Source organism: Tabrizicola sp., assembly GCF_030373185.1.
GTDB lineage: Bacteria > Pseudomonadota > Alphaproteobacteria > Rhodobacterales > Rhodobacteraceae > Tabrizicola.
The window spans coordinates 1-221,401 of the sequence record NZ_JAUCZH010000005.1; the positions used below are offsets into that span (position 1 = coordinate 1).

225 protein-coding genes and 2 pseudogenes (1 of these 227 cut by a window edge) are annotated in these 221,401 nt (G+C 63.8%); 104 read left to right on the top strand and 123 right to left on the bottom strand.

All coding sequences use genetic code 11. From position 1 onward, the window contains the following. Nucleotides 1-513: pseudogene (locus QUV21_RS10995) on the bottom strand (hypothetical protein); the annotation flags it as partial. Between the two features lie 289 nt (nt 514-802). Beyond that, a complete protein-coding gene (locus QUV21_RS11000; protein ID WP_300855297.1) occupies nt 803-1,810 on the bottom strand; it encodes a polyprenyl synthetase family protein in 1,008 nt (335 codons plus the stop codon). Nucleotides 1,811-1,909: 99 nt separating this feature from the next. Here QUV21_RS11000 and QUV21_RS11005 point away from each other — a divergent pair, with 99 nt between their 5' ends. From QUV21_RS11005 to QUV21_RS11015, 3 genes are all read left to right on the top strand, one after another. Further along, a complete protein-coding gene (locus QUV21_RS11005) occupies nt 1,910-2,125 on the top strand; it encodes a DUF2007 domain-containing protein (protein ID WP_300854926.1) in 216 nt (71 codons plus the stop codon). Between the two features lie 14 nt (nt 2,126-2,139). Further along, nucleotides 2,140-2,898, top strand: coding sequence for a methyltransferase (locus QUV21_RS11010; protein WP_300855298.1), 759 nt, complete (start codon nt 2,140-2,142; stop codon nt 2,896-2,898). Nucleotides 2,899-2,994: 96 nt separating this feature from the next. After that, nucleotides 2,995-3,162 (top strand): DUF465 domain-containing protein, encoded by a 168-nt coding sequence (locus tag QUV21_RS11015; RefSeq protein ID WP_300854927.1) that lies wholly within the window; start codon nt 2,995-2,997, stop codon nt 3,160-3,162. 8 nt (nt 3,163-3,170) lie between these two features. Here QUV21_RS11015 and QUV21_RS11020 read toward each other — a convergent pair whose 3' ends face one another. Beyond that, on the bottom strand, nt 3,171-4,031 hold the full coding sequence (locus tag QUV21_RS11020; protein ID WP_300854928.1) for an EamA family transporter: 861 nt from the start codon (nt 4,029-4,031) through the stop codon (nt 3,171-3,173). Between the two features lie 222 nt (nt 4,032-4,253). On the opposite strand from QUV21_RS11020, the gene QUV21_RS11025 reads away from it, so the two are divergent. After that, complete coding sequence (locus tag QUV21_RS11025) at nt 4,254-4,397, top strand: hypothetical protein (protein WP_300854929.1); 144 nt, start codon at nt 4,254-4,256, stop codon at nt 4,395-4,397. Between the two features lie 35 nt (nt 4,398-4,432). Here QUV21_RS11025 and QUV21_RS11030 read toward each other — a convergent pair whose 3' ends face one another. The 3 genes from QUV21_RS11030 to QUV21_RS11040 all read right to left on the bottom strand — a co-directional run bounded on the left by QUV21_RS11030 (nt 4,433) and on the right by QUV21_RS11040 (nt 7,506). Further along, a complete protein-coding gene (locus QUV21_RS11030; protein ID WP_300854931.1) occupies nt 4,433-5,158 on the bottom strand; it encodes a beta-ketoacyl-ACP reductase in 726 nt (241 codons plus the stop codon). A gap of 112 nt (nt 5,159-5,270) precedes the next feature. Continuing rightward, nucleotides 5,271-6,446: an acetyl-CoA C-acetyltransferase gene (locus tag QUV21_RS11035; protein ID WP_300854932.1), complete on the bottom strand. Its 1,176-nt coding sequence runs from the start codon at nt 6,444-6,446 to the stop codon at nt 5,271-5,273. Nucleotides 6,447-6,642: 196 nt separating this feature from the next. After that, a complete protein-coding gene (locus QUV21_RS11040; RefSeq protein WP_300854934.1) occupies nt 6,643-7,506 on the bottom strand; it encodes an EAL domain-containing protein in 864 nt (287 codons plus the stop codon). Nucleotides 7,507-7,623: 117 nt separating this feature from the next. Between QUV21_RS11040 and QUV21_RS11045 the strand changes: the two genes are divergently transcribed. The 5 genes from QUV21_RS11045 to aroC all read left to right on the top strand — a co-directional run bounded on the left by QUV21_RS11045 (nt 7,624) and on the right by aroC (nt 11,260). Then, nucleotides 7,624-8,208, top strand: coding sequence for a DNA-3-methyladenine glycosylase I (locus tag QUV21_RS11045; RefSeq protein ID WP_300854936.1), 585 nt, complete (start codon nt 7,624-7,626; stop codon nt 8,206-8,208). A gap of 63 nt (nt 8,209-8,271) precedes the next feature. Next, the gene (gene trxA, locus QUV21_RS11050) at nt 8,272-9,174 is read left to right on the top strand and encodes a thioredoxin (protein WP_300854938.1); all 903 of its coding nucleotides are present in this window, start codon (nt 8,272-8,274) and stop codon (nt 9,172-9,174) included. Nucleotides 9,175-9,201: 27 nt separating this feature from the next. Beyond that, complete coding sequence (locus QUV21_RS11055; RefSeq protein WP_300855299.1) at nt 9,202-9,873, top strand: LON peptidase substrate-binding domain-containing protein; 672 nt, start codon at nt 9,202-9,204, stop codon at nt 9,871-9,873. Continuing rightward, a complete protein-coding gene (locus QUV21_RS11060) occupies nt 9,870-10,046 on the top strand; it encodes a Trm112 family protein (RefSeq protein ID WP_300854940.1) in 177 nt (58 codons plus the stop codon). Before QUV21_RS11055 ends, QUV21_RS11060 begins: the two co-directional genes overlap by 4 nt. A 113-nt stretch (nt 10,047-10,159) precedes the next feature. Continuing rightward, nucleotides 10,160-11,260: a chorismate synthase gene (aroC, locus tag QUV21_RS11065; protein ID WP_300854942.1), complete on the top strand. Its 1,101-nt coding sequence runs from the start codon at nt 10,160-10,162 to the stop codon at nt 11,258-11,260. On the opposite strand, the gene QUV21_RS11070 is transcribed toward aroC, so the two are convergent. Beyond that, a complete protein-coding gene (locus QUV21_RS11070; protein ID WP_300854945.1) occupies nt 11,261-12,064 on the bottom strand; it encodes an aldolase/citrate lyase family protein in 804 nt (267 codons plus the stop codon). Between the two features lie 81 nt (nt 12,065-12,145). Here QUV21_RS11070 and QUV21_RS11075 point away from each other — a divergent pair, with 81 nt between their 5' ends. After that, complete coding sequence (locus tag QUV21_RS11075; RefSeq protein WP_300854947.1) at nt 12,146-12,949, top strand: SDR family oxidoreductase; 804 nt, start codon at nt 12,146-12,148, stop codon at nt 12,947-12,949. A gap of 45 nt (nt 12,950-12,994) precedes the next feature. Here QUV21_RS11075 and QUV21_RS11080 read toward each other — a convergent pair whose 3' ends face one another. Both QUV21_RS11080 and QUV21_RS11085 read right to left on the bottom strand, forming a co-directional pair. After that, nucleotides 12,995-14,752: an FAD-dependent monooxygenase gene (locus tag QUV21_RS11080; RefSeq protein WP_300854949.1), complete on the bottom strand. Its 1,758-nt coding sequence runs from the start codon at nt 14,750-14,752 to the stop codon at nt 12,995-12,997. A 27-nt stretch (nt 14,753-14,779) separates the two neighbouring features. Then, entirely contained in the window at nt 14,780-15,868 is a 1,089-nt protein-coding gene (locus QUV21_RS11085) for a maleylacetate reductase (protein WP_300854951.1), read from the bottom strand. 90 nt (nt 15,869-15,958) lie between these two features. On the opposite strand from QUV21_RS11085, the gene QUV21_RS11090 reads away from it, so the two are divergent. Continuing rightward, complete coding sequence (locus QUV21_RS11090) at nt 15,959-16,921, top strand: LysR family transcriptional regulator (RefSeq protein WP_300854953.1); 963 nt, start codon at nt 15,959-15,961, stop codon at nt 16,919-16,921. A gap of 18 nt (nt 16,922-16,939) precedes the next feature. Here QUV21_RS11090 and QUV21_RS11095 read toward each other — a convergent pair whose 3' ends face one another. The 8 genes from QUV21_RS11095 to QUV21_RS11130 all read right to left on the bottom strand — a co-directional run bounded on the left by QUV21_RS11095 (nt 16,940) and on the right by QUV21_RS11130 (nt 24,269). Further along, entirely contained in the window at nt 16,940-17,272 is a 333-nt protein-coding gene (locus QUV21_RS11095; protein WP_300854955.1) for a hypothetical protein, read from the bottom strand. A 14-nt stretch (nt 17,273-17,286) separates the two neighbouring features. Then, a complete protein-coding gene (locus tag QUV21_RS11100; protein WP_300854957.1) occupies nt 17,287-18,126 on the bottom strand; it encodes an intradiol ring-cleavage dioxygenase in 840 nt (279 codons plus the stop codon). Between the two features lie 26 nt (nt 18,127-18,152). Beyond that, nucleotides 18,153-19,202: a branched-chain amino acid ABC transporter permease gene (locus QUV21_RS11105; protein WP_300854959.1), complete on the bottom strand. Its 1,050-nt coding sequence runs from the start codon at nt 19,200-19,202 to the stop codon at nt 18,153-18,155. Nucleotides 19,203-19,211: 9 nt separating this feature from the next. Beyond that, nucleotides 19,212-20,075 carry a branched-chain amino acid ABC transporter permease gene (locus tag QUV21_RS11110; protein ID WP_300854960.1) on the bottom strand — a complete coding sequence of 288 codons (864 nt, stop codon included), beginning with the start codon at nt 20,073-20,075 and terminating at the stop codon, nt 19,212-19,214. After that, nucleotides 20,072-20,785, bottom strand: coding sequence for an ABC transporter ATP-binding protein (locus tag QUV21_RS11115; protein ID WP_300854961.1), 714 nt, complete (start codon nt 20,783-20,785; stop codon nt 20,072-20,074). The genes QUV21_RS11110 and QUV21_RS11115 overlap by 4 nt, the downstream gene beginning before the upstream one ends. Next, the gene (locus tag QUV21_RS11120) at nt 20,782-21,501 is read right to left on the bottom strand and encodes an ABC transporter ATP-binding protein (protein ID WP_300854963.1); all 720 of its coding nucleotides are present in this window, start codon (nt 21,499-21,501) and stop codon (nt 20,782-20,784) included. Before QUV21_RS11120 ends, QUV21_RS11115 begins: the two co-directional genes overlap by 4 nt. A gap of 52 nt (nt 21,502-21,553) precedes the next feature. Then, entirely contained in the window at nt 21,554-22,828 is a 1,275-nt protein-coding gene (locus QUV21_RS11125; protein WP_300854965.1) for an ABC transporter substrate-binding protein, read from the bottom strand. A 211-nt stretch (nt 22,829-23,039) separates the two neighbouring features. Then, nucleotides 23,040-24,269, bottom strand: a complete 1,230-nt coding sequence (locus QUV21_RS11130) for an FAD-dependent monooxygenase (protein WP_300854966.1) — start codon at nt 24,267-24,269, stop codon at nt 23,040-23,042. 77 nt (nt 24,270-24,346) lie between these two features. Here QUV21_RS11130 and QUV21_RS11135 point away from each other — a divergent pair, with 77 nt between their 5' ends. From QUV21_RS11135 to QUV21_RS11145, 3 genes are all read left to right on the top strand, one after another. Next, nucleotides 24,347-25,678, top strand: coding sequence for an amidase family protein (locus tag QUV21_RS11135; protein ID WP_300854968.1), 1,332 nt, complete (start codon nt 24,347-24,349; stop codon nt 25,676-25,678). Nucleotides 25,679-25,844: 166 nt separating this feature from the next. Continuing rightward, nucleotides 25,845-27,023 carry an aminotransferase class I/II-fold pyridoxal phosphate-dependent enzyme gene (locus tag QUV21_RS11140; protein ID WP_300854970.1) on the top strand — a complete coding sequence of 393 codons (1,179 nt, stop codon included), beginning with the start codon at nt 25,845-25,847 and terminating at the stop codon, nt 27,021-27,023. A gap of 7 nt (nt 27,024-27,030) precedes the next feature. Then, on the top strand, nt 27,031-29,985 hold the full coding sequence (locus QUV21_RS11145) for a DNA translocase FtsK (RefSeq protein ID WP_300854971.1): 2,955 nt from the start codon (nt 27,031-27,033) through the stop codon (nt 29,983-29,985). Nucleotides 29,986-30,179: 194 nt separating this feature from the next. Here QUV21_RS11145 and QUV21_RS11150 read toward each other — a convergent pair whose 3' ends face one another. Both QUV21_RS11150 and QUV21_RS11155 read right to left on the bottom strand, forming a co-directional pair. After that, the gene (locus QUV21_RS11150) at nt 30,180-31,070 is read right to left on the bottom strand and encodes a DMT family transporter (RefSeq protein ID WP_300854972.1); all 891 of its coding nucleotides are present in this window, start codon (nt 31,068-31,070) and stop codon (nt 30,180-30,182) included. Nucleotides 31,071-31,244: 174 nt separating this feature from the next. Continuing rightward, the gene (locus QUV21_RS11155; protein ID WP_300854974.1) at nt 31,245-31,703 is read right to left on the bottom strand and encodes an Lrp/AsnC family transcriptional regulator; all 459 of its coding nucleotides are present in this window, start codon (nt 31,701-31,703) and stop codon (nt 31,245-31,247) included. Nucleotides 31,704-31,861: 158 nt separating this feature from the next. Here QUV21_RS11155 and ald point away from each other — a divergent pair, with 158 nt between their 5' ends. Both ald and QUV21_RS11165 read left to right on the top strand, forming a co-directional pair. Continuing rightward, nucleotides 31,862-32,980 (top strand): alanine dehydrogenase, encoded by a 1,119-nt coding sequence (ald, locus tag QUV21_RS11160; protein ID WP_300854975.1) that lies wholly within the window; start codon nt 31,862-31,864, stop codon nt 32,978-32,980. A gap of 53 nt (nt 32,981-33,033) precedes the next feature. Further along, entirely contained in the window at nt 33,034-33,639 is a 606-nt protein-coding gene (locus QUV21_RS11165; RefSeq protein WP_300854976.1) for a ferric reductase-like transmembrane domain-containing protein, read from the top strand. Between the two features lie 58 nt (nt 33,640-33,697). Here QUV21_RS11165 and mscL read toward each other — a convergent pair whose 3' ends face one another. Then, nucleotides 33,698-34,069, bottom strand: a complete 372-nt coding sequence (gene mscL / locus QUV21_RS11170; protein ID WP_300854977.1) for a large conductance mechanosensitive channel protein MscL — start codon at nt 34,067-34,069, stop codon at nt 33,698-33,700. Nucleotides 34,070-34,220: 151 nt separating this feature from the next. On the opposite strand from mscL, the gene QUV21_RS11175 reads away from it, so the two are divergent. Further along, nucleotides 34,221-34,916, top strand: a complete 696-nt coding sequence (locus QUV21_RS11175; protein WP_300854978.1) for a glutathione S-transferase N-terminal domain-containing protein — start codon at nt 34,221-34,223, stop codon at nt 34,914-34,916. Nucleotides 34,917-34,940: 24 nt separating this feature from the next. On the opposite strand, the gene QUV21_RS11180 is transcribed toward QUV21_RS11175, so the two are convergent. After that, entirely contained in the window at nt 34,941-35,897 is a 957-nt protein-coding gene (locus QUV21_RS11180) for an L-threonylcarbamoyladenylate synthase (protein WP_300854979.1), read from the bottom strand. Between the two features lie 137 nt (nt 35,898-36,034). On the opposite strand from QUV21_RS11180, the gene QUV21_RS11185 reads away from it, so the two are divergent. The 11 genes from QUV21_RS11185 (at nt 36,035) to QUV21_RS11235 (ending at nt 46,319) form a co-directional block, all read left to right on the top strand. Next, nucleotides 36,035-37,738 (top strand): acyl-CoA dehydrogenase, encoded by a 1,704-nt coding sequence (locus QUV21_RS11185; protein ID WP_300854981.1) that lies wholly within the window; start codon nt 36,035-36,037, stop codon nt 37,736-37,738. Beyond that, complete coding sequence (locus QUV21_RS11190; protein ID WP_300854982.1) at nt 37,735-38,763, top strand: MBL fold metallo-hydrolase; 1,029 nt, start codon at nt 37,735-37,737, stop codon at nt 38,761-38,763. Before QUV21_RS11185 ends, QUV21_RS11190 begins: the two co-directional genes overlap by 4 nt. After that, on the top strand, nt 38,760-39,137 hold the full coding sequence (locus QUV21_RS11195; protein WP_300854983.1) for a DUF6173 family protein: 378 nt from the start codon (nt 38,760-38,762) through the stop codon (nt 39,135-39,137). Before QUV21_RS11190 ends, QUV21_RS11195 begins: the two co-directional genes overlap by 4 nt. A gap of 86 nt (nt 39,138-39,223) precedes the next feature. Next, entirely contained in the window at nt 39,224-39,370 is a 147-nt protein-coding gene (locus tag QUV21_RS11200; RefSeq protein ID WP_300854984.1) for an aa3-type cytochrome c oxidase subunit IV, read from the top strand. Between the two features lie 22 nt (nt 39,371-39,392). Further along, nucleotides 39,393-40,004, top strand: a complete 612-nt coding sequence (locus tag QUV21_RS11205; protein WP_300854986.1) for a hypothetical protein — start codon at nt 39,393-39,395, stop codon at nt 40,002-40,004. 155 nt (nt 40,005-40,159) lie between these two features. Then, entirely contained in the window at nt 40,160-40,750 is a 591-nt protein-coding gene (gene mobA / locus QUV21_RS11210) for a molybdenum cofactor guanylyltransferase MobA (RefSeq protein WP_300854988.1), read from the top strand. Further along, nucleotides 40,747-41,241: a molybdopterin-guanine dinucleotide biosynthesis protein B gene (gene mobB / locus QUV21_RS11215; RefSeq protein ID WP_300854990.1), complete on the top strand. Its 495-nt coding sequence runs from the start codon at nt 40,747-40,749 to the stop codon at nt 41,239-41,241. The genes mobA and mobB overlap by 4 nt, the downstream gene beginning before the upstream one ends. Then, nucleotides 41,231-42,106, top strand: coding sequence for a molybdopterin guanine dinucleotide synthesis (locus QUV21_RS11220; RefSeq protein ID WP_300854992.1), 876 nt, complete (start codon nt 41,231-41,233; stop codon nt 42,104-42,106). The genes mobB and QUV21_RS11220 overlap by 11 nt, the downstream gene beginning before the upstream one ends. Then, nucleotides 42,097-42,696, top strand: a complete 600-nt coding sequence (locus tag QUV21_RS11225) for a GNAT family N-acetyltransferase (RefSeq protein WP_300854994.1) — start codon at nt 42,097-42,099, stop codon at nt 42,694-42,696. Before QUV21_RS11220 ends, QUV21_RS11225 begins: the two co-directional genes overlap by 10 nt. 82 nt (nt 42,697-42,778) lie before the next feature. Next, nucleotides 42,779-44,236, top strand: coding sequence for an aldehyde dehydrogenase family protein (locus tag QUV21_RS11230; protein ID WP_300854996.1), 1,458 nt, complete (start codon nt 42,779-42,781; stop codon nt 44,234-44,236). A gap of 106 nt (nt 44,237-44,342) precedes the next feature. Continuing rightward, a complete protein-coding gene (locus QUV21_RS11235; RefSeq protein ID WP_300854998.1) occupies nt 44,343-46,319 on the top strand; it encodes an FAD-dependent oxidoreductase in 1,977 nt (658 codons plus the stop codon). On the opposite strand, the gene QUV21_RS11240 is transcribed toward QUV21_RS11235, so the two are convergent. The 7 genes from QUV21_RS11240 to hspQ all read right to left on the bottom strand — a co-directional run bounded on the left by QUV21_RS11240 (nt 46,316) and on the right by hspQ (nt 51,363). Beyond that, nucleotides 46,316-46,984 carry an RluA family pseudouridine synthase gene (locus QUV21_RS11240; RefSeq protein ID WP_300855001.1) on the bottom strand — a complete coding sequence of 223 codons (669 nt, stop codon included), beginning with the start codon at nt 46,982-46,984 and terminating at the stop codon, nt 46,316-46,318. The two genes, QUV21_RS11235 and QUV21_RS11240, sit on opposite strands and share 4 nt — an antisense overlap. Next, nucleotides 46,977-47,867 (bottom strand): homocysteine S-methyltransferase family protein, encoded by an 891-nt coding sequence (locus tag QUV21_RS11245; protein WP_300855003.1) that lies wholly within the window; start codon nt 47,865-47,867, stop codon nt 46,977-46,979. Before QUV21_RS11245 ends, QUV21_RS11240 begins: the two co-directional genes overlap by 8 nt. Nucleotides 47,868-47,956: 89 nt before the next feature. Next, nucleotides 47,957-48,343, bottom strand: coding sequence for a GAF domain-containing protein (locus QUV21_RS11250; protein ID WP_366907976.1), 387 nt, complete (start codon nt 48,341-48,343; stop codon nt 47,957-47,959). A 70-nt stretch (nt 48,344-48,413) separates the two neighbouring features. Continuing rightward, nucleotides 48,414-49,988 (bottom strand): gamma-glutamyltransferase family protein, encoded by a 1,575-nt coding sequence (locus QUV21_RS11255; RefSeq protein ID WP_300855007.1) that lies wholly within the window; start codon nt 49,986-49,988, stop codon nt 48,414-48,416. Between the two features lie 217 nt (nt 49,989-50,205). Then, nucleotides 50,206-50,649 carry an ATP-binding protein gene (locus QUV21_RS11260; protein WP_300855009.1) on the bottom strand — a complete coding sequence of 148 codons (444 nt, stop codon included), beginning with the start codon at nt 50,647-50,649 and terminating at the stop codon, nt 50,206-50,208. Beyond that, on the bottom strand, nt 50,633-50,974 hold the full coding sequence (locus QUV21_RS11265) for an STAS domain-containing protein (RefSeq protein ID WP_300855011.1): 342 nt from the start codon (nt 50,972-50,974) through the stop codon (nt 50,633-50,635). The genes QUV21_RS11260 and QUV21_RS11265 overlap by 17 nt, the downstream gene beginning before the upstream one ends. Before the next feature lie 62 nt (nt 50,975-51,036). Then, nucleotides 51,037-51,363: a heat shock protein HspQ gene (hspQ, locus tag QUV21_RS11270; protein WP_300855013.1), complete on the bottom strand. Its 327-nt coding sequence runs from the start codon at nt 51,361-51,363 to the stop codon at nt 51,037-51,039. A 208-nt stretch (nt 51,364-51,571) separates the two neighbouring features. Here hspQ and QUV21_RS11275 point away from each other — a divergent pair, with 208 nt between their 5' ends. Continuing rightward, a complete protein-coding gene (locus QUV21_RS11275) occupies nt 51,572-52,156 on the top strand; it encodes a lytic transglycosylase (protein WP_300855015.1) in 585 nt (194 codons plus the stop codon). A gap of 60 nt (nt 52,157-52,216) precedes the next feature. Here the strand turns inward: QUV21_RS11275 and QUV21_RS11280 are convergent, their stop codons facing one another. Next, nucleotides 52,217-52,816, bottom strand: a complete 600-nt coding sequence (locus tag QUV21_RS11280) for an outer membrane lipoprotein carrier protein LolA (RefSeq protein WP_300855016.1) — start codon at nt 52,814-52,816, stop codon at nt 52,217-52,219. Between the two features lie 260 nt (nt 52,817-53,076). Here QUV21_RS11280 and QUV21_RS11285 point away from each other — a divergent pair, with 260 nt between their 5' ends. Together QUV21_RS11285 and QUV21_RS11290 are read left to right on the top strand one after the other, a co-directional pair. Further along, entirely contained in the window at nt 53,077-54,381 is a 1,305-nt protein-coding gene (locus QUV21_RS11285; RefSeq protein ID WP_366907978.1) for a D-amino acid dehydrogenase, read from the top strand. Nucleotides 54,382-54,496: 115 nt separating this feature from the next. After that, nucleotides 54,497-57,784, top strand: coding sequence for an adenylate/guanylate cyclase domain-containing protein (locus tag QUV21_RS11290; RefSeq protein WP_300855018.1), 3,288 nt, complete (start codon nt 54,497-54,499; stop codon nt 57,782-57,784). Here QUV21_RS11290 and QUV21_RS11295 read toward each other — a convergent pair. Together QUV21_RS11295 and QUV21_RS11300 are read right to left on the bottom strand one after the other, a co-directional pair. Next, on the bottom strand, nt 57,774-59,336 hold the full coding sequence (locus QUV21_RS11295; RefSeq protein ID WP_300855019.1) for a hypothetical protein: 1,563 nt from the start codon (nt 59,334-59,336) through the stop codon (nt 57,774-57,776). The genes QUV21_RS11290 and QUV21_RS11295 overlap by 11 nt on opposite strands. A gap of 27 nt (nt 59,337-59,363) precedes the next feature. Then, the gene (locus QUV21_RS11300; protein ID WP_300855020.1) at nt 59,364-62,258 is read right to left on the bottom strand and encodes a peroxidase family protein; all 2,895 of its coding nucleotides are present in this window, start codon (nt 62,256-62,258) and stop codon (nt 59,364-59,366) included. Nucleotides 62,259-62,446: 188 nt separating this feature from the next. Between QUV21_RS11300 and QUV21_RS11305 the strand changes: the two genes are divergently transcribed. Genes QUV21_RS11305 through QUV21_RS11315 form a run of 3 tightly spaced genes read left to right on the top strand, consistent with a single transcriptional unit; the run spans nt 62,447 to nt 65,726 of the window. Further along, nucleotides 62,447-63,124, top strand: coding sequence for a hypothetical protein (locus QUV21_RS11305; protein ID WP_300855021.1), 678 nt, complete (start codon nt 62,447-62,449; stop codon nt 63,122-63,124). Beyond that, a complete protein-coding gene (locus tag QUV21_RS11310; RefSeq protein WP_300855022.1) occupies nt 63,121-64,089 on the top strand; it encodes a hypothetical protein in 969 nt (322 codons plus the stop codon). Before QUV21_RS11305 ends, QUV21_RS11310 begins: the two co-directional genes overlap by 4 nt. Continuing rightward, entirely contained in the window at nt 64,086-65,726 is a 1,641-nt protein-coding gene (locus QUV21_RS11315) for a Dyp-type peroxidase domain-containing protein (protein ID WP_300855024.1), read from the top strand. Before QUV21_RS11310 ends, QUV21_RS11315 begins: the two co-directional genes overlap by 4 nt. 63 nt (nt 65,727-65,789) lie before the next feature. On the opposite strand, the gene QUV21_RS11320 is transcribed toward QUV21_RS11315, so the two are convergent. The 4 genes from QUV21_RS11320 to rpsU form a co-directional block, all read right to left on the bottom strand. Next, complete coding sequence (locus tag QUV21_RS11320; RefSeq protein WP_300855025.1) at nt 65,790-66,257, bottom strand: hypothetical protein; 468 nt, start codon at nt 66,255-66,257, stop codon at nt 65,790-65,792. A gap of 98 nt (nt 66,258-66,355) precedes the next feature. Next, entirely contained in the window at nt 66,356-67,075 is a 720-nt protein-coding gene (locus tag QUV21_RS11325; RefSeq protein ID WP_300855026.1) for a Crp/Fnr family transcriptional regulator, read from the bottom strand. A gap of 131 nt (nt 67,076-67,206) precedes the next feature. Beyond that, nucleotides 67,207-68,220, bottom strand: a complete 1,014-nt coding sequence (locus QUV21_RS11330; RefSeq protein ID WP_300855027.1) for an NAD-dependent epimerase/dehydratase family protein — start codon at nt 68,218-68,220, stop codon at nt 67,207-67,209. 141 nt (nt 68,221-68,361) lie between these two features. Beyond that, the gene (gene rpsU / locus QUV21_RS11335; protein ID WP_008027119.1) at nt 68,362-68,568 is read right to left on the bottom strand and encodes a 30S ribosomal protein S21; all 207 of its coding nucleotides are present in this window, start codon (nt 68,566-68,568) and stop codon (nt 68,362-68,364) included. Between the two features lie 107 nt (nt 68,569-68,675). Here rpsU and QUV21_RS11340 point away from each other — a divergent pair, with 107 nt between their 5' ends. Beyond that, on the top strand, nt 68,676-69,347 hold the full coding sequence (locus QUV21_RS11340) for a COQ9 family protein (RefSeq protein ID WP_300855029.1): 672 nt from the start codon (nt 68,676-68,678) through the stop codon (nt 69,345-69,347). Between the two features lie 31 nt (nt 69,348-69,378). Continuing rightward, nucleotides 69,379-70,371: an NAD(P)H-quinone oxidoreductase gene (locus tag QUV21_RS11345; protein WP_300855031.1), complete on the top strand. Its 993-nt coding sequence runs from the start codon at nt 69,379-69,381 to the stop codon at nt 70,369-70,371. 266 nt (nt 70,372-70,637) lie between these two features. Here the strand turns inward: QUV21_RS11345 and QUV21_RS11350 are convergent, their stop codons facing one another. Then, nucleotides 70,638-71,276 (bottom strand): ribonuclease T2, encoded by a 639-nt coding sequence (locus tag QUV21_RS11350; protein WP_300855032.1) that lies wholly within the window; start codon nt 71,274-71,276, stop codon nt 70,638-70,640. Nucleotides 71,277-71,406: 130 nt separating this feature from the next. Between QUV21_RS11350 and QUV21_RS11355 the strand changes: the two genes are divergently transcribed. Next, complete coding sequence (locus QUV21_RS11355) at nt 71,407-72,162, top strand: cell cycle transcriptional regulator TrcR (RefSeq protein WP_300855300.1); 756 nt, start codon at nt 71,407-71,409, stop codon at nt 72,160-72,162. 171 nt (nt 72,163-72,333) lie between these two features. Here the strand turns inward: QUV21_RS11355 and QUV21_RS11360 are convergent, their stop codons facing one another. From QUV21_RS11360 to QUV21_RS11395, 8 genes are all read right to left on the bottom strand, one after another. Beyond that, entirely contained in the window at nt 72,334-73,422 is a 1,089-nt protein-coding gene (locus QUV21_RS11360) for a Hint domain-containing protein (RefSeq protein ID WP_300855034.1), read from the bottom strand. Nucleotides 73,423-73,574: 152 nt separating this feature from the next. Then, nucleotides 73,575-75,017 carry a gamma-aminobutyraldehyde dehydrogenase gene (locus QUV21_RS11365; protein ID WP_300855035.1) on the bottom strand — a complete coding sequence of 481 codons (1,443 nt, stop codon included), beginning with the start codon at nt 75,015-75,017 and terminating at the stop codon, nt 73,575-73,577. A 12-nt stretch (nt 75,018-75,029) separates the two neighbouring features. Then, on the bottom strand, nt 75,030-75,848 hold the full coding sequence (locus QUV21_RS11370; protein WP_300855036.1) for an ABC transporter permease: 819 nt from the start codon (nt 75,846-75,848) through the stop codon (nt 75,030-75,032). Further along, nucleotides 75,838-76,776, bottom strand: coding sequence for an ABC transporter permease (locus QUV21_RS11375; RefSeq protein WP_300855037.1), 939 nt, complete (start codon nt 76,774-76,776; stop codon nt 75,838-75,840). The genes QUV21_RS11370 and QUV21_RS11375 overlap by 11 nt, the downstream gene beginning before the upstream one ends. 217 nt (nt 76,777-76,993) lie before the next feature. Continuing rightward, on the bottom strand, nt 76,994-77,980 hold the full coding sequence (locus QUV21_RS11380; protein ID WP_300855038.1) for an ABC transporter ATP-binding protein: 987 nt from the start codon (nt 77,978-77,980) through the stop codon (nt 76,994-76,996). Nucleotides 77,981-78,133: 153 nt separating this feature from the next. Further along, complete coding sequence (locus QUV21_RS11385) at nt 78,134-79,291, bottom strand: ABC transporter substrate-binding protein (protein ID WP_300855040.1); 1,158 nt, start codon at nt 79,289-79,291, stop codon at nt 78,134-78,136. Next, nucleotides 79,236-80,468, bottom strand: coding sequence for a hypothetical protein (locus tag QUV21_RS11390; protein WP_300855041.1), 1,233 nt, complete (start codon nt 80,466-80,468; stop codon nt 79,236-79,238). Before QUV21_RS11390 ends, QUV21_RS11385 begins: the two co-directional genes overlap by 56 nt. Further along, nucleotides 80,465-81,373 (bottom strand): LysR family transcriptional regulator, encoded by a 909-nt coding sequence (locus QUV21_RS11395; RefSeq protein ID WP_300855043.1) that lies wholly within the window; start codon nt 81,371-81,373, stop codon nt 80,465-80,467. The genes QUV21_RS11390 and QUV21_RS11395 overlap by 4 nt, the downstream gene beginning before the upstream one ends. Before the next feature lie 113 nt (nt 81,374-81,486). Between QUV21_RS11395 and QUV21_RS11400 the strand changes: the two genes are divergently transcribed. Then, complete coding sequence (locus QUV21_RS11400; RefSeq protein WP_300855045.1) at nt 81,487-81,921, top strand: DMT family transporter; 435 nt, start codon at nt 81,487-81,489, stop codon at nt 81,919-81,921. Here QUV21_RS11400 and urtE read toward each other — a convergent pair whose 3' ends face one another. From urtE to QUV21_RS11430, 6 genes are all read right to left on the bottom strand, one after another. After that, complete coding sequence (gene urtE / locus QUV21_RS11405; protein ID WP_300855301.1) at nt 81,922-82,617, bottom strand: urea ABC transporter ATP-binding subunit UrtE; 696 nt, start codon at nt 82,615-82,617, stop codon at nt 81,922-81,924. It abuts the gene before it with no gap. A gap of 11 nt (nt 82,618-82,628) precedes the next feature. Beyond that, nucleotides 82,629-83,372, bottom strand: coding sequence for an urea ABC transporter ATP-binding protein UrtD (gene urtD, locus QUV21_RS11410; protein WP_300855047.1), 744 nt, complete (start codon nt 83,370-83,372; stop codon nt 82,629-82,631). Next, nucleotides 83,369-84,673 (bottom strand): urea ABC transporter permease subunit UrtC, encoded by a 1,305-nt coding sequence (gene urtC, locus QUV21_RS11415; RefSeq protein ID WP_300855049.1) that lies wholly within the window; start codon nt 84,671-84,673, stop codon nt 83,369-83,371. The genes urtD and urtC overlap by 4 nt, the downstream gene beginning before the upstream one ends. Nucleotides 84,674-84,677: 4 nt before the next feature. Further along, on the bottom strand, nt 84,678-86,621 hold the full coding sequence (urtB, locus tag QUV21_RS11420) for an urea ABC transporter permease subunit UrtB (RefSeq protein WP_300855052.1): 1,944 nt from the start codon (nt 86,619-86,621) through the stop codon (nt 84,678-84,680). A gap of 57 nt (nt 86,622-86,678) precedes the next feature. After that, nucleotides 86,679-87,965: an urea ABC transporter substrate-binding protein gene (urtA, locus tag QUV21_RS11425; RefSeq protein ID WP_300855302.1), complete on the bottom strand. Its 1,287-nt coding sequence runs from the start codon at nt 87,963-87,965 to the stop codon at nt 86,679-86,681. Nucleotides 87,966-88,272: 307 nt separating this feature from the next. Next, nucleotides 88,273-88,617 carry a hypothetical protein gene (locus tag QUV21_RS11430; protein ID WP_300855054.1) on the bottom strand — a complete coding sequence of 115 codons (345 nt, stop codon included), beginning with the start codon at nt 88,615-88,617 and terminating at the stop codon, nt 88,273-88,275. Nucleotides 88,618-88,704: 87 nt separating this feature from the next. Here QUV21_RS11430 and QUV21_RS11435 point away from each other — a divergent pair, with 87 nt between their 5' ends. After that, the gene (locus QUV21_RS11435) at nt 88,705-89,103 is read left to right on the top strand and encodes an OsmC family protein (RefSeq protein WP_300855055.1); all 399 of its coding nucleotides are present in this window, start codon (nt 88,705-88,707) and stop codon (nt 89,101-89,103) included. 60 nt (nt 89,104-89,163) lie between these two features. On the opposite strand, the gene holA is transcribed toward QUV21_RS11435, so the two are convergent. The 4 genes from holA to QUV21_RS11455 all read right to left on the bottom strand — a co-directional run bounded on the left by holA (nt 89,164) and on the right by QUV21_RS11455 (nt 93,976). Then, on the bottom strand, nt 89,164-90,177 hold the full coding sequence (holA, locus tag QUV21_RS11440) for a DNA polymerase III subunit delta (RefSeq protein WP_300855056.1): 1,014 nt from the start codon (nt 90,175-90,177) through the stop codon (nt 89,164-89,166). Beyond that, complete coding sequence (gene lptE, locus QUV21_RS11445; protein ID WP_300855057.1) at nt 90,174-90,659, bottom strand: LPS assembly lipoprotein LptE; 486 nt, start codon at nt 90,657-90,659, stop codon at nt 90,174-90,176. Before lptE ends, holA begins: the two co-directional genes overlap by 4 nt. After that, the gene (leuS, locus tag QUV21_RS11450) at nt 90,646-93,276 is read right to left on the bottom strand and encodes a leucine--tRNA ligase (protein WP_300855058.1); all 2,631 of its coding nucleotides are present in this window, start codon (nt 93,274-93,276) and stop codon (nt 90,646-90,648) included. Before leuS ends, lptE begins: the two co-directional genes overlap by 14 nt. Nucleotides 93,277-93,424: 148 nt before the next feature. Continuing rightward, nucleotides 93,425-93,976 carry a DUF3576 domain-containing protein gene (locus QUV21_RS11455; RefSeq protein ID WP_300855059.1) on the bottom strand — a complete coding sequence of 184 codons (552 nt, stop codon included), beginning with the start codon at nt 93,974-93,976 and terminating at the stop codon, nt 93,425-93,427. A 265-nt stretch (nt 93,977-94,241) separates the two neighbouring features. Here QUV21_RS11455 and QUV21_RS11460 point away from each other — a divergent pair, with 265 nt between their 5' ends. Then, a complete protein-coding gene (locus QUV21_RS11460; RefSeq protein WP_300855061.1) occupies nt 94,242-95,108 on the top strand; it encodes a porin in 867 nt (288 codons plus the stop codon). Between the two features lie 99 nt (nt 95,109-95,207). Next, nucleotides 95,208-95,873 (top strand): YggS family pyridoxal phosphate-dependent enzyme, encoded by a 666-nt coding sequence (locus QUV21_RS11465; protein WP_300855062.1) that lies wholly within the window; start codon nt 95,208-95,210, stop codon nt 95,871-95,873. A 69-nt stretch (nt 95,874-95,942) separates the two neighbouring features. On the opposite strand, the gene QUV21_RS11470 is transcribed toward QUV21_RS11465, so the two are convergent. The 6 genes from QUV21_RS11470 to ribA form a co-directional block, all read right to left on the bottom strand. Beyond that, nucleotides 95,943-96,362 carry a hypothetical protein gene (locus QUV21_RS11470; protein WP_300855063.1) on the bottom strand — a complete coding sequence of 140 codons (420 nt, stop codon included), beginning with the start codon at nt 96,360-96,362 and terminating at the stop codon, nt 95,943-95,945. Nucleotides 96,363-96,525: 163 nt separating this feature from the next. Then, complete coding sequence (locus QUV21_RS11475) at nt 96,526-97,269, bottom strand: hypothetical protein (protein WP_300855064.1); 744 nt, start codon at nt 97,267-97,269, stop codon at nt 96,526-96,528. Then, nucleotides 97,232-97,438 carry a hypothetical protein gene (locus QUV21_RS11480; RefSeq protein ID WP_300855065.1) on the bottom strand — a complete coding sequence of 69 codons (207 nt, stop codon included), beginning with the start codon at nt 97,436-97,438 and terminating at the stop codon, nt 97,232-97,234. Before QUV21_RS11480 ends, QUV21_RS11475 begins: the two co-directional genes overlap by 38 nt. A gap of 114 nt (nt 97,439-97,552) precedes the next feature. Further along, nucleotides 97,553-99,439, bottom strand: coding sequence for an amylosucrase (locus QUV21_RS11485; protein WP_300855066.1), 1,887 nt, complete (start codon nt 99,437-99,439; stop codon nt 97,553-97,555). A 69-nt stretch (nt 99,440-99,508) separates the two neighbouring features. Next, nucleotides 99,509-100,012, bottom strand: coding sequence for a L,D-transpeptidase family protein (locus QUV21_RS11490; protein ID WP_300855067.1), 504 nt, complete (start codon nt 100,010-100,012; stop codon nt 99,509-99,511). Beyond that, entirely contained in the window at nt 100,009-101,097 is a 1,089-nt protein-coding gene (gene ribA / locus QUV21_RS11495; RefSeq protein WP_300855068.1) for a GTP cyclohydrolase II, read from the bottom strand. Before ribA ends, QUV21_RS11490 begins: the two co-directional genes overlap by 4 nt. A gap of 139 nt (nt 101,098-101,236) precedes the next feature. On the opposite strand from ribA, the gene QUV21_RS11500 reads away from it, so the two are divergent. The 3 genes from QUV21_RS11500 (at nt 101,237) to QUV21_RS11510 (ending at nt 104,029) form a co-directional block, all read left to right on the top strand. After that, nucleotides 101,237-101,923, top strand: coding sequence for a response regulator transcription factor (locus QUV21_RS11500; protein ID WP_300855069.1), 687 nt, complete (start codon nt 101,237-101,239; stop codon nt 101,921-101,923). 329 nt (nt 101,924-102,252) lie between these two features. Continuing rightward, nucleotides 102,253-103,233: an alpha/beta hydrolase gene (locus tag QUV21_RS11505; protein WP_300855071.1), complete on the top strand. Its 981-nt coding sequence runs from the start codon at nt 102,253-102,255 to the stop codon at nt 103,231-103,233. 7 nt (nt 103,234-103,240) lie between these two features. Further along, nucleotides 103,241-104,029, top strand: coding sequence for an exodeoxyribonuclease III (locus QUV21_RS11510; protein ID WP_300855073.1), 789 nt, complete (start codon nt 103,241-103,243; stop codon nt 104,027-104,029). Nucleotides 104,030-104,057: 28 nt separating this feature from the next. Here QUV21_RS11510 and QUV21_RS11515 read toward each other — a convergent pair whose 3' ends face one another. Continuing rightward, nucleotides 104,058-104,615 carry a TlpA disulfide reductase family protein gene (locus QUV21_RS11515; protein WP_300855303.1) on the bottom strand — a complete coding sequence of 186 codons (558 nt, stop codon included), beginning with the start codon at nt 104,613-104,615 and terminating at the stop codon, nt 104,058-104,060. A 23-nt stretch (nt 104,616-104,638) separates the two neighbouring features. On the opposite strand from QUV21_RS11515, the gene argH reads away from it, so the two are divergent. The 7 genes from argH to pheT all read left to right on the top strand — a co-directional run bounded on the left by argH (nt 104,639) and on the right by pheT (nt 113,880). Further along, the gene (gene argH / locus QUV21_RS11520; RefSeq protein ID WP_300855074.1) at nt 104,639-106,042 is read left to right on the top strand and encodes an argininosuccinate lyase; all 1,404 of its coding nucleotides are present in this window, start codon (nt 104,639-104,641) and stop codon (nt 106,040-106,042) included. A 153-nt stretch (nt 106,043-106,195) separates the two neighbouring features. Then, the gene (locus QUV21_RS11525; protein ID WP_300855075.1) at nt 106,196-106,345 is read left to right on the top strand and encodes a hypothetical protein; all 150 of its coding nucleotides are present in this window, start codon (nt 106,196-106,198) and stop codon (nt 106,343-106,345) included. Beyond that, a complete protein-coding gene (locus QUV21_RS11530; RefSeq protein WP_300855076.1) occupies nt 106,342-106,659 on the top strand; it encodes a DUF2834 domain-containing protein in 318 nt (105 codons plus the stop codon). Before QUV21_RS11525 ends, QUV21_RS11530 begins: the two co-directional genes overlap by 4 nt. Before the next feature lie 54 nt (nt 106,660-106,713). Continuing rightward, nucleotides 106,714-107,979, top strand: a complete 1,266-nt coding sequence (lysA, locus tag QUV21_RS11535; RefSeq protein ID WP_300855077.1) for a diaminopimelate decarboxylase — start codon at nt 106,714-106,716, stop codon at nt 107,977-107,979. A gap of 28 nt (nt 107,980-108,007) precedes the next feature. Further along, nucleotides 108,008-110,563 carry a TIGR02302 family protein gene (locus QUV21_RS11540; protein ID WP_300855078.1) on the top strand — a complete coding sequence of 852 codons (2,556 nt, stop codon included), beginning with the start codon at nt 108,008-108,010 and terminating at the stop codon, nt 110,561-110,563. Nucleotides 110,564-110,614: 51 nt separating this feature from the next. Beyond that, entirely contained in the window at nt 110,615-111,397 is a 783-nt protein-coding gene (locus tag QUV21_RS11545) for a heparan-alpha-glucosaminide N-acetyltransferase (protein ID WP_300855080.1), read from the top strand. A gap of 65 nt (nt 111,398-111,462) precedes the next feature. Next, entirely contained in the window at nt 111,463-113,880 is a 2,418-nt protein-coding gene (gene pheT, locus QUV21_RS11550) for a phenylalanine--tRNA ligase subunit beta (RefSeq protein ID WP_300855082.1), read from the top strand. Nucleotides 113,881-113,927: 47 nt separating this feature from the next. Here the strand turns inward: pheT and QUV21_RS11555 are convergent, their stop codons facing one another. From QUV21_RS11555 to panB, 9 genes are all read right to left on the bottom strand, one after another. After that, complete coding sequence (locus QUV21_RS11555) at nt 113,928-114,596, bottom strand: DUF1523 family protein (protein WP_300855085.1); 669 nt, start codon at nt 114,594-114,596, stop codon at nt 113,928-113,930. Nucleotides 114,597-114,603: 7 nt separating this feature from the next. Then, complete coding sequence (locus tag QUV21_RS11560) at nt 114,604-114,882, bottom strand: hypothetical protein (RefSeq protein ID WP_300855087.1); 279 nt, start codon at nt 114,880-114,882, stop codon at nt 114,604-114,606. Beyond that, a complete protein-coding gene (locus tag QUV21_RS11565) occupies nt 114,879-116,270 on the bottom strand; it encodes a DUF6638 family protein (protein WP_300855089.1) in 1,392 nt (463 codons plus the stop codon). The genes QUV21_RS11560 and QUV21_RS11565 overlap by 4 nt, the downstream gene beginning before the upstream one ends. Then, the gene (locus tag QUV21_RS11570) at nt 116,267-116,800 is read right to left on the bottom strand and encodes a hypothetical protein (protein WP_300855091.1); all 534 of its coding nucleotides are present in this window, start codon (nt 116,798-116,800) and stop codon (nt 116,267-116,269) included. The genes QUV21_RS11565 and QUV21_RS11570 overlap by 4 nt, the downstream gene beginning before the upstream one ends. Beyond that, entirely contained in the window at nt 116,800-118,731 is a 1,932-nt protein-coding gene (locus QUV21_RS11575; RefSeq protein ID WP_300855093.1) for an ATP-binding protein, read from the bottom strand. The genes QUV21_RS11570 and QUV21_RS11575 overlap by 1 nt, the downstream gene beginning before the upstream one ends. 144 nt (nt 118,732-118,875) lie before the next feature. Next, nucleotides 118,876-120,000, bottom strand: a complete 1,125-nt coding sequence (locus QUV21_RS11580) for a hypothetical protein (protein ID WP_300855094.1) — start codon at nt 119,998-120,000, stop codon at nt 118,876-118,878. After that, nucleotides 120,001-121,071, bottom strand: coding sequence for a hypothetical protein (locus tag QUV21_RS11585; protein WP_300855095.1), 1,071 nt, complete (start codon nt 121,069-121,071; stop codon nt 120,001-120,003). 407 nt (nt 121,072-121,478) lie between these two features. Beyond that, entirely contained in the window at nt 121,479-122,318 is an 840-nt protein-coding gene (panC, locus tag QUV21_RS11590) for a pantoate--beta-alanine ligase (protein ID WP_300855096.1), read from the bottom strand. Further along, nucleotides 122,315-123,151, bottom strand: coding sequence for a 3-methyl-2-oxobutanoate hydroxymethyltransferase (gene panB, locus QUV21_RS11595; protein ID WP_300855098.1), 837 nt, complete (start codon nt 123,149-123,151; stop codon nt 122,315-122,317). Before panB ends, panC begins: the two co-directional genes overlap by 4 nt. Nucleotides 123,152-123,310: 159 nt before the next feature. On the opposite strand from panB, the gene QUV21_RS11600 reads away from it, so the two are divergent. Continuing rightward, nucleotides 123,311-123,652: a cupin domain-containing protein gene (locus QUV21_RS11600; protein ID WP_300855100.1), complete on the top strand. Its 342-nt coding sequence runs from the start codon at nt 123,311-123,313 to the stop codon at nt 123,650-123,652. Here the strand turns inward: QUV21_RS11600 and QUV21_RS11605 are convergent. The 3 genes from QUV21_RS11605 to QUV21_RS11615 all read right to left on the bottom strand — a co-directional run bounded on the left by QUV21_RS11605 (nt 123,639) and on the right by QUV21_RS11615 (nt 128,158). Beyond that, nucleotides 123,639-124,565 (bottom strand): L,D-transpeptidase, encoded by a 927-nt coding sequence (locus QUV21_RS11605; RefSeq protein ID WP_300855304.1) that lies wholly within the window; start codon nt 124,563-124,565, stop codon nt 123,639-123,641. The two genes, QUV21_RS11600 and QUV21_RS11605, sit on opposite strands and share 14 nt — an antisense overlap. Before the next feature lie 130 nt (nt 124,566-124,695). After that, a complete protein-coding gene (locus QUV21_RS11610) occupies nt 124,696-126,861 on the bottom strand; it encodes an esterase-like activity of phytase family protein (RefSeq protein ID WP_300855102.1) in 2,166 nt (721 codons plus the stop codon). A gap of 82 nt (nt 126,862-126,943) precedes the next feature. Further along, nucleotides 126,944-128,158: an aminopeptidase P family protein gene (locus QUV21_RS11615; RefSeq protein ID WP_300855104.1), complete on the bottom strand. Its 1,215-nt coding sequence runs from the start codon at nt 128,156-128,158 to the stop codon at nt 126,944-126,946. Between the two features lie 246 nt (nt 128,159-128,404). Between QUV21_RS11615 and QUV21_RS11620 the strand changes: the two genes are divergently transcribed. Further along, a complete protein-coding gene (locus QUV21_RS11620) occupies nt 128,405-128,764 on the top strand; it encodes a zf-TFIIB domain-containing protein (protein ID WP_300855105.1) in 360 nt (119 codons plus the stop codon). 78 nt (nt 128,765-128,842) lie between these two features. On the opposite strand, the gene QUV21_RS11625 is transcribed toward QUV21_RS11620, so the two are convergent. Then, nucleotides 128,843-129,265 (bottom strand): c-type cytochrome, encoded by a 423-nt coding sequence (locus QUV21_RS11625; RefSeq protein WP_300855106.1) that lies wholly within the window; start codon nt 129,263-129,265, stop codon nt 128,843-128,845. Nucleotides 129,266-129,459: 194 nt separating this feature from the next. Between QUV21_RS11625 and QUV21_RS11630 the strand changes: the two genes are divergently transcribed. Further along, the gene (locus QUV21_RS11630) at nt 129,460-130,464 is read left to right on the top strand and encodes a P1 family peptidase (protein WP_300855107.1); all 1,005 of its coding nucleotides are present in this window, start codon (nt 129,460-129,462) and stop codon (nt 130,462-130,464) included. A 22-nt stretch (nt 130,465-130,486) separates the two neighbouring features. Here QUV21_RS11630 and QUV21_RS11635 read toward each other — a convergent pair whose 3' ends face one another. From QUV21_RS11635 to QUV21_RS11665, 7 genes are all read right to left on the bottom strand, one after another. Beyond that, entirely contained in the window at nt 130,487-130,936 is a 450-nt protein-coding gene (locus QUV21_RS11635) for a molybdenum cofactor biosynthesis protein MoaE (protein WP_300855109.1), read from the bottom strand. 1 nt (nt 130,937) lies between these two features. After that, a complete protein-coding gene (gene moaD / locus QUV21_RS11640; RefSeq protein WP_300855110.1) occupies nt 130,938-131,186 on the bottom strand; it encodes a molybdopterin converting factor subunit 1 in 249 nt (82 codons plus the stop codon). Beyond that, the gene (gene pgsA / locus QUV21_RS11645; protein ID WP_300855111.1) at nt 131,183-131,848 is read right to left on the bottom strand and encodes a CDP-diacylglycerol--glycerol-3-phosphate 3-phosphatidyltransferase; all 666 of its coding nucleotides are present in this window, start codon (nt 131,846-131,848) and stop codon (nt 131,183-131,185) included. Before pgsA ends, moaD begins: the two co-directional genes overlap by 4 nt. An 85-nt stretch (nt 131,849-131,933) precedes the next feature. Beyond that, nucleotides 131,934-133,802 (bottom strand): excinuclease ABC subunit UvrC, encoded by a 1,869-nt coding sequence (uvrC, locus tag QUV21_RS11650; protein WP_300855112.1) that lies wholly within the window; start codon nt 133,800-133,802, stop codon nt 131,934-131,936. Nucleotides 133,803-134,101: 299 nt separating this feature from the next. Continuing rightward, on the bottom strand, nt 134,102-134,875 hold the full coding sequence (locus QUV21_RS11655) for an SDR family oxidoreductase (RefSeq protein ID WP_300855113.1): 774 nt from the start codon (nt 134,873-134,875) through the stop codon (nt 134,102-134,104). Beyond that, nucleotides 134,872-135,072 carry a hypothetical protein gene (locus tag QUV21_RS11660; RefSeq protein WP_300855114.1) on the bottom strand — a complete coding sequence of 67 codons (201 nt, stop codon included), beginning with the start codon at nt 135,070-135,072 and terminating at the stop codon, nt 134,872-134,874. The genes QUV21_RS11655 and QUV21_RS11660 overlap by 4 nt, the downstream gene beginning before the upstream one ends. Next, nucleotides 135,073-135,867 carry a S49 family peptidase gene (locus tag QUV21_RS11665; protein WP_300855305.1) on the bottom strand — a complete coding sequence of 265 codons (795 nt, stop codon included), beginning with the start codon at nt 135,865-135,867 and terminating at the stop codon, nt 135,073-135,075. A gap of 61 nt (nt 135,868-135,928) precedes the next feature. Here QUV21_RS11665 and QUV21_RS11670 point away from each other — a divergent pair, with 61 nt between their 5' ends. The 6 genes from QUV21_RS11670 (at nt 135,929) to QUV21_RS11695 (ending at nt 142,773) form a co-directional block, all read left to right on the top strand. Next, nucleotides 135,929-136,810 carry a LysR family transcriptional regulator gene (locus QUV21_RS11670; RefSeq protein ID WP_300855115.1) on the top strand — a complete coding sequence of 294 codons (882 nt, stop codon included), beginning with the start codon at nt 135,929-135,931 and terminating at the stop codon, nt 136,808-136,810. Nucleotides 136,811-136,898: 88 nt separating this feature from the next. Continuing rightward, nucleotides 136,899-137,357, top strand: coding sequence for a formate dehydrogenase subunit gamma (locus QUV21_RS11675; protein WP_300855116.1), 459 nt, complete (start codon nt 136,899-136,901; stop codon nt 137,355-137,357). Next, entirely contained in the window at nt 137,354-138,859 is a 1,506-nt protein-coding gene (locus tag QUV21_RS11680; protein WP_300855117.1) for a formate dehydrogenase beta subunit, read from the top strand. Before QUV21_RS11675 ends, QUV21_RS11680 begins: the two co-directional genes overlap by 4 nt. Beyond that, on the top strand, nt 138,856-141,732 hold the full coding sequence (gene fdhF / locus QUV21_RS11685; RefSeq protein WP_300855118.1) for a formate dehydrogenase subunit alpha: 2,877 nt from the start codon (nt 138,856-138,858) through the stop codon (nt 141,730-141,732). The genes QUV21_RS11680 and fdhF overlap by 4 nt, the downstream gene beginning before the upstream one ends. An 8-nt stretch (nt 141,733-141,740) precedes the next feature. After that, nucleotides 141,741-142,553 (top strand): formate dehydrogenase accessory sulfurtransferase FdhD, encoded by an 813-nt coding sequence (fdhD, locus tag QUV21_RS11690; protein WP_300855306.1) that lies wholly within the window; start codon nt 141,741-141,743, stop codon nt 142,551-142,553. Next, nucleotides 142,543-142,773, top strand: coding sequence for a formate dehydrogenase subunit delta (locus tag QUV21_RS11695; protein ID WP_300855119.1), 231 nt, complete (start codon nt 142,543-142,545; stop codon nt 142,771-142,773). Before fdhD ends, QUV21_RS11695 begins: the two co-directional genes overlap by 11 nt. Here QUV21_RS11695 and rfbA read toward each other — a convergent pair. The 4 genes from rfbA to rfbC are packed head-to-tail and all read right to left on the bottom strand — an operon-like array spanning nt 142,770 to nt 146,087. Further along, nucleotides 142,770-143,642: a glucose-1-phosphate thymidylyltransferase RfbA gene (rfbA, locus tag QUV21_RS11700; RefSeq protein WP_300855121.1), complete on the bottom strand. Its 873-nt coding sequence runs from the start codon at nt 143,640-143,642 to the stop codon at nt 142,770-142,772. The two genes, QUV21_RS11695 and rfbA, sit on opposite strands and share 4 nt — an antisense overlap. Continuing rightward, complete coding sequence (gene rfbD, locus QUV21_RS11705; RefSeq protein ID WP_300855122.1) at nt 143,639-144,493, bottom strand: dTDP-4-dehydrorhamnose reductase; 855 nt, start codon at nt 144,491-144,493, stop codon at nt 143,639-143,641. The genes rfbA and rfbD overlap by 4 nt, the downstream gene beginning before the upstream one ends. Further along, nucleotides 144,490-145,530 carry a dTDP-glucose 4,6-dehydratase gene (gene rfbB, locus QUV21_RS11710; RefSeq protein WP_300855123.1) on the bottom strand — a complete coding sequence of 347 codons (1,041 nt, stop codon included), beginning with the start codon at nt 145,528-145,530 and terminating at the stop codon, nt 144,490-144,492. Before rfbB ends, rfbD begins: the two co-directional genes overlap by 4 nt. Continuing rightward, on the bottom strand, nt 145,527-146,087 hold the full coding sequence (gene rfbC / locus QUV21_RS11715; RefSeq protein ID WP_300855124.1) for a dTDP-4-dehydrorhamnose 3,5-epimerase: 561 nt from the start codon (nt 146,085-146,087) through the stop codon (nt 145,527-145,529). The genes rfbB and rfbC overlap by 4 nt, the downstream gene beginning before the upstream one ends. Before the next feature lie 180 nt (nt 146,088-146,267). Between rfbC and QUV21_RS11720 the strand changes: the two genes are divergently transcribed. The 8 genes from QUV21_RS11720 (at nt 146,268) to QUV21_RS11755 (ending at nt 155,923) form a co-directional block, all read left to right on the top strand. Next, the gene (locus QUV21_RS11720) at nt 146,268-147,317 is read left to right on the top strand and encodes a saccharopine dehydrogenase (RefSeq protein ID WP_300855125.1); all 1,050 of its coding nucleotides are present in this window, start codon (nt 146,268-146,270) and stop codon (nt 147,315-147,317) included. Between the two features lie 84 nt (nt 147,318-147,401). Then, a complete protein-coding gene (locus tag QUV21_RS11725; protein ID WP_300855127.1) occupies nt 147,402-148,553 on the top strand; it encodes a saccharopine dehydrogenase family protein in 1,152 nt (383 codons plus the stop codon). A 118-nt stretch (nt 148,554-148,671) separates the two neighbouring features. Further along, entirely contained in the window at nt 148,672-150,399 is a 1,728-nt protein-coding gene (locus QUV21_RS11730) for a heparinase II/III family protein (RefSeq protein WP_300855128.1), read from the top strand. A gap of 64 nt (nt 150,400-150,463) precedes the next feature. Then, a complete protein-coding gene (gene purH / locus QUV21_RS11735; protein ID WP_300855129.1) occupies nt 150,464-152,050 on the top strand; it encodes a bifunctional phosphoribosylaminoimidazolecarboxamide formyltransferase/IMP cyclohydrolase in 1,587 nt (528 codons plus the stop codon). A gap of 1 nt (nt 152,051) precedes the next feature. Then, nucleotides 152,052-152,546, top strand: a complete 495-nt coding sequence (gene lspA / locus QUV21_RS11740) for a signal peptidase II (protein WP_300855130.1) — start codon at nt 152,052-152,054, stop codon at nt 152,544-152,546. Nucleotides 152,547-152,610: 64 nt separating this feature from the next. Then, a complete protein-coding gene (locus QUV21_RS11745) occupies nt 152,611-153,141 on the top strand; it encodes a DUF3035 domain-containing protein (protein ID WP_300855131.1) in 531 nt (176 codons plus the stop codon). 71 nt (nt 153,142-153,212) lie between these two features. Further along, a complete protein-coding gene (locus QUV21_RS11750; RefSeq protein WP_300855132.1) occupies nt 153,213-154,631 on the top strand; it encodes a pitrilysin family protein in 1,419 nt (472 codons plus the stop codon). Further along, nucleotides 154,628-155,923, top strand: coding sequence for a pitrilysin family protein (locus tag QUV21_RS11755; protein WP_300855133.1), 1,296 nt, complete (start codon nt 154,628-154,630; stop codon nt 155,921-155,923). Before QUV21_RS11750 ends, QUV21_RS11755 begins: the two co-directional genes overlap by 4 nt. A 46-nt stretch (nt 155,924-155,969) precedes the next feature. Here QUV21_RS11755 and QUV21_RS11760 read toward each other — a convergent pair whose 3' ends face one another. The 3 genes from QUV21_RS11760 to QUV21_RS11770 form a co-directional block, all read right to left on the bottom strand. Then, nucleotides 155,970-156,956 carry an NAD(P)H-binding protein gene (locus QUV21_RS11760; RefSeq protein WP_300855134.1) on the bottom strand — a complete coding sequence of 329 codons (987 nt, stop codon included), beginning with the start codon at nt 156,954-156,956 and terminating at the stop codon, nt 155,970-155,972. Nucleotides 156,957-157,031: 75 nt separating this feature from the next. Next, on the bottom strand, nt 157,032-157,340 hold the full coding sequence (locus tag QUV21_RS11765) for a transcriptional regulator (protein WP_300855135.1): 309 nt from the start codon (nt 157,338-157,340) through the stop codon (nt 157,032-157,034). A 3-nt stretch (nt 157,341-157,343) separates the two neighbouring features. After that, nucleotides 157,344-158,321: a sodium-dependent bicarbonate transport family permease gene (locus tag QUV21_RS11770; protein ID WP_300855136.1), complete on the bottom strand. Its 978-nt coding sequence runs from the start codon at nt 158,319-158,321 to the stop codon at nt 157,344-157,346. A gap of 114 nt (nt 158,322-158,435) precedes the next feature. On the opposite strand from QUV21_RS11770, the gene mutL reads away from it, so the two are divergent. Genes mutL through QUV21_RS11785 form a run of 3 tightly spaced genes read left to right on the top strand, consistent with a single transcriptional unit; the run spans nt 158,436 to nt 161,967 of the window. Then, nucleotides 158,436-160,280 (top strand): DNA mismatch repair endonuclease MutL, encoded by a 1,845-nt coding sequence (mutL, locus tag QUV21_RS11775; protein WP_300855137.1) that lies wholly within the window; start codon nt 158,436-158,438, stop codon nt 160,278-160,280. Further along, nucleotides 160,277-161,437 (top strand): DNA recombination protein RmuC, encoded by a 1,161-nt coding sequence (rmuC, locus tag QUV21_RS11780; protein ID WP_300855138.1) that lies wholly within the window; start codon nt 160,277-160,279, stop codon nt 161,435-161,437. Before mutL ends, rmuC begins: the two co-directional genes overlap by 4 nt. Beyond that, the gene (locus QUV21_RS11785) at nt 161,434-161,967 is read left to right on the top strand and encodes a HutD family protein (RefSeq protein WP_300855139.1); all 534 of its coding nucleotides are present in this window, start codon (nt 161,434-161,436) and stop codon (nt 161,965-161,967) included. Before rmuC ends, QUV21_RS11785 begins: the two co-directional genes overlap by 4 nt. A gap of 24 nt (nt 161,968-161,991) precedes the next feature. Here QUV21_RS11785 and QUV21_RS11790 read toward each other — a convergent pair whose 3' ends face one another. Both QUV21_RS11790 and QUV21_RS11795 read right to left on the bottom strand, forming a co-directional pair. After that, on the bottom strand, nt 161,992-162,636 hold the full coding sequence (locus tag QUV21_RS11790; protein ID WP_300855140.1) for a ChrR family anti-sigma-E factor: 645 nt from the start codon (nt 162,634-162,636) through the stop codon (nt 161,992-161,994). Between the two features lie 14 nt (nt 162,637-162,650). Then, nucleotides 162,651-163,196, bottom strand: coding sequence for a sigma-70 family RNA polymerase sigma factor (locus QUV21_RS11795; RefSeq protein WP_300855141.1), 546 nt, complete (start codon nt 163,194-163,196; stop codon nt 162,651-162,653). Between the two features lie 284 nt (nt 163,197-163,480). Between QUV21_RS11795 and QUV21_RS11800 the strand changes: the two genes are divergently transcribed. Genes QUV21_RS11800 through QUV21_RS11820 form a run of 5 tightly spaced genes read left to right on the top strand, consistent with a single transcriptional unit; the run spans nt 163,481 to nt 168,105 of the window. Further along, nucleotides 163,481-164,776 carry an FAD-dependent oxidoreductase gene (locus QUV21_RS11800; RefSeq protein ID WP_300855142.1) on the top strand — a complete coding sequence of 432 codons (1,296 nt, stop codon included), beginning with the start codon at nt 163,481-163,483 and terminating at the stop codon, nt 164,774-164,776. Beyond that, complete coding sequence (locus QUV21_RS11805; RefSeq protein ID WP_300855308.1) at nt 164,776-165,522, top strand: DUF1365 domain-containing protein; 747 nt, start codon at nt 164,776-164,778, stop codon at nt 165,520-165,522. Before QUV21_RS11800 ends, QUV21_RS11805 begins: the two co-directional genes overlap by 1 nt. Then, nucleotides 165,519-166,790 (top strand): MFS transporter, encoded by a 1,272-nt coding sequence (locus tag QUV21_RS11810; protein ID WP_300855143.1) that lies wholly within the window; start codon nt 165,519-165,521, stop codon nt 166,788-166,790. Before QUV21_RS11805 ends, QUV21_RS11810 begins: the two co-directional genes overlap by 4 nt. 41 nt (nt 166,791-166,831) lie before the next feature. Then, nucleotides 166,832-167,368 carry a DUF3833 domain-containing protein gene (locus QUV21_RS11815; protein ID WP_300855310.1) on the top strand — a complete coding sequence of 179 codons (537 nt, stop codon included), beginning with the start codon at nt 166,832-166,834 and terminating at the stop codon, nt 167,366-167,368. Further along, on the top strand, nt 167,365-168,105 hold the full coding sequence (locus QUV21_RS11820; RefSeq protein WP_300855146.1) for an SDR family NAD(P)-dependent oxidoreductase: 741 nt from the start codon (nt 167,365-167,367) through the stop codon (nt 168,103-168,105). Before QUV21_RS11815 ends, QUV21_RS11820 begins: the two co-directional genes overlap by 4 nt. A gap of 88 nt (nt 168,106-168,193) precedes the next feature. On the opposite strand, the gene QUV21_RS11825 is transcribed toward QUV21_RS11820, so the two are convergent. Beyond that, nucleotides 168,194-169,429 (bottom strand): transcription antitermination factor NusB, encoded by a 1,236-nt coding sequence (locus QUV21_RS11825; protein WP_300855147.1) that lies wholly within the window; start codon nt 169,427-169,429, stop codon nt 168,194-168,196. 67 nt (nt 169,430-169,496) lie between these two features. Here QUV21_RS11825 and QUV21_RS11830 point away from each other — a divergent pair, with 67 nt between their 5' ends. After that, a complete protein-coding gene (locus QUV21_RS11830; protein WP_300855148.1) occupies nt 169,497-169,670 on the top strand; it encodes a DUF1674 domain-containing protein in 174 nt (57 codons plus the stop codon). Between the two features lie 45 nt (nt 169,671-169,715). On the opposite strand, the gene QUV21_RS11835 is transcribed toward QUV21_RS11830, so the two are convergent. Together QUV21_RS11835 and dapB are read right to left on the bottom strand one after the other, a co-directional pair. Beyond that, complete coding sequence (locus tag QUV21_RS11835) at nt 169,716-170,078, bottom strand: dihydrodipicolinate reductase (RefSeq protein ID WP_300855149.1); 363 nt, start codon at nt 170,076-170,078, stop codon at nt 169,716-169,718. Nucleotides 170,079-170,139: 61 nt separating this feature from the next. Next, entirely contained in the window at nt 170,140-170,949 is an 810-nt protein-coding gene (dapB, locus tag QUV21_RS11840; RefSeq protein ID WP_300855151.1) for a 4-hydroxy-tetrahydrodipicolinate reductase, read from the bottom strand. A gap of 84 nt (nt 170,950-171,033) precedes the next feature. Here dapB and rbfA point away from each other — a divergent pair, with 84 nt between their 5' ends. From rbfA to truB, 3 genes are read left to right on the top strand one after another with little or no spacing between them, the layout of a single operon-like run. Continuing rightward, nucleotides 171,034-171,462: a 30S ribosome-binding factor RbfA gene (rbfA, locus tag QUV21_RS11845; protein WP_300855152.1), complete on the top strand. Its 429-nt coding sequence runs from the start codon at nt 171,034-171,036 to the stop codon at nt 171,460-171,462. Continuing rightward, nucleotides 171,462-172,184 (top strand): phosphodiester glycosidase family protein, encoded by a 723-nt coding sequence (locus QUV21_RS11850; protein WP_300855153.1) that lies wholly within the window; start codon nt 171,462-171,464, stop codon nt 172,182-172,184. Before rbfA ends, QUV21_RS11850 begins: the two co-directional genes overlap by 1 nt. 5 nt (nt 172,185-172,189) lie before the next feature. Then, entirely contained in the window at nt 172,190-173,092 is a 903-nt protein-coding gene (gene truB, locus QUV21_RS11855) for a tRNA pseudouridine(55) synthase TruB (RefSeq protein WP_300855155.1), read from the top strand. Nucleotides 173,093-173,256: 164 nt separating this feature from the next. Here the strand turns inward: truB and rplT are convergent, their stop codons facing one another. From rplT to pyk, 4 genes are all read right to left on the bottom strand, one after another. Beyond that, nucleotides 173,257-173,619 (bottom strand): 50S ribosomal protein L20, encoded by a 363-nt coding sequence (gene rplT / locus QUV21_RS11860; protein WP_300855157.1) that lies wholly within the window; start codon nt 173,617-173,619, stop codon nt 173,257-173,259. A 12-nt stretch (nt 173,620-173,631) separates the two neighbouring features. Further along, entirely contained in the window at nt 173,632-173,832 is a 201-nt protein-coding gene (gene rpmI / locus QUV21_RS11865) for a 50S ribosomal protein L35 (protein ID WP_300855159.1), read from the bottom strand. Between the two features lie 109 nt (nt 173,833-173,941). Further along, complete coding sequence (locus tag QUV21_RS11870) at nt 173,942-174,166, bottom strand: hypothetical protein (protein WP_300855160.1); 225 nt, start codon at nt 174,164-174,166, stop codon at nt 173,942-173,944. 33 nt (nt 174,167-174,199) lie between these two features. Beyond that, complete coding sequence (pyk, locus tag QUV21_RS11875; protein WP_300855162.1) at nt 174,200-175,645, bottom strand: pyruvate kinase; 1,446 nt, start codon at nt 175,643-175,645, stop codon at nt 174,200-174,202. Between the two features lie 185 nt (nt 175,646-175,830). Here pyk and QUV21_RS11880 point away from each other — a divergent pair, with 185 nt between their 5' ends. Together QUV21_RS11880 and QUV21_RS11885 are read left to right on the top strand one after the other, a co-directional pair. Next, entirely contained in the window at nt 175,831-176,559 is a 729-nt protein-coding gene (locus tag QUV21_RS11880) for an N-formylglutamate amidohydrolase (protein WP_300855163.1), read from the top strand. 1 nt (nt 176,560) lies between these two features. After that, nucleotides 176,561-176,875, top strand: a complete 315-nt coding sequence (locus tag QUV21_RS11885) for a DUF1244 domain-containing protein (RefSeq protein ID WP_300855164.1) — start codon at nt 176,561-176,563, stop codon at nt 176,873-176,875. Nucleotides 176,876-176,917: 42 nt separating this feature from the next. Here the strand turns inward: QUV21_RS11885 and QUV21_RS11890 are convergent, their stop codons facing one another. The 4 genes from QUV21_RS11890 to dgcA are packed head-to-tail and all read right to left on the bottom strand — an operon-like array spanning nt 176,918 to nt 179,758. After that, nucleotides 176,918-177,217: an AzlD domain-containing protein gene (locus QUV21_RS11890; RefSeq protein ID WP_300855165.1), complete on the bottom strand. Its 300-nt coding sequence runs from the start codon at nt 177,215-177,217 to the stop codon at nt 176,918-176,920. After that, complete coding sequence (locus QUV21_RS11895; RefSeq protein ID WP_300855166.1) at nt 177,214-177,912, bottom strand: AzlC family ABC transporter permease; 699 nt, start codon at nt 177,910-177,912, stop codon at nt 177,214-177,216. The genes QUV21_RS11890 and QUV21_RS11895 overlap by 4 nt, the downstream gene beginning before the upstream one ends. Nucleotides 177,913-177,915: 3 nt before the next feature. Then, nucleotides 177,916-178,779 (bottom strand): D-amino-acid transaminase, encoded by an 864-nt coding sequence (locus QUV21_RS11900; protein ID WP_300855168.1) that lies wholly within the window; start codon nt 178,777-178,779, stop codon nt 177,916-177,918. Nucleotides 178,780-178,783: 4 nt separating this feature from the next. Next, a complete protein-coding gene (gene dgcA / locus QUV21_RS11905; protein ID WP_300855169.1) occupies nt 178,784-179,758 on the bottom strand; it encodes an N-acetyl-D-Glu racemase DgcA in 975 nt (324 codons plus the stop codon). A gap of 165 nt (nt 179,759-179,923) precedes the next feature. On the opposite strand from dgcA, the gene QUV21_RS11910 reads away from it, so the two are divergent. Then, the gene (locus QUV21_RS11910; RefSeq protein ID WP_300855170.1) at nt 179,924-180,886 is read left to right on the top strand and encodes an L-malyl-CoA/beta-methylmalyl-CoA lyase; all 963 of its coding nucleotides are present in this window, start codon (nt 179,924-179,926) and stop codon (nt 180,884-180,886) included. Between the two features lie 193 nt (nt 180,887-181,079). Here QUV21_RS11910 and QUV21_RS11915 read toward each other — a convergent pair whose 3' ends face one another. Beyond that, complete coding sequence (locus QUV21_RS11915) at nt 181,080-181,931, bottom strand: polysaccharide pyruvyl transferase family protein (protein ID WP_300855171.1); 852 nt, start codon at nt 181,929-181,931, stop codon at nt 181,080-181,082. A 129-nt stretch (nt 181,932-182,060) separates the two neighbouring features. Here QUV21_RS11915 and QUV21_RS11920 point away from each other — a divergent pair, with 129 nt between their 5' ends. Then, nucleotides 182,061-183,020, top strand: coding sequence for an acetyl-CoA carboxylase carboxyltransferase subunit alpha (locus QUV21_RS11920; RefSeq protein ID WP_300855172.1), 960 nt, complete (start codon nt 182,061-182,063; stop codon nt 183,018-183,020). Continuing rightward, nucleotides 183,017-183,331 carry a quaternary ammonium compound efflux SMR transporter SugE gene (sugE, locus tag QUV21_RS11925; protein WP_300855173.1) on the top strand — a complete coding sequence of 105 codons (315 nt, stop codon included), beginning with the start codon at nt 183,017-183,019 and terminating at the stop codon, nt 183,329-183,331. The genes QUV21_RS11920 and sugE overlap by 4 nt, the downstream gene beginning before the upstream one ends. A 155-nt stretch (nt 183,332-183,486) precedes the next feature. On the opposite strand, the gene QUV21_RS11930 is transcribed toward sugE, so the two are convergent. From QUV21_RS11930 to QUV21_RS11940, 3 genes are read right to left on the bottom strand one after another with little or no spacing between them, the layout of a single operon-like run. After that, nucleotides 183,487-184,212, bottom strand: a complete 726-nt coding sequence (locus QUV21_RS11930; RefSeq protein ID WP_300855174.1) for a lysophospholipid acyltransferase family protein — start codon at nt 184,210-184,212, stop codon at nt 183,487-183,489. Further along, nucleotides 184,209-185,105, bottom strand: coding sequence for a cell division protein FtsX (locus QUV21_RS11935; protein ID WP_300855175.1), 897 nt, complete (start codon nt 185,103-185,105; stop codon nt 184,209-184,211). The genes QUV21_RS11930 and QUV21_RS11935 overlap by 4 nt, the downstream gene beginning before the upstream one ends. Then, entirely contained in the window at nt 185,102-185,773 is a 672-nt protein-coding gene (locus tag QUV21_RS11940) for an ATP-binding cassette domain-containing protein (protein ID WP_300855176.1), read from the bottom strand. Before QUV21_RS11940 ends, QUV21_RS11935 begins: the two co-directional genes overlap by 4 nt. A gap of 187 nt (nt 185,774-185,960) precedes the next feature. Here QUV21_RS11940 and QUV21_RS17810 point away from each other — a divergent pair. From QUV21_RS17810 to QUV21_RS11960, 5 genes and pseudogenes are all read left to right on the top strand, one after another. Further along, nucleotides 185,961-186,056: pseudogene (locus QUV21_RS17810) on the top strand (zinc-ribbon domain-containing protein); the annotation flags it as partial. A 15-nt stretch (nt 186,057-186,071) separates the two neighbouring features. Further along, entirely contained in the window at nt 186,072-186,884 is an 813-nt protein-coding gene (locus tag QUV21_RS11945; protein WP_300855177.1) for a hypothetical protein, read from the top strand. A gap of 84 nt (nt 186,885-186,968) precedes the next feature. Further along, on the top strand, nt 186,969-188,702 hold the full coding sequence (gene ilvD / locus QUV21_RS11950; protein ID WP_300855178.1) for a dihydroxy-acid dehydratase: 1,734 nt from the start codon (nt 186,969-186,971) through the stop codon (nt 188,700-188,702). A 9-nt stretch (nt 188,703-188,711) separates the two neighbouring features. After that, entirely contained in the window at nt 188,712-189,485 is a 774-nt protein-coding gene (locus QUV21_RS11955; RefSeq protein ID WP_300855179.1) for a DUF6478 family protein, read from the top strand. 8 nt (nt 189,486-189,493) lie between these two features. Next, nucleotides 189,494-189,874 (top strand): hypothetical protein, encoded by a 381-nt coding sequence (locus QUV21_RS11960; RefSeq protein WP_300855180.1) that lies wholly within the window; start codon nt 189,494-189,496, stop codon nt 189,872-189,874. A 26-nt stretch (nt 189,875-189,900) separates the two neighbouring features. Here QUV21_RS11960 and map read toward each other — a convergent pair whose 3' ends face one another. Continuing rightward, nucleotides 189,901-190,710, bottom strand: a complete 810-nt coding sequence (gene map / locus QUV21_RS11965) for a type I methionyl aminopeptidase (protein ID WP_300855183.1) — start codon at nt 190,708-190,710, stop codon at nt 189,901-189,903. 119 nt (nt 190,711-190,829) lie between these two features. On the opposite strand from map, the gene QUV21_RS11970 reads away from it, so the two are divergent. Genes QUV21_RS11970 through QUV21_RS11980 form a run of 3 tightly spaced genes read left to right on the top strand, consistent with a single transcriptional unit; the run spans nt 190,830 to nt 193,216 of the window. Beyond that, complete coding sequence (locus tag QUV21_RS11970) at nt 190,830-191,549, top strand: molybdopterin-binding protein (RefSeq protein ID WP_300855184.1); 720 nt, start codon at nt 190,830-190,832, stop codon at nt 191,547-191,549. Next, complete coding sequence (locus QUV21_RS11975; protein WP_300855185.1) at nt 191,546-192,241, top strand: GNAT family N-acetyltransferase; 696 nt, start codon at nt 191,546-191,548, stop codon at nt 192,239-192,241. The genes QUV21_RS11970 and QUV21_RS11975 overlap by 4 nt, the downstream gene beginning before the upstream one ends. 21 nt (nt 192,242-192,262) lie before the next feature. Next, nucleotides 192,263-193,216 carry an OmpA family protein gene (locus tag QUV21_RS11980; RefSeq protein ID WP_300855186.1) on the top strand — a complete coding sequence of 318 codons (954 nt, stop codon included), beginning with the start codon at nt 192,263-192,265 and terminating at the stop codon, nt 193,214-193,216. A 31-nt stretch (nt 193,217-193,247) separates the two neighbouring features. On the opposite strand, the gene QUV21_RS11985 is transcribed toward QUV21_RS11980, so the two are convergent. From QUV21_RS11985 to QUV21_RS12005, 5 genes are all read right to left on the bottom strand, one after another. Then, on the bottom strand, nt 193,248-194,153 hold the full coding sequence (locus tag QUV21_RS11985; RefSeq protein WP_300855187.1) for a LysR family transcriptional regulator: 906 nt from the start codon (nt 194,151-194,153) through the stop codon (nt 193,248-193,250). 459 nt (nt 194,154-194,612) lie between these two features. Further along, complete coding sequence (locus QUV21_RS11990) at nt 194,613-196,637, bottom strand: NADPH-dependent 2,4-dienoyl-CoA reductase (protein WP_300855188.1); 2,025 nt, start codon at nt 196,635-196,637, stop codon at nt 194,613-194,615. 69 nt (nt 196,638-196,706) lie between these two features. Next, nucleotides 196,707-197,363: an HAD family phosphatase gene (locus tag QUV21_RS11995; protein WP_300855189.1), complete on the bottom strand. Its 657-nt coding sequence runs from the start codon at nt 197,361-197,363 to the stop codon at nt 196,707-196,709. A gap of 67 nt (nt 197,364-197,430) precedes the next feature. Beyond that, nucleotides 197,431-197,994: a 16S rRNA (guanine(966)-N(2))-methyltransferase RsmD gene (gene rsmD, locus QUV21_RS12000; RefSeq protein WP_300855190.1), complete on the bottom strand. Its 564-nt coding sequence runs from the start codon at nt 197,992-197,994 to the stop codon at nt 197,431-197,433. After that, on the bottom strand, nt 197,991-199,193 hold the full coding sequence (locus QUV21_RS12005; protein WP_300855191.1) for an FAD-dependent oxidoreductase: 1,203 nt from the start codon (nt 199,191-199,193) through the stop codon (nt 197,991-197,993). Before QUV21_RS12005 ends, rsmD begins: the two co-directional genes overlap by 4 nt. 87 nt (nt 199,194-199,280) lie before the next feature. Here QUV21_RS12005 and QUV21_RS12010 point away from each other — a divergent pair, with 87 nt between their 5' ends. Beyond that, nucleotides 199,281-199,766: a peroxiredoxin gene (locus QUV21_RS12010; RefSeq protein WP_300855192.1), complete on the top strand. Its 486-nt coding sequence runs from the start codon at nt 199,281-199,283 to the stop codon at nt 199,764-199,766. 75 nt (nt 199,767-199,841) lie between these two features. Here QUV21_RS12010 and QUV21_RS12015 read toward each other — a convergent pair whose 3' ends face one another. The 6 genes from QUV21_RS12015 to QUV21_RS12040 all read right to left on the bottom strand — a co-directional run bounded on the left by QUV21_RS12015 (nt 199,842) and on the right by QUV21_RS12040 (nt 205,924). Further along, complete coding sequence (locus QUV21_RS12015) at nt 199,842-200,207, bottom strand: 4a-hydroxytetrahydrobiopterin dehydratase (RefSeq protein ID WP_300855193.1); 366 nt, start codon at nt 200,205-200,207, stop codon at nt 199,842-199,844. A gap of 21 nt (nt 200,208-200,228) precedes the next feature. Next, complete coding sequence (locus QUV21_RS12020; RefSeq protein ID WP_300855194.1) at nt 200,229-201,386, bottom strand: GNAT family N-acetyltransferase; 1,158 nt, start codon at nt 201,384-201,386, stop codon at nt 200,229-200,231. A 94-nt stretch (nt 201,387-201,480) separates the two neighbouring features. Then, entirely contained in the window at nt 201,481-202,254 is a 774-nt protein-coding gene (locus QUV21_RS12025) for a glycerophosphodiester phosphodiesterase family protein (protein WP_300855195.1), read from the bottom strand. After that, complete coding sequence (locus QUV21_RS12030; protein ID WP_300855197.1) at nt 202,251-202,712, bottom strand: RidA family protein; 462 nt, start codon at nt 202,710-202,712, stop codon at nt 202,251-202,253. Before QUV21_RS12030 ends, QUV21_RS12025 begins: the two co-directional genes overlap by 4 nt. Before the next feature lie 168 nt (nt 202,713-202,880). Continuing rightward, a complete protein-coding gene (locus tag QUV21_RS12035) occupies nt 202,881-204,173 on the bottom strand; it encodes an HlyD family type I secretion periplasmic adaptor subunit (protein ID WP_300855198.1) in 1,293 nt (430 codons plus the stop codon). Further along, nucleotides 204,170-205,924 carry a type I secretion system permease/ATPase gene (locus QUV21_RS12040; RefSeq protein ID WP_300855199.1) on the bottom strand — a complete coding sequence of 585 codons (1,755 nt, stop codon included), beginning with the start codon at nt 205,922-205,924 and terminating at the stop codon, nt 204,170-204,172. Before QUV21_RS12040 ends, QUV21_RS12035 begins: the two co-directional genes overlap by 4 nt. Nucleotides 205,925-206,064: 140 nt before the next feature. Here QUV21_RS12040 and QUV21_RS12045 point away from each other — a divergent pair, with 140 nt between their 5' ends. The 3 genes from QUV21_RS12045 to QUV21_RS12055 all read left to right on the top strand — a co-directional run bounded on the left by QUV21_RS12045 (nt 206,065) and on the right by QUV21_RS12055 (nt 207,979). Then, on the top strand, nt 206,065-206,850 hold the full coding sequence (locus QUV21_RS12045; RefSeq protein WP_366907958.1) for a VacJ family lipoprotein: 786 nt from the start codon (nt 206,065-206,067) through the stop codon (nt 206,848-206,850). After that, the gene (locus QUV21_RS12050; RefSeq protein ID WP_300855200.1) at nt 206,840-207,448 is read left to right on the top strand and encodes a phospholipid-binding protein MlaC; all 609 of its coding nucleotides are present in this window, start codon (nt 206,840-206,842) and stop codon (nt 207,446-207,448) included. Before QUV21_RS12045 ends, QUV21_RS12050 begins: the two co-directional genes overlap by 11 nt. Before the next feature lie 126 nt (nt 207,449-207,574). Then, complete coding sequence (locus QUV21_RS12055; RefSeq protein ID WP_300855202.1) at nt 207,575-207,979, top strand: c-type cytochrome; 405 nt, start codon at nt 207,575-207,577, stop codon at nt 207,977-207,979. Between the two features lie 73 nt (nt 207,980-208,052). Here the strand turns inward: QUV21_RS12055 and QUV21_RS12060 are convergent, their stop codons facing one another. Continuing rightward, nucleotides 208,053-210,335, bottom strand: coding sequence for a transglycosylase domain-containing protein (locus QUV21_RS12060; protein ID WP_300855203.1), 2,283 nt, complete (start codon nt 210,333-210,335; stop codon nt 208,053-208,055). Here QUV21_RS12060 and QUV21_RS17815 point away from each other — a divergent pair. From QUV21_RS17815 to QUV21_RS12075, 4 genes are all read left to right on the top strand, one after another. Continuing rightward, complete coding sequence (locus QUV21_RS17815) at nt 210,233-210,454, top strand: hypothetical protein (RefSeq protein WP_366907960.1); 222 nt, start codon at nt 210,233-210,235, stop codon at nt 210,452-210,454. The two genes, QUV21_RS12060 and QUV21_RS17815, sit on opposite strands and share 103 nt — an antisense overlap. 163 nt (nt 210,455-210,617) lie before the next feature. Then, nucleotides 210,618-210,956, top strand: coding sequence for a P-II family nitrogen regulator (locus QUV21_RS12065; protein WP_300855205.1), 339 nt, complete (start codon nt 210,618-210,620; stop codon nt 210,954-210,956). A gap of 28 nt (nt 210,957-210,984) precedes the next feature. Beyond that, nucleotides 210,985-212,352 carry an ammonium transporter gene (locus QUV21_RS12070; RefSeq protein ID WP_300855206.1) on the top strand — a complete coding sequence of 456 codons (1,368 nt, stop codon included), beginning with the start codon at nt 210,985-210,987 and terminating at the stop codon, nt 212,350-212,352. A 147-nt stretch (nt 212,353-212,499) separates the two neighbouring features. Further along, entirely contained in the window at nt 212,500-213,399 is a 900-nt protein-coding gene (locus QUV21_RS12075) for a DMT family transporter (protein WP_300855207.1), read from the top strand. On the opposite strand, the gene QUV21_RS12080 is transcribed toward QUV21_RS12075, so the two are convergent. The 4 genes from QUV21_RS12080 to smpB all read right to left on the bottom strand — a co-directional run bounded on the left by QUV21_RS12080 (nt 213,380) and on the right by smpB (nt 216,881). Next, nucleotides 213,380-214,258, bottom strand: a complete 879-nt coding sequence (locus tag QUV21_RS12080) for a DMT family transporter (RefSeq protein WP_300855208.1) — start codon at nt 214,256-214,258, stop codon at nt 213,380-213,382. The genes QUV21_RS12075 and QUV21_RS12080 overlap by 20 nt on opposite strands. A 6-nt stretch (nt 214,259-214,264) precedes the next feature. Next, nucleotides 214,265-215,440: an amino acid aminotransferase gene (locus tag QUV21_RS12085; RefSeq protein WP_300855210.1), complete on the bottom strand. Its 1,176-nt coding sequence runs from the start codon at nt 215,438-215,440 to the stop codon at nt 214,265-214,267. A 15-nt stretch (nt 215,441-215,455) separates the two neighbouring features. Further along, complete coding sequence (gene sseA, locus QUV21_RS12090) at nt 215,456-216,319, bottom strand: 3-mercaptopyruvate sulfurtransferase (protein WP_300855213.1); 864 nt, start codon at nt 216,317-216,319, stop codon at nt 215,456-215,458. Nucleotides 216,320-216,401: 82 nt separating this feature from the next. Next, nucleotides 216,402-216,881 carry an SsrA-binding protein SmpB gene (smpB, locus tag QUV21_RS12095; RefSeq protein WP_300855214.1) on the bottom strand — a complete coding sequence of 160 codons (480 nt, stop codon included), beginning with the start codon at nt 216,879-216,881 and terminating at the stop codon, nt 216,402-216,404. A gap of 49 nt (nt 216,882-216,930) precedes the next feature. On the opposite strand from smpB, the gene QUV21_RS12100 reads away from it, so the two are divergent. Continuing rightward, entirely contained in the window at nt 216,931-217,374 is a 444-nt protein-coding gene (locus tag QUV21_RS12100; protein ID WP_300855215.1) for a potassium channel family protein, read from the top strand. A 65-nt stretch (nt 217,375-217,439) separates the two neighbouring features. Here QUV21_RS12100 and QUV21_RS12105 read toward each other — a convergent pair whose 3' ends face one another. Further along, on the bottom strand, nt 217,440-219,380 hold the full coding sequence (locus tag QUV21_RS12105) for a lytic transglycosylase domain-containing protein (protein ID WP_300855218.1): 1,941 nt from the start codon (nt 219,378-219,380) through the stop codon (nt 217,440-217,442). A 143-nt stretch (nt 219,381-219,523) separates the two neighbouring features. On the opposite strand from QUV21_RS12105, the gene dapA reads away from it, so the two are divergent. Together dapA and QUV21_RS12115 are read left to right on the top strand one after the other, a co-directional pair. After that, on the top strand, nt 219,524-220,396 hold the full coding sequence (gene dapA, locus QUV21_RS12110; RefSeq protein WP_300855219.1) for a 4-hydroxy-tetrahydrodipicolinate synthase: 873 nt from the start codon (nt 219,524-219,526) through the stop codon (nt 220,394-220,396). Nucleotides 220,397-220,617: 221 nt separating this feature from the next. Further along, a protein-coding gene (locus QUV21_RS12115) for a proline racemase family protein (protein ID WP_300855222.1) crosses the window boundary here: on the top strand, nt 220,618-221,401 show its 5' portion. It continues 245 nt past the right edge of the window; the window shows 784 of its 1,029 coding nt (coding positions 1-784); the start codon lies at nt 220,618-220,620; the stop codon falls past the right edge of the window.

Sequence of the window (221,401 nt, forward strand, 5' to 3'; positions counted from 1 at the left end):
TCCAAGCGGGAACGCCGCGCCACGACCGGCGCCCTGCTTTACCACCAGCCAGCCCGTCGGATACATCACCACGTTCGACTTGGTTCCTGGCAGGCCCGCATCGCCCATCCGGCCTTCGTCAAACAGCGGCACGACGGCCGCCGGTTGCGGTTCAAACCCAAGGACGCGCGTCCGGGTGCGGGTCGAACGGCGCCGGGGGCCATGGTCTGCTGCGGGCTCCGGAGCCGGCGGGGCGGGCTTTGCAGAGTCCGGCTCGGCCTCCATGTCCCAGATATTCACAGCAGGGGCGGGACCGTCTTTTGCAACGGTCGCACTTGTGGCCGTGCGCGTCAGCACCTCGGGCGAGGCGTCTGCAAGCTTGGGAAAGCGTCCGTCGGCAGGCCCTTCGCCAGCCGCAACCTGCTTGATCGCGGCTTTTGTGGCCTTGATCTGTTCAGTCTCGGACCCGCGGAACTTGGCACTGCCAGACCGCCCTTTCGGTTTTCGACGCAACAGCCAATCGAAAAAGCTCATCATCCACACTCCCGCCCTGCGAACCATGCAGGCTTCACACCGATCCGGATTGTCGCTGACCGTCCAGAGCCTTGTCCAGCAAGAACGCCGCCGGACCCGAGGCCCTGACCGAACGTCCTGTCGACTGCTCTTGCCCTGCTGCCCTGCGGTTTTGGACCGCCGTTTTCCGTGACAATCGGGCCTGCGTCATCAATCCTTGTTCTTTATCCTATACATTTTTTATACATAGACTTTGGCCAAAAAGTGATCCCATTTCGGTCATTTCACGGTTCCAGTTGATTGAAACCAGTCACGAAACCCGTTCGACAACATAGTCCGCAAGCTGGGATAGCAACAACCGAAGTTCGCTCTCTGGCAGGTGACAAAGCGCTTCCCGCGCGCGCCCGGCCCAGGCCATTGCCGTGTCGCGGGCATGTTCGATTGCGCCATGCTCTGCAAGAATCGCCATGGCACGTTCAAGGTCACCGTCTTGCTGGTCGCCCTTTTCGATCACCCGAACCCAGAACGCACGTTCCTCTGGGGTGGCACGGGCCACGGCGTGAATGACGGGCAGCGTCAGCTTGCGTTCGCGGAAATCATCGCCGGTGTTCTTGCCGATGGTTGCCGCAGTGCCGCCGTAATCCAGGATGTCATCAACGATCTGGAATGCGATGCCAAGCGCGTCGCCGTAATCAAAAAGCGCGCGCACCTGGTCCTCGGGTGCATCGGCAATCACGCCGCCCACCTCGGTCGCGGCCGAAAACAGCGCCGCCGTCTTGCCGCGCACGATTTGCAGATAGACCTGTTCATCTGTCCGCAGATCCTGCGCGGCGGTCAGTTGCAGCACCTCGCCTTCCGCGATTGTTGCCGAGGCGTTGGCCAGAATGTCCAGAACCCGCAGGTTGCCGGTTTCCACCATCAACTGAAAGCTGCGCGAGAACAGATAGTCGCCCACCAGAACGGATGACTTGTTGTCCCACAGAAGGTTGGCCGTCGGCCGGCCCCGTCTGCGCTGGCTTTCATCCACCACGTCATCATGCAAAAGCGTGGCGGTGTGGATGAATTCGACCGTCGCGGCCAACTTGAGATGATCTTTGCCGGCGTAGCCAAGCATTCGCGCCGCTGCGAGTGTCAGCATCGGGCGCAGGCGCTTGCCCCCGGCTTCCACCAGATGCGCCGTCACCTCTGGAATGCGCGGGGCATGCCTGGACGCCATCCGTTCGCGGATCAGCAGGTTCACGGCCGCCATGTCTTCGGCCAGCCAAGCGGCCAGCCGGTCCTGTGGCGCCTTCGCCCCTGCTTCGTCCACCACGTCCATTCCCGGCCCGTCCATTCCTGCCCCGTCCATTTCCGGTCAACCTGTCCCAGCCAGTCGCAGCCCTTGCCCCGACCGCCGGGTCAGAGTTAACTCCATGCCATGAAGGAACTTCTGCGCACGACCGACCCGACTGTGATCGCCTTTGCGACGGTCCTTCTTGAGGGCGAGGGTATAGCCGCCTTTCCGCTGGACGTCCACATGAGCATCCTTGACGGAAGCCTTGGTATCCTGCCGCAGCGATTGATGGTCGCGGACCGGGATCATTTCCGCGCCAGTGCAATCATGCGCGACAATGATGTTCCGATAAGCCGATGAGCATCCCTGCCGCGATGTTCAGCGATGACGAGCTTTCGGATGACAAATTCCTCTGCGGCCGCCTGCATCTGTTGCAACCGATCAAGGGCTATCGGGCGGCAACCGACCCGGTGCTGCTGGCGGCGGCCTGTCCTGCAAAACCGGGTGAGTCGGTGCTTGACCTTGGGTGCGGCGTGGGGGCGGCGGCGCTTTGCCTTGGGCTGCGGGTGCCGGGGGTGCGCCTGGAGGGGCTGGAGCTTCAGCCCGACTATGCCGACCTTGCCCGCCGCAATTCGGAGCGCAACGCGATCCCGGTCGAGGTGCATGAGGGTGATCTCGCCCGCATGCCGGCAGCCATCCGCAAGGACTTTGACCATGTGATCGCGAACCCGCCCTACTATCCGCCCGGTGGCAGCCCGTCGCCCGTTCCCGGCCGGGCGCGGGCGATGCAGGTTGAGACGCCGCTGGCCGACTGGGTGGCAGCCGCCAGCCGCCGCCTCCGGCCCGGAGGCTGGTTGACGCTGATCTGTGGGGCCGATGGCCTGCCGCAGGTTCTGGGGGCAATGGGCAGCAAGCTTGGGTCCGCCGCCGTTCTGCCGCTTGCCCCGCGTGACGGGCGCCCGGCGCTGCGCATCCTGTTTCAGGCGCGCAAGGGCGGGCGGGCGGCCTTTCGTCTGCTGGCACCCTTGGTCATCCACCACGGCCCCGCCCATGACGGCGACCGCGAAAGCTATACGCCAGAGGCCAATGCCATCCTGCGTGAGGGCGCGGATCTTCTGGCGCGTTTTCGGTGAATTCTTCGGATCATTCTGTCACATCCCCGTAACAATGGGTGACACGACTCAGCTTTCGTGGTGGACTTCCCTTGTAGGCAACCAAGGAGGACGACCATGACGATCGCATCGCATCTGGTAGAACTGCGCAAGAAGCACGACACGCTTTCCGAAATGGTCGAAAAGGCTCAGCGCAGCCCCGCTTCAGATGCCCTGAAGATTGCCGAACTCAAGAAACAGAAACTGCGCATCAAGGAAGAGATTGCGCGTCTGGCCCAGCATTAATCAACACATCATCCCCGATTGGCGCTGGCCCGCGCGGCCAGTGCCGCACCGCCCGTGATCAAGACCGCCGCGATCGCGATGGCCCAGCTTGGCTGGGCAATTCCAACGGCCACCAGGGCCAACGTCGACAACAGCGGTGCCGCATAGGATGCGACACCCAGAAGTTGAATGTCGCCCCGCTTCATTCCGATGTCCCATGTGAAGAACGCGGCGCCCACCGGGCCGACGCCAAGGGCCAGTACGGCACCCCAGCCCATCGCATCCGCCGGCCAGACTGTTTCCTCAAGGGCTAGATGTGCCAGCACAGACAGGGTTGCGGTGGCCAGACAGAAGACCGTCACGCTTTCGGTCGGCACGTTGCCCAACCGGCGCGACAAGACCGAATAGCCGGCCCAGGTCAGCGCACACAGAAAGGCGAGCGTCAGCCCGACGGCAGAGCCTGCGCCATTGTCATCTCGCCCAAGGACAATCACCGCAGCACCGGCAAAAGCAATCAGCGCGCCAATCACATGCGGCGCGCGAAGTTTTTCTCCCGGCAAAAGGCCAGAAAACAGCACGATGAACAGCGGCCACAAATAGGCAATCAGCCCGGTTTCAGCGGTCGGAGACAGCCGAAAGGCGGTGAAATAGAGGAAATGGTAGCCAAAGAGTCCGATTGTCCCGAAAGCGTAAACTCTCCAGTCAATACCCCGCAGCACGCCAAAGCCCTGCCGTGCCGTCCAAGCCAGCCCGATCAGCCCGCCAATGCCAAAGCAAAGCGCGTTCAGCAGGAACGGCGGCACCGGGGCCGATCCGATTGTGAAGAGCGCCAGAAGCGACCACATCAAGACCGCCGTGAAACCCGTGGCGGTGGCTTTGGCTTTTGTCATTGCCTGTCTTTCTTGCGGCCGACTTTTCAATCCGGTTCCTGCATCAACCGCAGCACCGCGTCCAGTCCACTGAACGGACAGGGATTCGATTTCCGACCGGCCGTCGGATGCAGCACACGCAGGGCGGGGTTGCTGAAAGGTCATGGATGTTGACCTTGCCGAAGATGCCGCTTTGGCGCATCTTTACCAGCAGGGGGGGACTTTCCGATCAGGAGATGTCCAATGAACGATCTCGATCCAGGCGCGAACTATGAGGCAATCATCCTTCGCGCCAAAGCCATGCGGGCTGAGGCAACCGCAGATTTGCTGAACCGCTTCTTCAACCTGTTTCGTCGCAAGAAGGCAGCGCTTCCCGTGCAGGCCTGAGCGGGGCCACCCTGACCGGGCGACCCCCCAGGCTATCAGACGAAGAACTGCCCGCCATTGGCGGAAATGGTCGATCCGGTGATGAACCCCGCGTCGTCCGAGGCAAGGAATGCCACGATCCTGGCAATCTCCTCCGGTTCGCCAAGGCGGCCGACGGGGATTTGCGGGATGATACGCTCGGCCAGAACCTTTTCGTCGATGGCCCGTACCATTTCGGTGCCGATATAGCCCGGGCAGATCGCGTTCACCGTGATCCCGGCCCGCGCGCCTTCCTGCGCCAGCGCCTTCGTGAACCCAAGGTCGCCCGACTTTGCCGCCGAATAGTTGGCCTGCCCGGCCTGGCCCTTCTGCCCGTTGATCGACGAGATGTTGATCACCCGCCCGAACTTCCGGTCACGCATGCCGCCCCAAAGCGGATGGGTCATGTTGAAAAGGCCGGTCAGGTTGGTGTCGATCACCTCTTTCCACTGGCCGGGGGTCATCTTGTGGAACATCGCATCGCGGGTGATGCCGGCGTTGTTCACCAGCACATCAATCGGGCCAACCTCGGCCTCGACCTTGGCTATGCCGGCAGCGCAGGCGTCGTAGTCCGCGACCGACCATTTGTAGGTCGGGATTCCGGTTTCCTTCGTAAAGGCTTCGGCGGCGGCGTCATTGCCGGCATAGTTTGCCGCAACCTTGTATCCCGCCGCCTTCAGTGCCACCGAAATCGCCGCGCCAATGCCGCGCGACCCGCCCGTGACCAGTGCAACCCTTGCCATTCTGTCCTCCTCCTGACGTATGCTTTCGTATGCCGTTGAAATCCTGTTACCGAAACGAAATCGGGCGCGCAAGATTATTGCGCGCCCGAGCCCTCGCCTTTGTCAAAAAGCCTCAGGCACGTTCAAGGCACATCGCAACGCCCATGCCACCGCCAATGCACAGCGTGGCCAGACCCTTCTTCGCGTCGCGCCGCCCCATTTCGTGAATGAGCGTGTTGAGGATCCGGCAGCCCGAGGCGCCAATGGGGTGTCCGATCGCAATCGCGCCGCCGTTCACGTTCACGATTGACGGATCCCAACCCATGTCCTTGTTCACAGCGCAGGCTTGCGCGGCAAAGGCCTCATTCGCCTCGACCAGATCCAGATCGCCGACCTTCCAGCCGGCCTTGCCAAGCGCCTTGCGGCTGGCGTGGATCGGGCCGACGCCCATGATCGACGGGTCAAGCCCGGCCGTCGCGTAAGAGGCGATCCGGGCCAGAACCTTCAGCCCGCGCTTGGCAGCCTCTTCTTCCGTCATGAGCAGAACCGCTGCCGCGCCATCATTCAGGCCCGATGCGTTCGCGGCGGTAACCGAGCCTTCCTTGGTGAATGCCGGGCGCAGTTTCTGCATGCTTTCCAGCGTCGCACCGTGACGGATGTATTCGTCCTGATCGACAAGGATATCGCCCTTGCGGGTCTTCACGGTGAAACCGATGATCTCATCCTTGAACTTGCCGGCCTTTTGCGCCGCTTCGGCCTTTTGCTGGCTGGCCAGCGCAAATTCGTCCTGCATGTCGCGGGAAATCTGCCACTGGTTTGCAACGTTTTCCGCGGTCTGGCCCATGTGATAGCCGTTGAAGGCGTCCCAGAGGCCGTCCTTGATCATCGAGTCGATGAAGTTGAGGTCGCCCATCTTCTGCCCGGCGCGCAGGTGCGCCACGTGGGGCGACAGCGACATCGATTCCTGCCCGCCCGCGACCACGATCCGCGCATCGCCAAGTTGCACATGCTGTGCGCCCAAGGCCACGGCGCGAAGACCTGACCCGCAGACCTGGTTCAGCGACCACGCGCTTGCCTCTTTCGGCAGGCCGGCCTTGATATGGGCCTGGCGCGCCGGGTTCTGGCCCTGCCCTGCGGTCAGCACCTGACCAAGGATCGTTTCTTCGACCTCGGCCTTGTCAACGCCCGCGCGGGCGACCACGGCCTCGATCACGGCAGCGCCAAGGTCATGCGCCGGAGTGCTGGCAAAAGCACCGTTGAAGCTGCCAACGGCGGTCCGGCCCGCCGCCACGATTACGACATTGGTCATCTGAATTTTCTCCCACTGCGCCCGAGCATTGCCTTGATGGCGCGAAAGGGCCGCGCCGCTTCAATCCATGCCCTAAACGGCGATTGTCGCAAGCGCAAGAATGTTGGCGCAACCAAATTAGCCCCGAGAGGGCTTCCATGTGGCCGGGCAACCCAGCAAGCTCATTGGGGCAACCCAGGGGCGATTGTTCACCCTGTCAGCCGGCGCCGTCCGAAAGCACTGGCCGGCCATGGCGAAAAGCGCGGAAGTCCGGTGTCACGGTCGGCGCACCGAACAAGTAACCTTGCAGGCACCCCACGCCGGCTTCGCGCAGCCAGTTGGCCTCAGCCTCCGTCTCCACCTCTTCGGCGACGACATACATGCCCATTTCCTGTGCCATGGCGATGGCCGCGCGCACCAGCGCCTGTTGATCTGGCAAGCGGTCCACCTCTCGGACCAGAACCCCGTCGATCTTGGCGATTTCGAACCGCAGTTCGCGCAACAGGCGCAGCGAGGTCATCCCGGCGCCGAAATCATCCAGCGCAAAGACAATGCCGTGATCGCGCATTTCAGACATGAAAGGCTTCAGCACATCAGGCACTTGCAGCGCCGAAGCCTCATTGATTTCAAGGATCAGATTGTAGCCAAGTCGGGGCGATTCCCGCAGGGCCTTGCGCAGGATCGTCACCCAGGGCTGGTAGCCGACCGACCGCGCCGACATGTTCACCGAAACCCGGATCTGCGGATTGCGCTGAAGCGCCATCAACCCCATCCGCAAGGCTGCACAGTCAATCTCGCGGCCCAGTTCACGCTGTTCGACCGCAGCCATGAAGTCGCGCGCGGGGATCACCTGATCGCGCAGGTTCAAGAGGCGGATGTAGCCTTCGAAAAATCCGATCACCGAGGGATCAGCGGCATAGACCACCGGCTGAAAGGCCAGCCGCATCCGACGCGCCTTCAGGGCCGAGTCTACCAGCGCCAGCGTTTCGCGATCCTGCGCGGAAATGGCAGCGTCAAGCGGGCTGGCAAGCGCAGGGTCACGGTCGAACTTCGACGTCCTGCGGTCCTTCATGAAACTCATGCGCTTACCCCCGGGGCGGTGGATCCCTGATGACAACCTATCCGGGCAAGGCTAAACGAATCCCTAAGATTCGCATTTTGTTCCAATTGTCTGCAATGCCGGAAAAGGAAGCATCCCATGGAAGACACGGATATTTCCAATCGCTGCCCATGGTGCGGCTCTGATCCGATCTATGTGAATTACCATGACAACGAATGGGGTCGCCCGGAGCGCGACCCGCGCAAGCTGTTCGAGCTGCTGATTCTTGAAAGCTTTCAGGCTGGTCTTTCCTGGATCACGATCTTGCGCAAACGCGACGGGTTTCGGGCGGCGTTCCATGGCTTTGACCCTGAAACCATCTCTGGCTGGACCGAGGCCGAGGTGGCGCGTCTTCTGGAAAATCCCGCGATTGTCCGGCATCGCGGCAAGATCGAAAGCACCATCCGTGGCGCGGAGGCCTTCCTGCGGATCGAGGCTGCCGTGGGGTTCTCCCCCTTTCTGTGGTCCTTCACGGGAGGCCAGCCGCTCCAGCCGCGCCCGGCACGGATGGCCGAGGTTCCGGGCCAGACTGCCCAATCCCTTGCGATGTCCAAAGCCTTGAAGCGCGAGGGGTTCAACTTTGTCGGCCCCACGATCACCTATGCCTTCATGCAGGCCTCGGGCATGGTGAATGACCATCTGGTCACTTGTCCAAAGCACGACGAGATTGCCGGACTTGCCTGATCGCCCCTTGGCCTTTGGCGGCGCAATCGCCATATATGGCGAAACTTCTACATGAGGGGTGTCATGCTGGGTCTGGGCGAAAAACCGCAAGTGCAGGGCGATCTGGTCAAGGACGCCACCGAAGCCACATTCATGGCCGACGTGATCGAGGCCAGTCAGGTGGTGCCGGTCATCGTGGATTTCTGGGCCACATGGTGCGGTCCGTGCAAGACACTGGGGCCGATGCTGGAGGCGGCGGTGACTGCTGCCGGCGGCAAGGTGAAGATGGTCAAGGTCGATGTCGATCAGAACCAGCGTATCGCGGGGCAGTTGCGGATCCAGTCGATCCCGACTGTCTTTGCCTTCTGGCAGGGTCAGCCGGTTGACGGGTTTCAGGGCGCCGTGCCTGCTTCGGAACTCAAGGCCTTTATCGACCGGGTGTCGGCTCTTGCCGGGGATGGCGGTCTTGCCGATGCCATCGCGGCTGCTGAAGACATGCTGACCGAAGGTGCCGCTGTCGATGCCGCCGAGACCTTCGCCGCCATTCTTGAAGAAGACCCGGAAAATGCCGCCGCCTACGGTGGCCTTGTGCGCGCACAGATGGCGCTGGGCAATCTGGATCAGGCCGAGGGCTTGCTGACCGCCGCCCCCGCTGCCATCGCCAAGGCCAAGGAACTGGACGCGGCCCGCGCACAGCTGGAACTGGCCCGTCAGGCCGCCAATGCCGGGCCCGAGGCCGAATTGCGTGCCGCCGTCGAGGCCGACCCGATGGATCATCAGGCCCGCTTTGATCTTGCCGCCGCCCTTCTGGCCGCTGACAACCCGGCCGAGGCCGTGGACCAGTTGCTTGAACTGTTCCGCCGTGATCGCGAATGGAATGATGGGGCCGCCCGCACCCAGCTGTTCACCATCTTCGAAGCGCTGAAGCCGCAAGACCCGATCGTCCTGTCTGGCCGCCGCCGCCTTTCGTCGATGATATTTGCCTGATGCTTCGGGCGGGCTAGGTCCATGGCCATGATAAACCAAGCCGACCTGCCGGATATCATTCCGGTCTTCCCGCTGCCCGGCGCGCTCATGCTGCCCCGGGCGCGGTTGCCACTGCACATTTTCGAGCCGCGCTACCTTGCGATGATCGAGGATTGTCTCAAGACCAGGCATCGCCTCATCGGGATGATCCAGCCGCGCGAGACACCGCAGTCCGAAAGGCGGGGCTCGGGAAGTGGGGCCACCGAAAAGCGGCTTCAGGCCATCGGCTGCGCCGGGCGAATCACCGGGTTTTCAGAAACCGAAGACGGGCGCTACATGATCACGCTGTCGGGTGCCTCGCGGTTTCGCGTCAAGGAAGAGGTTCAGGGCTTTACGCCCTACCGGCGCTGTCTTGTCGACTGGGGGCCTTTCGCGCGCGACCTTGGCCCGACAGAAGACGACCCCGGCTTCCGACGGCAGGAGTTCATGACGCTGCTTGGCCGCTATTTTTCACATATGAACCTGTCAACCGATTGGGAAAGCCTGAAGGAAGCCGAGGCGGAACTGCTGATCAATTCGCTTTCCATGCTTTGCCCGTTTTCTCCCGAAGACAAGCAGGCTCTGCTGGAGGCGCCCACCCTGGATACCCGGCGCGAAACGCTGGTCACCCTGATCGAGTTTGCCCTGCGCGGCGGCGCGGATGAGGAGATCATGCAATGAGCGAACCGGCAGATCGCCGGATGCTGGAGGCGCTGGTCTGTCCGGTGACCCATGCCGTCCTGACCTATGATGCCGACCGGCAGGAACTGGTGTCCAAGGCCGCGCATCTGGCCTTTCCGATCCGCGATGGCATTCCGGTGATGCTGGTCAGCGAGGCGCGGGAACTGGAATGACCTTGGGTATCGGCCGAACCTCGTGACGCGCGCGTGCTGACGGGTGCGATCAGAATCGGGTTTCGCGGGGCGGAGGCATCGCTTATGCCACTGCAATCGGCAGGAGGACGGGCATGAGCCTGAACAGTTTCGGACATCTTTTCCGCGTCACCACCTGGGGCGAAAGCCACGGGCCAGCCATTGGTTGCACTGTAGACGGCTGCCCGCCCGGCGTGGCGCTGTCCGAGGCGGATCTTCAGCCGTGGCTTGACCGCAGGAAGCCCGGCCAGAACAAGTTCACCACCCAGCGCAAGGAACCGGACGAGGTGCGCATCCTGTCCGGCGTTTATGAGGGGCGCACGACCGGCACGCCGATCCAGCTGATGATCGAAAACACCGACCAGCGGTCAAAGGACTATGGCGATATCGCGCAAAGCTTCCGGCCCGGTCATGCCGACATCACCTATCACCAGAAATACGGGCTGCGCGATCCGCGTGGCGGCGGGCGATCCTCGGCCCGGGAAACCGCGTCGCGGGTGGCGGCGGGTGGCGTGGCGCGTAAGGTTCTGGCGGCTTTGGTGCCGGGGCTGAAGATCACCGGCTACATGGTGCAGATGGGCGTCAAGGGCATCGACCGCAGCCGCTTTGACACGGCTGAGATCGAACGCAACCCCTTCTGGGTGCCGGACGCAGCGGCGGCGGTCGAATGGGCAGCCTATCTCGATGACCTGCGGCTGTCGCACAACTCGGTCGGCGCGGTGATCGAGGTTGTGGCCGAGGGTGTCCCCCCCGGCCTTGGTGCGCCGCTTTATGCCAAACTGGACAGCGACCTTGCGGCGGCGATGATGTCGATCAACGCGGTCAAGGGGGTCGAAATTGGCGAGGGCATGGCGTCCGCCGCGCTGACCGGGGTGGAAAACGCCGACGAGATTCGCATGGGGCCGGATGGGCCAGAGTATCTGTCGAACCACGCAGGAGGTATTCTGGGCGGGATTTCCACCGGTCAGCCAGTGGTGTGCCGGTTTGCGGTCAAGCCCACATCCTCGATCCTGACGCCGCGCCAGACCGTCACGCAGGATGGCCGCGAGGTGGATCTGGTCACCAAGGGCCGCCACGACCCCTGCGTCGGCATCCGCGCCGTGCCGGTGGGCGAGGCGATGATGGCCTGCGTGATTCTTGATCAGTTGCTCTTGGACCGGGGCCAGACCGGCTGCGTGCGCGGCCAGATCGGCTGATCAATAGCCGCCCGGCCCTTTCGTCGGGGCGGCGCCCAAGGTCAACTTGCGAAACCCCGCGACGGCATCGGCCGCCCCCGCCGACAGAAAGCGCGTGTCGCCCCCTACGGTAGTCATGCGGAACCCCCAGCCGATTGCGCGGTGGGCATAGTCCGGCGTTCCGCAATGCAGTGCGGCGATGATCCCGCGCGCCTGGCAGGCGGCGGCAATCTTTTGGAGGGCGGCCAAGATCTCGAGTTCTTCGCGGTCCACCCCGGCGGCGAGCCTGCCGTTGCTCAGCGACAGCGACAGGTCAGCCGGGCCGACATAGATGCCGTCAAGGCCCGGGGTCGCCGCGATCTCATCCAGATTGGTGAAACCCTCGGCGGTTTCGATCATCGCGAAGGCCAGCACGGTTTCATTGGCCGTCGCGGCGTAACCGGCACCATGGGCAAAGGCCGCGCGGGTCGGGCCGAAGCTGCGGGTGCCAAGCGGCGGATAGCGCATGTAGCTGACCAGCCGTGCCGCTTCCTCTGCCGTGTTGACCATCGGGCAGATGATCCCTTCTGCCCCGGCGTCCAGCGCCTTCATGACGGCCGCCGGGTCAAGCCACGGCACCCGGGTCAGAAGCGTGGCCCCGCTGGCGCGCATGGCCTGAAGCATCGGCAGAAGGTCGGAATAATCCAGCGCGCCGTGCTGCATGTCGACGGTGACAGAGTCAAACCCCTGCGCTGCCATGATCTCGGCCACGAAGGGATTGCCGATGGAACACCAGGCGTTGATCGTCGGCTGGCCCGAGGCCCAGATTGAACGCAGCTTGGTCATTTCATCCTCCTGCCAACCCCGTGCATTGCGTGACGCAAAGCCCGCCGATATGCAAGGCAGCGGGTAAGGCAGGGGGACAGGATGAACCGGATGGATGGCAAGGTCTGCGTGGTGACCGGGGCGACGCAAGGCCTTGGGGCGGCTATTGCCCGCAGGCTGGCAGCGGCGGGCGCGGCGGGGGTCGTGGTCACGGGCCGCAATGCCGAGCGCGGACGGGCGGTGGCCGAAAGCCTGCCGTGTCCGGCTCATTTCGTTGCCGCCGATCTGGCCGAGGTTGAGGACTGCCGCCGCGTGATCGTCGAGACTGACCGGCGCTTTCACCGCATCGACGTTCTGGTCAATGCCGCCGCGCTGACCGACCGGGGGACGATCCTCGATACCTCGCCCGACCTCTTTGACCGGATGTTCGCCACCAATGTCCGTGCGCCGTTCTTCCTGATGCAAGAGGCGATCCGGCTGATGATCCGGGACGGCATCGCCGGGGCGATCCTGAACATCGGCTCGACGGCGGCCATGGCTGGCCAGCCCTTCATCAGCGCCTATTGTTCGTCCAAGGGCGCCCTCGCCACCCTGACCGCCAACACGGCCTTTGCCGTGATGGGCAATCGGATCCGGGTGAACCAGCTTAACCCCGGCTGGATGGCCACCGACCATGAACGCGCGCTGCAACTGGTGGAAAGCGGTGATCCCGACTGGGAAACGAAGGCGCGCGCCAGACTGCCCTTCGGGCGGCTGATCGACCCGGATGAGGTGGCGCGGGCGGTCAATTTCATCGTCTCCGACGATGCGGGCCTGATGACCGGGTCCATCGTGAACTTTGATCAATCGGTCTGGGGCGCCTTCCCGGCCGGGCCGCCGGTGCCGAAAGGGCCAATGACGCTTTAGGGCCACCCGCAAAGGACGGATGGCCCCTTGACCGATGGTCCGTGCCTAGCGCGCCAGAACCTGCCGCAGCACCCGGGCAAGCTCTGCCTTCGGTTCGACGGCAATCGCTTCGGACCGCCAGCAGACGTGATGGTCGGGCCGGACCAGAAGGCAGCCACCATCGCCGATTTCACTGGCGCGCGCCCAATCGCCGCTGTGATCGACAAAGGCCTGACGCGGGCCGATGACATGGGTGACGATCTCGATCCCCAACTCCTGCGCCACATCTGCCGCCGCCTTGGCCCAGGCCTCGCCGCCCAGACCGGTCAGCAGGGTGAAGCGCCCGTGGCCGCAAAGGTCAAGCGACGAGATCTCGGCCCCACTGTCGTGGCGGTAAAGCCAGACATGCGGCAGGCGCGCGCCGGGCCAGGTTGTCGGCTGATAGTGGAGGTCGGCGTCAAGGGTGAAGGCGGGTTCGATCTGGCCATCGGTCACCACGGCACCAGACCGGTAGCGCTGGTTCATCTCGATCCCGTGGGCGTCGAATTCGTATTTCTTGAAGGCAATCGCCTTCCTGATCGCCTCGCGCTGGCGTTCGGCGGCATCGGTGCCTTCGGTGCGCGCGGCAAGGTTCTTCTGCATCTCCTCGGGGTCCACGCCTTCGGACATGCCCAGCGCCTCGAAGATCGGACCGAATTCGCCGATCGACTGGTTGGCGCGGGTCACGATCTGCTTGGCAATCGGCGCGCGTTCGGTGTCGTAGCTGTCCAGAAGCCGTTCACCCGCCTGACCTTTCAGGACCATGGCCAGCTTCCACGCCAGATTGAACGCATCCTGAATCGAGGTGTTGGACCCCAGCCCGTTTGACGGCGGGTGCCGGTGGATCGCATCGCCCATGCAGAACACCCGGCCATGCGCGGTGCGGGTGGCGTAGCGGTTGTTCACCGTCCAGGTGTTGGCCGACAGAAGCTCGATCTCAAGGTTCGGATCGCCCACCAATTGCCGTGCGACGCCGGTCGCGAATTCAGGGGTCACCTGCGGTTCGGGGCCGTTGATGTCGTAGCCCCAGACGATCAGCCATTCGTTCCATGGCCGGACCATCCGCACCAGACCCATGCCGATGCCGCCAACGTCCGCGCCGGGCTGCATGACCCAGTACAGGACGGAAGGCCGGTGGGCGACATACTTGGACAGGTCGGCCCGAAACAGGATGTTCATCGACCCGCCGACCCCCATCTTGCCTTCAAACGGCAATCCGGCATGTTCGGCGACCAGGGATTTCCCGCCATCCGCGCCGATCAGGTATTTCGACCGGATCGTCACCGTCTTGCCCGTCAGCCGGTCGCGGCAGGTGGTGGTCACGCCTTCAGCGTCCTGTTCGTGGCTGAGGTATTCGGTGGACATCCGCGCCTGCGTGCCGCGCGAACAGGCGGTCTTGAAGAGCAAAGGCTCCATCATCGTCTGCGGCAGGTCGTTCATCAGTGTCGGCGAGGACATCAGGTGCTCGGCCTTGGACAGGGGATGGTTGCCCCAGGACTTGATCCGGCCGATTTCTTCACCGGCAAGGCTTTCGCAGAAGATGTTCTCGCCCATCAGATCCTGATGGGTGGCGAACATGTAGGCCTCGTCCTCGACCTCGCGGCCAAGGTCGCGCAGCACCTCCATCGTGCGCTGGTTGGTGATATGGGCGCGCGGGGTGTTGGCCAGCCAGCGATAGCGGTTCACCGCCATGTTCTGGATGCCATAGGTTGAAAGCAGCGCGGCGGTGGTCGAGCCGGACGGACCGGTGCCGATAATCAGCACCTCGGTCGTGATGTCTGTCATGTGGTTTCCTCCCTTGAAGGTCTCTTGTCAGGTGGCCGGATCCCAGCTGGCTGGCGCATCGCCCGCCCATGCCGCCTGAAGCAGTCGGCGCAGACCCGCCCGGTTGACCGGGGCCGGGTTCCAGTAGGGGTTCTCGCTGGCGATATCCGCCGCGCGGTCCAGATCGGCCTCGCGCAGGCCCAGATCGCGCAGGGCCAGCGGGGCCTTCATCCGGGTGGCAAAGTCGTGCAACGCCTTTCCGGGGGCCGGGCCGCCGAAGATCGTGGCCACCGGCGCAAGCTCCCCGGCCGCCGCCTGCTGGTTATAGGCGATGGCATGGGGCAGGATCACGGCATGGGTTTCGGCGTGGGGCAGATCGAAGCTGCCACCAAGCGTGTGGCAAAGTTTGTGGTGCAGTGCCATGCCGACCTGCCCAAGAACCGTGCCGCAAAGCCACGCGCCGTAAAGCGTTTCTCCCCGCGCCTTCAGGTCATCGGGGTTGTCCAGCACCCGGGGCAGGGCAGCGTGGAACGCCCGCAAGCCTTCCAGCGCCATCAGGCTGGATATGGGCGAGCGGTTCTGCGCGTAAAGCCCTTCGGCGGCATGGGCCATGGCGTTCAGCGCCGAGGTTACCGTCATGCCCACAGGCAGACTGCGCACCAGTTCGGCATCATAAAGGATCACCTCGGGCTGGACCTTGGGCGTGGTGATCGTGGTCTTGCGCCCGGCTTCGGTCTGGCCAAGGATTCCCGTTGCCTCGGACCCGGCATAGGTGGTGGGGACGACGATTTGCGGCAGATCGGTGCGGAGCGCGATGGCCTTGCCAAGCCCGGTGGTTGACCCGCCACCCACGGCAACAACGCAATCGGCGCCAAGCCGGATGGCCATGGCCGTCGCGTCTTCGCTGACCGGAACCGGGGTATGCATTGCGGCGCCGGAAAAGACACCCACGGCCCTTGCCCCCAGCCGTTCGGCGAACTTGGCCCCGGTGTCGGCCTGCTGGGGCGTGGTCAGGATCAGCGCGCGCGACAGGCCAAGCCGGTCCATCTCCTCGTCCACCGCATGCCGGACGCCGGCACCAAAGCGCACGCGGACGGCGGCACTGGTGGCCGTGAAGTCTTCCTGAAACAGCGACATGCCTGTTTCACCCCTTTTGCAGCATCCTTGGTCAGAAAACACCTTAGCCCGCATGGATCAGGATATTGATCGTATCGCGCAGGTCTAATATTGCTTTACGTTATGAAGCTGGACAGCGAACACCTCGAAATTCTGGCCATGATCGTCGAAAAGGGCGGTCTGACCGAAGGTGCCGAGGCGCTGGGCAAGTCGCAGCCATCCGTTTCGCGCACCATGGCCCTTCTGGAAGACCGGATCGGTGCCGCGCTGTTCGAGCCGGGAAAGCGGCCCCTGCGCCCGACGGAACTGGGCGAAAGCCTTGCCCGGATCGGCGCGCGCATCCATGCGCTGAACCTTGAGGCCAGCCGCATGGTGCAAAGTTTCCGCAAGGGTCACACCGGGCGGCTGCGCATAGCCGGGACGCCGATCTTCATGGATGGGGTGGTGTCGAACTTCATCGCGGATTTCCAGACCCGCCAACCGGATGTGCAGATCGAACAGTCCTACGGCTATCTCGACCAGCTTTCCGGACAACTGCGCAACGGGGCGCTGGATATGGCGATCGTGCCGTTGCACCCAAGTTCGGCCCCCACAGACATGAGCTTTGTGCCGCTTCTGCCCGGGCGCAACGTGATTGCCTGCCGCGCCGGGCATCCGCTGATGCGGAAAGCGACGATCACGCTTGCCGACATCGAGCCTTACCCATGGATCGCGCCGCCCCCTGACAGCCCGCTTTACCGGGACTTGCAGCGCGCGCTCAAATCCATCGGCAAAGAGGATTTCCGGGTCAGCTTTTCGGGTGGCACGCTGGCCTCGATCATCTCGGTGCTGGCGCGATCGGATTCGCTGACGGTGCTGCCCTATTCGGTGGTGTTCCTGTCGCGAAAGACGGCGGGCCTTGATGCCCTGCGGATCAGGATCGCGCATCCGGACCGGCATCTGGGGATGCTGACCTTTGACGGAGGTACGCCGCCCCCGTCGTTGCGGCTGTTCGCGGGGTTCCTGAAGGACGAATTCCAACTGCTTGAGGCCCGCATCCAGCATGAAAGCCAGGTGACCAAGCGGCGGGGCTGACCCTTTGGCGGCGCGCCCTTACTTCAGCGCAATATAGGTTTCCGGGTCCAGCGCCGTGACCCGCACCGCCACATGCGCGGCCGTTGCCGCCTCGACCATGCTGCGCAGCTTGCCGCAGACAGACAGCACCACGTCGCGGGTGCGTTCGGGGCGGGGCAGGATCTGCATCTCGACATTCACGCGCGGCAGGTCAGGCATGGCACAGACCGGCATCACGGCAAACTGGCAGGCCGGCACATCGACCTTCAGATCATGGCACAGCATGTCGCGGATCGGCCCGAGCGACTCGGCCAGCCTGTCCCGGCAGCCGGGATAAAGGGTGTCATCCACGAAAATCTTCACATTGGGCATGATCTTCGCCTCGCTCAGGCCGGGGTCAGGACAAAATCGAACGGCGAGCGCCACAGGGTGTCGGCGCCCTCCAGCCGCTCGAACGGCGCGACGAGGGATTTCTTCACCCCGAAGACCGCATCGCTTTCCAGATAGGCGTCGTCGCCGACGAAAGTGTGGGTGACCAGCTTCTGGAACCCCGGCGCGGTGACAAGGAAATGCATGTGCGCCGGGCGGAAGGGGTGGCGGCCCATATGGCCCAGCATCTTGCCGACCGGCCCATCGTCGGGGATCGGGTAGGAGGTGGGCTTGATCCCCTTAAACGCATAGGCGCCGTCCTTGCCGGTGATGAAGCGGCCCCGGTTGTTCCACCTTGGCTGGATGCCGGGTTGCTGCACGTCATAAAACCCGTCGGCATTGTCCGACCAGACATCGACACAAGCGCCTTGGATCGGGGTGCCGTGCAGGTCCAGCACTTTGCCTTCGAACAGGCACGGCTCTCCCTTGCCATCCAGACTGATATTGTCGCCCATCGCCCGGATCGGCGCGTCGGCCACATGGAACGGGCCGAAGACGGTGTTTTCCGTGGCCCCCAGCGGGCGGCGGTTGTTGATCGCATCGACCAGCATCGAAACCCCCAGCACATCGGACAAAAGGATGAACTCCTGCCGCTCGCCGGAACAGATCTGGCCGGTCTTCGTCAGGAAATCCACGCCGATGTCCCATTCTGCCTGTGTCAGATGCACTTCCTTGGCGAAGGCGTGCAGGTGCTTGACAAGGCTGGCCATCACCTCGGCCATGCGCGGGTTGATGTCGCCACCCATCCGGGCGTTGACCGTCTGAACCGAGCTTTCCTCAGAGAAGTAATGTGTCATGGGGCAGATCCTTTGTCAGCAGAAGCTCAGGCCGTGCGGCGTTTGGTGGTCGGGAGCGGGCCGTCGGTCTTGGGCGGGCGGTGGCGCAGGGGCAAAAGGTCGATGCCGGTGCGGTCGGTGAACATGCCCCAAAGGCCACGGCGGGCAAACAGCATCACCGCGATGCCCAGAAGGCCAAGGACGATCAGGTAGATCGTGCCATAATCGGCCAGAAGGCGTTGCAGGGCGTAGAACACCGCCACGCCGACAATCGGGCCGGGCAGGGTGCCGATACCGCCGATGACGGTGATGAAGATCACGAAAGCCGTCCAGTCGATCACCGAAAACGCGGCGTCGGGGGTGACGCGGGTGATCTGGATGAAGGCCAGCGCGCCGCAAAGCCCGGTGCCGAAGGCGGTCAGCAGGAAGACCATCGCCTTCAGCTTCACCGGGTCCACCCCCACCGACCGCGCGGCCGTCTCGTTGTCGCGGATCGCTTGCAGGCCAAGCCCCATCCGCGACCGCAGGAACACATAGCTGGCCACCAGCAGCACCACGGCCAGCGACAGCATCAGCCAGTAGGTCAGCGCATCCGCCGCCGCCGCGCTGGACACGTCAAGCCAGTCCTTGATCCCCTCGACCCCCCACATGTCGCGGGTGGTTCCCTTGGGCAGCGAGGTGCCGGTGCCGCCGCCAAGTGCCTTCCACTGGCTGATGGCCAGCCGGGCGATATCGGCCACGACCCAAGTGCCGATCGCGAAATAAGCGCCGTTCAGGCGGAAGGCGAAGAAGGCCATCGGCACGGCAAACAGCGCCGCTGCGATGCCTCCGATCAGCACCCCGATCAAGGGATCAAGCCCGTAAAGGATGATCGCCGCGAACATCGCATAGGCGCCGATCCCGACAAATGCCTGTTGGCCGACCGACACCAGCCCGGCGAACCCAGCCAGCATGTTCCAGTTCATCGCCAGCACCAAGAGCGTCAGGATGCCGAACAGGTCTTGCACCACGGCGCGCGGGGCGATGGCGGGCATGGCGTAAAGGACTGCCAGCGCGGCAAAGGCAAGGATGATTGCAATGGGGCGGGGCAGGGTCATGCTGGCCTCTCAATCATTGGCGCGGGGGAAAAGCCCGCGCGGCCGCAGCAGCAGGACCACCACAAAGGCGATGTGGCCCGACAGGATCTGCCATTCCGGGTTGATCGACGCGCCCACCGCCTGCGCCATCCCGATGACCACGCCACCCGCAAGCGTTCCCCAAAGGCTGCCCAGACCGCCGATGATCACCGCTTCGAAGGCGTAAAGCAGGCGGGCCGGGCCAATGGACGGGTCAAAGTTCGACCGGGTGCCAAGGTAAAGCGCCGCGATGGTGGCCACGACCAGCGCGATGCCGGTGGCCATGGCGAAAACCCGTTCGGGGCGGATGCCCATCAGCTGCGCCGTCACCGCGTCATCGGATGTGGCTCGGAAGGCCCGGCCAAGGGCGGTGCGGTAGAAAAGCTGGTTCAGAAGGAAGATCACCGCCACCGCCGACAGGAAGGTCAGCACCGGCATCACGCCAAGCGTGACAACGCCAAGATCCATCGCCTGCGCTTCGATCGGCCCGGCGCTCAGCTTCTGGCTGTCTGCGGTGTAACCCTCCAGCAGCGCGTTCTGGATCACGACGGACAGGCCAAAGGTCACCAGAAGTGGCGGCAGGATATCGGGGCCAAGGACGCGGTTCAGCAGATGGGTCTGCAACAGCCAGCCAAACCCGAACATCACCGGCGCGGCCAGAAACACCGCCAGAAACGGATGCAGGCCCGTGGCCGTGGTGATGGTCAGGATCAGATAGGCGCCAAGGATGATCAGGTCGCCATGCGCAAGGTTGACCAGCCGCATGATCCCGAAAACAAGGGAAAGCCCCGCCGCGAACAGCGCGTAAAGCCCGCCCAGAAGCAGGCCTTGCGCAAGGGTGTCGATGCCGATCATGCGTGGCTCACTCCGAAATAGGCGTCATGGATCGCGGCGCGGGACAATTCATCCGGGCGGCCTGACAGGGTGATCCGGCCTTCCATCATGCAATGCACCTGATCGGCCACCCGAAGCGCCTGACTGATGTCCTGTTCGACCACGATGATCGAGGTGCCACTGGCCTTGATCCGCGGGAAAGCGGCGTAGATTTCCTTGATCACGACGGGGGCAAGGCCAAGGCTCAGCTCGTCGCAGAGCAACACCCGGGGGTTCGACATGAGCGCCCGGCCGATGGCAACCATCTGCTGCTGCCCGCCCGAAAGGGCCGTGCCGGGGCTGTAGCGGCGGTCCTTCAGGATGGGAAACAGGGTCTGCACCCGGTCCAGCGTCCAATGACCGTTGCCCTGCCGCGCATGGGCGCCGATCATGAGGTTTTCTTCCACTGTCAGCGATGGAAAGAGCCGCCGCCCTTCTGGAACCATGGCGATGCCCCGTGTCAGGATGTCGGGCGCGGGCAGGCGGGTGATATCCTCGCCCGCCAGCGTCACAGTCCCCGCCGTGACCTTCGCCACCCCGGTAATGGCGCGCAGCAAGGTGGTCTTGCCCGCCCCGTTCGCGCCGATGATGGCGACGGTCTGGCCTTCGTCCAGTGTCAGATCCACGCCGAACAGCGCCTGAAAATCCCCGTAATGCGCGGTTAGCCCGCTGATGCCCAGAAGCGCGGTCATGCCTCGATCCCCAGATAGATTTCGCGCACCTCGGGCGAGGCCATCACGACCTCCGGTTCGCCGATCATCAGCATCCGGCCAAAGTTCAGCACCATCAGCCGTTCGACGACCGAGTTCAGGGCGTGCAGCACATGCTCGATCCAGATGATCGCGGTGCCTTCAGCGTGGATCGCCTTGATCGTGGTGATCAGCTCGCCACATTCCGCTTCGGTCAGACCGCCCGCGATTTCGTCAAGCAGGATGACCCGAGGCCGCGTCGCCATGGCGCGGGCCAGTTCCAGCCGTTTGCGCTGCAACAGCGACAGCCCGCCGGATGGGCTTTCGGCCACTGGCAAAAGCCCGGTGCGCGACAGGATTTCCATGCAGAAGCCGGGGGCGTCTGACGCCCGCACCTCGCCGCCAAAGCGCGCGGCGACCAGCAGGTTTTCGTAGACCGACAGATGCCCGAAGGGTTGCGGAATCTGGAAGGACCGCCCGATGCCAGATTTCACCCTGACCATCGGCGGTTCACGGGTCACGTCGCGGCCATCCAGAAAGACGCGGCCCTTGTCGGGCGCGATATTGCCAGTGATCAGGTTGAACAGCGTCGATTTCCCCGCGCCATTCGGCCCGATGATGCCAAGGGCCTCGCCCGGTTGCAGATCGAAGCTGACATCGTCAGTGACCTTGAGCGCGCCAAAGGACTTTGACACGGCCTGAAGCGAAAGGATCGACATGGGTCTTGCTTTCCGGTTGGCCCCGGCACCTGCGCGCCGGGGCCGGTTCAGATCAGGACAGGGTTTCCAGCGTGCCACCCAGCGGAATTTCCGGGGCGCCGGCGTTTTCCACGATCACCAGATCGAAGGTGCCATCGTCCTTGCGGCGCCACTGGCCGCCGACCAGCGGGGTCTTCGACACGTTCTTGCGCGCAAATTCCGGCACGTTGTCGCGGCCCCACTGGACCTTGCCCACGACCGTATCAAGGTTGGTGGTGGCAATCGCCTCGGCCAGTGCTGCGCCGTCGGTCGGGTCATCGGTGCGGGCAATCGCGTTGGCGGCCACTTCGAACAGCGCATGGACAAAGCCCACCGGCATTGTCCACTGCCGCCCGGCCGCTGCCTCGAAGGCCGCTGCAAGATCGGCGGCACTTTCGCCCGTAAGGCTGGACGTGAACGGATGGTTTGGAGACCACCAGACCTCGGCCGTCAGGTTGTGGCCCAGATCGCCCAGTGCGGCGACGCTTTCGGGGAACAGAAGCGCCTTGGCAACCGACACCAGCTTGGGGTTGAAGCCCTGCTGCTTGGCCTGGGTCCAGAAGGTCGTGAAGTCCGGCGGGATCGGGATGCCGGTCATGATCTCGCAGCCGGCGGCCTTGAAGGCGTTGACCTGTGCGCTGAAATCATCGGTCAGGTTCTGGTAGCGGCCCGGATCGGTCAGCTCATAGCCCTGTGCCGCCAGCGCCGGGGGCATGCCCACATCGGGCGAGGCCCAGGCATTGCCGTCGCCATCGTTGGGCCAAAGCGCGCCGACCTTCTTGTTGGTATCGACGGAATTCCACATGTTCATGAAGGTGGCGATGTTGTCTTCCAGCCCCCAGAAGAAGTGGTAGACGTAGTCGAATTCCTGCCAGCTGCCCGGATCGCCGGGGTTGCCCTGCTGGCCGATGAACCACGGCTGCCACGGCGCCACGGTCGAGATGACGGGAATTTCTTCCTGTTCGGCAATCGAACAGACCGGGTTGGTGGTTTCCGGGGTCGAGGCGACAAGGATCAGGTTCACCTCGTCACGGCTGATAAGTTCCTTGGCAACTTCGGCGGCGCGGTTCGGGTTTGACTGGCTGTCCTTCACGATGACCTCGACCTCCAGCCCCAGTCCGGGGGCCGAGGCAAGGAACTTTTCCACCATGAAGCTATCCGCCGCCGAGAAGGCCGAAAGCGGGCCGGTCTGCGGGCTGACATAGCCGATCTTCAGTTTCTTGGTCTGGGCATAGGCCGGCAGGCCCAGCGCGGACGAGGCGGCGGCAACGGCGGCCCCGGATTTCAAGAGCGTGCGGCGGGTGATCATTCTGTTCCTCCCTGTGTTGGCGTTCGTATCCCTGCGGCGGGTCAATCGGGCAACCCGGTCCGCAAAGGGCCTTGGCCCCTCTCCTCCAGAGGGGACAGGCGTGCTGCGATGGAGGGAAGTTACGCTGCCGATCAGGTGAATATGATCGTATGAACCGCGCCTAATATATCTTTATGGTATGAATTTCGGGCCTATGACCGGCGAGGGCCGGTCAGATCGGCCGCCCTGTGAGCAGCTTCGGCAGCTCGCCGGTGAGCCCTGCGGCCTGCCGGATGAAGCCACGCCGCAGGGATGGCAACGCCGCGACGACGCCCATGCCAAGATCACGCCCCAGCCGCAGGATCGGGTTGTCGGTTGAAAACACCCGGTTCACCGTATCCATCCCCAGCGCAAGCAGCGTTGCATCGAACCGCCGCCAGCGCTGGTATTCTTCCAGCGCCACGGCACTTCCCGGCTCTTCGCCACGGCGACGGGCCAGGATCAGCACCTCGGCCAGAGCCGCCACATCGCGCAGGCCAAGGTTCAGGCCCTGCCCGGCAATCGGATGGACCCCATGCGCCGCATCGCCGACCAGTGCCACCCGGTCTGCCACGAAGTGTTCTGCCAGAGACAGCGAGAGGGGATAGGTGAACCGCGCCCCGGCAAGGCTGATCTCGCCCAGAAAATCGCCAAAGCGGGGGCGCAGCGCTTCCAGATACTGGTCGTCCGGCAGCGCCTGAATGGCGGCTGCGGTCTCGGCGCTTTCGCTCCAGACGATGCTGGAATGATGGCCACCCTTCAGCGGCAGAATGGCCAGCGGACCCGAAGGCATGAAGAACTGCTGCGCGACGCCGCCATGATCGCGTTCGTGGTGGATCGCGGTGACAAGGGCGGTCTGTCCGTAGCCCCAGCCGACGCGCTTGATCCCGGCCCGGGTCGCCACGCCCGAGCCCCGGCCGTCACAGCCGACCAGAAGCCCCGCCGTAAGCACCTTGCCCGAGGCAAGCGTCACCGAAACCCCCGCAGGCCCGGCTTCCTGCGCAACCACCGTTTCCCCCGACAGCAGGGTCACGCCGGGTGCCGCCTGCATCGCCGCCAGAAAGGCCGCGTAAAGGTAGCGGTCTTCCAGCATGTGGCCCATCGGGCCTTCCTCGATCTCGGCATGGTCAAAATGCAGGAAGAAAGGGGCCGCCCCTTCGCCGGCGCGACCATCGCTTGCCTTGATCTCAAGGATCGGCTGCGCCTTTTCCGCCACTGCGTCCCAGACCCCGATCGCCTTCAACAGGCGAACCGAAGCTATCGCCAGCGCATAGGCGCGACCGTCAAACCCCGCTTCGGCCCGCGCCGGTGCCGGGCGCGCATCAACCACCGTGACGCGAAACCCACCTTGAGCCAGCGCCAAAGCCAAGGCCGGGCCGTTCAGGCCGCCGCCCGCAATCAGGATGTCTGTGTGCCATGCCATGCCGCCAGTTATGCCGCCTCGCAACGGATTGTCCATGCGTCGCCAAGCCGCTACCTTCGGGCGAAACGGGGGATCACATGACCGGCACATGGGCAAACATGACCGCTTCGGAACTGGGGCGCGAGATTGGCAACGGCCGCATCCATCCTGTGGAACTGGCCGAAGCCTTTCTTGATGCCATCGACAGCCACCCGCTTTCGCCCCGCATCTACACCCGCACAACCGCCGCCCGCGCACGAGCCGAGGCGATGTCCGCCGCCGCGCGCGCCAAGACAGGTCTGCGCAAGGGACTCTTGGATGGCGTGCCGATCAGCTGGAAAGACCTTTTCGACACGGCAGGGACCGCGACCGAGGCAGGTTCGGCCCTGCTGAAAGGCCGCACCCCCGCCCGTGACGCCGCCGTATTGGAAACAGCTACGCTTCAGGGTCTGGTCTGCCTTGGCAAGACGCATATGTCCGAGCTTGCCTTTTCCGGTCTGGGGCTGAACCCCGTCACGGCTACGCCGCCCTGCCTGAACGATGACCGCGCGGTGCCGGGCGGGTCTTCCTCTGGCGCCGCTGCGTCGGTCGCCTTCGGCCTTGCCCCGGCGGCCATCGGGTCTGACACCGGCGGGTCGGTCCGTATTCCTGCCGCCTGGAATGATCTGGTCGGCCTGAAGACCACTGCGGGCAGCCTGCCTTTGACCGGGACCGTTCCGTTGTGCGGGATGTTTGACACCATCGGCCCCCTTGCCCATTCGGTCGAGGATTGCGCCCATATCCTTGCCGCCTTGCATGGCACCCGGCCGACAGACCTTTCGGGCATTGATCTTTCCGGCCTGCGTCTTGCCGTGCTGGAAACCGTGGCACTGGATGACTTGCGCGACCGCCCCGCCGCAGGGTTTGACGACGCGGTGACCCGCCTTGCGCGCAATGGCGCGAAGATCGACCGGATTTCTGTTCCCGAACTGGCCGAGGCAATGGGGCTTTCCGCCATCCTCTTTACTGCCGAGGCCTATGGCATCTGGCACGATACAATTGAAAAAGCACCGGAAAGGATGTTCCCGCGGATATTGGAACGGTTCCGGTCCGGTGCGAATTTCACCGCGATGGATTACGTCGCCGCATGGCGCCGTCTGCATGCCATCCGTGCGGTCTGGGCAGATCTGACGGCCGCCTTTGACGCGGTGATCCTGCCGACCGCCCCCATCCTGCCGCCTGATGCCAACCGCCTGATGACCGATGACGCCTATTACATCAGTGAAAACCTGCTGGCGCTTCGAAATACGCGGATCGGCAATCTGATGGGGCTTTGCGCCCTTACCCTGCCGACATCGCAGCCATCCTGCGGGATCAGCCTGATGGCCGCGCCGGGGGCAGAGGCGCGGCTCTTGCGGCTGGGGGCGGCGGCAGAACGGGCGCTGCGGTAGGGCAAGGAATTTCCGCGCGGATTCTTCGCTGCGCGCTTCGCCTCTGCCAAAAAGCCACAGCCCGGCCTGCCAACCCTCTAACCGGGTTGGTTTTTCTGGACGTTGGCCACATCGCTCGCTATCGTTGGATGAAATGGGGCGCATAGACCCCGACCTTGAGGCAGCAATGGCGTTTCCTGAGCGGTTTTCGAACCTGCCAGACTATGCGTTTCCGCGCTTGCGGAAGCTACTTGACGCGCACCCCCCCGGCGGTGCGCCCATTGCCATGACCATTGGCGAGCCGCGCCATGCCATGCCGGACTTTGTCGGCCCTATCCTTGCCGCCAACCTTGCGGGCTTTGGGGTTTACCCTCCGAACGACGGCACCCCGGAACTGTTGTCCGCCATTTCTGGCTGGATCGCGCGGCGCTATGGCGTGACCGTGACCGAAGATCGGCTAATGGTCCTCAACGGCACGCGCGAAGGGTTGTTCAATGCAGCAATCGCGCTTTGCCCGGAAATGAAAGCCGGGAAAAAGCCGGTCATCTTGATGCCGAACCCGTTTTATCAGGTCTATGCCGTGGCCGCGCTGACCGTGGGGGCGGAACCGGTTTATGTTCCCGCAACCTCAGCCACTGGCCATCTGCCGGATTACGGCAGCCTGCCGCAGGACATTCTGGACCGGGTGGCCCTTGCCTACATCTGCTCGCCCGCCAATCCGCAAGGCGCTGTCGCCTCGGCAGATTATCTTGCCGACCTGTTGGCGCTGGCCGAAAAGCACGATTTCCGCGTCCTCGCTGATGAGTGTTATTCCGAGATCTGGCGCGCTGCCCCCCCGCCGGGCCTGCTCCAGATCGCCCAGCAGCAAGGCGCCGACCCCGAGCGCGCGCTGGTGTTCCATTCGCTGTCCAAACGGTCGAACCTGCCGGGCTTGCGGTCCGGCTTTGTCGCCGCTGGCCCCGAATGCATGCTGCGCCTGCGCCAGTTGCGTGCCTTTGCCGGGGCGCCACTGCCGCTGCCGCTGCAAAAGGTGGCCGAGGCCTGCTGGCAGGACGAGGCCCATGTCACCGCCTCGCGCAAGCTTTATCAGGCGAAATTCGCCGGGGCCGACCAGATCTTTGCCGGGCTGCAAGGCTATCAGGCCCCCGATGGCGGCTTTTTCCTGTGGCTGCCGGTTGAAGATGGCGAAGCGGCGACGCTGAAACTTTGGCGCGAAACGGGGGTGCGGGTTCTGCCCGGCGCCTATCTGTCGCGCGATGCCGGGGGCCAGAACCCCGGCAAGGGATATATCCGGGTCGCGCTTGTCGCCCCGGCAGAAGAAACGCAGCGCGGGCTGAGCCAGCTTCGCGACTGTCTATACGGGTGAGGTAAACATGGCATCCTTTCAGGCACGGCAGCGCGATCCGCTTCTGGATCAAGGCACACAGGCAATGCTGGAACGCCGCGGGCGCGAGCTTGTTGGGCTGGTCCTCATCCTGCTGGCACTTGCCTTTGCCTTGATGCTGGGAAGCTACTCCCCGGACGATCCGGGCTGGATGGTTGCTACCGAAGAACCGGCACAGAATTTCTTTGGCCGTTTCGGAGCGGCGGTCGCGTCGACGCTGATCATCCTGATCGGACAAGGCACATGGGCCATTCCGGTGATCCTTGCGGTCTGGGGCGGCCGGTTCATGGCGCATCGTGGCGGCGAAAGGGCGCTGGGGCGAGTGGTCTTTGCCGTGATCGCCGTCGCGCTGGCGTCGATTTATGCCGCGACTCTGGTCCCGGGGGCGGATTGGTCACACTCCTTCGGTCTGGGCGGGCTGTTCGGCGATACCGTGCTGGGGTCGCTGATCGGTGTCATGCCGGGGTCGGCGGGTTTCGGGTTGAAACTTCTGTCGCTGCTGACGTTTGCCGGCCTTTTGGCGATGCTGCTTTACGTCACCGGTTTCGATATGGCCGAGTTGCGGATGATGTGGCGGTTTCTGATTGTCGGGTCGATCATGGGCTATTCGGCGCTGGCCTCCGGGCTTGGCACTGGCGCCCGTGGTGCCGTGGTGGGTGCGCGTGCGATGCAAGAGCGCGCCCGCAACCGCTCTGCCGTGGTGTCATCGGCGCCGCTGGGGCGCGAGGCCAACCCGGCTCGTCGGTCCATGCCCCCGGTTACCGGTTCCGGAATGACCCCCGAACCTCTGCGCGCCAACCCGGCTCGCGTAGCGCCCGCCGCGCTTCGCGCCGATATCCGGGCCGAACCCCGGGCCGATCGGCCCGGCCTTGCACCCGAACCCGCGCCGGTGCGTGAAAAGACAGGCTTCCTTGCCCGCCTCCGCCGCGCCGCGGATCCGCAGCCCGAACTGGTGGAACAACACCTGTCCGATGCGGCCTGGGATGCAACCCTGCCCAGCGAAGACCGCATAAAGGCCCGCATATCCGATGTCATCCGCAACCGGGTTCAGCGCGCGCCCGATCCCGTGCCGCAAGCCTCCGCCGCGCGGATGGAGCCGCCGGTGGTGCGCCCGCGTGGCCCGGTTGTCCTGATGGCCGACACCCGGCCGCTTGGAGCCCCGCCACGTGTCGCCGTTCCGCCACTGACCGAAGAACCCCAATGGCAATCGGATATGACAGAGGAAGATGAAGGCCTTCCGGCAAACATGTTCGCCGCAGACAGCGCATGGGATGAGGACGAGGATGACAGCCTGATCGACGACGATCTGCCCAGTCCGCGCCTTTTTGCCGGCAGCGCCGACCGCCGCGCCGTTGTTCAGCATGCGGCACGCAAAGCCGCCCCGTCACGTCAGGCCTTGGCGGAAACCCAGCCCGGCCTGCGGTTTGACGAGGTGGCTCCGGCCTATGAGCTTCCACCGCTGAACCTGCTGTCCGCCCCCGTCGCCATCCAGCGCACCCAGCTTTCCGACGAGGCGCTGGAAGAAAACGCGCGGATGCTGGAAAGCGTTCTGGACGATTACGGTGTGAAGGGTGAAATCACCGCTGTCCGCCCCGGTCCGGTCGTTACCATGTACGAACTGGAACCCGCGCCGGGCCTGAAGGCCAGCCGGGTGATCGGCCTTGCCGACGATATCGCGCGCAGCATGTCGGCGCTTTCCGCCCGCGTTTCCACCGTTCCGGGGCGCACGGTCATCGGGATCGAACTACCGAACGCGATCCGCGAAAAGGTGGTCTTGCGAGAAATCATCTCGGCCCGCGACTTTGGCGACAGCCAGATGCGCCTGCCGCTTGCCTTGGGCAAGGATATTGGCGGCGAGCCTGTGGTGGCGAACCTTGCCAAGATGCCCCACCTTCTGATCGCCGGGACCACCGGTTCGGGCAAATCCGTCGCGATCAACACCATGATCCTGTCGCTTCTCTACAAGCTGACGCCCGAGGAATGCCGGTTGATCATGATTGACCCGAAAATGCTGGAACTGTCCGTCTATGACGGCATCCCGCATCTTCTGTCCCCTGTCGTCACCGACCCGAAGAAGGCCGTGGTGGCCCTGAAATGGGTCGTCGGAGAGATGGAGGAACGTTACCGCAAGATGTCCAAGATGGGCGTGCGCAACATCGAGGGCTACAATGGCCGCGTGCGTGAAGCGCTGGCCAAGGGCGAGATGTTCAAGCGCACCATCCAGACCGGTTTTGACGAGGAGACCGGTGACCCGATCTTCGAGACCGAGGAATTCGCCCCCGTGGCGCTGCCCTATATCGTGGTCATCGTGGACGAGATGGCCGACCTGATGATGGTGGCCGGCAAGGAAATCGAAGCCTGCATCCAGCGCCTTGCCCAGATGGCCCGCGCAAGCGGCATCCACCTTATCATGGCAACGCAGCGACCCAGCGTCGATGTGATCACCGGCACGATCAAGGCCAACTTCCCGACCCGGATCAGCTTTCAGGTCACCTCCAAGATCGACAGCCGCACGATCCTTGGCGAACAGGGCGCCGAGCAACTGCTTGGCATGGGCGACATGCTTTACATGGGCAACGGTGCCAAGATCACCCGGATCCATGGCCCGTTCGTATCGGATGAGGAAGTGGAGGAAATCGTCAACCACCTCAAATCCTTCGGCCCGCCGGTCTATATGTCCGGCGTGGTGGAAAGCCTGGATGATGAGCGTGACAACGAGATTGACGCCGTGCTTGGCCTGAATTCCGAAGGCGACGATACGCTTTACGATCAGGCCGTTGCCATTGTCGCGCGGGACCGCAAATGCTCCACCTCTTACATCCAGCGCAAACTTGGGATCGGCTACAACAAGGCCGCCCGACTGGTGGAACAGATGGAAGATCAGGGCGTCGTCACCCGCGCGAACCATGTCGGCAAACGGGAAATTCTGGTGGAAGAGCGTTGAAGTCGGCCTGATCCTGCCATCGGCCGATTTGCGCAAAAGAGCCCCGCAGACCCTGTCGGGCCGTCCTGCGCATCCCGATGAAGTCGTGGCAGCGATTGCCTTTCCCTGTTCGGCAATGGCCTTGATGCTCATTTGAGCAACATCACGATCGATGGCGCATCGACGATCATCGATGTGCCAACTCTGGCCTTTGGCTAAGGCGCTGTGGCTTGTCTTTTGGCCCGTGTCGGCCAGACTTCCAGGACACCGCAGAAGATGACCAACGCTCCGCCGATCACTTCGTTGGGTGCAAGGCTTTCGCCCGCGAACATCGCCGCGGTCAAAGAACCGATAATCACCTCGGGCATCAAGAGAATGCCGACCCGTGCCGGATCAAGCCGAAGCGTTGCCCACATCAGGGCGGCGATTGACAAGCCCCACCAGACCCCCCCGGTCAAAAGGACGTAGCCCGCGACGGTCACGAGGTCAGCTGTGGCGATCCTGGGCAGGGGTTCGAGGAACGGCGCGAAAATGAACGAGGTTGCGGTGGCGCCAACGGCGAACAGGAATGCTGCTGATCCCGGCGGAACCTGAGACTTCAGGCGCATACCCGCCGTTGCCACCGCCCAGATGAGCCCGCCTGCAAAGGCCATCCATTCCCCCAGACTGTCTGGAAGCGGGATTTCACCTTCACCGCCCAGCATGATGAACAGCCCGGCAAACCCCACGGCTATCGCGACCAGTCGCAACTTGGGAACGTGCCAGCGCAACACATACCTTGCGATCAGAACGCTCCAGACGGGGCTGAAGAACCACAGCAACACGACAAGCGCTACTTTCCCGTAAAGAAATCCGATCGAGTAAAGTGCGAAAGCCGCCCCGCCAAGCAGGATTGATGCCATTCCCAGCGGATTTTCATCACGAAATGAACGTTTTCCACCGATGATGCCCGGAAGCAGGAAAAGCGCGGCGGCCAAGGTGATCGCACCCGTTCCCCAGGCCCCATCAAGCCCAAGCTCGGCGATGGCGCGCACCGGGAGCCAGTAGATTCCCCAGAAAATGCCGGTGCAAAGGACAATTGCAGAGGCCCAGAAGGTTGTGCTCATGTCTTGCCGGATCCTGTCATGGTGATCTTTCCTGACCGCAGTGATACCGGCCGAACGCGTGCCATGTTCCGTTGTCTTTCCATCGGGCCGCTTCAGGATGTTTGCGGGGGGCAAAAGAGCTTGCGCGTGGATCTCTGTCTCTTTGCCCGTGTCGGGCCATGCGCGCTGGCACAGCTAGACCGCCAGCGCTGTCGTCTTCACGACGGTCCGCAAGGCAAAGGACGATTGCATCTGCCGCACCCCGGGCAAGCGAGACAGGAACTGGCGGTGGATGCGGGCGAAATCTTCGGTGTCTTCGGCCATGATCTTCAGCAGGTAGTCCGCGGTTCCGGCCATCAGGTGACATTCCAGCAGGTCCGGCACCCGGGCCACTTCACGCTCAAAGGCGTCAAGCAGGTCTTCGGCCTGGCTTTGCAGGGTGATTTCCACGAAGACCGTGGTAAGACGCCCCATCTTGCGGGTGTCGAGCAGGGCCACATAGCCGGCGATATACCCGTCGTCCTCCAGCCGCTGAACACGCCGGTGGCAGGCCGAGGGTGACAGGTTCACCATTTCGGACAACTCGGCGTTTGTAATCCGGCCATCCTTTTGCAGGACGGTCAGGATGCGGCGGTCTGTGGCGTCAAGATCCATGTTTCTGGTGGGTTCTTCGAAGAAATCCGGATTATCCGAAGAATCCTACTGCCGATTTTCCGACAAGTCACTCAGAATTCAAAGTATTGCCGCCTGAACAGGCAAAGACTGATCCCACAAATGAAAAGTTACGGGATCAATCCCGCAGGGAGAGAATCATGAAAATCGGTTGCCCGAAGGAAATCAAGCCGCAGGAATTTCGCGTTGGCATGACGCCGGACGCGGCGCGTGAGGCGGTCGGCCATGGTCACAAGGTGATCATCGAAAAGGGGGCAGGCGTTGGTGCCGGCTTCACCGACGCCGACTACAAGGCGGCGGGGGCGAAGATCGTCGATACGGCAGACGAGGTGTTCGAAAAGGCCGACATGATCGTAAAGGTCAAAGAGCCCCAGGCGGTCGAGCGCAAGCGTCTGCGTGAGGGGCAGGTGCTGTTCACCTATCTGCACCTTGCGCCCGATCCGGCGCAGACCACGGATCTCTTGAAATCCGGTGCGACCTGCATTGCCTATGAGACGGTCACGGATGACCGGGGCGGACTGCCCCTGCTTGCCCCGATGTCCGAGGTTGCGGGGCGGCTTGCGCCTCAGGTGGGTGCCTGGACCTTGCAGAAGGCCAATGGCGGGCGCGGTGTGCTTCTGGGCGGCGTTCCGGGTGTCTTGCCGGCGAAGGTGCTGGTGATCGGCGGCGGTGTCGTGGGGACGCATGCCGCCAAGATCGCGGCCGGGATGGGGGCGGATGTCACGGTCATTGACCGGTCAATCAACCGACTGCGCTATCTGGATGACGTGTTCGGCGGGCAGTTCAAGAACGCCTATGCCAGCGCAGGGAACACCATCACGCTGGCGCGTGAGGCAGACCTGATCATCGGTGCGGTGCTGATCCCGGGGGCAGCAGCACCCAAGCTGATCTCCAAAGCCCAGCTGAAGGAACTGAAGCCGGGCGCGGCGCTGGTGGATGTGGCCATCGACCAGGGCGGTTGTTTCGAGACGTCAAAAGCCACCACCCATCAGGATCCGATCTACGAGGTGGACGGGATCATGCATTATTGCGTGGCCAACATGCCCGGCGCGGTGGCGCGGACCTCCACGCTGGCGCTGGGAAATGCAACGATGCCCTTCATGCTGGCCTTGGCCGACAAGGGCTGGAAAATGGCCTGCGCCGAGGACCGGCATCTTCTGGCAGGGCTGAATGTGCATGCGGGCAAGCTGACCTATGAGGCGGTGGGGGTGGCGCTTGGCCTGCCAACCATTCCGGCGGCGGAGGCGTTGAACTTCTGACGACGGAAAACTGTCGGCCTGCCGTAAAACCTGGGACCATGCACAGGTGACCCATGACTCTCTTCGGCCAGAAGCCTTCGACGCTTATCCTCTGGGTCATCCTGGCCTTGCCGGCCCTTCCGCTTCTGGGGCCGCTTTTCGGGGATGACGCCCGGGCGTTTCATCGCCTGCTGCACCCGACCGGAGAGTGGGCGGCACGGCTCATGATCATCGGCATGATGGCCTCGGGTCTGATGCTGCTGTTCAAGGGCCGCAGTTGGCCGCGCTGGCTGGTCCACCATCGCCGCGACATCGAGGTGGCGGCCTTCGTTTATGCCGCGCTCCATACCATTGTCTATGTGGTTGACCGTGGCAGTCTTGACCGGATCTTGGCTGCCTTGCAGCACGTTGAAATCTGGACGGGCTGGCTGGCGATGCTGCTGTTTCTTCCGCTGGTGATGTCATCGAACAATGCTGCCCAACGCTGGCTGCATGCGGGCTGGAAGTCGCTGCAACGGCTCGCCTATCCGGCGGCGGTTCTGGTGCTGATCCACTGGGCCGCCTTGCACAACTGGGGCAGTTGGCCCGCCGCAGCGGTTCATTTCGGCCCGCTGCTGGCGCTTTGGGTCTACAGGTTCTGGTTCTGGTATCTGCGCCCGCGGCCGACGCCAGCGACCTGACATGCAAAAGGCCCGCAAGACTGATCTTGCGAGCCTTGCCAGTCTGACCGCAGATGGCTCAGGCTTTCTTCAGCTCGGCCAGGATATCCTTCAGCAGGTCATTGTCCGTAGGCCCGGCCGGAGCGGCGGGGGCATCTTCCTTTTTCGGCATCATCCGGTTGACCGCCTTCACGATCAGGAACACCACCCAGGCCACGATCAGGAACTTGATCACGGCGTTGATGAAGTTACCGATGTTGAAACGTGCGTCTCCCACCCCGAACCCCCAGGACGAGAAATCAATTCCGCCAATGATCAGGCCGATCATGGGATTGATAAGATCTTCCACCAATGATCCGACGATGGCAGTAAACGCAGCGCCGATGACGACACCGACGGCAAGATCAAGCACGTTGCCGCGCGCAATGAAGGTCTTGAATTCGTTAAGCATTCCTCGGTTCCCTTTTGCCGCCTGCCTTGGTTGGCAAGCATTCTGATTGCACAGGCGCGCAGGCCCGCCGAAACTATCGCACAGCCAGAGGCGGTTTCGAACGGGGAATTTTTCACTAAGCTTGGCCATCAGTCCTTGAAAGGAGCCTGCCTTGCCAGAGCTTGCCAATCATCCGATCACCCGGCGCTGGCCACCCCGCACCCCGGGGGCCATTCAGCTTTATTCCCTGCCGACACCGAATGGAGTGAAAGCATCCATCGCGCTGGAAGAAACCGGGTTGCCCTATGACGCGCATCTGGTGGACTTTGGCCGCAACGACCAGATGTCGGCAGAATTTCTTAGCCTCAATCCCAACAACAAGATCCCCGCGATCATCGATCCGGCCGGTCCGGCGGGCGTGCCGCTGGCGCTGTTCGAAAGCGGGGCGATCCTGCTTTTTCTGGCGGAAAAGTCGGGCAAGCTGATCCCTGTGGGCAAACATTGGGAAACGGTTCAGTGGCTGATGTTCCAGATGGGCGGCATCGGGCCGATGTTCGGCCAGCTTGGCTATTTTCACCATTTCGCGGGCAAGGATGTGGATGATCCCCGCCCCAAGGAACGCTACCGGGCCGAGGCGGAACGCCTGTTGAAGGTGCTGGACGGGGCTCTGGCGGGGAAAGACTGGATTGTCGGCGAATATTCCATTGCCGATATCGCGATCTGCCCATGGCTGCGGACCCTGCGGGACTTTTATCAGGCGGCCGATATCGCGGGCTGGGGCCAGTTGAAACACGTTCCGGCCTATCTTGACCGCTTCCTTGCCCGCCCTGCCGTGCAGGCCGGATTGGTGCAGCCGCCCCGGGTTTGATTGCCGGGGTTTGATCGCCGCGCCTTAACCCCGGGGCGCGGCGGCGCGGCGCAGCCGGTCATTGATGGCGCGGCCAAGACCCCGCTCTGGCACCGGCGCAAAGGCGATGTGGCCAGCCGGGCCAGCCAGCCGGTCCGCCTCGCGCAGGGTCTGGAACAGCCGCGCTGCCGCCTCGACCAGATCACCCGATTCAGACAGCGAAAGCGCGCCCCTGACCGGGCCAAAGCCGACCAGAACTTCACCGGGTCGCGCCGTTACCGCGTCAAGCCGTACCCCAGCCTCGGGCGCATAATGCGACGCCAGCTGACCGGGCGACGTGGGCTTTCCCGCATCCCCGGCCATGCCAAGGGGTCGGCCCAGCGCCGCCTCAAGTGCTTCGAGCGGAAGACCGCCGGGTCGCAACAGCACCGGGTGAGAGTTGGTGTCTGGGTCAGCCAGCACGATCGTCGATTCCAACCCGACGGCGCAAGAACCGCCATCCAGAACGGCGGCAATCCGGCCACTCAGACCTTCCAGCACATGCGCCGCCCGGGTCGGGGACACCCGCCCCGACGGGTTGGCCGAAGGCGCCGCGACCGGGCCGCCAAAGGCGCGCAGCAGGCGTTGCGCAAGGGGATGTTCCGGCACCCGGACAGCAACGGTCGAAAGCCCCGCCGTCACCAGTGGCGACACGCCCGCATCTTCCCGCAGCGGCAGCACAAGGGTCAAAGGCCCCGGCCAGAACGCAAGCGCCAGATCACGCGCGACCGGGCCGACAATGGCCACCGCTTCAACCGCCGCCAGATCCGGCAGATGCACGATCAGCGGGTTGAAACTTGGCCGGCCCTTCGCCTCGAATATCCGCGCGACGGCATGGTCTGACCGTGCATCGCCGCCCAGCCCGTAGACCGTTTCGGTCGGAAAGGCGACCAGTTCGCCCTGCCGCAACAGCCTTGCAGCCTCGGCGATCCCGGCGTCATCTGGGGCAAGGGTTGCGGTCATGAGTTGCAGGCCATCGGGTTCGGGTCAGCTATCTGACGCAGCGTCCGCCTTGAAGGGGGGCGTGAAAGGGATAGCGTCTGATTGGGCGTCCATACGGCAGCCCCCCCATTTTGCCAAGCCTTTGACAGGAGTTCCCAATGCCCTATCGCGCCCCGCTCAAGGATATCCGCTTCATCCTCGATCATGTGGTGGGGTTTGAACAGGTCACCGCCACCGCGCGTTTTGCCGCCGCCACACCCGACATGGCCGACGCCATCCTGACCGAGGCGGGGCGGATTGCGACCGATGTCCTTGCCCCCCTGAACCGTGCGGGCGACACGCACCCCGCGCGGCTGGAAAATGGCGCGGTCCTGTCGTCTCCTGGGTTCGCCGAGGGCTACCGCGCACTTGCGACTGGGGGCTGGGTCGGCATTGCGGCAAGCCCCGAATATGGCGGCATGGGTCTGCCGATTTCCCTTGCGCTTGGGGTCGATGACATGATGTCCGGCGCCTGTCTTGCGCTGCAACTGAAGCCGCTTTTGACAAAGGGCCAGATCGAGGCGCTGGAACATCATGCCAGCGATGCGATCAAGGCACTTTATCTGCCAAAGCTGACCTCGGGCGAGTGGTCCGGCACGATGAACCTGACCGAACCGCAAGCCGGGTCCGATGTCGGCGCCTTGCGGGCCAAGGCGGAACCGGCGGGCGATGGAACCTACCGGGTCAGCGGCCAGAAGATCTATATCACCTGGGGCGACAGCGATCTGGTGGCGAATGTCTGTCATCTGGTGCTGGCGCGTCTGCCGGGTGCCGCCGAGGGGACCAGAGGCATCAGCCTGTTCATGGTGCCGAAGTTCATTCCCGATGCGGCGGGAAACCCCGGACCTCGCAACAGCCTGCGGGCGATCAGTCTTGAACACAAGCTGGGCATCCACGGCAGCCCGACCTGCGTGATGCAGTTTGACGGGGCAACCGGCTGGCTGGTGGGCGAGCCACACAAGGGCATGGCGGCGATGTTCACGATGATGAACAACGCCCGTCTTTCGGTGGCCGTGCAAGGCGTTGGGGTGGCCGAGGCCGCGCTCCAGCAGGCGGTGGCCTATGCCTCTGACCGGCGGCAGGGTGCGACCCCGCTTGCACCGGATGGTGCGATCATTGACCATGCCGATGTGCGGCGGATGCTGGCATCGATGCGCGCCGAGGTCTTTGCGGCCCGGTCCATCGCGCTGTCCTGCGCCGTGGCCATCGACATGGCAACTGCCATCGGCAGCGCCGCCTGGCAGGCAAGGGCGGCACTTCTGACCCCCATCGCCAAGGCGTATGGCACTGATATCGGCTGCGAGGTGGCGCATCTGGGCATCCAGATTCACGGCGGCATGGGGTTCATCGAAGAAACCGGCGCGGCACAATTCCTGCGTGATGTGCGGATCACGCCGATCTACGAAGGCACCAACGGGATTCAGGCCATGGACCTTGTGGCCCGCAAGATGGCCGATGGCGGCGAGGCCGCGTTCCGGCTGATCGACGAAGTGCTGCGTGACACTGACGCCGCGCGCGCCAGCCTTCCCGACCTTGCCGCAGATGTCTGGCAGGCCGCCCATGCCCTGCGCGAGGCGACCTCGGCGCTGTTGGCCCAACCTCTCAACGACCGTTTTGCCGGGGCGGTGGCCTACCTGCGCGGCTTTGCCCGGGTGCTGGGCGGCCATGCGCATCTGAAAGCCGCGCTGGCAGACCCCGCAAGGTTGCCGTTGGCCCGGGTGATGATCCGCCGCCTGATGCCTGAACATCTGGCGCTTTTTGCGCAGGCGCGCGAAGGTGCCGCCGGGCTTTATGCCCTGACCCATGAGGATTTCGCCGCGTGACCGAAGGCATCCGCCACCCGTTCGACACCCCGCCCCCGGAAGGCGGCGCTGTCGAAGTGGCCCCCGGCGTCCTTTGGCTGCGCCTGCCGCTGCCGATGGCGCTGGACCATGTGAACATCTATGCGCTTGATGATGGCCCCGGCTGGACGATCATCGACGCCGGCCTGTCGTCGCGCCGGACAAAGACCATCTGGGAAAAACTGCTGGCCGGCCCCTTGCAGGGCAAACCCGTGACCCGGGTGATCCTGACCCACCACCACCCCGATCATGTCGGCCTTGTCGGCTGGTTCCAGTCCCAAGGGGCGGAACTTCTGACCACCCGGACCGCATGGCTTTACGCCCGGATGCTGACGCTTGATGCGCAAGACCGCCCCGCGCCCGAAGCGCTGAGCTTTTACCGCCGCGCGGGGCTGTCCGAAGCCGATCTGGCCAAGCGTGCCGCTGAACGCCCGTTCAACTTTGCCGATGTTGTCGACCCGATGCCGCTTGGCTTTACCCGCCTGACCGAAGGCGCGCGCCTGACCATCGCCGGGCGCCAGTGGGGCGTGCGTATCGGCCACGGCCACGCACCCGACCATGTGACCCTTTGGTCGGATGACGGGATCATTCTGGGGGGTGATCAGTTCCTGCCCGGCATTTCCGCAAATATCGGCGTCTATCCAACAGAACCCGAGGCCGACCCGCTGACCGACTGGCTGGACAGTTGCCGCGCCTTCATGCCCCATGCCAGCGATCGTCAGCTTGTGTTGCCGGGCCACAAGCTGCCCTTCACCGGCCTGCCTTTCCGGCTTGGCCAGATGATTGAAAACCACGAAAGCGCGCTGATCCGGCTTTTGGATCACCTGTCCATCCCCCGAACCGCCGCCCAATGCTTTGTGCCGCTTTTCAAGCGCGAGGTCGGGCCTGCGGAATTCTCGCTTGCGCTGGTCGAATCGGTTGCCCATCTGAACTGCCTATTGCGGCGTGGTCTGGTTTTGCGTTCCCTGACCCCTCAAGGTGCATGGGAATGGGAACGTCAGGGATGACGACGACAGCGACCAAACGGAAAGCAAGACGCATCAAGAGCCCGGCCGAACGGGCGCATGACCAGTTGGTTCTTTATATCCGGGACTTCGAATCCCGGCTGGACGCCGAACAGGAAATCACAATGGGCTTTGCCGGGGACGCAACAGGCGTGTTGCGCATCGAGGGCATCGGCTTTTTCCCGCCGGATATCGTCACTTTCTACGGGATGGATGAGACAGGCACCCGGACTCAGCTGATCCAGCATGTCAGCCAGCTTTCCGTGACGCTTCGCGCCATATCGAAGGATGATGAAACCGACGATCCGCCTCGCCGCATCGGGTTTCAGCTGACCACTGGCTGGACGGGTGGCGGTTCGGGGGATGCTTCGGCCTGACGCGGCGAATTGGCCGCCCCCGCCCCCCGTGACAGGCCCGGAAGAATAGGCTATTGGGCAGGAAAGAGACAAAAGGGAACCTCGCCATGGCTGACCACAACGCCGAACACAAGCACGGCTCGATGGATATCCGCGACCACGAAAAGACCTTTGCGGGCTTCATTCGCATGTCGATCTGGGTGACCGGAATTTCAATCGGGATCTTGGTTTTCCTTGCTCTTGTGAATTCCTGATCGCGTGGCTGTGGGCGGTGTGATGCTGCGTCTTGCGCTTGGCCTTTTTGCCCTGCTGGGCCTTGCTGCTTGTGGCGCCGAACCCAAATGGGCGCCGGAGGAACAGGTTCAGGCCGCGCGCCATGTCGCAGAAGAGCAGACCCACATCACGCTTTACACGGTGGTGAGCAAATCCTCCGGGTCCGGGGCGCATTCCGCCATTCTGGTCAACGGGTCAGAGCGTTTGATCTTCGACCCTGCCGGAACCTGGATGCATCCCCGCTTGCCGGAACGCAACGATGTCCACTTCGGGATGACCGACAAGGCCATCGCCTTCTACGTCGATTACCACGCCCGCAAGACCTATGACGTGATCGAGCAAAAGATCTTTGTTTCGCCCGAGACGGCTGAACTTGTCCTGCGCCGGGTGAAAGATTATGGCGCTGTGCCAAAGGCGATGTGTACGGCGGCCACCTCGACGGTCCTGCGCGGGGTTCCGGGGTTCGAATCGCTGCCCTCGACCTGGTATCCCAAGAAGCTGTCCACCGCTTTCGGGGCATTGCCGGGGGTCAGCACGCGCCTGATCACCGACGACGACGACGACAGCAATCATGGCGTCCTTCTGGTGCAGGCCAACGGCAACCCGCTGGAATAGACGGGCAGGTTCACCGGGCCGGGCAAAAACCCTTTGAGAGTTTGCAGGTCTTTTCCAAAGGATTTGCGCCTGCTCGCCCGTTGCGTTGCACTTGCGCCCCCCGCAACTTGCGGTAGGGTCGGCAAACCCATTTGGCGTCCAGAAAGGCACCGGATTTGCGCATTTTCGGGGTCATCCTTGCTGGCGGTCAGGCCCTTCGGATGGGCGGGGCGGACAAGGCTTTTGTCCCGCTGGCCGGAAAACCGCTTCTGGCCCATGTGCTTGACCGGCTGGAGCCGCAGGTTGAGCGGATGCTGATCTCGGCCAATGGCGATCTGGCGCGTTTTGCGGCCTTCGGCTGCAAGGTCATTCCCGACGCTGCCCCGCAAGGCCCGCTTTCCGGCATCCTTGCTGCCCTTCTCCATGCGGCTGATCTTGGGGCGACACATCTGGTGTCATCCCCGGTCGACACACCTTTCCTGCCCGGCGATCTTGTGCCGCAGCTTTTGCTGGCGGCCGAACAGTCGCCCGAGGGTCTGGCGCTTGCGCGGACGGTTGACGGCGATCACCCCGCCACCGCGCTTTGGCCGGTGGCGTCGGCCCCGGCGCTCGCCGATTTCCTGGCCCGGGGTGAGGCCAAGGTCACCCGCTTCACCACGGCCCACCACGCCGCCCGTGCCAGTTTTCCTGACGCCCGCGCCTTCATGAACCTCAACACCCCCGAAGACCTTGCCGCCGCCGAGGCGCTGTTGACGGGTGACGCATGAAGATCTTCGGCGTGATCGGTTGGAAGAACTCGGGCAAGACCAGCCTGATGGAACGTCTGGTGGCAGACATCACCGGGCGCGGCTTTTCGGTCTCTACCGTCAAGCATGTCCATCATACCGTGGACCTTGACCAGCCCGGCAAGGATACCTTCCGCCACCGTGCGGCAGGCGCGCGCGAGGTGGTGCTTGCCTCGGCCGACCGTTTCGCACTTATGGTCGAACACCGGGGGCCGGAGCCGGAACTTCCGGCGATTCTTGCGCGGCTGGCCCCGGTCGATCTGGTGCTGGTCGAAGGCTACAAGCGCGACGCCCACCCCAAGCTGGAAGTCTGGCGGTCCGAGACTGGCCAACCTTTGATTCAGGCTGCCGACCCGCTGGTGCGTGCCGTGGCCACCGATGCCAGCCTGTCCCTTCCGGTCCCGGTTCTGGATCTGAACGACACCAGGGCCGTGGCCGACTTCATCCTGCGTGAGGCGGGTCTTGCAGTTTGACCGGGTCATAGTGGTCGACTGGTCGGCGGCAAACCTGCCCACCAGCCCGACAAACCGGGCGAATGCGGTCTGGATCGGCTGCCATGACAGTGAAGGCGGGATCGAATGGCATCATCGCACCCGCGCTGCCGCCGAAGCCCAGCTCGGAACGCTGATCGAAACCGCCCGGAACGATGGCCTGCGGCTCTTGATCGGCTTTGACTTCGCCATGGGCTACCCTGCGGGTTTTGCCGCCCGGCTGACCGGCAGTCCAACCGCCCGGGCCGTCTGGCGCTGGCTGGCCGAGGCGGTCAGCGACGGGCCAGACAACCGCAACAACCGCTTTGCCGTGGCCGCGCGGATCAATGCCACGTTCTCCGAAGGCCCTGGCCCGTTCTGGAGCCACCCGACCGGCCAAAGCTGGCCCGGCCTGCCCTTCCGGCGCGCGGGCATTGACTATGCGGCCCTTGGCCTGACCGAATACCGCGCTGCCGAAAGCGCGGTTCCCCGCGCGAAAAGCCCGTGGATGCTGTTCAACCCCGGCTCAGTCGGGTCGCAAAGCCTGCTGGGCCTGCCGATGATCGATCGCCTCGGCAAGAACCCAGAAGTTTCGGTCTGGCCTTTCGACAGGGCAATCGACGCCCGCGTCATGGTTGCCGAAGTCTATCCGTCGCTTCTCGCCGGGCCGGTTGCGATCCTTGCCAACGCCCATGGTCTTCCGGCCGATCAGGCGCAGGTCCGGCTGCTGTCCCGTGCGCTTTACAATCTTTCGTGCCACGGCCGCCTTGCGCCGCTGCTGGACACGCCCCCGGAAGCGCAAGAGGAAGGCTGGATCCTTGGTGCCGGCCACGCCCCCCTTCTGGAGGAGGCGCTGGGATGGGCGTGACCATCTTCGCGGGCCTGCATACTCATCTGCGCCCGAAAGCCGCGCGGATCTATTGGGAAGCGTTCGGCGGCAAGCTGGGCCGTGTCCTTGGCCCCGAACCCCGCGCGCTGGCTTTTCTTGAACGGGTCATCCGTGCCGACCTTTGCCTTTCTGCCGTCGATGAGTCCGGTGCGCTGGTTGGCATGGCCGGTTTCAAGACTCCATCCGGCAGTTTTGCCGGGGGAAACTGGTCCGACCTGATTGCAATCTACGGCCCCGTTGGCGGACGGTGGCGCGGGTGGCTGCTTCGGGCGCTAAGTCAGGATTCTGACAATGACCGCTTTCTGATCGACGGCATCTGCGTGGACCGCAAGCACCGTGGCAAGGGGATCGGAACCCATCTGCTGGCCGCGCTTTATGACGAGGCGGCGGCGCGCGGCTACCGGTCGATCCGGCTGGATGTGGTCGATGCCAACTGGCGGGCGCGCGCGCTTTATGAGCGCGAAGGCTTTCTGGCGACTCAGACACAGACCATCGGTCTCTTGCGCCATCTTTTCGGATTTGCGGCGGCGACCACAATGGTGCGCCCGCTGCGGTCGCCGGGTCCGTGAAGGTCCGGAACGCCAGCTCTCTTGCCGCCGGACGCAGGGCCTGTCAGAACATCATCAAATTTCCACGGGCGAGGACCAGACCATGATCACCAAGCGCGAATTCTACATCAACGGGGAATGGGTCGCACCGCAGGTTGCGCGGGATTGTCCGGTTATCGACCCGTCAACGGAAGATGCCTGCGCCATCATCTCTCTGGGCAGCGAGGCTGACACCAACGCCGCCGTTGCCGCCGCCAATGCCGCGTTTCCGGCTTGGGCGGCTACCGACCCGGCTGAACGCCGCCGCGTCGTGGAGGGGATCCTTGCGCAATACTATGCCCGCAAGGAAGAAATGGCCCATGCGATCAGCCTTGAAATGGGTGCGCCCATCGACATGAGCCGCGACGATCAGGCGGAATGTCTGCCGTGGCACCTGAAGAACTTCCTGACCGCCTTTGACCATATCGAATGGATCCGCCCGCTTGGCCCCCATGCGCCCGACACCCGGATTGCGCTGGAACCGATTGGCGTGGTCGGGCTGATCACGCCTTGGAACTGGCCGATGAATCAGGTGACGCTGAAGGTGATTCCGGCGCTTCTGGCGGGTTGCACCTGCGTCCTGAAGCCGTCCGAGGAATCGCCTCTGTCGTCGATGCTCTTCGCTGAATTCTGTCATGACGCGGGCGTGCCTGCGGGCGTGTTCAACCTTGTGAACGGTGACGGTGCCGGGGTGGGCAGCACGCTGTCCAGCCACCCGGATGTGGAAATGATCAGCTTCACCGGATCAACCCGCGCCGGGCGGGCAATCTCGGCCGCTGCGGCACAGACCTTGAAGCGGGTTACGCTGGAACTGGGCGGCAAGGGCGCGAACCTTGTCTTCGCCGATGCCGATGCCCGGGCAGTGGAACGCAGTGTGCGTCACATGATGAACAACTCGGGCCAGTCGTGCAATGCGCCCAGCAGGATGCTGGTGGAACGCCCGTTCTACGACCGCGCGGTGGAAATCGCGGCCGAGGTCGCGAACTCGATAAAGGTCGGCCCGGCAAGCGAGCCGGGCAAGCATATCGGCCCGGTGGTGAACAAGCGCCAATGGGATCAGATTCAGGGCTACATCCAGAAAGGCATCGATGAAGGTGCGCGGCTGGTGGCTGGTGGCCTTGGCCTGCCCGAAGGGATGAACAAGGGCTTTTACGTCCGCCCGACGATCTTTGCCGATGTGACCCCCGGAATGACCATCGAGCGCGAGGAAATCTTCGGGCCGGTCATGTGCATGATCCCCTTCGACACCGAAGCCGAAGCGGTCCAGATCGCCAATGACACGCCCTACGGGCTGACGAATTATGTCCAGTCGCAGGACGGCGCACGGCGGAACCGGCTGGCGCGCGTCCTGAGGGCCGGGATGATCGAGATGAATGGCCGTTCTCGGGGTGCCGGCGCGCCCTTTGGTGGTATCAAGGCTTCTGGTCGCGCTCGTGAAGGCGGCATCTGGGGGATCGAGGAGTTCCTGGAGGTCAAGGCAATCTCTGGCTGGGATGTGTCGCAGGATGTAGCTGCGGAGTAGGCGGTTTCTCAAAGGAAACCGTGTCGGGGCCTTGAAAGGCCCCGACGCATGGGCAAACTTGACACTTGTGTCGATTCCTGTTGGCATGGTGGCAACGGAGGCCCCCATGACCCAGCACCCGCGCCTTATGTCGCCCCTGCGCTTGCGCGATCTGACCCTGCGCAACCGCATCGTCTTTGGTGCGCATACCGCGAACATGTCGGATCAGGGCATGCCCGGGCCGCGTTTCGGAAAGTACCTGCTGGAGCGCGCGCTGGGCGGGGCGGCGATGATCGTGGCCGAACCGGTGCCGGTGCATCGGACCGGCGTGCTGACCCGCGGTAACTTCCTTCATTCCGACGATGCGGTGATTCCGGCCTTTCGGACCATCACCGATGAGGTGAAAGCCGCAGGCGCGGTGATCCTGCAACAGCTTTACCATGTCGGCGCGCATGGCGATGCCGACCTCAGCTTTGCGCCGCATTGGTCGCCCTCGGGCGGGCCGTCGTACCACGACAGCGACGGCAGCCACGCGATGACCGAAGCCGAGATCGAGGAAGTTCTGGAAGCCCATGTCGCAGCCGCCGTGCGGGCCAAGGCAGCCGGGTTTCAGGGGGTGGAGGTCTGGGCGGCCTATCACTCGATGCTGGACCAGTTCTGGACACCCTGGTCGAACCAGCGGACCGACCGCTGGGGTGGCAGCCTTGAAAACCGGACGCGGTTCTCGCGCGAGCTGATCGAGCGGGTGCGCCGGGCCTGTGGCGAAGGGTTCATCGTCGGTCTGGCGATCAGCTATTCCACCAGCTACGACGTGACGCTTCAGGCCGAAGCGCTGTGCGAAATCGTCGATCTGCATGACCGGACCGGGCATGTGGATTACGTCACCGTAGGGGCCGGGTCATACCTTGAATTCGAGGCGATCATCCCGCCCTTCACCCATGCCGAAAAGCTGACAACGCCCCTGACCCAGCAGTTGAAATCGCTGGTCAAGCACGCGGTCATCACATCCGAAGCCGGGGTACGGACGCCTGAGAATGGCGAGGCGATCATCGGCTCGGGGCTGGCCGATCTGGTCAGCATTGTCCGGGGGCAGATTGCCGACCCCCACCTTGCGCGGAAGGTGGCCGAGGGGCGGGCAACCGATGTGCGGGGCTGTATCAGCTGCAACCAGATGTGCTGGGGGCGCAGAAGCCGGGATTACTGGATTTCCTGTCTGGTCAACCCTTCTGCCGGGCGCGAGTTCGAATGGGGCGGCGACCGGTTCTCACCCTCGACAGATGCCAAGGATGTGTTGGTGGTCGGCGCTGGCCCGGCCGGGCTGGAAGCCGCGCGGGCGGCGGCGGAACGCGGCCACCGGGTCGAACTGGTGGAGGCGGCCCCGGTGATTGGCGGGCAGTTCCGGCTGGCCGGGATGCAACCCCGGCGCGGGCAGATTCTGGACCTGATGGACTGGTATGAACGGCAGTTTGCCAAGCTGGGGGTCCGGCTGCGGCTGAATACCTTCCTTGATGAGGCTGATCTGGCGGCGCATGGGGCCGGGGTGGTAGTGGTCGCCACCGGGTCTTTGCCCGATGAGACCGGATTTCAGCGCTGGGTGCCGGCGGAGCCGACCTTGCCGGGGATCGAGGCGGGGGGCGTCTGGTCCCCCGAGGCGGTACTCAGGCGTGAGGCGCGGCTGGGCGATGCCGTCGTGATCTATGACGAAGGCGGCAACTGGCGCGGGGTCGGCACGGCCTGGGCCTTGGCCGAACAGGGCAAGCGGGTGACCGTGGTCACGCCCGACCCCTTTGTCGGCAAGGAAATCGCGCGCACCGCCGCTGATGGGCCAGTGCGGCGGCGAATGGGCGCCTTGGGCGTGCGGATGTTGACCGAACATTGTCTGACGCGCTGGCATGGCAACGGGGTGACGGTGCGGTCATTCCTGACCGGGCAGGAAGAAACCATCGCCGCCTCGGCTCTGGTGATGGCAACGACGAACCGGGCGTTCGATCCGTTTCCGGTGGCGGTTCCCGGCAAGACCCTGCACCGGATCGGCGATTGCGCGGCGCCGCGCTTGGCGGCCTATGCGTTTCACGAAGGACGCAAGCTTGGTTTGACGCTTTAGAACGGCACCGGGGCGGTAAAGCTGACCCTTTCGCCGGTGGCGGGGTGGTGCAGCGACAATGTCTCGGCGTGCAGCATAAGGCGGGGATAATCGCGGCTGGTTTCCGGCGCATAGATCTGGTCCCCGATGATCGGATGGCCAAGCGCCAGCATATGCACCCGCAACTGGTGGCTGCGCCCGGTGTGCGGGGTCAGCCGGACACGGGTTTCGGTCTGGCTACGGACGATCACTTCCCAGTCGGTCACGGCGGGGCGGCCATTGAGGTGGTCAACCTTCTGGCGCGGACGAAAATCCCAGTCGCTGCCCAATGGAAGATCTATCCGGCCGCTGTCCGCCGCGATGTGGCCGTGAACCCGGGCGACATAGGTCTTTTGTGCGCGGCGGTGTTCAAACTCTTGCCCCAGAAAGCCCTGCGCCTGCTTGGTGCGGGCAAAGATGATGACGCCCGACGTGTCGCAATCCAGCCGGTGAACCACAAGCGCATCCCAGCGGGAGGCTTGCAGACGGGTGATCAGGCAATCCTGCCGACCTTCCAGCTTGCCGGGGACCGACAGAAGGCCGGCGGGCTTGTCGAGGACAAGGAGCTGGGCATCCTCATGCAGGAATTGCAGGGGGGTCTCCGGCGGGTCATAGGCGAAATCGGGGATCAGCGAGGGTTTATGCAATCCGATGCCCCTTTGCCGTCAGGCGGCCGTGAAGATGGCGGATATGGGCGGGGCCAACCTCGCAGCAGCCGCCTATCAGCGTGGCCCCCTGCGCGACCCACCCAAGCGCAAAGTCGGCGTAGCGCTCGGGCGTAAGGTCATGGCGCGCGCCATAGGCGGGGGCGGATGTGCCGTGGGTGTGGGGCTCGATCTCGGAAAAGCCGTTGGCATAGGCCCCGAACGGCAGACCAAGGGGTTTGAGCGCGGCAAGGGCCGCCGACATCGCCTCGGGCATCGAACAGTTGGCAAGGATGGCGTCGGCGGGGGTTTCCCGCAAGACATCCGCCAAGGCCGCGACGGGCTCACCCGAACGCAGTCTGGTGCCGTCACGGTCCTGCACCGAAACCGACAGCCAGACCGGGCGATCCGTGGTGCGCGCGCCCATCAGCGCCCCCCGGGCCAGATCAAGCGACGAGATCGTCTCGATCAGGATCAGATCGACATGCGGAGCAAGCAGGCGGGCCTTTTCAGCGTAGACTGCGGCGGAGACCGTGACCGGGGGCGTCAGGTCGGGGCGATAGCTTTCGCCCAGCGGACCCATGGACCCGGCGATCAGGCCACGGCCGGCGGTGGCGCGGGCCTCATGCGCCTCGGCCAGCGCGCGCAGGTGGAGGGCGTGATAAAGCGAATCCAGGCCATGGGGCAGAAGCCGGTCATGCAGGATGTTGTAGGTGTTGGTGGTCGCAAGGCTGGCCCCTGCGGCGAAGTAGTCTTCATGAATGGCCCTGACGAGGCCCGGATGATCCAGCATGACCCGGGTGGCCCAGAGCGGGCCGGGATCAGCGCCAGCACGGGCGATCAGTTCCTGGCCCATGCCGCCGTCAAGCAAGTTGATTGTTGTCATGGTCTGGTTCCTTTGGCTGACCGCCGGGGGGGTTCACACCCCCCGGACCCCCCGTGGGATACTTGTGCAGAGAGGAAGCCGAATTCCAGTCAGATTTCCGCTGAGTGGAACACTTCTGCAAGCAAGGGGACAAGCCAGTTTTCATCCTCCGCCGTGAAGGCTGCGGGTGTATTGCTGTCAAGGTCAAGGACGCCGAGAAGCCTGCCTTTGCCGTTCCACACCGGGAGGACGAGTTCGGACTTCGTGCTGGACGAGCAGGCGATATGGTCGGGGAAGGCGTCCACGTCGGGGACGTTCAGCACCTCGCCGGTCCGGGCGGCGGCACCGCAGACTCCGCGCGAGAATGGAATGACAAGGCAGCCATGGCCGCCCTGATAGGGGCCAATCTTCAGGAGTTCGGGCGCGACCACTCGGTAAAACCCGGTCCAGTCGGCGAAAGGGTGAGCGTGGTGGAGTTCGCACACCACCGTGGCCATGAGCGCGACGGTATCCGTCTCGCCCTCGGTCAGGGCGCGGATCGCGGTGGCGATGGCGGGGCGGTCAATGTCAGTAGCCAAGGGCGCACCCGTCCTTTCTTGGATCCGAGGCGCCAATCAGGATGTCCCCATCAAGCAGGATCGCTTGCGCGCCTCCGATCGGCGTGTCGGGAATGCTGACCTGATGGCCCATGGCCGCCAGTTCGGCGCGGACCGTGTCGGAATAGCCGCGTTCGACTTGCATTCCATCCTCGCCAGAGAAGCAGCGCGGGGCGTCGATCGCAGCCTGCGGGTCGAGGCCGAAATCGGACAGATTCGATACAAAGCGGGCGTGGCCGGTAGACTGGTAGGCACCGCCCATGACGCCGAAGGGCATGATGACGCGGCCATTCTTGCGGATCATTCCGGGGATGATCGTGTGCATCGGGCGCTTGCCGGGGCCAGCCTCGTTCGGGTGGCCCTCTGCCAAAGTGAAGCCGGCGCCGCGGTTCTGGAAGTTGATCCCGAATTTCGTTGAAGCAAGGCCGGATCCGAAGCCCCAGAACACCGAATAGATCAGCGACACGGCCATCCGGTCGCGGTCGACCACAGTGATGTAGATCGTGTCGCGATGGACGGCCTCGGTAAGCGGCGCTGCGGCGGGCATCGCGCGCTTCGGGTCGATCAGGGCGGCAAGTTTCGCGGCGGTGTCAGGCGACAGCATATGGTCAAGCCGCGTGGTATGGGCCGGGTCGGCGATAAAGCGGTTGCGGGCGTCATAGGCAAGCTTGGTCGCCTCGGCCTCGATATGGGCGCGGGTGGTGCCGAAGGGATCCATCGCGGCAATATCGAAGTGTTTCAGGATGTTCAGCAGCAGGATGGCCGTGGCACCCTGGCCGTTTGGCGGGTGTTCCACCAGTTCCAACCCTTGATAGGGACCGCTGACGGGGGCGGTATAGTCGCAAGTGGTGCTGGCCAGATCATCCAGCGTATGACTGCCACCAAGGGATCGCAGCGAGGTTATCATATCCTCGGCGACCTCACCCTGGTAGAAACCGGCGCGGCCTTCGCGGGCAATGCGGCGCAAGACTTCGGCCTGACCGGGGGCGCGGAAGATCTGGCCGATGGCCGGGGCCTTGCCGTTCAGGGTGTAGAAATCGCGGGCGGCACCCTTGAGGCAGGGCAGGTCGTCGGCCCAGTCGAAGGCAACGCGCGGGGCGACGGGGATGCCTTCCTCGGCATAATGGATTGCGGGGGCAAGGACGTCGGCAAGCGGCATGAGGCCGTAATCGGCGTTCAGGCGGCAGAAGGCGTCAACCGCGCCGGGCAGGGTGACGGCCTCGATGGCCTGGGTCGGCATGGCGGTCAGGCTCCGGGCGCGCAGGGCGGCGGCGTCGAGGCCCCCGGGCGCGCGGCCAGAACCGTTGAGGGCGACAATTTCATCAGTCCCGGCCGGCTTCACCAGCACAAAGCAATCACCACCGATCCCGGTCATCTGCGGTTCTGCGATGCCAAGGACCAGTGCGCCGGCGATGGCGGCGTCAGCGGCGTTGCCGCCGGATTTCAGCACCTCGATCGCCACCCGGGCGGCGATGGGATGAGACGTGGCACAAATGCCGTTCTGCACATAGACGGCGGACCGGCCTGGTAGATGAAGATCGCGCATGATGCCCCCAGTTCAGCCGGAACCTAGAATGTCAGGATCGGGAAGCCAAGAGGCCGCAATAGAGCCCTGGCACCCGGAATGATTGGGGGGCGGTTGATCCGGGTGCCAAGGTGCAGCCCGCTTGGACCACGTCTGGCAGCTTTGGCCGTCTGTGCGGCGGCGGTCGATTGTCCGCGCGGCGAACTTGCGGCATTTGCGTACAATTCGTCTGACCCTTCTATCCCGGGATCAGAAAGCTGAGCCGGTTCTGATGGTCCGACCGGGTGTAGTGCAGGTCTTGTGTCAGGCTGCGGATCAGGTGCCAGCCAAAGCCGCCCTCTGGAAGGTCCACGCTTGGCAGGCGACCTGTGGGAAGGTTGCCGCCTGGCATGGGCTGGCCACAGTCGACAACAAGACAGGACAGGCCTGCCGCGGTCAGCCAAAGGGTCAGTGTGACGGTGCCGCCCCCCGTGGGATAGGCGTGTTCCGCGACATTGTTCAGGATTTCCGCAAGGACAAGCTCTGTCGTTGCGCGATGGTCAGCGTTCAGGTCGACCACGGGAGCGGCCGCGGTCAGGCGAGCCAGTCCGCTGCGGACAGAGGTCGGGTCGGCGGCGATCACAAGATGAAAACTGCGCTCTCCGGTCATATGGTCTGGTGCTGGATCAGGTACTTGCGGCATGAGACACTGCCGCCTCAAGTGAGGCATGGATGGTGAAGATCGAATCCATCCGCGTCAGGCGAAAGACCCTTTCCACGGTCGGCGTCAGGCCGGAAAGTTCAAGAACCCGGTCTGGCCCCAGCAGCTTTTTCACCGCGACAATCGCGCCAAGGCCGCTGGAATCAAGAAACTGCACCCGGGCCAGATCCAGCACTACGCGTTGATCCCCGGTCTGCGTCAGGTCGCGCATGCGTTCCTTGAACTGGATGGCAGACGCGGCATCAATCCGGTCTTCGATCACCAGAACGGAAAGGACTTTGGGCCGGGTCTGGGTTTGCAGGTTCATGTCGGTTCCCCTTGGCTTGCTTTCCGGCAGGCTAGGGACAAAGGGTTAGCAACCCGTAACCGTCAGTTAAGCTGGAAGGTAAGCGGATAGCGACCATCCTCGAAATCGCCGAACAGGTCGGACAGATCAGGGTGATCGACAGGCTCTCCCGTTTCATCCGGGACAAGGTTCTGTTCCGAGACATAGGCGACGTAATAACTTTGGTCGTTTTCCGCCAGCAAATGATAAAATGGCTGGTCTCTGGAAGGGCGGCTGTCTTCGGGGATGTTGTCGTACCATTCCTCGGTGTTCGAGAACATTGCATCCACGTCAAACACCACACCCCGGAACGGATGCTTCCGATGACGGAGCACCTGACCGAGGTGGTACTTGGCGCGGGTTGTCTGCATGCTTGTGATCCCCATGGCCCCTTTTACGCCTTTCGGGGTTTTCTTGTCCACCAATCAGCGGCAGCGACAAGGGAAACAGTCTGTGAACCTTAGCCTTACAGTCCGGTAACCTCGCGGTTTTCTGATTTCCGGGCTGCGTCTTGCCCATTTCATCGGCCGCATGAATGGTCTAGGTTGTGTACAAAATACAAGAAGGCACGAGGGGCAGATGAGCAGGTTTCTCCGTGCGTCGCTTTTGTTGCTGTTTCTGGCCTCTTGCGGCGGGGGCGGGGGCAACTATTCGGCGCCAAGACAACTGGACGATGCATGCGCGATCATCCGGGAACGGCCGCAATATCTGCGGGCGATGAAGTCTACTGAACGGCGCTGGGGCATTCCCGTGCATGTGCAGATGGCGACGATCCATCAGGAATCGAAATTCATCGGCAATGCGCGCACCCCGCACACCTATGCGCTGGGGGTGATTCCCATGGGTCGACAGAGCACGGCCTACGGCTACAGTCAGGCGCTGAACGGCACATGGGAGGAATATCAGGCCAGCGCAGGCGGGCGGCGGGCCAAACGCGATGACATCAATGACGCTACCGATTTCATGGGCTGGTACATGGATCAGTCCAGCCAGTCTCTGGGTATCTCCAAGGAAGATGCGGGCAACCAGTATCTGGCCTATCACGAAGGCCGCACCGGATTTGCCCGGCAAAGCTATCTTGGCAAGCCATGGCTGGTCGAGGTTGCCGCCCGGGTCGGCAAGCGGTCAGAGATGTACCGCGAACAGCTTCAGTCTTGCCGATAGTGCCGCGCAATCGGGCTTGAAGCACAGAAAACCGGGCCTCTGATCAAGGTCCGGTTTCCGTCAGTTCCGACGCTTTTTCGTTTCGGCGGTGATGTCGAACAGGCTTGCGCCCAATTGTCCGCCTTTCTTCATCTCGCCAAGGATCACCGTGGTCTGCGCGCCCAGATCGTCGGTGATGATCCATTGCCGCAGTTCCACCGGGTTGGAGGTGAAGACCAGTTCGATCGTGCCGTATTCCGGCGTTTCCGGGTCTTGCGCCCGGACGCGGGTTGCGGTGCCGTCATCGGTATGGCCCACCACCATCTTGGTGCGGGCAAGGTCGATGTTGGCCGCAAGGATCAGGTTGAGGGGCGTGCGTTTCAGCGGGTATTGCTCCGGAGGCTGGTTCGACTTTGCATCGAAGATCGCCACCTGCTGACCCCCGGCAATCACCAGACTGCGGTCGGGCGGCGCATATTCGAACCGCACGCGGCCCGGACGGCGGATATAGATCTTGCCGGTCGAGATGGTGCCGTCCGAGTTGATCTGAGTGAAGTCGGATTCCACCGTGGACAGTCCGTTCAGATACTGTGACAGCGTGGCAAGCGGAATCCTTTCAGCCGCCGCTGGCAGCGGCAGAAGAAGGGCGAGCGGGGCCAAAAGGGCGAAACGGCGGTTCATGCGTTGTATATAGCCACGGGCCGCAGCCGTTGCACCCCCGGACATGGGCCAGTCGCAAGGACGTGCCGATGCCGTGATGGCCCGTGATCCGCCATATCTTCGGCGGGATTCTTCCTGGACGGTGAATTCTTCTTCATTTTCTCGTTTAATCGATATTTTCTTCTACTGATCGGGAAGCACACGCCCGAAATCCCCAAGAAATCCCATCAGAGCGCCTGTATCTCCTGTCCAAGGAAACCAATCTGATCGGGATGGCAAAGATGAAGGTCGTGGTGCTTGGCGCGGGCGTGATCGGGGTGACTTCGGCCTGGTATCTGGCAAAGGCGGGGCATGAGGTAACGGTGATCGACCGTCAGCCCGCCGCAGCACTGGAAACCAGCTTTGCCAATGCCGGCGAGATCAGCCCCGGCTATTCCTCGCCATGGGCGGCACCCGGGATTCCGGTCAAGGCGCTGAAGTGGCTGTTCATGGAACATGCGCCCTTGATCATCCAGCCCAGGATGGACTGGACCAAGCTGTCCTGGATGGCGCGGATGTTGATGAACTGCACGGCGGATGCCTATGCGGTGAACAAGTCGCGCATGGTGCGGCTGGCGGAATACTCGCGCGATTGCCTGATGGAGTTGCGGGCTGAAACGGGGATCTCTTACGACGAACGAACCCAAGGCACTCTGCAACTGTTCCGGACGGAAAAGCAGGTGGCGGCGGCGGAAAAGGATATCGCCGTCCTGCGCGCCGATGGCGTCCCGTTCGAGGTGCTGGATGCAGATGCCTGCGTTGCGGCAGAACCGGGGCTGGCAGGCGCGCGGGGCAAGATTGCCGGCGGCCTGCGGCTTCCGGGCGATGAAACCGGCGATTGCTTCAAGTTCACCCAGTCGCTGGCGGACATGGCCCGGGCGGCTGGCGTGACTTTCCGGCATGGCGTCTCGATTGACCGCTTGGAGGCAGAAACCGGGCGGATTGCGGCGGTCCATACCTCTGAAGGGCGGGTGACGGCGGATGCCTTCGTGGTGGCGCTGGGGTCATACTCGCCCAAGTTGGTGGCGCCATTGGGGATCAAGCTGCCGGTCTATCCGGTGAAGGGCTATTCGATCACCGTGCCGGTGGTGGACGCGGCGAAGGCCCCGGTTTCCACGGTCATGGACGAAACCCACAAGATCGCCATCACCCGGCTGGGGGAGCGGATCCGCGTCGGCGGCATGGCGGAAATCGCCGGCTTCGACATGCACCTGCACCCCAAGCGGCAGGCAACGCTGACCCATTCGGTTGAAGATCTGTTCGGCGGTGCGGGCGATCAATCCCGGGCAGACTTCTGGTGCGGTCTGCGGCCAATGACGCCGGACGGCACGCCGATTGTCGGGCGGTCTTCGGTCAAGAACCTGTTTCTGAACACCGGCCATGGCACGCTGGGCTGGACAATGGCTGCGGGGTCGGGGCGGGTGCTGGCCGATATCGTCAGCGGTCGCCGGGCCGAGATCGAGGCTGCGGACCTTGGCTATGCCCGCTACCTGCGGGAAGGCCGCAAGGGAATGCGGGCTGGCGGCGGGGTGCCGGTTCCCGCGTGACCGACCGCTGATCAGCATTACCCAAGGCCGCAAGCACTTGCCTTGTCAGGTGCCTGCCCTGACCTGACACAAACCTTTCACACTGACACAAATATCTGCGCAAGCAGATGAAATCATGCGGGAAGTTCCCCAGAAAGCCGGCTTTCACCGGATGGAATCCGCATTTGCCGATTGCTTTTCGGCCCTACATGGCGACAAAACGATCAGGGGATCGGGGGGTCTGATGGGGTTGAGCGAAGCGGTTGAGGGGCAGCGACGTCAGGTCACTGTTCTTTTCGCGGATATTGTCGGGTTCACCAATATCGCCGAAACGCTTGGCGAAGAAGGTGCGTTTGACCTTGTCCGCGATCTGACCACTAACATGACAACAATCGTCTCGGCCGAACGGGGGACAGTGCAGGAATTCCGTGGCGACGGGATCATGGCCCTGTTCGGCAGCCCGATTGCGCTGGAAGACGCGCCGCTGCGGGCCTGCCGGACGGCGTTGAAGCTGCAACACATGCTGCGCGATATCGCACCGCGTTTGCAGGCGCGCTATGGGTTCAGCCCGCAAGTGCGCATCGGTATCCATGCCGGCCCCGTCATCATGGGGGAGGTGGATGATCAGCGTCAGATGCGGATGACGGCCATCGGTGACACGGTCAACATCGCCGCACGGCTTCAGGTCGAGGCCGCGCCCGGTGAAAGCCTGATCAGCGAGGTGGTCGCCGGGCAAGTTGCCGGGCAGGTCGAATTGACCGGTATGGGGGAACGCGCCATTCGCGGGAAATCCCAGCCGATGCAGATCTTGCGGCTGGACGGACTGATCGCCTCTGCCTCGCGCTTTGATGCGGCGCGGCGGCAGGGGCTGACCTCGCTGGTCGAAAGAGAGCCGGAGCTCGCCCGGCTTGAGGCGCAGCTTGACCGGGCGCGGGGCGGGCGGATCGAGTTTGTGAACATCGTCGGTGATGCCGGAATTGGCAAATCGCGCCTGATGTATGAATTCCGCAGGCAGCACGAAAAGGACGGTCTGCTGATCCTTGCGGGCGACTGCATGGCAGACGGGGTCAGCTCGGCTTTCTTGCCCTTTGTCGAACTGGTGCGCACCAGCTTTGGTATCCGCAAATCCGATACCGCCGAAACGACCGACCGCAAGTTGCGGGCCGGGCTTCAGCAGATCGGCTTCGATATCGATGCCAGTGTGCCGTATCTGATGACCCTGCTGGGCCAGAAGGATTCCTCAGGTCTTCTGGCCGGTCTGAGCGCCGACCTTATCGGCGTCAGGATGCGTCAGCTGCTGAAAGACCTTCTGTGGCACAGCTGCCGCGACCGCCCGGTCATTCTGTTTGTCGAGGATCTGCACTGGATCGACCCGGGTTCAGAACAGCTTTTGCAGCGCATTGCCGCCGCCGCTGATGCGGCCGCCGATGCGGTGCCGCTTCTGGTGGTTTGCGCCTTTCGGCCCTATTACGCCCCGCCATGGGCCGAGCGTGCCAATGTCATCCGCCTTGCGCTTGGCCCCTTGACCAATGACGGCACGGTGCAGCTTCTTTCGGAAAAGCTGGGGGTCAGCGACCTTGGGGCCGAACTGGTGCGGCTTGCCGTGGAAAAGATCGAAGGCAACCCGCTATACGCCGAAGAGATCGCCAAATTCCTGAAATCGCGCCGCAGCGACCTGCCGGATCAGGGCCCGTCGCCGCCCGGGATCGTCTTGCCCGCCAACCTTCAGAACCTGATCATGGAACGCTTTGATCAGCTTGACGAACAGACCCGGTCCGTCCTGCATGCGGCCTCGGTGGCGGGCCGTCGGTTCAAATCCGACCTGATTGCCGATGTGATGGGCCGCACCGTTCCAGTGGAGCTTTGTCTGGCCGAGGCAGAGCAGCTTGAAATCTTGCACCGCGTAACCGGGCCTGACGCAGATTTCATCTTCAACCACGCGCTTGTGCAGGACGCCGTCTATGCCACCTTGATGACAGCGCAAAAGCGCAGTCTGCATGGCCGGGTCGGGCTGGCGCTGGAGGCCCGGTTTTCCGGCCGAGAAGCGGATATCGCCGATACGCTGGCAAACCATTTCACCCAGACCGACCTGTTTGAAAAGGCGATCACCTATCTGACGATTGCGGGGCAGAAGAACCTACGGATCTTCTCGCTGGAGGTGGCAGACAGCTATTTCGTTCAGGCGGTCGAGATGATGGACCGGCACGGTATCGACATCGGGGCAGAGTTCAGCGCCCAGCTTCTGTCGGACTGGCTGGAGGTGCAGCAGTGGCGCGCTGACTTTGATCGGTCGATCCGTATTTTCGAACCACGTCTGACGCAGATCGAAGACCTGTCGGGAACCCGCCGCTATGCGCAGATTCTGGCGCTTCTGGGTGTGGCCTATGTTCAGCAATACCGCTACCGCGAAGCCGACATCCTGCTTGAAAAGGCGCTTCAGGCTGGCGAGGAACGGAACGAACAGGCCGCCATCGCGCATGCCTTGCTTGGGCTTATGGTGATCGAATGTGTGCGCCCGCGAAACGGGTCGTTTGCGATCGTGAAGTCAATCTATGACCGCCTTGACGCGATGGCGTTTGAAAAGGACCAGCTATATTTCCAGACCTTTGCCCGGTTCTATCTGTCATGGAGCATGATGATCCGCGGTGATCTGGACCCGTCGCTTGCACTGGGCCTTGGCACGATCGAGATCGGCCACCGCGAAAACTATCCGGGCGCCATCGGTTTTGGTTCGACCGCCGCCGCCTATATCGAATGCATCTGCGAAAACTTCGATCGCTCCATCGCCTATGCCGAAGACGGGGTCAGGCTTGCGGGCGGGATCGTGGACAAGCTGATCTGTCTCAGCATGAAGGGGTTGTCACTGACCCTTGGTGGACGCGCCGCTGAAGGGCTTGATCTCTTGCTGGATGTCCGCCGCCAGTTGGAAGAGATGCGATATCTTAGCCTTTTCAACATTGTCGACATGCCGATCGGTCTGGCGCTGGCCTCAGTCGGGGATCTTGAAAAGGGTCTGTCTTGGCTGGATCGGGCGGCCCTTGACCATCTGGACCACAAGAACCCGCACGGTGCTTGCGTGACCAACTTCGTGGCGGGAGAGATCTACCGTCAGATGGCCTCGGGCAAGGAAAAACCCAGCGCAGACCTGCTGCGGCGCAACTTCTGGTTCCTGATTCGCCGCTTGCCCTTTGCCCGCCGCCACGCGCTGCGGCACTATGATCAAGCCATATCTATCGGCAGGCAGGCGGCGCTGCATGGCGTGACGGCGCAGGCGATGCTGGGCAAGGCCCGGATCCAGCGGCTGGCACGGCAGCCCGACGCCGCGCAACAGACCCTTGCCGCAGCGCGGGACGAGCTGTCGCATGTCAGCTGGTCGTGGCTTGAACACCAGATCGCGGCGGAAGAAGCCAGCCTCAGGCGTTGATATTGGCGTCGATGGCTGACGGCCTGATCAGCCACGGGGCAGCGTTGTGGGGATAGGCCGGGTCGTCATAGCGTTTGTCCAGCGCCAGAAGCTCGGCCTGGAACTGCCGGAACAGCGCGGCTCCGGTGGCATCAAGGCCCATGTCGCTGAAATCCTGCGCCAGTTTGGCGCGGCGGACGTTCAGGTTGAAATTGGCATTCAACAGCCGCTGATAGATGTCCACCGGCAGGCGGCGCTGGTCGGTGTAGACCCGCACCGGATTGCGGTCGACCCAAAGCTGGTAGTTCCACATCACGCTGCCCAGTGCTTCGTGCTGCACCGCCGCCATGTAGATCAGCCCACCGATGAGCCGCGCCAGACCGGCCTTTGTCAGATCAGCCGCTGTGATCGGGCCAGATACCCGTTCTACCCCGTTGGGAATGGCCGCCTCCAGCCCGGCCAGCCAGTTGATCACCACGCCATCGGCGCGCAGATCGGCGTCGGTCGGGTAGTATTGGTCGATATAGCGGGCTGCATGGGCGTGCATCACGTCGTAAAGCTCGACCAGATTTTGCTGGACGGGTGACACAAGGTTCATCCCGGAAAGCCTGCGATCCTCCCAATCAAGTTCCGGGACGATCACGCTGATCCGGTATTTGAGATGGGTCCGCTCGAACAGATCGCACATCCCCTGATGGGTGAAGGAAAAGATCGACTCGAATTCACCCCGGGGCAGCATCTGGCCCTTGGTCACCAGAAAGTTGCTGTTCTGCGTGCCATACATATGCGGCCAGACCAGACGGCAGATCGGATGATCGGGCGGCATCCGGTTGCGGGTCACGATTGCGAAATGCCCGCCGCAGGCAAGGTGGACCCAGTTGAAATGGCGCACCATCGACACTTGCGTCGAGGCCGCGCACATCGCAATGGCCTTTGCCCGTGGCCAGTGCGGGCTGTCGGGTGTGATCTGGCCAAGGGCGCAGTCGATCCGCACGGCGCGGACGGTTCCGGCATTGGCCGGGTCGGGCGCAAAGATCACCCGGCAGTCGACAGGCTCAAGCCCCGGGTTCAGTTCATGGTCCTTCAGGTCCGAGAAATCCCAGACCAGATCAGCGCCATCGCGCTGCAAAAAGCAGGCATAGGGGCTGTTCAGCGCCATCCCGCCAAGATCAGGCCCGCCCGGCCCGAACAGTTCCACCGGCTTTTTCGGTTTATTCGGATAGATCGCCTGATAGCGGTCATTGAAGGCGTCCTTCAATGCCACGTCGATATCGGGGTTAATACCGGGGAGGTCCGGCTGATTGGCGGGGTAATATTTGTACATCCACTGCCGCAGGGCATAGGCGTAATGCATCTTGGCGGAATATTCATCCTCGGGGATCCGGTCGGCAACCTGGATATTTCGAACACCTATGGCAGGCTCTTTAACCACCATTGCAACGGGCTGGAGCAACGGCTTGGTTTCGGTTGGAACCGGAATCGGCAAGACCTTCTTGCCCTTGAAAATCAGGATGAACATCGAATCCCAGATGAACCTGCGAATGGTCCAGGACAGGGGAAGACTATCGGTCATTGAAAACCTGCTTTCTGAATTCCTTGGTCAATCGGCAAAAGCCGGGTCGGCCTTTGCATCCGGGCGCGGCTCCCAGCGGGTTGAATAATGCGTCCCCCGGTCGCGCGCCCAGGGGTCAAAGCTGTTGACCACCTGCGCCAGTTCCGGCGTCAGCTCCGGGATCGTGCGCATCAGCACGCGCTTCATCGGGGCCACGTCCTGCACATGCCCGTTGACCGGCTGCGTTTCCATCATCCGTTCCGGCCCGTTGTTTTCCACCCACGCCAGACCGAAATGGCTGTAGAATTCGGGACGGAAGCTGGAGGTGAAGAACCGGTCGGAAAACAGCCGACGCGAGGCGTTGATGATAAAGATCTGGAACTGCGTTTCGGAAATGGCAAAGCCATGCGGGCGGGTGCTTTCGGCCAGATAGCCTACCACGGTGTCCAGATCCTCGACATTGTCCACCACGCTGCCGTGCGGGTGGCCAAGGCAATCGTCGGGAAAGGCGGTCTTGCCCGGCTGATCCGGCACCGGAAGTTTCATCGCATGGCTGATGATCTTGGTGCTGTCGCAGACATGCGTGCCGTAGATATCCCGCAAGGTCGCGGCCAAAGCTCGCTGCTGGGCCAGAGTCGCTGCGTCGGCTGCGTTCAGGATGGCGGCCTTTGACAGCAGGCGCTGGTCGATGAAATCATCGAAACTGGTCAGTGGACGCAACCCGATCTGACGGCGAAACTCGTTGAAGCGGGGGATGCCTCGTTCCCGGTCGCGCAAGATGTCAAGCGCGGCCACATCCATGCGCCGCCCGGGCGAGGCCGGGTCAGACAGGTCAAGGTTCTGCAAGAAGACCGGGTGGTTGCCCAAGGACAGGCTGCCCGCCCTTTGCCGCCCGAACGACAGAGCAAGATCGCGCAGGCCGATCTGGTGGACCGCCCCGGTCGCCTTGCCTCGGAATGTCTCGACCAAAGGCAGGGTGCCGGTGATCCGGTTCGGGTCGGCCCGAAGGTTCCGAAGCTCGATCAGGTCTGGCACAAGCGTATGCAGCCGGTAGACGCTGACAAATTCCTCGGTAAAGTTGAACGGCACGCCAAAGTGGTTGGTCCCGCCGTTCGCCCAGGCCACATCCGCGACATTGCCAGGCATATCCACCGTGCCGGAACCCACAATCCCCGGCCCGGCGGCAAAGGCGGAATACCACGACGTTGCCAGTTGCGGATTGGGTGAGCCGTGCATCTTTTCGGCAATCCGTTCCAGCACATGCTTCAGCATCGGGTGACCGTCGCTTAGCCCGAACCAGTTGGAAAACATCGCCGTGCGCAGCGGTTCGTTATACAAAAGCTGCGTGGTCCATTCGGTTGTGTGGATCTTGGCAATCTCGGCCGAAACGACCAGTCGCGCGATCTGGAAGATCTCTTCATCCGTCACGGCATTGTAGCGGATCGCGTCGCCGGGCCGGTCAGGGTGCCGCAAGCCCGAGTCTTCGGACCCGTGCGCCGCCACATGTTTGCGGAACTTGTCTACGAAGATGTTGTGTTCGCGCACAAAGACGTTGTGCAGAAAGCTGGTGCCGATGGACCAGTTTTCCGGGAAACCCACCGCCTCTTGCCCGGCCCATTTCGGGTTCATCGGGTCGGGCGTGCAGTCTGGGGCGCTGTCTTCGCCACAGATTTGCAGCACGGGCAGATACTTGTCCGGGTCATCCTTTGCCGTGCGTTCCGGCACCTCGACCAGCAAAAGCCTTGCCGGGTCCGCAGGGTCACGCTTGACCCGCCCGACCGAGGTTTCGTCATGGCCGTACACCTGCGAGGCATCCCACCAGGCCGTCACCAGATTGCGCGTCGTCTTGTAGGACCGGGCCATTTCCTCACGTCCACCTGCCACGAAGGTTGGCGGGGTGCCGGTTTCGGCAAAGAGCGCCTCTTCGATCTGCATGGCCGGGTTGCAGCCAAAGGCCGCACCCTGCACGCAGCCGACAGTCTGCAACTGGTCAGAGTTGCGCCCCTCATCCAGATGGGTGAACCAGTCATGCGTCATGAACTGGATCCAGAAACCAGCCAACACGTTCAGGGTATCGGCTTTCTGGTAATCGCAATGGGCTGCCTGACCGGAATTCAGGCCCGCGCCGTAGCCTGCGTTGCAAGCAGCGGGGTCGGACTGCTGGCGGGTGAACAGCGCGCGGCTGACAAGCTGCGGATCAGGGGTCATCAGGTCGATCCGCCCACCATGACGCGAGGCGGCCTCGGGCGTCAGTTGCTTGTCGGGGAAGGTCGCCCCGAACTGGACATTGCGGCCAAAGGGCATGCCGGTTGACCCCATCGCGGGGTTTGCAATGTCATTGCAGACCCCGGTGAGGGTGCGAAACCGGATCATCTCGCCATGGCAAAGCTGCGCGCCGGTCGTCTGCTCCACCCGCAACAGCGGAAACAGCGGGTCTTCGGGTTGCAGGCGCATTTCCGGCCAGACCCGCAATTCGCGGCCGTCGATCACCGCCTTGGTCTTTTCGTTGATACGGCCCAGCGCGTAGTCACGATGGGTCAGGTTGTCGAACAGGCTGAACTTCACCAGCTCGATCCGCGCCCGCTCCAGATCGATCAGCGCCCCCATGAACCCGCGCCCGGCCTGCGTCATGATGCCAAGCAACGGATGCGCCGGGGGTGTCAGCTTGGGCAACGACTGGATATCGCCCGCCGACCAGTAGCTTTGCCAATCCACCCAAGGTGTCTTCTGAATCAGCGCGTAGTCCGCCCCGCCCCGGCAGGCCCCCGCCGCAACGTCCGCCTTGCCGGCAAAGCGGTCTTCGCGGTGGTCCGCAATCGTCGGAAAGCCGCCCGCCACCATCCGCAGACAACTTGCGGCTGCGGGATCACGCCAAAGCCAGACGCCAAGACCGACCATTCCGACAGCGACAATTCCTGCCGCAAACAAGACGAGCTTTTTCACTGTCGCAAGACTCCAAGGGCTTTGACGCGACGCGCAGGTAATCACAGTTTGATGATCGTCACCAAATGATTTCCAGCGGCCTTCAATCAGAACGCCTGTGGCCTTTTTCCTTCGCAGTTGACATGGTTTAGGCATCGCTTACGGTCAGCCTGCAAATGGCTTTTGCAGCCGGAAGGGAAACGCGGCCGATGTCGAACCTTGCCGGCAAAGCCTATGCGATGAATGTGGTTACACCGATGCCGCGCTGGCATTGGTGGGTGAAATCGCTGATCTTCATCACGGTCCGCGCCATTCCGTCGCTGATGGATGGGCTGCGCGGCCTTTCCTTCATCCATTTCGCCCGTTGGGTGGTCTTGCGGTCTGACCAGTGGCCAGATCTGGGCCAACCCCGCCCGCGCAGGCTGCATTTCAATTACACGCTGTTCTGTTCTAATTTCAACGGCACATGGGACCAGTATATCGACGCCTTTTCCGATGCGATTCCGGTGATGCTCGACCTCGCCTGGTTCGGGGATTTCGACTATCCGCACTCCATCCCGCTAGAAAAGTTCCGCCGCTATATTCATCACAACCAGATCAACACCGACTATTACTATAACGCCACCCCCGGCGCGTCCGAGCGTGAGGTGAAGGCCGCGTTGCGTGTCTGGCGTGAGGTGCGCGCGCTTGAAGCTGCCCATGCAACGGCGCCACCCGAGGCCTTCGCCCGGCTTTATGCCGATGCGCTGTGCCGGGTGCAGAACGATCTGGGCGCGCAGGGGATGGCCCCGGTGGCCAGTCTGGACACCCTTGCCGCGGCCCGAATCCGCCAGCCCCAGATCGAGGCTCACACCGGCGCAGGGCAAAAGGCGGCTGACCGGGCATGAGCAACTATGACGCCGGGCATTACTTCCTGACGGTCTTTGCACCGATCCGGACCCACCACCCGACCATCGGCACTGATATCGGCAGCTCTCACACCATCGACCTGCGTCGTGATCTGTCACTGATGCCAACCGCCAGGCAGGACGCCGCCAGCCGTGACAGCGCGCTGGACAGTCCTTTCGCCAAGGTTCCCGGCGTTCACTTCGCGCGGTTCCTCGTGCTGGACCAACTGCCTTACAACGGGCGGCGGCCTTCGAATGCGATTTACAACCTGCTGAAGCGGGTTGATCTGGTCAGGCAACAGGCGGTGGACCATCTGGAAAACGCATGGCTTGTCATGATCATCGACATGGATGCCCCTGACGGCAGCGAAGCCAGCCTGCGCGCCTGCTCGGATCGGCTGTGGCAAGGGATGGAGCCGGAGCTGCGGCGGGTCTTTGGCCATTGCTTCGGCTTTGACGCGGCCAGCATTCAAGGCACGGATGACTGGTTTGCCTATCTTCGCCGGTGTCAGGTCACGACCACCATGCCCTTTAACGACTACTGGACCGAGGCACCACCAAAGGCGCCGCTTTCCCGCCTGATGCTGGCAGCGGGGGCGCTGATCGCCGTTGCGGGGGCCGGGGCGCTGTGGCTGGGGTTTTGGCCCTTTGGCTGGGGCAGCCTTGTTGCCTTTGCGGTCGGGCTTTGGCTGGTTTGTGTCGTCGGGCTGATCCTGAAACTTGGCACGACACCTTTTCCGCCCGCGCCTGACAGCGATCTGGCTTCGATCCTGAAGGCGCTTTACGTTCAGGATCGGCTCAATCGCTTTGCCATGGCCCGGCAAGGCCAGACACCGGAAGACCTGCACCGCGCCTTTGGTGATTTCATCGCAGCCCATCAGCCCGCCAACCTTGCCGGGCCGACGCAGCCGCCGGGGCGGCTTCCGGTGAACGACCGGGGCTCAGCACGGGGGCCAAGGCCATGACCCACAAGATTGATCTTTGGGATGTGCAGGGCAACATCGTGCGCGCCTATGGCCGCTTCGGCTATCCGCACGCCCGCCACCTGTTCTTTCACTTTGCGACCCCGCAGGCAGGCCGCGTGGCGCTGGCGTTTCTGACCCCGCTGGTGACCAACGCCGTCACATGGACAGCATCGGACCGCGACCCCGAAACGATGGCACCACGGGTGACGATGAACCTTGGGCTGACCTGGCGCGGATTGCAGGCGCTTGGCCTGCCGACCCGTTCGCTGACCGACATGCCGGACGAGTTCATTGACGGCATGGCCCGCCGCGCACCGATCCTGTCTGATTGCGGCGTGTCGGACCCGGCGAACTGGGATCAGATCTGGCGCGAGTCCGTTACTGACCCGTCAAAGGCGGTGCATCTTTGGGTCGCGCTGAACGCAAGGATGGACCCGGCGACCGGGGGGCCGGTCAGCCAGCTTGCCGACAGGCTGCACTCCCTGCGCGATCTGCCAAGGAGTCTCGGCGGGCTTGTCCTGTTGTCGGGGCATGGTGCTGAAGGTCTGGACAATCAGTCGGGGGCGCTCGACATCGTCGATGCGCCCGACGGGGGAAAAGCGGTCCTGCCGCTGGAACATTTCGGCTTTGCCGACGGTATTTCCGACCCGATCTTCGCCGGGCAGGCAGATCGGTCAATCGACGAGTCGGTGATTGTCGGGCGTGGGCGCTTTTCGTCAAGGGATGGCTGGTCCGCGCTTGCCCCCGGTGAATTCATTCTGGGCCATGTCGATGAAAGTCAGGAAACCAGCCGCACCGGCCAACCCGCAGACCTGATGCGAAACGGCTCTTTCGCGGTGTTTCGCAAGCTGGAACAGGATGTCACCGCCTTTGACGATTACATGGCCGCGCAGGCGGAGGTCTTCGCCAAAAGCCAAGGCATCCCGCTGGATGAGGCCGCGATCACCCTGAAGGCCAAGATCGTCGGGCGCTGGCCGAATGGCGCACCGCTGGTGACGGTTCCCACCTATGCCGACATGCAGCGCTTTGGCGCGGAATGGGCTGATGTGCAGAAGATCTACGCCCGCAAAGGCCCGCGCAGCAAATCCGATCAGCAACGACTTGCCGCGTGGCGTCGGGCGCTGAACGACTTCACCTTCCGCGAAGACCGTGACGGGCTGTCCTGCCCGCTTGGTGCGCATATCCGACGGGGCAATCCGCGTGACATGCTGGATCCGCTGATCGCATCGCCCAGCGTGCTGCGCAGAACGGGTGCCGCATTGACCAACCGTCGCCGTATCCTGCGCCGTGGTATTCCTTACGGCGCCTTTGGCGATGGCGATGGAGAGCGCGGGCTGTTGTTCATTGCGATCTGTGCCGACCTGCAACGTCAGTATGAGTTCGTGCAGCAGCAATGGATGAACCACGGGATGGACATGCAGGCTGGCAACAATGGGTGTCCGCTGATCGGGCGGCGCGAGGCAGAGGCGGCCGATGTTCCGGCGTTTACGCTGCCGCAAAAGGCTGGCAGTGGAAAACCGCCGCATTTCCTGCCCGCCATGCCGGACTTTGTCAGAACCAAAGGCGGGGACTATTTCTTCCTGCCCAGTCTGACAGCCTTGCGGATCATGTCGATTGGCGGGTTTGACCCGACCTGATCTTCGGGCTGCGTCGGGGCGGTCAGTGTTGCGGTTGCCCCGGATGGATATTGAATGCGGACCTTACTCCCCGGCGAAGGCGGCGCGCGCTTCGCGGGTCTCTTTCGCCTCATGGGCCTTTGCCTGGTGCTTCGGGCCGGAGGCGGGAAAGAGTTCCTGGATCTGGCCAAACTCGGTCTTGACGACCAGGCGTCCATCGGTTTCGCGGCTTACGCCAATGTCTTGCAGTAGATAGGGCGGAAAGGCCTCCAGCCGCTCGATAAGGTCGGCCTGGCGTCGGTTTTCGCGCTGGGTGCGGAATGCGCGGTCCAGCAGGCCGGACAAAAGCGACCGCAGGCGGCCAAGCATGCTGATGCGGCGGCGCTGACGGGCTGTCTTGGCAAGCTCAGCCGCAAGCGCAGTAAACATCTCTCTTTCGGTCATCGTTTCGGAATGTGCTGCCCTGTCAGCCTGCGCCGCCTTGTCGAGGCGGGAACCGAAGAGGGCGGCGACGGTTTGTGCGTTGAACAGGTGCATGTCGGTGGTCTCCATCTGATTTCGCCGCCGGATCGTTGTCCGGCTGATGAGATCACCATGAAGTCTTCCGCACCGTCTGGCTGTTCCCCCGGTTACAGGCCCTGCACGCCGGATTATTCTTCGGCAATCTGGCGAAGGGCAGCCACATTGCAGCGCCAGACGGTGCCGTCCTGTTCCAGCACGCCCAGTTCGCGAAATTCCTGTAGCATCCGGTTCAGCTTCGGACGGCTGGCCCCGACCAGAAGCCCCAGATCGGTCTGGTTCACATTCAGACCAAGCATTTCGAACGCTTCCAGATCTTCGCCGTTCATCTGGTGCAGGGAAAACAGCAGGAACCGGGCAAATCTGGCGTGCAACTGGTAAAGCGAGACAGATTCCAGCCGGTCATTCGTGCCGCGCAACAGGGCGCCAAGATGACCGATGGCGGCCTCATGCAGGGCCGGAAAGCGGGAGGCTATCTCACGATAGTCCTTGCGTGACAGCACCAGTGCCTCGACCCGGGTGACTGCGGTTGCGGCGCTGCTGCGTTCCGCGCCGTCCAGGCAGGCAATTTCCCCGACCAGATCGCCCGCCTCTGCAATGCGGATCAAAAGCTCGCGGCCATTCTGGGACAGGTTTGACAGTTTCATCCGGCCCTGGGTCAAGGCCAACATGAAGTCGCCCGGATCTCCCTTCTCGAAAATGACCTCGCCAGCGTTCCAGCGGCGGCGAAGGGCGACCCGTGGCAATTCGGCCAGAACGTCATCATCAGCGGCGCGGAAGATCGGAAACGAACGCCAGACGGCACGGTCTTTCCGGATCTGATCGTCCGAAGTGGCGGGTTTGGTTTGCATCTCTGGGCTCGTGCAGAACAGGGGGGGAGGGTCAAATGCAGTTCATGTTTTCAAGCACCCGCAACAGTCTGCCGGGACAGAGCCCAAGGTCAACCGCCCCCAGCCTGACGGAGTTTGCGACAGAGGAGGTCTCAGACCCGGTAGTAGTCGCGATACCATGCGACGAAGGCCGCCACACCATCATGAACCGACGTTTCAGGGCGATAACCGGTCAGTTTCTGCAAAAGGCCGCAATCGGCCCAGGTTTCGGGGACATCGCCCTTCTGCATCTCCATGAAGTTCTTTCGGATATCCATCCCCAGCGCCCGCTCGATCTCGGTGATGAAATCCATCAGTGGCACGCGGGTGCTGTTGCCGATGTTCACCGTGCGGAACGGGGCCACGGGGCTGAGGCTGTCGCCCTCGGCAATGGCACCGGGTGTTTCGGGCCGGACCGGGGGCTGATCGACAAGCAGCCGGATGCCGCGCACCAGATCGGCGACATAGGTGAAGTCACGCGCCATCTGCCCGTTGTTGTAGACGTCGATCGGCTCTCCGGCCAAGGCGGCACGAACGAACTTGAACAGCGCCATGTCGGGCCGCCCCCATGGCCCGTAGACGGTGAAGAAACGGAACATGGTGGTCGGCAGCGACCACAGATGGGCATAGGAATGGGCCATCGCCTCATTCGCGCTTTTCGTGGCGGCATAAAGCGTCAGCGGATGCGCGGTCTTCTGCGTTTCGGCAAAGGGCATGTCGGTATTCGCGCCGTAGACCGAGGATGTGGAGGCCATCAAGAGATGCTCAACCCCAAGCACCCGCGCACATTCCATGACGTTGAACGCGCCGATCAGGTTTGATTCGACATAGGACCGGGGGTTCTCCAGCGAGTAGCGCACCCCGGCCTGAGCCGCGAGGTGAATGATCACCTCGGGTCGTTCCCGTTCGCACAGGGCCTGAAGCCGGGGCATGTCTTCCAGCATCCCCTCATCACAGGAAAAGCCGGGCGATTGCAGCAGGATCTGGTGCCGATGCCGCTTCAGCGCCACGTCGTAATAGGGGGTCATCCCGTCATAGCCAACGACGCGAAAGCCCTCTTTCAGCATCAGTTGCGCCAGATGAAAGCCGATGAAGCCGGCGGTGCCGGTGATCAGGACGGTGCGCATGGGCCTGCTTCTCCTTGCATGGATCAGGCGTTCTTCTTCCGGCAATCAGATGTCAAGGCCTTGTCTGCAATGAAAAACCCCCGGCCTTTGAGGGACGGGGGTTGATCGGGCGGGTATCGCTACCCCAGCTTCGCTGACGCCTTAGAGGCCGCCTTCACGCTGAAGCTTCTTCCGGGCGAGTTTCCTCGCGCGGCGAACGGCTTCGGCCTGTTCGCGTGCTTTCTTGACGGAGGGCTTCTCGAAATGTTGCTTGAGCTTCATTTCCCGAAACACCCCTTCGCGCTGAAGTTTTTTCTTCAGAGCACGGAGAGCCTGTTCGACGTTATTGTCGCGGACGCTGACCTGCATGTGGTTGTCACCACCTTCCTAGGTTAAAGTTGCACTGACTTGTGCAGGCCCGCGCCCTATAACAAAGCGAGGGTGGCTTGTCCACCAAAGCCGGAATGGAGGCTCTGATGACCGATGACACGAAAGACCGGGTGCTGGACGCGGCGCTGGTTCATGTGCCTTTTGACGGCTGGTCGGAAAAGACCCTGCGCGCGGCGGCGGCGGAATGCGGGGTGGATGCCGGCCTTGCGCGGGCGCTTTTCCCGCGCGGCGGGGTCGATCTGGCGCTGGCCTATCATGCGCGAGGGGATGCGGAAATGATGGCCCGTCTGGCCGCGATGGACCTGACCGCCCAACGCTACCGCGACCGGATCGCCACTGCCATCCGCACAAGGCTGGAACTGGCAGATCAGGAACTGGTGCGGCGTGGCTCCACCCTGTTTTCGCTGCCGCAATATGCGGGCGACGGGGCAAAGGCGGTCTGGGGAACGGCTGACAAGATCTGGACGGCGCTGGGCGATACTTCGCAAGACCTGAACTGGTATACCAAGCGCGCCACGCTTTCGGCGGTCTATGGCGCGACGGTGCTATACTGGCTGGGCGATACCTCGGACGGCCACCACGCGACGTGGGAATTCCTTGACCGCCGGATCGATGGCGTGATGCAGGTGGAAAAGCTGAAGGCGTCCATGCGGGAAAATCCGCTGGGCAAGGCGATCATGGCGGGGCCGGTAAAGATCATGGAAAGCATTCGTGCGCCAAAACTGCCGGACGACCTGCCCGGCCGCCATCAGGGCTGAGATAACTTTCAGCGGAAAGACCAAGGAAGACATGACACTTTCCCACAGCATGCTTGCCGTCGAAATCTCGGTCCCCGGTGGACCGGATGTCCTGACCCCCTGTTCGGTGCCGGTTCCGGTGCCGGGGCATGGCCAGATCATCATCCGCGTCGCCTATGCCGGGGTGAACCGCCCCGATGCGCTGCAACGCGCCGGGGCCTATGCGCCGCCGCCGTCAGCCTCGCCTTTGCCGGGGCTGGAATGTTCCGGCACGGTGGTCGAGGTCGGGCCGGGCGTATCGCGCTGGCAGATCGGGGATCAGGTCTGTGCGCTTTTGCCGGGCGGAGGCTATGCCGAATATGCGGTCACCCATGAGGCGCATGCCCTGCCCATCCCGCGCGGCCTTTCCCTGCGTGAAGCTGCCTGCCTGCCGGAAACCTGCTATACCGTATGGTCCAACATGGTGATGCGGGGCGGGCTAAGCGCGGGGGAGCGGTTTCTTGTCCATGGCGGCACATCCGGCATCGGCACCACAGCCATCCAGATTGCCAGGGCCCTTGGCGCGCGGGTTTTCACAACTGCCGGATCGGATGAAAAATGCGCGGTCTGTCGCGACCTTGGCGCCGAAGTCGCGCTGAACTACCGGACAGATGATTTTGTGCCGGTGCTGAAGTCTGAGGGTGGGGCGAACCTGATCCTCGACATGGTCGGCGGCCCATATATCGAACGCAATATCAAGGCCTTGGCTGATGATGGTCGTCTGGTGCAGATCGCATTCCTGCAAGGCCCGAAAGTGACGATCAATCTGGCCGAGGTGATGACCCGGCGGCTGACCTTCACCGGGTCCACGCTCCGCCCGCAGTCCGACCTTGCCAAGGCGCGGATTGCCCGTGAGGTGGAAACGCATGTCTGGCCAATGATTGAACGTGGCGCTCTGCGCGTGGTCATGGACAGCGAGTTTGCGCTTGCAGAAGCCGCCGCCGCCCATTGGCGGATCGAGGCGGAAGGGCATGTCGGCAAGATCGTTCTTCGGGTCGAGGGCTGAGGTCGGCGGGCTTTGGCACCGCCAGCGACCGCCCCGGCAATCTGCCGCTTGACGCGTAAATGACGCATCCTTTGCGGATTGACGGTTCTTTCACGCGCAACCGCAGATTGGGTTTGCTAGGTGTTGGTCAGGCGGGATCGGGTAGTTCGATCCATGACTAGGCCGACCGGCAGTTCCCCAGTTGCCCCGGCACCGGGTATTTTAACAAGTCCTTTTCCCTGTTCTTCCCCTCGATCCTGTTTCCACGGTTCCGATCCCGCCACATCTCATCGAACCGGCTCAAGCACAGCATCCGACAGTCGGCAGTCGCGGATCACATCCGCGCCGCAGCGCCGTGGGGCAAGATCCTTGGTCAGGCAGATCCGTGCCTCCTGAATCAGGCCCGACTTGCAGGTGATGGTGATCTGGTCAGCCGACAGACCGGGGTTTGCTTCCAGAAAAGCGTCTTCAATCACGCTGGCGGGCAGGGTCAACGGACGCGAGACAGCATGGAACAGGTCTGGAATGACAACTGTTTCAAAGGCCTGCCGCGTTGTCTGAAAATAGGCCTCGGCCGAAAGGCCGGAGCAGCGGCCGTGTTTCTTCCACTGATAGAAAGCGAGCCCCGCGCCGCCCATGATATCTGTCATGGCCGCTGTCATCGCCCGCGACGGATCACGTTCGCCCGTGCGGCACCAGGACGGCCAGCCCGTCTCGTGCTGTGGCCATAGCCCGTGCAGAACAAAGGTCACCCCCTTGCCCGCGTCGCACTGCGGATCGCGCCTCGCGTCGCCCTCCAGCGCGCACCATGCCGCCGACCATGACAGCGACAAGACATAGTAATCGAACGCGCCCGCACGTTCACCGTCGGCACCCGCACCGGATGCCCAGCACAAAGCCGCGAGAGCCACAAGGATCCGGCGCATTTCCGCTTTTCCTTCTTGCCAACAGGCCCTATATGGGCAGGTGAATTCCCAGAAAACGTGGAACTCGCGGGTCCGCCCGCCGCCGTTTTCCCGGCCCGGGAGAGATTTGTAAAGGAGAGATCCGATGTCGATGTCAAAGCCGCTCATGGCCAAGGCCACCGCCGTCTGGCTGGTGGACAACACGACCCTCAGCTTTGCCCAGATCGCCGACTTCTGCGGGCTGCACGAGCTTGAGGTGCAAGGCATTGCCGACGGGGACGTGGCCGGTGGGGTGAAGGGTTTTGACCCGATCGCCAATAACCAGCTTGACCCGGTCGAGATTGACCGCGCGCAGGCCGATCCGCTTTACCGCATGAAGCTGAAGTTCAACGCCGCCGCGGTGGGCGAGGAAAAGCGTCGCGGACCGCGCTATACGCCCCTGTCCAAGCGTCAGGACCGCCCGGCCGCGATCCTGTGGCTGGTCAAGTTCCACCCGGAGCTTTCGGATGGCGCGATTGGCAAGCTGGTCGGCACCACGAAACCCACGATCCAGTCGATCCGCGAACGCAGCCACTGGAACATCTCGAACATCCAGCCGATCGACCCGGTCGCGCTGGGTCTGTGCAAACAGTCGGAACTCGATACCGCCGTGCAGGCCGCTGCCCGCAAGAAGGCTGCCGATGGCGTGGTGATGTCGGATGATGAACGGCGCAAGCTGGTGTCAACCGAACAGTCGCTTGGCATGGATCCAGCGCCGAAGGTGCCGACCGGGCTGGAAGTCTTTGGCGACGACGACAAGGACGACCGTCCGGCCGGCGACTTTTCCGATGCGGAAAGCTTCTTCAACCTGCCGGCAGGCGGGCATGACGATGATGAGGACGAAGAAGACACCGGCCGCCGCCGTTAAGGCCGGACAGAACCGGAAACACCCGAACCCCGGTCCTTCGTGGCCGGGGTTTTGTTTTGGGCTGTCCCCTGTCGGGATAGCAAGCCAACCACGACTGACGCAATGGACTGGCTGTGGGCATTCGCCAAATGGACCGGATGGCCGGACCGGTTGGTGGCGTGGAAGCCCACCCTAGCAAAGCTTGGGGCAGCTCAGGGCTTCAAGTGGCGAACGATCGTTTCTGAGCATACGCTCGGCCACGCGGGTCTGCTGGCTTCCCTTCGGGATCAGCTTTGCCCTTGGAAAGCGATCAGGCCCGGCGTCGATTTCCGGGAAGATCAGCCGGATTTCTTCCAGCGCCTCGGGTGAGAGGGCCGAAAGTGCCTCGGCGTGCAAGAGCAGGCTTTCGCTGGGCGCCCCTTCGGCGAAAACCACCTCGTGCTGATCGAACAGCAGGTGAACATAGTCGATCTGTGAAACCTGATCATCGATGTAGATGCCGGGAAGCGCGGTCAGCTTGAGCGCCGACACCAGTATGTCACTGTGGCCGAACATGCGCTGGCAGATGGGAGAGCTGACCAGCATCCGGTGCTGTCGGGAGACCCTGAGATCCGCGCGAGGCAAGCCCCGGCCAAGTGCTCCGGCGCAGATCCTGACCGGGCGCAGTTTGTCATTCGCGGCCATGTCCGCCGCCGTGACCCGCCGCCGCCCAACCCATCTGACCTGAGCTGTGCCACTTTCGGTGGTGACAAGGTCGCCGATCTGGACATCTATTGCGGGTTTCCCGCCGGTGGGTGTGTCGATCACAGTCTGTCCGGCAAAGCAGACCAGCATCGAGATGTTGTCGACAATTGCGCCGGTCGAATCGTTCCGTCCAAGTTCCGTGAATCGAACGGTGTAATCCCCCGCCGTCGTGAAGTTCACCGGGATGGAGTAGGATGTATAGGAGCCTACGGTTGTCGGCAGGATGGTGGACGTGGCAATGACAACGCCATCGCTGTCCAGGATATCGACACGGAATCCTTCCCCGGCGTTGCGGGAGAGTCCATTGCGTAGCCCGGCAACGAAGGTGAGTTCCGTTTGGATCGGTGCGCCAATGGCGACAACCTGCTGCATGATGGTTGTCTGGCCCCTTTGGCCGTCCATCTCGGCAACTCTGTTGGTGGATCCATTGCCGAAATAAGCGGATTCGGTATGGCTGGTTTCAAGATCTGTGCCGGACCATCCGGCACCCCTCAAATCAAACGTGCCGTTGAAGATGATGTTCGTGGGTGGGGGCATGGCGGACGCTCAGGTTGATCTGGCCACAAGGCCAGGTCCAAGAAGACGCAAAAGTCCAAGTAAATCGTTAAGACTGGTCCAGCCGCCACCTTGAAGGGTCAGGCGACTTGCTCATTCCTGCGCCATTGCCCGCCGCGCATCCTCCTTGCCTGTCACCCGTGCTTGACCATCACATGCCGGACCACGGTGTAATCCTCCAGTGCGTAAGCTGACATGTCCTTGCCGTAACCGGATTGCTTCAGGCCCCCGTGCGGCATTTCGTTGGTCAGCATGAAATGCGTGTTGACCCAGGTGCAGCCGTAGCGAAGGCGGGCGGCCGTGGCCATGGCCCGGCCCACGTCCTTGGTCCAGACTGATGAGGCCAGGCCATAGTCGCTGTCATTGGCCCATGCCACGGCATCCTCAACGTCGGAGAAAGGGGTGACAGACACGACGGGACCGAACACCTCACGCCGGACAATCTCGTCATCCTGCTTGGCACCTGCCACGACGGTGGGGCGGTAGTAAAAGCCCTGATCCATCGCCTCGCCCCCGGTGGTGATCTGCACATGGTTCAACTCGCGCGCGCGGTTGACGAAGCTGGCAACGCGGTCGCGCTGGCGCTGGCTGATCAGGGGGCCGATTTCGTTGGTGCTGTCATCTTCGGCCGCCAAGGTGATCGAGGCGGCGGCAGAGGTCAGGTCGGCCACCAGATTGTCATAGACCTTCTTGCCGGCATAGACCCGGCAGGCAGCGGTGCAGTCCTGCCCGGCGTTGTAAAAGCTGAAGGCGCGCAGGCCTTCGACGACCTCGGAAATATCGGCGTCATCAAAGACGATGACCGGTGCCTTGCCACCCAGTTCCAGATGGGTGCGTTTCACGGTCTTGGCGGCGGCATCCAGCATCTTCTTGCCGGTCGCCACGTCGCCGGTCAGGCTGATCATGTCCACCTGTGGATGGTTGATCAGGTAGCTTCCGACCGTATGGCCGCGCCCAGCGATGACGTTGACCACACCTTCGGGCAGTTCGTCGGCCAGAATGCGAGCCATCTTCAGGGCGGTCAGCGGGGTCTGTTCGCTGGGCTTGAAGATCACGGTATTGCCGCCCGCAATGGCGGGACCAAGCTTCCAGGCCATCATCATCAACGGGTAATTCCACGGCGCAATCGAGGCGACGATGCCCACCGGATCACGCCGGATCATGCTGGTATGGCCTGACAGGTATTCGCCGGCCACGGTGCCGTGCTGGCAACGGACCGCCCCTGCAAAATAGCGATAGCAATCGACGATGGCGGGGATTTCGTCATTCAGGGCGGCGTTGATCGGCTTGCCGCAGTTCAGCGCCTCCAGGGCGGCGAAGGCGTCGGCCTCGGCCTCGATCCGGTCGGCGATGCGCAACAATGCCGCCGAGCGTTCGGCGGGGGTGGTTCTGCTCCATGTCTCGAACGCCTTGCGCGCGGCGGCGACGGCGCGGTCAACCTGCGCGGTCGAGGCTTCCGGCACCTCAAGGATCAACGCGCCGGTGCGGGGGTTGAGGACCGGTTCCTTCGCCTCTTGTCCGGCTTCGAAGGCAGAGCCGATCAGAAGTGCGGTGTCGATGGTGGAAAGCGTGTCCATGAGGGTGCTCCGTTATTTGCCCATGCCGGCGGTCTCGGACCCGCCGCGGGTGAGGTAGTAGGCGATGAGGATCGGCACGAAGGTGGCGGCAAAGACCACGATGGCGACGACATTGGTCACGGGGCGCTGGCGCGGGCGGACAAGCTCGTTCAACATCCAGATCGGCAGGGTGGATTGCTGGCCTGCGGTGAAGGTGGTGACGATCACTTCGTCGAACGACAGCGCAAAGGCGAGCATCCCGCCGGCCAGAAGGGCAGAGCCGAGGTTCGGCATCAGGATGTAACGGAAGGTCTGAAAGCTGTTGGCCCCAAGGTCGGCTGACGCCTCCATGATGCCGCCGGAAAGGCGGCGCATCCGTGCAACGGCATTGTTGTAGACGATGACGATGCAGAAGGTCGCGTGGCCCAGAACGATGGTCCAGGTGGAAAACGGGATATCCATGATCCCGAAGGCCGACCGCAAGCTCATCCCGGTGATGACCCCCGGCAGCGCGATCGGCAGGATGATCAGCAAGGACAGCTGGTCACGCCCGAAGAACCGCGCGCGCGACATGGCGGCGGCGGCAAGGGTGCCAAGGATCATCGCCATGACGGTGGCAATGGCGGCAACCTTTATCGACAGGAACAGCGGCGGCCAGATGTCGGGGCGGTTCCATGCGACGGCGAACCATTTGGTTGTGAGGCCGGGGGGCGGGAACTGGTAGGTCCGTTCCTCGGTCGTGAAGGCATAAAGGAAGATGAACAGGATCGGCAGGTGAAGGAACAGAAGTCCCCCGATGGCGGTGATCTTCAACAAGAGCGACGGCCCATCGTTTCTGGCGTCAGAGCGCATCGAAAGCCCCCGCGCGTTTGGCCAGCGTCAGATAGATCAGCATTATGATGATCGGCACGACGGCAAAGGCGGCGGCAAGCGGGATGTTCCCGGCTGTGCCTTGCAGCTGATAGACCGTAAGCCCGATGAAGCGGGCGCTGTTCCCGACGATCTGGGGGATGATGTAATCACCCAAGGTCAGCGAAAAGGTGAAGATCGATCCGGCGATCACGCCCGGCATGGCCAAGGGCAGGATCACCGTGCGGAATGTCTGTCGTCGCGTTGCCCCAAGGTCGGCCGAGGCTTCCAGCATCGAGGTTGGCACCCGTTCAAGGGCCGCCTGCATCGGCAGGATCATGTAGGGTAGCCAGATATAGACAAAGACCAGAAAGGTGCCGAAGGGCGAAGTGGAGAGCGATGAGCCCTCCAGCCCGGGTACCGAGAGCAGGCCTTCGATCACAAAACCCGTGCCGGTGCCGTCTGCCGCCCAGGTCAGCACGCCCTCTTTCGCAAGGATCAGCTTCCAGGCGTAAACCTTGACCAGATAGCTGGACCACAACGGCAGCATGACGCCCAGATAGAAGGCCGCTTTCCAGTGACCCTTTGCAAAGCGGGCGGCGTAATAGGCGATGGGAAAGGCAAGGATGGCGCAGGTCAGGGTAACGGCGGCGGCCATGACCACGGTGCGCAGGATGATGTCCAGGTTTTGGGCGCGGAACAATTCGGCATAGGTCTTGAGGGTAAACTCCTCTTTCACCACGCCGGAGAACTCGTCGATCGAGTAGAACGACTGAAGCAGAAGTGCAGCGAGCGACCCAAGATAGACCACACCAAGCCACAGCAGCGGCGGGGTGACGAGCAGCAAAAGCAGCAGATTTGGGCGCCGCCAGAAGGTGCCGGTGAGCCGGTCGGCAGAACCCTTGGCAGGAAGAATCGCAGAGGTGGTCATCGGCATGCCCCGGATGGGCCAAAATTCTTGCAGAAAGAATTCTTGGCGTCCCTTTCCGAAAGGTGACACTTGCGGCCGATGCTGAAGCCTCCGGCGGGGATATTTTCTGGACAGATGAAACGGCCAGGGGTTTTCATCTGTCCCCAAATATCCCGGGGGAGAGGGCGAAGCCCGAGGGGGCGGCGCCCCCTGTGACGCTGGGTCCGGGCAGCACGCATCAGGTTTCCCCCATCAGGTGAAGGGCCTGCGGGTCGAAGGCGATGGCGGTGGTTGTCCCTTCAGCAGGGACCGGCTGGCCGGACGGGACAAGAGCTGCGATTTCGGTCTCACCGGTGCGGATCACCACGCGGGTACCGGAACCAAGGTAGCGCAATGCGGTAACGGTGCCGGTGACCGGACCGGCAGCGGCCAGGCGGGTGATTTCGGGGCGGAGGCTTGCCCACTGTTCGGGTCCGCCAAAGGCGCGGGTCAGCGCAGGTGGCAAGACGTTCGAAGAACCGACGAAATCTGCGACAAAGCGGGTGGCAGGGCGGTCATAGATATCTTGCGGGGTGCCGATCTGGGCGATCCTTCCTTCGTTGAACACCGCCAGATGGTCGGCCATGGACAGGGCTTCGTGCTGGTCGTGGGTCACGAAGACGAAAGTCAGCCCAAGCCGGTGTTGCAACGCCTTCAACTCATCCTGCATCGCCTCGCGCAGTTTCAGGTCCAGCGCGCCGAGCGGTTCGTCCAGCAAGAGCACGCGGGGTTCGTTCACCAGCGCGCGCGCAAGAGCCACGCGTTGTCGCTGGCCACCGGAAAGCTGCGCCGGTTTGCGGTCGCCGTAACCGTCCAGTTTGACGAGGGCCAGCATTTCCTCGGCCTTGGCGTGGCGCTGGCCGCGGGCCACGCCCTTGACCATCAGCCCGTAGGCCACGTTGTCGCGGACGTTCAGATGCGGAAACAGCGCATAGTCCTGAAACACCGTGTTCACGTTGCGCAGATGTGGCGGGGTGTTCGACACATCCTCGCCGAAGATCCGGATCTGGCCATTCGTGGGTTTTTCAAAGCCCGAGATCAGGCGCAGGCAGGTGGTCTTGCCGGACCCGGACGGCCCAAGCATTGCGAAGAATGACCCTTCTGCAATGGTCAGGTCCACGCCGTCGACCGCCTTGACCTGGCCGAAGTGACGGGAAACGTTCTGAAATTCGACGGCAGAGGTCATGCGGAGTTCTTGTCATTGGAGGCCCCCCAACCCCAGCCCTCCCCCCACAAGGGGAGAGGGAGGCGCAGAGGTCAGCCGGGTGCGCGGCGGGTTGGGTCAAGCGCCCCCTCTCCTTCGCGGGGAGGGGTGGGGGCGCGTTTCAGGTGGTCGCGCTCAGCGGCCGCCGATCACGCCGATGTAGTCCGACACCCAGCGGTAATACGGCACGCAGACGTTTTCACCCTGGCTGCAATTGGACACAGGGGTGGTCCAGAAGCGGATCTTCTCGAAATCGTCCAGACCGTTTGCGGTGCAGCCTTCGGCCGTTTGCATGCCGCGCCCGTCGGTGCAGGCAGCGGGAACCGAGGGGTTGGCCCCGAACCAGACCGAAAGGTCGGATTGCAGGTTGGAGGCCAGCGAATGTTCCATCCAGAGATACGAGCAGTTCGGGTTGGCTGCGTTCACATGCATCATCGTGGTATCGGCCCAGCCGGTCGCCCCTTCCTGCGGGATCACCGATGCGATGGGCTGGCCTTCGCCCTTCAGCAGATTGACCTGAAACGGCCAGGAACCGGATGCCACAACGCCTTCGTTCTTGAAGTCATCCATCTGGATGAACGCGTCGTGCCAGTAGCGGCTGGTCAGGTTGCGTTGAACACGCAGCAGATCAAGCGCGGCCTTGTACTGTTCGTCGTTCAGTTCGTAGGGAGAGGTGATGCCCAGTTCCGGCTTGTGGAACATCAGGTACTGCGCCGCGTCGGCCACATGGATCGGGCCATCATAGGCCTGGACGCGCCCCTTGTTCGACTTTCCGTCGGGCAGAGTCATTTCCTCGAACACCACGTTCCACGAGGTTGGCGGTTCGGGGAATACCTCGGTGTTGTACATCAGGACGTTCGGCCCCCACATGTAGGGAACGCCGTAGTGGACGCCATCGACCGTATGCCATGGCGCTGATTTCAGGCGGTCGTCCACGGTCGACCATGAGGGGATGAGGTCGATGTTGATCGGTTGCACCCGGTCGCCTGCCACAAGGCGCAACGACGCATCGCCCGAAGCGGTGACAAGGTCAAACCCGCCTTCGTTCATCAGGGCGACCATTTCATCCGAGGTGTTGGCGGTCTTGACGTTGACCTTGCAGCCCGAGGCTTCCTCGAACTTGGTCACCCAATCGAATTCGGCCATCGTCTCGCCGCGTTCGATATATCCGGGCCAGGCGACGATATTCACCTGACCTTCCGGCGCGCCGATTGCGGTAACCTGGGCAAGGACGGGGCTAAGGCCGGTCACCAGCGCCAGTATCGAAGTTGCCATCAGTCGAGTGGTTTTCATTGCGATCTCCCTGTGATGAGCGCCGAACGGGGTTTTCTCGAGTCGGCACAGCGCCGGTGGTCCGGTCCTGCGACGAGGCTAGTTTCCGCAGCAGGAATCGCAATAACAAATCGCGGATGCGTAGTATCGGATTTTCCGATGGCTTGCCTGATCGATTGGCTGACGAGGCCCTTGCTCGAAGCTGTTCAATCGAGATCCGCAGGCGATTCAGCCGTTCTGGATCATGGTGGAACAGATTCTGGGACGGCACAGTTGCCATCCATTCCGGTGGGGAGGCCCCGTCGATCCTGTCGAGGTCAAGCCCCGGAATCTGCAACTGACCCGTCCTGGCCAGCCAGAGATGATTGGTGGCAGAGCGCAGGGCGGCCTCGGCCACCTCGGGCAACAGGGTCAAGGACTGGGCCGGGGGATCGCTTCGATCAAGGGCTTCAAGCTTGGGAATCAGGTTGGAAACCTGACGCGAGGCTTCGTAGGTTCCGCCAGCTTCGGCGCGCAACTGAGCCATCAGAACCAACGCTTCGGCGGACAAGCCGACATTGGTATTCAGGCTTGGCAGGTCGGTGGCTTGTATCCAGGGTGCCAGAAAGCGCGTGGCGAAGTCACAGACGATGTCGCGGCCGTGCAGCGTTCGCCGGTCAAAGGCCACAAGCTCTGGTTTGCGGCCAAAAGCCGCTTCCGTGTCCAGGATTGCTCCCTTCAGATTGCCGCTTACCGGAACGCAGCGCCGGTCACCGTGCTTCAGCGCTTGCTGCAATCGGGCTCGATAATGGTCGACCGGATGCCGGACATAAAGCACCGGGGTGATGTCGCTGGAAAGCCTTGACAGAAGCGCTGCGAGCCGGGCCTTTCCGCCACTATCCAGATGATTGATGAAGTATTCGCTCGACAGGACCAGAAGTTCAGGAGGATTGCGCCGAATATCCTCGCAGGTCATTTGCCAGGCCGACCGGGCGGCCGCTTCGGCACCCTCGGGGCCACCCAGTCTGTCCAGGTTCCATGGCGGCAAGCGGTTGGCGGACCCGCAAAGCGCCAAAAGCAGATGGTGGGCGACATACTTGTGGCCAAAACGGGGGTAAAGCACCTTGCGCGCGCGAAGCATCTCAGGGGCGGCATGCAGCGATTCTTGCAAGGACGAGGTTCCCGTCTTGCTTTGGCCCATGTGGACAATGATCTTCATAATGCGCCTCCGGTGCTGGCAATCTGGGCCGAGCGGACAAAATTGAAAGCGGGCTCACCCAGCGGTGCGCCCTTGCGCCATGCCAGACCGACCTGCACCGATGGCAGGTCGCCCGAAACATCGCGGATCTCGATCCGGTCGCCTTCAAGCGACCAGGGTCGATAGACCAGGCTGGGCAGGATCGCCAGCCCGGCGCCAGTGGCGACGAGGGATCGCACCGCCTCCACACTCCGGGTTCGGAAGGCAATCGCGGGCTTCACGGGCAGGGCCGCAGTCAGGCGTCGGGTGGATTCCTCGATCTCGTCAACCATAAGCTGGATCAGCGGCTGGCCGGCCAGTTCCTCCAACGTGATGGTTTCCTGTTGCGCCAGCGGATGGCCAAGCGGCAACCACAGCCGGTAGGGCGAGACGACGAGGGTTTCGACGTTCAGCGCCAGACGGTCCTTGACCGACGAGGTCAGAAGGACGGCCACGTCCAGTTCACCCCCGATAAGCAGGTGTTGCAGGTAGTCGCCATTGTCCTCGATCACGTTCATCTCGATCTGGGGAAAGGCGCGGCGATAGCGGGCCAGAATGTCGGAAAGGACGTAACCGGCGACAAGGCTGGTGACGCCAAGCGACAAACGGCCGGTGGCAGCCTCGGCTTCAGCCTGAAAGGCAGTGCGGGCTGACGCGACATCGGCAAGGATCTTGCGGGCATGGCGCAGGAAGGCCGATCCCTTGTGGGTGATCAGCAGGCCGCGGGCCTGCCGGTCGAAAAGGCTGACGCCAAGGTCGTCTTCAAGGCTTCGGATCGCTTCCGTGACCGAAGACTGGCTGATTGACAGCGCCCGTGCAGCACCGGAAACGGAACCGGCCTCGGCGGCGGCGACGAAGAACTGCAGTTGGCGAAAGGTGAAGGCCATTGGGTGCCAGAGTTGGATCTGTGCTCAATGTGACCGAACCTGTGCGCAGGGCAAGGGTTGTTGCCGGCCCCGCCGGATGATCTGATGCCAAAAACAGCCTCGGAGGCGATGACATGTGGTGGGCGATAGCGGCGGTGGCCCTTGGCGGAGTGGCGATTGCGGTACAGGCACCGATCAACGCAGCCTTGGGTCGGGGGCTTGGCGCACCGGTTCCGGCGGCAGCGATTTCCTTTGCGGTCGGGTTCGTGGCGCTGTTTGGCGTGTCGCTGCTGCAAGGGCAGGGCGGCGCCTATCTGAAGCTGGGGCAGGTGCCGATGTGGACGCTGGCCGGCGGACTTCTGGGTGCCTGGTTTGTGTTCGCTTCGGTCTGGGGGGTTGCGACCCTGGGCGTGGTGACATTGGTGGCGGCGATGGTTTTCGGGCAGATGGCCGCCGCGCTGGTCATCGACACAACCGGGATCCTTGGCATGGCGGTGCGTGAGATCACGCTGACGCGGGTTGCGGCGGCCGGGCTGGTGCTGGCCGGGCTGGTGCTTTCGCGGTTCTAGCTAGACCGACACCTCCTTGTGAAGCTGGCCCTTGGCAAGGTCCGACTTGCGGCCCTGCAAGGCGACTGCGCCACGCCGGAAGACATAGACCTGATCGGCGCGGTTCCATGCAAAGTCGAAATATTGTTCGACCAGAATGATCGCCATGCTGCCCTTGCCCTTCAGATAGTCGACCACCTCACCGATCTGCTGGATGATGTTGGGTTGGATGCCTTCGGTCGGCTCATCCAGAAGCAAGACCTTGGGCTGCATGATCAGCGCCCGGGCGATGGCAAGTTGCTGTTGCTGGCCGCCGGAAAGGTCTCCGCCCCGGCGATGCAGGAAGGATTTCAGGATCGGGAACAGAGTGTAGACCTCATCGGGGATCTGATGCTGGGCCTTGGGAAGGACGGCGAAGGCGGTTTCCAGGTTCTCCCGCACGGTCAGGAGAGGGAAGATCATCCGGCCCTGCGGCACGATCGAAAGCCCGCGCCGGGCCATGTCTTGCGCGCGCGCCACGGGCAGGCTCTCGCCGTCCAGCGTGACCCGCCCGCCCGACCGTGGATGGGTTCCCGCCAGCGCCTTCAGAAACGAGGTCTTGCCAACGCCGTTCGGCCCCATGATGCAGGTCACTTCGCCCGCTTTCGCGGCAAAGTCGATGCCGTGCAGGATCTGGCTGCCACCGTAATGCAGCGTGAGTCCGGTGGTTTCAAGCATGGTATCGGACATCAGCCGCGCCCCAGGTAAACGCTGATCACTTGCGGATCGCGGGTGACGTGATCAAGCGAGCCTTCCGCCAGCACGCTGCCTTCGTGCAGGACTGTCACCCGGCAGTTCAGGCGTCGGATGAACTCCATGTCATGTTCGACCACCACCACGGCGCGGGTCTTGGCAAGGCTGACCAGCAGCGCTGTCGTGTGCTCGCGTTCCGCCGGTGTCATGCCCGCGGCGGGCTCATCCACCAACAGCAGGCGCGGTTCCTGCGCCAGAAGCATGGCGATTTCCAGCCATTGCTTCTGGCCATGGCTCAGTTCGCCGGATTTGCGTTGGAGATGATCGCCAAGACCGACCTCGTCGGCCAGTTCCCGGACCCGGGCAAGATCGGATTGCCTTGGCTTACAGAACAGCACACGCCAAGGGCTGCGTGGAGCTTTCAGGGCAAGGATCAGGTTAGCCTCGACGGTCTGGTCCTCAAACACGGTGGGGCGCTGGAACTTGCGTCCGACCCCCTCGCGCGCAATCTGCGCCTCGTTCATGCCCAGCAGGGACAGCGACCGTTCGCCAAAGCTGACGGTGCCGGCGTCGGGGCGGGTCTTGCCGGTAACGATATCCATGAAAGTGGTCTTGCCCGCGCCATTGGGGCCGATGATGGCGCGCAGCTCCGCCGCGCCGATCGAAAAGGACAGATTGTTGATCGCGCGGAAGCCGTCGAAGGTGACAGAGACGCCGGACACTTCCAGAAGGGCTGTCATTGCTGCGCCTCCTGCTCTTGCAGGCTGCCGTCATCAGGGCCAAGGGGCGCGCCCTTGCGGTCTGGTGTGCGCAGGTTCTGGAACCGGTCGAAAAGCCCGCCGATGCCCTTTGGCGCGAAAAGCGTGACGGCGACGAAGGCAAGACCAAGGATCACCAGCCACCAGTTCACCCAAGACAGCGCCACCGGCCCGAAGGCGATGTCGGGCAGGCGGCCCGAGGTGAAGAGCGACGACAGAAGCGAAACGAAAGCCGCGCCGATCACCGCGCCGTAAAGCCGCCCGCGCCCGCCGATGGCGACCCAGACCGCAAGGTAGATCGATGCGATGGGTGCCAGTTCCGCCGGATTGATGATGCCCGCCTGCGGGTAGTAAAGGACTCCCGCGATTGCCGCGATCAGGGCAGTCAGGGTAAACAGGAACAGCTTGTAGACCTCGACCGGGTAGCCAAGAAACCGCACCCGCGCCTCATCGTCCCGGATCGCCCGGATCACTGATCCGAACTTCCCGGACACGACCCATGAAAGCGTCAGGTAACCAAGGCCCAAGGCAAGAGCCGAGGCCCAGAAGAACCAGATCGAGACGATATCCTGCGACGTGCCATCAAGCCCCGGCAGATTTTGCAGGCCGGAAAGCCCGTTGTTGCCTCGCAGGCCAGAGTCGTTCTGGAACAGGTAAAGCGCCAGGGCCAGCGTCATCGCCTGCGTCAGGATCGACAGGTAGACGCCAGTCACCCGGCTGCGGAAGGCCAGCCAGCCGAAGACCAGGGCAAGGGTGCCGGGGACGGCCAGAGCGAGGCTGAGTTGCAGCGGAAGGGAATGCGCCAAGCTCCAGATCAGCGGCAGGTCGGACGAGCCGACGACGCCGAAAATCTGGGTGGCGATGCCTTGCGATATCTCTTCGGGCGTTGCGGGCAGGCCACCTTGCGACAACGCCGTGACCACGATTTCCTCGGTCCGGGCATACATCAGCCACATGCCGATCATGTAGCCGCCAAGCGCGAAGAAGGCCATGTGGCCAAGCGACAGGATGCCGGCGTAACCCCAGATCAGGTCCATCGCGAGCGCGACGAGGCAAAGGCAAAGGGTCTTGCCGAGCGTCTTGACGAAGGAGGTGGAGATGACGCCCGCACCAAAAGCCTCGGACATGAGCGTCACGGCAAGGGTAAAGGCCGCAAGGCAGGCGATGAAGATCAGCACCGAGGGGTTGCGGGCGAAGAGGCTGGGGCTGTCGGTGAAGGCGGGGGGTTTCACACCCCCCGCACCCCCCGTGGGATATTTCCGGACAGATGAAGGCGAGGTCATGGGATCAATCTCCCGCTGCGCGGCCGCGGAGGGCGATGATCCCCCGGGGGCGGAACTGGATGAAAAGGATGATGAAGAGGATCATGTAGGTCTGAGCCGCAAGGGTGTTGGAGGGGTTCAGGAACTCGATCAGCTTTTGCAGGCTTCCGATCATCGTGGCCCCGGCCAGGGTTCCCCAGACGTTGCCGACGCCGCCGACGACGACGGTCATGAAGGATTGGACGATGTAGTCGGCGCCCATTTCCGAGGTGACCTTTGCGTAAAGGCCGATGGCGACCCCCGCGATGCCGGCGATGCCGGAGCCGAGACCGAAGGTCAGCATGTTGATGCGGTCGGGGTTGATGCCCATGCTTGCCGCCATTGCGGGGTTTTGCGTGACGGCACGAACCTCCAGCCCAAGGCGGGTGCGCTTCATCAGGTAGAGGAAGAACATCAGGAACACGAGGGCGAGGACGAAAATCGCGATGCGGATGTAGCTGATCGACACCACGTCGTTGAAGGTGAGCGAGCCGTCGAGCCATCCCGGCGCGGTCAGGGGGCGTGCCTGGGTTCCGAAGACGTTCTTCAGGATCTGTTGCAGCGCGATCGAGATGCCGAAGGTGGCCAGAAGCGTCTCCAGCGGGCGTTTGTAGAGGTGGCGGATGACAAGGCGTTCCATCGCCACCCCCGCGCCGAAGGTCACCACGAAGGCAAGGGGGAGGGCGATGAGGATCGACAGAGTGTAGTCCGGCACGAAAAGTTGCACCACAAAGCCGGTATAGGCGCCCATGGTGATGAACTCGCCATGGGCCATGTTGATCACGCCCATCACGCCGAAGGTGATGGCAAGGCCGATGGCGGCAAGAAAGAAGATTGCCGCCAGCGACAGGGCGTCAAGGCCAAGGTCGGCGGCCTGCATGACGCTGACCTTGCGGTCGATGCGGGTGAGGGCAGCGCGGGCGGCATCGGTGACGGTTGGGTCCGGTTCAACATAGACGTCGAAGAAACGATGCGCGGCGAGGGCGGCCTTCGCCTCATCATCGGTGGCGGCGGCGGCGACAGTACCTGCGGCCTCAAGCGCGGTATAGGCGCGGTCACGGGCAGCCTGGGTGTTCAGCTCGGCCACCGGGATGCCACCGATGGTGCCATTGACGACATTTGCCAGAAGCGCATCGCGCTGCTCTTGCAAGGTCAGGCGGGCCGGGGCGAGGTTGGCTGCGACCAGCAGAGCATAGGCTTCTGAATCGTTCAGGTCGCGGCCAATGGTCAGACTGCGGGCGACGTTCTGGCCCTGAGGCGCGCCCGCGCCCGCGATGCGCGTCGTGGCAACAAGCGGGTTCAGTGCCGCGCGCACATCCAGCGCGGTGTCGGAGCCAAGGCTTTCGATTGCCGCAACCCGGGCTTCCGGGTCGGGGTCGAAGCGCAGGGTCAGGAATCGTTCGAGGCGCTGTTTCTGGGCTTTCAGTGCGGGGTCGGTCTCTGTCTCGATCGCGGCGCGGAGGGGTTCCAACGTCTCGGCCGTGGGGTCGCGGGCGATCGAGGTCAGCGCGGCGGCGCGGCGGGCAGGATCGGGGTCGGTCAGGGTGAACTGGACGAGGGCGGCGGCGATCAGGCCACGGACACCGGCGTTGGGCTTCAGCTCGGTCAGGTCGGCCTTGGTGGCGGTGCCAGCGGGGGTGCCATCCAGCGCGGAAAGGCTGAGACCGTCACCGTCAGGTGTGGCCAGCAAGAGGGCGTTGTCGGCTTTTCGGATCACCAGCCGCTTGTCGGCCCAGGCCGAAAGGATATCATCGGCCATCGGGTCGCCGCTGGCGGCAAGTGCCGTGATCACCGGCCCGATGGTCTGGCGTGACGGCTTTTCGATCTGGTCACGGTTTTCGGCGATGATCTGCGCCGCCTGGCCTTCGGCAAAGGCAAGCGCGGGCGCAAGCCAAAGGGTGGCCGCGACGATAAGGGCGGTCAATCGCATGGGACTTCCGGTGACTTGAGGTGGCGCGGGAGGGGCTTCCCCCTCCCGGCTGTGAGGTCAGTAGTTCGACTTCAACTGCACGCAGGTCTGCGTTTCGGTGTTGTACATCCCGCATTTCAGCTCGGCCCAGTCGGCCTCCAGCACGGCCGATTCCGGCAGATAGTCGGTCCAGGCGTCGCCTGGGACCGGGTCGGTCTGGCTGATGATGTCGAACTGGCCATCGGCGCGGATCTCGCCGATCAGCACGGGCTTGGTCAGGTGGTGGTTGGGCAGCATCTTGGCCATCCCGCCGGTCAGGTTCGGGAATTCCTGCCCGATCATCGCGGCGGACACCGCGTCAACATCTGTCGTCCCTGCGGCGGTGACCGCGTTCACCCACATGTTGAAGCCGATGTAATGCGCTTCCATCGGGTCGTTGGTGACGCGGGCATCGTCCTTGATGAAGGCCTTCCACGCGGCGATGAAGGCCGCGTTTTCCGGGGTATCGGCCGACATGAAGTAGTTCCAGGCGGCCAGATGCCCGGCGAGGTTGGTGGTGTCGAGGCCCGAAAGCTCTTCTTCCCCGACCGAGAAGGCGACAACCGGCAGCGTGTCGGCAGTGACGCCGGCGGCCGCGAGTTCCTTGTAGAAGCCGATGTTGGCATCGCCGTTGATGGTGGAGATGACGCCGACCTTCTTGCCATCCGCCCCCAGCGCCACCACGTCGCCCACGATCTTCGACCAGTCGGAATGACCGAAGGGGGTGTAGTTGACGAAGATGTCTTCCTTCGGGATGCCCTTGGAGATCAGGTAGGCCTCGAGAATGTTGTTCGTGGTGCGCGGATAGACATAGTCGGTGCCGAGAAGGGCGAATTTGGTGACGCCCAGTTCCTCAAGGTAGTAGTCCACCGCCGGGATCGCCTGCTGGTTCGGGGCGGCGCCGGTGTAGAACACGTTCTTCGACGATTCCTCGCCTTCGTATTGCACAGGATAGAACAGAAGGCCGTTCAGCTCTTCGATCACCGGCAGCACGGACTTGCGCGACACCGAGGTCCAGCAGCCGAACATCACGTCGACGTTCGATACGGTCAGCAGTTCCCGCGCCTTTTCCGCAAAAAGCGGCCAATCCGAGGCCGGGTCAACGACCACCGCCTCAAGCTGTTTGCCCAGAAGGCCACCCTTGGCGTTCTGCGCTTCGATCAGCATCAGCATGGTGTCTTTCAGCGTGGTTTCCGAAATTGCCATCGTCCCGGACAGCGAATGTAGCACGCCGACCTTGATCGTCTCGCCTTGCGCAAAGGAAATGCGTGGCAGCGAGAGGGCAGCAGCAGCGGCGGCGCTGGTCAAAAGTGTGCGTCTGGTCAAATTCATGTCGTGATCCCCTGTCACTTGGCCGCCTCTGGCCCTTCCATTCCGCGGAAGATGCGCCATATCTGGACGGCAACCCTGGTTGCACCCGTGCGGTGGTGATGTCCTCCAAGACCTGTCGCCACCGCACACCCCGGCCATCAAAAGGCCGTGCAGGTGCAGCAGAGGCCAAGGGGGGGCTTGCGGCAATGTCAGGCGGGCTGGCGCGGCGCGTTTGGCGTCGTTTGCCGCTTTATTCGGCAGGATTCTGCGGCGCAGCGCGGTTTTGCGGCAGTTGCGAAGAGTGGGGCGGCCCGTGCCGGAGCTAACTGGCGGTCCAGTGTCCCGAGCCAATCGCTGACCAGCCCGGTGCGAGGGGGGGTGGGGGTGGCCCCGAATCCTGCCAGAACTGAAGCCGGATGTGGTCTGGCAGACCGGGCGCATCGGCCAGAGCAACCACTGTCCAGATCAGGTGGAACCCGTCTTCCAGCAGACCTTCGGCGTAAAAGGTGATCTCTTCGGCCTCCAGTGCCTCGGTCGGTTGGTCGTCCCAACCCTGCGCGTCACCCCAGAACACCAGCGCCTCGATCTCGCGCTGTTTGCGGGCAAGGGCCGCCAGCGGGGCGAGGAAGGTCTGGATCGGGGTCGGTTCCGGTTTGCGCTGGGTCAAGGCATGGCTCCTTCAAGGGGCGCATTGTTCTTGTCCGGGCGGTTGACTGTCAATGGACGCCATGGATAGGCAAGGCAGGGGTGTGACATGCAATACCAAGTGACCGCCCGCCGGGTGGACGCGACCGGAAGTTTGGCAATGGCGCATGGGGCCGAGGTGGCGCTGGGAACGGATCTTGCCGGGCGGCCCGAGGCGATGAACCCGGTGGAACTGCTGCTGTCCGCCTTGGCGGCCTGCATGATCAAGGGGGTTGAACGGGTGTCTCCGATGCTGGACTTCGCCTTTGACGGGGTCGAGGTCCGGTTGCAGGCGGAACGGCAGGATGCCCCGCCAAAGCTGGTGTCGATCAGCTATGAGATCATCGTCGCGACCGATGAACGGGGACCGAGGCTTGACCTTCTGCACCGCAACATCCTGAAATACGGAACGATTTCGAACACGCTGGCGGGGGCGGTGCCGCTGACCGGGACAATCAGGCGGGCTTGATGTGCCGAGGATCAGCGGGAACTCCGGTTTAAGCTTGGGCCAAGGTTCTGCCCTTGGCGTCTAACGCCGGGTCATTGCGATGCGGATCAGGGCGCGTTCCATCACCGCCATGCCGGGCGCGCGGCTGGCAGAGCGAAGCGTAAGGTCGGTCTCCAACAAGAGCGACACGGCGGTTTCAAGCGCACGGCTGCCCCATTGGCCCGCCTGACGGCCCATCGCATCCTTTTGCTTGAAATTCACCCGCGCCCGCTGAATTCCGGCGCCCGGACCCTGCGGGTCGCTTGCGGCGGCGTGCAGGATGCGAAAATGCCGGAGCGCGCCGATACAGATGGTGACGGGCAAGACGCCCTGCCCCTCCAGCCTGCGAAACAGCGGGCCGATCGCCTCGGTCCGGGCATCGGCCACGGCGGCGATCAGATCATCCACCTCGGCCTCGATCGTGGCGGGGGCCATTGCGGCGACATCGGCGGGGGTCAGGGGCGAGGCATCTCCCCATTTGTAAAGCGCGATCTTTTCCAGCGTCTGGCGAAAATCGCCCGGATCCAGCGCGCGGGCTAGGGTGGTCAGGTCCGTCATCGCCTCGCGGTCGATGTTGGCAAGGCCTGCGGTCTTCAGCGCGGCTTCGATTTCCTCACGCCCCGGGGGTTCGTCGTAAAGGCCGATGCAAACTGCGGCGGGATGCTTTTCGAACAGGGTCTTCAGCGCGGATTTGCCCGTCAGGTTGCCAGCGGTGACGACAATCTGCGCATCGCCGGGCTTCCAGTCCTTCAGCGCGGTGGCGACGGTATCGGTCAGCCCGTCGGTGGCGTCTTCAAGGAAGGCCACACGCGGGCCGGGGAAAAACCCGGTGGCCTTGATCGCATCCAGAAGCAGGCTGCCGTCCTTGCGCAACTCTGCCCCGGACATCCGCGTCAGGCGCATTTCGCCCGGCCCATCCGGGCCGATCAGAGCGGCAATCGCCTCTTGCCGTTTCAGCGCCACACGCATGGCATCGGCACCAAAGATCAAAAGCCCCGCGCGCCCAGGATCAGGCTTGGCGCAATAGCGGCTGGCCTCGGCCCCTTTCAGGATCATGGCAGGCTGGTGGAAACGGCGATCAGGCGGGCGGTGATCTGGTCAGCCAGAATCCGCATCAGGCGGAAGGCGGCGTCCTCCTCGGCGGCAAGACCCGCGACGGTTGATCCGGTGGCCGAATAGGCGGTGAAACTTTGCACCCTGCCACCGGCAAGACGGGCGCCCGATGCCCTGTCTGTCAGCGTGTAGTCGATCACGCCCTTCAGGTTGAACCGGGTGATTTCGTTTTCCGTGGTGATGCCGACGCCAACAGCCTCGGTCTGGATGGTGTAGGCAAGGTCGTAGCGGTGGTTTTCCGGTCGCCCAAGGCGTTCTTCCAGCCGTTCGACCAGATCGAAGGCGTTCTTGTCGGTCGGGTCTTGCGCGCGGACGGTGCCAAGAAGTGCCGTCGCGGCTCCGCCCGGCGCATAGGCCGGGGTGAAGCCGCAGGCGGCAAGCGCCAGCGGCATGATCAGGAAAGCGCGGCGGTCAAGCAACGACATTGATGATGCGGCCCGGAACGACGATGATCTTCTTCACCGGCTGCCCGGCAAGAAACCTGATCACAGCTTCATCCGCCAGCGCGATCTTTTCAACCTCGGGAATCGGCATATCCTTCGGCACGCTGATTTCCGCCCGCCGCTTGCCGTTGATCTGGATCGGCAAGGTCACGGTATCGTCGACAAGAAGCGCCGGGTCGGCCTTGGGCCATGGGGCCTCTGCGCAAAGGCCGATGCCGCCCTGATAGGCCCAGATATCCTCGGCGATATGCGGCGTCATCGGAGACATCAGTTTTGCCAGCGTGCGGATGGCCTCCTTCATCACCGGGGTCGAGGCGTTGGCCTTGGCCAGCGTGTTGGCAAAGGCGTAAAGCGAGGCGATGGCCTTGTTGAAGGCAAAGCCTTCGATCCCTTTCGTCACCTCGTCGATGGCCTTGGCGGTGGCGCGGGCCAGGTCATTGTCGCCCTCGCCCTGATGATCGGCGGGCATCTGGCCGATGCGGTCACAAAGCGTCCAGACGCGGTTAAGGTGCTTGAACGCAGCCTCGGCGCCACTTGCCGTCCATTCCACGTCGCGTTCGGGTGGCGAGTCCGACATCACGAACCAGCGCGCGGTGTCGGCCCCATAGGCGGCGATGATGTCGTTGGGGTCCACGACATTCTTCTTTGATTTCGACATCTTGGCTGAAGGGATGACTTCGACCAGCAGCCCTTCGTCGCTCAGGGCGCGGATGAAGGCATCGACGTCGTCGATCATGTCCACGGGCGGCGGCACATTGCCCTTCACGACGATCCTGCGGTCTGCCACGTTGAAGACTGTCACGTCCTCGGGCAGGTGATAGACCGGGCGACCCTGCGCGTCCCGGGTCATGTAGATCTCATGCGTCACCATCCCTTGGGTGAACAGCGCGTTGAACGGCTCGATGGCCTTGGCAGGCAGGTGGCCGGTCTTGTGCATCGCCCGGGCAAAGAAGCGGGAATACAGCAGGTGAAGGATCGCGTGTTCGATCCCTCCGATATACTGGTCGACGTTCATCCAGTAGTCGGCGTCTTCCAGCACAGTCGGCGTGGTCGCGCGTGGCGCGGTGAAGCGGGCGTAATACCAGCTTGAATCCACGAAGGTATCCATCGTGTCCGTCTCGCGCCGGGCCGCAGCACCACACTTGGGGCAGGTGCAGTCACGCCATGTCGGATGCCGGTCCAAGGGGTTGCCGGGAACATCAAAGCTGACGTCATACGGGAGTTCGATCGGCAGATTCGCCTTGGCCTCCGGCACCACGCCGCAGCCGGCGCAATGGATCACCGGGATCGGGCAACCCCAATAGCGCTGGCGGCTGACGCCCCAGTCGCGCAGGCGGAACTTGGTGACACCCGTGCCGTAGCCGTGGGTTTCGGCATGGGCGATGGCGGTGGCGACGGCCTCGTCACCGGTCTGCACCTCGGCACCGGCAAAGCCGCGCACATAGCGCACGCGTTCGGATTTCATCGGCACATAAGCCTCGGCCAGCGCGGCGTCTTCAGCCCCATCAGCAGCGAAAACCGCCTTGATCGGCAGGCGATACTTGGTGGCGAAATCGAAATCCCGCTGGTCATGCGCGGGGCAGCCGAAAATCGCACCGGTGCCGTAGTCCATCAAGATGAAATTGGCAATCCAGACCGGCAATTCCCAATTGGGATCAAGCGGATGCTGCACCCGGATGCCGGTGTCATAGCCGATCTTCTCGGCTGTCTCGATTTCCTCGGCCGACGTCCCGCCCCGGCGACATTCGGCGACAAAGGCGGCAATCTTCGGGTCACCCTCCAGCGCCCTGGCCAAGGGGTGATCCGCCGAAATCGCCGCAAAGCTGGCTCCCATCAGCGTATCGGGGCGCGTCGTATAGACCTCCAGAGTGTCAAACCCGGCCGGGGCGCCAACGGTCTTGAACCCGAACTGCAAGCCCCTGGACTTGCCGATCCAGTTCGCCTGCATCAGACGCACCTTTTCCGGCCAATGCGTCAGCCCGTCCAAAGCCGACAGCAACTCCTCCGAATAATCGCTGATCTTGAAGAACCACTGGGTCAACTCGCGCCGTTCCACCACGGCACCCGACCGCCAGCCTTTGCCGTCGATCACCTGCTCATTTGCCAGAACCGTCATGTCAACCGGATCCCAGTTGACGACCGCCGCCTTGCGGTAGACCAGCCCGGCTTCCATCATGTCGATGAACATGGCCTGCTGCTGGCCGTAATATTCCGGGTCACAGGTCGCAAGCTCGCGCGACCAGTCGATGCTCAACCCCAAGGGCTTCATCTGCGCCTTCATGTCGGCGATGTTGCCGTAGGTCCAGTCCTTCGGATGGCCACCCCGTTCCATCGCGGCATTCTCGGCGGGCATGCCGAAGGCGTCCCAGCCCATCGGATGCAGGACCGAATACCCCTGCGCCAGCTTGGTCCGCGCCACCACGTCGCCCATCGTATAGTTGCGCACATGGCCCATGTGGATGCGCCCTGACGGATAGGGAAACATCTCCAGCACATAATACTTGGGCTTCGCTGGATCGCGCCGCGCGGTGAAGGCCCCGGCCTTGTCCCAGGCCTCTTGCCACCTGGGTTCGATCACGGATGGGTCATAGCGCGACATCTGGGAGCCTCGTTGCGGATTACCGCGCGCAATTACACAGAGCGCGGGGCGAAGGTCCACCCCTGCCGCCGCGCCGGTCTTCCTCTCTGCGAAAATATCCCGGGGGTGCGGGGGCTGGCCCCCGCTTGCCTGCCGTTGCAGCCTGACGTCAAAGCTTGCTGTCGCGAATCCGCAGCTGGCGGGCGCGGGTCAGGATTGCGTCTTCGACCGCGCGGACGGTCTCGGGTGCCACCGCCGCACCGCCCTGGCCTTGCAACGCCACCTTCAGGCTGCGCGCATCCAGCGCCGGATCCTGCACATAGACCGTTGCGCGGTAGGCGCGGCCCCCACCTGGCGGGCGGCCATAACCGGTGATGATCACCCCGGTGAACGGATCGACCGATTCGACCGGCAGGAAGTTCAGCACTTCAAGGCTGGCCTGCCAGATATACTTGTTCACCTCGACCGTGGTGTTCGGGTTGTCTGCGTCCGAGAACAGATCCCAAAGCGTTGATTTGCGCTCATTCGCACCGGTAGCTTCGGCGAGTGCGGCGCGCTGGGCGTCGGCGCGTTCCTTGCTGGTCATCTGCCCTTCCGAAGGAATCGACGGGCCACGGCGGAACAGCCCGCTGTCGCCACTGGCAAACCCGCCCCCGCAGGCAGCGAGCGAAAAGGCCAGCCCTGTTGCCAGCGCCATCCGTCCAAGTTGCTGCAAGATCATGAAGCCATCCTCAGTTCCCGTGCCTTGCTGTCTAGCCGAGCCTCCCCTGCCTGCCAAGGCCTTTCGCGCCTTTATGGGCCGCTGGGCAGGCGTGCGCGGCGGCAGGGCGGGCGATTCCTGACCTGTGGCTTTGCTGCACCAACTTTCCGTCGTTTTGAAACCGGCTGTCTGTTGGCGTTGCATTCGGGGGCGGCAGCGGCGAAATAACGTCCATTCCCCTGCGGATTCCCCTGCGGCGGGCTTACCTTGAAGAAAGAGGGAAAACATGAAAAAGGTTCTTCTCGCGACGAGCGCTCTGGTGATGTTCGCTGGTGCAGCTTCCGCAGAAATCGCGCTGTCGGGTTCGGCCGTGATGGGCGTTGGCGACGACGGCGGAGTCGATGGCGTACGTTCGATCATGGAAACGTATCTGACCTTCAGCGCCTCGGGTGAAACCGATGCCGGTCTGGCGTTCGGCTTCGACACCACGATCGGCGTCTATGACACCGACGGCGGCCTGAACGATGACGGCACCTCGGTGTACATCTCGGGCGCTTTCGGCAAACTGTCGATGGGTTCGGTTGCCGAAGCTGACGAAGTTGCCACCCTGTCGGACATCGGTCTTGTCGGCCTCGGCATTGACAACGTTGCTGAATCCTACAGCGGCGACAGCGCTGGCCGTGAATCGCATGACGTGAACTACACCTACTCGGCTGGCGCCCTGATGCTGGCCCTGTCGGCCCACATCGGTGCTGGCGGTGAAGGCGACGGCTATGCCGTTGGTGTGAAGTACAGCTTCGGCGACGCCTATGTCGGCCTTGGCTACAACGACGACAACGTCTCGCTTGCTGCTGGCACCGTGACCTCGGTGTACGCTGGCGGTAGCTTTGGTGCCTTCGGTGTGTCTGCAATGTGGTCGGAATGGAATCCTGATGCGGCTGGTGCAAACCAGGACGCATATGGCGTGTACATGACCTATGCCGTTGATGCGCTGACCCTGTCGGCCGCCGTTGCCGACGGAAGCGCCGAAGCCGACGCTTCCTATGGTATCGGTGCAGCTTACGACCTCGGCGGTGGTGCTGAAGTCAAGGGCGGCGTTGGTGACGTCCGCGGCGAGACCGTCTGGGACATGGGTCTGTCGTTCTCGTTCTAATCCCTCGGGATCAGACTTGCGGAAAGGGCGGACCTTCGGGTCCGCCCTTTTCTTTTTGTGCGACGGGGCTAGGGTCTGGCCAGAATAGCGGGGGGCAGGATGGGTCTGGCTGAAATCACGCAACGGGTGCGGGCGGCGGAACAGGCGGCGGGGCGGGCCGAAGGGTCTGTCACCCTGATCGCGGTGTCAAAGGTGCAGCCGCTGGACCGTGTTGTCGCGGTGCTGGAAGCGGGCCACCGCGTCTTTGGCGAGAACTATGTGCAAGAGGCGGCGGGCAAATGGCCCGGCCTTCGCGCGCGGTTCGGCCCGGTCGCGGTGCATATGATCGGCCCGTTGCAGACCAACAAGGCCAGGCTGGCGGTCGATCTGTTTGACGCGGTCCATACCGTTGACCGCCCCTCACTGGCGCAAAAGCTGGCCGCGCTGGCCCAGTCGCGCGGGGCCTGCCCGAAACTGTTCGTGCAGGTCAACACCGGCAAAGAGCCGCAGAAGGCCGGGGTTCTGCCGGGCGATCTGGCCGGATTCCTGGCCGATTGCCGGACAATGGACCTGCCGATCAACGGCCTGATGTGCATCCCCCCCGAAGCCGAAGATGCCACGCCGCATTTCGCGATGCTTGCGGCAATGGCGTCGGATCACGGGCTGACCAGCCTTTCGATGGGGATGAGCAGCGACTTTGAAGCCGCGATTGCGCATGGTGCCACGCATATCCGGGTTGGCAGCGCCATCTTCGGTGCGCGGAACTATCCGCCAAGGGCGGGCTGAGGCAGGCAACCGGTCAACCCCGCAGGCAGGACCACTGGCGCGCCAAGTGCGTAAAGCGTGGCCACAAGGTCAGCCCCGCCGCGCAACGTGACGCTGACCGGACCGGCACTGACCACGGCCATCCCGTCGGGAAGTGCGCGGATCAGCCCATCGGGGGGCAGCAAGACCAACGCCGCAGGAGCCTCTCCCCCCAGCCGCATGACAAGGGCCAAGGTGGCGACCCAGCCCAAGCGCCACGCGGCGCTCGCGGTCCCGCAGGGTGGTGGACGCGGACTTGTCCAGATCTGCCGCATCGCGCGGGAAATCCCATTTGTGCCACGGCACCTGTTGCAGGAAGACCGCGTAGTCGGCAGCTTGCCGGGCGGAAATGTCATCCAGCGGCGCGCGCACCGGACCGCGCAGGAGGACGAACAGACGACCAAGGGTTTCCTCATAGCCGGCCTTGGCCAGAAACCCTGCGGTAAAGCTGACACCGATTGTGTAGACCATCTGCCTGGTCTCCCAGGGGAAACCGCCATGGGGGCCAGAGGCTTCCGACAGCGCACAGGTCGAGGACCAGAAGTCCGCGACTGAAGAAAGAAAGCCGTAGGCATGCGGATCACCTCGGCATAGTCGGCATAGGCGTGGACGATATGCCATTCGGGATAGGCCATCAGCGTGCGGCCTTCGGCCTGCTGCCAGTCCCGCCCGACCAGCGACGCATGTGCGACGGCGGTGCCTTCCGGGCGGCACATCGTCTCGACACAGGCGACGGGGGAGACGAGGCCCAGGACGAGGACGACACCCGGCGCAAGATGATGTTCAACAGCTCCTGACAGCTGCCGGGGATGATCTCTTTTGCGGCGGCGGTGAAGTCGGCGAAAAGGTCGGGGGCGACGAAGTATTCGTGAAGGATATCGGTGCGGGTCGGGTCGCGGTCGTCCAGCGTGATGACCGGTTCATTCATCAGAGATGACCGGCTGGCGGCGCCCGCAAGCATCGCACCGATCCCGGTCTCGATCCGCAGCGGCGGCGTTTTACCCATTGGTTGCCCGGCTGCGCCCGAACGATCGCGCGTGAGGCGGTAGGCAGGAGGCCTGATCCACTGGCGGGGGGGGATCTCACCCGCGACGGGCCGATATGTCATCAGCATCGCGTCATCGAAGAACCCTTCACGGTCGATGTTCAGCCTGCCGTAGGCAATCGGTACCGACCCATCCGCCACAGCGGCGAAGGCGGCGGCGAAATCGGCGGCGGGCATGGTCTGGAACCTCGGTTCAAGTCGCTGGTTCGGCACGGCTTCCACTTCCAGTTCCGTGATCAGGCCGATCAGGCCATAGCCGCCCATCGCGCCAGAAAAGAGGTCAGTGTTTTCGGTTCTAGAGGCGCGCACAAGGCTGCCATCCGCCAGCGCCATCTGCACGGACCGAGAAAGTCGAGGCCACCCCGAAATCGGCGTTTGACTGCATGACCTTGGGGGAAAGGCCAAGGGGATCAAGGGCAGCAATCACCTGATGCCAGCGGGTGCCGACCACGCCAGCGACTGCTCCGGCTCCGAACAGGGCCGCCCGTCTTGTCAGCGCCATGCGGCCCTCAATTCAGATGTTCACAAGAAGCATGGCGCTGCGCTGCAAAGGCGTCCAGTCAGCATTTCCGGGCGTATCAGGGCTGAGTCACCGCGCAAAATTGGCTGCATGCGGTCAGGTAAGCCAGACCCTTGCATAGGGCGGCAATACGATCTGGCCCTGATGGGTCTCCACCCGCTCATCCGACAGCGCGTCATGCATCACCGTGGCCCCCAACGCGCGGGCCGGGGCTTCGCCGACATACTGCCAGCGCTCTGTGAAGTTGAAAAGTCCCAGAAGCGTGCCTGTCGGTGCGAGGCGCTGAAAGGCCAGAACGGCATCATTGCCCGAAGGCACCACGCGGATCGGCACGGCGGCATGCAGCGCCGGGGTGGCGCGACGGCGGGCGAGGATCTGCCTTGTCCCCCAGAACACGCGAGCGGCGGGGGTGTTGCCGGAATGCCGGGTATCCGCAAGCGCCCAATCCATCCGGGGCCGGTGAATCCAGCGGCTGTCATGGGCATGTTCCGGGACATCCAGATAGCCATGGTCATTGGGTAGCGCCAGCTCATCCCCCATGTAGATCAACGGGATACCGCCCCAGGCCGCAATCAGCGCATGGCCCATCAGCATGCGTTGCACCGCCATTTCCACGCCAGCCACATCGCCCGAGGCCTCGGCCCGCTCCAGCCCCGCAAGGCTGGCGAAGCTGCCGGAAATGCGCTTGTCGCCTGTCGCCTCATTGAACTGGAACAGCGCCCCCTTGGCAAAGGTTCCGGGGAAACTGCCTTCATAAAAATCCGACAGGAAGTTGCGGTGGCCGTGGCCCGAGGCACCGACGGCCGCAGCGTCCTCATCCGTGATGGCCCAGCCGATATCGTCATGACAGCGGATGTAAGTGGCATAGGTGGCATTGGTCAGCCGGTCCGGGAAATGGGTGGCCAGCACATGCGTCATCAGCCTTGTGTCGCGGGTGGCAAGGGCCGACCAGAACTGCACCATCAGGCTGTTGTGATAGGCAAGGTTTCCCTCTTTCCCGTCATGTTTGCCGCGCCCCAGGTAGGGCAGCATTTCCGCCGGGGCGACAATCGCCTCTGCCAGATGGATCACCGCTGCCGAGGCAATCCGGCTGCACGCCCGCAAGGCTTGCAGCAGCATATGCACCTCTGGTTCCGACTGGCAGCGGGTTCCCATCCGCTTCCACATGAAGGCCACGGCATCCAGCCGCAGTACATCAACGCCCTTGTTGGCCAGAAACAGCATGACCTCCACGATCTCAAGGAAGACGGCGGGGTTTGCCCAGTTCAGATCCCACTGGTGTTCGTTGAAGGTGGTCCAGACCCGTTTCCCGATCTCGGGGTAATGGGTGAAGTTGCCCGGCGCGTTGTCGGGGAAGACCTCGACCAGGTTGCGTTCGTACCGGTTCGGCAGGTCGGGCGTGTCGAACATCAGGTAGTAGTCCTGATATTTCGGATCGCCCTTCGCCGCCTTCTTCGCCCAGGCATGTTCCTTGGCGGTATGGTTCAGCACAAGGTCCACGCAGAGCGACATGCCCCGCGCGCGCAGGGCTGCACTGACGGCCTCGAAATCGGCCATCGAGCCGAAGGCCGGGTTGATCTGGCGGTAGTCCATCACCGAATAGCCGCCGTCGCTGTCGCCGGGCCGGGGTTTCAGGCAGGGCATGAGGTGGACGTAAGTGATGCCCAGATCTTCAAGGTAATCCAGCTTGTCGAGGATGCCTTGCAGCGTGCCGTTGAAACGGTCGATGTAGAAGACATAGCCCGCCATGTCGGGGCGCTGAAACCAGTCGGGCTCCAGATCGCGTTTCAGGTCAAGGTGGCGCAGATCGGCAGGCCGGTCCTTCCAGCCCTTGCGCAGCGCCTTGGTCAGCCGTTCCCGAAAGGCGGGATAATCCGGGCGGGCGCCATAAAGCGCCTCCAGCATCGGGAACAGGTCAGGGGAGGATCGGGCCAGCCGCAAATCAAAGATGTCGTCATCCGCACCGGACGGCGTTCTGGCCATGGTCGTCCTCCCGTAACTGGTGGCAGGTTAGGCAATCCAAAGCGGTTTGGAAAGTGGATTCAGCGGGCCTCAGGGATGAATGATCAGGCGAGTCTGATAGGTGATGCGGGGCGCGATCCAATGCAGGTCAGGCCGCGACAGGGCAACGCAACCAGCGGTGGGCGCGCCCGGGCGGCGCCATTGGTGAACAAAGATCGCTGATCCGCGGCCCGGGTCGGCGTGGGGCCAGTTCCAGTCGGTGATCAGGATCAGGTCATACATCGGATCGGCCCGGCGCAGGCGTTCGTGGCTGAAACCATGCGGCGCGCGAACCATGAGGTTGTAATCTTCGTCCCTCGGATCATCCGACCACAGGTCGCAGGGGCCAATTGGCAGCGCCCAGTCGGCGGGGCGGGCCAGCCGGTCGGGCCGATACAGCATGCCGACGATCCGGTGGGTGCCTGCGGGGGTGGCCCCATCGCCTTCGCGCTTGGCCGCAGGAGCCACGACACCGCCACGGCCCAAGATGCAGGCAAAGCGCCGCCCCATGAACCGCAAGCCCATCCGAGAGACGACCAGATCTTCCGGCTTCACAAAAGATGCCCCGATTTCGAGGCCTTGGTTGCCAGATACCCCTCATTCTGGGCGGTATGGCCAACCTTCAGCGGCACCCGTTCGGTGACATGCAGGCCGCAGCCTTCCATCATCGCCAGTTTCCTGGGGTTGTTGGTCATAAGCCGAACCGCGGAAAAGCCCATCTTGCGCAGGATTTCCGCGCCGATGCGAAAATCACGTTCGTCATCTTCAAACCCAAGGCGGTGGTTGGCTTCCACGGTGTCAAAGCCCTGATCTTGCAGACTGTAGGCCCGCATCTTGTTGGCCAGTCCGATCCCCCGGCCCTCCTGATTGAGGTAAAGCAGCACCCCGGCCCCTTCTTCGCCCATCTGCTGAAGGGCCGCGCGCAGTTGCGGGCCACAGTCGCATTTCAGGCTGCCCAGAACATCGCCGGTGAAACAGGCCGAGTGCAGGCGGGCAAGGACGGGTTTGCTGCGGTCCGGGCGACCGATCTCGATCGCGTAATGTTCGTCGCCGCCATCATCGGGGCGGAAGATATGGACGCGACCCGCCTCGGACGCGACAAGCGGCACGCGGGCCGATACGACCTCGGCCAAGGGGGAAAGCGCGGCAAGGGCGGGGGTGATCTCCTCCAGCGTCAACAAGGTCAGGCTGCTTGTGCTGGCCAGCCGCAGCGCGTCCTTCACCGGCACGACCAGTGCCGCGGGCAGAAGATGCGCCGATTTCGCCAGCGCCAGCGCCGCGCGGTGCAGGTTCGCCGGGCCGTCGCGCAACGATTGCAGTGGCCCCTTCATCGGCAGACGCAGATCATCCGCCGGGTCCGCAACCGCCCGCAGCCAGTCAAGCCCCGCGTCGGCAGGAAGCGCGATACGGGCAAGGTCGCCATCATAGGCGCGGGCTTTCAGCGTTTCGGCCCGCCGCGCGGTGATGGCAAGGACGGGTGATCCAAGCGCGCGGAGGTCTTGCAGGCGGTCGCTGTCCAACGCCTCGACCGCAACGATCAGGGCCGCGCCGTCAGTGTCGGACAGAACCACAGGCACACCCATGCGCAGATCGCCCCGTACACGGGCAAGACGTTCAGAGATGGTCAGGGTCAGGCTCATGCCCTTCTCCTTACCCCCGGGGTGGCGAAATTGAAACATTCCCCCGTCAGCTGACACGACCGCGTGAGATTTCCGTCGCAAATCTTGCGTGACGCGTGAACTGCGCTCACTTCACGGCAGAGCAGCACTGGAGGCACTCATGGCCGGACTACGGAAGATCCTGTTGGTTGACGACGATGATGACCTGCGCGAAGCGCTGAGCGAGCAACTGGTCATGACCGAAGACTTTGACGTGTTCGAGGCCGGAACCGGTGCCGAAGGCATGGAAAAGACCAAGGCCGGGCTGTTCGATCTGGTGATCCTTGATGTGGGTCTGCCCGATACTGACGGACGCGAGCTGTGCCGCCGGATGCGCAAAAGCGGGGTGAAATGCCCGATCCTGATGCTGACCGGCCATGACACTGACAGCGACACCATTCTGGGGCTGGACGCGGGCGCCAATGACTATGTGACCAAGCCGTTCAAGTTCCCGGTCCTTCTGGCCCGCATCCGGGCGCAGTTGCGCACGCATGAACAGTCGGAAGACGCGATCTTCCAGATGGGGCCATATACCTTCAAGCCTGCCCAGAAGATGCTGATCGACGAAAAGGACAAGAAGATTCGTCTGACCGAAAAAGAGACCAACATCCTGAAATACCTCTACCGCGCCAGTCAGGGTGTGGTGGCGCGGGATGTCCTTCTGCACGAGGTCTGGGGCTACAACGCAGGCGTCACGACCCACACGCTTGAAACCCACATCTACCGTCTGCGCCAGAAGATCGAGCCTGATCCTTCGAACGCACGGATCCTTGTGACTGAAAGCGGCGGCTACCGTCTGGTTGCCTGACTGGCAGGCGGGCCGCATCAGGTGCCGGCGCAGCGCTTCGATCCCGGGTCGAAGCTTTCTGCGTCCCGCTGTTGCGCGAGTGCCACGGTTTTGTGCGGCTGCCATGCAACAGCCCAGAAATCTTGCGGATTGGGGCTTATTGTTGCCGGATTCGCTTGCTACGTTTTTCGCATGCACAGGTTGTGCAACGGGTTCCCCTTGTCGCGTCGGGGTCATGGCGCGGCATCCTCCCTGTTGGACCTGGCCGGGCTTCTTGCCCGGCCTCTTTTTTCAAGGTCGAGGGTCGGGTATCGGTCATTGCCGCCCCCTGATAGCTCTGCTACCCAAGCATGATGCGCTATGTCATCGGCCTTCTGACAATCTGCGTCTTCGTCGTGGGGATCGGGCTTCTTGGCCTGCGTCTTGCCGCCATGCTGCGCGAAATTGCCATTCTGCCTGACCGGATCCCCGAGGCAGGACGCATGGTCGAAACCGGGCTTGGCCGGATCTACATCGAGGAAAGCGGGCCAGAGGCTGGCCCCGTGGTGCTTTTGGTGCATGGGTCTGTCGGTTGGTCGCGGCTGTGGGGGCCGACGCAGGCGGCGCTGGCGGCCGAAGGTTACCGGGCCATTGCCTTTGACATGCCGCCGATGGGCTGGTCGTTCCGTGATCCGAAGGCTGATTACAGCCGCCAGACCCAGGCGCGCCGCCTTCTGGCGCTGGTCTCGGCGCTGGAGGTGAAGCCCGTCGTGGTGGCCCATTCCTTCGGCGCGGGGGCTGCGGCCGAAGCGGCGATGCTGGACCCGGTGGCCTTTGCCGGGCTGGTGGTCGTGTCGGGTGCCATCGGGCTGGACGGGCGCGAAGGCGGCGATCTGCCCTGGCCCCTTGGCAACCCGTTCATGCGGGAACTTGCCGTATCGGCCAGTGTGACGAACCCCTATGCCCTGGCCCCGCTGTTGCGGCTGTTTCTGCACCGCAAGGACGCCGCGACGCCCGAAGTCGTGGCCATGCTGTTGGAGCCGTCGCGGCGGCCCGGCACCACGGCGGCGATTGCCGACTGGCTGCCAAGCCTTCTGGTGCCGTCTGTTGGCGCGCTTTCCACGCAGCCGCCCGCGTGGGAGGCGCTGACCCTGCCGGTCGCCTTCCTGTGGGGTGATCGTGACACCACGACCCCGCTGGCACAGGGCGAACGGCTGGCCAGCCTGGCCGCAGCGCCGCTTTCCATTCTGGATGAGGTCGGCCATATTCCGCAGATCGAGGCGCCGGAGGCCTTCCACACCGCCCTGATCGCCGTCCTTGCCGCGCTGACCAACCCGCCGAACACCCCTTGAGAGTCACATGCCCTTTACCCTTGCCACTTGGAACATCAACTCGGTCCGCCTGCGTGAAGGGCTGGTCGCGCGCCTGATGGCCGAGGAAAGCCCGGACATCCTGTGTCTTCAGGAATGCAAAAGCCCCGTGGAGAACATTCCGCTTGGCCAGTTTCAGGCGCTTGGCTACCGCTACATCGTGGCGCGCGGGCAGAAGGGTTATAACGGTGTCGCGATCCTGTCGAAGCTGCCGCTGATGGACGCAGGCGACAAGGATTTCGCCCAGCTTGGCCACGCCCGCCACGTCGCGGCGCGGCTGGAAAACGGGGTGACGATCCACAACTGCTATGTCCCTGCCGGGGGTGACATTCCCGACCGCGAACAGAATGTGAAATTCGGCCAGAAGCTGGATTACCTGACCGAGATGCGCGACTTCTTCCGCTGGGAACGGCCTGACCGATCCATTCTTGTCGGCGACCTGAACATCGCCCCTCGGGAAGATGATGTCTGGAACCACAAGGCGCTTTTGAAGATCGTGAGCCACACGCCGATCGAGGTGGAACATTTCGGCGCGGTGATGGAGGCGGGCGGCTGGCAGGACGTGACCCGCGCCCATATCCCCGATGGCCGGCTTTACAGCTGGTGGAGCTACCGCGCCGCCGACTGGGACGGGGCCGACAAGGGCCGTCGGCTGGATCACATCTGGGCCACGCCCGACATCATGGGCGCGTCGCACGAAAGCCGCATCCTGCGCCCGGTGCGCGGCTGGGAACAACCCAGCGACCATGTGCCGGTGTTCGCGACGTTTGATCTTTGAGCAGTCGATTTTCTTCGAAGGAACGTGGCTACTGACCCGCTGCCAGCGCCCTTAGCACGGCCTTGGCGCTGTCGCTGTCCCATTCGGCGTCGCCGATCAGCCGGGCGACTTCCTGGCCTTCAGTGTTCAGGATCACCGTGACCGGCAGCCCCATGACCCCCATCGCGCGGGCCAGTTCCGACTTTGGGTCGCGCAGGATGGGCAGGTTCTTGATCTCGGCTTCGGCAAAGAAGCGTTCAATCCCCGGAACGGCGTTGCGGCCTGTTGCGACCGGGACCACGGCAATCTCGGGCATTGCGGCTTGCAGCCGGTCAAGCGACGGCATCTCGTGGCGGCAGGGCGCGCACCAGGTGGCCCAGAAGTTCAGCACCACCCATTTCCCGCGATATTCCACCAGCGACCGGGGCGCATCAGCGGCATCGACCAGCCCGACCTCTGGCACCTGGGCGGGGGACATGTGGATGGCCAGCTTCTTCATGTCGCCGTCGCGCAAAGCGGCCACATCTGCGGCAACCGCGTTTGCACCAAGCCCGTTTGCACCAAGAAGGAAGGCCGTGTAGAGGACGACCACAAGTTTCCGCACGATATTCCCTCCGAAGGCCAGCCACCATGACCGAACGCCCTGACACCAATTCCGCCAACCAGATGTGGGGCGGGCGTTTTGCCGCTGGGCCGGACGCGATCATGCAGGCGATCAACGCCTCGATCGGGTTCGACAAGCGGCTTTACGCGCAGGATATCGCAGGCAGCCGGGCCCATGCCGCCATGTTGGCCGCCACGGGTATCCTGAGCAATAAGGACGCCGAGGCGATCGGGGAAGGGCTTCTCACGGTCTTGTCAGAGATTGAAACCGGAAAGTTCCCGTTCCGGGTCGAGCTTGAGGACATTCACCTGAACATCGAATCCCGCCTGACCGAGATTGTCGGTGATGCAGGCAAGCGGCTTCATACCGGCCGCAGCCGGAATGATCAGGTGGCAGTGGATTTCCGGCTTTGGGTCCGGGACCAGTGCGATCAGGCGATTGCGGGGCTAACCGGGTTGATGCAGGCGTTTCTGGCCCAAGCCGAGGCGGGTGCGGATTGGGTGATGCCGGGCTTCACCCATCTGCAAACCGCCCAGCCGGTGACATGGGGCCACCACATGTTGGCCTATGTCGAGATGTTCGCCCGTGACCGATCGCGCTTTGAAGACGCGCGGCGGCGGATGAACGAATGTCCGCTTGGCGCGGCCGCGCTGGCGGGGACCAGCTTTCCCATCGACCGGCACATGACGGCGCAGGCGCTGGGCTTTGACCGGCCCACGGCCAACAGCCTTGATTCGGTTTCCGACCGCGACTTCGCGCTGGAGTTCCTTGCCGCCTCCAGTATCTGCGCCATGCACCTGTCGCGCTTTGCCGAAGAGCTGGTGATCTGGTCTTCAGCACAATTCCGCTTTGTGCGGCTGTCCGACAAATGGACCACCGGCAGCAGCATCATGCCGCAGAAGAAGAACCCGGACGCGGCCGAATTGCTGCGCGCCAAGCTGGGGCGGATTCTGGGGGCGACGGTGGCCCTGTTCACCATCATGAAGGGCCTTGCACTGACCTATTCCAAGGACATGCAGGAAGACAAGGAGCAGGTCTTCGACGCCGCCGACAGCCTGATGCTGGGCCTTGCCGCGATGACCGGCATGGTCGGTGACATGACCGCCAACCGCGAGGTACTGGCCACCGCTGCCGCAAGCGGGTTTTCCACCGCCACCGATCTTGCCGACTGGCTGGTGCGTGAACTGGGCCTGCCCTTCCGTGAGGCGCATCATGTCACCGGCACGCTGGTCGCGATGGCCGAAGCCAAGGGCGTCGATCTGCCGGACCTGACGCTGGACCAGATGCAGACCGTGCATGCCGGGATCCGTGCGGATGTGTTTGCGGTGCTGGGGGTGGAAAACTCGGTCCGCAGCCGCACCTCTTACGGTGGGACCGCGCCTGATCAGGTGCGCGCGCAGATTGCGCTGTGGGCCGAACGTCTGCCCTGACCGGTTAGCCGCAAAGGATATGCCGTGCGCCCCGAAACTCTACGGCGAAGAATTTCGGGCCATCTCGGCAAGCCAGATGCGGTTTGCCGTACCTTGCCCGGAACGGATGTGGATGCCACAGTCCTTTTCCACTCCTTGCCCCAGAGGTTGCCGATGCCCTGTCTGACCCTGCCCTTGATCCTTGCCCTGTCGGCCAGCCTTGCCCTTGCCGGATGCGGCGCGGACGGCATGCCGGAGCAACCCGCCCCAAAGCCGGGCATCGCGGTTTCAGGCGAGGCGCAGATCGGCGTCGTGTTCAAGTGACCCCGCTGCGGCTGGCCTACCTTGCCCTTGCGATCTGGGGCGCGGTGCATCCGATGTATTGGTTTGTCACCTACATGCGCGAAACCGGGACTGGGCTTGGGGGGTTGATTGACGCGTGGTATGTCAACGCCTCGACCACCGGGCTGACATGGGATCTGACGATTGCGGCCATCGCGTTGACGGTCTGGGTGCTGGCCGAATCCATCTCGCGCCGGGCCTGGTGGCATCTGGTGGCGATCCCGGCCACCTACTGCATCGGCGTCAGCTGCGGTTTGCCGCTCTATCTGTTCCTGCGGTCGCGCCCCAAGGGGTGAATTGCGAAGCCCGCCGCGTCTGCTATACGCGGCAAGGGTATATGGGGCGGAGCAATGGACCATTTTCTTTACAAGAGCGGCACCCTGCACGCCGAGGATGTGGCGATCAGCGATATCGCGGCCTCGGTTGGCACGCCGTTCTACGTCTATTCCACCGCCACGCTGACCCGCCACTATCACCTGTTTTCCGAGGCGCTCAGCCCGCTGCCGCATCTGGTCTGCTTCGCGATCAAGTCGCTGTCCAATGTCGCGGTGCTGAAGGTGCTGGGCAATCTGGGTGCCGGGATGGATGTGGTTTCCGCCGGCGAATACCTGCGCGCCAAGGCGGCGGGGGTGCCGGGTGACCGGATCGTGTTTTCCGGTGTCGGCAAGACGCGCGAGGAAATGCGCCTGGCCCTGACCGGAGGCATCCGTCAGTTCAACGTGGAATCAGAGCCCGAGATGCGGGCGCTGTCCGAAGTGGCGGTCAGCCTTGGCGTCACCGCGCCCATCACCATCCGCGTCAACCCGGACGTGGACGCGAAGACCCATGAAAAGATCGCGACGGGCAAGAAGGAAAACAAGTTCGGCATCCCCATCGCCCGCGCGTCCGAGGTTTATGCCGAAGCTGCCCGCCTGCCGGGGCTTCAGGTCATCGGGATCGATGTCCACATCGGCAGCCAGTTGACGGAACTTGAACCGTTCGAACAGGCCTACCTCAAGGTTGCCGACCTGACCCGCCGTTTGCGGTCCGAGGGCCATACGATCACCCGGCTTGATCTGGGCGGCGGGCTTGGCATCCCCTATGCCCGGTCGAATGAAGCCCCGCCCCTGCCCACCGACTACGGTGCGCTGATCAAGCGCACGGTCGGCGATCTGGGTTGCGAGATCGAGATCGAACCGGGCCGCCTGATCAGTGGGAACGCGGGCATCCTTGTCTCCAAGGTCATCTACATAAAGAACGGCGAAGGCCGCGATTTCCTGATCCTCGACGCCGCGATGAACGACCTTGTCCGCCCGTCGATGTATGGCGCGCATCATGACATCATCCCGGTGGCTGAACCCCCGGTGGCAGCCCCCACGCAGGAATTCGACGTGGTTGGCCCGGTTTGCGAAACTGGCGACACTTTCGCCAAGGGCCGCGATCTGCCCTTGGTGGCCGAGGGCGATCTGGTCGCCTTCCGCAGCGCCGGGGCTTATGGCGCGGTGATGGCGTCGGAATACAACACCCGGCCCCTGATCCCCGAAGTTCTGGTCAGCGGGGATCACTTCGCCGTCATTCGGGCCAGACCAACCTTTGACGAAATCCTCAACCGCGATACCATACCCGAGTGGCTGTGACGCGCCGTCCGGTCCCAAGGCAGGTTACATGACCGGAAAATCGCAAGAGCCGCCGCTGAAATCGCTCGTCTGGCCGATGCGCCTGACGCTGGTCGGGCTTTGGGCCGAACGGCTGGCCCGGGCGTTCTGGCCGTTGTGGTCGTTGCTTCTGGCTGTGCTTGCGGCTCTGGCCTTCGGGTTGCAGGATCTTGGGCCGCTGCACTGGGCGCAGATCGGGGGCGGGGTGGCGTTGCTGCTGGCCTTGGGTCTGCTGGCGCTTGGGCTGCGACAGTTTCGCAAGCCGACGCTGGCCGATGCGATGGTGCGGCTTGATTCCACGATGCCGGGCCGTCCGATTGCCGCCCTTCTGGATACGCAGGCGATTGGCAGAAATGATCCCGCCTCGCTGGCGGTGTGGGAGGCGCACAAGGCCCGGATGGCCGCCCGCGCTGCCGCCGCCAAGCCGGTAACGCCCGACCTGCGGCTGTCATCGCGTGACCCGTTCAGCCTGCGCTATGTCGCGCTGACGGCCTTTGTCATGGCGCTGATCTTCGGGTCATTCTGGCGCGTCGCTTCGGTTTCCGGCCTTGCGCCGGGGGCTGCGGTGGCGATGCCGGGCGGACCAAGCTGGGAAGGCTGGGCGCAGCCGCCCGCCTATACCGGCAAGCCGTCGCTTTACCTGAACGACATCACCGCCGAAGGATTGGAACTGCCCACAGGCACCCGGCTGCAGATCAGGCTTTATGGCACCGAGGGCAGCCTTGCCGTTGCACAGACCGTGGCCGATGCCCCACCTCCGCCCACCGCCCCGCTGGTTACGGCCGAGCCGACTCCGGCTGCCGCTGCGCCTGATGGCATGGCAGGTGTGCATGACCTGACGGTCACCCGGTCTGGCCGCTTGGCGATCGAAGGCCCGGGCGGCCGGGAGTGGGAGATTACCGCGCTGCCGGACGGGCTGCCGACGATAGCCGTTTCGGGCGACATGGGCCGCGAGGCGGACGGGCGCTTTCGCCAAGGCTACAGTGCGACGGATGATTACGGCGTTGTGGCGGGCCGGGTGACGATCTCGCTTGATCTGGCCAAGGTTGACCGCCGCCACGGTCTTGGCCCCGATCCCGAACCGGTGGAGCCGGTTGTCCTTGACCTGCCGATGCCGCTGTCAGGCAAGCGGACCGACATCACCGAGACGCTGATTGACGATCTTTCAAAGCATGTCTTTGCCAACCTGCCGGTGACCATGGTCTTTGCCGCCGTTGATGCGGCCGGGCAGGAAGGCCTGTCTGACCCCTACTCGGTCACACTGCATGGCAAGCGATTCTTTGACCCGCTGGCCGCCGCCCTGATCGAGATGCGGCGCGATATCCTGTGGAACCGGATCAACGCCCCCCGCGCGGTGGAAATCCTGAAGGCCGTAACGCACCGGCCCGAAGGCTTCATCCGCCACGACCGCGCCTTCCTGCGCCTTCGTGTGCTGATGCGTGACATGGAGGCACAGCAAGCCAGCCTGAAGGTCGAAGACCGTGACCGGATTGCCGAAGAACTGTGGACCATCGCGCTGATGGTGGAAGAGGGCAATCTGCAATCCGCACTTGAACGGCTGCAACGCGCGCAGGACCGTCTGGCCGAGGCGATCAAGAACGGCGCCTCGCCCGAAGAAATCGAGCAGTTGATGCGCGAAATGCAGCAGGCGCTGAACGAATACACCCGCGAACTGGCCCAGGAGGCGCAGCGCAATCCCGGTGACAGCCAGCAGCAGGAAGGCATGGAGGGCATGCAGATGTCCGCCAACCAGTTGCAGGAGATGCTGGATGAACTTCAGCGCCTGATGGAAGAAGGCCGCACCGCCGAAGCCGCCGAACTGATGGAACGCCTGCGCGAGTTCATGGAGAACATGCAGGTGGTGCAGGGTCAGGGCGGGCAGGGCCAAGGCTCTCCCGGACAGCAGGGCATGCAGGAACTGGGCGAAACACTGCGCGACCAGCAGCAACTGTCCGACGACGCCTACCGCGACATGCAGCGCGGCGAGGGTGGTCAGCAACCGGGACAGCAGGACGGGCAGGACGGGCAGAACGGCGACGAGCGTGAGGGCGAAGGTCAAGGCGGGCAGGGGTCACTGACCGACCGGCAACGCGACCTTCGCGAACGGCTTGATGATCTGCAACGCGGCGATCTGCCGGGCAACGGCACCGAACAGGGCGAAGAGGGCCGCCGCAACCTTGACCGCGCAGGCCGCGCGATGGAAGACGCGGAACGGGCGCTGCGCCAGGGCGATCTGGACGGCGCGCTTGACCGTCAAGCCGAGGCGATGGAAGCCATGCGTGACGGGCTGCGCGATTTTGGCGAGGCGCTGGCGCAGGAACAGCGCCAGAACCGCGAAGCCAATGGTGGCGACCGTGACGTTGGCAGCGCCGATCCGAACGGGCGTGATCCCTTGGGCCGCCGACCAGGCGACAGCGCGCGCATCGGGTCGGATGAAAACATGGTGCAGAATGACCCCAACGCCCGCGCTCAGGAACTGCTGGATGAAATCCGCCGCAGGTCAGGTGATCTGACCCGCCCGGGCGAGGAGCTGGATTATCTCAAGCGCCTTCTGGAATTGTTCTGAGACCGTGACTGCCGTCCGGCTTCGGGCAATAGGCAGAGCAGGCCGTTGGCGTTGGCACGGGTTGCGGCCAATACCCATCTGCGTGACAGTCTGACCGGCATGGCCATAGCAGACACCCCTTTGCCCCCCGGACGGCTGATCGTGCTGGATCTTGCCCGCAGCCTCGCGCTGGTCGGTATGGTGGTGTTTCACTTTACCTTCGATCTGGCGCTGTTCGGCTTTGTCCCGGTTGACACGATCTATCAGCCGTTCTGGTATTACTTTGCCCGGATGGTGGCCGGCAGTTTCCTGTTTCTTTCTGGGGTCAGCCTTTGGCTTGCGCATGGGCAGGGTATCCGCTGGATGGCGTTCTGGTGGCGTTTTGCCAAGATCGCCACCGCCGCCGCCTTGGTGACGCTGGCAAGTTTCTGGCTGGTTCCGGGCGGGCCGATCCACTTTGGCATCCTGCATGCGCTGGCAGTCTCGGGCCTGATTGCGCTGGCATTTCTGCGCCTGCCCGGGCTGGTCACACTTGCGGTCGCGGCAGGGGTCTTCGCGCTGGGCTGGGCGGACCCAAGCCCGATGTTTGACGGGTTGGCGCTGGTCTGGCTGGGGCTTGCGGAAAACCGCCCCTTGATGGGGGATTATGTGCCGCTTGTCCCATGGCTTGCGCCTTGCCTGGCGGGGTTGGCCTTGGCCAAGCTTGTCGGGCTGCACCACTGGCAAGGCCAGACGCCCACCCGTCTGTGGCGCATCATGGCATTTCCCGGCCAGCACAGTCTGGTGATCTATCTGATCCACCAGCCAATCCTTTTCGGGCTTTTCAACGCCTTCGTCTGGGCGACCCGGGGCTAAGCCCGCTTCCCCTTGCCCGCCCTTTGCGCTAATCCCTGCGGCGCACCGCTACGGGAACCTGCAAGATGAAATTCACTCTGTCCTGGCTGAAAGATCACCTCGACACCAAGGCCACCGTCGAAGCCCTCGCCGAGGCGCTGACCGATCTGGGGCTGGAGGTCGAAGGCGTGGAAGACCCCGCCGCCCAACTAGGGGCCTTTCGGATCTGCCGGGTGATCGAAGCGGTCCAGCACCCCAACGCCGACCGTCTGCGCCTGTGCCGGGTTGAGACCTACCCCGATGGCCCCGGTGGCCGGACGGAAGAGGTGCAGGTTGTCTGCGGTGCGCCAAACGCCCGCACCGGGCTTGTCGGGGTGTTTGCCCCGGTCGGCACCCATGTTCCCGGCACCGGGGTGGACCTGAAGCCCGGCAATATCCGGGGCGTGGATTCCAACGGGATGCTGTGTTCCGAACGCGAGCTGATGCTGTCGGACAATCATGACGGCATCATCGATTTGCCCGCAGACGCGCCGCTTGGGGCGCGGTTCATCGACTGGAAGGGGTTGAACGACCCCGTGATCGAGATCAAGGTCACCCCGAACCGCCCCGACGCCCTTGGTATCCACGGCATCGCCCGTGATCTTGCCGCGCGCGGTCTTGGGGTGTTGACGCCGGTCCAGGTCACTCCGGTTCCGGGCCGCTTTGCCTCACCGATTTCGGTGAAGATCGACCCGGCGCTGGTGGCGAAGGGATGCCCGCATTTTGCTGGCCGTCTGATCCGTGGCGTGAAGAACGGCCCCTCGCCCGACTGGCTGGCCGCACGGCTGAAGGGAATCGGCCTGCGCCCGATCTCGGCCCTGGTGGATATCACCAACTACTTCACCTTCGGGCTGAACCGCCCGCTGCATGTCTTTGACGCGGCCAAGGTGCAGGGCGATCTTGTGATCCGTCCGGCCAGGGCGGGTGAGACGCTTCTGGCGCTGGACGGCAAGACTTACAGCCTTGGCGAAGGCCAGATGGTCATCGCCGATGATCATGGGCCGGAATCGCTGGCCGGGATCATGGGCGGCGAAGCTTCGGGCTGCACGCCGGAGACGACCGATGTATTCCTTGAAAGCGCATGGTGGGATCCGATCACCATTGCCGCCACGGGCCGCGCGCTGAAGATCAACTCGGACGCGCGCTATCGGTTTGAGCGCGGCGTTGATCCGGCCTTCACCCTGCCGGGCCTTGAACTGGCCACGCAGATGATCCTTGATCTGTGCGGCGGCGAGCCGGGTGAGGTGGTGCAGGACGGCGCACCGATCGACACGACCCGCGCCTACCGGCTGAACCCGGCCCGCGTGATCAGCCTTGTCGGGATGGACATCCCCGAGGCAACCCAGCGCGCCACGCTGGCGGCGCTGGGCTTCACGCTTGACGGCGATATGGCGACCCCGCCCTCATGGCGTCCCGACGTTCTGGGCGAGGCGGATCTGATCGAAGAAGTCGCCCGGATCGCCAGCCTGACCAAGCTGCAGGGCGCCCCGATGGCCCGCCGCCTGCCGGGGGTGCCAAAGCCGATCCTTACGCCGGTGCAGGTGCGCGAACGCACCACGCGGCGGACACTGGCGGCGCTGGGCTACAATGAATGTGTGACCTACAGCTTCATTGACGGGAAAGCGGCGGCGCTGTTTGGCGGCGGGGCGGATGTGGTGCGGGTCGATAACCCGATCTCGTCGGAAATGACCCATCTGCGGCCTGACCTCTTGCCCGGCCTTCTTGCGGCAGCAGCCCGCAATCAGGCGCGCGGCTTCATGGACCTTGCCTTTTTTGAGGTTGGCCCCGCCTTCCACGGCGGCGAGCCGGGCGAACAGCATCTGCAAGCGGCTGGCCTTCTGATCGGGGCCGCCGCCCCGCGTGACCCGCACGGGTCGCGCCGGATGGTCGATGTGTTCGACGCCAAGGCCGATGCCGAGGCGGTGCTGGCCGCCCTTGGCGCGCCTGCCCGCACCCAGATCAGCCGCAAGGCCGCCGCTTGGTGGCATCCCGGCCGGTCCGGGGTGATCGGGCTTGGGTCGAATGTGATGGCCACCTTTGGTGAAGTTCACCCCCGCATCCTTCAGGCGATGGATGTGAAAGGCCCGGCGGTGGCCTTCACCGTTCTGGTCGCCAATGTCCCCGCGCCCAAGGTGAAGACGCCCACCCGGCCCGCGCTGGCAATCTCTGATCTTCAAGCCGTGGACCGGGATTTCGCCTTCGTCGTGGATGCCCGCGTCGAGGCGCTGACCGCCGTGAATGCAGCGCTTGGTGCCGACAAGGCGCTGATCGAAAGCGTTCGCGTCTTTGACCAGTTCACGGGCGACAAGGCCGAGGCGCAAATGGGCGCAGGCAAGAAGTCCATCGCACTGACCGTGCGCCTGCAACCCACCGCCGCCACCCTGACCGAGGTCGAGATCGAGGCCGTCAGCGCGAGGATCGTCGAGAAGGTGACCAAGGCTACCGGCGGCACTTTGCGGGGCTGATCAGACGGACCGCCCCGGCTTCAGGCCGGGGCTTCCGCTCGCTTGCCCTACTTCTTCGCCCGCCAGGTGTTGATCCAGGCCCGGGTCCGCCCGAAGAAACCACGGGCTTCTTTCTTCGCGGTCTCGGCCCGCGCCTCGACCGAATCCCACGCCTCGCCCGCATCGGCCAGCGCCGGATCAATCATCCGTTCGCGGAATTGCAGCCACATCTTGCGCAGCAGAAACGCCAGAAGCAGCAGCGCCACGAAGAAGAAGATGTTGAACCACGGAATGATCCTTTCATCCGGCCCGTCGGCCAGACGGATGCCCACCGCATTTGGGAAGACCGAGATCAGTTCATTGCGCCAACCATAATGTGTTACGACGGCCCATTTCGGCGTCTCTGCGGTGGATTTCAGGTCATCCGCCTCGGTCTGCAGGCTGGCAGTATCGAACTTGAAATAGGGCGGCCAGCCCCAGCCCGTATCCTCGTTCCTGTAGACCATCGGCCTGCCGTTGGTCTGGATCGTCTGGATGAACTGCACATCACGGTTGACCAGCGTGCTGGACTGGTCGTCAGGCGAAGACCAGAATATCCGCGTCCAGTCGTTCAGATCCTGACGCTCCTGATAGGTGCCGACGACCCGCACCACGTCATGTTGCGGCAGCGTATAGTGCAGGAATGACCCAATGGTCAGGATCAGCGTCGTCCAGAAAGCCCATTTCACATAGCGCATCGCGGCCTCATGCGTAATTCACCAGATATAGGAGTGCCGCGATCCCGATGAAAGGCAGCACGAAGATGATGAGCAGCAGCCGGTTGCGCAAGCTGCCCTCATAGGCTTCCATGCCCTTTTCGATGAAGGCATCGCGCGCGTCGGCATCGCCGTCTTCGGGCGGGGCGGCATCCCATTCCTTCTCCAGCGCCTCGCGTCGCAGCGACCGCGCGTAGATGCGCAGCACGAAATAGGCCACACCCCCCACCACGGCCCAGGCCAGGATGGCCCGAAGAAACCCGATCATCGCCGCCCTCCACGTTCATCCCGGGGACGCTGGACCTGCCCCCATGGCCCGGCCACCCCTTTCAGCGGGCGCGCCGATTTCGGCCCCTCGGTCATCTGCGGCCGGTGCAATTCGTCCATCCCCGGTTCCGGCCCGAACAGCGCCGTCCGCGCGCCCTCTCTGTCCACTTGATACTCCCGCGCCAGGAAATCGGCGACATGAGTTTTCTTGCTCTCGCTCCACGTCGCATATTGCGCGTAAAACAGTTCCTTGTGGACGATAAACATCTGCCGCACGTCCATCGGGGCCAGTTCCGACAACAGCATGTTCACCAGATCACGGTTCGGCCCGGCCTTGCCCCGCAGGGTGTAGAAATACGCCGGATGTTCGCTGTTGATCTTCGGCCACGGCCCCCCGGCCTCCACCCAGCGCAGCAGGGCCGCCAGCCCAAGGAATTCCTCCGGCAGGGATGACCCCAGCCGATAGGCCACCTTGCGCAACTCTGTCCGCCGCGCGTCGCCCACCTCGATCCCCAATCGGTCCGCCGCATCGATCAGGATGAAATCCATCTTCTGCCGCAGCACCGCCGCCGCATCCATCCCCCGCGCCTGCACGATGGGCTCGGCCAGCTGGTTGCGTTCCAGCCAGTCGGCGATCTGGTTTCTATGCGTCAGGTCCATCACCTGCGGCATCGGCACCTCGCCCAGACTGCGCCAGTCGAGGCTTGAAATCGCCGCCGGAAACCGCACGTCGCGAAAGATGTAGACCCCGCCGAAATGGCTGGTCCAGAAGTTCTGCTGCTCAAACGTCATCGCCGGCAATGCAATCGGCACCCGCGTCACGTCGCCGGTCTTTTTCGCCAGCCCGATCATCTCGGCCACCAGCACATCATCGCGCCAGCCGTCGGGCTCCTGCCGGAACCGGTCAATCAGCTTGGCCAGCCGCCCGGCATCCGCCACATGCCCGCCGATCGTATCCGCCTCGACCGTCACCTGCCGGATATCGAAAAGCTTCGCGGGAGTGTCCACCGAATAGACCGAGTTCTGCAACTCCCCCGCCACCGCATCCCGCGCGGTCAGGGCAAACAACTGCGCCTCGTTGGTCTCGATGAACTGGGTCAGGATACCGCGCGAGGTGGAGAACTTGATGTTCAGCAAAGGCGCATCCTTCTGCGCGGTGGTCAGCAAGATGAACTGCCGGTTCGCCCCGTTGGGGTTGAGGTAGAGGTCGTCGTTGAATTCGTCGCCGATTTCCGGCGAATAGCCGGACAGGTCGATGTGGAAATCGTCGAGCTTCGTGGTCTTGCCGGTAAGATGCTTGAGCGCCCGGTTGTAGCGCTCGACAAGGGCCGGAGAGGAGACCTCGATCAGGTTCCCGAACATCAGACCGCGTTGGATGAGGCGTTTCATTGTGCCAGCCCGCGCATCAGGTCACCTAACGCATTGCGGATCTTACCGAAGAATATGCGCAACTCTCTGTCATCGAAGAGATCCCCAAAAGGAAACCGGTTCTCCTTGATAAGATAATTTGAAGCGAGGTCCCGAGTGGCATCTGAACTGTCCAGATCACTCACATCCTTGTGGTCGGAAATGGCGCGGTCCAACTTCGTTAAGAAGTAGCCATCCAACGGTTCTAATTGCTCCCGCTGAGTGCCGAAGACTAGAGCGACTTTGTGAAGCGATGCGTCGACCCGGAGTTCCGCATAAAGCAATTGTCGTCGGAAAGACCTTAGTCTTCTTTCCTCACGGAGGAATTTCTCCTCGCCATTTGGAGCTTGCCCGGCTTCCAAATCCTCGCTGTTCAGGAGCGGATAGATATTGCTTCGAAGCAGTGCTTCTAGCTCAGAAGCTCGATCCAGCACCTCAAAGCAAGCCTGAATAAGGCTCCCGACGCGGACGCCGTTGGGCGAAGTGTCGACTCCCTTGCGGCCGAAGATCATCACCCCCTCCCATCCAGATACCGCCGCTTCGCCTCTTCCTGCCGCCCGAAGTCCCGCACCATCCCCTCAATCGCCACCTCGTCCGACTTGTCGGCATAGCGGAACTCCGAATCCGCGTAGCGGTTGATCTCCTGGATCACCATGTCCACCGTGATCGGCGTCATCAGCCCGCGGATCATCGCCAGCTTCTCGTCATAGGGCTTGAAGAGGAACAGGTCCGGCTCCTCCATCCACTCGTCCGGGAGTTCAAAGTCCATCGCGCGGACCTTCACCGCATCGGTGATGTTCTTGATCGCCCGGCCCGTGAACCGCTCGTCCGCCATCTGGATCGCCTTGAGGTAGGCCCCCATCTTCGCCAGCGTGTCGAGCTTGCCGATCTCGCCTTGGACCTTGTCCCAGACCTTCAGCAAGCCTTCCTCATGTGGCTTCGAATGGCCCTCGAAGCTGGCGGCGACAGCCTTCTTGATCTCCTGCGCCGCGAACAACTCATGATCGCCCACCGGGATTGCATGGTTCTTGCCCATCAACAGCGAGAGGATATCAATGTAATCCTCCCGCGTTTGCGGCCCGTCGACCAGAAACCGCGCCCCGGCCCTTTGCCGCAACGCGTCGTCCACGTTCTCCGGGTAGTTGGAGAACATCCCGAAGGTGCAGTTCCCCCGCACCACCGTCCCCGCCCCGGCGAAGGCCTGCATGAAGACCGCAGTCACCTCCTGCTGGCCCGCCGAGGACTGCCGATCCCCCCGCTTGCCCGCCACCTGGTCGATGTCGTCGATGGTCCCGAAGCCGATGACTGACGGGTCCAAGACCGCGTCGATAAACGCCTTGGCGTTCTGCCCCGACTTGCCCTGATAGCTGTCGATCTGGTCGATGCTGAAGTTCTGATAGCGGAACGGATAGCCCGCCACCTTGCAGTAATCGTTCAGAAGTCCCGCCATCATCTGAATCAGCGTGGTCTTCCCCGTCCCGGGCTTGCCATCCCCCATGAAGGTGAAGATGAACCCGCCAAGCTCCGCAAACGGGTTCAGGCGGCGTTCAAAGTCATAGGCCATCAGCATCTTCGACAGACGCAAGGACTGATACTTGGCGATGTGGTTGCCCACCACCTCATGTGGTTTCTTGAAGGCCATGGCGATCACGCCACCCTTCGCGGCTTTGGCTGGTTTGAAGCCGGACAGGGTCAGCCCATCCGCCTCCACCTTCCATGACCCGGAGGTAAAAACCGACGTCCGCGCGCCATTCTCCGCCCGGATCTGCACCTTCTTCATCAGGGCCTCGGCAAAGGCCGACACCACCGCCACCAGCTTCACGTCATCCGTCGCCAGCGCGCCGATGTCCTGATCCAGCTCCCACAAGGCCCCCTGCAAGGCCAGGGGAGCGTTGTCGGTCAGCACCTCCTCCACCTCGCCGAGTTCAACGGTCGTCGAGCCGACATGAGGTGCGATCAGATAGGCCAGCGCGTTCCCAAAGGTGAAGAGAACCACCAGGGCTTCACCCGCAAGCAACTCGCCGAACTCCGCGCGCCGGGGCTCCGGCACCCGGCCCTCAAGGTTCGCCCGCTTCAACTCCGCCAGCCCCGACCGGGCCGAGAAGGTCTCGCCCATCGCCAGCGCAATCGCCAGCGACCGGCGCAAGGCGTTCAGACAAGCCGCCTGCACCGGAGTAACCAGCCCGTCGCCCAAACCCTCGACGCGTTCCGCGAGCCGCACCCCACCGGGCCGCGCCGTGGAGCGGGTCGCCATTCCGGCCACGGTGGACCGGAACCGCGGCCGTGTGCCGATGCCCGGCGACCGCTCTGCCGCCGCAGGGGCCTCCACCAGAGGCTTCGCCAGACGCGGCGCGTGATCAAAGCCCAGAACCATCCCCAGCGCCGCCTCATACTGCGCCCGGATCAAGTCTTCCTTCAGTTCCATCGTGTCGCGTGTCGTCATCTATCCTCCAGCCGCTCGCCCGGCCCATACCTTCGCCTCCGGCGGGAGTATTTGGAAAAAGAGCAAGACAGCTGACTCCTTGTAATTGCTCTTTTCTCAAATACTCCGGGGGTCCGGGGGCTGGCCCCCGGCCCTTGCCGCATGTCAAACGGTCGGAATCAATCGCCCTCCGGCACCGACCACGAATTTGCGCAGTCCACGCAGGCTTTTCGGATCCTGTTCCACCAGCACCTGATACGGCCGCTCGGGCAGGACAATCATCCGGTCCTGCCGCGTCGCTCCCAACTCCGCCCCGGCCACCGGGTCAAGCTTGTAGACCTGCCGGACCGAGGATGAGAACCAGCCGTCCTTCACCGCTTCCTCGCGGTCGGTGACCAGATCCTCGACTGTCCAGACCAAGGCCCAGTCCTGGCCCTCGGGCGAATTGGCCCCTTCCAGGACTTTGGAAATAGGCCCGGATTGCAGAGTGAAGCTGGCCGAATACATCGGGCCAAGCGTGATCCGCCGCAGCCGTTTGGGATGAAGGTCAGCAAAGTCCTTGTCGAACCCGTTTGCGATGGTGAGCAGTTTCAGCCCGCCAAGCGCCTGAGCCATCAGCGCGGCCTGCACCTGCGGCCAGCGGTAGGCATCATTCGGCAGCGGTTTTCGGCCGCTGTCTTCAAGGTCCATCAGATAGACCACTGGCAGGTTTGCTTGCGTATCCCAGACCGCCCAATGCACCAGATAGTGCCGGCGCTCCCCAAGGTTTTGCAGCCATTGTGCGTCAGGGTCATTCCGCGCCCAGAAGATCCCGCCTGCCGCCAGCGCCTCATAGTAGTAGCGCTGGCTGAGCGCGAATTGCAGCGCGGTCGGGATCGTCAGATCCCCCACAATCTGCCGGACCATCCGGTCTTTCAACTCTGTCTCTGACGGCATCCCGGCCAGATGCCGCGCGGCCTGCTGGGCATCCACGGCCATGACCATCAACTCTTGCGCGACGGGAAAGCCGCTTTCATGCCGGTCGATGGTCAACCTTGGCGCGGCTTCGCCGCGGCCCGTCATCAGGTATTTGTGCGACAAGGCGCGGAACGTCCCCGCCACGGCCTTGAGGTAACCCCCCAATAGCCGCGCCTCGGTCCGCGTCAGCCGACCCTCGCTCTCCAGCTCTGCCGCCACCCGGCCCAGATTGCCGGAGATCCGGTCGAACTTGGCGAAGTAACGCCGCGCGACGAGCGTGTCGTAAAGCTCGGCGTGGTCAGACGTCAGCCGATCCTTGACCTCGTCTTCCACTCAGCCACCGTAGGCGTTCTTGTCGTGCTTTTCGACAATGGCGGCAAAGCGGCGGGCAAAGCGTTCGTCGGCCTTGGCCTTCTGTTCAAGGATCTGGCGGGCAAAGACCATGTGGTCTTCATGGCGCTCCAGCATGTCGGCCATCTTGGCATTGGTCGCCGCCCCGATCGCGGCCATGGCGGTCTGCGCCTCCTGGTCGGTCTGGACGCCAATCTCGTTGATCCGGTGCGCCACATCCTGCTGTTGGGCGGTCTTGAGGCTTGAGGTCAGCGCATCGTAAAGGACCACCCGCTGCTTGGTGTCCGTTTGCAGCTTGTTGATCAGCACCAGTTGCGTCGCCGCCTGGTTCTGCAAGCTGTCGACCCAGGTCTTGCCCTTCTCGATATAGCGCTCCAGCGTTTGCGACTTGGCCAGCTTCACCTGCTCGTCCTGCACCAGCGCATTATAGCGGGCATTCAGCGTCGCAAGCTCGGTTTCAAGTTTGGTCCGCGCTGCCGCGTCCTGTTCCACCGCGATCCTGTTCTCCAACTCGATGATCTTCGGGTCCAGCGCCGCGACCTCGGCCCGCACGGCTTCCAGCGCGCCTACCGTATCTTCCCGGTCGCTCAAGGTCGATGCAAGGTTGCCCTCCACCCGCGTCTTCTGGGTGTTCAAGAGATCCAGCTGCCCCTGCAGCAGCCTGACGATCACGTCGGACTTTGAAATCAGATCCTGCAACTTGTCGTCGACCGAAGCCGCGCGCATCCGCTCCTGGCGCATCGATTCCGCTTTGGCGCTGGAGAAGATGCCGATGAAGCTTTCCATCCCGGTCTTTGATCGCATCTCACTGAATTCCCGAGAGAATCCGGCGGTGACATCATCAAGCCCCATGATAAGCTCGGCAATATTGGCGTTCATAAGGTCGGTGTGTTTGTGAACGTCGTCCAGAGTCGCGTTCTCAACGTCGAGAGTGATCCCCTCGTCCAGCCTGGAACGGGCCGCTTCGATCCGGCTGGTGATGGCACTGATCTTCGCCTGCGCTTCAGCAACCTGCGCCTGACTTTCCTTGATCTGCGTTTCGAAATCGGCCATTCCGCCCTCCGTTGAATACCGCCTGCATCACATAGTGATGTAACGGTGGATTACATCAATCTACCCCAGGATTTTTCGCACCCGGCCATCGGCACAAGTCTTGCCGCAACTGAGCCCGCTCGCCAAGTCCTGAATACCCGCGCCCAGGGCCAGTTGCGGGATCCCGATCGAGCAGCCGCGCATGCGCGCGCGGCTGCGAAGGCCTGTCTCGCCTCTGGCCGTTCCGGCCAACCGGCTCGGGCGGGCCTCCGGCGGAAGTATTTTTGAAAAGAGCAGATGCCTTTGCGCTTTTTGCAAATACTCCGGGGAGCTCGAGGGGCTGGCCCCTCGTCAACCGAGAAGGAGCGGCACGCGACGACGAGAGGAACGACTTGCGCGGACCGCGTGCGATTTCAGACGGGGATGTTTCAGACGGGGATGTTGTCGATCAGGCGTACGCCGTCGATCCAGGCCGCGGCCAGCATCCGGCGCGGGCGTCGTGGGTCGTCCGATGGCATCAGAGTCTCGGCGTCGCGCAACTCGATGTATTCCACCCGCTCGAAGCCCGCCTTGCGCATGGTCTCGGCGGCTTCGCGAATGGCCATGCGGTCGGCGTGACCAGAGCGGATATCCGTGGCTGCGGCGGTGATGGCTGCATAAAGGACCGGAGCCTTGGCGCGGCCCGCTGCGGTCAGGCGAATGTTGCGCGATGACATGGCAAGTCCGTCAGCCTCGCGGATCGTCTCGCAGCCCACCACCTCGACCGGCACGTTCAGATCCCGCACCAACCGCAGCACGACCTGCAACTGCTGCCAGTCTTTCTGGCCGAAATAGCCACGGTCGGCCAAGGACATTCCAAAGAGCTTGGTCACCACTGTTGCCACGCCGTCAAAGTGGCCGGGCCGCATGTGGCCTTCCAGCGGCTGCGCCACTCCGGCCATAGAGACGGTGGTGATGAAGCCATCCGGGTAGACCTGATCCACCGGGGGGGCGAAAATGACGTCGACCGGCACTGTCGCAAGCAGGCGTGCGTCTGCGTCTTCGCTGCGGGGGTATTTCTTCAGGTCATCGGGGTTGTTGAACTGCTTTGGGTTCACGAAGATCGTGGTGATCACCCGGTCACATTCCTTGCGCGCCCTGCGGGCGAGGGACAGATGCCCCTCGTGCAACGCGCCCATTGTCGGCACCACGCCGATGGTTTCGCCCTTGGCCTTCCATCCGCGCGCCAGGGCGCGGAGGTCGGCCACCGTCCGCAAGATTGGGGTCATGGGCTGTCCTTGCCCGGCAGGACATCGGGGAAGGCATGTTCCGCCGCCGGGAACGCTCCGTTGCGCACGTCGGCGGCATAGGCGGCAATCGCCTCATCCGCGGTCTTGCCCAGTTCAGCATAGCGTTTGACGAATTTCGGGCGGAAATCGGTGAACAGGCCCAGCATGTCATCGACCACGAGCACCTGACCGTCACAATCCTTGCCGGCACCGATCCCGATGGTGGGGATCGTCAGGGCGCGGGTGATATTGCCGGCAAGGCCCATCGGCACCTTTTCCAGCACGACCGAGAACGCCCCGGCAGCTTCGACCGCGCGGGCGTCGGCCATGACTTTGTCGGCATCCTTGTCGCGGCCCACCACCTTGTAGCCGCCCAGCGTATTGACAGCCTGCGGAGTCAGGCCGACATGCGCCATCACCGGCACGCCGCGCGCCGTAAGGAAGGCGATCGTTTCGGCCATATGCAGCCCACCTTCCAGCTTGACCGCAGGCGCGCCGGTTTCGGCCATCAGGCGGCTGGCATTGCGGAAGGCTTGGGCCGGACTTTCCTCATAGCTGCCGAAGGGCATGTCGATCACCGGCATCGCCTTTTCGGCACCCCGGACAACCGCCCGGCCATGCAGGATCATCATCTCCATCGTCACGCCAAGAGTCGAGGGCAGGCCGTGGATCACCATCCCGACGGAATCCCCCACCAGCACCACGTCGCAATGCGCGTCGACCAGTCGGGCGACTGGGGTGGAGTAGGCGGTCAGGACAACCAGCGGAGTCGTCCCCTTGCGGGCGCGGATGTCGGGCGGCAGCACCGGGCGGACGGGGGAAGTCGCACTCATCAGCGGTCTCCGGAGGCGGTTCGCGGTTTGCCTGACATATGGGCATAAGCAACCTGTCACCGCAACAAGATTGCGCCGCAGCGCAGCGTCGGGCGCGTTGGGGGGCTTGACGCTGAAGGCCCGGACGCGGCCAATGCGGTCAAAGGAAAGGATGCACCGATGCCACTTGTAGAACGCCTGAGCCGAGAGGGGATCACGCCCGAAGTCAGCCGTCCGGACCCAGCCAAGGTTGTCAGGGGCGATCCGGTGCATACGACGTGGAACGCCGAGGACAGGGACGGCCTTTATTCTGGCCTTTGGCAAAGCACGCCCGGTGCCTGGCGGATCAGCTATGCAGAATGGGAATATGTCCATATCCATTCCGGCCATTCGATCCTGACCGGCGAGGATGGCAGCGTCACCCACCTGCGGGCAGGTGACAGCTATCTGATCCGCCCGGGGTTTTCAGGCATCTGGGAGGTGGTGGAAACCACCCTGAAGGACTACGTTATCCGCTCGTGAAGCTGTCGGAAGTTCCGACAGTGACAACGTCAGCCGGCAATTGCGGCCTGGCGCAATCTGCCGGATCAATCCCGCGGCGTGCGCAAGCGGCAAGGCGCTGCTTGTCGGCCTTTGCGGCGGCTTCCCGGTCGCGTTCCGCCTGCCGCGCGATCTGTTCCAGATCACGTTCTTTCTTGGAGATGTTTTCGGGTGTCGAGGAAACGAGGCGGCCGTAGGCATCGCTCATCTGCGGGCCTTCGATGGCAAGGCTTTCCGCTTCGGTCCGCACCTTGACCCTGGTTCCATTGTCGGCGCGTGAATACAGGTCGATCGCGTCCTGATTGAACAGGCGGATACAGCCGGCGCTGGTTGCATAGCCGATGGAGGCGGCATCGGCGGTGCCGTGGATGCGGAACATCGTGTCGCGACCGCCGCGGTAAAGATAGAGCGCCCGTGCGCCAAGCGGATTCGTCAGGCCACCCGGAAGGCCTCCGGCATAGGCAGCGTATAGGTCGGGCCGGGTGCGGACCATGTTGGCGGTCGGCTGCCAGGCGGGCCATTCCGCCTTGCGACCGATCACGCCCGTGCCACGAAACGACAGTCCTTCGCGCCCCACGGCGATGGGATAGCGCATGGCGCGGCCCCCTTCCATCACCAGATAGAGCTTGCGCGAATAGGTGTCGACAACGATCGTCCCCGGCTGATCGTCGCCGGCATAGGCCACTTCTTCCCTGCGGTTGCCTTCGTAAAGATATTGGGCGGGGACGGGTTCGATGAAGAACTCTCCATCCTGAATACCCTCATATCCGGGGACCACGGGTGGCGCTTCGGGCGCTTTCGGGGTTCCGGCGCAGGCTGCAAGCAAAGGAAGGGCAAGGATCGCGAAGATCCGGGCAAGGACAGGGGACACTTGGACTACTCTGGTTTGTGGCAGTTGGCCGCAGCTTGCGCCACGCGGGTGGCCCTGCGTCAACCCCCAAGTGGAAAAATTTGCTGAATCTTTCCGATAGCTGCCGCCCCGGAGCAGGATTCCCGCTGAATCCGGGGCGGCAGATGGTGTGTGATCAGTTCAGCGCGCCGATCGACCAGAAGTAGGTTTCGCCGCTGCTGTCGTTGGTCCCGTCATTGTCGGTTACCAGCCAGCCGATGCCTGCGGCGTCCACGGCAAAGCCTTCGACCTTCTCGGAGGTATAGCCGCCGTGCAGGTTCAGGTCGGGGATCAGGTCGCGGACCAGTTCCTTGGTGACCACCGGCAGCGGGCCACCCAAGGGGGCGGGCGCCAGATCGGCCAGAGCCACGCGCGTCAGCTTTTTGGTTGCGGCCCGGTCGGCATTCTGGTTGTCCCGCTCGATCAGATAGAGATGATCGCCCGACAACGTGATCTCTGACAGCCCCATCCAGGCACCCTCGCCCGGCGCATCCAGCGGGTAATGCACCGCTGTCCAGCTGGCATTCGTGATGTCATAGGCCAGAAGCTTGACCATCCCCGCCGGATCGTCCTGCCATTCGCGCTGGACGGCCAGCCACAGGACATCGCCAACCTTGGTCACGCCTTCAAATCCAAAGCGGATTTCCTGATCAAGCAGAACTTCGGGCAGCGGGATTTCCTTGGTGATCTTGCCGTCGGCATCCACATGCAGCAGCGCATGCGGGATCAGCCGGTCGCTGCGACCTTCCGAGGCCAGCCAGAACCCGCCTTCTCCATCCGAGGTGATCCCCTCCAGATCCAGCTTTTGTGCCGTTTCACCGCCGCGTGTTACCACGGTTGCCGCAGTGATCCTTGCCGGGGCCTGGCTTGCGTCGATGGTGTAGATTGTCGGCGCAGCGGACAGGGCGGAATCGCTGACCGCATATAGCTTGCCCGCCTCTGCCGGATCGGCTGCCAGCCCCGACAGGGCCGCCCAGCCGATCAGCGTGTCCGTCCCTGCGCTGGTGATCGTCGGATAGGCTGCAACGCCTTCGGCCCGCGCGTAGACCATGACATGCGCCGGGGCCAGACCGTCGGCCCGCAGGTCGACTTCGTTTGCCGTGGCAAACAGGTTTCGCGCCGGGATCGCCACCATGCCTTCGGGGCTGATGCCCGAGGGCAGGATCTGCTTCAGCACCGGCGCAGCCGGGTTCGTCAGGTCATAGACTGCGACAAGCGATGCGCGTTCGGATGCGACAAACAGATGCGGGACACCATCAAACGTGGCGACCTCGACCGATTCCAGTTCCACGCCCTTTGAATTGCGGTGATCCGGGTAATGCCCCATCGCCACCATGGCATGTTCGAGGCTTGAACCCGAGTCGTAGGCCACTGATCCATCGCGATTGAAGATGGTGAAGCCACGAGAGCCGCCCTTCCAGTCGCCCTCGTTTGCCGTCACGAAATGATCCGCGTCCACCCATTTCACCGCGTCCGGTTCGCGTGGCACACCCATCTTTGCGCCCGAGAAATCCATTTTCCCGTCACGCCCGGTGTCAATTCCGGTCAGGTCCACCGCACCTGCACTGAAATGGCCAGAGACCACCCCATCCGCGCCGATGACAACGATGTGGTTGTTTTCCTGCAAGGTGACGACAATCTCGCCCGCCGGGTTCACGTCCACATATTCCGGTTCAGGGTCATCACCGGCCACGTCGGCCAGACCGGTCAGGTCGATCCTCTGCATGGCCGCGCAATCCGCAACGCCCCCGGTGATTGGCAGCTTGACCACAAACCCCGCCGGCATCTGCGGCAGAGCGCCATCATTCAGGTCTTCGTCGCGCTCGTTTTCTATGGCGATTGCAAGGAAGGATCCGTCCTTCGCCCGCGCTACCGCATCCGGCTGTCCGCCGATGTCACATTCAGCCACCACCGCTTTTGTCGCCGGGTCAACCGTCACCAGTTTGCCCGAAGGGTTCGCAAGGCTTTCCGAGGTGTTCACGCCGGCAAAGATCATGCTGCCTACGAAAACGGCCGTTGTCGGCTCGCCACCCACGTCGATATTCCCCATCGGCTTTGGTGCTTTCGGGTCGGTTATGTCGACCAGCCCGACCACGCCCAAGGGGCTGTCGGTGTATACCAGAACCATCCCGTCTTCGCTGGCGCTGATGATCTCGGCGCTGGTTTCGCGCGAACGGTCTTCGCCTTCGGCCATGTTTGCCGGGGTGGCAAGGGACGCCACCCGGTTGAACACCATTTCGGCGCTTGCGGGCAATGCGGTTGCAAGGGCAAGTGCAGAGGTCAGGCAGAGTCTGAATTGCATCGGGGCGGTCCTTTCGCTGAAAAGTCCCGCCCCGAGTGGCCGCCTATCGCATCAGTTCCATGACAGGGTCATGATGTTTTGGTTAAGCCACCACGTTGAACGCAGGCCCGTAAGGGTAATGCGTGATGTCCTCGGGCTCGTCCTCGGTCACGACGAAGATGTCATGCTCGCGGTAGCCACCGGCCCCCGGCATGCCTTCGGGGATCGTCAGCATCGGCTCCATCGAGATGACCATTCCGGGCTCCAGCACCGTGTCGATATCCTCACGCAGTTCCAGCGCCGCCTCGCGGCCATAGTAGTGCGACAGGATCCCGAAGGAATGCCCATAGCCGAAGGTACGGTATTGCAGCATCTGCCGTTCGGCCAGGAACTCGTTGATCTTCATGGTGATCTCGGCGCAGGACGCGCCGGGCTTCAGAAGCTTCATCCCGAATTCATGGCTGTCGATGTTGGTCTGCCAGACCTTCATTGACGCATCATCCACCTCGCCCACGAACAGCGTGCGTTCCAGCGCGGTGTAGTAGCCGCTGATCATCGGAAAGCAGTTGAGGCTGAGGATATCGCCATGCTGCAACTTGCGGTTCGTCACCGGGTTATGCGCGCCGTCGGTGTTGATGCCCGACTGGAACCAGACCCATGTGTCACGGTATTCCGCATCGGGGAAGCGCTTGGCAATCTCGCGCTCCATCGCGTCGCGTCCGGCGATGGAAACCTCCAGCTCGGTCGCGCCGACCTTGATCGCCTCGCGGATCGCATAGCCGCCCACGTCAGCCACATTGGCGCCGTGCTTGATCATGGTGATCTCGGCCGGGGATTTCTTCATCCGCTGGAACATCGTCGCGGGCGCGATATCCATGCCCTTCTTCGGCTTCAGGAAGGTGTTCAGCTTCTCCATCCGCTCCACCGTCAGGTGGTCCGCCTCGCAGCCGATGTTCTTGCCCTCGCCGGTGACCGAAGCCACCGCACGCCACATGTTGTCGCGCGTCCAGTCGGTATAGGTGATGTTGTCGGCAATCGACCGGCGCCACGGCTGGCCCGCGTCGATCCCGGCGCTGATCGTCACACATTCGGTTTTCGTGACGACGCAGGCATAGGGCCGCCCGAACGAGCAATAGAGAAAGCCCGAGTAATAGGCGACGTTGTGCATCGAGGTCAGGACCACGGCGTCCAGCTCGTGCATCTCCATGATCTCGCGCAGGCCTTCAAGGCGGTCGTGGTATTCCTGATCGGCAAAGGGAAGCGTGTCCTTCGCCCCACCATTGTGGAAGCGGTACATTGCGGGTCGGTTCAGTGTCATGTCAGACCTCCGTCACGGGGATACGCTGCTTGCGGAACCCCGAAAGGTCCCGGCGTACAGGACGGTGGCAGGATTGCCCTGCAAGCGGTGGGGCAAATGCCCCTGCGGCGACGCCATCGCCACGGCTCCGGCAAAGTCCTGCCGCAGGTCGCGGCAATTTGCAAGCTTTCGCTGATATTTCCGGCCTCGTCTTGCGGGATTTCCGGGCGCACCCATCTTTGTCAGGCCGCAATCAAGGAGAATGGGATGCGCTGCCCGGTGGATAACGAAACTCTGGTCATGGCCGACCGCAGGGGAATCGAAATCGACTACTGCCCGAAATGCCGAGGCGTATGGCTGGACCGGGGAGAGTTGGACAAGATCATCGAACGTTCGTTTGGCGCGACCGCGACCGCGCCTGCCCCGGTCTTGGCCCCGACGCCCTCGCCGCCGTTCCGCCATACAGCGCCGGTCTACCAGCCAGAGCCCCGCGCGCCGCAGACGTTGCGCGACGATGACCGCCGCGAGAAGCGCCGTCGCGATGACGACGACGATGATGATGACCATCGCCGAGGTCACAAGAAGAAGCGGCGCGAAAGCTTTCTGTCGGATATCTTCGATTTCTGACGGGCCGCCTCCGCCTGCCTCATCGCCGGTCCACCCGACGGATTGGCCGATTGTCCCTGGGCAATCGTCCGTCCAGCCTTATTCGACCTGCAGCGATTCCAGAAAGCTCACCACTGAAAGCACCCTGCCTTGGGTGATCATCGCGGCGTCCTTCGGGTCGATCGTGGGGCTTTCAAGCGTTTGGCTCATGAAAAAGTCGCCCCAGATCGGCATCTCGGTCTGACCATGCGCCTGAATGGACCGCCGCCCATAGATCGCCTCGATCACCTGCGCGGCTGGAAATACGCCGTTGTTGTTGCGGGCAAGCAGGCGCAAATCTGCCGGCGGCTGGGCGAAAAGCACCCCAACCATGCCATCCCCGGCCCCGGACTCGCCATGACAGACAACGCAGTAATCCTTGTAGATATTTGCGCCAAAGGATGCGTCCTGTGCCTGAATGGCGGCACCGCCCGTCAACGTGAACAGGGCGCAAAGCCCCGCCAGTTCGAATGTCTTGACCATGACAGACCCTCCCGCCGATCCTTGCCTCTTGCGCAGGTCAGCATCGCTTGGGCCGGGGTTCATTGATTGCCGTCAACGCATGGCACTCTGTCGGGAAAAGTCCCGCGTGATACGCAGGTCTCCTTTTGCATCACGGCCGCTTGCCCTAAGGTCGATCCACGACCCGCCACGGGACAACGCGACAGAGGGTGCCGATGCGACCCGGACCACACAATCTGATCACCGATGTTGCAGGCCTGCGCGTCGGCAATGCACAGGACAAAGGGCTGCGGTCCGGGGTGACGGTCCTGACCGCCGACCGCCCCTTCGTGGCGGGCGTTCACGTCATGGGGGGCGCCCCGGGAACGCGCGAGACGGATCTACTGGCGCCCGACCGGCTGGTCGATCAGGTGGATGCGCTGTTCCTGTCAGGTGGGTCCGCCTTTGGTCTTGATGCCGGAACCGGTATCATGGCGGGGTTGCGCGCCATTGGGCGGGGCTTTGTGGTTGGTCCGGTGCGGGTGCCTATCGTGCCGGGGGCGATCCTCTTTGATCTTCTGAACGGTGGGGCGAAGGATTGGCGGGACAGCCCATATCCTGTCCTGGGCCGCGCGGCGCTGGACGCTGCCGCCGCCGTCTTTGCGATTGGCTCTGCCGGGGGGGGATATGGGGCGATGACAGGCACCCTGAAGGGCGGGCTTGGGTCGGCCTCGGCGGTGCTGCCGTCTGGTATCACCGTGGGGGCGCTGGTTGCGGTAAACGCGCTTGGCGCGGCAACGGTGGGTGAGACCGGCCATTTCTGGGCCGCGCCTTGGGAACAGGGGGATGAATTCGGCGGTCTTGGCCCGGCCCCGATGCAGCCAGACATGGCCCCCTTGCCGCAAAAGCGGCTGGGTGAGTCGACGACGATTGCCATTGTCGCAACCGATGCCGCGCTGACCAAGGCGCAGGCGCAGCGCATGGCCGTTGCCGCGCATGACGGAATGGCGCGGGCGCTGGTGCCATCGCATACAGCGCTGGACGGTGACCTTGTGTTCGCCGTTTCCACCGCCGGGCGCGTGATGACTGACCCGCTGGTTGACGGCTTCCAGATCGGCCATGCCGCCGCAAGCTGCCTTTCGCGGGCCATTGCCCGGGCGGTGTATTTGGCAAAGCCAGTGGACGGCGACCTGCAACCCAGTTGGCACGCGCGCTTCGGCAAGGAGCAAGGTGCGGGCTGAAGGCTGAAGGCGGAGGTGCGCGCTACCAGCGCTTCAATGCAGCCTCATCGGCGTCCTTGGCGGCCACCCAGTCCGACCCATCGGCTCCGATCTCTTTCTTCCAGAACGGTGCGCGGGATTTCAGGTAGTCCATCAGGAACTCGGCCGCCGCAAACGCATCGGCGCGGTGCGGAGCCGCGGTGGCAACCATCATGATCGTCTCACCCGGGGCAAGCCTGCCGTGGCGGTGAATGACCAGCACATCGGCCAGCGACCAACGCCTGACGGCTTCGTCCGCGATGGCGGCAATCGCCTTTTCGGTCATGCCGGGATAATGCTCGATCTCCATCGCCGAAAGGGCGCCACCGTCGTTCCGCACGAGCCCGGTGAAGGTCACAATCGCCCCTGCGGCCCCTGCACCCGTTACAGCTGCGGAAAAGGCCGAGGTTTCGGCCCCAAGGTCGAAGGGTTCGGACTGGACCGCGATCTTCATCCTAGCCCCCGGTCATCGGTGGAAAGAAGGCGACCTCCCGCACCCCGGAAAGCGGAGCATCAAAGGACGACAGTTCCTGATCCAGTGCAACGCGCAACGCCGAAAGGTCGGCAAAGGCGGCGGCGTAGCGGTCCTCCCGGGCGCGGAGCTGGTCGATAAGGTCGGCCACCGTCGCGGCCGAGGTTTCCACCTTTTCCCGCGGCAGGCCGATCCGTTCCCGAACCCAGGCGAAATACAGCACGTCGATCATGTGTCTTCCCGCAGGAATGGCAGCGATTTACGGAAATACTCCCACCCCGTCAAAAGGGTCAGCGCCGCGGCCAGCCACATCAGCCAGATGCCGACAAGGTTGGCATAGGAGGCACAGTCGCGGTTGCCGCAGGCACGGACCGGATCGGCAAGCCCGGCCGAAACCGCTTCGGCGTATTGATCGGTTGTCATGCCCTGCATCGCAACGCCGTTCAGATATTCCAGCCCGGTGCCAAGAAACAGGACGGCAATGGCAATCATCTGCGCCGTGGTCTTCCACTTGGCCAATTGCGTGACCTTCAACAGCGCTGCCTTGGCGCCAAGAAATTCCCGCAGGCCGGATACGAAAACCTCGCGGAACAGGATCAGCGTCGCGGGCAGGATCAGCCAGGGGTTCATGCCGTTGTAGCCCGTGATCACCATCAGGGCGATGACCACCATGGCCTTGTCGGCAATCGGGTCGAGCATCGCGCCGAACTTGGATTCCTGCTTCCAGAGCCGGGCGAGGTAGCCGTCGAACCAATCGGTGATCGCAGCGCCGACAAAAAGGGCAAGGGCGAACCAGTCAGCCCATGGACGATGGAAATAAAGGAACATCAGGGCCACGCCGGGCGCTGCGAGCAGGCGAAGAACGGTAAGGGTGTTCGGAATGTTCCAGCGCATGTGGAATTCGTAGACCAAGGTGTTGCGGGACGAAAGGGTATTCGTGGCTCAGTCAGGCGCAGCGGAGCAAGTGGCGGATCGCCCCCTATCCCTTGGCCGAGAAGAAATCGGCAATCGTGCGGGCCATCGCTTCGGAAATCCCGTCCACCGCCTGAAGATCTGTCAGCCCGGCGCGGGCGACGGCCTTCGCTGACCCGAAGTGCTGGAGAAGCGCGCGTTTGCGGGCGGCACCGATGCCGGGAATGTCGTCGAGGGGGGTCAGGCTGACCGCCTTTGCCCGCTTGGCGCGGTGGGCGCCGATGGCCCAGCGGTGCGCCTCATCGCGCAGGCGCTGGATGAAGTAGAGGACGGGATCATTGCGTTGGAGCGCGAAGGGGCGTTCGCCGGGGCGGTGGAATTCTTCCTTGCCTGCATCGCGGTCGATGCCTTTGGCGACGCCGATCATCGGGATATCCTCGACGCTGAGTTCGGACATGATCCCGGCCACCGCCGACACCTGCCCCGCGCCGCCGTCAATCAGAAGGAGGTCGGGCCACCTGTCCGACTTCCGCTCGGGATCTTCTTTCAGCAGGCGCTCGAATCGGCGGGTCAGGACTTCCTTCATCATGCCGAAGTCGTCGGAATTGGCCCCGGCATCCGACTTGATGTTGAACTTGCGGTATTGCGATTTCAAGAAGCCTTCCGGCCCGGCGACGATCATGCCGCCCACGGCATTGGTGCCCTGGATGTGGGAGTTGTCGTAAACCTCGATCCGCTGCGGCGGGGAATCCAGGTCGAAGGCCTCGGCCAGACCGTGCAGCAGCTTGTTCTGAGTGGTGCTTTCCGCCATCCGCCGGGCAAGGCTTTCGCGGGCGTTCCTTGCGGCGTTTTCCACCAGTTCCGCCTTTTCACCACGCTGGGGAACGGCAAGTTCCACCTTGCGCCCGGCGCGGGTGGCCAGCGCCTCGGCCACCAGATCGGGGTTTTCCACCGGATGTGACAGCAAGATCAGGCGGGGCGGATCCTTGTCGTCGTAGAACTGGGCAAGGAATGCCTCCATGATCTCGGGTTCTTCCGCCCCCGCCCCGGTCTTGGGGTAGAAGTCGCGGTTGCCCCAGCTTTGGTTGGCGCGGATGAAGAAGACCTGAACGCAGGCCTGCCCGTGTTCGAGGTGGAGCGCCACCACATCCGCCTCGGCCACGTTTGCCGGGTTGATGCCCTGGGTCTGCTGGACCTGGGTGAGCGCCTTGATCCGGTCCCGCAGGGCGGCAGCGCGTTCAAACTCCATCGCTTCGCTGGCCTCGGCCATGGATCTGGCAAGGTCCGCCTGCACGGATGTGGTCTTCCCCTCCAGAAAGCGGGTCGCATCAGCGACGAGGGTCGCATAGCCGTCTTGGCTGATCTTGCCCACACAGGGTGCCGAACAACGCTTGATCTGGTATTGCAGGCAGGGTCGGGTGCGGCTTTCGAACATCGCATCCGAGCAGTTGCGCAAGAGGAACACCTTCTGCAACTGGTTCAGCGTCCGGTTCACCGCGCCCGCGCTGGCGAAGGGGCCGAAATAGGCGCCCTTTTCCGATTTCTTGCCGCGATGCTTCTTGATCTGGGGAAAGGGGTGTTCCGACGAGATCAGGATGTTCGGGAACGATTTGTCGTCGCGCAGAAGCACGTTGTAGCGCGGCTTCAACTGCTTGATCAGGTTTTGCTCAAGCAAAAGCGCCTCAAGTTCCGTGCGCGTGGTCAGGAACATCATCGAGGCGGTTTCATGGATCATCCGCGCGATCCGCCCCGAATGGCCGGATGGGCGAGCGTAATTTGACACCCGCGCCTTAAGGTTGCGCGCCTTGCCGACGTACAGCACCTCGGACGCCGCGTTCAGCATCCGGTAGACGCCGGGCGAGCCGTCGAGCGTCCGGAGGTAATCCTGGATCACCTCATGCCCGGTGCGGGGTGCGGTTGTCGGGGTTTCATCCATGGTGTTCAGGCTGTCGATTCTTGGTCGGGGCTGCAATGAACCACGGGCAGGGGCAAGAGGAAAGCTGTCCACGGTTTATGTGGATAACTCTGCGGAGAAGATTTCGGGAGCGTCGATTTTCCGTTGTTTTCAGCCCGGTTCACTGGCTTGCCTATTTTTTGTGCAGTTTGTCAAGCCATTGATTGTGAAGGAAAGATTTTAAACCACTTGGCAAATCCCTGAAAACTCACGGTAATTGTGACGGCGATGTGAACCGGGCATGAAAAGTGGACAACTCAGTTCAGGGCCACCGGATCGCGCTATTCGACCCCAAGCACATCGGGGGTTTGCCAGGCAAGATGCTGCCCGCCGTCGATGGCCAGAAACTGGCCGGTAACAGCCGGGCTGTCGAGGAAAAATCCAAGCGCTGCGGTGATATCTGATGGGTTCGCGCCGCGCCCGAGGATTGTCGAGGCGCGCTGTCGGGCAAAGTGATCGGCCGATTGCCGCGCCCCTTGCAGGGTCGGGCCGGGACCGATGGCGTTGACGCGGACATGGGGCGCCAGCCCTTGCGCTGCGGTGCGGGTCAGCGCCCAAAGGCCCATCTTGGCGATGGTATAGCTGGAAAATTCGGGCGTCAGCTTCAGGATGCGCTGGTCGATCATGTTGACGATCAGGCCCTGTGCCAGCGGCTCGCCATTTTCATCCTTCTTCGCAGGGGGGCATTGCCGGGCGAAGGCTTGGGTGAGGACATAAGGCGCGCGCAGGTTCGATTCGATGTGCCGGTCCCAACTGGTGCGGGTCGCGGTGTCGATCCGGTCATATTCGAAGATCGAGGCATTGTTGACCAGCACGGTCAGCGGCCCAAGGGCGGCGGTTGCGGCGGGAATCAGGGCTTCGGTCTCGGCCTCGACCAGAAGGTCGGCCTGAAAGGTTGCGGCCCGGCGGCCCATGGCGCGGATTTCGGTGGCCACAGCCTCTGCCTCATCGCGCGACGCGGCATAATGCAGCGCCAGATCATGCCCGCGCCGCGCCAGATACAGCGCCATCGCGCGGCCAAGCCGCCTGCCCGCGCCAGTCACCAGTGCCGTCATTTCGCCTTGTCCCCGCAGTCACAGCTTTTCTGGCCGATCAGATAGCGCCCGCATTTGGCGCAGACATGGGGCTTGCCGGCTTTTCGTGACCGGTCCTTCCGCAGGATGCGGGGCAGGGCAGACGGAAACAGCGCCCGGCCGATCAGGGCGACCAGCACCATGAGACCAAGGAAGATGATGATGATCTTGAGCAGCATCTAAAGACCGTAACGCGCCCAAAGCGCGCGGTCATCCAGCGCGCCGATGGTCTGATCGACAAGCGACAGGCCAAGCCGCTGAAACAGGCTGCGCTTGCGGCCATAGGGGACAAGTTTGACCTTCTCGCCGTAAAGCGCCTTCAGTTTTGGCACCATATGGGCGACGCCATCCACCAGCCCAAGGTCAACGGCCTGCTGGCCAACCCAGACATCGGCATTGAACACGTCAGCGGTCTGGTCAAGCCTTGCGCCGCGTGCCTGCTTTACATGGTCGATGAAGGATTGATGGATCGGGGCCTGCAGGGCTTTCAGACGTTCCACATCTTCGGGCTTTTGCGGCAGAAACGGGTCGGCAAGGCTTTTGGACTTGCCCGCCGTCACCACGCGCCGTTCAACCCCTTGCCGTGCCATCAGATCGGGAAAACCGAAAGACGCGAAGATCACCCCAATCGACCCGACGATGGAGCTGCCATCCACCCAGATGTCATCCGCTGCACAGGCCAACCAATACCCGCCCGAGGCCGCCACATCCTCGACAAAGGCATGGACAGGCACCTTCTTTTCATCGGCCAGCCGCCGTATCCGTGCGGCGATCAGCGAGGACTGCACCGCCGACCCGCCGGGCGAGTTGATCAGCAGCGCCACCGCCGCAGGCTTGCCGCGGGAAAAGGCACGGTCGATCAGGGGGGCAAGCCCTTCGTCATTCAACCCGCGCGCGCCGCTGCCGATGGTGCCGCCAAGGCGGATCACGGGAACGAAGGCGGGTCTGGGCAGGAAGGGAATGAAACGCATCATGGGCCAGAGGTAAGCCTTCGGGGGCTTGCGGGCAAGTGCGGCGCGGGGCAGGCTTTGCGGCATGATCGACAAGCTGGAAATGTTCATCGCCTTGGCCAAGGAACGCCATTTCGGCCGCGCGGCCGAGGCGTGCGGTGTGACCCAGCCTTCCCTGTCCGGGGCGATCCGGCAACTGGAGGATCAGCTTGGCGTGCAATTGGTCTTTCGCGGCAGCCGGTTTCAGGGCCTGACGCCCGAGGGCCAGCGGGTGCTGGACCGGGCGCTTGGCATCGTGGGCGATGTCCGGGCGTTGAAGGATGAAATGCGCGTCGTGCGGTCCGGCCTGTCGGGAAACCTGCGGATCGGGGTCATTCCCACCGCATTGCCGATGGTGGCCGATCTGACCGGCCCCTTCACCGCCCGGCATCCGAATGTGCGGGTCTCGATCCTGTCACGCACCAGCATCGAGATCCTGACCGGGATCGAAGCGCTCGATCTGGAAGCCGGGATCACCTATCTGGACAACGAGCCCTTGGGCCGTGTCGCCCAGGTGCCGCTTTATACCGAATTCTACCGCCTTCTGATCTCGCCGGGGTCAGAGCTCGCCGGTCGGCGGCAGGTAAGCTGGGGCGAACTTGCCGCTGTGCCATTGTGCCTTCTGACCGCTGACATGCAGAACCGACGGATCGTCAATCAGCACCTGGGCGAAGCCGGGGTCGAGGTGGCCCCGATGATCGAGTCGAACTCGACCGTGGCGCTGGTGACGCATGTGCTGACCGGGCGCTGGGCGTCGATTGTGCCAAAGCGGCTGGCTGACCTGTTCGTGATGGATGGCCGTCTGGTTTCCGTTCCGATCGTGGACCCCGAGGCGGAACATACCGTCGGCCTGATCGCGGCGCGGCGTGACCCGCAAACACCGGTGCTTCAGGCCTTGGTGGATGAGGCGGTGCGGCAGTTTCGATAGGTTTTGACTATCGTTCGACGGCATATCTGTATTGAAATTCCTATCAAGCGGCGTAAAACGGCAGCACGCTAGCCAAAGGTCTGCCCGCATGCTTGATTCCGCCGACACCACTGACCGGATTTCCGAAATACTTGAGGCCCATAGCGGGCTTGAGGGGCCGCTTTTGCCGATCCTTCACGCCGTGCAGGAGGCCTTTGGCCATGTGCCGCAAGCCGCCGTGCCGCAGATTGCCAAGGCGCTGAATCTGTCCAAGGCCGAGGTTCACGGCGTTGTGACGTTCTATCATGACTTCCGCGAAGCCCCTGCCGGGCGGCATGTGCTGAAACTGTGCCGGGCCGAGGCGTGTCAGGCCATGGGCGCGGACAGGGTGGCCGGTGCGGTCAAGGCGGCGCTGGGGATCGACTGGCACGAAACCACGCCAGATGGCCGCGTGACGCTGGAACCCGTGTTCTGCCTTGGCCTTTGCGCCTGCGGTCCGGCGGCAATGGTGGACGGGCGGCTTGTCGGCCGCTGCGATGAAGGGATTGTCGCAGAGGTGGCGAAATGAAGATCTATGTCCCGCTTGATTCTGCCGCTGTCGCGCTGGGTGCCGATGATGTTGCCGCCGCAATCACCGCCGAGGCCGCGCGCCGCGGCCTGACGGTCGAGGTGGTGCGCAACGGCTCTCGTGGCATGGTCTGGCTGGAGCCGCTGGTTGAGGTCGTCACCGATGCAGGCCGCACCGGTTTCGGCCCGCTGACCCTGACCGATGTGCCGGGGCTGTTCGGTGATCTTGCCAGCCACCCCAAGGCGCTTGGGCCAGTCGAAGACCTGCCGTGGATGAAGGGCCAGACCCGTCTGACCTTTGCCCGCGTCGGCGTGATCGACCCGCTCTCCCTGGCCGAATACGAGGCGCAGGGCGGTCTGGTCGGCCTGCGCCGGGCGCAAGCCATGGACAAGGCCGCCATCGTGGCCGAAGTCACCGAAAGCGGCCTTCGCGGTCGTGGCGGGGCAGGGTTCCCCACCGGCATCAAGTGGAAGACCGTTTCCGAAGCGCCGGGCGCGCAGAAATACATCGTCTGCAACGCCGACGAAGGCGACTCTGCCACCTTCGCTGACCGCATGCTGATGGAAGGTGACCCCTTCACCCTGATCGAGGGTATGGCGATTGCGGGTCTTGCCTGCGGCGCGAACAAGGGGTTTGTGTACATCCGTTCGGAATACCCCGTCGCGATCCGCGTGATGGAAGCCGCCGTCGAGCTTGCGCGCGAAGCCGGGCTGCTTGGCCCGACCTTTGACATGGAAATCCGCGTCGGCGCCGGGGCCTATGTCTGTGGCGAGGAAACCAGCCTTCTGAACAGCCTTGAAGGCAAGCGCGGCGTCGTTCGCGCCAAGCCGCCGCTGCCCGCGCTGGAAGGCTTCATGGGCAAGCCTACCGTTGTGAACAACGTGATCTCGCTGGCCTCGGTGCCGGTGATCATGGCCAAGGGCGCCGCGCATTACAAAGACTTCGGCCTTGGTCGCAGCCGTGGCACCATCCCCCTGCAAATCGCTGGAAACGTGCGCTTTGGCGGGCTTTATGAATGTGCGTTCGGTTTGACCCTTGGCCAGATCGTCGATGACATCGCCGGCGGCACCGCAACCGGCCGTCCGGTCAAGGCTGTGCAGGTCGGTGGCCCCCTGGGCGCCTATCACCCCCGGTCAGAGTTCAACACCCCCTTCGGGTATGAGGAATTCGCCGGCCAAGGCGGTCTGATCGGCCACGCGGGCCTGACGGTATTCGACGACACCGCCGACATGCTGAAGCAGGCCCGCTTCGCGATGGAATTCTGCGCCATCGAATCCTGCGGGAAATGCACACCTTGCCGCATCGGTGCGGTGCGCGGCACCGAAACCATCGACCGAATCGCCAAAGGCGACGCTGACGCCATCCCGCTTCTGACTGACCTCTGCAACACCATGAAATCGGGCTCGCTTTGCGCGCTGGGGGGCTTCACGCCCTATCCGGTAATGTCCGCGCTGACCCATTTCCCCGATGACTTTGCCCCGATGAAGGAGGCCGCCGAATGAAAGACTTCATCATCCCCGACCGCGATTTCGGTACCCCGGCCGCGAAAAGCAAACAGATGGTCACATTGACCATCGACGGCTTTGACGTGACCGTGCCGGAAGGCACCAGCATCATGCGCGCGGCGGCCGAGGCGGGCATTCAGGTGCCCAAGCTTTGCGCGACCGACAGTCTTGAGGCTTTCGGGTCCTGCCGTCTGTGCCTTGTGGAAATCGAAGGCCGCAACGGCACCCCGGCATCCTGCACCACTCCGGTTGCACCCGGCCTGAAGGTCCACACTCAGAACGCCAAGCTGAAGCAACTCCGCCGCGGCGTGATGGAGCTTTACATCTCGGACCACCCGCTGGACTGCCTGACCTGCGCCGCCAACGGCGATTGCGAGTTGCAGGACATGGCCGGCGCCGTCGGCCTGCGTGACGTCCGTTACGAAGCCGTGGAAACCCACTTCCGCGCCAAGAACACCAGCGGCGAGGCGAACCCGCAGTGGTTGCCGAAAGACGACAGCAACCCCTATTTCGCCTATGACCCGGCCAAATGCATCGTCTGCTCGCGCTGCGTCCGCGCCTGTGAGGAAGTGCAGGGCACCTTCGCCCTGACCATCGAGGGCCGTGGCTTCGACAGCCGCGTGTCGTTTGGTGCCAAGACCGATGACGCGCTGGCCTCGGATTGCGTCAGCTGCGGCGCCTGCGTGCAGGCCTGCCCGACAGCAACCCTTACCGAAAAGTCGATCATCGAGATCGGAACCCCGTCCCATTCCGTCATCACCACCTGCGCCTATTGCGGCGTCGGTTGCAGCTTCAAGGCCGAAATGCGCGGCGATGAACTGGTGCGGATGACGCCCTACAAGCACGGCAAGGCCAACCGGGGCCATTCCTGCGTCAAGGGCCGCTTCGCCTACGGCTATGCGTCGCACAAGGACCGCATCCTGAACCCGATGATCCGCGACAGCATCAACGACCCCTGGCAGGAAGTGTCCTGGCCCGAGGCGATGGAGTTTGCCGCGACCAAGATGAAGGGCATCCAGGCCAAGTACGGGCGGCAGTCGGTCGGTGTCATTACCTCCTCGCGCTGCACGAATGAAGAGGCCTATCTGGTCCAGAAACTGACCCGCGCCGTGTTCATGAACAACAATACGGATACCTGCGCGCGCGTCTGCCATTCGCCCACCGGTTACGGGCTTGGCCAGACCTTCGGCACTTCTGCCGGCACGCAAGACTTCGATTCTGTCGAACAGACCGACGTGGTTGTGGTGATCGGCGCGAACCCGACCGACGGCCACCCGGTCTTTGCCAGCCGGCTGAAAAAGCGCCTGCGCAAGGGTGCCAAGCTGATCGTGATCGACCCGCGCCGGATTGATCTTGTCGATGGCCCGCATGTGAAGGCAGCGCATCACCTGCCGCTCCGCCCCGGCACCAACGTCGCCGTGGTCACCGCGCTGGCCCATGTGATTGTGACCGAAGGCCTGATGAACGAAGCCTTCATCCGCGAACGCTGCGACTGGGACGAGTTCCAGGACTACGCCGAGTTTGTCAGCCAGCCGCAGAACTCGCCCGAGGCGACGGAGCTTTTGACCGGCGTCAAGGCAGATGAATTGCGCGCCGCTGCCCGGCTGTTCGCCACCGGCGGCAACGGAGCCATCTACTATGGGCTGGGCGTGACCGAACATTCCCAAGGCTCCACCACCGTCATCGGCATAGCCAACCTTGCCATGCTGACCGGCAACATCGGCCGCCCCGGCGTGGGCGTGAACCCGCTGCGCGGCCAGAACAACGTGCAGGGTTCTTGCGACATGGGGTCGTTCCCGCATGAACTGCCAGGCTACCGGCATGTGAAGAATGACGCGGTGCGGTCCGTGTTCGAGGGCATGTGGGGCGTGACCATAGACAACGAACCGGGCCTGCGCATCCCGAACATGCTGGACGCTGCGGTCGAAGGCACGTTCAAGGGGCTTTATTGCCAGGGTGAGGACATCCTGCAATCGGACCCCGACACCAAGCACGTCGCCGCCGGCCTTGCCGCGATGGAATGTGTGATTGTCCACGATCTTTTCCTGAACGAGACCGCGAATTACGCGCATGTGTTCTTCCCCGGCTCCAGCTTCCTGGAAAAGGACGGCACCTTCACCAACGCCGAACGCCGGATCAACCGCGTCCGCAAGGTGATGGCGCCGCGCAACGGCTATGCCGACTGGGAGGTGACGCAACTGTTCGCCCAAGCCATGGGTGCCAACTGGACCTACACCCACCCCAGCCAGATCATGGATGAAATCGCGATCCTGACCCCCAGCTTTGCCGGCGTCAGCTATGAAAAGCTGGAAGAGATGGGGTCCGTCCAGTGGCCTTGCAACGAAAAGGCACCGGAAGGCACGCCGTTGATGCACATTGACGGGTTCGTGCGCGGCAAGGGCAAGTTCATCCGAACCGAATATGTCGCGACGGACGAAAAGACCGGCCCGCGCTTCCCGCTGCTTCTGACCACCGGGCGCATCCTGTCGCAATACAACGTCGGCGCGCAGACCCGCCGCACCGCGAACGTCGTCTGGCATGATGAAGACGTGCTGGAGATCCACCCCCACGATGCCGAAGTGCGCGGCGTCAAGGATGGTGACTGGGTGCGTCTGGCCAGCCGGTCGGGCGATACCAGCCTGCGGGCCAAGATCACCGACCGGGTCAGCCCCGGCGTGGTCTATACAACCTTCCACCACCCAGACACGCAGGCCAACGTCATCACCACCGACTTCAGCGACTGGGCCACGAACTGCCCGGAATACAAGGTGACGGCGGTGCAGGTATCGCCGTCCAACGGCCCGACCGAGTGGCAAGAGGACTACAACGCCCAAGCCGCCCACTCGCGCCGGATTCTGGCGGCGGAGTGAGCGTTGCAATGAACGGCGCGCGGCCCATCCCCAGGCTGGCATTCGGTTCCTCGGTTATCCCGGGGGCGCATCCCGGCAAGCGCATGCTGCCCGAAGAGGTGGCCGTCGCGCTGTCGTTCAACGGCACGACGCAGGCGGTGATGATGGCCACGCCGGAGGATCTGGTCGATTTCGGCTATGGCTTTGCCCTGACCGAAGGCATTGCCACGCCGGATGAGATCTTGTCGGTCGAGGTGGAAACCCTGCCAAAGGGCCGCGACGTGCAGCTTTGGCTGGCCCCGAAAGCCGAGGTGCGGCTGGCCGCACGGCGTCGCACGATGACCGGGCCGGTTGGCTGTGGTCTGTGCGGGATCGACAGTCTGGATCAGGCGTTGCGCGATGTTCCGACGGTTGCGCCATCGGCGTTTCGCATGTCTCCGGCGCAGGTGATGGCGGCGGTTGCAGCGCTTCCGGGTGAACAGCGGTTGCATGACATGACCCGCGCGGTCCATTGCGCGGGCTTCTGGAATGGCCGGATCGCACTGGCGCGTGAAGATGTCGGGCGGCACAACGCGCTGGACAAGCTGGTCGGCGGGATGCTGCGGGGCGGTATCCAGCCTGAAGGCGCGGTGGTGTTGACCAGCCGCGTGTCCATCGACATGGTGCAGAAGGTCGCCATGCTGGGCGCGCCGATGATCATCGCGGTATCGGCCCCGACGGCGGATGCCGTCAGCCTTGCCGAAACCGCAGGGATCACCCTTGTCGCCCTCGCCCGGCCTGACCGGTTCGAGGTGTTCACCCATTCAGATCGCTTGACGACGGAGGAAAGCCATGTCGGCTGACAAACTTGTGCGCATGGCCAACCAGATTGCGCAGTTCATGGAATCAAAGCCCCATGCCGAAGGGGTGGCCGGGCTCGCGTCCCATATCAACGACTTCTGGGAACCACGGATGCGGCGTCAGTTGTTCGAGGTGATAGACGCGGGCGGCGCAGGTCTGCGGCCCTTGGTGATGGAAGCTGCCACCGCCATCCGCCGCCCTTCCCCGGAAGCGGCGCATTAGTCGCGCAGCACCGCCTCCAGATAGGTGCCATAGCTGCTTTTGCCGAACAGCGCGGCCCGTTCGGCAAGCGCCTCGTGGCTGATCCAGCCTTGCCGAAACGCAATTTCTTCGGGCGAGCCGACCTGCATCCCCTGCCGGTCCTGAAGCGTGCGGACAAAGTTTCCGGCGTCCAGAAGGCTGCCCGGTGTGCCGGTGTCGAGCCAGGCAAATCCGCGCCCCATCCGCTCCACTTCCAGGCTGCCTTCTGACCGGTAGCGTTCCAGAAGTTCGACCATTTCAAGCTCACCACGCGCCGAAGGGCGGATCATGGCCGCAAGGTCGGGCGCGCGACCGTCCAGGAAATAAAGCCCGGTGATTGCGAAGTTTGACGGCGGGCGGGCCGGTTTTTCGACCAGGGCCGTTACTTGACCGGTTTCGTCAAAGATGGCGACGCCATAGCGTTCGGGGTCCGCCACCCGATAGCCGAACACGGTTGCGCCAGTGGCACGGGCATTGGCGCGGGCAAGGGTTTCCGGCAGTCCGTGGCCAAAGAAGATGTTGTCGCCCAGAACCATCGCCGATGGCGCTCCGGCCAGAAAGTCACGCGCCAGCAGATAGGCCTGCGCCAGCCCTTCGGGCCGGTCCTGCACGATCCATGTCAGCGATAGCCCCCACTGCCCGCCATCGCCCAGAAGCCGCTGAAACTGCAGTTGGTCATCCGGCGTGGTGATCACCGCAATCTCGCGGATGCCAGCAAGCATCAGCACTGACAGCGGGTAAAAGATCATCGGTTTGTCATAGACCGGCAGCAGTTGCTTTGAGGTGCCAAGCGTGATCGGCCACAACCGCGAACCGGTGCCACCGGCAAGAATAATGCCTTTGCGGTTCATTGGCTTAACTCCTTCAGGATGTCGGACAGGCCCGCCTGCCAGTCAAGGCGCGGAATGCCGAATACGGTTGCAAGACCCGTGCAGTCCAGACGGGAGTTCAGCGGCCTGCGGGCCGGGGTCGGGTAGTCGGCGGTCAAGACGTCCTCAACCCGGCAGGAAAGCCCGGCCCCGGCCATGACCGCACGCGCAAGCCCGGCCCAACTGGTATCGGGCGCGCCGGCAAGGTGATGGGTGCCACCCGCAGCGCCCGCCATCATTGCGCGGGACGCGGTGAACAGCGCATCCGCTATCGCCGCAGCAGGCGTCGGGCCGCCGATCTGGTCGGCCACAACGCGCAGCACGTCCCGTTCCCGGCCAAGCCGCAGCATCGTCTTGACGAAATTCGCGCCATGGGCCGACACGACCCATGAGGTCCGCAAGATCAGATGCGGCCCGCGAGCTGCGCGGATGCCTGCCTCACCCGCGAGCTTGGACCGGCCGTAGGCGTTCAGCGGGGCGGTCGGATAGTCCGGTGTGAACGGGGTGTGGCCCGCACCGTCAAAGACATAATCGGTGGACAGGTGCAGAAACGGCAGGCCCCGTGCGGCGGCGGCCCGCGCCATGGCGGCAGGGGCATCGCCATTCACCACGGTTGCAGCCGCCTCTTCTGCCTCGGCGCGGTCAACGGCGGTCCATGCGGCGGCGTTGATGATGGCATCGGCCTTTGCCCCCGCAACTGCGGCGGCGCAGGATTCGAGATCAGACAGGTTCGCCACGTCGCGGCCAAGGGCCGTAACCGTTACATCCGCAGGCGCCCGACGGACAAGTTCGCGCGCGACTTGCCCGGTCTGTCCAAAGACAAGCAGCCTCATCCGCCCATCCCCAGCCGCTGCCCGACCCCCTGCCGAGACAAAAGGGGCCGCCACCATGCCTCGTTGTCCAGATACCAGCGCACCGTGCGCCGCAACCCTTCGTCCAGCGTGACCGATGGCCGCCAGCCCAGGTCTTGCCGGATATGGCTGGGGTCAATCGCATAGCGCGCGTCATGGCCGGGCCGGTCTGCGACGAATGAGATCAGTCGGGCATGCGGAGCCCCCGCAGGGTGCATCTCGTCCATCAGCGCACAGATGCGGGTCACGATGTCGATGTTGCGCGCCTCGGCCTCGCCGCCGATGCAGTAGGTTGAGCCCGGATTGCCACGCTGGACCACGCAAAGCAAAGCTTCGGCGTGGTCTTCGACGTAAAGCCAGTCGCGCACATTCGCGCCGCTGCCATAGACCGGGATCGGCTGGCCGTGCAGCGCGTTCAGGATCACCACGGGGATCAGCTTTTCGGGGAAATGATAGGGGCCATAGTTGTTTGAACAATTCGTCAGCAGGACAGGCAGGCCATGGGTTTCGCCCCAGGCGCGGACCAGATGGTCTGACGCCGCCTTTGTTGCCGAATAGGGGCTGTTCGGCGCATAGGGTGAGGTTTCGGAGAAATGCCCCGTTGGCCCAAGCGAGCCAAACACCTCATCCGTGGAGATGTGGTGAAAGCGGAAATCCGCAGGTTTACCGCCTGCCTGCCAATAGGCCCGGGTGGCCTCCAACAGGTTGAAGGTGCCGGTGACATTGGTCTCGACAAAAGCGGCGGGGCCGTCGATCGACCGGTCCACATGGCTTTCGGCGGCCAGATGCATCACCGCGTCGGGGGCGTGGGCGGCAAAGATCCGGTCAAGCGCTGCACGGTCGCGGATATCGGCATGTTCGAACGTATAGCCGGGCGAACCGGCGACCGGGGCAAGGCTTTCCAGACAGGCGGCATAGGTCAGCGCGTCAAGGTTAACCACCTGATGCCCCTTGGCCACCGCCAGCCGGACGACCGCGCTGCCAATGAACCCGGCCCCCCCGGTGATCAGCAGTCTCATGCCGCGCTCCAACGGAATGGCGTGCCGATCTGGGCGAGACGCGGGGCGTTTGCGTCCTTGTCCGACAGGATTGGCGCGGGGATACCCCAATCTATTCCGATCTCGGGGTCATCCCAACGCACCGCGCCGTCATGATCGGGGGCATAGAGGTCCGTGCATTTGTATTGCACCTCGGCCTCGTCGGTCAGCGTCTGGAACCCGTGCAGAAACCCTTTCGGCACAAGAAGCTGGCGGCCGTTTTCGGAAGACAGCTCCACCGCCACCCATTTCGCATATGTGGGAGATCCGGTGCGGATATCCACCGCCACATCAAGGATCGCCCCCCGCGTGCAGCGCACCAGCTTGTCCTGCGCGCGCGGCGGGGACTGGTAGTGCAACCCGCGCAAGGTTCCCTTCGTCGCGGAAAAGGAATGGTTGTCCTGCACGAAAGCAAGATCCAGCCCCGCCTCGGCCATGCGGGCGACGTTCCATGTTTCGCTGAACCAGCCACGCGCATCGCCAAAGCGGCGGGGCGTCAGGATCAGCACGTCGGCAAGGTCAGTCTGGTCGATCTGCATGGGGCCACGGGACAAGGGGGGCAAAGCCAACTTCGCCCGTTCGATGCGCCTTTGCAATGATCCGCGACTGATTGCCCTGCGAGGCCAAAGGACAGCTTGCCTGCCTGGAATGCTGGCCCCTTTTCCCGACCTGTGGTTCTGTTATCAGGAGAAAGGGATTTGCGTGGAAGGACCAGGGGGATGACCCATCTTTGGGTGCGGGCCGAACAGAGGCCGAACGAGGAGCGCGTGGGGATCACGCCCGAAGGGGCGGCGGCTTTGGTAAAGGCCGGGATCCGCGTCACGGTCGAAGACTCCTCTGTCCGCGCGATTGCGATTGAAGGCTACCGCGCCGCCGGGTGCGAGATTGCCGCCGAGAACAGCTGGCCGGAAGCGCCCATCGAAGCCATCATCTTCGGCCTGAAAGAGCTGCCCGAAGATGGCACGCCGCTGACCCACCGCCACATCATGTTCGGCCACGCCTTCAAGGGCCAGCCCGCCGGGCGGGTGCTGCTTCAGCGGTTCAAGACCGGGGGTGGCGCGCTGTACGATCTGGAATATCTGGTTAACGACGAAGGCCGCCGCGTTGCCGCCTTTGGCTATTGGGCGGGCTATGCCGGGGCGGCGCTGGCGCTGAAATGCTGGGCGGCGCAGCAGCGCGGCGGGATTGCCGGACCGGTGCGCAAGGTGGCGTCGCAGGCAGCGCTGCTGGACCAGCTTGCCGCCGATCTGGCCGGTCCTGGCCGTCCCCGCGCGCTGATCATCGGTGCGCTGGGCCGTGTCGGCACCGGTGCTGCCGATCTTTGCACCGCGATGGGCGTGGCCGTGACCCGCTGGGACATGGCCGAGACCGCCAGTGGCGGCCCTTTCCCCGAAGTGCTGGAGCATGAGATCTTCCTCAACTGCATTCTCGCGCGTCCCGGCTGCCCGGTCTTTGTGCCTGCCAGCGCCAAGACAGCCCCCCGCAAGCTGAGGGTGATTGGCGATATCGCCTGCGACCCGACCTCGGATTTCTCGCCGATCAAGGTCTATGACCGCGCGACCGACTGGGATGCCCCGGCGCTGCGGGTCCATGACGATCCGCCGCTGGATGTCACCGCGATCGACAACCTGCCCTCGCTGATGCCGGTGGAATCGTCACAGGACTACGCGGCCCAGCTTCTGCCCTCGCTTCTGACGCTTGATCGGCTGGATCAAGGGGTCTGGGGTCGGGCCAAAGCCGAATTCGACACCCATGTCGCCAACGTCTGAGCCCGTGCAAATCTTTTCGAAAAGATTTGCAGGAATTTTCGAAAATTCTTGCCGCCCCGACCGGCAAGCACAGGGAGAAAGCAAATGACCATCCACTGGTGCGGTACCGGCCTGTCATCCATCCCCGGCCTGCGCCGCCTGATCGAGGCTGGCCACCCGGTCACCGTCTGGAACCGCACCGTCGCCAAGGCAAAGGCCGAGGTCGGTGACATTGCCAAGGATATCCGCCCCTACAGTCTGGAGGCGCTGACGGCAGCCCTTCAGCCCGGGGATGTGGCCATCTCCATGCTACCCGCCGACCAGCATGTCAGCATTGCCAAGGCCTGTCTGGCAAAGGGGGCGCATTTCGTTTCCTCGTCCTATATCGCGCCAGAGATGCGCGAACTGGATCAGGCTTTCCGCGAAGCGGGGCTGGTGTCGATCAACGAAGTCGGGCTTGATCCCGGCATTGATCACCTGATGGCGCATGATCTGGTGGCCCGCTACCGCGCGTCCAAGGCGTTTTCGCCGGACAACACGCTCAGCTTCACGTCCTATTGTGGGGGGGTGCCGAAGATCCCCAATGCGTTTCGCTACAAGTTCAGTTGGGCGCCCGCGGGGGTTTTGAAGGCGCTTCGGTCGCCGTCACGCAGCTTGCGCCATTTCACCGAACTGCGGGTCGCGCGTCCGTGGGACGCGATCACCCGCTATGACGCGCCCCTGCCGCAGCCGGAAAGCTTTGAGGTCTATCCCAACCGCGACAGCTATCCATTCATGCAGGACTACCGGTTCGAGCCGCATTGGAAAGTGCGCGACTTCGTGCGCGGGACGATCCGGCTGAACGGCTGGGCCGATGCATGGGCGCCGATCTTCGAGGAAATCGAGGCGCTGGAGGGGAAGCCTGCCGCCGAGGTTGACGCCGCGCTGAACGCCCGGGCGGCAGCGCTGTTGGAAGACAATGCCTATGCCGAGGGCGAGCCGGACCGTGTCGTGCTGTTCGTGTCGCTCAAGGCGGAAAAGGACGGCAAGCCGGTCTATCACGAAACATGGGCGATGGACGCATGGGGCGATGCGCGCGGCACGGCGATGGGGCGGCTGGTATCGGTTCCCGTGTCGCTGGCGGTCGAGGCGGTGCTGACCCGCGAGATTCCGGCCGGGGTCTATGCGGCGCCGCATGACCCGCGTCTTGTGACGCGCTGGTTGGCGGAGGTTGGCAATCTGGCGCAACACATGGACCGGATCGACCACTTGGCCTGAACCTTGGCGGCAGGGGTCCGGCGACCGTCCATCTGCGATTGAGGTGACAGGGGGCGTCACTTAGGGCTATGCTGACATCTGACGATCCGGGCAAACCGGACATCTGGGGCAAGCGGGCGTGGGCGGCAATTCGAAGGCGAAAGATCGGTTCGGTCGTCTGGCTGACAGGCTGGCAGCGTTCGCGGCAAGGCGGGCGCGTCCTGCGGGTGGCTTTGTGTCGCAGCCCGAACCACGCTCCATCGGCGTCTATGCCCGAGGCAAGCAACTGGTGGCGGGGAACATCCTGCTGGCTGGCCATCTTGCCGAAGCGCCGGAAAGATCACTTTGGGAGATTGGACCGACCAGCGCGGACTTTCGGACAGAAGCCCATGGCTTTGCCTGGCTGGACGATCTGGCTGCCTTCGGGACCGCCGCCGCGCGCCGGCAGGCGCAGGCCTGGACCTGGGACTGGATCTATCGCTATGGGGCCGGGCGTGGCCCGGGCTGGACGCCAGACCTGACCGGGCGGCGGATCATCCGCTGGATCCACCATGCAACCCTGCTTCTCTCGGGCCGGGACCGGGCCGAAACCGAGGCCTACTATCGCGCGCTTGCCTGTCAGTCTGCCTTTCTGGCGCGGCGCTGGAAGGCCGCAGCCCCCGGCCTGCCGCGGTTCGAGGCGTTGACGGGGCTTGTCTATGCCGGTTTGTCCCTGATCGGCATGGAACGGCTGATCGCCCCCGCGATCGCAGAACTCGCCCGGGCCTGTGACCTTGAGATCGACAAGGAGGGCGGCATTCCGACCCGCAACCCGGAAGAGCTTCTGGAGGTCTTGACCCTGCTGACCTGGGCTGCAAGCGCCATGACCGAGGCGGCCCATCCCGTTCCGCCTGCGATTTCGGCGGCAATCACCAGGATTGCGCCCGCGCTTCGCACTCTGCGCCATGCCGACGGAGACCTTGCACGGTTCCATGGCGGCGGGAAGGGTGCGGAAGGCCGGCTTGATCAGGCCCTTGCCGCAGCCGGCGCCCGCCCCGGCATCACGCCGACCATCGCAATGGGCTTTGTCCGCCTGTCGGGGCGGCGGACGTCGGTCATCGTCGATGCATCCTCGCCACCAGGAGGGCGGGCGGCGGTGACGGCACATGCCTCGACCGCGGCCTTCGAGCTTACGTCTGGCCGGCGGGCCTTGATCGTCAGTTGCGGTTCGGGTGCCGGTTTCGGCCCGGCATGGCGGCGAGCCGCCCGTGCCACCCAATCACATTCGGTCCTTTCCATTGATGGAGCCTCATCGTCACGCTTTGGTATTTCGGGCGAAGCGATGGAGCAGCGCGCCACAATCACCGCTTCGCGCTTTACGGCGGGCAGCGAAGGGGCTGACCTTTTCCTTGCTCACGACGGCTGGGCGGTCAGTCATGGTCTTACGGCCAGCCGAAGCCTGACCCTTTCTGCGGACGGACGCAGGCTTTCCGGCGTTGAGGCGCTGACCGCCCTGACGGCTGAAGCGCGGCGGCGCTTTGAAGACATGATGACGATGACCGCAATGGAAGGCGCACAATTTTCGATCCGCTTTCATCTGCATCCCGAAGTGGATGCCGCATTGGACATGGCCGATACTGCTGTCTCCATGGCTCTGCGCAGCGGAGAAATCTGGGTCTTCCGCTTTTCCGGTGCTGCGAGTCTGACGTTGGAACCGTCGGCATTTCTTGAAAAAGGCCGCCTTAAGCCACGTCCTTGCACACAAATCGTGCTAAGAGGGCAGGCGCGCGGCTTTGAAACCCGGATAGGCTGGACCTTGGCGAAGGCAAAGGATACTCCGCTGGCGATCCGTGATCTGGAAAGCAACGACCTCGAAGGGTTCGGCTGACAGGCCCGGGTCAACAGGTTCAGCCACAAGGTTGGGCCTCAGGGCAAAGCGACAGGGTTTCCGTATGACCAACCTCGTTCCCATCGGCCGCGCGCTGATTTCTGTTTCCGACAAGTCGGGTCTACTGGAACTTGCCCGCGCGCTTGCCAGCCAGGGTGTCGAACTCATCTCGACCAGTGGCACCCTGCTGATGCTGCGCACGGCAGGGCTGAAGGTTCGTGACGTGGCCGAGGTGACGGGCTTCCCCGAGATGATGGATGGGCGCGTCAAGACGTTGCACCCCAATGTCCACGGCGGCCTTCTTGCCCTGCGTGACGATGACGAACACCTTGTCGCCATGGCCGCCCACGGGATCGAGCCGATCGACCTTCTGATCGTCAACCTCTACCCGTTCGAGGAAACCGTGGCCAAGGGTGCAGACCACGCCACCTGTATCGAGAACATCGACATCGGCGGCCCCGCGATGATCCGCGCCGCATCAAAGAACCACCGCTTCGTGACTGTCATCACTGACCCGGCCGATTATGATGCGCTGATTGATCAGATGCGCGCAAATGACGGTGCCACGACGCTGGCCTTTCGTCAGAAGCAGGCCTTGACGGCCTATTCCCGCACTGCGGCCTATGACACCGCCGTGTCCACCTGGCTGGCGGGTGAAACCAACGAAGCGACGCCGCGCTACCGCAGCTTTGCCGGCAAACTGGCGCAGCCCCTGCGCTACGGCGAAAACCCGCACCAGTCCGCCGCCTTCTACACCGACGGCAGCCGCCGCCCCGGCGTTGCCACCGCCCGCCAGTGGCAGGGCAAGGAGCTGTCCTACAACAACATCAACGACACCGACGCTGCCTTCGAACTGGTGGCGGAATTTTTCGGCGGCGATCCCGCCTGCGCCATCATCAAGCACGCCAACCCCTGCGGCGTGGCCCGCGCCTCGACCTTGGTGGAAGCCTATCGCCGCGCCTATGTCTGCGACCAGACCTCGGCTTTCGGGGGCATTGTCGCGCTGAACCAGCCGCTTGACGCCGAAACCGCCGAAGAGATCGTCAAGATATTCACCGAAGTCGTCATCGCCCCCGGGGCCAGCGATGAGGCAAAGGCGATCTTTGCCGCCAAGAAGAACCTGCGCCTTCTGACCACCGCTGCCCTGCCTGATCCCAGCGTAAAGGCGCTTGCCTTCAAGCAGGTCGCAGGCGGCTTTCTTGTGCAAGACCGTGACTCGGGCCATATCACGGCGGCCGACCTCAAGGTCGTCACCAGGCGCCCCCCCACCGACAAGGAACTTGCCGACCTCATGTTTGCATGGACCGTCGCCAAACACGTCAAGTCCAACGCCATCATCTATGTCCGGGACGGCGCGACCGTCGGCGTGGGTGCCGGCCAGATGAGCCGCGTTGACAGCACCCGCATTGCCGCCCGCAAGGCCGAAGACATGGCCGAAACCCTCGGCCTGCCCGCGCCCCTGACCCAAGGCGCGGTTGTCGCCTCGGACGCCTTCTTCCCCTTCGCCGACGGTCTGATCACCGCAGCCGAAGCAGGTGCCACCGCCATCATCCAGCCCGGCGGGTCGATGCGCGATGATGAGGTGATTGCGGCGGCTGACGCGCGTGGCCTTGCCATGGTCTTCACCGGCATGCGCCATTTCCGGCACTGACATGCGCCGTTTCTGGATCACCGCAGCTGCCGTTTTCGGGCTGGATCAGTTGACGAAACTGGCCGTCGTCCACGGCCTGAACCTGATCGAGCGGGGCGAGATTGACGTGCTGCCCCCCTTCCTTGTGTTCCGCATGGCGTGGAACTACGGGGTGAACTTCGGCCTTTTCGCCGGTGGCTCGGACGCGACGCGCTGGGTGCTGATCACGATTGCGTTGGCGATCTCGGCCTGGGTCATCTGGTGGATGCGCAGTGAACAGGGCAGTTGGAAGGCGCAGGTGTCGGGTGGCCTTCTGGTCGGCGGCGCGCTGGGCAATGTGATCGACCGTATCGCCTATGGCGCGGTGGCCGATTTTCTGAACATGTCGTGCTGCGGGATCGAGAACCCCTATGCCTTCAATGTGGCTGATATCGCGATCTTTGCGGGGGCCTTGGGGCTGGTGATCTTTGCCGGGGGTGACCCCAAGGGTGGAAAACCCGAGCGGACAAAGCGCTAAAGACCCCGTGACGACCGCTGCGCTTTAGGCTAAGACAGAAAAAAGACGGGTGCGGAGGCAAGGAATGCGGGCAGCGACAGGCAAGGCGATCTTCGCGGTTGCGATGATGCTGGCGCTTGCGGCCTGCGGTGGCGGTGACGCACCGCAGCTGATGAACCTTCGCAGCGGCCCAGGCCCCGATGAATTCGGGATCGTGCCGCCAAAGCCATTGCAGATGCCCGAAACCCTTGCGGAACTTCCCGAACCTTCACCGGGAGGACCGAACCTGACCGATGCGCAGCCTTTTGACGATGCGATCATCGCCTTGGGTGGCAAGCCGTCGGGTGCCGGGGGAATCCCCGCAGGTGACGGCGCGCTTTATTCCCATGCGGCACGGTTCGGCGTGGATGGCGGGATTCGCAATGTTCTTGCCTCGGAAGACCTTCAGTGGCGGCGTGACAACAACGGGCGCATTCTGGAACGGCTGTTCAACGTGAATGTCTATTACAAGGCCTACCGCGCGCAGCGGCTGGACCAGCAGGCAGAGCTCGCGCGCTGGCGGAAACTGGGGATCAAGACCCCATCCGCCCCGCCGCGCAAACCTGGCGAAGAGTAACAAGCTCGTTGGTGGCCCTTGATTGTGGCCGCCACGCCAGCAGTTATAGCCAAACGTTCCCGGAGGTGCTGATGCCCCTGATCAATGGTCGCAAGACCGGCCTTGGATTTGGCCGAAGATCTGGTCTTTGTGCCGCGCTGGCCTTTGCCTGCGTTCTGGCTCTTGCCGAAAAGGTCACGGCCGAGACGGTCACAACCTTCACCTTGGACAACGGCCTTGATGTCGTGGTGATCGAGGATCATCGCGCCCCGGTGGCCGTTCAGATGATCTGGTATCGCGTCGGGGCTGCGGATGAGCCCGCAGGCCAGTCGGGCATCGCGCATTTTCTGGAACACCTGATGTTCAAGGGGACCGAAAAGATCGCGCCCAACCAGTTCTCGGCCACAGTGGAGGCACAGGGCGGCGATGACAACGCCTTCACCTCATGGGACTACACCGCCTATTTCCAGCGGATTGCAGCCGATCGGCTGGATCTGGTCATGGAGATGGAGGCCGATCGGATGCGCAATCTGGTTCTTACCGAAGATGATGTTCTGACCGAACGGCAAGTCATTCTGGAAGAGCGCGCACAGCGCACCGAAACCAGCCCTGGCGCGCTGTTGTCAGAACAGATGCGCGCGGCGCAGTATCTGAACCATCCCTATGCCATCCCGATCATCGGCTGGCGGCACGAGATGGAAGACCTCAGCCGCGAAGACGCGCTGGCCTATTACCAACGATTTTACGCCCCGAACAACGCGATCCTTGTCGTCGCCGGTGACGTGACCCCGGATGAGGTACGGGCGCTGGCCGAAAAGCACTATGGCCCGCTGGAACCCAGCACTGGCATTGCCCAGCGCGACCGTCCACAAGAGCCGCCGCAACTGGCCGAACGACGGATCACGCTTGCTGATGAACGTGTGTCCGAACCCTATGTGATCCGCACCCATCTTGCCCCGGAACGCGATCCGGGCAACCAGTCCGAGGCCGCCGCCCTGACCGTTCTGGCCGAGCTTCTGGGGGGCAATGGTCAGACCTCTGTCCTTGCCCGCGCACTGCAATTTGACAGCCAGACGGCGGTCTATGCCTCGGCCTTCTACAGCGGCGCATCGATTGATGACGCGACTTTCGGGCTGATCGTGGTGCCAAGCCCCGGAGTATCGCTGGAAACGGCGGAGGCCGAACTTGACCGCGTTATTGCCGATTTCCTGCGCGACGGCCCGGATCCGGCCGCGTTGGAACGTATCCGCACGCAGGTCCGCGCGGGAGACATCTATGCGCGCGACAATGTGCAATCGCTTGCCCGCCGCTATGGCGAGGCGCTGAGCATCGGCCTGACCATCGACGACATCGAAAGCTGGGACGACGCGCTTTTCGCGGTGACCGAGGCGGATATCCTGGCCGCCGCCGAAAAGGTGTTTGACCGTCGCAATGCCGTGACCGGCTGGTTGACCCGTCCCGAAGCGGCACCCGACACCTTTGCCGCGCCAGAAGGAGAGACCAGCGAATGATCCGCATCCTGGCAGCGTTTTTCATTGCCCTTGCGCTGCCTGCGCAAGCGGAATTGAACATCAAGGAAGTCACCTCGCCCGGCGGGATCACCGCATGGCTTGTTGAAGATCACAACATCCCCTTCACCGCGCTGGAAATCCGGTTTCGCGGCGGCACTTCGCTTGATGCACCCGATCAGCGCGGGGCCGTCAACCTGATGACCGCGCTGATCGAGGAAGGTGCCGACGACATGGACAGCCGCGCCTTTGCCGAAGCGCGCGACAGTCTCGCGGCAGAGTTCAGCTTTGATTCCGGTGGCGATTCCATCAGTGTCTCGGCCCGCTTTCTGACCGAAAACCGTGATCAGGCCATTGCGCTTCTGCGCGAGGCGCTGGTCAATCCGCGCTTTGATCAGGACGCAGTTGATCGGGTGCGCGAACAGGTTCTGTCGATCTTGCGGTCGAATGCGAAGGACCCTGATACCATCACCGGGACCACCTTTGACCAACTGGCCTTTGGCGACCACCCCTATGGCTTCCCAGGCGAAGGCACGGTTGAAACCGTAACGACGCTGACCCGCGCTGACATCCTTGCCGCCCACAAGGGCGCGCTGGCGCGGGACCGGATCTATTTCTCTGCCGCTGGTGACATCACTGAAGCAGAGCTGGGGCCGCTTCTGGACCGGTTGCTGGGCGATTTGCCCGCCACGGGTGCGCCCTTGCCGCCCCGCGCCGACTGGCTTTTGCCACCCGGCCAGACGGTTGTCGATTTTCCGACCCCGCAAGCCACCGTGCGCTTTGGCCATGTCGGCATCCCGCGCGATGATGATGATTTCTTCGCCGCCTTCATCCTGAACGAGGTGATGGGCGGCGGCCGCTTCACCGCGCGCCTGATGAGCGAGGTGCGCGAAAAGCGCGGGCTGACCTATGGCATCGGCAGCTATCTGGTCAGCATGGACCAGTCGGAAATGCTGCTGGGCCAGTTTGCCGCCTCGAATGACAAGGTGGCCGAGGCGATTGACGTGCTGCGCGCCGAATGGACCCGGATCGCCACCCAAGGCATCACGGCCGAAGAACTGGAGACAACCAAGACCTACCTGACCGGCTCATACCCGCTGCGGTTTGACGGGAATGGCCCTATCGCCCGAATCCTTGTGGGGATGCAGATGCAGGGCCTGCCGATCGACTATGCGGTCACCCGGAATGACAAGATCGAGGCCGTGACGCTGGAAGATGCCAAGCGCGTCGCCGCCCGCATCTTCCTGCCCGAAGCGCTTCATTTCGTGGTTGTAGGTCAGCCAACCGGTCTTTGATGCCAATGGAGCGCTCGCCAGTCCAGAGCAGGGTTCCCGATGACCTTCAGAACACGGCATGCGCGCCGCGGTCGTCCGTCACGTCGCCGCGCAACAAGGCGGCGTAGTGATCTTCCAGACGGTCGTTGCCAAATTCCGGCGTGGCGTCGGCGTCATAGCCTGCGCCGTCCCAGACCAGCATCGATTCCGTCGCGTAGTAGCGCCCGATCCGCGCCAGACCGGCCTTTGCGGCCAGCTTTGGTGACAGACGCCCGGCCAGCGACAAGCCGGCAATGATTGCATCCATCATCGCCACCGGCACGCGCTTTATCCGCACCGGTTTGCCCGTCAGCCGCGTCAGCATCGCCGCTTGATCCAGCGGGGTGATCGCAGGCCCCGGCCCGCCGACCGGCAACACCCGGTTGCGCAGCGCCGGGTCGGTCAGGCACAGCGCCAGATAGCGCCCCAGATCGGCGTCCGAGATCGGCTTGCAGGCGGTCAGCCGACCGTCGCCGAAGACCAGAAAGGCCCGCCCGTCCCGCACCCGGGCCACCTGACCGGACAAGGATTTGAAATAGGCCGTTGGCCGGACGATCGACCAGGCAATCGGGGAGGCCTGCAATTCGGCCTCGAAGGCCAGTTTCGCCCGCTGAAACTCCAGCAGCGGTTTTTGCACGCAGATCGCGGACAGGAGCACGAATTGCCCCACCCCTGCCGTTACCGCTGCCTGCAACGCGGCGGAATGGGCGGCGTGATCCACCGCCCAGGCATCCTTGCCGTCGCCCGTCCGGCTGGCAAGGCAGGACAGGACAGTCGACGGTCCGGACTTCTGCATGGCGGTGGCAAGGTCGGCGTGGCTGGTCGCAAGCCCTTCGATGATGGTGCAGCCGGGCAGGTGGGCGGCATACGATCCCGGTCGGACCAGCACCGTCACCTTATGGCCCGCCGCCTGCAAGGCCCGCGCCGTGGCCCGGCCAATCGTGCCGGTTGCCCCCAAAAGCAGAACCCGCTGCGGGGCGTCCGTCACAGTCTTGCCGTCCCTGCCATGGCGCACCTCTCTGGCCCTTTGGGTCAGTCTAGCAGGACGGGTGCCGCCCGCCAGTCATTGCCAGACGGCACGGTCGTCGGTTCAGAACCGTTCGGCCCGCAGCACCTCGGCGTCGGTGACCCCGATCACGCCGATATGCCGCTCTACGACGGCATAGGCCGCTTCCAGCAGACCCTCCAGCCGTTCGGGGCGGATCAGGCAGACCACGGCGACCATGCCGCTACGGCCGACCTGACCGTCACGGCTCCATTCCCCGGACCGGCCGTTGCCACCCAGAACCGGCAACACCGTGAACCCGGTCACGCCCGCCTTTTCCAGTGCGGCGGTCAAGCGCCCCTCCATCGGGGCTTCGATGATGATCTCGACCCGCTTTGCCTTGTGCATCTGCATCTGTCAGCCCCCAAAAGCCTGCGCCACGGCCACCCATGCCGGAATACCGATCACCAGATTGAACGGAAAGGTCACGCCCAGCGCCAGCGTCAGATAGATGCTGGGGTTTGCGTCCGGCAGTGCCACCCGCATCGCTGCCGGAACCGCGATGTAGCTGGCTGACCCGGACAACACCATCATCAGCGCCACGCCGCCGGTGGACAGCCCCAGCGCCAGCCCCACCGCCAGCCCCATGGCTGCACCCACAACCGGCATTACCAGACCAAATGCCAGAACCCCCGGCGTCAGCACGCCCTTGGCGTTGCGCATCCCGCGCCCGGCGACAAGGCCCATGTCCAGCAGGAACAGGCACAACACACCTTGAAACGGCGCCACGATGAACGCCTCGATCCGCGCCATCCCGGGCTGGCCGGTCAAAAGCCCGATCAGGAATGACCCGACCAGCAGGACAATCGATCCGTTCAGCAGGATCTCGCGCCAGAGATCGGCATCCATCTTTTCGGCCCGCCCACCCGCCCGCGAGGCAAGGTAAAGCGCCGAGATGATCGCAGGAGCCTCCATCGCCGCAGCAACCGCAACCATGTAACCTTCGGCCGCAATCCCCGCAGCCTGAAGGACAGAGGTTCCGGTGACGAACGTCACGATGCTGATCGACCCGTAATGTGCCGCGACAGCCGCAGCATCCGTGGGGTTCAGCCGGGTCATGACCTTCAAGAGCGGGAATGCCACGAAGGGAATTGCAAAGGACAACACCACCCCGGCGACAAGTGCCGATACCAGCGTTGCGTCAAGCCCGTGGTCAGCCACCGCGACCCCGCCCTTGAAGCCGATGGCGAACAGAAGATAGATCGACATGCCCTTTGCGACCGCCTCGGGGATGGTCAGTTCGCTGCGGGCAAGGGCTGCAAACAGGCCAAGGGCAAAGCAAAGGATCATCGGGGTCAAGAGGTTGGCCCCGGCCAGCGACAGCATATCTTGCATTCTCAGCCCCCTGTTTGCGCCGATATGGCGTCTCGGTCGGAAAGCGCAACCCCTGCGCACAGCAATCCTGTTTCGTTCTTTCCCGACTCGGGGCTGCCTGCTACAGATAGCGCCATGACGCTTCACACACCCAAGATAGCGGGCAATGATGGCCGCCCGGAGATCCGCCAACTGGATGAGGCGGCGATCAACCGCATCGCGGCGGGCGAGGTGGTGGAACGTCCCGCCTCGGCGGTGAAGGAACTGGTGGAAAACGCGCTGGACGCAGGGGCCGGGCGCATCCAGATCGACATTGCCGATGGCGGCCAGACCCTGATCCGGGTCACCGACGATGGCTGCGGGATGACGCCGGAGGATCTGCCGCTGGCCCTGTCGCGCCATGCCACATCAAAGATCGACGGGTCGGACCTGCTGGATATCCGCAGCTTCGGCTTTCGGGGCGAGGCGCTGCCCTCGCTTGGCGCGGTCGGCCGGCTGACGATCACTTCGCGCAGCTTGGGCCATGATGCGGCGCAGATCGCCTGCGAAGGGGGCCGTCTGTCGCCCGTCCGACCCGCCGCGCTGACCCGTGGGACGGTGGTGGAATTGCGCGACCTTTTCTACGCCACCCCCGCGCGGCTGAAGTTCCTGCGGTCCGACCGGGCCGAAGTGCAGGCGATTGTCGATGTTGTCCGCCGTCTGGCCATGGCCGAGCCGCAGGTGGGCTTTACCCTGCGCGATGTGTCGGGGGCCGACAGCCGGCAACTGTTCCGCGCCGATCCGCAGCAGGGCGATCTGTTCGCGTCGCTGGAGGGCCGCCTGACCGGCATCCTTGGCCGCGATTTCACCGAGAATGCGCTAAGGATCGACGCGGAACGCGACGGGCTGCGGCTTCAGGGCCTTGCCGCGCTGCCCACCTATTCGCGCGGATCCTCGGCGCAGCAATACATATTCGTCAATGGCCGCCCGGTGCAGGACCGCATGCTGTATGGCGCGCTGCGGGTGGCTTATTTCGACGTCCTCAGCCGGGATCGGCACCCGGCAGCGGTGCTGAACCTGATCGCTGATCCGCAGCGGGTTGATGTGAACGTCCACCCCGCCAAGGCCGAGGTGCGGTTCCGCGAACCCGACGCGGCCCGCAGCCTGATCATCACCGCGCTGAAATCTGCGCTGACCGGGGCAGGGCATCGGGCCTCCTCCACCGTCGGGGCCGCGACGTTGCAGGCCTTCCGCCCGGTTTACCAGATGGACCGGCCCAGCCAGCCCAGCCTGTCGCGCGCCTTTGCCTTCCAGGCGCCCGACCCGATGGCGCCCAACACCTTGGGCTTTGCCGAGGCACCGCAGGCCGCCGCCTTCACCGCCGAAGACCCGGCGCAGCCCTTTGACGCGGGGGCGGCCCAGCACCCCCTCGGGGCCGCACGGGCGCAGCTGCATGAAAACTACATCGTCGCCCAGACGGCCAACGGCATTGTTATCGTCGATCAGCACGCCGCGCATGAACGCCTTGTCTATGAACGCCTGAAACGGCAAATGGCCGAGACGGGCATCCGCGCGCAGGCGCTGCTCATTCCCGAGATCGTCGAACTGTCACCCACCGATGCCGCCCGTCTGCTGGACCACGCGCCCGCGCTCGCGGCGGTGGGGCTGGGGATCGAAGCCTTTGGCGGCTCTGCCATCGCCATCCGCGAAACCCCGGCAATCCTTGGCCCGGTCAACGCCGAGGCGCTGGTGCGTGACATTCTGGATGAGCTTTCGGACGCCGGGGACAGCAACCTTGTGCAAGCGAAGATCGACGCCATCCTGTCGCGCATGTCATGCCATGGCTCGGTCCGGTCAGGCCGCCAGATGCGCCCCGAAGAAATGAACGCCCTCTTGCGCGAGATGGAGGCAACGCCCCTGTCCGGCCAGTGCAACCACGGCCGGCCGACCTATGTGGAACTGTCGCTGGCCGACATTGAACGACTGTTCGGCCGCCGATGATCACGCTTTTCGGTCAGACCTATGCGTGGAACGACCCCGAGGTGCTGATCCTCGGCGCGGTCGGGCTGATCCTGCTGGCGCTGCTCCTGCTGATCCTGCGCAGTGTCAGCCGGTCGGCCACGGCCGCCGAGCCCCTGATGCGGGAAATCGGCTGGCTGTCCAACCGGATCCAGCAGCTTGGCGACGGGCAGGAAAGGCTGGCCGGGGGCCTGCATCATGTGTCGGAAACCCAGGCCGTCAGCCAGACCGCGATGCTTCAGGTGATGGAAAACCGCCTGACCGAGGTGCAGCGCCAGATGACCGAGGCGCTGCACGGCACCTCCACCCGCACCGCGCGCAGTCTGGGTGAATTGCAGCAGCGCCTCGAAACCATCGACAAGGCGCAGGCGAATATCGAAAAGCTGTCGGGCAACGTGCTGTCCTTGCAAGACATCCTGTCGAACAAGCAGACGCGCGGCGCGTTTGGTGAAATTCAGCTCCATGACATCGTTCAAAAGGCGCTGCCCAAGGACGCCTACACGATGCAGGCTACGCTATCGAACGGCAAGCGCGCCGATTGCCTGATCCACCTGCCCAATCCGCCCGGCCCCATCGTCATCGACGCCAAGTTCCCGTTGGAGGCCTATGAGGCGATCCGCCGCGCCGACACCCCGCGCGGGGTGACCGAGGCCGCGCAAGCCATGCGCACCGCCGTCCGCGCCCATATCCGCGCCATTTCCGACCGCTACATCGTTGAAGGCGAAACGGCGGATGGGGCGCTGATGTTCCTGCCGTCCGAAGCCGTCTACGCCGAACTGCACGCCAATTTCCCCGAAATCGTCCGCGAAGGTTTTGCCGTAAAGGTCTGGATCGTGTCACCAACCACCTGCATGGCCACGCTGAACACCATGCGTGCGGTGTTGAAAGACGCCCGCATGCGCGAACAGGCGGGGGCGATCCGCAAGGAACTGGCGCTGCTTTATGCAGATGTGGACCGGCTGGGGACACGGGTTGAAAGCCTTGACCGGCACTTCGGGCAAGCCGCGAAGGATATCGAGGATATCAAGATATCCTCGGAAAAGGCGGGCAAACGCGCGCGGCGGCTGGACAACTTCGACTTCGAGGAAATTTCCCCAACTGATCCGACCCCGGTCATAGGGCCAAGGGCAGCAGAATGATCCACCTGACCCCTGCCGACTATACCCGCCAGCCGTGGAAGAATGGCCGGGGTGTAACGGTGGAACTGTGGCGGCTGGAGGAGGGCGGCCAACTTCTTGCCCGCCTTTCCCGCGCCTCTGTGGTGGAAGACGGCCCGTTTTCACTGTTCCCGGGGATTGAGCGCAGCCTGACCGTGCTGTCTGGCCCCGGTTTCCGCTTGATCGGGGCCGGCCTTGATTTTCGCTGTGAGCGGCTGGTCCCGGTGGCGTTTCCCGGTGATATCGCTCTGACGGCCACGGAAACCAACGGGCAGCAGTCCGACGACTACAACGTGATGACAGCGGGGCATCTGCCGAAACCCGATGTGCGACTGGCCCGTAGCGAAAGCCTGCCGGGTGGCGGACTGCTGGCGCTCTATGCGCTTGGTCCGGTCATGGTGAACGGGCAGGGCGTTGCGGTGGGTGATCTGGTCCTGACCGAGCGGCCAGTCACCCTTACCGGCGACTGGCCCGTGCTTGCGACAAGGTTTTTCGGTTTGCCTGAATCGTAGGCCGAGCTTCGGCCCTGCATTCAGTCAGATCCTGAACAATGGCTGTGCCAGACGCGGCAGCATCCCGCGGAACCGCAGGGGCGCATCGGTGGCGGCAAGGCAGATGCAATCCTCACCGGCCAAAGCCACCGGGGTATGCTCCAGATTCTCGTCGGCAATCTCGATGTCGCCACGGTTGAAGCGGTCGTTGTCATCCGCAAAGGCGCCTTGCAGCACCAGCGTCAGTTCCATCCCGCGGTGGCCATGATCGGGGACGGCCGTTCCTGCCGGAATATACAACAGCCGGGCCGAGGCATCGCGCCCGGTCGGCAGGATCGCCTGCTTCACCCCGCCACCGATCCGCCGCCAGCGCACCGCGTTCAGGTCTCCGCCCACATAATCCGCCAAGGGCGCAGGCAAGATGCCCGCCGGTTTCAGCGGTTCGGCGCGTGTGGCCTGCGGCAACCCCTCGATCCGGGACAGGGCCGCCTCAAGCGCGGCTTCGCCCATCGAAATCTCTTCGATCTCCTCGATCAGGGCGCCGCCAACCGCGTCAAAGGCCCCCAGCCGCGCGCGACATTCGTCGCAGAGCGACACATGGGTCGCCACAACCAGATTGAACGCCTCGGGCAACTGACCAGCCGCGTAGGCCATCAGAAGCGGGTCCGAAAGATGGTGGCGTATCGTCATTTCCGTTTCGTCCTTCACGTCATGTGGTGGCGCAGCTTTTCCAGCGCCAGCCGGATGCGAGATTTGATCGTTCCCAAAGGTAGGCCGGTTTCGGCAGCAATCTCGCTGTGCGACAAATCGCCGTAGAAAGCCCTTTCGATCAAGGCACGCTGTTTTTCAGGCAGTTGGGCCAAGGCCTGGCCCAGTCGTTCCGTATCTTGCTGGGCTTCCATGGCCTCGGCCTGATCAGGTTCAGGCTCTGGCCCCCAGTCCAGTTCTTCCGGCTCGGCGCGGCGGTCTTTCCGCAGCGCGTCGATCCGCTTGTTCCGCGCGATGGTGTAGACCCATGTCGACACCGATGCCCGCGCGGGGTCAAAAAGATGCGCCTTCTGCCACAGCGTCGCCATGACATCCTGCGCGCATTCCTCGGCCAAGGCCGCCCCCGCGCCCGACTTCATCAGGAACGCCTTCACCCTTGGGGCGAAATGGCGAAAGAGCTGGGCAAACGCCGCTCTGTCCTGACGGTCGCGCACCTGAATCAGCAGGCCCGCCCAATCCGTTCCGTCTTCCGCCTTCGCCACCAATCGATCCTTCCTGCGGGGCATCCCATTTGCAGCCACCACCACACCAGGGTGAGGGGGGCCGGATTGCTCCGTCATATCCGATCTTGTGGCGTCAAGCATCATGTCACATTTACGCGGCACGCGACTTGTTGGATCATTCTTTGGTGGGATTTGGTTCAACTGGAAAATCTGTCAAGGCATCTGTGTCAACTTCGTTTGACAGCACCTTTCTGCGTTGCCACTGTGATCTAACCGGGTGTCCGCCGCGTAAGGCAATAAAGCCCATGAAGGAAATTGCCTGAATGCCGTTCGAGACCTTGGGCTCTGCCCGCCGCCGCGTTGCCGTTATCGGAGGGGGGATTTCCGGCATGGCCGCCGCGAATTTGCTTGCCGACACTCATGCCGTCGTGCTGTTCGAGGCCGAACCCCGCCTTGGCGGCCATGCCCGCACCGTGATTGCCGGCAAGCGCAAGGATCAGCCGGTGGATACGGGGTTCATCGTCTACAACAACGTCAACTACCCGCATCTGGTGAAGCTGTTCGAAAAGCTGGCCGTCCCGACCGTGGAAAGCAGCATGAGCTTCGGGGCCTCCATCAAGGGCGGGCGGCTGGAATATGGGCTGGCTTCGGTTGACGCGATTTTTGCGCAGCGCAGGAACGCGCTTGACCCGCGCTTCCTGCGGATGCTGGGCGACATCATGCACTTCAACCGCAACGCCGAAGCCGTGGCCAATGACCCCGCCATGACGATACGCGATCTTCTGGCCCGGCTTGGCACCGGCGCGTGGTTCCGTGACCATTACATCACCCCTTTTTCCGGCGCGATCTGGTCCACCCCCACCTCCGGCATCCTTGACTTTCCGGCTCAGGCGCTGGTGCGGTTCTTCCGCAACCACGCGCTTCTGGACTTCGACGGGCAGCATCAATGGTATACCGTCAAGGGTGGGTCCATCGAATACGTGCGCCGCCTGCAAGCCGCCATGGTTGCCCAGGGCGTGGACATCCGCACCGCCACCCCGATCGCCGCTGTCCGGCGTGAGGCGGGCTCGGTCCTTGTGCGTGCGACGGGTGACGACTGGGAACTGTTCGACGATGTGATCTTTGCCACCCATTCCGACCAGAGCCTGCGCCTTCTGGCCGACGCCACCCCAGCCGAGTCCGCCAACCTTGCCGCCATCCGCTTTCAGCCAAACGAGGCGGTGCTGCATTCCGACACCAGCCTGATGCCGAAGTCACGCAAGGTCTGGTCGTCCTGGTCCTATGTTGAACCAAAGGCTGGCGCGGGCAACAAGATTGACCTGACCTACTGGATGAACTCGCTGCAACCGATCCCGCAGGATGACCCGTTGTTCGTTACCCTGAACACCTCCCGCCCGATCCGCGATGAACTGATCCATGATGTGAACACCTTCCACCATCCGGTGTTCGACGTGGCCGCCCTGGCCGCGCAGGAAACCATCCGCGCAACCAACGGCCGCCATAACACCTGGTTCGGCGGGGCATGGATGCGCAACGGGTTCCACGAAGACGGCTTCGCCTCGGCGGTCGATGTGGTCACGGCCATGGCCGAACGCCGGGTCGCACGGATCGCGGCGTGATGCAGGTCCAGCGGATCAGGTCTGAAACGTTCCATGGTCGCAAAGGCCCGGTTCGCAATGCCTTTCGCTACACGGTCGATTACATCCTGCTCGACCCCGAAAAGATGCAGGCGCCGCGCCTGTTTTCTCGCAACCGTGGCAATCTGATGTCGCTGCACGACGCTGACCATGGCGGCGCGCCGGGGCAGGGCAAGGGGGCTTCCTGGGCGCGTGAGGTGCTTGCGGCGCATGACCTTGCCGCCGACCGGCTGCTGCTTCTGGCCCAGCCCCGCCTTCTGGGCCATGTCTTCAACCCGGTCAGCTTCTGGCTCGCCTATGACCACCGCGGCCATCTCCGCGCCGTCATTGCCGAGGTGTCGAACACCTATGGCGACCGGCATTCCTACCTTTGCCACCGCGAAGACCGCGCGCCGATTACCCGCGAAGATACCATCACCGCGCAGAAGATCTTCCACGTTTCGCCGTTTCAGCCGGTCGATGGAACCTATGCCTTCCGCTTCGATATCCGGCCTGACCGGATCGGCATCTGGATCGACTATACCACTGCCACTGGCGGCCTTTTCACCAACCTGATCGGCCCGCGCGAAGCCCTGACCAGCCGGGGCATCCTCGCCTCTGCGCTGCGCCGCCCTTTCGGCTCGCGCCGGGTGCTGGCGCTGATCCACTGGCAGGCGCTGAAACTTGCGCTGAAGCGGGTTAAATTCAACACGCGGCCCACGCCGCCGGGCGAAGATGTGTCACGATGACTGCCGGGGCCAAAGGCCTGCCTGCATGGTCGCTCTTCGCGGCGCTTATTGCTACGGCGGGCCTGCCGATCTACATCCATGCGCCCAAGTTCTACGTTGACACCTACGGCGTCACCCTCGCCTCGCTCGGCTTCGTCCTTGCCGCCTTGCGCCTGATCGATGTCGTGCAAGACCCCGCGCTTGGCTGGCTGGCCGAGGCGACACGCCCCCGCCGCCGCCTCGGCGTCGCCCTCGCGGTCGCCCTTCTCACCGCCGCGATGGCCGGCCTCTTCGCCGTCACCCCGCCGATTGCGCCCCTGTGGTGGTTCGCGCTCTGCCTCACCGGCCTGTTCAGCGCGTTCTCCTTCCTGACCATATGCTTTTACGCCGAAGGGGTGGCCAAGGCCGAAACCCTCGGCCCCGGCGGCCACATCCGCCTTGCCGGATGGCGCGAAGGCGGCTCCCTCATTGGCGTCTGCCTTGCCGCCGTCGCCCCGGTGGCCCTTGCCGCAGCGACCGCCAGCCCTTTCACCGCCTTCGCAGGCATCTTCGCCGTTCTCGGCATCGCAGCCACCCTCGCCATGCGCCGCCAATGGCAGGGCCATGCGGCCGAACCCACGCCCAGCCTCATCGCCCTTTTCCGCCCCGTGCTTGGTGATCGCCTTGCCCGCCGCCTCCTTCTCATCGCGCTTTTGAACGCCACCCCCGTTGCCGTCACCTCAACCCTGTTTCTGTTCTTCGTCGAAAGCCGCCTTGGCGTGCCCGGCTGGGAAGGCCCGCTTTTGCTGCTCTTCTTCCTTTCCGCCGCCCTTTCCACCCCGGTCTGGGCCGCCCTTGCCCGCCGCCACGGCCCCCGCCCGGTGCTTTTGTCAGCGATGGTCCTTGCGATCCTTGCGTTTCTCTGGACCCTGAACCTTGGCGCGGGCGACGGCATTGCCTTCGCGGTCATCTGTGCCGCCTCCGGCGCGGCACTTGGCGCGGATCTTACGCTTTTGCCCGCAATCTTCGCCCAACGCCTTGCCCGTCTTGGCACCCGCGAGGCGGCGGCCTTCGGGCTTTGGTCCTTCGTGTCGAAGCTGTCCCTTGCCCTCGCCGCAGCCACTTTGTTGCCAACGCTTGACCTTGCGGGCTTCAAACCCGGCCCGGACAACAGCGAATCCGCCCTTTGGACCCTTACATTGATCTACGCGGCCCTGCCTTGCGTATTGAAAGTCACAGCAATCCTGCTGCTCGCCGCGACTCCGTTGCCAGACCACTCTGTTGTTCATTCCAAGGAAGCCATATCGTGACACCGATCCTTTCAGCCCTCCTCGGCGGCGTGATCATCATCATGCTTATGGCGCTTCGCAGCCGCTATGCGTCTTTTCAGGCGCAAACCCCGGCCGACTATGCTGGTCTCGGGCCGCAGTTCGACCTGCGCCAGCACCTGTCCGGGCCGATCCAGTGCGAAGGCATGATCTATGGCCCGACCGGGCGTGTCGCCTCGCGCTTCGTGGCCGACATGGAGGGGACATGGAACGGCAACATCGGCACCCTGTCCGAGGTGTTCCGTTATGACAGCGGCACCGTCCAGCACCGCGCCTGGACATTGGCACTGGGAAATTCCGGCGACATCACCGCCACCGCAGCTGATGTGGTGGGCCTTGGATCGGGCCGGGTCGAAGGCCCCGGCGTCATGCTGCGCTACCGCATCCGCCTTACGCCCGAGGCGGGGGGGCATGTGCTGGACGTGACCGACTGGATGTATCTGATGGACAACGGCACCATCATGAACCGGTCGCAGTTCCGCAAGTTCGGCATCAAGGTGGCTGAACTTGTGGCTACCATGCGCCGCGTCCCTTCTCTGGAAATGACCCCCGCCGAATGAGGGATTTCACCGGTAAACGCTATTGGCTGGTCGGCGCGTCCGAAGGCCTTGGCCTTGCACTTGCGCACAAGCTCAGCGCGGCAGGGGCCGAGGTTATCCTGTCTGCGCGCAGCGAAGACGCGCTGCAACAGGCGGTCGCCAGCCTGCCCGGCAAGGCCAGCGCCCTTTCCGTAGATGTCGGCTCCAGCGCAAGCGTTGATGCCGCCGCCGCCCGGTTGGGCGATCTTGACGGGATGGTGTTTCTGGCTGGCGTCTACTGGCCGATGCGCGCGCAGGACTGGGACGCCAAGGCCGCCGAGGCGATGGCCAATGTCAACTTCACCGGCTGCATCCGCGCGGTTGGTGCCGCCCTGCCCGGCATGGTCGCCAAGGGCCGGGGCCATGTCGTGATCACCGGTTCCTTGTCCGGCTTCCGGGGTCTGCCCGGCGCCATCGGCTACGCCGCGTCAAAGGCCGGCACCATGGTGCTGGCGGAATCGCTTTACGCTGACCTGCGCCAGACCGGGATCGCCGTGCAACTTGCCAACCCGGGCTTCATTCGCACACGGCTGACCGCGAAGAATGATTTCACCATGCCGTTCATCATGGAACCCGAGGCCGCCGCCGACATCATGTTCCGCCACATGCAATCGGGCCGTTTCAAGATCAGCTTTCCTACCGCATTCAGCTGGCTTTTCCGCGGCGGTCAGTTCTTGCCCGACTGGCTATACTACCGGATCTTCCCTCCAAAGCCCTGAAACTTTGATTAAAATTCGGCTTCCTCTCTGCGCAAATATCCCACAGGGGTCCGGGGGTGTGAAACCCCCGGCGGCCAGCAAAGGGCGGTCACGCCGACCGCAACCGCGCCATGAAGAACCCGTCCATCCCGCCACGCTCAGCCCAGTAATCCGGCCGCAACCGCAGCCCGCCCATATCGGTCCACCACGCAGGCGCCACCCCGGCAAGGTCCATCCGCTCAACACCCAGCCCCGGATGCCGCGCCAAAGCCGCTGCCAGTTGCTCCTCGCCCTCCTCGGGCAAAAGTGAGCAGGTGGCAAACACCAGCCGCCCGCCGGGACGCAGCCACCCCAAGGCGCGATCCAGAAGCTGCGTTTGCAACGCGACCAGCCCCTCTACCTCGGAGCCGTCCTTTACAAACGGCAGGTCCGGATGGCGACGCACCGTCCCGGTTGCCGAACAGGGCGCGTCCAGCAGGATCGCGTCGAAGGATGCATCCGGCTCCCAGACCAGCGCATCGGCCACCACCAGATGCGCGGCCAGCTCTGTCCGCGCCAGATTTGCAGCCACCCGCGCCATTCGTGGGCCGGAGATATCCAGCGCCGTCACCTCGGCCCCGGCGGCGGCCATCTGCAAGGTCTTGCCCCCGGGGGCCGCGCACAGGTCCAGCACCTTTTCGCCGGGCTGCGCGTCCAAAAGCCGCGCGGGCAGGGCGGCGGCGGCGTCCTGCACCCACCAGCCCCCTGCCGCATAGCCCGGCAGGGTCGAGACCTGCCCGGGCGCGGTCAACCGCAGGCTGCCGGTTGGCAAAAGCTCACCCGCGGGCGTCTCAAACCCGGCGCGCAGCGTCAGGTCAAGGGGCGGTTCGGTAGCCTGCACCGCCTCGATCGCGGTCACCACGTCACGGCCATAGGCATGCACCAGAGGTTGCCGCAGCCAGCGCGGCAGCTTTTGCGGTCCCAGCCCGTCGAAAACGGTGCCTTCCGGCACGGCGCGCAAGATGGCGTTGACCAGCCCCGACAGATGCCCGGTGCGCTTGCCCTGCCGCACCATTTCAACCGCCGCATTGACCACCCCATGCGCTGGAGCCCCTTGCGCCAGTTCCACCAAGGCCAGCCGCAAGACGTTACGCGCCGTCAGGGGCGGAGATTTCCGCAGATGTCGGTCCAGAATCCGGTCCGCCGACTCAAGATGCCGCAGCACCGCCCCTGCCAACCGCAAGGCCCGCGCGCGGTCTGCCGGTGCCAGATCAGGGCCGGCAAAGTCTGACAACATGCGGCCTTCGCCCAGCACGCCGTCCAGTATCGCCACCGCTGCTGCCCGCGCCGCCAAACCTTCGGCCATTGTCATCCCCTTGCTGCCTGCCCCGCGCGGCGTATATCACGGGAAAGCCCCTTACAAGGAAGCAGACATGGACTCTGACAATCTGCCACCTGCCGCCAAACGCGCCCTTGCCGAGGCTGAGGAACGTCGCAAGGCCGCCGAGGCCAAGGCCCCCCTGCCGCCTGAGCTTGGCGGCCGCGCCGGGCTGGAACCGGTCCGTTACGGGGATTGGGAAAAGAAAGGGCTTGCGGTCGATTTCTGACGGCACTGGTCCCGTGGGCCGGGCTTCAACCCGGCACCCGTGCCCTCAGCGCAGTCGGAAAGTCGCGGAATCGCCCGCGCCCTGATCGACAGTGAAGCGCAGCTTTTCGGCGCCCTGCGCCTCGACCAGCTGGCAGTTATAGTCGATCTCCATGCCGCTCCAGTCCATCTGGCGGCAGAAATAACCGTCCTGCCAGTTCCATGACCCGGTAATGGACCAGCCAAGGGCGCTGCCCTTGATCTGCCCATCCGGCAGGACGTTCAGGGAAAGGTTGTAAAGCCCGATCCGCAACTCCCGGTCCTGCACCAGCGACAGGAACGCGCCCTTGTCGCGCACAGCCTGAAAGTCGTTCGCAGCCGCTGCGACAGGTGCGGCAAGCATCACAATGCCTGCAATCATGCGCTTCATCACAAGCCCCCCGGAGGTCGTTTGCAGCTTATACGCTGCTGCCCGACGATTGGATGACTCGTCAGATGCCCAAGACGTCCATCATGTCATATTGCCCCGGTTTCTGCCCCTGACCCCAAAGCGCCGCCCGCAACGCGCCGCGCGCAAAGATCGCCCGGTCCGTCGCCAGATGTCGCAGCACGATCCGCTCACCCATCCCGGCAAAGATCACATCATGCTCGCCGACGATATCGCCGCCCCGGATGGCAGAAAACCCGATCGTTCCGCGTTCCCGTGCGCCGGTGATGCCGTCACGCCCCGAAGCCTTTGCCGCGTCCAGCGCCACGCCCCGGCCCGCCGCCGCCGCCTCGCCCAGCATGAGCGCTGTTCCGGAAGGCGCATCGACCTTCATCCTGTGGTGTGCCTCGACGATTTCCACATCCCAATCTGCATCCAGCGCCGCCGCGACCTTCTGCGTCAGCCGCACCAAGAGGTTCAGCCCAAGGGACATATTGCCCGCCCGCACGATCACCGCATGCCGGCTGGCCGCTTCGATCCTTGCCAGATGCTCCGCCTCCAGCCCCGTGGTGCCGATCACATGCACCGCCCGCGCCTGTGCCGCCAAAGCCGCAAATTCCACCGTGGCGGCCGGAGAGGTGAAATCCACCACCGCCTGCGCCTTGGCAAAGGCCTCCAGCGGGTCATCGGTCACGGACACCCCAATCGGTGCGCCGCCCATCGCCTCACCCACATCGCGGCCGATCCAGCCATGGCCGGCACGTTCCACGCAGCCCACCAGCCGAAGCTTGTCCGATTCTGCCGCCAGCCGGATCAGGGTCTGCCCCATCCGCCCGGATGCACCCGTCACCACGATCCCTGGAATATCGCCCATCGCGCACCTCCGTTTTGCCCCGTCCTAGCGCCTATCCGCAGCGGGCAAAAGCCCGCCGTTGCGGGCCGGGCAGAAACGGCCTACATGGGCGCCATGTCGAACAATCGCCCCTCCTCCGGCCAAGGCCCCACGCAACGCCAGCTTCGCGTCGGCGAACTTATCCGTCGCACGCTGTCGGACGTGCTGAACCGTGCCGAGATTCATGACCCCGAACTCAACGCCATGTCCATCACCGTGGGCGAGGTGTCGATGTCGAACGACCTGAAGGTCGCCACCGTCTATGTCATGCCGCTGATGGGGTCGGTCCCGGTGCAGGATGCCATCGCCGCCCTTGCCCGCAACAAGGCCGAACTGCGTCACCGGGTGGTGAAGGGCATGACGCTGAAATATGCCCCCGATCTGCGCTTTCGGCCCGACGAAACCTTCGACCGCCTTGATGAGACCCGCCGCCTCTTTGCCGACCCGGCCGTCCAGCGCGACCTCGACCCCGAAACCCCCGACGGCGACGATTGATGCTCCGCCTCGCCATCGCCCTGACGCTGGCCCCCCTCGCGACCGAGGCCGCCACCTGCCGCGATACCAGCTTCGACGGCGCCGCCTACACCCTGTGTGAGGTGTCGCTCGGCGAAGACCTGCGCCTCTTCCACTCCGGCCCCGAAGGCGCCTATGGCAGCTTCGCCCGCGTCAACGCAGCGCTTGAGGCTGAAGGCCAGACCCTCGGCTTCGCGATGAACGCCGGCATGTATCACCGCGACCTTGATCCCGTCGGCCTCTACATCGAGAACGGCACCGAAACCGCCCGCCTCATCACCAGCGACGGCCCCGGCAACTTCGGCCTCCTCCCGAACGGCGTCTTCTGCATCGGCGAGACGTTCCGCGTCATCGAAAGCCGCAGCTTCAAGGCCGAACAACCCGCCTGCCGCTTCGCCACCCAGTCCGGCCCCATGCTGGTCCTGAACGGCGAGTTGCACCCCAAGCTCCTGCCGGGCAGCGACAGCACCTATGTCCGCAATGGCGTCGGCGTGTCGGCTGACGGCACCCGCGCCGTCTTCGCGATCTCGGATGACCGGGTGAACTTCCACGCCTTCGCCCGACTCTTCCGCGACGAACTTGGCCTGTCGGATGCGCTTTATTTTGATGGCAACATCTCGCGCCTCTACGCCCCCGACCTCAACCGCCACGACGCGGGCTTTCCCATGGGGCCGATCGTCGGCACCGTCATCCCGAAAGGCTGATCCCCATGGGTCGCATCAAGAAGGGCCGCGCCGTCACTGGCTGGCTGATCGTGGACAAACCCGCCGGGGTGACCTCCACCGCTATCGTCAACAAGGTCAAATGGGCGCTTTCGGCGCAAAAGGCCGGCCATGCCGGCACGCTTGACCCCGATGCGACGGGCGTCCTCGCCGTTGCCTTGGGCGAAGCGACCAAGACCATCCCCTACATCACCGACGCGCTGAAATGCTACCGCTTCCGCGTGACACTTGGCGCGCAGACGGACACTGATGATGCCTCGGGAAAGGTCATCGCCACCAGTAACCAGCGCCCCAGCGACGCGCAGATCGAAGCTGCCCTTGGCGCCTTCCGAGGCGACATCATGCAGGTTCCGCCCCAGTATTCCGCCGTCAAGGTTGATGGCGACCGCGCCTATGATCTTGCCCGCGAAGGCGAGCAGATGGACCTCGCCGCTCGCCCACTCTGGGTCGAAAGCCTTCAGATGCTGGGTCGCCCCGATCCAGACCATGTCGATCTGGAGATGGTCTGCGGCAAGGGCGGCTACGTCCGATCCATCGCGCGCGACCTTGGCCTTGCCCTTGGCTGCCTTGGCCACGTCCAGTGGCTCCGCCGTACATGGTCTGGCCCCTTCAAGGCGGAACAGGGCGTCACGCTTGACCAGATCGACGCCGAGGCAAAGACCGAGGCGCTTGATGGCCGCCTTCTGCCCCTGGAACTCGGGCTGCAAGACCTGCCGGAATTTCCGGCTACGCCAGAAGGGGCCGCCCGACTGCGGAACGGCAATCCCGGCATGGTGATCGCCAATGCCGAATGGGGCAGCGAAGGCTGGGCCAGCCTGAACGGTCAGGCCATCGCCGTCGGCCACTATCAGGGCGGAGAACTGCACCCCTCCCGAGTGTTCAATCGCTGAACCCGAACAATTCGACTAAAATTGTGCTTCCTCTCTGCACAAATATCCCACGGGGAGCGCGAGGGGTGTGAAACCCCTCGCTTCCACGCCGGGGCAGGGCGCAGCCCCAAAAGAAAAGGCCCCGCGTCACCGCAGGGCCTTTCCGAGCTCGAAAACCTGAACCCTCAGGCCAGTGCGGCTTTCGCCTGACCGGCAATGGCGTTGAACGCATCCGGTTCATGCACGGCCAGATCGGCCAAAACCTTGCGGTCCACTTCGATCCCGGCTTTTGCCAGGCCGTTGATGAAGCGCGAATAGGTCATCTCGGCGTCGAACAGCCGGACGGCGGCGTTGATCCGCTGGATCCAGAGCGCCCGGAACGAACGCTTGCGGGCCTTGCGGTCGCGGGTCGCGTACTGGTTGGCCTTGTCGACAGCCTGAGTGGCGGTGCGGAAGTTCGTGCTGCGCGCGGCGTAATAGCCCTTGGCAGCCTTGATCACCTTGCGGTGACGGGCGTGGGTGACCACACCGGATTTGACGCGGGACATCTGGTGCTCTCCTTACCGGTCGTAGGGCATGTACTTCTTGACGATCTTGGTGTCCGCAGCGGACAGCAGCATCGTGCCGGAAGCATCGCGAATGAACTTCGTCGTGCGCTTGATCATGCCGTGCCGCTTGCCGGCAACGCCGGCCTTGGCCCGACCGGAGGCCGTGAAGCTGAAACGCTTCTTCGCCGCCGACTTGGTCTTCATCTTGGGCATTTCCATCTCCGTGGTTTCAGGCACGACTCGGCATGCCACGTAGGCCGGCCGTGCGGGTATTGAAGCCGCCCCTATAGGCGGGGCGACGGCGGGGTGCAAGGGGCTGCGTTCAGTTCAACCCACGGGAAATGACGCCAAGCATCACATCCGGCACTTCATTCAGGCTATAGCCCCCGGGCCGGGTAATCACGGCCGTGGCGATCATGCCGATGGCCACGATGACCAGGACCGCCCCGATCCGGGGTGCCGTGCTTTCAGCCCATGCAGCAAGAAGTACTGGGACCGACAGGACCGCAAGCACGATTCCGATCGTCAAAACCAGATCCGTATCCATGATACTCCCCGGCCGAATACTGCTGGCTGAAGTTTATTCCGGGTCGACCCGCGAAATCAACCGCTCGTCACAGGGTGCCACCCGCAGGATGTTGGTCGTGCCCTTTACGTTGAACGGCACACCTGCGGTGACTACAATCTGATCTTCATCGGTGGCAAAGCCGCCATCCCGGGCAGCACGAACCGCCGCGAGGACCGCGCCCTTGAACCGTTCCTGTGGCTCGGTGATCACGCAATGCGCGCCCCATGTCAGCGCCATGCGCCGCGCGGTGGACATCAGCGGCGTCAGCGCCAGAATCGGCACATGCGGCCGTTCGCGAGCAACGAGGCTTGCGGTATTGCCCGACTGGCTGAAACAGCAGATCGCCTTGATGTTGGTCGCTTCGGCAATCTCGCGCGCGGCGGCCACGATACCATCGGCAATCGATTCGCGGCGCACGACGCGGCTGGCTTCGATCACGGAACGGTAGGTCGGATCTTTCTCGACGCTCATCGCCACGTTGTTCATCGTGGTGACGGCTTCGATCGGGTATTTGCCCGCCGCCGATTCCGCCGAAAGCATCACGGCATCCGCGCCTTCATAGATGGCCGTGGCCACGTCGCTGACCTCGGCCCGGGTAGGGACCGGGGCTTCGATCATCGATTCCAGCATCTGTGTTGCCACGATCACCGGCTTGGCCGCCGCCCGCGCGCCCCGCACCAGCCGCTTCTGGATCGGTGGCACCGAATAGACCGGCAGTTCCACACCCAGATCGCCGCGCGCGACCATGATGCCGTCGGACACTTGCAGGATGGCGTCATAGGCCTTCACCGCCGCCGGTTTTTCGATCTTCGACAGGATCGCCGCGCGGCCCTTGGCAAGAACGCGCGCCTCGATCACGTCTTCGGGGCGCTGCACGAAGGACAGCGCCAACCAGTCCACGCCCAGTTCGCAGGCAAATTCCAGATCGTCCTTGTCCTTTTCCGACAGTGCCGCCACCGGCAGCACCACGTCCGGCACGTTCACGCCCTTGCGGTTGGAGATCGTGCCACCCACTGTCACAGTGCAACTGGCAAAATCCTTGCCGCAGTCTTCGACCTTCAGCCGGATCTTCCCGTCATTGATCAACAGCGAGGTGCCGGGTTCGAGCGCTGCAAAAATCTCGGGGTGCGGCAGGTTCACGCGGTTCGCGTCACCCGGGGCGGCCGACAGATCAAGCCGGAAAGCCGCGCCTTCAACCAGTTCTTCCGACGGGTTGGCAAACACGCCCACGCGCAGTTTCGGACCCTGAAGGTCGGCGAGAATGGCGATCGGGCGGCCGGTATCGGCCTCGACTTGCCGGATGATGCTGTGACGCGCACGCTGTTCGTCATGGGTGCCGTGGCTCATGTTCAGGCGGAACACGTCGGCCCCGGCCTCGAACAAGGCGCGGATCATTTCGTAGGTGCTGGACGCTGGGCCAAGCGTGGCCACAATCTTCACGTTGCGGTGACGGCGCATTGCCATCCTCCTGCTTCAAATTTCGGTTCATGTGGGCCGCGTGCCTTATGGCGCAATCCGCAGGCTGCCGCAACGCTTTCCCACCGCTCTTTGCGCCCTTGCGTGCGCACATTGCTGGCAAGCCGCAAAGATCGATCGTATGGAAGACAGGAGCGCCACCGCAGACCATGTGAAAAGGACCGGACTTGGCATTCATCATCGAAGGGCAAGATCGCCCGGGCCGCTGGCTTGTAACCTGTGACCACGCCTCGAACCGCGTGCCGGACTGGCTGAACGGCGGTGATCTTGGGATTCCTGAGGCTGACATGGCCCGCCACATCGCGTGGGATGTCGGCGCGGCGGGCGTCGCTTCGGCGCTTGGTCAGCACCTGAACAGCCCGGTGATTCTGTCGGATTTCTCGCGGCTGGTGATCGACCCGAACCGGGGTGAGGATGACCCCACCCTTGTCATGCGGCTTTATGACGGGACGATCATTCCCGCCAACCGCCATGCCGGGCCTGAAGACATCGAACGCCGTCTGGACGAGCTTTATCGCCCCTATCATTCGGCCTATGCCCGTCTTGCCGCGCTGCGCCCTGACCGGGTGATCGTGGCCATCCATTCCTTTACCCCGTCCTTGCGGGGCCGCGCGCCCCGGCCATGGCATGTGGGCGTGCTGTATTCCCATCTGGATGACCGGTTTTCGCGCCCGCTGATTGCCCGGCTGATGGCTGAGCCCGACCTTTGCATCGGTGACAACGAGCCCTATTCCGGCCACCTGCCCGGCGACGCAATCGACCGCCACGCCTTGCGCAACGGTCGTCACAACACACTTGTAGAACTCAGGAATGACCTGATCGAAACGCAGGCGCAGCAGGCCCATTGGGCGGCCCGGCTTGCCCCGATCCTGACCGAAGTGCTGGGGGGACTGTAGAATGGACGACCAAACCCGCATTGAACTGGAAGCCGCCACCTTCCGCGCCTTGGTCCATCATCTGATGGAAAAGCGCCCCGATGTGCAGAATATCGACCTGATGAACCTTGGCGGCTTTTGCCGCAACTGCCTGTCGCGCTGGTATCAGGAAGCGGCGGCGGAAAAGGGGATCGCGCTTTCCAAGGATGCGGCCCGCGAAGTGGTTTACGGCATGCCCTATGCCGACTGGGTGGCGCAGAACCAGACCGAAGCGGACGCCGCAAAGAAAGCCTCCTTCGACAAGGCTTTCGCTGAAAACGTCGGCAAGCAGGACTGACCGGGGTCGCCCCATAGGTCGGGGCCTGCCCCGGCTCTCGCCCTACACCCCGACCCAGCGCAACACGGCCACCACCGCCACGCCCAGCAGGGCGGCGGCCACGTCGCTGCCCAGAAGCAACGTCAGCCCCACCACCGCACCCAGCGCCAGCGCCTCGGCCAGACCGCCTTGCGCCAGTGACAGCGCGGTAATCCCCGCCATCACCGAAAGCGGCGTCGCCCGTAGCGCCGCCTCGATCCGGGGCGAGGCGGGCATGAACCGCATCAGCACAAATCCCAGCATCCGGCAGATCAGCGCCGCCGCCGCCATGACCAGAAGGAGTGTCGGAAAGCCATCGCTCATGCCCGGTCCCGCCACGTTGCTGCGGCAACCGCGCCGCCTGCCAGCCCCGCGCCGATCACCGCCCAGCTTGGCCCGGCCACGCTGGCAATCAGCAAGGCCGCCGCAGCGCCCACCGCAACCGGCACCAGATCGGCGCGCGCTTTGGTCATGGCCGTCGTCATCGCGGCGGCAAAGGCGGGCAGCATCAGGTCAAACCCCAGCGCCTCGGGCGCGGGCAGGATCGTCACGGCACCGGCCCCGATTGCGGTGCCCGCCAGCCAGCCCACGAACATCGGCGTGCCGGTTCCCGCCAGATAGGCCCGGTCCGCCTCACCCGCCCGGATCGCGCGCATGGTCAGCATCCAGTTGGCATCGCCCAGAAGCAGAAGGCTGCCATAGGCCTTTGGCGCGCTGACCTGCCCCAGCCACGGCTGCAAGGCTGCGCCGAACAGGAAATAGCGGGCGTTGATCACCAGGATCGTCGCAAAAAGCGCCGTCAGGGTCGCCGCCCCGGATTGCAGCAGGTTTACGGCCGCCAATTGCGCCGAGCCCGAATAGATCGCCGCACTTGTCACCACCGCGCGGCCAATGCCGAACCCCGCCTGCGCCGCAACAAGGCCAAAGCCCAGGCCATAGGCAAAGATGCTCAGGCCCAGGGGCAGCCCGTCGCGCAGACCACGGCGAAAGCCGTCAAGGGTAAACGGCGCGGCGGACATGGGTCAGATCGCGGCTTTACGCATTTCTTCCAGATAGATCTCGCGCAGGCGCACGGCCACCGGACCCGGCTTGCCAGAGCCGACGGGTTTGCCGTCCACCTCGACCACCGGCATCACGAAAATCGACGCTGCGGTCGAGAACGCCTCATCCGCCGCCTGGGCTTCGGCGGGGGTAAAGGCCCGCTCCTCGACTTCAAACTGCGCTTCGGCGGCAAAGCGCAGCACGGCGGCGCGGGTGATCCCGTGCAGGATGTCATTGCCCAACTGGCGGGTGATCATCTTGTTGCCCTTGACGATATAGGCGTTGTTCGAGGTGCCTTCGGTCACGGCCCCGGCTTCATCGGTGAACCAGCTGTCATCGACCCCTGCCTTCTTGGCCGCCATCTTGCCCATCGAGGGGTAAAGCAGTTGCACCGTCTTGATGTCCACCCGGCTCCACCGAAGATCGGGGATGGTGATGACCTTGAACCCGGTCTTCGCCGCTGGCGCGTCGGCAAGGTTGGGGATGTCTTGCGTGAAGGCCACGATGGTGCCGGGCAAGGACGGATCGGGAAACACAAAGCTGCGGTCGCCGGGATTGCCGCGCGTCACCTGCAAATAGATCATCCCCTGATCAATGCCGTTTTGCGCCACCAGTTCCCGGTGCATCGCCAGAAGCTCGGCTTCGCTGATCGGGCAAGACATCTCCAGTTCGGCCAGCGACCGGGCCAGCCGTTTCACATGGCCGTCAAAGTCGATCAGCTTGCCGTCCAGCACCGAGGTTACCTCGTAGACCCCGTCGGCCATCAGGAACCCGCGGTCGAAGATCGAGATCTTCGCCTCGGACTCTGGCAGGTAGTCGCCGTTCACATAGACGGTGCGGGTCATGGATTTATCCCCATAGGTTGGCATCGGACGGGTGAACCCCGGCGGCGTCGTAGTGCAGGGGGTGATCGCGGTCTTCGGCCAGAAGCAGAGGGCCGTCAAGGTCTGTCCAATCTGCGCCCATGGCCGCGCCTTGCGCCAGAAGCACCGCCGGGGCCATGGCAAGCGATGATCCGACCATGCAGCCGACCATCACCCGAAACCCCATTTGACGCGCAAGATCACGGGTCGCAAGCGCCTCGGTCAGCCCGCCGGTCTTGTCCAGCTTCAGGTTCACCACGTCATACTTTCCCCAAAGCGCGGAAAGGCTGGTGCGGTCATGGCAGCTTTCGTCGGCGCAGACCGGCACCGGGCGGGGCATTTCGGCCAGCATCCCGTCTTGCCCGGCGGGCAGGGGCTGTTCCACCAGTTCCACGCCAAGGCGCAGAAGGTAGGGCGCAAGATCGGTGTAGACCTCGGGCGTCCAGCCTTCGTTGGCGTCAACGATGATCCGGCTGGCAGGCGCCCCGGCGCGGACGGCCTCCAGGCGTGGCATATCGTCGGGGGTGCCAAGTTTTATCTTGAGGATTGGCCGGTGGGCATGGGTGGCGGCCGCCGCGCGCATCGCGTCGGGCGGGGCAAGCGACAGGGTGAAAGCCGTCACCACGGGTCCGGGCGGGGGCAGCCCGGCAAGTGACCAGACCCTTTGACCGGAACGTTTCGCCTCAAGATCCCAAAGCGCGCAGTCCACCGCGTTGCGCGCGGCACCGGGTGGAAGCGCGGTTTGCAGATCGGCGCGGGTGATGCCGTCAGGCAGGGATTCGATCTGGCCGCGCACGCTGTCTTGCGTTTCGCCGTAGCGGGCATAAGGCACACATTCGCCGCGGCCTGTCATCCCGCCACGGGTGATGCTTGTCGTCAGAACGCGCGCCTCGGTCTTGGACCCGCGCGAGATCGTGAAGGTCTGGGCAAGACGGAAGCGGTCTTCGGTGACGGTGATCATGGCATGTCTTCGCGCGGTCCGCGCAAAGCCGCAAGGGTGGACTGCTTGAGGTGATCGCCGGATGGTCGCAATGCTGCGGATGCGAAATCGCCCTTGCGGTCGGATGCGCAAGATTATATCGCAAAGTTGACGATCTGCGAAACTAGATTACCAAAGGCCTAACCGATGAGCTTTCGCTTGCAACCCCCCGCCCCCGCCCGCCCGAACCGCTGCCAGTTGTTCGGTCCCGGCTCGCGGCCTGAACTCTTTGCCAAGATGGCGGCCTCTGCGGCGGATGTGATCAACCTTGACCTTGAAGACTCGGTCGCCCCCGCTGACAAGGCTCAGGCACGGGCCAGTATCATCAAGGCGATTTCCGAGGTGGATTGGGGCCGCAAGACGCTTTCTGTGCGGATAAACGGTCTGGACACGCCATTTTGGTATCGTGACGTGGTGGACCTGCTGGAACAGGCGGGCGATCGGCTGGACCAGATCATGATCCCGAAAGTGGGATGTGCGGCGGATGTCTATGCGGTCGATGCGCTGGTCACCGCCTGCGAGGCGGCGGCGGGGAGGACAAAGCGGATCAGCCTTGAGGTCATCATCGAAACCGCAGCGGGCATTGCCCATGTCGAGGAAATTGCGGCGTCCAGTCCACGCTTGCAGGCGATGAGCCTTGGTGCGGCGGATTTCGCGGCCTCGATGGGGATGCAGACCACGGGCATCGGCGGGACGCAGGAATATTACTACATGCACCGTGACGGGGCAAAGTACTGGTCTGATCCATGGCACTGGGCGCAAGCGGCTATCGTTGCGGCCTGCCGGACGCATGGCGTCTTGCCCGTGGATGGCCCCTTCGGCGATTTCAGCGACGAGGAAGGGTTCCGCGCGCAGGCGCGGCGGTCGGCCACGCTGGGGATGGTGGGCAAATGGGCGATCCACCCCAAGCAGGTGGCGCTGGCCAACGAGGTCTTCACCCCCTCTGACGCCGCAGTGACCGAAGCACGCGAGATTCTGGCGGCGATGGAGGCCGCGAAGGCCGCCGGTCAGGGTGCGGCGGTCTACAAGGGCCGTCTGGTCGATATCGCCAGCATGCGACAGGCCGAAGTGATCGTCCGGCAGGCGGAAATCATCGCCTCAGCGTCATGAATCGTTGACAAACTGCCCGTGAAAAGGGCAGCGTCACCCGGCGTCTGGTTCCAATACGGGCAGACAGCAAAGAATACCTGCGCCGCGCATCAGGGGAGGGGAGGCCCCGCGCGGCAAATGGGAGGATGCACGCCCCGTGGCCCGGCCACGGGGCGCTGCTGTTTGTGGTGCGTTTGCGACAGCGTTGCCCGGGTCAGAGCGCTGCCGCCAGCATCGCCGGGGTCAGCACCGATTGCGCGCGGAGAAAATCCTGCAATTCAGCATACATCGCACGGTTCTTCAGGGCAAAGGACATGGCTGGCTTGATCTCGTCCAGCCGCATGCAAACGGGGATCGGCAGGCCGGTCCAATCGATGAAGGCCTCGATCTTGTGGCTGTTTGAGGGCGTGGTCACGAAGGGACATCCGGCCAGAGCGGCGGCATAAACGCCGTGATGCTGGGCGGTCAGGTAGATCTCGGCGCCGCGGAGGGTGGCGACGATGTCCTCATACGCCGTGCCGCGCATGGTCAGCCGGTCGCCCTCCCATTCGGCAAAGGGGGCGGGGATCAGGCCGTGGTGATGTGCGCCACCGATCACGCGGCCATGCGTCAGCTTGCGGGGCTTACCCTTGGACAAGAAAGCGGGATCGGCCGCAGAGTCGAGAAGGGTAACAGGCGCGCCACCGAAACGGCGGGCAAAGGCGGCGGAGCGCGGCTCGCGCACGGTAAGGAGGGCGAGGCCTGCAAGGATGTCGTCGGCGGGGGCGTCGTATTGCTGGAACAGGGCGTTCACCACGGCGACGCGCTTGCCCTGCCGCTTGCCGCGCTGGATCAGCGACAGCAGAAACCGGGCGCGCGGGCCGGAGTGGTGGATCGTCCCTTCACCGTTGATCATAAGGATGTCGGCAGCATCGAATGCGGCGGCGTCGATGTCGCGCGTGCCGTTGGCGTGGCGGCCGGTGACCACAAGGCCCGCCCCCGCGATGGCGGCGGTCAGCGAGCGCATCACCGCCTTGCAGCCGGCATGCGGCACGTCCGAAGTATCGTTGGCAAGAAAGACGTTCACGGACGGACCTGCGTTCAGGGTTGCGCGCAGGCTAGACGAAGGCTGGCAGGCTGCGCAAGGCCGGGGCTGGCAGTTGCACTTTCACAGAGCTTTGGCCATATAGGATCTCGCGGGAAGATGGAGCGCGCGATGAATTACCTTGAGTTCGAAAAGCCGCTTGCCGAGATCGAGGGCAAGGCTGAAGAACTGCGCGCCATGGCCAAGACCGGCGGCGGCATGGACCTGACAAAAGAGGCCGAGGCGCTGGATCGCCGGGCCGAAGTCGCCTTGCGCGACCTTTATAAAAGCCTGACCCCTTGGCAGAAATGTCAGGTGGCGCGCCATCCTGACCGGCCGCATTGCAGGGACTATGTCGAGGCCCTGTTCACCGAATACACCAGTCTTGCCGGGGATCGGGCCTTTGCCGACGATCACGCCGTGATGGGCGGCATTGCGCGGTTCAACGATCAGCCGGTGGTGGTGATCGGCCATGAAAAGGGCAACGACACCAAGACCCGTATCGAACGCAACTTCGGCATGGCGCGGCCCGAGGGCTATCGCAAGGCCATCCGCCTGATGGATCTGGCCGACCGGTTCCGTCTGCCGGTGATCACGCTGGTGGATACTCCCGGCGCCTATCCCGGCAAGGGCGCCGAAGAACGTGGTCAGGCCGAAGCGATTGCCCGAAGCACCGAAAAATGCCTGACCGTCGGGGTTCCGCTGATTTCGGTGGTGATCGGCGAAGGCGGATCCGGCGGCGCGGTGGCCTTTGCCACGGCAAACCGGGTGGCGATGCTGGAACATTCGGTCTACTCGGTGATCTCGCCAGAAGGCTGCGCCTCGATCCTTTGGAAGGACGCCGAAAAGATGCGCGAAGCGGCCGAGGCCTTGCGGCTGACCGCGCAGGATCTGCAAAAGCTGGGGATCATCGACCGGATCGTGAAAGAGCCGATGGGGGGCGCGCAACGTGCGCCGAAAGAGGCGATTGATGCGGTCGGCAAGGCCATCGAGGCGATGCTGAAGGAATTGTCCGGCAAGAAGCCCGAAGCCCTGATCCGCGACCGGCGGCAGAAGTTTCTGGAGATGGGGTCGAAGGGTCTGGCGGCGTGAACCCGTGGATTGTTCTGGCCGTCGCCGGGCTGTTGGAAATGGGCTGGGCGCTGGGCCTGAAGTATTCGGACGGCTTCACCCGGCTGATCCCTTCGGTCCTTACAATTGTGCTGGCGCTGGGGTCGTTCTGGCTACTGAGCCATGCGATGAAGTCGCTGCCGGTAGGCACGGCCTATGCGGTCTGGGTCGGCATCGGCGCGGTCGGCACCGCGATCGCGGCCGTGTTTCTGTTCGGTGAACAGGTCAATGTCATGCGTGTGTCGGGTATCATGCTGATCCTTGCCGGGATCGTTGCGCTGAAATTCGCTTGATCCGCGTCGCCGCATGTTCTGACCTTGCCTGACCCCGGAGGGTTTCACACCCTCCGGACCTCCCGTGGAGTATTTGGGAAAAGAGCAGGGAGATTTTGGGAAAATTTTAGGGATGCCGTGGGCGGCGGGGTCTGGTCCTTGCGGCTTTGGGGCCGTCAGGCCTTGAACCCGGCTTCGGCCATCAGTTGGTTCGACCGGGTTTCGACATCGGATTCCAGCCGCGCCATGAATTCCGGGATCGGCAGGCCCGGTTCGATGGGGGGCAGGAATTCGACCACGGCCAGCCCGGGTTTGCGCAGGATGCCGCGCTTGGGCCAGAAGACCCCGACATTCGTGGCCACCGGATGGCAGGGCTGGGCGAGTTGTTCGTAAAGCAGGCCCGTGCCAACCTTGTAGGGCTTTCGGACGCCCGGTGCGACGCGGGTGCCTTGGGGGTAGATGATCAGTTGCCCCGGTTCAGCCGTGCCGCGCGCCACATCGGCCTTCATCTTGGCAATCGCCGCCCCGCGTTTGCCCCGGTTCACCGGCACGCAGCCCAGCATCAGCGCGTATTGGCCAAGGAAGGGTGCGTATAGCAGCTCGCGTTTCATCACGAATTTGCCTGCTGGCACGGCATTGAAGATCAGGATGATGTCAAGAAAACTCTGGTGTTTGGCGGCGATCACGGCTTCTGACGTCGGGGGGGTGCCGCGCACCTCGCACTTGAGGCCGCAGAGGATGCGCAGGGTGAAGATTACCCAGACGCAATAGGTCTTGCAGGCGGTTCGGGCGCCATGGCGTGAGAACAGCGCCCATGGCGCGAAGGCCAGCGCGATCACGGCCATGGCCAGATACATCTGGACCACGAAGATCAGCGACAGAACCCAGCGGATTGCGGTCATGTCAGTTCCTTCAGTTTGGCAAATGCGGCGCGGCGGGTGGCAAGGAAGGCAACCAGCGCGGCGATGGGTGGCAGGACCAGCGGCCAAAGCCAGCCGGTCCCGGTAAAGCCAAGCCCGGTCAGGAACCCGCCCGCAGCATCGGCGGCAGGCAGGGCGGCAACACCGGCAACACCCGCAGCCGCGCCCAGCGTGGCCCCGACAAGGGTGCGCAGCGTGAAGCGGCGGACAAAGGCGCGGGCAATGTAGCTGTCTTTCGCCCCGACAAGGCGCAGCACGCGGATCACCTCGGCATTGGCGGCCAGCGCCGCGCGGGCGGCCAGCGTGATCATCGCGGCCATTGCCGCGCCGATCAATGCAATGGACAGGACGCCAAGAAGCCGGATCCGGCCCGCTGCCTCGGCCAGGGGGCGGCGCCAGCGGGTGTGATCGTCCAGAAGTGCGCCGGGGGCTTCTGCGGCAAGGCGCTGGCGCAGGCCCTCGGCGTCATAGCCCGGATCGGCCTCGACCACTTCGAACAGGCGCGGGATCGGCAGCGCCTCGATCGGCAGACCGGGGCCGAACCAGGGCTCCAACAGGGCGCGGGTTTCGGCGTCGTCGATGGCGCGGAAGCTGGCAATGCCGGGGGTGGTGGCCAAGAGCGCAAGGATAGCGTCGGTCTGAAGCTGCACCTGTTCAGGTGGGGCGGACAGCCGGATCGTGGCGGTGCGGGCCAAGGCTTCGGACCAGCGGTCGGCCAGACGGCCCGAGGCAAGCGACAGCGCCAGCGCAAAGACGCACAGGAAAGCCATCGCCCCCGCCGTGAAGCTGGTCAGCCAGACTGTCGGGCCAGAGGGCGGCACCACCTGAAGCGCGCGGGTCGCGGGGCTGGCAGGTTTCGCGGCGGGCGGCCTCACAGATCGGCCCCCGCAAGCTGGATGCGGTGATTGGAAATCCGCAAGACCCGGGCCTGAAGCTGCGCCTTGGCCTGACGGATCAGGTTCAGGTCATGCGTGGCCATAAGGATCGTCTTGCCCATGCGGTTCAACTCGACCAGCAAGGTCAGGATGCGCAACGACATTTCCCAATCGACATTGCCGGTGGGTTCGTCGGCAAGGATCACGTCAGGGTCCACGATCACCGCCCGTGCCAGCGCCGCCCGCTGACGCTCCCCACCCGAAAGCTGGGGCGGCAGGGCGCTGGACAGATGGCTTAGCCCGACCCAATCCAGCAGATCGTCCAGATCCTGAGGGGCGCTTTCCCGTTCTGATACGGTGAAAGGCAGGGCCATGTTGGCGGCCAGCGACAAGTGATCAAGGAACTTGCAGTCCTGATGCACGATCCCGATCCGCCGCCGGGTGCGGGCCACGTCATCGCGCGACAGGCTGGTGACATCGCGGTCAAACAAGGTGACGCGGCCCGTGGTGGGCAATAGCTCGGCATAGGCCAGCTTGAGGAATGTCGATTTGCCAGACCCGGAAGGCCCGGTCAGAAAGTGGAACGACCCCGGTGCCAGCCGCAACGAAACGTCGGACAGAAGTTCCCCCCCGCTGTAGCTGTAGGCCGCATTCTCGAAGGCGATCACGACAGGCCCTCCACCCGGGTTCCGGTTCAATTGATGCTTCACGCCGTGCAGAGACGCCACCCGACTGCGCTTTCCATCGCACAGGGGGAAACGATTGCACAAGAGTGCGCGACAAACCCTTGGAACAACAGGAATTAGGGTTTACAAAGCGACGAGGGGAGCCGGAAACAGGCTTTGAGGGACAAGAATGCGGTTGGTTTGCCCGAAATGTGAGGCCAAGTACGAAGTGCCTGACGACGCGATCCCGGATACTGGCCGGGACGTTCAATGCGCGAATTGCGGACATGCGTGGTTCCAGATGCGCGCAAGGCCTGCTGCGGCTGCGGAGGCGGTTGCCGCTGTCACCCAACCAACGCCAGACCCGGTTGCAGACCCGTTGCCGCAAGCCGTCGCGTCCTTGGACGCCAAGCCTGAGGGCGACGCACCAAAGACCGAACCAGCGCAGCCGGAAGCGGTTTCGACGGAAGAATCGTCCGAGGATGAGGATCTGCCCCGGACATCACCTGTCGAAGCGGAAATCCGGTCAGAGCCAGAGCCTGAAACCGCGCCTGCCGCCAATGCTGGCGCGCCCGCCGAAGATGAAGCCGGGGCAAGGAAGCCTGCCGCCTATGCGGTCGATGATGGCGTTCTTGCAATCCTGCGCGAAGAGGCAGAGCGCGAGGCGATCGCGCGGAGGGTCGAGGCGATCCCGCTGGAAACCCAACCCGGGCTCGGGATTGATTCAGCCATGCCGGGCGCGCCGCCGATTGCAGGTGCCATGTCTGGCACCGATACAGATGTCGGCGCAAAGCCGGCCGCCCGGCGCGATCTGTTGCCGGATGTCGAAGAGATCAACTCGACCTTGCGCCCGTCAGAGGTTGCCACGGACGAAGCGGCAAGCGCAGCTCTGGCTGCGGAACAGGACGGGCGCAGCGGCTTTCGCAGCGGCTTTCTGCTGGTCATGGCTCTCGCGATCCTTGGTGCGGCTGTCTATATCGGGGCGCCTCGGCTTTCTGCCGCAGTCCCCTCGCTTGCCAAGCCCTTGGCGGCCTATGTTGGTGCGGTTGATGGTCTGCGGCTGAACCTGGACGGATTGATGCGGTCCGCCACCATCGCAATCAACGGCGAGTAGGCTCTGGACTGACCAAATCGGCTTGCTCCTCGGCTGGCAGGCCTTTATCCCTGCTGGCCAAGCCATCGCCCGCGAGGAGCCGCCATGACCAACCAGCGTTTCGACAAGTCCAAGCTTCCCAGCCGTCACGTGACCGAAGGGCCGGCGCGCGCGCCGCACCGCAGCTATTTCTACGCGATGGGGATCACGGAAGAAGAGATCCACCAGCCCTGGGTTGGCGTCGCGACCTGCTGGAACGAAGCAGCGCCTTGCAACATCGCGCTGAACCGTCAGGCGCAGATCGTCAAGCACGGCGTCAAGAAGGGTGGCGGCACCCCGCGTGAGTTCACCACCATCACCGTGACCGATGGCATCGCAATGGGACATGAAGGCATGCGGTCGTCGCTGGCCTCGCGCGATGCGATTGCCGATACGGTGGAACTGACGATGCGCGGCCACTGCTATGACGCGCTGGTCGGTCTGGCGGGCTGCGACAAATCCCTTCCGGGGATGATGATGGCGATGGTTCGCCTCAACGTGCCTTCGGTCTTCATCTATGGCGGATCAATCCTGCCGGGCCGCTACAAGGGGCAGGACATCACCGTTCAGGACATGTTCGAAGCCGTCGGCAAGGTTCAGGCCGGCAACATGTCGGAAGCGGAACTTGACATCATGGAACGGGTTGCCTGTCCGTCCTCGGGTGCCTGCGGGGCGCAGTATACCGCCAACACCATGGCCTGCGTGTCCGAAGCCATCGGCCTTGCGCTGCTGAATTCCTCTGGCGCCCCCGCGCCCTATGAAAGCCGCGACCAGTATGGCGAGGCGTCGGGCGTGTCGGTCATGACCCTGATCGAAAAGAATATCCGCGCGCGTGATGTCGTGACCCGCAAGTCGCTGGAAAACGCCGCCCGCGTGGTGGGTTGCACCGGTGGCAGCACCAACGCCGCGCTGCATCTGCCCGCCATCGCGCATGAGGCGGGCATCGATTTCGACCTTTTTGACGTGGCCGCGATCATGAAGGACACGCCCTATTTCGTCGACCTTCGCCCGGGCGGGAAATATGTGGCCAAAGACCTTTACGAGGTTGGCGGTGTGGCCGTGGTGATGAAGGAACTGGCGAAAGAGGGGCTTTTGCACCTTGATTGCATGACCGCCAGCGGCAAGACGCTGGGCGAGTCGCTGGAGGAAATCCAGGGCGATGCCGATGGCAGGGTGATCTATCACATCAACTCGCCCATCACTAAAACCGGGGGCGTCGTTGCGCTCAAGGGCAACGTGGCACCGGATGGGGCGATCGTGAAGGTTGCCGGGATGACGCCGGAAGAGCAGGTCTTTTCTGGCCCGGCCCGCGTCTTTGAATGTGAGGAAGAGGCGTTCGAAGCCGTCAAGAAGCGCGAATACAAGGAAGGCGAGGTGATCGTCATCCGCAATGAAGGCCCGGCCGGTGGCCCGGGGATGCGCGAAATGCTTTCGACCACGGCGGCACTGTCGGGTCAGGGCATGGGCAAGAAGGTGGCCCTGATCACCGACGGTCGTTTCTCTGGCGCGACCCGTGGCTTCTGCGTTGGCCACGTTGGCCCGGAGGCCGCGCATGGCGGTCCGATTGCCCTTTTGCAGAACGGCGACATCATCACCCTGAACGCCATCACCGGAGAGCTTTCGGTGAACGTGTCGGATGAGGAAATGGCCAAGCGGCGCGCCGATTGGAAAGGCCCGCGCAAGACGGCCTATACCTCTGGTGCCGTTCATAAATTTGCCAAACTGGTGGGCGGCGCGCGCTGGGGGGCGGTGACGCATCCGGGGGCGAAGGCCGAAAGCCACGTCTACATGGACCAGTAAGCCAAGGCCATGGCCCGGCGCCTTTCGCAGATTCTGGACCAGTGGCGCCTGCGCAAGGTGCAGGACCACTGGTCAAGGGTTGCCGATACCTCCGGGGCAATGGACCCTTTCGCCCTCCGCGCCTTGCGGGCAGAGGCTTGGGCGATGCGGCGGCAGATTGATCGGGTGCTGCATGTCGCCGACCACCGCCTTGCGGTTTCCGCCCCGGGCGCTGGCTTGCCGCGTGCGCCGTTGGGGACCGATTGGGCATGGCGACCCGACGTCTGGCGCGGCCCGATCCCGACGCCCGGTGCCGTGGCCAAGGATGCGCGCACGGCGATCAGCAATGATCTGGCGGCCTATCATGATTGCCCCTTGGGCGAGGTGGTTCTGCGCCAGATCCGCAATACGGCCGAACCCGACCGCGCGCCCTTCGGCCTGACGCTGGATGTATTCGGCTTCCGTGGATCCTTTCTGTCACTTGCGGTCTCGCTGCCCGAAGCGGCGGTGTCTGGCCTAAAGGCCCGGCATCTGATCCGTGTGGATGCGCTGATCGATTGTGATCGGCCAGTCCGGGGGTTTGTCCGGCTGAACATCAAGCATGGGCCGAACATCGAACAGATGGTCAGCGCACTTGCCCCGGACGGGCGCGAAAAACTGGTGGAATTCGACCTCGCCTATGCCGGGATCGATGAGGCGCGGGTCGAACGGGCGTGGCTTGACCTGATCCTGAATGACGCTGCGATGACCCGCATTACCTTGCGCGACCTTGCGGTAAGCCGCCGTCCGCGTGCTGAAATCTGAGGGCCAAGATGACTGATCAGACTGGCGTCACCCTGATCCAGACCCGCATCGCCGGGGGCGTCTGGGAGGGTTTGCTTGCAGGGGCCGAGGGGAATGCCCCCGCGCTTGAAGCCCGGCATCAGGACCGGGCCTTGGATGGGGTCGAACTGGTGGCCATTGCCGGCAAACCGGGCAGCTTTGCCGTGCGCGTGCCGATCCCGGCTTCGGTCCTGTGCGAAGGGGTGCAGACCGTGCTGCTGCATGTCGGCGGCAAGTTTCTGGGACAATTCACCGTGATTTCCGGCGTTCCGCTGGAAGAAGACCTGCGTGCTGAGATCAGCCTGCTGCGCGCCGAACTTGACCTGCTCAAACGGGCCTTTCAGCGCCATTGCGCCGAAAAACTGCGCTAGGGTCTGCCCTGCCCGTCCAAGATTGGTCACCCCCAGGTCGGGTGAAACCTGCCTGCCGGTGACGATGTGAAAATCTCGCATCCCGTCGCGGTGACACCGACCGAATGTTCAAACTGTGCCGAAAGCGACTTGTCGCGGGTCACGGCTGTCCAGTCGTCGGCCAGCACCTTCGTCTCCGGGCGTCCAAGGTTCACCATCGGCTCGATGGTGAAGAACATGCCCTCCTCCAGCACCGGACCGGACCCCGGACGACCATAATGCAGCACGTTCGGCGGGGCATGGAAAACACGCCCAAGCCCGTGGCCGCAGAAATCGCGCACCACCGACATGCGCTGGGCTTCGACATAAGACTGGATCGCATGACCGATGTCGCCAAAGGTGTTGCCCGGCTTTACCGCCGCAATGCCCCGCATCAGGCCTTCGTGGGTAACCTCGATCAGCCGTGCGGCCTTGCGCGGCAACGCGCCGGCCACATACATCCGGCTGGTGTCGCCAAACCAGCCATCGACGATCACCGTCACATCGACATTCAGGATGTCGCCGTCAGCCAGCAGCTTTGGTCCCGGAATCCCGTGGCAGACCACATGGTTGACCGAAATGCACGAGGCGTGCCGATAACCCTTGTAGCCAATCGTGGCCGAGGTGACACCGCGCCGCTTGATCTCATCGGTGATGAAATCGTCGATTGCGGCGGTTGTCGTGCCGGGGACCACCAGCGGGGCCACCGAGTCAAGAATTTCAGCGGCGACGCGACCTGCGGCACGCATGCCCGCGAAATCCGCGTCCTCGTAGATGCGGATGCCGTCCTTTGTGATCCTTGCGCGCAACTCGTCCAATGCGGGTCTCCTTCCGGCCCTATTTAGGCATCTCGTGCGGGATTGGCCAGAGGCGCGGGGTTTGAAAGCCTGGGCCGCAGGGCTATACCCGCAGATGTGAAGCAGGGAGTGCAGATGCCATGACCAATCCAACCGCGGCCATGCTGGTGATCGGCGATGAAATCCTGTCGGGCCGGACCCGTGATTCGAACATGCACCACCTGGCGCAGGAACTGACCCGGATCGGCATTTCGCTGCGCGAAGTGCGGGTCGTGGCCGATGTGCATGACGAGATTGTCGCCGCACTGCGGGCGCTGTCACCCGCCTTTACCCATGTCTTCACCAGCGGCGGCATCGGGCCGACGCATGATGACATCACCGCCGATGCCGTGGCTGCGGCGCTGCGGGCAAAGATCGGCCAGCGCGCCGATGCGATGGCGCTGCTGCAAGCCCATTACGACCGCGCGGGCCTGCCTTTCAACGAAGCTCGGCAGCGCATGGCGCGCATCCCCGAAGGCGCCACGCTGATCGACAATCCGGTGTCCATTGCCCCCGGCTTCACGCTGGGGAATGTGCATGTCATGGCGGGGGTGCCGAACATCTTTCAGGCCATGGTCGCCAGCGTGTTGCCGAAGCTGACCGGAGGGCCGCCGCTCCTGAGCCAGTCCCTGCGCGTCGCAAGGGGCGAGGGTGAGATCGCCGGCCCATTTGGGGCGCTGGCGGCCGAATATCCTGATCTGTCGATGGGGTCTTACCCGTTCCTGCAAAACGGCGCGCATGGCACCAATCTGGTGATCCGCGGCACCGATCCGGCGCGGGTGGACGAGGCGATGGTCCGTCTGACCCGGCTTTTCGGATGACCCCCGACCAGCTTGCCACCGTGATGGAGGCGACATGGCCCCCCGCACGCCTTTGGCGCGACGGACCCTTTGCGCTGCGCGACGGGGCGGGCGGTGGAAAACGGGTGTCTGCGGCAAGTGTCGCGGGCGACTGGACCGATGCCGATCTTGCAGCGCTTGAGGCCGGGATGGCCCAGCCACTGGTCATGGTTGGTGCCGAAGATCAACGCCTTGATGCGGCGCTTGCGGCGCGGGGCTGGCTGATTGTCGACCCGGTTGTCGCCTATGCCGCCCCGGTTGCGGCGCTGATGGCCGATCTGCCGCCCCTTGCGGCCTTCCCGCACTGGCCGCCGTTGCAGATTGCCCGCACGATCTGGGATGACGCTGGAATCGGCTCGGCGCGCCTTCGGGTGATGGACCGGGTGACGGGCGCGAAGACTGCACTTCTGGCCCGTATGGGTGACCGCCCTGCCGGGGTTGCCTTTGCCGCCTGCCATGGTTCCGACGCGATGCTGCATGCGCTGGAGGTGCGTCCAGCCTTTCGCCGTCAGGGCGTGGGCGAGGTTCTGTTGCGCGCCGCTGCCAACTGGGCGGCTGCCGCAGGGGCCGATCGGCTGTCGCTGGTGGTAACCGCGCGGAACATGGCTGCCCGCGCGCTCTACGCTCGCCTTGGGATGCAAGTTGTGGGACAGTATCATTACCGAATGAAATGATCGCGGAAAGCGGCCCGGGCAGTGCGGCACACGAACACACTGGCGTTATCCCTGATCTGGGCCTTTCTGGCCCTGCCCGCCCATGCCCTGACGCTTGATCTGCCGGCCAAGGTCATCGCTGAAGAACGGCGCAGCGCCCTGCCGGGAAGCTATGCGCTGCCACTGGCCCCGTTCGACGGAATCGGCGTGCCAGCGCGGCAGGTCGAGGGCGCATTGGACCAGCGGGCCTTTCAGCTTGAAGCTCCGGGAAAGACGACCCTTGCGGTGATGGCCCCCCTGCGGGATCAGGTGGTGGCGGCGGGCTATACCATCCTGTTCGAATGCGAGACCCGGGCTTGTGGCGGGTTTGACTTCCGGTTCGCAACCGAGGTGATTCCCGAACCGGAGATGCACGTCGACATTGGCGACTACCGCTTTCTGTCGGCCGAAAAGGACGGCGAGGCGGTGTCGATTCTCGTCAGCCGCTCGATCTATTCCGCATTTGTCCAGATTACCCGGGTGACTGCCGCGCCCATTGCCGAGGTGCCGGTGCAAGCTGTTGTCAGTCTTGACGACCCTGCGCTTTCGGGCGGGTTTGATGCGAGGCCTGTCGGCGATGCCAACATCGGAATTGCCCTTGATGAACGCGGCAGCGCGGTGCTGGAGGATCTGGTCTTCGCCAGCGGTGCAGCGGCCTTGGCGGATGGGGACTATGCTTCGCTTGCTGCTGTGGCGGGCTGGCTCAAGGCCAACCCGAACGCAACCATCGCGCTGGTCGGCCACACCGATGCTTCGGGAAGCCTGGCGGCCAACATCGCGCTGTCGGAACGCCGGGCCACGGCTGTCGCGCAAGCGCTGATCGAGATCCACGGTGTCGACCGCGCGCGCATTTCAGCCGAAGGCGTGGGCTTTCTGGCCCCCCGCGCCACCAATCAGACCGAAGACGGCCGACAGAAAAATCGACGGGTCGAGGTCATAGTGACCTCGACCCGCTAGCAGGCCGCTGAGGGGGACGCGGCCTGAAGGCCTACCAGTTTTCGGGGCCTTTTTCGGTGTAGCGCTTGGCCAGAAAGTCGATGAAGGCGCGGACCTTGGGTTGGGTGAAGCGGCCCGGCGGATAGACTGCGTAAATGCCCAGCGTTTCCAACGGCAGACCGGGAATCGCTTCCTCCACCAACCCTTGCCGCATTGCGTCAGCGTAAAGGAAGCTGGGCAGGTAGGCGATACCAAGGCCAGAAATCGCGGCGTTCAGCAAGGATTGCCCGTCATTCACGGTAAGCCAGCCAACCGACCGCACCTGCCGCTTTTCGCCTGACGGGGCGGTAATCTTCCAGACATTGCCATTGGCCTGATTGGAATAGTGCAGAAGCTTGTGGTCGTTCAGATCGTCGATCTTCTGCGGCCTCCCGAATTTCTGGAAATAGGCCGGCGCACCGATCATCCGCTTGGTCGTCTCGGTCAGCTTGCGGGCGCGAAGACTGCTGTCTTCCAGATCGCCGACGCGGATGGCCATGTCGAAGCCTTCGCTGATCAGTTCCACATAGCGGTTGTTCAGGACCATGTTGACTGTGATGTCGGGATATTCGAGCAGGAAGTCCCCAAGGATCGGTGACAGAAGGTTGACCCCGAAATCAGTGGCAACCGATACACGCAACAACCCCGAAGGCGCGGACTGCATCGAGGTGACCAGCGCATCTGCCTCGCCCGCGTCGTTCAGAACACGGCGGGCGCGGTCATAATAGGCAAGGCCGATTTCTGTCGGGCTGACACGTCGGGTGGTGCGGTTCAAGAGCCGCGCGCCCAGCCGGGCCTCCAGCGCCGAGACGTGCTTTGACACCGCCGACTTGGAGATTCCCATCTTCTTGGCCGCGTCGGTGAAGCCGCCTTGATCCACGACAGTGGCGAAAGCCTCCATTTCGGTGAGTCGATCCATTGTTGCCCTCGTTGTGGCATCACACGCCTTATGACATTCAGGTGTCGCCGGGAAATCAGGCAGGATGGCGGCAAACGCGCGACCTATCCGGGGTATTGTCAGGGATCGTTCATGGCAGAGAAACGGCCGTGTCCGCTGAAACGCGACAATCCATTGCCGGTAGGGGGCTGAACGACGTTCGAAAAAGGGACTATGCAGACAGTGAAGGCGTAAAATGGCGGGCTGGTACCAGATCTTGTGCGCCTTGGCATCGGGATCACGGCAGGTTGCGGTTGTTGCCCGGAATGACCCCCCATCAGCCAGTATGGCTTGCCTTTGGCTGGGCCTCAGGCCGTCAGGACGGATCTGATCGGCGACCGCATCCTTGGCATTGTTGCAAGGATAGCGGTTCCAAGGATGAGGCCGCGATCGGCTACGGCCTGACTGTTGCGCCCGTCAGGGGTGACGGATGCCCGGCAATCACAGCCTTGCCGCCAGACGCGCGCCCTGATCAATTGCGCGCTTGGCGTCAAGTTCGGCTGCCACATCCGCCCCACCGATCAGATGGTGGGGGATACCGCGATGTTTCAGCGCCTCGGACAGCCCCCTGTCCGGGATCTGCCCGGCGCAAAGCACCACGGCATCAACCGCAAGCAACTCGGGCCGCTCGTGGTTGGGGCCATGGCTGATCATCAGGCCATCGGCCGTGATCCGTTCGTAATTGACTCCGCCCTGCATCCGCACGCGTTTCATCGCCAGACTTGCCCGGTGGATCCAGCCGGTTGTCTTGCCAAGACCCCGCCCCGGCCTTTCTGCCTTGCGCTGCAACAGATGCACCTCGCGGGCCGGGGGCAGTGGCGCCGGGCCGTCGGGTGCAAGGCCGCCGCGCGCCTGCCATGGCAGCGAAACCCCCCATTCGGCGCGCCAGATCGCAGGATCAAGCGTGGGGCTGACACCGGCATGCACCAGCGTTTCGGCCACGTCGAACCCGATGCCACCCGCCCCCACAATGGCCACGCGCGGCCCGACCTCCGCCCCCCGCAGCACGTCAATGTAACTGAACACACTCGCCCCGGGTTCAGTTGGAATCCCCGGATCGCGCGGGGTGACGCCGGTGGCAAGGATCACCTCGTCAAAGCCCGAAAGATCATCGGGCGTGGCCTCAGCGCCAAGCCGAAGGGTGACCCCGGCCTGCCCGAGCGCGGCGGCGAACCAGTCCACCAGTCCGTGAAACTCTTCCTTGCCCGGCACCTGCCTGGCCAGATTGAGCTGCCCGCCCACGCTATTCGCTCTGTCAAACAGGGTGACGGCATGGCCTCGTTCCGCCGCGACGATGGCCGCCATCATGCCTGCGGGACCAGCCCCCACCACCGCCACGCGCTTGGGCTGTGGTGCTGGGGCATAGGTCAATTCCGTTTCATGGCAGGCGCGCGGGTTCACAAGGCATGAGGTCAGCTTGCCGGAAAAGGTATGGTCCAGACAGGCCTGATTGCAGGCGATGCAGGGCGCGATTTCCGCCGACCGGCCCGCCGCCGCCTTGGCGATGAACGCCTCATCGGCCAGCCACGGCCTTGCCATTGACACCATGTCGGCCACCCCGCGCGCCAACAGGTCTTCGGCCAGCTCGGGCGTGTTGATCCGGTTCGAGGTGATGACCGGGATGCCCACCTCGGGACGAAGCCGTGCGGTCAGATCGGCAAAGGCCGCGCGAGGGACAGAGGTGGCAATGGTCGGCACCCGCGCCTCGTGCCAGCCGATGCCGGTGTTCAGGACCGAGGCCCCGGCGGCTTCGATGGCCTTGGCCAGTTGGATCACCTCGTCCCAGCTTGACCCGTCCGGCACAAGGTCGATCAGCGAGATGCGGTAGATCAGCACCGCCCCCGGCCCGATGGCGGCGCGGACGCGGGCCACCACCTCAACCGGCAGACGCATGCGGTTTTCGTAAGGCCCGCCCCAGCGGTCGGTACGACGGTTGGTGTGGGTGACAAGAAACTGGTTCAGGAAATAGCCTTCCGACCCCATCACCTCGACCCCGTCATAGCCCGCCTCGATGGCACGGGCGGCGGCGGCAGCGATGTCCGTGATCTGCTTTTCGATCCCCGCCGCGTCCAGTTCGCGCGGGGCAAAGGGTGAGATCGGGGATTTCACCGCCGAGGGTGCGACGCAATCCTTGCCATAGGCATAGCGGCCCGCATGCAGGATCTGCATGGCGATATGGCCGCCTTCGGCATGGACGGCATCGGTCACACGGCGATGGTTGGCGATATCGGTGGCTGAAAACAGGCCGGCGGCACCGGGGAAAACCCCGCCCTCGGCGTTGGGGGCCATGCCGCCGGTCACGATCAGACCGGCACCTCCACGCGCGCGCGCGGCGTAGAAGGCGGCGACGCGGCCCCAGTCGCCGGTTTCCTCCAGCCCGGTATGCATCGACCCCATCAGACTGCGATTGCGCAAGCGGACAGTGCCAAGCGTGATCGGGTCAAGCAGGTGCGGATAGCTGGACATGGACGGTCTCCCTTGCCTGCAGCAGCATGGACTGGCCAATGGTGTGAGTCACCCGCAACGCGGCGTCATTCACAGGTGCAAAAGGGCGGGCAGGTCCGTCATAACCGGAAACAGCGGAATTCCCAGCGCCAGCAAGCCTCGTGCCGGGGGCGTATCTGGCCCAAGGGGCGCGTAGCCAAGGCAACGGATGCCCGCCGCCAGCGCCGCGCGTGCGCCTGCCGGGCTGTCTTCGATCACCACGCAATCAGCAGGGGCCGCGCCACAGGCAATGGCTGCGGCAAGATAGACATCCGGCGCGGGCTTCGGTCTTCCAATCGCTTGCCCGGACAGGACGGCCCGAAAGCGCGGGATCAGACCGTGCTGGCCAAGGGTGATCTGCATCTTCTGTGGCGGCCCGTTCGAAGCAACGGCATAGGGAACACCCGCAGCATCAAGCGCACCCAGAACCCCGAGGATACCCGGAATCAGCGGAGCCTCCCGCGCCAGCATTGCGTTCATCCGCAGGTAGAAGTCCGCCACCCAGCCATCCGGCAAGGTCGCCCCGGCGGCGCGGGCGCGGGCGGCTACCGTTTCGATCGTGCCGCCGATATAGTCGGTTTCCAACTGATGCAGCGTCAGGGGCAGGCCATGCGCGGCAAGATCATCCAGCAAAAGTGCGCAGGTCGGGCCTTCGCTGTCGATGATCACGCCATCGCAATCAAACAGAACGGCGGCGGGGCGGGTCATGCCTGATTCCAGACAGCATCCAGTGCAATGGGCGGGGGCGGCGGCAGGTCCGTCATCGGGCGGTCATTCATTCCGGGCCTCGCAACAGGGTGACGACGGTATCGCCATAGCGGCGCTGGTCGCGCTGGTCAAAGCCGGCTGGTGGCAAGAGCGGGGTGCTTTCCTCCCAGACGATCATCGCCCCGGGGGCAAGCCAGCCGCCTTTTGCGGCTTGGGCAAGGGCAGCTTCGCCCAAGGCCTTGCCATAGGGCGGGTCAAGAAAGACCAGCGTGAAGGGCGCGCCGGGGTTTGGCGGCAGGCGGGTCGCGTCTTGCCGCAGGATCCGGGTTTCGCCTTCGGCCCGCATCTTGGCGATGTTCGCGCGCAAAAGCACCAGTGCCTTGGCCCCGTCATCGACAAAGACCGCCTCTGCCGCGCCCCGGCTGAGTGCCTCCAGCCCCAGTGCGCCGGTGCCTGCGAACAGGTCCAGCACCCGGGCGCCTGTCACAAGGTTGCCTTGCGTGCCGTTGACCAGAAGGTTGAAGATCGCCTCGCGCACCCGGTCCGAGGTGGGGCGCAGATGTGCAGCCATGTCACCATCACCCACATCGGCCAGTTTCAGGCCGCGACGGGTGCCGCCGATGATCCTCATGCCTTGAGCAGGGCCTTCAGGTCCGGCGCCGAGGCAATGACATCCGGCGCCGGGCTTTTGCCCATCTCGATCAGTCGCTTGCCGACCATATAGGCGCGGGCGTCGTTCATCGCGTCCACGGCCAGCAGCGTATCGCCCTGATAATACCAGAAGCTGACTGCCTCGCCCTCGCCGGGACGAGTGATGATCCGGTCATAGCCGGTGTTCAGCCCGGCAATCTGAAGTTTCAGGTCGAACTGGTCTGACCAGAACCACGGCTTTGCCTCATAGGGTTGACCCGCACCCAGCATGTTCGCTGCGACCGCTTCAGCCTGATCGATGGCGTTGCCGACCGATTCCAGCCGCAGCCGCCCACCCCGCCACGGGAACGAGGCGCAATCTCCCGCCGCCCAGATCGCCGGATCCGAAGTCCGGCCCAGGGCATCCGTTGCGATGCCGTTGTCGATGGTCAGCCCGGCAGCTTCGGCCAGTTGCGTATTCGGGGTGATCCCGACCCCGACGATGACGAAATCGGCGGGCAATTCGCGCCCGTCCTGCAACAGCGCCCCGGTGACGCGGCTGTCCCCGACCAGCCGGTCAAGGCCCGTCGCTTCCAGCACGGTCACACCATGCGCCTGATGCAGCGCGCGGACATAGTTCGAGGTTTCGGGCGATGCGACCCGTTGCAGGATGCGTGGCGCCATTTCCAGAACCGTGACCGAAAGCCCCAGCTTTGAGGCCACCGCCGCCGCTTCCAGCCCGATATAGCCGCCACCGACGATGATGACCCGGCGGCCGGGCTGAAATTCGGCACGCATGGCATCAACATCGGCCAGCGTGCGGACGGTAAAGACACCCTCCAAGGCACCGCCGAGGGCGGCAGGCAGGCGACGGGGGGTTGATCCGGTGGCCAGCGCCAAGGCGTCATAGGCCAGCGCCTCGCCACCGACGGCCACGGTTCTGGCAACTGGGTCAAGGCCCGTCACCGGTTGGCCCAGCCGCAGGTCTATCGCGTGGTCCGCCCAGAACTCCGGGGCGCGCAGCCAGAGGCGTTCTTCCTCCATCTCGCCCAGAAGATAGGCCTTTGAAAGGGGCGGGCGCTGGTAGGGTGGTGCGGGTTCGTCGCCCAGCATCACGATCTCGCCGTCATGCCCCGATGCGCGGAGTTTTGCTGCCAATGCGGCCCCGGCCTGTCCGGCTCCGACAATCACCACACGCATCCCATTCCTCCTCTGGCAAGTTCTGCGGCGGACCCTATAACCCAAGGGGCGCAGGGTGCAATGCACCGACAGAAAGGGACAGGGAAAATGACGATCACCACCGGAACAAGACTGCCAGAGGCGAACCTCGTGACCATGGGGGCCGATGGTCCGGAAGTCGTAAGCCTTGCTGACAAGCTGAAAGGTCGCAAGGTGGTGGTTTTCGCGCTGCCGGGTGCTTTCACCGGGCCTTGCTCGACCATCCACATGCCGTCTTTCGTGCGCACCGCCGATGCCATCCGCGCCAAGGGGGTGGACGAGATCATCTGCATCGCCGTCAACGATCCCTTCACACTGAAGGCGTGGGGCGAAGCCACGGGGGCCACCAAGGCCGGCATCGCGCTGATGGGCGATGCCGACGGATCCTTCACCAAGGCGCTGGGCATGGACTTCACCGCGCCGCAGATCGGGCTATACGGCCGGTCCAACCGCTATGCGCTGGTGCTGGAGGACGGCATCGTGACGGTGGCGAACATCGACGAACCCGCGCAATGCAAGATCTCGGTCGGCGAGGAACTTCTGGCGCAGCTCTAGCGCTGGCATCCTGCCCCCTTGGCAAAGGGGGGGCAGGGTATCCTGCCGGTCCGGCGACTGTTCAGGCCAGTCTGTTCAGGCCAGTCGCGACCGGGCTTCGCAAAGGCAGGTGACAGGCTCGCCATGGTCGCGCTGGATCCCAGCCTCGGGGGCGAACCTGTCCATCGCGCGGGCAAGGTCGATGTCGAGGCGGCTGAGGCCGTTGCAGTCATGCGTGGTCAGCGTCACGTCCACCACGTTGTAGACATTGCGCCATTCCGGGTGATGGTTCAGCTTTTCCGCCGCCAGCGCCGCGCGGGACATGAAACCCCAGGCTTCCGAAAAGCTGCGGAACTTCCAGATCTTGCGAATGGCGTCCTTGCCCGGCACTGCGGCCCAGCCGGTTTCGGCAAGCGGCGGCAAATGGATCTTGCGGTCTTCGGTTGACATCAGGTCTGCCATCGTAGCCTCCATTGATTGGGTCTATTCCCGTCCTTCGGACCGGCGGAAGGGGCCGTAGCTGGTCAGAACTTCGATCTCTTGCCCCACGGCTTGCCGCTCTGCCTCAAGATAGCGCGCGACGGCCTTGCGAAAACCGGGGTCGGCGATCCAGTGCAGCGAATGTGTTTCCACCGGCAGATAGCCGCGCGCCAGCTTGTGTTCGCCCTGCGCCCCGGCCTCGACCCGGCCAAGCCCGTGGGCGATGGCCCAATCGATGGCCTGATAGTAGCACAGTTCGAAATGCAGGCAGGGATGATCTTCAACCGCGCCCCAATAGCGGCCAAACAGGGTATCGCGGCCGATGAAATTAAGTGCGCCCGCAACCGGGCGCGCGCCATCGAAGGCAAGGACAAGAAGCATGTCGTTCCGCATCGTCTCATGCAACAGCTCGAACGCGCGGCGCGTCAGGTAAGGGGTTCCCCATTTCCGCGCGCCGGTATCCTGGTAGAATCGCCAGAAGGCATCCCAATGCTGCGGCTGGATCGCGTCGCCGGTCAGAGGCAGGATCGTCAGGCCGCCCGATTGCGCGGTGTCACGTTCCTTGCGGATCATCTTGCGCTTGCGGCTTGACAGGTCTGACAGGAAGTCGTCGAAGGTGGCGTAACCCCGGTTCAGCCAGTGAAACTGCTGTGTGATGCGGTGCAGCGTGTCGTCAATGCCGGTCAGCGCCTTGGCCTCATCCGCGGTGCAGAACGTGGCGTGCAGCGAGGACAACTGGTTTTGGGCCGCAACACCGATTGCGGCGCGCAGCAGCGTTTCGCGGTATTCGGGTGGGCCAAGAAAGCGGCGACCGGTGGCTGGGGTAAACGGCACCGCGATTTGCAGCTTCGGATAATAGCGCCCGCCCGCCCGTTCCAGTGCATCGGCCCAGCCGTGGTCGAAGATGTATTCGCCCTGACTGTGGGATTTCACATAAAGCGGCGTGGCGGCCAGCAGGCACCCGGCATCATGCAGGGCCAGCGGTCGCGCCTGCCAGCCGGTTCCCGGTCCGGTTGACCCTGACGCCTCCAGCGCGAGCAGGAAACGGTGGGTGGTGAAAGGGTCAATGGGCCGTCCGGTTGCCTGTTCGGGGGCAGCGACCGCGTCCCAATCGGTGGCGGCGATCTCGGCAAGGCTGTCGTGCAGGATCAGATCGGCCATTGCGGGTTCCCATTGCGGGGGTTCGGGGGTTTTGCCCCCCCGAACCCCCGCAGAGTATTTTCGAAAAGAGCAAGTGGCCCGGGAAGGGCTGGCGTCAAGCCGGAAGCGCGGCGCGGTAGCCTTCGAAGGTCACGTTATCGGCGACGTGGCGGGCAAGCGCCTCATCTTCGGGCGAGCGGATTGTCCAGCACAGGATCGTGGCCCCCATCGCTTTCAGCTCATTCAGGCGCGGGCGGGCCAGATCGGCGGCCTCATGGCTGACGAAACCGGCGCCGGTCGCTTCGTAATCCGGGATGTCGCGCAGCCGGTCACAGATGTCTTCGGGCAGCGGCGCCCAGTCTGCCGGGTCATAGGCCGAGGTGGTGATCCCGCGCGGGATATCGGGTGCAAGCCGGGCCATGTGATGCACCGAAGACGGGTTGAAGGACATCACGGCCACCGGACCTTGATAGTCTTGCAGCGCCTCAGCGGTTGCGGCTTCCAGCCGGCCATCGGTTGGACCCATGGTCAGCGACTGATCCTTGATCTCGATCAGAAGCGGCACCCGGCCAGCAACAACGGCCAGCACATCGGCCAGCGTCGGGATCGTGTCGGCGCTGTCTTTCAGGCGGATTCCGGTCAGGTCTGCGGCGGTGCGGGCCGCGACCGGGCCGGTTTCATCGGTCAGCCGGTCAAGGGTTTCGTCGTGAAACACCATGGCTACACCGTCTGACGACAGTTGCAGGTCAATCTCGATCCCGTAGCCCGCCTCGATCGCTGATCTGATCGCCGCTGGCGAGTTTTCAATGCGCCCGGTCGTCCGGTCATGCAGGGCGCGGTGCGCCAGGGGCAGATCAAGAAACGCGTGCGGCAGGGGAATGCGGGTCATTTCAGCTCGAAGATGGCTTCGATCTCGACCGCGACGCCGAGGGGCAGCGAGGCGGCCGATACGGCCGAGCGCGCGTGGCGGCCCGCTTCGTCAAGCACGGCTACAAGGAAATCAGACGCACCGTTGATCACCTTTGGCTGGTCGGTGAAATCGGCGGTGGAGTTCACGAAGCCCACCAGTTTTACCGCGCGGTTCAGCCGGTCCCAGTCGCCGCCACAGGCTTTCTTCAGTTGAGCAAGCAGCGAGATTGCACAGCGCCGCGCGGCCTCGGCCCCCTGTTCGACGGCGAGGTCTTCGCCAAGGCGACCCTTGATCAGCCCGGCTTCGTTCTGGCTGATCTGGCCAGAGATGTGGACAAGGTTTCCCACCACCACGAACGGCACATAATTGGCGGCCGGGGCGGGCGCATCGGGAAGGGTCACGCCAAGTTCTGCAAGGCGGGTTTCGATCGGGTGCATGGGTGCTGGATCCTTCTGCTTTTGGCCAAGGGTAGCCCGCGGCCCGGGGCGGGGCAAGAGCGGTGCCTTCTGGGGCGGCGTCTTCGCAAGCCATTGAAACAAGGAAAAGACAGCATGGCTCGCCGGGAGGGTTTGTGGCCCCCAGTGCCGCAGAAAACCTGCTGGCGATCAGCTTTCGCGCAAGGCGCGGGAGAAATAGGCCGTGAAGGGTTCCAACAGATAGACCAGCGGCGCGCGTGTGCCGGTCTGAAGGTAGACCTCCACCGGCATCCCGGGCAAAAGCGCCTTGGCGTCAAGTCGGGCCAGCTCTTGCGGGTGCAGGACCAGCCGGGCCAGATAGTAGGCGGACCCGGTCTGCGGATCGTTCAGCGCATCTGCCGAAACCAGCGTGACATGCGCCAGAAGCCGCGGGGTTTCGGCCGAGGAAAGGGCGGAAAGCACGACTTCCGCCGATTGCCCAACCGTTACGGCATCAATGTGGAGGGGTGCTATCCGGACGGCGATGGCCAGCGGGCTGCCGTGCGGCACAAGGGTCAGGATCGGCTCTGCCGCGCGCAGGACTGATTGCGCGCTGACTTGCAGGCCAAGAACGATGCCTGAGACCGGTGCGCGAACCTCCAGCCGGTCAATCCGGTCCTGCAAGGCGCGGCGGGTTTCCGACAGTTCAAGGATGACCGGCCCGATCTCGCGCAGTTCGGTTGCGGCTTCCTCTTGCTGGCGAATGAAAAGGGCGCTGACCTGAAGCTCAATCTCGGTCACCTGATCTTCGGTCCGGGCAAGGGCGGCGGCCAACTCTCCGGCCTGACCGGTCAGCCTTGCAGCCTCGCGGCGCAGGGCAAGAATAGCGGTTTGCGGCACAAGGCCTTTGTCGAGAAGGGTTTGGCCGGCGGCAAGCTCTTCGCCGATCAACGCAAGCTGGCTGTCAATCGCCACCTGTTGTGCAACGATCCCTACGCCTTGGGCGCGGATCTGGGCTATCCGTCGGGCAAGCTGGCCGCGGGCCTCATCAAGCGTGGCGCGGCGGGCTGCGAACAGGCGAAGCTGCCCGTCGATCTGGGACGCAACCTCGGGCGTGGTGATGGCCCGGGCGGCAAGGTCGGCGGGAAAGTCGGGGGCGGCCTTGCCATCGCGCTCGGCCTCAAGGCGAGCGGCCCGGGCGGCAAGCTCGGTCAGCCGTTCCTCGACCTTGCGGAAATCCGATTGCAGCGCCTGCCCGTCAAGGCGCAGCAGCGGGGCGCCGGCGGTCACAAGGTCACCCTCGCGCACGAGGATTTCCGCCACCACGCCGCCGTCCGGGTGTTGAAGCGTCTTGCGGTCATCCGCGACAACGATCAGCCCCTGCGCAATGACGGCACCGGCAAGACGGGCCTGCGTGGCCCAAAGACCAAAGCCTGCAATCAAGGCGAAAAGGGCGGCAAGGCCAAGCATCACCGGCCCACGGACGGACAGATGCGGGGTCATGCCGTGGCCCCCTGACCGATCGCGCGGGCAATGTCGCCCGCATTTCTGACCGCCTCGCGCAAGATGGTATCGCGGGGGCCAGCGGCGGTGAGAGCGCCGTCTTTCAGCACCAGCAGCAGGTCACATTCCTGCAATGCCGCAGGTCGGTGCGCCATGACAAGCACCGCCGCCCCCGCCGCCTTTGCCGCACGCACCGCCTGATTGAGAGCCTGCGCCCCGTCATTGTCGAGACTGGCATTCGGTTCATCAAGGATCAGCAGCACCGGGTCGCCGTAAAGCGCCCGGGCAAGGCCGATCCGCTGGATCTGACCGCCCGACAGGCGGCTGCCGTTCGCGGTGATGCGGGTGTCATAGCCGTCGGGCAGTTGCAGGATCATTTCATGCGCGGCAGCGGCGCGGGCGGCTGCAATGATACGCTCCGGGGTGGCATCTGGCTGAAGGCGGGCGATGTTTTCGGCGACAGTGCCGTCAAACAGCATCATCCGCTGGGGCAGATATCCGATCCATTGGCCAAGGGCGTCAGGGTCATACTGGTCAAGCGTGGCGCCATCCAGCCTGATCCGCCCCGCCGCAGGGCGCCAGACCCCGACCAGCGCCCGCGCCAGCGTCGATTTGCCCGCACCTGACGGACCGATCACCCCCATCGCCTGCCCCGGCCCCAGCGAAAAGCTGACCCCACGGAGCGCCGGGGTACTGGTACCATCGGGGGGGAGGACTGAAAGACCCTGCACCTCAATCCGGGCGGCGGGCCGGGGGAGCGGGGTGCGGGGGTCTGAAAGGGGCGTGCGGCTCAGAAGATCGGCAAGCCGGGCCCTGGCTTGCCCCGCTCGGGCAACGGTGGACCACTGTCCCACCGCCTGTTCCACCGGTTGCAGCGCCCGTCCCATCAGGACCGAGGCCGCAATCATCGCGCCTGCCGAAAGGTCATCACGCAGCACCAGCCAGGCCGCCAGCCCAAGCATGGCCGATTGCAGAAACAACCGGAACGTCCGGGCCAGAACCGACCAGCGCCCGCCGGTGTCCGAGGCGGCCAGGCTGGCGACCATCGCCCGGTCCCGACCGTCTTGCCAGCGGGCGAAGGCGGCAGCAGACATGCCCAGCGCCTGTATCAGCTCTGCCTCTGCCTTCAGGGTTTCGCCCAGCCGGTCGGTGGCAAGCGTGGCAATGGTCGCAGTCTTCAGGGGCCGTTCGGTCCGGCGCTGGTTGGCCCAGCTGAACAGGACCAGCAGCAGGCCACCGGCCACGGCAAGCCAGCCAAGCCATGGGTGAAACACGAACAGGGCCGCGATGAACACGGGTGACCACGGGGCATCGAACAGGGCCAGCAGCACCGGCGAGGCCCAGAAGCGGGCCAAGGCGTCAAGATCGCGTTGGGCGGCAAGGGCGGCGGGATCCTGTGGTGCAAGAGTAAGGCGGCGAAGGGCGGCGGACATCACGCGGGCGTCAAGGCCTTGCTGCAACCGGGCGCCGACCCGCGCCATCACGCGGCCGCGGGCATGGTCCAGAAGCCCCAACAGAAGAAACAGGAACGCCATCAGCAGCGACAAGGCGACCAGTGTTTCAACCGAATGCGACGCAAGTACCCGGTCATAGACCTGCAACATGTAAAGTGGCGCTGTCAGCATCAAGAGGTTGACGAATGCGGAGAAGACGAAGGCAATCGCCACCCCTTCGCGCAATGCGGCCCGGGCGGCGGCCAGTTCCGCCAGCCCGGGGGCAAGGTCGATCCTTGGGTGCGGCGTTTCGGCCATGGTGCCTTCCTTGGGCGTCATCCCGCCATGCGCGACCGATCTGCCACGCTTGGTCGTTGTCTTGGGCAGTTCACCGACTTATGCCTTGCCAAGTGCTTTTTGGAGCTATGGTAAGCATCTGCGGGTTGCAGGACGTTAGGATGATGGGTCTGAAGATTTCATTGACAGCAGGCCGGCTGGCGCGAAGTTCGGCACTTGTGGCGGGCCTTTGTCTTGTCGCTGCTTGCGCCGGGTCGCCCGGTGCGGACGGTATAAACGACCCCTATGAGGCGACCAACCGCCAGACCCATGACTTCAACCGTGGTGTCGACCGGGTGCTGATCGGGCCGGCGTCAAAGGGCTATGGCGGGATCGTTCCGGAACCGGTGAAGCGCGTGGTCGGCAATATGGCCCGCACGCTGGACCTTCCGGGTGACATCGCCAACAACCTGCTTCAGTTGCGGCTTGGCGACGCGGCGGAAAACACGCTGCGGCTTGCCGTCAACCTGACCATGGGCGTGGGGGGCATCTTCGATGCGTCAACCGCGATCGGGCTGCCGGGCAAGCCGACCGATTTTGGCGAGACCTTGCATGTCTGGGGTGTGGGCGAAGGGGTCTATCTGGAGGTTCCCTTTGCCGGTCCGTCGACCGCCCGCGATGCCACCGGGACGCTGGTCGATCTGGTGCTGAACCCGGTTCGGCTGGCGCTGCCCGAGCGCGAGGCAATGGCTGCGACGGCGATGAAGCTGTTCTCACGGCTTGGTGACCGGGACCGGTTCTCGGAAACCGTGGAATCCATCCTATATGAAAGCGCAGACAGTTACGCGCAGGCACGGCTTCTGTATCTGCAGAACCGGCGATTCGAGCTTGCCAAGAAGGGCGGGTCCGGCGCTGGTGCCGCAGACGACGATTTTATCGACCCTTACGAGGATCCTTATGGCGAATGATCTTTTCCTTTCGCGCCGCAGCTTTGCGGCTGGCCTTGCTGCCGGTGCGGCCTTCTGGCTGCTGCCCAGGGGCGCTGCGGCGCTGACAGTGGATCAGGCGCGGGGGCTGGTCGACAAGACCGTCGCCGACATCAACAGCATCATCAACTCGGGTCGGGCGGAAAGTGCCATGCTGGCCGATTTCGAAAAGCTGTTCGCCCGCTATGCCGATGTGCCGACCATCGCGCGGTCCGCCCTTGGCCCGGCGGCGCGGCAGGCGTCCAAGGCCCAGCTTGCTGCCTTCACCAAGGCGTTTCAGGGCTACATCAGCCGCAAATACGGCCGCCGCTTCCGCGAATTCATCGGGGGCCGGATCGAGGTGAACGAGGCCCGCGCGCTGAAAAGCTATTTCGAGGTGGTCTCGACCGCCTACCTGCGCGGCGAAGCCCCGTTCGAGGTGCGCTGGCATGTCAGCGACAAGGCGGGCAAAAGCCTGTTTTTCAACATCATCATCGAAGGCGTGAACATGCTGGCTTCGGAACGCACCGAGATCGGCGCGCTTTTGGACCAACGCCGTGGTGATCTGGACCGGCTGATCGCCGATATGGCGAAACTGTAAGGCGGTGTTCGAGGGGCAAGGCCTTGTTCTGGCGTCCGTCTAACATCCCCTGCACCCTATGCCGAAACGAAGGTGACGAGCGCTTGGCGTTTTGGTAGCCTGCACCCCGATTGATGGAGTAAGCGGATGCATCTTCGGACAATCCTTCTTGCATTTGCCCTTGCCACTCCGGCCTTTGCGCAAGAGCCGGATGCGCAGGCTGGGCGGGATATTTACCTGATGCAATGCTGGCAGTGTCATGGTCAGGACGCCTCGGGCAACGGGCCAATGGCGGAAATGCTTGCGATCACGACACCTGACCTCACTAGGCTGTCCATCAGGAACGGTGGCGTGTTCCCTTTGGAAGCCGTCGCACGGCAGATTGACGGGCGTGACCCTTTGTTGGCCCATGGGGGCGAAATGCCGATCTACGGGCCGTTCCTCGACACCGGCAAATCGGTTGCGCTGCGTCTGCCAAGCGGGCAGCCGATGATGACGGGATTGCCCTTGGCAAATGTGATCGTCTACCTGCAATCGATTCAGGTCGAATAGCAGGGTCAGCCGTCTTCCGGCCAAGGCGTCTCAGGGGGCCACCACAGCCCGGCATATTGGCTGCGCGCCGCGATCAGTTCCCCGCCGTCCCCAGCACCTCTCGCAGGATCTGTTCGGCAAGATCGTCCTCGGTTGCCCCCGGAAGCGGCAAGGGGGCGGTGTAGGCCTCGGGCAGGGGTTCCTCGTAGAACTGGCCGTTGTAGGCCGGGGCGTTCGGGTCGTCGAAATATGGCACGTCCTCGGGCGCTATGGCGCCGCCGCCGGTGCCAAGGTCGCCACCGGGTGGCAGCGGGGCATAGCCTGACCGGCCGAAGTCCATGTTCAGCGGCTTGGCTGGCATGCCCTCGTTGATGCGCACCATCACCTCATGCCAGATTTCCGCCGGCAGCCCGCCGCCGGTGACGCCGGTCAACGGGCTGTTATCGTCATAGCCCATCCAGACCCCCACCACATAATCGGCGGTGAAACCCACGAACCAGGCGTCGCGCGCGCTTTGGGTGGTGCCGGTCTTGCCCGCCGCCTGCCGGTCTGTCAGCCGCGCGCGGCCACCGGTACCAGTGTTCAACACCTCGGACATCATGTAGGTCAGCGCATGCGCCGCGTTCTCCGAGATCACCCGTTCCCCGATCCCGCCGCCGGCACCGAACAGGGGATCGGTTTCACCCTTCAGCCGCAACTCCTTCAGCCCGTAGGGCGTGACGGATGACCCGCCGTTCAGGATCCCGGCAAAGGCGCCCGTCATCTCGATCAGGGTGGATTCCGACACCCCCAGCGCCAGCGCCGGGCCATCGGCCATGTTCGACGCGATCCCGAAATCGGTGGCAACCTGCCGCACCAGATCCCGCCCCACCGCCTCGGACACCCGGACTGCCGGGATGTTGCGGCTTTCGGCAAGGGCCTGGGTCAGGGTGATCGTGCCTTTGAATTCCTTGTCATAATTCTGTGGTGACCAGTTTCCCGAACCGGGGGTGTAGATCGACAGCGGCGTATCCTCGACATAGTCGAGCGGGCTGTAGCCAAGGTCCATGGCCACGGCATAGATGAAGGGCTTGAAGGTGGACCCGGTCTGGCGCAGCGCCTGCGTGGCGCGGTTGAAATCCCCCGCGTTCGGGATGTTGCGTCCGCCCACCATCGCGCGCACCGCGCCATCCGCGCTCATCACCACAATGGCGGCCTGCGCTTTCGAACCTTCCTTGACCTTGTTGTCAAAGACCCATGCCAAAGCCTCTTCGGCCTTCTTCTGGATCGCCTGATCCAGCGTGGTTCCGATGATGACATCTTCGGTCGTGTCGTGGGCAAGGTAGTCGGGCGTCGTTTCCATCACCCAGTCCGCGAAATAGCCGCCGGATTTCTGCTTGGCGGCTTCCGACAGGCGGGCGGGGTTCTTGCGGGCCTCGTCAGCCTCGGCCTTGGTCAGATAGCCCTGGTCCTCCATCAGGCCGATCACCACCGCGGCGCGGCTTTGGGCGCGGTTCAGGCTGGCCGTGGGGGCAAAGGTAGAGGGCGCTTTCAGCAGGCCCGCCAGCATTGCCGCTTCGGCCGGAGTCACATCCCTGGCGGACTTGCCGAAATAGCGCTGGGCGGCGGCCTCGAAGCCCCGGGCGCCCGCGCCCAGATAGGCGCGGCCGAAGTAGATCGTGAGGATTTCTTCCTTGGTATATTTCGCCTCCATCGCCATGGCGAAGGGGACTTCCTTCAGCTTGCGCCAGATGCCACCCTGACGGCAGTCCCTTTCGTAGTCTGCCTCGGACTTCCACTGGGTCGGGTCATAGACGACGCCAAGGCACAAAAGCTTGGCAACCTGCTGGGTGATTGTCGAACCGCCGTTGCCTTCCAGCGGGCCGCGCCCTTCCGACAGGTTGATGCGGATCGCCGAGGCGATGCCCCGCGGCGATATGCCGAAATGCCAGTAAAAGCGCTTGTCCTCGGTGGCGACAACGGCGTCGTGCAGATAGGGCGACACGCTGCTTGCGTTCACCAGCCCGCCAAAGGTTTCGCCGCGCCAGGCAAACACCTTGCCCTCGTTGTCCTGCAGGGTGACAGACCCGCGGGCGCGACCGTCGACCAGATCGGTCATCGGCGGCAGCTGGGCATAGAAATAGTAGACGATGCCGGCAAGGATCAGCGCGCTGATCGCGGTGGCCCGCCAGACCACGGCCCAGAAAGCCCGCCACAGGAACAGAAGGCCGCCAAGAATCAGCCCATGCTGACGCCGAGGCTTGCGGGGGCGGCTGGCCTTGCGCTGCGGTTTCGGTGGGGCAGGTTTGCGCGGCCCGCCGGAAGCCGACTTCGCGCTGCCCGAAGAATAGCGCCTGTCCGCGACAAGGGGTTTGCCCCCCCGGTTTGATGTTGCCATGCCTGCTGCCCGCCGCTTTTGACGAAGGCCGATTTTCGGCCCGATTGGCCCGCAAGATAGCAGCTTTCGCGGGAAAGCGAAGTCAGGCGCGGGACGATTCGGATTGCTCTACTGCCTAAAATTTAACCTTATGGCAATAAGTGATCAAAAATTGTGCATAATCACCTGAATCAAACCCCTTTGGAGCCGCCACTCACTTGTGCTGCACCTGCATTGCCCGGCGTGATTGTGATCGAGGGTCCCGTGCCCTGGGGTGCCTGCCAGAGACAAAAGGGGAAGAACGTGAAGCTCATCATAGCAGCAATCAAGCCGTTCAAGCTGGAGGAGGTCCGCGAGGCGCTGACCGCCATCGGCGTGCGCGGAATGATGGTGACCGAGATCAAGGGGTTCGGCAGCCAGTCCGGCCATACCGAAATTTACCGCGGTGCCGAATACGCCGTGAACTTCGTGCCGAAAGTTCGGCTCGAGATCGTCGTCAGCGACGCGCTGGCCGATCAGGTCGTCTCGACGATCCAGAAGACGGCCAAGACCGACAAGATCGGCGACGGAAAGATTTTCGTCCTCGACGTGCAACACGCCGTGCGGGTGCGCACCGGCGAAACCGATGACGATGCGCTGTGACGCGCGCGGGGAAGGGGAAACAACCAAAATGAGCAACATGATGAAACTCTCTGGCCTTGGCGCGCTTGGCGCGTCCTTGTTTGCCAGCCTGCCAGTCTGGGCGCAGGAAGCGACCACCGAGACGGCAGAAGCCGCAACCGAGGTTGCCGCCGAAGTTGTTCCGGTGATGGACAAGGGTGACGTGAGCTGGATGATGGTTTCGACCATCCTTGTCCTGTTCATGACCATCCCTGGTCTTGCCCTGTTCTACGGCGGCCTTGTGCGCGCCAAGAACATGCTGTCGATCCTGATGCAGACCACGATGATCGCCTGCGTGATGATGATCGTCTGGGTCACCTATGGCTATTCCTTCGCCTTTGGCGGCTCGGAAAGCGCCTTCTGGGGCGGCACGGCCAAGATGTTCCTTGCCGGGGTCAATGCCGACAGCATGGCGGCGACCTTCTCGGATGGATATGTCATCCCGGAATACCTGTTCATCGCCTTCCAGATGACCTTTGCGGCCATCACCCCGGCGCTGGTCATCGGTGCCTTCGCCGAACGGGTGAAGTTCAGTGCGGTTCTGGTGTTCTCGGTGTTGTGGGCGACGTTCTCCTACTTCCCGATTGCACACATGGTCTGGGACGCGAATGGCTATCTCTTTGCCAAGGGCGCGATCGACTTTGCCGGTGGTACGGTGGTTCACATCAACGCCGGGATCGCGGCGCTGGTCGGCTGCATCGTGATCGGTCCCCGGATCGGCTATGGCAAGGACAATATGGCACCGCATTCCATGGTGCTGACCATGGTCGGGGCTTCGATGCTGTGGGTTGGCTGGTTCGGCTTCAACGTCGGGTCCAACCTTGAGGCAAACGGCGGTGCAACGCTGGCGATGATCAACACCTTCATCGCAACGGCTGCGGCGACCGTGGCCTGGGCGGGGCTGGAAGCCATCCAGCGCGGCAAGGCCTCGATGCTGGGCGCTGCTTCGGGGATGATCACCGGTCTGGTGGCTGTTACCCCGGCCTGTGGCACGATCGGCCCGATGGGCGCGATCCTGCTGGGTATCGTGGCGACGCTGGCAAGCTACTTCTTCGTCACGGTCGTGAAACTTCGGCTGAAGTATGACGACAGCCTTGACGTCTTCGGCATCCACGGTGTCGCAGGCATCGTCGGCGCGGTTCTGACCGGTGTGCTGACGGCCTCGGCCTTCGGCGGTGTCGGCGACGAGGACTTTGCGATGCTGGCGCAGCTCTGGATCCAGATCGAGGGCGTGCTGATCACCATCGTCTGGTCCGGTGTGGTGTCCTACATCCTGTTCAAGGCGATCGACATGACGATCGGTTTGCGGGTGGACAACGACACCGAGCGTCAGGGTCTTGACCTTGCGACGCATGGCGAGCAGGCCTACCACAGCTAAGACAGAGACCATCGGTGGCAGGCCCCTCCTCCCGGCCTGCCACCACAAGACGACGGCCCGCGGGAACCTCCCCCCGCGGGCCGTTTCACTTTGCGGGTTTCGGCTACCCGGTCCGGGCGCTAGGGTCGGCCCGCAACAGGAGGCGGGATGCAAAGCGAAGGCAGACCCTTGCGCGGGGTGGCGCTGGTGGTGGCGGCGACCTTCCTGTTTGCCGTGGCCGATACGCTGGGCAAACATCTGGCCATGCTTTACGCCACGTCGCTGATCCTTGCGGCGCGCTACGGGGTCAATCTTCTGATCGTCACGGCGGTCATGTGGCCACGCCACCGCGCGGCACTGTGGCGCACAGAGCGGACCGGGTTGGTCATCCTGCGCGGGCTATGTCTTGCCATCGCTTCGATCACCATGCTCTTGGCGCTGCGGGTGATGCCGGTGGCCGAGACGGTGGCGATCATCTACATCACGCCGGTTCTGGTGATGCTGGCGGCTGGCACCGTGCTGGGCGAACGGGTCAGCCTCTGGGGCTGGATCGGTGCCGGGCTTGGCTTTGTCGGTGTGCTGCTGGTCGCGCGCCCCGGCAGCGGGCTGGACCCGTGGGGCGTGGCGCTGGCGCTGGTCAATGCGGTCCTTGCCACCGGCTATCACCTTCTGACACGCGTGCTGGCGCGCAGCGAAACCACCATGGCAATGATGTTTCATACGGCCCTTGTCGGCACGGTGGTCTTTTCCCTGCTGGTCGTCGTGCTGCATTCCGGCGAGGTGCCTGACCTGCCTGACCTTGGCCTGATGGTCAGCCTTGGCGCGCTGGCGACGGTGGCCCATCTGATGTTCACCAGCGCCTACCGGGAAGCTCCGGCGTCAACCCTTGCCCCGGTCAACTACATGCACATTGCCTTTGCCACGGTGCTTGGGGCGCTGGTGTTCCGCCAATTGCCCGATGCGCTGGGCTTTCTTGGCATGGGTGCCATCGCTGCCGCCGGGATTCTGGCGGCATGGCAGGCGTCGCGGCTAAGGTTCGGCTTCAGCCTCAGCGGCTGGCGAAAGTGATCAGGGCGGTGCCAAGAACGGCCAGACCCGCCCCGGCCCAGGCCGTTGGCCCGGGCGCGCGGCGGGTGACCCACCAGACCATCGGCAGGATCAGGATGGGCGTGGTCGAGGAAAGCGTGGTCACGATCCCCACATCGCCATGCGCCAGCGCCGCCATCAAGAGCGACATCCCAAGAAAGATGCCCGAAAAGGCCGAGGCCCCGATCCGCCGCCTGTCCTTTGGCAAGGGTTGCGCCGCAGGGCGTAGCGCCGGAACCGCCAGCAGCGCCAGAAAGAACGCAGCCCCCAGCCCCGAACGGATTGCCATCGCGGCGAACGGCTCGGCCCCTGCCTGCATTGCCGGGCGGGCCAGCAGGCTGCCCGTCGCCTGCCCCAACGCGGTAATCACGCCAAGTGCCAGCCCAAGACCAAGCGTCCTTGGCCCTCGCGCACCTTCACACCCGTCGGGGCCGATGAGCGCCAGCACGATCCCCCCCAGGATAAGCGCCACGCCGGCACCCTGTGTCAGATTCACCGTCTCGTCCCGGAAGTTGTAGCCAAGGATCAGCGCGAAGGGGGCGGACAGGGTAAAGACCAGCGCATTCAGCCGCGGCCCAAGCAACTGGATCGTCGCAATGAAGGTCGAGGTGGCCAGCATGATCCCCGCTACCGAAGACCCCGCCAGCCAGAAGAACTCGGCCATCCCGATGCTGCGCCAGCCACCAAAGGCAAGCGCAACGGCAGCCGTCATCGCGAAAGCCAGCCCCATCTGCCAGCGCGCCAGCTGCAAGGCACCCACGCGCCCTGTGACGCTGTCGATCTGCATGGCAGACAGCGCAAAGGTGGCCGCCGCAGCAAGGGAAAGTGCTACGGCAAGCATGCGGTGTCAGATCACCTGTGCAATCGCGGCGGCAAGGATCGGCACGGTCCGTGCGTTCAGCCCCGCGATGTTGATCCGGCTGTCGCCGACCATGTAGATGCCATGATCTTCCCGCAAGCGGTTCACCTGCGCTTCGCTCAGGCCAAGGCGGCTGAACATGCCCCGGTGAGTGGCCACAAAATCGAATCGGTCGGAGTTGGTGGCGCGGCGCAGCTCATCGGCAAGCTGCTTGCGCAGGCCCAGCATGTTCTGGCGGACCTCCTCAAGCTCGGCCTTCCAGTCAGCAGTCAGCGCGGCATCTTCCAGAATCATCGTCACCACCCGCGCACCATGGTCGGGCGGGAAGCTGTAGTTCTGACGGTTCAGGAAGTTGAGGTTGCCCTGCACCACGGCCTTGCGCTCGGGGCTTGTCAGCGCGATCAGGATCCCCGTCCGTTCACGGTAGATCCCGAAATTCTTCGAACAACTGGCCGCGATCAGCACCTCGGGGAAGGCCGCCGCGATCTTCCGCGTTGCAGCGGCGTCTTCTTCCAGCCCGTCACCAAAGCCCTGATAGGCAAGGTCGACAAACGGCACCGCGCCCTTCCTTTGCAGGACGGCGATCACCTGATCCCACTGGCCCGCATCCAGATTGGCCCCGGTCGGGTTGTGGCAGCACCCGTGCAAAAGGACCGCATCACCCGCCGCCACGCCATCCAGGTCAGCCATCAGCCCGGCGAAATCGATGCCCGAGGTGGCGGTGTCGAAATATCGGTATTCGGCCATCGGCATGCCAAGATACTTGATGATCGAAGGGTGGTTCGGCCAGGTCGGCGCCGAAAGCCACACCTTTGCCGCCGGGGTGGCCATGCGGATCAGTTCCAGCGCCTGCCGGATCGCCCCCGTGCCGCCCGGCGTGGCAACCGACGCCGCCCGGTCGGCAAAGCCGTCGCCAAGGATCATCCCCACCAGTGCTGCGTTGAAGGCAGGCTCACCGGCCAGACCGGTGTAGGTCTTGGTGGTCTCAACCTCCCACAGCTTCTTTTCCGCCGCCTTCACCGCCCGCATCACCGGGGTCAGGCCGGTTGCGTCCTTGTAGACGCCGACGCCAAGGTCGATCTTCGTGGTCCGGGGATCGTCCCGATACATGGCGATCAGTTGCAGGATCTTGTCCTGCGGCTGGGGGGTCAGGGTCTCAAGCATCGTGTCCTCTGGGCTTCATGGCCCGGTTGCGACCCGCAGGTCGTCATACATGCCCCATTCGGACCACGATCCGTCATAGAGCGCATGGTTGCGGTGGCCGATCCGTTCCAGCGCCAGCGACAGAACCGCCGCCGTCACGCCAGACCCGCAGGTGGTGATGGCAGGCTTGGTCAGGTCTACGCCGGCTGCCTCGAAAACCGCTTTCAGCGCCGCGGGGGGCTTCATCGTGCCATCCGGGTTCAACACGTCCGCGAAGGGCAGGTTCCTTGATCCGGGAATATGGCCGGACCGCAGGCCGGGGCGGGGTTCCGGCGCTTCGCCCCGGAACCGGGCGACGGCGCGGGCATCGATGATTTCAGCCTCGGCCAGCTTGGCGGCATGGGCGACTTGCGTCACGTCCTTCACCAGATGGTTCTGGCGGCTGACGGTCATGTGCCGGTCGCGCACGATCGGCGGCATATCCTCGACCTCGCGCCCCTCGGCCTGCCATTTGGCAAAGCCGCCGTCCAGAACGGCCACATCGGTCTTGCCCATCAGCCGGAAGGTCCACCAGACCCGGGCGGCCGAAAAGATGCCCATGCTGTCATAGACCACCACCTGATGCCCGTCCCCCACACCCATCGTGCGCATCCGGCTGATGAACTTTTCCGGCGGCGGGGCCATGTGGGGCAACTCGGAGCGCAAGTCGGCGATTTCGTCGATGTCGAAAAACCGCGCGCCGGGGATATGGGCCGCGTCATACTCGGCCTTCGCATCCCGCCCTGATCCCGGCAGGAACCAGCTTGCATCCAGCACCCGCAGATCGGGGTCGCGCAAATGGGCTGCAAGCCAGTCGGTCGAGACCAATGTCTTGGGGTCATCCTGCGGCGAAGGGGTCATGGCGGCTCTCCCGGGGGGTTTTCGGGATATATCCTTGCCACCCGCGCCGACGCAAGCGCGCAAGCGGAGCCGTGACGACCGGTCAGCCTTGGCTGTTCTGCTTCATCAGCCGCGCCTTCTGCCGGTCCCAGTCTCGCTTGGCGGATGTCTCGCGCTTGTCGGACAGCTTCTTGCCCTTGGCGATGCCCAGCTTCAGCTTCACGATGCCGCGGTCGTTGAAATACATCTTCATCGGCACGATGGTCATGCCTTCGCGGCCTACCGCGTTCCACAGTCGCGACAGTTCCTTGCGCGAAACCAGCAGCTTGCGGCGACGGCGTTCCTCATGACCCCAGGTCTTGGCCTGAAGATAGGGCGCGATGTAGCTGTTGATCAGCCACAGTTCGCCCCCCTCGACCGAGGCATAGCTTTCGGCAATGTTCGCCCCCCCCTGCCGCAGGCTTTTGACTTCCGAGCCGAAAAGCATGATCCCGGCCTCAAGATCGCTTTCGATGTGGTAATCGAATCGCGCCCGCCGATTTTCGGCTATGAGTTTGGAATTGGGATCAGACTTTGCCACCATGATAGGTGTCAGATAAGGACTGGGGCAAGCTTAGTCCAGAAGGGAAGACATGCTGGTTCAGATCGCGCTGGGAACGGGGCTTCTTATCCTCAACCTCGTGGTCATGGCTGTGGCCGCGCTTCTGCTGGAGACCGCCTTCCGGCGAAGCCATCCTTGGCTGGTTTCCCAACCGCAGCGGCCGAAACTGCTTTTGATGCTGGTTGGCGTCGGTCTTTGGGTGCTTGCCGTCATCACATCTGGTGTCTGGATCTGGGCCACCACGCTGCACATCCTGGGCGCCTTCACCACCCTCGAAGAGGCGATTTACTTCGCGATCGAGTCCTTCACCACGCTTGGTCTTGGCGATGTGGTGCCTCGGAAGGAATGGCGCATTCTGGCAGCGATGACGGCAGTAAACGGTTTCCTGAGCTTTGGCTTGCTGACCGCGCTTCTGGTCGAGGCGCTGCGGCAGGTCCGGCTGGCACAATTGGAAAGGCTTCACCACAACAGGTGACACAATCCGAAAGCCGCTGGCAAACGGCGTCGACCCAGGATCTTGCCGGGAAGAGTCTCTCGGTTTCAGCCCTTCAGTTCATTCGTGATCCGCACTGGCCCGACCGCACCTTTCAGCTTGGCGCGGTAGATCACCACGCCTTCGGCCACCCGCATCACATAGGTCCGCGTTTCGGTGAAGGGGATGGTTTCCACCCAGTCAACCACATCCACATCCGGGCGGCGCGGGTCTCCGAATTCACCGATCCAGCGGCGCGGGCGGCCGGGGCCTGCGTTGTAGCCCGAAGCAATCAGCGCGATGGAAGGGCCGAATTCCGACGCCATCTCGGACAGATAGGCAGCCCCCATGGCCACGTTATAGGCCGGGTCCGAGATCAGCTTGCCTTCCTCGAAGGGTTTGCCCAGCTTGCCCGCCATCAGCTTTGCCGTGCCGGGCAAGACCTGCATCAGACCCCGCGCGTCTGCCGTGGACCGGGCGGCCGGATCGAACTCGCTTTCCCGGCGTGCGATGGACAGCGCCAGCGCGCGGCTGACCTTCAATCCATCCGGCACAAAGGCTGGCACCGGGTAATAGGCCGAGGGCAGGATAACGCCGCGTTCGGCCGCGGCCTTGCCGATCAGCACGGCCAGATGCGGCTCTTGCCAGTCCAGCACCATGGCCGCCATCTGGGCCAGCCCCGTGCGGTCCTGCGTTTCGCCAAGATGCAGCAGAAACCGCTTGGCAAGGTTCAGATCGCCAGCCGCCCGCAGCAGACGCGCGGCCTCCAGAACCGAAGACTGCGCAAAGGCCGCTCCGCGCCAGTCTGGCACCGCGAGGCCGGACAACAGGCCGGAATCCAGCGTCATGCCCAGCCGTTCGGCGGCCAAGAGACCGTAATAGGCCGTTTGATGCACGGCCGCCGCCTGAAAGTCGGCAGTCCCGTCCTGACCCGACGCATCACGCGCGCGGCCCAGCCAGTAATGCGCGCGCGCAAGGCTGATCGGGGTAGAAACGCCCGACAGAAGCCGCTCGAAATGGGTCAGCGCCGTCTTGGGGTCATCCAGCCGCCGCAGCGCGATGAAGCCTGACAGGAATTCCAGATCGGCATAGTCGGCTCCACCGGTCAGATGATGATTGGCCGCCACCCGGTAGGCTTCTGCCGCGCGGCCTTGCCGCAAGAGCCAGCGCGTCAGGATTGCCCGGCGCGGCGCCCATGCCTGCGGCCGACCAAGTGCCTCGGCGCTGGTCGATCTTTCGACGATCAGGACCAGAGCATCATCGTAAAGGTCGCGCTTCATGCGCCAGATGAAGCGGTCATGGGCCATCCCGGCGTCGCCCTTCCGCGCCGCCGGAACCGCGTCGATCACCGCCGTCACGCCGGGCGTTTCGGCCTGCAAGGCAATCCGCGCCTTGGCCAGCGCCTGAAAATCCTTGCCCACGCGTGGCAGCATCCGCTCGGCCTCATTGCGCTTGCCGTCCCACAACAGACGGTCCAACCGCAGATCGTGGACAAAGCTGACGGCCTCGGGTTTCAGCGCGATCAGCGCCGCTTCCTGATCGGGCGTGAAGGACAGCTCGGCCCAGGCCCGCATTGCCTCGGTCTCGGCCTCGGCCACCCGGCCCGCAGCGACCAGCGCCCGGACATAGGCGATGGCCCCCTCTCCGGTCGCAGGCGGGGCAGAGGCGAACCACGCGATCACCCGCGCGGGGTCTTCGGACCGGGCGACCGCCTCTTCGCCCTTCTGGCGCAGCAGGGGCAGGCCCGGCCAATCCGGCCGCCGGGCCAGAAACGCCTCATAGTCGCCCAGCCGCCCGTCACCGGCGCGCAGGCGCTGCCATTCGATCACGTCACGCCCGACACCGGACGGGGCCACGGCCAGGGCGCCATCCCAGTCCTTGCCCGCTGCCACCGCAAGGGCGGTGCGCATGGCCTGCACCTCGTCAGCGCGGGCATGGGTGGCGTGCAGAAGACCCAGTGACAGAAGGATCAGCCGAAGGAAGCGAAGCAGGGCAGGAGGTGTTTTCATGCCGCTGAATCTGCCTGACCGGCCCCGGACCCACAACCCACGACTGCGCGAGCGGCAAGACTTGGCTTTGCACGGGGCAGCGGCTATGAGAGGCGCGTTTGCAGCCGGGCGGGTTCCGCCCCCAACAGGTAAGGAGATGCGTCATGATCAAGGGGTCCATTCCAGCCCTGGTGACGCCGTTCAAGAACGGCGAGCTTGATCTGGTGACGCTCAAGAAACTTGTGGACTGGCACATTGCCGAAGGCTCCACCGGTCTTGTCCCGGTGGGGACGACCGGCGAAAGCCCGACACTCAGCCACGCCGAACATCAGAAAGTCATCGAGGAAGTCGTCGCCGCGGCGGCTGGCCGGGTGCCGGTGATCGCGGGCGCTGGCTCGAACAATACCGTGGAAGGCATCAGCCTGATCCGCCACGCCGAAAAGGTGGGGGCCGACGCGGCGCTGGTGGTCACGCCCTATTACAACAAGCCCACACAGGCCGGCCTGATCGCGCATTACACCGCGCTGCACGACTGCTGCACCCTGCCGATCATCATCTACAACATCCCCGGCCGTTCGGTCGTGGACATGCTGCCTGACACCATGGGCGCACTGGCAAGGCTGCCCCGGATCATCGGCGTCAAGGACGCCACCGGCAAGATCGAGCGCGTCAGCCAGCAGCGCGCTTCTTGCGGCGCGGATTTCATCCAGCTGTCGGGTGAGGACGCAACCGCGCTTGGCTTCAACGCGCATGGCGGGGTTGGCTGCATCAGCGTGACGGCAAACGTCGCCCCGCGCCTCTGTGCCGAGTTCCAGGCGGCCACGCTGGCCGGCGACTATGCCAAGGCGCTGGAGTATCAGGACCGGCTGATGCCCCTGCACGAGGCGATCTTCATCGAGCCGGGCCTTGTCGGCGCCAAATATGGCCTGTCGCTTCTTGGCCTCTGCTCCGAAGAGGTCCGCCTGCCGCTGGTCGGGCTGACCGATGGCACCAAGGCGAAGATCAAGGCCGCGATGCAGCACGCCGGGCTGATCTGACCGCTTCGGCCGTTCGGTCCCGATTGCACCCCGCCCTTGCGCGCCGAATGGCTTGCAAGGGCTTTCGCAGTGTGTGGCCGGGCCGACGGCAGGCAAAGGTGTCTTTCGGCCGAACGAACACCGCCCGGACAGGGGTCGGACGGGGACCGGACGGACCCCCTTCGCGACGGCTTGTCATTTCCGCCCCGCCCGCGCACCTTGCCCCCGCAACGGAGGCCACGATGCGCAGTTCCAAAACCATCCATGTCATTTCCGCCCATGCCGAGGGCGAGGTCGGCGATGTCATCGTCGGCGGTGTTGCCCCGCCGCCCGGCGCGACGCTGTGGGAGATGCGCGAGGCGCTGTGGCGCGACCAGACCCTGCGCAACTTCGTGCTGAACGAACCGCGCGGCGGTGTGTTCCGCCACGTCAACCTGCTGGTACCGCCGAAAGACCCGCGCGCCCAGATGGGCTTCATCATCATGGAGCCCGAGGACAACCCGCCGATGTCGGGGTCGAACTCGATCTGCGTGGCGACGGTTCTTCTGGATAGTGGAATCATCCCGATGACCGAGCCCGTGACCGAGATGGCCCTCGAAGCCCCCGGCGGGCTGGTGACGGTGCGGGCCGATTGCCGGAACGGCAAGGCCGAGCGTATCCATGTCCGCAACCTGCCGTCCTTCGCCGACCGGCTGGCGGTGCCGCTTGATGTGCCGGGCCTTGGGCGCCTGACCGTGGACACCGCCTACGGCGCCGACAGTTTCGTCGTGGTCGATGCCGAGGCGCTGGGCTTCACCCATGCGCCCGAAGACGCGCATGCGATGGCGAAGCTGGGCGTGCAGATCACCACGGCGGCCGACGCTCAGCTTGGCTTTTCCCACCCCGAAAATCCCGACTGGCGGCATTTCTCATTCTGCCTCTTCGCAGGCCCCCTGACCCGCGTGGCGGACGGCTGGGAGACGAAACACGCCGTTTCGGTCCGCCCGGGCAAGATCGACCGCTCCCCCACCGGCACGGCGGTTTCGG

Excerpts from the sequence above, each read along its gene's own strand:
- QUV21_RS11930 (WP_300855174.1), bottom strand. The coding sequence starts at position 184,212 with ATGACCGCAATCCGCTGGGTTCTGTCGCTGATCTTCGTGGTCCAGATG.
- QUV21_RS12100 (WP_300855215.1), top strand. The coding sequence starts at position 216,931 with ATGCTGGTTCAGATCGCGCTGGGAACGGGGCTTCTTATCCTCAACCTC.
- QUV21_RS11135 (WP_300854968.1), top strand. The coding sequence starts at position 24,347 with ATGACCGGCACATGGGCAAACATGACCGCTTCGGAACTGGGGCGCGAG.
- urtD (WP_300855047.1), bottom strand. The coding sequence starts at position 83,372 with ATGACAGCCCTTCTGGAAGTGTCCGGCGTCTCTGTCACCTTCGACGGC.
- QUV21_RS11035 (WP_300854932.1), bottom strand. The coding sequence starts at position 6,446 with ATGACCAATGTCGTAATCGTGGCGGCGGGCCGGACCGCCGTTGGCAGC.
- urtC (WP_300855049.1), bottom strand. The coding sequence starts at position 84,673 with ATGACCTCGCCTTCATCTGTCCGGAAATATCCCACGGGGGGTGCGGGG.
- QUV21_RS11280 (WP_300855016.1), bottom strand. The coding sequence starts at position 52,816 with ATGAACCGCCGTTTCGCCCTTTTGGCCCCGCTCGCCCTTCTTCTGCCG.
- QUV21_RS11985 (WP_300855187.1), bottom strand. The coding sequence starts at position 194,153 with ATGGATCGACTCACCGAAATGGAGGCTTTCGCCACTGTCGTGGATCAA.
- QUV21_RS12035 (WP_300855198.1), bottom strand. The coding sequence starts at position 204,173 with ATGACCCCGCATCTGTCCGTCCGTGGGCCGGTGATGCTTGGCCTTGCC.
- QUV21_RS11800 (WP_300855142.1), top strand. The coding sequence starts at position 163,481 with ATGCCGTTCGAGACCTTGGGCTCTGCCCGCCGCCGCGTTGCCGTTATC.
- QUV21_RS11560 (WP_300855087.1), bottom strand. The coding sequence starts at position 114,882 with ATGATCGGGTTTCTTCGGGCCATCCTGGCCTGGGCCGTGGTGGGGGGT.
- QUV21_RS11355 (WP_300855300.1), top strand. The coding sequence starts at position 71,407 with ATGTCAAAGCCGCTCATGGCCAAGGCCACCGCCGTCTGGCTGGTGGAC.
- QUV21_RS11810 (WP_300855143.1), top strand. The coding sequence starts at position 165,519 with ATGACTGCCGGGGCCAAAGGCCTGCCTGCATGGTCGCTCTTCGCGGCG.
- QUV21_RS11375 (WP_300855037.1), bottom strand. The coding sequence starts at position 76,776 with ATGACCACCTCTGCGATTCTTCCTGCCAAGGGTTCTGCCGACCGGCTC.
- QUV21_RS11310 (WP_300855022.1), top strand. The coding sequence starts at position 63,121 with ATGAGCAACTATGACGCCGGGCATTACTTCCTGACGGTCTTTGCACCG.
- QUV21_RS12045 (WP_366907958.1), top strand. The coding sequence starts at position 206,065 with ATGATGGGTCTGAAGATTTCATTGACAGCAGGCCGGCTGGCGCGAAGT.
- QUV21_RS11765 (WP_300855135.1), bottom strand. The coding sequence starts at position 157,340 with ATGCAGATGCACAAGGCAAAGCGGGTCGAGATCATCATCGAAGCCCCG.
- uvrC (WP_300855112.1), bottom strand. The coding sequence starts at position 133,802 with ATGGATGAAACCCCGACAACCGCACCCCGCACCGGGCATGAGGTGATC.
- QUV21_RS11480 (WP_300855065.1), bottom strand. The coding sequence starts at position 97,438 with ATGGCGCTGACAAGACGGGCGGCCCTGTTCGGAGCCGGAGCAGTCGCT.
- QUV21_RS11725 (WP_300855127.1), top strand. The coding sequence starts at position 147,402 with ATGACCATCCACTGGTGCGGTACCGGCCTGTCATCCATCCCCGGCCTG.
- QUV21_RS12015 (WP_300855193.1), bottom strand. The coding sequence starts at position 200,207 with ATGGCAGACCTGATGTCAACCGAAGACCGCAAGATCCATTTGCCGCCG.
- QUV21_RS11140 (WP_300854970.1), top strand. The coding sequence starts at position 25,845 with ATGGCGTTTCCTGAGCGGTTTTCGAACCTGCCAGACTATGCGTTTCCG.
- QUV21_RS11825 (WP_300855147.1), bottom strand. The coding sequence starts at position 169,429 with ATGGCCGAAGGTTTGGCGGCGCGGGCAGCAGCGGTGGCGATACTGGAC.
- QUV21_RS11565 (WP_300855089.1), bottom strand. The coding sequence starts at position 116,270 with ATGAAACGCCTCATCCAACGCGGTCTGATGTTCGGGAACCTGATCGAG.
- QUV21_RS11380 (WP_300855038.1), bottom strand. The coding sequence starts at position 77,980 with ATGACCTCTGCCGTCGAATTTCAGAACGTTTCCCGTCACTTCGGCCAG.
- rfbD (WP_300855122.1), bottom strand. The coding sequence starts at position 144,493 with ATGAGGCTGCTTGTCTTTGGACAGACCGGGCAAGTCGCGCGCGAACTT.
- QUV21_RS11475 (WP_300855064.1), bottom strand. The coding sequence starts at position 97,269 with ATGGCGCTGGCGGATGGCAGCCTTGTGCGCGCCTCTAGAACCGAAAAC.
- QUV21_RS11275 (WP_300855015.1), top strand. The coding sequence starts at position 51,572 with ATGAGCAGGTTTCTCCGTGCGTCGCTTTTGTTGCTGTTTCTGGCCTCT.
- QUV21_RS11465 (WP_300855062.1), top strand. The coding sequence starts at position 95,208 with ATGGGTCTGGCTGAAATCACGCAACGGGTGCGGGCGGCGGAACAGGCG.
- QUV21_RS11100 (WP_300854957.1), bottom strand. The coding sequence starts at position 18,126 with ATGACACATTACTTCTCTGAGGAAAGCTCGGTTCAGACGGTCAACGCC.
- QUV21_RS11290 (WP_300855018.1), top strand. The coding sequence starts at position 54,497 with ATGCGGGAAGTTCCCCAGAAAGCCGGCTTTCACCGGATGGAATCCGCA.
- QUV21_RS11015 (WP_300854927.1), top strand. The coding sequence starts at position 2,995 with ATGACGATCGCATCGCATCTGGTAGAACTGCGCAAGAAGCACGACACG.
- QUV21_RS11820 (WP_300855146.1), top strand. The coding sequence starts at position 167,365 with ATGAGGGATTTCACCGGTAAACGCTATTGGCTGGTCGGCGCGTCCGAA.
- QUV21_RS11315 (WP_300855024.1), top strand. The coding sequence starts at position 64,086 with ATGACCCACAAGATTGATCTTTGGGATGTGCAGGGCAACATCGTGCGC.
- QUV21_RS11890 (WP_300855165.1), bottom strand. The coding sequence starts at position 177,217 with ATGAGCGATGGCTTTCCGACACTCCTTCTGGTCATGGCGGCGGCGGCG.
- purH (WP_300855129.1), top strand. The coding sequence starts at position 150,464 with ATGACCAACCTCGTTCCCATCGGCCGCGCGCTGATTTCTGTTTCCGAC.
- QUV21_RS11850 (WP_300855153.1), top strand. The coding sequence starts at position 171,462 with ATGCTCCGCCTCGCCATCGCCCTGACGCTGGCCCCCCTCGCGACCGAG.
- QUV21_RS11075 (WP_300854947.1), top strand. The coding sequence starts at position 12,146 with ATGAACCGGATGGATGGCAAGGTCTGCGTGGTGACCGGGGCGACGCAA.
- QUV21_RS11770 (WP_300855136.1), bottom strand. The coding sequence starts at position 158,321 with ATGCAAGATATGCTGTCGCTGGCCGGGGCCAACCTCTTGACCCCGATG.
- QUV21_RS11975 (WP_300855185.1), top strand. The coding sequence starts at position 191,546 with ATGACCCCCGACCAGCTTGCCACCGTGATGGAGGCGACATGGCCCCCC.
- QUV21_RS11900 (WP_300855168.1), bottom strand. The coding sequence starts at position 178,779 with ATGACCCGCACCGTCTATGTGAACGGCGACTACCTGCCAGAGTCCGAG.
- QUV21_RS11585 (WP_300855095.1), bottom strand. The coding sequence starts at position 121,071 with ATGGCCGATTTCGAAACGCAGATCAAGGAAAGTCAGGCGCAGGTTGCT.
- aroC (WP_300854942.1), top strand. The coding sequence starts at position 10,160 with ATGAGCCTGAACAGTTTCGGACATCTTTTCCGCGTCACCACCTGGGGC.
- QUV21_RS11995 (WP_300855189.1), bottom strand. The coding sequence starts at position 197,363 with ATGACCCGCCCCGCCGCCGTTCTGTTTGATTGCGATGGCGTGATCATC.
- QUV21_RS11600 (WP_300855100.1), top strand. The coding sequence starts at position 123,311 with ATGCCACTTGTAGAACGCCTGAGCCGAGAGGGGATCACGCCCGAAGTC.
- QUV21_RS12050 (WP_300855200.1), top strand. The coding sequence starts at position 206,840 with ATGGCGAATGATCTTTTCCTTTCGCGCCGCAGCTTTGCGGCTGGCCTT.
- QUV21_RS11945 (WP_300855177.1), top strand. The coding sequence starts at position 186,072 with ATGCGCGCAAGGCCTGCTGCGGCTGCGGAGGCGGTTGCCGCTGTCACC.
- QUV21_RS11805 (WP_300855308.1), top strand. The coding sequence starts at position 164,776 with ATGCAGGTCCAGCGGATCAGGTCTGAAACGTTCCATGGTCGCAAAGGC.
- QUV21_RS11225 (WP_300854994.1), top strand. The coding sequence starts at position 42,097 with ATGGGCGTGACCATCTTCGCGGGCCTGCATACTCATCTGCGCCCGAAA.
- QUV21_RS11395 (WP_300855043.1), bottom strand. The coding sequence starts at position 81,373 with ATGGCCTTCACCTTTCGCCAACTGCAGTTCTTCGTCGCCGCCGCCGAG.
- QUV21_RS11205 (WP_300854986.1), top strand. The coding sequence starts at position 39,393 with ATGCTGCGTCTTGCGCTTGGCCTTTTTGCCCTGCTGGGCCTTGCTGCT.
- ribA (WP_300855068.1), bottom strand. The coding sequence starts at position 101,097 with ATGAGCCTGACCCTGACCATCTCTGAACGTCTTGCCCGTGTACGGGGC.
- leuS (WP_300855058.1), bottom strand. The coding sequence starts at position 93,276 with ATGTCGCGCTATGACCCATCCGTGATCGAACCCAGGTGGCAAGAGGCC.
- QUV21_RS11460 (WP_300855061.1), top strand. The coding sequence starts at position 94,242 with ATGAAAAAGGTTCTTCTCGCGACGAGCGCTCTGGTGATGTTCGCTGGT.
- QUV21_RS11145 (WP_300854971.1), top strand. The coding sequence starts at position 27,031 with ATGGCATCCTTTCAGGCACGGCAGCGCGATCCGCTTCTGGATCAAGGC.
- QUV21_RS11125 (WP_300854965.1), bottom strand. The coding sequence starts at position 22,828 with ATGATCACCCGCCGCACGCTCTTGAAATCCGGGGCCGCCGTTGCCGCC.
- QUV21_RS11040 (WP_300854934.1), bottom strand. The coding sequence starts at position 7,506 with ATGAGTTTCATGAAGGACCGCAGGACGTCGAAGTTCGACCGTGACCCT.
- hspQ (WP_300855013.1), bottom strand. The coding sequence starts at position 51,363 with ATGCAGACAACCCGCGCCAAGTACCACCTCGGTCAGGTGCTCCGTCAT.
- QUV21_RS11670 (WP_300855115.1), top strand. The coding sequence starts at position 135,929 with ATGATCGACAAGCTGGAAATGTTCATCGCCTTGGCCAAGGAACGCCAT.
- QUV21_RS12060 (WP_300855203.1), bottom strand. The coding sequence starts at position 210,335 with ATGGCAACATCAAACCGGGGGGGCAAACCCCTTGTCGCGGACAGGCGC.
- QUV21_RS11195 (WP_300854983.1), top strand. The coding sequence starts at position 38,760 with ATGACGACGACAGCGACCAAACGGAAAGCAAGACGCATCAAGAGCCCG.
- QUV21_RS11755 (WP_300855133.1), top strand. The coding sequence starts at position 154,628 with ATGATCCGCATCCTGGCAGCGTTTTTCATTGCCCTTGCGCTGCCTGCG.
- QUV21_RS11655 (WP_300855113.1), bottom strand. The coding sequence starts at position 134,875 with ATGACGGCACTGGTGACTGGCGCGGGCAGGCGGCTTGGCCGCGCGATG.
- holA (WP_300855056.1), bottom strand. The coding sequence starts at position 90,177 with ATGATCCTGAAAGGGGCCGAGGCCAGCCGCTATTGCGCCAAGCCTGAT.
- QUV21_RS11120 (WP_300854963.1), bottom strand. The coding sequence starts at position 21,501 with ATGTCGATCCTTTCGCTTCAGGCCGTGTCAAAGTCCTTTGGCGCGCTC.
- QUV21_RS11255 (WP_300855007.1), bottom strand. The coding sequence starts at position 49,988 with ATGCGCGATCTTCATCTACCAGGCCGGTCCGCCGTCTATGTGCAGAAC.
- QUV21_RS12020 (WP_300855194.1), bottom strand. The coding sequence starts at position 201,386 with ATGGCCGATCTGATCCTGCACGACAGCCTTGCCGAGATCGCCGCCACC.
- QUV21_RS11920 (WP_300855172.1), top strand. The coding sequence starts at position 182,061 with ATGAATTACCTTGAGTTCGAAAAGCCGCTTGCCGAGATCGAGGGCAAG.
- mscL (WP_300854977.1), bottom strand. The coding sequence starts at position 34,069 with ATGCTTAACGAATTCAAGACCTTCATTGCGCGCGGCAACGTGCTTGAT.
- QUV21_RS11325 (WP_300855026.1), bottom strand. The coding sequence starts at position 67,075 with ATGCAAACCAAACCCGCCACTTCGGACGATCAGATCCGGAAAGACCGT.
- QUV21_RS11790 (WP_300855140.1), bottom strand. The coding sequence starts at position 162,636 with ATGACGATACGCCACCATCTTTCGGACCCGCTTCTGATGGCCTACGCG.
- QUV21_RS11340 (WP_300855029.1), top strand. The coding sequence starts at position 68,676 with ATGACCGATGACACGAAAGACCGGGTGCTGGACGCGGCGCTGGTTCAT.
- QUV21_RS11970 (WP_300855184.1), top strand. The coding sequence starts at position 190,830 with ATGACCAATCCAACCGCGGCCATGCTGGTGATCGGCGATGAAATCCTG.
- rbfA (WP_300855152.1), top strand. The coding sequence starts at position 171,034 with ATGGGCGCCATGTCGAACAATCGCCCCTCCTCCGGCCAAGGCCCCACG.
- ald (WP_300854975.1), top strand. The coding sequence starts at position 31,862 with ATGAAAATCGGTTGCCCGAAGGAAATCAAGCCGCAGGAATTTCGCGTT.
- QUV21_RS11400 (WP_300855045.1), top strand. The coding sequence starts at position 81,487 with ATGTGGTGGGCGATAGCGGCGGTGGCCCTTGGCGGAGTGGCGATTGCG.
- dgcA (WP_300855169.1), bottom strand. The coding sequence starts at position 179,758 with ATGATCACCGTCACCGAAGACCGCTTCCGTCTTGCCCAGACCTTCACG.
- rsmD (WP_300855190.1), bottom strand. The coding sequence starts at position 197,994 with ATGAGGATCATCGGCGGCACCCGTCGCGGCCTGAAACTGGCCGATGTG.
- argH (WP_300855074.1), top strand. The coding sequence starts at position 104,639 with ATGACCGAACGCCCTGACACCAATTCCGCCAACCAGATGTGGGGCGGG.
- rplT (WP_300855157.1), bottom strand. The coding sequence starts at position 173,619 with ATGTCCCGCGTCAAATCCGGTGTGGTCACCCACGCCCGTCACCGCAAG.
- QUV21_RS11230 (WP_300854996.1), top strand. The coding sequence starts at position 42,779 with ATGATCACCAAGCGCGAATTCTACATCAACGGGGAATGGGTCGCACCG.
- QUV21_RS12010 (WP_300855192.1), top strand. The coding sequence starts at position 199,281 with ATGACGATCACCACCGGAACAAGACTGCCAGAGGCGAACCTCGTGACC.
- QUV21_RS11260 (WP_300855009.1), bottom strand. The coding sequence starts at position 50,649 with ATGCCGCAAGTACCTGATCCAGCACCAGACCATATGACCGGAGAGCGC.
- QUV21_RS11155 (WP_300854974.1), bottom strand. The coding sequence starts at position 31,703 with ATGGATCTTGACGCCACAGACCGCCGCATCCTGACCGTCCTGCAAAAG.
- QUV21_RS11680 (WP_300855117.1), top strand. The coding sequence starts at position 137,354 with ATGAAGATCTATGTCCCGCTTGATTCTGCCGCTGTCGCGCTGGGTGCC.
- QUV21_RS11060 (WP_300854940.1), top strand. The coding sequence starts at position 9,870 with ATGAGCGAACCGGCAGATCGCCGGATGCTGGAGGCGCTGGTCTGTCCG.
- QUV21_RS11200 (WP_300854984.1), top strand. The coding sequence starts at position 39,224 with ATGGCTGACCACAACGCCGAACACAAGCACGGCTCGATGGATATCCGC.
- QUV21_RS11695 (WP_300855119.1), top strand. The coding sequence starts at position 142,543 with ATGTCGGCTGACAAACTTGTGCGCATGGCCAACCAGATTGCGCAGTTC.
- QUV21_RS11625 (WP_300855106.1), bottom strand. The coding sequence starts at position 129,265 with ATGGTCAAGACATTCGAACTGGCGGGGCTTTGCGCCCTGTTCACGTTG.
- QUV21_RS11555 (WP_300855085.1), bottom strand. The coding sequence starts at position 114,596 with ATGCGCTATGTGAAATGGGCTTTCTGGACGACGCTGATCCTGACCATT.
- QUV21_RS11385 (WP_300855040.1), bottom strand. The coding sequence starts at position 79,291 with ATGAAAACCACTCGACTGATGGCAACTTCGATACTGGCGCTGGTGACC.
- pyk (WP_300855162.1), bottom strand. The coding sequence starts at position 175,645 with ATGCGCCGTCACCGCAACGTGAAGATTGTGGCCACGCTTGGCCCAGCG.
- QUV21_RS12070 (WP_300855206.1), top strand. The coding sequence starts at position 210,985 with ATGAGCAACATGATGAAACTCTCTGGCCTTGGCGCGCTTGGCGCGTCC.
- QUV21_RS11615 (WP_300855104.1), bottom strand. The coding sequence starts at position 128,158 with ATGACACTGAACCGACCCGCAATGTACCGCTTCCACAATGGTGGGGCG.
- rfbA (WP_300855121.1), bottom strand. The coding sequence starts at position 143,642 with ATGAACCGCAAAGGCATTATTCTTGCCGGTGGCACCGGTTCGCGGTTG.
- QUV21_RS11910 (WP_300855170.1), top strand. The coding sequence starts at position 179,924 with ATGAGCTTTCGCTTGCAACCCCCCGCCCCCGCCCGCCCGAACCGCTGC.
- QUV21_RS11095 (WP_300854955.1), bottom strand. The coding sequence starts at position 17,272 with ATGCCCAATGTGAAGATTTTCGTGGATGACACCCTTTATCCCGGCTGC.
- QUV21_RS11320 (WP_300855025.1), bottom strand. The coding sequence starts at position 66,257 with ATGGAGACCACCGACATGCACCTGTTCAACGCACAAACCGTCGCCGCC.
- ilvD (WP_300855178.1), top strand. The coding sequence starts at position 186,969 with ATGACCAACCAGCGTTTCGACAAGTCCAAGCTTCCCAGCCGTCACGTG.
- QUV21_RS11745 (WP_300855131.1), top strand. The coding sequence starts at position 152,611 with ATGCGGGCAGCGACAGGCAAGGCGATCTTCGCGGTTGCGATGATGCTG.
- QUV21_RS11350 (WP_300855032.1), bottom strand. The coding sequence starts at position 71,276 with ATGCGCCGGATCCTTGTGGCTCTCGCGGCTTTGTGCTGGGCATCCGGT.
- QUV21_RS11030 (WP_300854931.1), bottom strand. The coding sequence starts at position 5,158 with ATGGCAAGGGTTGCACTGGTCACGGGCGGGTCGCGCGGCATTGGCGCG.
- QUV21_RS11365 (WP_300855035.1), bottom strand. The coding sequence starts at position 75,017 with ATGGACACGCTTTCCACCATCGACACCGCACTTCTGATCGGCTCTGCC.
- lysA (WP_300855077.1), top strand. The coding sequence starts at position 106,714 with ATGGACCATTTTCTTTACAAGAGCGGCACCCTGCACGCCGAGGATGTG.
- QUV21_RS11000 (WP_300855297.1), bottom strand. The coding sequence starts at position 1,810 with ATGGACGTGGTGGACGAAGCAGGGGCGAAGGCGCCACAGGACCGGCTG.
- QUV21_RS11660 (WP_300855114.1), bottom strand. The coding sequence starts at position 135,072 with ATGCTGCTCAAGATCATCATCATCTTCCTTGGTCTCATGGTGCTGGTC.
- QUV21_RS11435 (WP_300855055.1), top strand. The coding sequence starts at position 88,705 with ATGCAATACCAAGTGACCGCCCGCCGGGTGGACGCGACCGGAAGTTTG.
- QUV21_RS11815 (WP_300855310.1), top strand. The coding sequence starts at position 166,832 with ATGCTTATGGCGCTTCGCAGCCGCTATGCGTCTTTTCAGGCGCAAACC.
- QUV21_RS11525 (WP_300855075.1), top strand. The coding sequence starts at position 106,196 with ATGCCCTGTCTGACCCTGCCCTTGATCCTTGCCCTGTCGGCCAGCCTT.
- QUV21_RS11295 (WP_300855019.1), bottom strand. The coding sequence starts at position 59,336 with ATGACCGATAGTCTTCCCCTGTCCTGGACCATTCGCAGGTTCATCTGG.
- QUV21_RS11570 (WP_300855091.1), bottom strand. The coding sequence starts at position 116,800 with ATGATCTTCGGCCGCAAGGGAGTCGACACTTCGCCCAACGGCGTCCGC.
- rpmI (WP_300855159.1), bottom strand. The coding sequence starts at position 173,832 with ATGCCCAAGATGAAGACCAAGTCGGCGGCGAAGAAGCGTTTCAGCTTC.
- lptE (WP_300855057.1), bottom strand. The coding sequence starts at position 90,659 with ATGTCGTTGCTTGACCGCCGCGCTTTCCTGATCATGCCGCTGGCGCTT.
- QUV21_RS12025 (WP_300855195.1), bottom strand. The coding sequence starts at position 202,254 with ATGACCCGCATTCCCCTGCCGCACGCGTTTCTTGATCTGCCCCTGGCG.
- truB (WP_300855155.1), top strand. The coding sequence starts at position 172,190 with ATGGGTCGCATCAAGAAGGGCCGCGCCGTCACTGGCTGGCTGATCGTG.
- QUV21_RS11130 (WP_300854966.1), bottom strand. The coding sequence starts at position 24,269 with ATGGCATGGCACACAGACATCCTGATTGCGGGCGGCGGCCTGAACGGC.
- QUV21_RS11750 (WP_300855132.1), top strand. The coding sequence starts at position 153,213 with ATGCCCCTGATCAATGGTCGCAAGACCGGCCTTGGATTTGGCCGAAGA.
- QUV21_RS11960 (WP_300855180.1), top strand. The coding sequence starts at position 189,494 with ATGACTGATCAGACTGGCGTCACCCTGATCCAGACCCGCATCGCCGGG.
- QUV21_RS11345 (WP_300855031.1), top strand. The coding sequence starts at position 69,379 with ATGACACTTTCCCACAGCATGCTTGCCGTCGAAATCTCGGTCCCCGGT.
- QUV21_RS11500 (WP_300855069.1), top strand. The coding sequence starts at position 101,237 with ATGGCCGGACTACGGAAGATCCTGTTGGTTGACGACGATGATGACCTG.
- QUV21_RS11305 (WP_300855021.1), top strand. The coding sequence starts at position 62,447 with ATGTCGAACCTTGCCGGCAAAGCCTATGCGATGAATGTGGTTACACCG.
- dapB (WP_300855151.1), bottom strand. The coding sequence starts at position 170,949 with ATGGGCGATATTCCAGGGATCGTGGTGACGGGTGCATCCGGGCGGATG.
- QUV21_RS11785 (WP_300855139.1), top strand. The coding sequence starts at position 161,434 with ATGATCCACCTGACCCCTGCCGACTATACCCGCCAGCCGTGGAAGAAT.
- QUV21_RS11610 (WP_300855102.1), bottom strand. The coding sequence starts at position 126,861 with ATGCAATTCAGACTCTGCCTGACCTCTGCACTTGCCCTTGCAACCGCA.
- QUV21_RS11150 (WP_300854972.1), bottom strand. The coding sequence starts at position 31,070 with ATGAGCACAACCTTCTGGGCCTCTGCAATTGTCCTTTGCACCGGCATT.
- QUV21_RS11110 (WP_300854960.1), bottom strand. The coding sequence starts at position 20,075 with ATGATCGGCATCGACACCCTTGCGCAAGGCCTGCTTCTGGGCGGGCTT.
- QUV21_RS11675 (WP_300855116.1), top strand. The coding sequence starts at position 136,899 with ATGCTTGATTCCGCCGACACCACTGACCGGATTTCCGAAATACTTGAG.
- dapA (WP_300855219.1), top strand. The coding sequence starts at position 219,524 with ATGATCAAGGGGTCCATTCCAGCCCTGGTGACGCCGTTCAAGAACGGC.
- panC (WP_300855096.1), bottom strand. The coding sequence starts at position 122,318 with ATGACCCCAATCTTGCGGACGGTGGCCGACCTCCGCGCCCTGGCGCGC.
- QUV21_RS11235 (WP_300854998.1), top strand. The coding sequence starts at position 44,343 with ATGACCCAGCACCCGCGCCTTATGTCGCCCCTGCGCTTGCGCGATCTG.
- QUV21_RS11360 (WP_300855034.1), bottom strand. The coding sequence starts at position 73,422 with ATGCCCCCACCCACGAACATCATCTTCAACGGCACGTTTGATTTGAGG.
- QUV21_RS11485 (WP_300855066.1), bottom strand. The coding sequence starts at position 99,439 with ATGGCCAGAACGCCGTCCGGTGCGGATGACGACATCTTTGATTTGCGG.
- QUV21_RS11185 (WP_300854981.1), top strand. The coding sequence starts at position 36,035 with ATGCCCTATCGCGCCCCGCTCAAGGATATCCGCTTCATCCTCGATCAT.
- QUV21_RS11330 (WP_300855027.1), bottom strand. The coding sequence starts at position 68,220 with ATGCGCACCGTCCTGATCACCGGCACCGCCGGCTTCATCGGCTTTCAT.
- panB (WP_300855098.1), bottom strand. The coding sequence starts at position 123,151 with ATGAGTGCGACTTCCCCCGTCCGCCCGGTGCTGCCGCCCGACATCCGC.
- QUV21_RS11390 (WP_300855041.1), bottom strand. The coding sequence starts at position 80,468 with ATGAAGATCATTGTCCACATGGGCCAAAGCAAGACGGGAACCTCGTCC.
- rfbC (WP_300855124.1), bottom strand. The coding sequence starts at position 146,087 with ATGCAGATCGACCAGACTGACCTTGCCGACGTGCTGATCCTGACGCCC.
- QUV21_RS11180 (WP_300854979.1), bottom strand. The coding sequence starts at position 35,897 with ATGACCGCAACCCTTGCCCCAGATGACGCCGGGATCGCCGAGGCTGCA.
- QUV21_RS12030 (WP_300855197.1), bottom strand. The coding sequence starts at position 202,712 with ATGCACCCGATCGAAACCCGCCTTGCAGAACTTGGCGTGACCCTTCCC.
- QUV21_RS11370 (WP_300855036.1), bottom strand. The coding sequence starts at position 75,848 with ATGCGCTCTGACGCCAGAAACGATGGGCCGTCGCTCTTGTTGAAGATC.
- mobB (WP_300854990.1), top strand. The coding sequence starts at position 40,747 with ATGAAGATCTTCGGCGTGATCGGTTGGAAGAACTCGGGCAAGACCAGC.
- QUV21_RS11105 (WP_300854959.1), bottom strand. The coding sequence starts at position 19,202 with ATGACCCTGCCCCGCCCCATTGCAATCATCCTTGCCTTTGCCGCGCTG.
- QUV21_RS11265 (WP_300855011.1), bottom strand. The coding sequence starts at position 50,974 with ATGAACCTGCAAACCCAGACCCGGCCCAAAGTCCTTTCCGTTCTGGTG.
- QUV21_RS11665 (WP_300855305.1), bottom strand. The coding sequence starts at position 135,867 with ATGATGCGTTTCATTCCCTTCCTGCCCAGACCCGCCTTCGTTCCCGTG.
- sseA (WP_300855213.1), bottom strand. The coding sequence starts at position 216,319 with ATGACCCCTTCGCCGCAGGATGACCCCAAGACATTGGTCTCGACCGAC.
- pgsA (WP_300855111.1), bottom strand. The coding sequence starts at position 131,848 with ATGCGCTGGAACATTCCGAACACCCTTACCGTTCTTCGCCTGCTCGCA.
- QUV21_RS12040 (WP_300855199.1), bottom strand. The coding sequence starts at position 205,924 with ATGGCCGAAACGCCGCACCCAAGGATCGACCTTGCCCCCGGGCTGGCG.
- QUV21_RS11025 (WP_300854929.1), top strand. The coding sequence starts at position 4,254 with ATGAACGATCTCGATCCAGGCGCGAACTATGAGGCAATCATCCTTCGC.
- QUV21_RS11115 (WP_300854961.1), bottom strand. The coding sequence starts at position 20,785 with ATGACCGCGCTTCTGGGCATCAGCGGGCTAACCGCGCATTACGGGGAT.
- QUV21_RS12055 (WP_300855202.1), top strand. The coding sequence starts at position 207,575 with ATGCATCTTCGGACAATCCTTCTTGCATTTGCCCTTGCCACTCCGGCC.
- moaD (WP_300855110.1), bottom strand. The coding sequence starts at position 131,186 with ATGATCGACGTGCTGTATTTCGCCTGGGTTCGGGAACGGATCGGCCTG.
- pheT (WP_300855082.1), top strand. The coding sequence starts at position 111,463 with ATGAAATTCACTCTGTCCTGGCTGAAAGATCACCTCGACACCAAGGCC.
- QUV21_RS12005 (WP_300855191.1), bottom strand. The coding sequence starts at position 199,193 with ATGCGTGTGGTGATTGTCGGAGCCGGACAGGCCGGGGCCGCATTGGCA.
- QUV21_RS11020 (WP_300854928.1), bottom strand. The coding sequence starts at position 4,031 with ATGACAAAAGCCAAAGCCACCGCCACGGGTTTCACGGCGGTCTTGATG.
- rpsU (WP_008027119.1), bottom strand. The coding sequence starts at position 68,568 with ATGCAGGTCAGCGTCCGCGACAATAACGTCGAACAGGCTCTCCGTGCT.
- QUV21_RS11055 (WP_300855299.1), top strand. The coding sequence starts at position 9,202 with ATGATAAACCAAGCCGACCTGCCGGATATCATTCCGGTCTTCCCGCTG.
- QUV21_RS11005 (WP_300854926.1), top strand. The coding sequence starts at position 1,910 with ATGAAGGAACTTCTGCGCACGACCGACCCGACTGTGATCGCCTTTGCG.
- QUV21_RS12075 (WP_300855207.1), top strand. The coding sequence starts at position 212,500 with ATGCAAAGCGAAGGCAGACCCTTGCGCGGGGTGGCGCTGGTGGTGGCG.
- QUV21_RS11285 (WP_366907978.1), top strand. The coding sequence starts at position 53,077 with ATGAAGGTCGTGGTGCTTGGCGCGGGCGTGATCGGGGTGACTTCGGCC.
- QUV21_RS11540 (WP_300855078.1), top strand. The coding sequence starts at position 108,008 with ATGACCGGAAAATCGCAAGAGCCGCCGCTGAAATCGCTCGTCTGGCCG.
- fdhD (WP_300855306.1), top strand. The coding sequence starts at position 141,741 with ATGAACGGCGCGCGGCCCATCCCCAGGCTGGCATTCGGTTCCTCGGTT.
- QUV21_RS11250 (WP_366907976.1), bottom strand. The coding sequence starts at position 48,343 with ATGGCCACGGTGGTGTGCGAACTCCACCACGCTCACCCTTTCGCCGAC.
- QUV21_RS11720 (WP_300855125.1), top strand. The coding sequence starts at position 146,268 with ATGACCCATCTTTGGGTGCGGGCCGAACAGAGGCCGAACGAGGAGCGC.
- QUV21_RS11010 (WP_300855298.1), top strand. The coding sequence starts at position 2,140 with ATGTTCAGCGATGACGAGCTTTCGGATGACAAATTCCTCTGCGGCCGC.
- QUV21_RS11455 (WP_300855059.1), bottom strand. The coding sequence starts at position 93,976 with ATGATCTTGCAGCAACTTGGACGGATGGCGCTGGCAACAGGGCTGGCC.
- QUV21_RS11080 (WP_300854949.1), bottom strand. The coding sequence starts at position 14,752 with ATGACAGACATCACGACCGAGGTGCTGATTATCGGCACCGGTCCGTCC.
- QUV21_RS11505 (WP_300855071.1), top strand. The coding sequence starts at position 102,253 with ATGATGCGCTATGTCATCGGCCTTCTGACAATCTGCGTCTTCGTCGTG.
- rmuC (WP_300855138.1), top strand. The coding sequence starts at position 160,277 with ATGATCACGCTTTTCGGTCAGACCTATGCGTGGAACGACCCCGAGGTG.
- QUV21_RS12105 (WP_300855218.1), bottom strand. The coding sequence starts at position 219,380 with ATGAAAACACCTCCTGCCCTGCTTCGCTTCCTTCGGCTGATCCTTCTG.
- lspA (WP_300855130.1), top strand. The coding sequence starts at position 152,052 with ATGCGCCGTTTCTGGATCACCGCAGCTGCCGTTTTCGGGCTGGATCAG.
- QUV21_RS11955 (WP_300855179.1), top strand. The coding sequence starts at position 188,712 with ATGGCCCGGCGCCTTTCGCAGATTCTGGACCAGTGGCGCCTGCGCAAG.
- QUV21_RS12085 (WP_300855210.1), bottom strand. The coding sequence starts at position 215,440 with ATGCTTGAGACCCTGACCCCCCAGCCGCAGGACAAGATCCTGCAACTG.
- QUV21_RS11620 (WP_300855105.1), top strand. The coding sequence starts at position 128,405 with ATGCGCTGCCCGGTGGATAACGAAACTCTGGTCATGGCCGACCGCAGG.
- urtE (WP_300855301.1), bottom strand. The coding sequence starts at position 82,617 with ATGCTTGAAACCACCGGACTCACGCTGCATTACGGTGGCAGCCAGATC.
- QUV21_RS11835 (WP_300855149.1), bottom strand. The coding sequence starts at position 170,078 with ATGAAGCGCATGATTGCAGGCATTGTGATGCTTGCCGCACCTGTCGCA.
- QUV21_RS11085 (WP_300854951.1), bottom strand. The coding sequence starts at position 15,868 with ATGTCGCTGTTTCAGGAAGACTTCACGGCCACCAGTGCCGCCGTCCGC.
- smpB (WP_300855214.1), bottom strand. The coding sequence starts at position 216,881 with ATGGTGGCAAAGTCTGATCCCAATTCCAAACTCATAGCCGAAAATCGG.
- QUV21_RS11990 (WP_300855188.1), bottom strand. The coding sequence starts at position 196,637 with ATGTCCAGCTATCCGCACCTGCTTGACCCGATCACGCTTGGCACTGTC.
- QUV21_RS11070 (WP_300854945.1), bottom strand. The coding sequence starts at position 12,064 with ATGACCAAGCTGCGTTCAATCTGGGCCTCGGGCCAGCCGACGATCAAC.
- rfbB (WP_300855123.1), bottom strand. The coding sequence starts at position 145,530 with ATGAGACTGCTGATCACCGGGGGGGCCGGGTTCATTGGCAGCGCGGTC.
- QUV21_RS11870 (WP_300855160.1), bottom strand. The coding sequence starts at position 174,166 with ATGGATACGGATCTGGTTTTGACGATCGGAATCGTGCTTGCGGTCCTG.
- QUV21_RS11510 (WP_300855073.1), top strand. The coding sequence starts at position 103,241 with ATGCCCTTTACCCTTGCCACTTGGAACATCAACTCGGTCCGCCTGCGT.
- QUV21_RS12080 (WP_300855208.1), bottom strand. The coding sequence starts at position 214,258 with ATGCTTGCCGTAGCACTTTCCCTTGCTGCGGCGGCCACCTTTGCGCTG.
- mutL (WP_300855137.1), top strand. The coding sequence starts at position 158,436 with ATGACGCTTCACACACCCAAGATAGCGGGCAATGATGGCCGCCCGGAG.
- QUV21_RS11885 (WP_300855164.1), top strand. The coding sequence starts at position 176,561 with ATGGACGACCAAACCCGCATTGAACTGGAAGCCGCCACCTTCCGCGCC.
- QUV21_RS11045 (WP_300854936.1), top strand. The coding sequence starts at position 7,624 with ATGGAAGACACGGATATTTCCAATCGCTGCCCATGGTGCGGCTCTGAT.
- QUV21_RS11635 (WP_300855109.1), bottom strand. The coding sequence starts at position 130,936 with ATGAAGATCGCGGTCCAGTCCGAACCCTTCGACCTTGGGGCCGAAACC.
- QUV21_RS11575 (WP_300855093.1), bottom strand. The coding sequence starts at position 118,731 with ATGACGACACGCGACACGATGGAACTGAAGGAAGACTTGATCCGGGCG.
- trxA (WP_300854938.1), top strand. The coding sequence starts at position 8,272 with ATGCTGGGTCTGGGCGAAAAACCGCAAGTGCAGGGCGATCTGGTCAAG.
- QUV21_RS11830 (WP_300855148.1), top strand. The coding sequence starts at position 169,497 with ATGGACTCTGACAATCTGCCACCTGCCGCCAAACGCGCCCTTGCCGAG.
- urtB (WP_300855052.1), bottom strand. The coding sequence starts at position 86,621 with ATGCGATTGACCGCCCTTATCGTCGCGGCCACCCTTTGGCTTGCGCCC.
- QUV21_RS11245 (WP_300855003.1), bottom strand. The coding sequence starts at position 47,867 with ATGACAACAATCAACTTGCTTGACGGCGGCATGGGCCAGGAACTGATC.
- fdhF (WP_300855118.1), top strand. The coding sequence starts at position 138,856 with ATGAAAGACTTCATCATCCCCGACCGCGATTTCGGTACCCCGGCCGCG.
- QUV21_RS11630 (WP_300855107.1), top strand. The coding sequence starts at position 129,460 with ATGCGACCCGGACCACACAATCTGATCACCGATGTTGCAGGCCTGCGC.
- QUV21_RS11470 (WP_300855063.1), bottom strand. The coding sequence starts at position 96,362 with ATGGTCTACACAATCGGTGTCAGCTTTACCGCAGGGTTTCTGGCCAAG.
- QUV21_RS11165 (WP_300854976.1), top strand. The coding sequence starts at position 33,034 with ATGACTCTCTTCGGCCAGAAGCCTTCGACGCTTATCCTCTGGGTCATC.
- QUV21_RS11895 (WP_300855166.1), bottom strand. The coding sequence starts at position 177,912 with ATGTCCGCCGCGCCGTTTACCCTTGACGGCTTTCGCCGTGGTCTGCGC.